Genomic DNA, 230,686 nt, shown 5'->3' with positions numbered 1-230,686 from the left:
AAAGGAATTAAGGGTTATTATTTCCTTATTTTGGGTTACAACAATATTGTTAATGCAAACGCCAAGATCTCTTCTATCGTCAACGAAGGGGCCAAAGCATTTTGCAGGCTTGTTGGTGTGAGAAGCCAAATAGGCATAAGTGGCGGATTGCGGTAAGGAGAAATAAACCCAGCCATTTTTCATATGTGTAGGATACAAGCTTTTTCCAGAATCTGTAACCAGATGCAGGTCGGTATCGGTGGTAAGAGCTATTTCTGGGCTATTATTTTCAAAACCAAGTGTTTGTGCTCGCTGTTCAATCATTCTAAAAATTGGCTCAACAATTGCCCGTTCTGTCATTAAAGGGGCTGCAGCATCTGTTTCCCAGTTTTTAACATCCTGCTTGTAGCTCGCTTCAAAGGTAATAATATTTTCAGCCGTATCAAAGCTGTTCTTATTACCTGTATTCATAAAGCTTTCTGTTAGGGTATTATTGGCAATCAATAGGGAGTGCTGCTCTGTTTCGATATGATAGATATGGAAAGAGCTATGAGACTGCTCAATTGTGATTGAGCGGTTATTAACCAACATACGGGCAGGGATAAGATAACCATTGAGGTAAAGGCAATGTTCAGAAGTAATTAAGAGGTCCTCGTTAGGGACATTGGTCTCTAAGGCATGTTTAGAGATTTTTACCGGATAGGTTTCTTCTCCTTTGGCAATCACGGTTTTGGTTCCAACCCAGGTAATTTTTTGAGTAACTTTCTGACCATCCTTAGAGATAATCACGTCATCACCCCGTTTGAGGCTTTCAACAGTTTTCTCACCCTCAGGGGTAAGGATTTTTGTTCCTTGCAGAAAGCAGGGATAGGAGGGTTTAGAGTGGATAAGGATACCGAGATGCCCATCAGGATAAACAATCCCAGGGAAGGTGCTATAGGTGTGGCTTTGAATACCAAAAACGTCGCCTGCAAAAATTATGCTTGGGCCACAAGGCTTAGGAACATCTGGTAGAGGGGGCTGATTATAGCCAAAAACAGTGTTCGTGCCATCGAAAGAGGCCAAAACAGGATCATATATTGATTTTGGGTTAATATTTTGAATATTAATTCTAAAGTCGGGGATGATGTTTGTGGGGCTCCCATTGGCATCAACATACCGGATTGTGATGGGGAATGTCGTAATTCCAACCCCATTAGGATCAATAATAATTGTGCCCCCATTAGGGCCGATATTGATTGTTCCTGTAAAATTGTTTTTGGAAAAACTCTCCACATTAAAAGCAAGAGACCCACCGTTGAGGGTGATATTCTTAACAGAAGAAAAATCATAGCCGTTTAGAATAACCTGCTGATCTTTTAGAATTTCAATGTTTGTGGGTAGGGGTGTATTTGTTGTATGCGCCATTTTTACTACCTTATAAAAGCAAACCTATTCGTTAATAATAAGAAATTATTGCATAATTGCAATTATTTTTTTTACGTTATTAATTAAAGGACAAGCATCGGGGATTTACCGTCCACTATGAGAGGAAGTAAAATTTTATTTCTATAAAGAATCGAAATTAGGGGAATGTTTTGCAGTAAGGTTAATCAGCCCAGTTTATTATATGGGCTCAACATGTCTGACTATTACTGGAGTATTTTAAAAGCTGTTTGCTGCTTGTTCTAAAGAAGAGTAAGCCTATTTTCCGATTTGTATCTTGCTCATAATAGGCAAGGTTTGGCCAAGGGCTGGGGAAAAATAACGGGCGGCATTTTCCATCGTCTTAAAAACAGGGAGAATATATAAACTATCTCTCGAATTTTGGGCTTCTAGCTCTAAAAAAGGGGCTACTGGGCCTGGATCTTTATGGGTGAGATGTTCAATGGCAGTTCTTAGTTTTTGGTCATGAACCCTCAGGGTAACATCTTCCAATATACATTTTAGGCGTAATTCTGGCAGGGTAGAGGTGTGAGTGTAACATAAGGCGATAGCCTTGGTTATGGCAGGAATGCCTCCCTGTTTCATATGAAAAGTGATGTCTTCTCTGGCTTGCTCAATCATTTTATGAGACATGGCAGGCGGTATAGAAATACTGCTCGTGGGTAGGGGGTTGGAATGGGGGGTTTTGGCATAAGCTGGGCCAGCCCCAAAACCAAAAACCAGTGATATCGCTATAAAGGTAGAAGGGAATATTGTATGAGGAAAGGAGTTTTTAGGAAGGATATAAAACATATGCTTTTAAAACAGCCTATCACTTCAGTGTAAGACATAATAAGATGGGAAAGAATATCTTGATAAGCGAATATATACTAAAGAAAAAAGCCCTATAGAGGTTTTGAAGAACTTTATAGGGCTTTTCATGATTATTGACTTGTAAAAAATAGGGGCTTACTTGTCCTAAAGCTAGGTTTGGGAACTAAAGGGATTAGAGCCAGCAAGGTTGATATTTTCAAAAGTGACACGATTGGTCGTGCTTCCATTACTAATTTGGAAAACAGTATTTTTACTTTCGAAATCATAGATCGCTTGAGTGACGGACTGACCAGAGCCTAAGAAAATATGGTTTTGAGAGGTTGCACTGGTGGCAGAAGTGTTCGTGAAGTTTTGAATGATAAGGTTGCCTAATCCTAAGGTCAGAGAAAAATTACCTTCTGTAAAACTATCAGTATAAGCTCCTACATCCACCGTGGCTGTGCCACTCCCCAAAGTTGCGGTCAATGCGCTATGTTGGCCGAGAATGGAGGCAGTTTCTGCTCCTTGTGTGTAAGAGATTGTTCCACGCCCTGTTTCTCCGCTGTTGAGAATGTTGAGGGTGCCCATTGTGGTGTTGCTGCCGTTATTAATAATAATGTTGCCACTTCCTGAGTTAACAAGAATGTTATTATCATTGCTGGTGGTGATGGTGGCTGTACCATTTCCGTTCCATAACTCATCGGACCCTGTCAGGTTCAGGGTGCTGACTGTGGTTGCAAGGCTAGCATTATTGAGGGCCAAGATAGCGTTGATTCCTGTAAAATTGACTTGCCCCGTTTGCTGGAAGATATGGACTATATCTGTGGTTGAAGTATTAGAGATGGTGTAGCTCGGTGAAAGAGAGGGATCTAAAAATACGTTTAATATGAGGTCTTGGACATTAAGTTGGTCGGCTTTGATGGTTTGCTCATCAAAAAAACTATTGGGAATATCAATAGAATTATTGCTGTAGGGTAAGATACTGATATTCCCCTCGAGTGCTCCACCATAGATGAGAGTTGTTGCCGGATAATTTTGGGAGATCGATGAATATTGTATGGGCCTTTCCCCTGCCCATATCGTATTAGTCGTCTCAGGGGAGGAAGCATCAAATCCATAGACCTTGATAGGGGTGGTGGTTACGGATTCAGTAAGCTCGTTTAAAATAAGTTGGGCTTGGGCTAACGCTAGAATTGGCGCTTGAATCTCCGTGGGGTTTTGATGATAGAAAATAGAGATCTGACCAGAAGAAGTGGATCCGAGGACAAAAAGACTTTGGATTTGAGATGTTGTATCGATATAAGACTGGCCAGAAATCCCTGAGATATTGATAGCACGAATATTGGCAGAACTAAGAGAGATGTTAACGTTAACCGGGTCTTGCTCACTCGTAATATTGATAGCCTTGTCAAAAACGGTATCGGGCGTATTCGTGGTAAAACTGATAGCACCGCTAACATTCGCGTTCATTAAAACAGAGATATCTTCATCGCTAGGATAGTCTGAGATATTATAAGTAATCTCTCCACCAGTATAGATAATCGAAGTCATTTATTGCTACCCTTATTATAAGCAGGTTAGAAGAAGCCTTTCATGACTATAATTAAAGAAATTGCTTTAATATCTCGTTAATAAAAAAAGGGATTCATTTTTTGTAAACACAACCCCTTAAGGTAAGAATCCCATAGCCCATAGCCTTTAGGTAGAGAAGGGGTTTGCCCCTATGCACGTAATTTTGGGGAGCTTTTTCAGAAAGCCCTAACACTATTTAAGCCATAGGGGTAGGAAAAATTAAAAGTTGAAATTTTTTGGGTGGTTTTCCAAGCTTCCGCTTAATGCGCTGAAGAGCACCGTCTGACCATCAAGATTATCCTCTGGGGTTATGTTGATCCATTTCAGGTTTTGGGTGTTGCTCTTTTCGGAGTAGGAAGAAAAAACACCCGATATTTTGCGAGTTTTACTGTCGATCAGGAAAGCTATTTTTTGTGTTGAACATTCATGGGGTTTACAAGCTGAGATCACATACATGTTTTTGCCGTTGAGGGTAACGTTTTGGCTGCCCATATCGGTAGAAGAAGAGAGAACCCAAGCGGGTAGGTGGTGACTGCTGACAAGCGATTTGAAGGTGGTGCTGTAAGTTGGGTTTTTAATTGTCTCGGAATAACTGCTTGGGGTTTGGGCATACGCCTTATGTAGTAAGGTGCCACAGGTTAGAGCAAAGGCTACAAGGAGAGTTTTTTTCATCGTGGTTTCCTAAAAATATAGTATGTGTGCTGTAGTATGATAATAGAGTGGAAATATAAAGTTTTTATGGAAAAAGAGAAGCATTTTTATTGGAACTACCCTTGGGTGTTTTGGGGGTGTTTTGGCCCGAGTGTTTTAATCTAAATATTTTGGCCTGAGTATTTTGCTTCGAGTGTTTTGGCTCAGGTGTTTTGGATAAGTGACCTACCACTTTATCCTTTTTTGGGAGTGATTCTGGGGAGTGGTACGGTTGAAGGGAATGACTTCCTGTAAGAGAGAGGTAATCAGTGTTGATATGGAAACAGGCATTGGAAAACGATGTCTCTTCTACAGTGCGGAAATGGCTTTTTAAGACAGGCTCTTTGAGTGCACATCTGCAACTTTTAGGGCCATTCACGGTCGATGTTTTATTTGAGGGATACTGGGACAATGCTATGGAAAAGCATGGTAACTCCATTTTTGCCCCTTATCCTTTTCAGCACACAACCCTATGGGTCAGAAGGGTGCGCTTGATGGTGAATGCAGAACCCGTTGTTTATGCTTCAACTTTTCTGGATAAGAAGGACATAACGGGCGAATGGAAAGCGGTTGCAGCACTCTCCTCCACCCCTTTGGCGAGTCTGGTGTTTCGGCAAGGGGTTCTGCGGGAGGCCTTTGCTGTTTCTACTATTCCTTCTTCTCATTTTCTTATTACGGGCTTTTCAAAAAAGGCGCTTCCTGCTGTTAATACACCTCAAAGCGATGGGCTGGCTGAAGATTATTGGGTTCGGCGTTCAGTTTTTTATAAAAACACTTCTCCCCTTGTTCTTTTTGAATGTTTTTTGCCCAGTTTTTGGTCTATTGATGAGAAGGATTAGCATGAATTGTTATGGGGGTTTTAATGGGAGTATTGTCCCTGGTCATACTCCTTATTTTCTCACAACGCGACAAACACGGGTGTAGAGGTTTGTATAATGGCATTGCCTTGGTATAGACTTTCCGTATCAGGAAATATCACTCTTCGTATTCTTTACGGGGTGATCTATAACTTTATCGCCTATGTCAGCGTAGGGTTTGGCACGGTTGTTGTAACGCTTTTTGTTCATGAAGGGCTGGGCTATAAAGTTGCCGTAGCAACAGCTGTTTACGCCATACAATATCTGGCCACAGCGATAGCGCAGCCTACAGCAGGCTGGGTTTGCGACCATATTGGGGCCAAAAGGTCTGTGGTAATGGGCATGGCTGCCAATTTTTTCTATGGTGTTTTGCTGATCTGTGTAGGGGTGTTTTCTTCTCATGCTGAATTGGCTCTAACCATTCTGATCGTTGCACGGGTTTTACAGGGCCTTTCAGAGGGGTGGTCAACCACCGGGACTATAATATGGAATATTGCAACAGTAGGAGCCCAGCATACGGCTAGGGCCATTTCCTGGAATGGCATTACAACTTATGGCGGTATTGCGCTGGGGGGGTATTTGGCAACCTTTCTTTATCCCGCATGGGGTATTTTAGGGGTAGGGGTGATTATTGTTGCCATAAGTGCTGTTGGGCTTTGGATCGCATTGCTGCGGCCCCATATCGCCCCACCTTCTCTACGGGAAGGGAGCAAACGTTTAAAAATTTCCCAGATCTTGGAAAGAATTTACCTTCACGGAACCTCTCTGGCTTTGGGCTCTATTGGGTTTGGTATTATCATGACATTTACAGCCCTTTATTTTGGAGCGATACAGTGGGGCCCCTATGCCGGACAGGCCATTGCCAGCTTTGGAATAGTTTTTGTTTTAGTCCGATTGTTTTTTGGCCAGATGATTGACCGTAAGGGGGGATTTTCCATTGCTTTTATTTCTTTTGCGGTAGAAACCGTTGGAGTTTTGGTTTATTGGGCAGCTCCTGTACCGTTGGTAGCCATTTTGGGGTGTGCCTTGATTGGGGGAGGGTTCTCATTGGTCTATCCTGCCCTTGGTGTTGAGTTAACTAAAATTGTAGGTGCGGAAAACAGAGGTTCAGCCATTGGTTTTTATTCGCTTTTCCTCGATTTTTCTATGATTACATTGGCTTTCTTGGGTATTGCTCAAGATTACATTGGTTATAGCGGCATATTTTTAACAGGGGTTATATTAACAGCCCTGGGGGGAATAGTGGCTTATGGGGCCATGCGTGTACAGTACCATCGCTATCCGGAAACGAAAAGGTAATCCCTTCGAATATAAGCAGGTTTTCTGTTGTTTTTAGGAGTGTATTTTTCAAAACACCACCGTTATGGCTGGTGTTTTGTGCTTTTGGCTCCCAAGTGAGTCAGGGCATCTTTTTACAAAAATTTAATTTTTTCTTTTCTTACAGGCTTTTTTGGATTATTAAACATGTAAATGTTTTACATCATTTTTGAGAAACTTTTGTTTGTAAAATATTTATTTTAGCACCATGACATGAGAAGAAAAAAATTAAGGTAATGCTATGTTAGACCAAAAAACGATAGATGTTGTAAAATCCACGATACCTGCCATTGTTCAAGCGGGCCCTGAAGTAACAAAACATTTTTATAAAAGGATGCTTTCATCCAACCCCGCCTTACAAAACGTTTTCAATATGGCTCATCAGAGAGACAATACTCAGCCAAAGGCGTTATTTGATGCCGTTTGTGCCTATGCCGCTAATATTGAAAACCCTGCACAAATTCAGGAAGCTGTAGAGCGTATAGCCCAAAAACATGTCAGCATTGGTATTACGCCTGAGCAATATTCTATTGTTGGAGAAAATTTGCTTGGCACAATAGATGAGCTTCTTGCTCCTGGCAAAGAAGTTTTAGAGGCATGGGCTAAGGCTTACGGTGTGCTGGCTGATATTTTTATTAACAGGGAGGCAGAAATATACACAGCAGAGACTTCCCAAGCCGGAGGGTGGAAAGGAACAAGAGAGTTCAGGGTGGTTAAAAAAACACAGGAAAGCTCTTTGATTATGAGTTTTGTTCTTGAGCCTGTTGATGGAAAACCCGTTTTAAAATTCAAGCCTGGGCAATATATTTCTATCTATGTTTCAGATCAGGGGTGGGGGCATCGGGCTATTCGGCAATATTCTCTTCCCTGTGTTGCAGATGGGAAATATTATCGTATTGCTGTAAAACAGGAAGATAAAGGGGAGGTCTCGCCCTTTTTGCATGCTAATATTCAGGAAGGGGACATAGTCCATCTTTCGGCACCTGCTGGGGATTTTTTTATGGATGTTGCAGCCTTAAAGGGGCCTGTAGCTCTTATTTCTGCCGGTGTTGGGCAAACTCCTGTTTTGTCGATGTTAAAAACATTGCATGCTCAGTCTTACAAGCATCCTATTCATTGGCTGCATTGCGTCCGTAGTCAGGAAGCCCATGCTTTTGATGCTGAAGTGAAGGAAATCTCTTCTCAGATGCCCCAGCTGACCACCGATATTTGGTACTCCCGGGCAGAAGGGCACCCGCAAGGTATTCACTCAGGGAGAATGGATTTGGATCAGGTAAAAGCGTATTTTGCCAATCCAGATATTGTCTGTTTTATGTGCGGGCCGAGAGAGTTTATGCGCACTGTTAAAAAACAGCTCCTCTCCTTAGGGGTTAATCCTGAACATATTCACTATGAGCTTTTTGGCTCCTTTGAGGATATTTAAACCGGCATAGAATGGGTACTTCTTTATGAGGGAGTTCTTTTGCTCATTTGTTGTGAACAACTTGTTTTAAGAATATTTCACTTTTTGCCATGCCTTGAAAAAGGCATGGTTTTTCCATGGGTGATGTGCGGAAAGTGCGGTGTTCGTTTCTCAATTTTTGGTCTCAATTTCTGGGTGATATCCATAACGGTAATGGAAGTTCTCGGGCAACTCTTTCCTTACCCTTATTTCTTAAAGACAAGACCCCTTACTTGACCTCATAAACACATTATTGCCTCTGAAGCAGACCATTTTTACGTATGAAAGAACCAGCTTTTTATTCTTTATAAAAACTCATGATTATTAAGTAAAAAAGCTGTTTTGCAAAAAATAAATAGCAGCGATATCAGGGAGCGGTGAAATTTAGCATGTAAAGCTTCATAGGGGACAATAATAAAGATATTTTAAAAATTTCGTAAGGTTGAATGATCCTTGAATAAAAATACCTAGATAATGGAAAGGTTCTCTCGGTTCCCGGTAATAATGGTAGGGTCTGGGGACTGGGAAAAACAAAAAGAAACCACCGTGCTACATGGCAAAGTGTTGAATGTTGGAAATAGCGCTATTCAGCAGCTTTGAGCTTTTATGATCAAAGAGCTGATGATTACTCAACAGCGCTGCTTATTGCCTAAGAAGGCTTTATAGAGTTATAGGATTATAGAGTGATAGAATTGCAGGGCCAGGCTTTTTGTAAAAGAGCCCGGCTTTTGTTGTACGGCATTCTTCCCTCTAGAGGTTGAATGACTTTGAGCGGGGGGAAGTGAATTTTATTATGGAAAGGTTTTTATACAGAAAGAAAAGGGATTAACAAGGCTGTTGTCTTTCTTTTCTTTATGCGTTAAGGGTACTGAAAATAAGCATTTGGTTTACAAAATGCCTATATTCTGAAGCTGGGCTTTTGCAAAGGTGATCTTTTACATCATGCCTGAGGAAAAACACAAACAAGGAATTGCGAGCCCGCTGATTGGCGTAAAATGTCAAAAAAAATCGTAATGCCGCCCTTCTATAGGCTCCTACTTGATAGAGCAGAATTTCCGGTATTCTACCATCTTAGAGAAGAAGATGGTATCTGTCGGCATGGAATTTTTTATCCGGAATAAATTTATGACACCTACGGAACACGAATCTGCTTACAGGAAAAACCAGGTGGCCTCGCCTGTTTTTGGGTTGCTCTTTTTCGTTATCCTTCTTGTAGGCGGTGCCTATACATTTTTTCACATTCATCAAGATATCGGTCACGAGCCAGCTATGGCCTCTGTGGTGCCCTATATCATGCTGATTTTGGCTTTGCTCATTGCTCTGGGTTTTGAGTTTGTCAATGGTTTTCATGATACGGCTAATGCCGTAGCCACTGTTATTTATAGTAGAAGTCTTAAACCTCACTGGGCTGTGATTTGGTCTGGATTATGGAATTTTGTTGGGGTTATGGCCTCTTCGGGTGGGGTAGCCTTTACGGTTGTTTCTCTTTTGCCAATAGAGCTGGTGCTTTCTGTGGGCAGTAATATTGGTTTTGCTATGGTTTTTGCCCTTCTTTTGTCCGCCATATTGTGGAATTTGGCAACCTGGTATTTCGGCATACCCAATTCCTCTTCTCATACCTTGATTGGGTCTATTATTGGTGTGGGGCTGATGAACCAGATCCTAGCAGGGAATGACCGGGTGAGTGGTGTTGATTGGTCGCAGGCGATAAAGGTTTTTGAAGGATTGGTTTTTAGCCCTATTGCAGGGTTTTTTCTGGCATCAGTCTTTATGGTGGCGCTCAGATATCTGGTTCGTCTTCCTGCCTTGTACAAATCTCCTGAAGGAGATAAGCCACCCCACTGGACTATTCGCTCCTTGCTGATTTTTACGTGTATGGGGGTTAGTTTTAGCCACGGCTCCAATGATGGGCAGAAAGGTATGGGCCTTATTATGCTTATTCTTATTGGAACGGTTCCAACGGCTTATGCTCTCAATGGGGTGGGGTCTTACTCAGAAAAAGAGCTTTTCGTTCGTCAGGTAGGCGTGGTAGAGCACATATTGAACAGGGTAGACCAAGGGCTTGTACCCTTCAGCCCTCAGCTTGCCCGTGACAATGTGACAGATGCTATCCAGAGCGGTAAAATTGATGCAAACACGCTCTCATCTGTGCATGTGCTTTTAAAAAATGCTCAGAGTATGATTTTGACTAGAGATGGAAATGTTAGCATTTTACAGGCCGGTGGCGGGAATTTTAGAAATGATCTCTACCTGATTAATCAGATTTTACCTTCGTTACAAAATTCATCAAGTTTTAGTGGGGAAGAAAAAAAACAGATAGAGGGTCTTCGGAAACTTTCCTTGAAGGCCACACAGTTCATACCACGCTGGGTTAAGGTGTCTGTTGCTTTGGCGCTGGCCTTAGGAACGATGGTGGGGTGGAAGAGGATTGTTATTACTGTGGGTGAACGTATTGGAAAGAGCCATTTAACCTATGGTCAGGGTGCTGTCGCTGAAACTGTTGCCATGGGCCTTATTCAAGCTGCAGACCGTTTTCATCTCCCTATTAGCACAACGCATGCTGTAACTTCTGCTGTAGCCGGGACAATGGTTGCGAATGGTTCTGGGCTACAGTGGAGCACAATCAAAATGCTTGCTATGGCCTGGGTTTTGACTTTACCAGCAGCGATTACTCTTTCTGGTTTTTTGTTCTGGTTATTGCGGGTAATATTTGTCTAGAAAGATTGAGGCGTTTTTGGCTTTTAAAAAGATTGGCCAACAATACGGTGAAACCACTTAAGGTTTGTAAGGGGAACCGTTTTGGAGCCAATGCTGTTGATGGATTGAATTTCAAGGTGCGTGTCTGTTTTGTTGAGGAGATACCCAAAGGCGGGTTTGGGATGTTTTTTAATTTGATAAAAAATATAGCTTTTTTTACTAATGACCGTCACTGTTGAGATCACAAGCGTCGATTGATAAGCAAAAACCGGTTCATAATCTTTCGTATCGATAATCAGGGCATAGGAAGAAGAAGGGTTTAGATATAAAAGAGGGTTTTTTTTCTCATGCTTCCAAGCTGTGCCCGAGGGAAATCCTTCAGAAGTAAAGCAGGAAGATTTTTCAAGGCTGGACATGGGAAGGATTGAAAAAAATATATCAATTTTTTCTTTTTTTGAGTGGCTTTGTTTTGTTTTTTTTGGAGAATGAGAAGAAGATAAATTAACCGTATCGAGCAAGTCTGAAAAATTGCTTAAGGTTGTATTGGTTGCATGCAATATAAGGGCAAGGCTTTCCGTACTGGGCCATCGTTTTCGTCCATCAGCTGATACACGTTTGGAAGGGTTAAATGTTGTAACATTTAACCCTGCCATTTTTGCCAAGGCAGAGGGGGAGAGGCCTTTCTCTGCTGCCAACAAGTCAATAGCTTTCCATATGTTCGTATGAGTTATCATATTACAACTCGTTTTTCACCTTGCTTTATTGGGAAAATATTCCGTTAAAACAGATAATTTCCATTGTTATATTTTGGATTTATAAATTATTGAATCAATTGGGCAGTATAATGGCTAATAAATTATATATATTTGTTAAATAATAACAATTTGTTAATTCCGATTGGTATAAATGGTTGAGTATTATTGTTTTAAGTATGGAATATAATTTTAGTTGCATTAAAAATTACGGAAACAATTTTCATGGGTAATCTTATATCTTATTTAACACATTTTTCTTTGCCAATCCTCATGAAAATGGATCCAGAACAGGCCCATAATTTGGCAATATTAGGATTTAGCTGGGGGGTTTCTGGCCGATCCACATGGGATAAAAAAAACCATTATAGTCTCTCTCAACAGGTGCAAGGGCTTGCTTTTTCTAATCCGTTAGGGTTGGCCGCAGGGTTTGATAAGAATGGCCAAGCGGTACCCGCTATGGGGAAGGTGGGGTTTGGTTTTGTTGAGATCGGCACAGTCACCCCCCGTGCTCAGCCGGGCAATGCTAAACCCCGTCTCTTTCGCCTTAAGGAGGATCGAGGGATTATAAACCGAATGGGGTTTAATAATGAGGGTATTGAGAAGGTTTTCTCTCGATTAGCCGCATTTATTCATGCACGAAATAAGAGAAAAACCCTTGAGGATTCTTTTTTCCCGGTAGGAGTTAATATTGGTATTAATAAGGAAGGTGCAGACCCTTTAAAGGATTATCCCTTCCTGGTAGGACGTGTTAAAGCGTATGCGGATTATATCGTTATAAATGTATCCTCTCCTAACACTCCTGGCCTAAGGGATCTTCAGCAGGCTGACCACCTTAAAGGGATCTTGGAGGCGATTAATCATGCCCATTCCGAGCATCCTCCACTTTTTGTCAAACTTGCTCCCGATATTGAAGATCAGGATTTGCCTTCTATTGTGCAGACTATTATTGAAGGGGGAGCTCAGGGAATTATTATCACCAACACAACTTTACAACGTCCAGAGGGGCTGCAAAGTCCTTTTGCCAAAGAAAGTGGGGGGCTTTCCGGAAGGCCGCTGAGAGAATTAAGCCTGGCAAAATTGAAAAAAGTTGCCGAAATAGCGAAAGGAAGCCTTACTCTTATCAGTGTTGGTGGAATAGAGACCGGGCAGGATGTATGGGAAAGGCTAAAGTTGGGAGCTGATTTGGTGCAGATTTATACAGCTTTTATTTATGAGGGACCCGAAGTTGTTAATCGTATTAAACAAGAATTGAAGAGTATTCTTTCTAAGAATGGCTTTTCAACTTTACAGGACGCCATAAAAGCATTTCGGAAACAGATAAACGATTAGGAAAGATACACTGTGATTGAAAAGAGGGGTGCCTTTAAGGGAGTAGGCACACTCTCTGATTTTTTGAAAGTAGGGAAGGCTGTTTAGAGTAACAAACAGCCTCTCTCTTGTGTGGTTGAAAATGAGGTGAGATAAAAACATGCGAGAGACTTTTCTGCGTATAGCGTTTTTGAATCTCGCATAGGGGCGGGTTAGGCATGCCCATAAAAAGTTGTGAGATGTTCTGGCTGAATATGCAGCGTGAGGAGGGCTTTACGCCATTTTTGGGCATAGTTTTTTCCAAAAACAATATCATCGTCAGCTTTTATAGGAAGCCAGGCGTTATGCTTTAATTCCTCTTCCAGTTGCCCAGATTCCCAGCTGGAATGCCCTAAAGCCAAAAGAGCCTTTTGGGGGGTTTTGGAAGAGAGAATATCCTTGAGGATGGTAATGCTTGTAGAGAGAGAAATTGAAGGGGTAATCGGCATGCTGTTCTTATTATCCCACTCAGTGGAGTGAAGGAGTAATCCGCGGCCCGTTTCAACCGGCCCACCCAGGGTAATGGGAATAGTACTCAAACTATGGCTATCCATAAGATGGAGCTGTTTAGTAATTTCCTCGGTAACGTTATGATCAAGCTTTTTGTTGATAATCAGGCCAATTGCCCCTCCATCAACCGAGTGAGCGCAGATATAAATGACACTTTGAGCAAAAATGCTATCGGTTAAATTGGGTGTTGCAACAAGAAGATAACCACTTAAGGATGAGGGGTGTATGATAGTTTCCGTCATTATGGAACTCTGTATGGAAGAAGAGTGAAGGAAATGGGTGATGGTATGAATAAAGCCATAACGTTCTGGCTTAGGTAAAGGCAACGGTAAAGGGAGAAAATGTCAAAATTATAAGAGAGAGACAAAAGAAATGACCTGCTAAGTTATAACCTATAATTAAAATTAGAAGGCAAATTTGTAATGCTACATGTTAAAAAAATGGTGCGATGAAGGAAAAAGCCTGAGATTACGGCAAGGAGTAACCTACTAGAGGATTTTGCGCTCATTGTTTTAAGGAACAGCGCATAAGCTCTAGCAATATAGTGCTGTGTTTGCAATCTGTAATATCTATGGATGTAAGAATGATGGAACATTTATCAGACAAAGAAAGTAGACTGTTATTGGTTCGAGGGCTGAGGGATGAGTTACGTAAGAACCTGCTGGGGCCCTATTTTATTACCAACCCTTCAGAATTCTCCTTTTCTGATCATGATCCTGATGAAAAGGAGATATTGGGATTAAATAAAGATGAGGGTCAGAAGCTACTGGCGATGAGTATTCAAAGGCTTTCTGGCCTTCAGGAACTTCTTTATGCCAATTCGAGCAAATCTTTACTCATTGTGTTACAGGCCATGGATGCTGGTGGTAAGGATGGTACCATTAAGCATGTTATGTCAGGGATTAACCCGCAAGGGGTTAGTGTCGTTTCTTTTAAACAGCCGAGCAAGAATGAGTTGGCTCGTAGTTTTTTATGGCGTGTTAATCTGCATTTGCCTGCCAAAGGGCGTATTGGTATTTTTAACCGTAGCCATTATGAAGATGTGTTAATTAGCCGTGTGCATCCAGAAATGCTGAAAAAAGAACGGGTTCTTATGACAGAGCCTGATGAAGCCTTTTGGAATGGACGTTATGAAGATATCTGTAATTTTGAGAAACATCTGGTTCGTTCAGATACAGTGGTGTTAAAGTTTTTTCTTCATATTTCAAAGAAAGAGCAAAAGAAACGTTTTTTACAGCGTTTGGAGGATGATACCAAATTATGGAAATTTTCCTTAGCAGATATGCAGGAGCGCCAATATTGGGACTCTTATCAAACGGCTTATGAGGAAATGATTATAAAAACATCCACCTCCTTTGCTCCTTGGGTGGTTGTTCCGGCTGATCGTAAATGGTTTGCCAGGCTTGTAGTGATAGAATCCATTATTCAGGCCCTACTGGCGATGAATCTTTCACCACCAACCCCTGCACCTGAAGTGATTGCCTCACTGAAAAAAATTCGTGAAGATTTATTACACGAAGACTAGGCCTGTAAGGAGCAACTTCCATAGGGAGCTTTATGTTGTTGAATCAATTAACCCCTTTATAGGGTGGAGAGTGGAGTAATCATATGAACCGGTTTATTTGTGCCCTTTTGGGGGCAACGATTTTTCTTCAGCCACTTCAGAACCATGGTGTGAATGTGGGTTTTGGAGCTGTCGCTTATGCGCAATCTGTTTCTGCTGTCTGTGATAATACGGATTTTCATAGAAAGCAGGTTAAGTTTGAACAGCATGAGATTACAGGCGCTGTGCCAGTCCATATCTGCGGCAAAGTTGTTGCTGTTTCCTATGAGCGCAGAACAAGAAGTGGTCGGCATGGATATTTTTATGTGGATACGGGGGCAGGCATTTCCATACGGATTGTTTCAGCCTTGGATAGAATCAACAGCCCAGATTGGCCGTGGGTCAAAAAAGGGGATTATGCAGAAGTTGTCGGCCGCTATTATTTTGACAGTGTTCGCCGACAGGGAATTGATTGGACCCATCACGGAACCAGCAGGAAATGGCCTATCGCAGGGTATGTGATTATTAATGGCCAATGTTATGAATAAATGAAAAGAATAAGAGATTGATGAAGGAAAAAAGCTATCGGGCGAAATTGTGCTTTTTTAGAGGATCAGGAAGTGACCGATAAACTCCTGGTGAAAACTAACAGCTAACGACCTTATCCAGTGCTTTTGTGGTTGGGAGGGGGGGCAAGTTATCTCCTTATTGGGTACTGTATAATAAACCCAGTGCCGCTGCAGAATCAGCCATTGGTCTGGCTATTCTTACAGTTTATTTTAGAAATCGTGGTTCTATTGAAGTTGAAGATGCCACTATTATGAAGGGTTAAAGAAAATGCAGCCCTTAATTTCTTTATTTTGTGTAGTTTTTCTTTTCCCCATTGTAGGTGCGCTTCTTGCGGGTTTTGCAGGTATGAAGCGTTTTTGCAGAAGGGAAACCCAGATGGCACGGCTATAAGGCAAGGCTACACAGCTCTTTATTTTTATCTAGAATATCTGGGGTGGTTGGCTGATTTGAAATTGTTGAGGGGAGTCATTGGCTTCGGCAGTACTATTAGAGCCGGTTTCCGCTATAATGGGTATCCGCCCAGAGGCCACTTTTACAGCAATCTCCACAACGTCTCGATGTTCTTGCAGTAAGATAAAGAACAAGGAAGGATAATTTTTATCCTTCCTTGTTCTATCTTCCTTGTTTTGGGGCTGTTTATGACTGATGAAGAGAGAGTTATAATTTAAGAAGTCGTTTCTGGTTTCTTTTCATCATTATTATTATCAGAGGTTGCGTTCTTCCCCTTATTTTTTGTGGAAGACGCTATAAAGGTGAAGTCCAGATCGTCTTTCTTTTTGTCGTAAGCGATTTTAACAGCACCACCATTGATCAGTTTTCCAAATAAGAGTTCTTCTGCCAAGGGCTTTTTAATATGCTCCTGTATAAGTCTTCCCAAGGGGCGAGCGCCATAGAGCCTGTCATATCCTTTTTCGACTAGCCATTCTTTGGCAGCAGAAGAAAGCTCAATTGTAACATTTCTATCAGCCAGTTGTGCTTCCAATTGCAGAACAAATTTTTCCACCACAAGGCCCACAATATCGGGCGTTAGGTTAGCAAAGGGAATAATGGCATCCAGACGGTTACGGAACTCAGGAGTGAAAAGACGTTTGATGGCATCCTCATCTTCTCCTTCCCGTGTTGAGCGGCCAAACCCTATAGCTTCCTTGCTGAGGTCAGCAGCACCGGCATTGGTGGTCATAATCAGGATAACATTGCGGAAGTCTACAATCTTTCCATTATGATCAGTCAGCTTCCCATGATCCATCACCTGAAGCAGAATGTTGAAGAGCTCAGGGTGCGCCTTTTCTACCTCATCAAGCAACAGTACGGCATGGGGATTTTGGTCTATGGCATCGGTCAGAAGGCCCCCTTGATCAAACCCTACATAGCCGGGCGGTGCTCCGATAAGACGGGAAATAGAATGACGCTCCATATATTCTGACATATCAAAGCGGATTAGTTCAATTCCCAGTGTTGCAGCCAGTTGGCGGGCGACTTCTGTTTTTCCTACCCCCGTGGGGCCAGAGAAAAGATAATTGCCAATAGGTTTTTCTGGATCCCTAAGGCCAGCGCGCGAAAGCTTAATAGCCGAGGAGAGGGCCTGAATAGCTCTATCTTGACCAAAGACCATGCTTTTGAGATCGCGTTCGAGGGAACGGAGCACTTCTTTATCATCAGCTGAAACGCTCTTGGGGGGGATACGGGCAATTTTAGCCACGATCGCCTCAATATCTTCTAGTGTGATAATTTTTTCACGCTTCTCTTCTGGAATGAGCATGCGAGAGGCTCCAACTTCGTCAAGCACATCAATGGCTTTATCCGGCAGCTTCCTATCGTGAATGTATTTTGCAGACATTTCCACGGCTCCACGAATGGCTTCATCAGTATATTCCACCTGATGGTGCTTTTCATAAGTGGATTTAAGGCCACGAAGAATCTTTACCGCATCTTCTATTGTTGGCTCTCCCACGTCGATTTTCTGGAAACGTCTAACCAAGGCCTTATCTTTTTCAAAATGCTGGCGAAACTCTTTATAAGTGGTTGACCCAATACAGCGGAGAGTTCCTGCCGCTAAGGCAGGTTTAAGCAGGTTAGATGCATCCATGGCTCCGCCAGAGGTCGAGCCGGCACCAATCACGGTGTGGATTTCGTCAATAAAAAGAATGCTGCCAGGATTGTTTTCCAAATCCGTAACGACAGCTTTGAGTCGTTCTTCAAAATCGCCCCTATAGCGGGTTCCGGCTAATAATGTGCCCATATCCAGAGCGTAAATGACAGAGTTTTTGAGAACATCTGGGACTTTTTTCTCAACAATCCTGCGGGCCAGCCCTTCAGCAATGGCTGTTTTCCCCACACCTGGGTCGCCCACATAAAGGGGGTTGTTTTTTGTACGCCGGCACAGGATTTGGATTGTTCTCTCTATTTCCGTATCGCGGCCAATAAGGGGGTCAATCTTTCCATTTTCGGCCTTTTTGTTAAGGTTAACACAATAGGTCTTTAAAGCTTCTGCGTTTTTCTCCGAAGAGGCAGAAGAGGAAGGCTCTTCCTCATCCTGAGAAGGGGGCGAGGTGGGCGGAACAGACCTACGGCTTCCCCCAGGGGCTTTGGCAATGCCATGGGAGATGAAATTGACAGCATCAAGCCTTGTCATGTCTTGTAGCTGGAGGAAATAGATGGCATGGCTTTCGCGTTCGGCAAACAGGGCGACCAAAACATTAGCCCCTGTCACTTCATCGCGTCCTGTGGTTTGGACGTGGATTGCTGCCCTTTGAATAACCCTTTGGAAGGCCGCCGTGGGTTTGGGCTCGGTCTCGTGGGTTGCGGCCAGCCCAGAGAGATCCTTATCAATAAAATCAGAGAGGTCAGATTTAAGCTTGCTGATATCAACGCCACAAGCCCTGAATACAGTGATGGTATCAGCATCATCTGCCAGTGCCAGGAGAAGGTGTTCGAGGGTTGCATATTCGTGCCGACGCTCACTGGCAATAGAAAGCGCACGGTGAAGTGTCTGTTCAAGGTTGCGTGACAACATGCTGGGACTTGCCTTTTCAAAGCGGGTTAGTGGAAAATGGTATAATGCCTAGGGTTTGAGTGCATTTGGGGTTTGAGCGAATTAATGTGAAAAATATTATACTTTTTAAACAGATATATGGGATGAAAGATTAAATAATTAACGATAAAAATTTTTATATGATAAAAAAAGCACGATTCTCTTCCTCTCATTAACCCTTTGGTTATATTTTGGATCGCGGTTAGTCTTTTTCAATTGTGCATTGTAAAGGGTGCTGGTTACGTTTTGCTAGATCCATCACTTGGGTTACCTTGGTTTCGGCGACTTCATAGGTAAAAACCCCACAAACCCCAACCCCTTGCTGATGGACTTTCAGCATAATGTTAGTGGCCTCATCTCGGGATTTCTGAAAAAAACGCTCCAGTACATGAACAACAAATTCCATAGGTGTGTAGTCATCATTAAGCATCAACACCTTGTACATCGAAGGTTTTTTAATAAGTGGGCGCGTGTGCACCACAATATCCACAAAAGTGCCAGAATTATTGTTATTATTATCCTCATTATCAGAGGGAGAATGCGATTTCCCGCCATAAGGGGCCCATAACGGTGCGGAGGCATTCCGGTTGGTCAAAGGCTGGGAGGAATGATGAGGGGCGGTAAAAGATGTGATCGGCATTCATTCAGCTCTAATGTTTAAGGAAGGGAAATCGGTGATAAAAGTAGCGTAATTATTATGATCAGTTACATAAATTATAGATAATTTAACTTTTTAGTTCTAAATTATAGACAGAATGGTACATAAGCATAGTATTATGTAAAAATAATGAAGACCGTATGCTGGAACAGAAAAAATGAATGAGTTACTAAAACATTCAGCTTTTTTCAGTAATTTATGTATTCTCTGTTCTTGGATCAATAGGCTAGAAAGTATAATAAGAGTGTATTGCGTCAATGAAATAAGGCTGTGTGTCCTTGAGCAAACCTTTAGCTGTCCTCGGTAAAGGTGAGGGTTTGGTTTCTAGGGAGTTAATTAAGGGTTAGGGGTTTTATTCTCCAGTCGTGGTGTTTTGCCATTGATAAATAGGGTAAACCCCGTTATCCCAAGCGGAAAGCAGCGGTAAAAGGCTTGATTGTGAGGTGTTACAGTGCAAATAAACAAGGAACTTAGGAGGAATTCTCCTTCTGTTCAGAAGGGTTCCCCTCTTTCCAAAGGAGAACAGCCCACTCCAATGGTTGAAGAGAAAGCATGCAGGAAGCGTAAGTGCGCCTTTTTATTTCGCTTTCCGTTGAGCCGAAAGCTTGTCCCCTCGTTTTTAATGTTTTCAGGCGTGTGGATGGCCTCTACCACTGCTTGGGCCCAGTATGCAGGCCATATTAGCTCTTTTGTTGCAGATGCTAACACCGGTCAGGTGCTCTCAGCTCAAGATGCGGATCTGGAAAGGTATCCTGCAAGCCTAACGAAGCTTATGACCCTTTATCTAGCATTTAGAGCCTTAGATGAAGACAAAATTTCGCTAGATCAGCTGGTTCCTATCTCTATTCATGCCGCTTCTATGGAGCCGTCCAAGCTTGGGTTGCGTCCAGGAAATTATATTACCGTGGAACAGGCCATTTTGGCTTTGGTGACCAAATCGGCCAATGATGCGGCTTGTGCTCTTGGGGAATTGCTTGGGGGGGGGAGCGAAGAGGCTTTCGGTCAAATTATGACCCAGCAAGCCCGAGCCTTAGGGATGGATCACACCACTTTTAAGAATGCCTCAGGTTTACCCGATCCAGAGCAAGTCACCACAGCGCGGGATCTTGCGACCCTAACCCGCCATATTATTCAGGATTTTCCAGATAATTATCATTATTTTGGGGTTCCATATTTCGTTTTTCATGGGCGGGTTATTAACAACCATGACCCAATGCTAAAAATTTATCCGGGAGCAGATGGCCTTAAAACTGGTTATACCGCTTCAGCCGGGCATAATCTGGTGACCTCAGCCCAACGGGGAGATGTTCGGTTGATTGGCGTTGTTTTAGGGGCTCATAACAACCCGCAAAGAAGCTCCATTATGGCCAATATCCTTGATGATGGATTCGCTCGAGAAGGGGCCCCTGTGGTGACGCATCCTTTGGTACTCGCCCGGGCTTCGTCATCTTACCCCGCCCATACTGTGCGGCATCGGCGTAAGACGGTACGTCATTTGGCTTCTCCTAATGCTTCAGAAGTAGCAGAAGCTTCTTTATCTACCCGTCACCGCAAGGCTCGTAAAGTGCGCATTCTGCATTCTTCATCTGTTAATGCGAAAGTTCGTTTAATTCCTCTGAATACAAGGACTGTGAAAAAATCGGCTCATCGTAATAAGGGGTAAGGCTTTGAGGGTGATATAAGCTTTAAAAGTGACGTGGGTATTTGAAAAGGGTATTTAAAAAAAGTGATCTTTTAAAGAGGGTTTTGTTTTTCGAGGCGGGGCTTTTTCAGGAATGATAGCCCTGCCTTTGTGTTGTATAACAGCTTAAGATGCAGAAAATTTAGTAAAATTTATTCTTGACCAGACCATGAGACTTCATCAATTTAAGGAATTACTGTAACGGCGTTTTAATGGTTAGGAGAAAGTGCGTATGCGCACCTCGTCTCAGGTGGTTATTCACGGTGAAGAAGATTTTGTAAAGATGCGGGCAGCGGGTCGGTTAGCAGCAGAAACGCTTGATATGATAACACCTTATGTAAAGCCGGGTGTTTCTACAGAAGAGCTCAACAAAATTATTCACGACTATACGCTCGACCATGGGGCAGTGCCAGCAACCCTTAATTATAAGGGGTATCCCAAATCCTGTTGTATTTCCATTAATCATGTTGTTTGTCATGGTATTCCCGGTGAGCGTGTGCTGATGGAAGGGGATATTGTAAATATTGACGTCACTTCCATTCTTGATGGCTGGTATGGGGATACAAGCCGAATGTATAGTGTGGGTGCCATTTCCCGCAAGGCCAAAAATCTGATTGATGTTACCTATGAATGCCTGATGCTGGGTTTAAAAGCTGTAAAGCCGGGCAATACTTTGGGTGATATTGGCTATGCCATTCAAACTTATGCAGAATCCCATAGGATGTCGGTGGTCAGAGAGTTTTGCGGCCATGGAATAGGAACCCTTTTCCATACCGTGCCCAATGTTCTTCATTTTGGCAAACCTGGGCAAGGAATGGTTTTGCAAGCAGGTATGTTTTTTACTGTGGAACCGATGGTCAATCTTGGAAAGCCTGATGTAAAAATTCTCGAAGACGGGTGGACGGCCGTAACGAGGGATCGCTCACTTTCTGCACAATTTGAGCATATGATTGGGGTCACAGAAGAGGGATGTGAAATTTTTACCCTTTCACCTGCGGGCTTTAGTAAACCTCCCTATTGAGGTAGATCCCTATTGAGACAGAGAAGAATAATTGACATGTCGGGTTGTGTTATGTCCCTCAGAGTTATTGGAGGAATGGGCGTTTATGGTTAAATCCAAAAGGATAGTACCGGTTGTTGTTGCAGTCTTGTGTCTTATGTCCCCATGGGAGGGATATGCAGCCCGTCAATCTTCTGGAAGTGACCCCCTGGCTTTTCAGAGTGCTGCAGTGGATACTTCTGCCATAAACCCTGTTCCAGGGAAGAATGGGATGGTCGTTTCAGCCCAAAAGCTGGCCTCTGAAGTGGGCGCAAGGATTTTGTCCGAAGGGGGTAATGCCGCCGATGCCGCAGTGGCGGTGGCCTATGCCATGGCGGTGGTCTATCCGGCAGCAGGCAATATTGGTGGCGGTGGGTTTATGACCCTTTATAAACCGAATGAAGAACCAAAATTTATTGATTTTCGCGAACGGGCCCCTTTAGCCTCTACACGCACGATGTATTTGAACGATAAGGGGGAGGTTGTTCCACACCTTTCCACATTGGGTTGGAAATCTGTGGCTGTGCCAGGAACAGTCGCTGGCCTTGAACTGGTCAGGAGAAGGTGGGGAAGGTTAAAGCGTAACCAAGTTATGGAACCAGCCATTCGCCTTGCCGAGGATGGCTTTGTTCTGCAAGAGGGCGATATTGAACTTCTTAATACCTCTATTCAGGATATGGCTAAAGACTCAGCTGCGAAAAAGATTTTTCTTAAAGAAGATGGCTCTTCCTATAAAGTGGGGGACAGGCTGGTGCAAAAAGATCTGGCCCAGAGCCTTAAATTGATTTCTGAACAGGGTGCACAGGCTTTCTACAAGGGGGAGATCGCACAAAATATTGTTAAGGCCAGTAAAGAGGGGGGGGGTATTTTGCAAATGGAAGATTTTGCCGCCTATAAGCCACGGGTATTTTCGCCTATTAGTTGTTATTATCGTGGCTACAGGGTTCTTACAGCTCCCCCGCCGAGTGGGGGCGGTGTGGCCTTATGTGAAATGTTAAACATTCTTGAAGGGTATAATATGGCTAAATTAGGCCTTTATACCAAAGAGGCCGTGCATGTAGAAGTTGAGGCCATGCGCCATGCCTATTCTGATAGGCGTGACTTGGGTGACCCTGATTTTGTAAGAAATCCGGTTCAGCATCTGGTTGATAGGATTTATGCCAAATTTATTCGGGATGATATCCCCAAAGACCACGCTGTTGCATCCGATTCTCTGCAGGCTGGTAATCCCCAACCCTTGCGGAAGAGGATCCCTGCTGGTGAAAAGGTTCAACATCAAGAACATGCCGAGACCACCCATTTTTCAGTGATTGACCGTAGTGGATTTGCTATATCTACCACTTATACGCTCAATGGCTGGTTTGGGGCACGGGTTGTTGCTGAGCATACCGGTATTGTGATGAATGATGAGATGGATGACTTCTCCATTCGGCCAGGGGTGCCCAACATGTATGGCATTGTTGGCAGCAAAGCCAATGAGATTGCCCCGAGGAAAACCCCATTATCCTCAATGTCTCCTACCATTGTCTTGCGTAAGGGGAAGGTAAAAATGGTAACAGGGAGCCCTGGTGGCTCCCGTATCCCTACGATTGTCTTAACGACCATTCTTGGGGTGATAGATTATAACCTCAATATCCAGCAGGCGGTGAATTTAGGGCGTATTCATCAGCAATGGCATCCCAGTGCCATTCAAGAGGAGCGCGGAACCTTAAAGCCAGAGGTTATTTCTGCCCTCCAGCAAGAGGGGTATTCGGTAGTAGGCATGGATTCATGGGGCATTGCTGAGGCCATTTTGGTGGGGGGTCCCAGTCTGAAAGAAAAGGGGAAAGCTGCATATTATGGGGGGGTAGATTATCGCCACCCTGGTGGGGGTGCAGTAGGGGAGTAGTCTTTAATCTTGCCTTTTTTACGAAGTGTTAGGCATTGTCAAAACAAAAGAACAAACTGTGTTTTGCAAAAAAAATGTAGGGCCAGTTGTTATTTTTCAGTTTTTTTTTATTTTCCCCCTTGTCTTGCCTATGGGGGTCTATGGTATGAGGGTATCGGAAAGTCAGCAGTGGGCAGGCCTCTCGTAAACTCGGTCAGGTCTGGAAGGAAGCAGCCATTATGAGAAGTGTCTGGGTTGCTGTCTGGCTTTCCACCTTTAATAGCTGGCAAGCTCATAAGCTCATGGTTTCTGGCGGATGGAACTAGGCATGTTGTGAGGAGCTGGTTATTTTTTAGGGGTTGGTTATTTTATAGAGAACCCTTTTCGTGAGGTTCCTTCTGCTCTGGGGTTTATTTCAATAAGGAAATGTTGAGTCTTTGAGCGAACAGGTAGAGTTTTCACCTTCCAAAAACCGGCATTACCAGGTTCTGGCCCGCAAATATCGCCCCAAGGTCTTTGATGACCTAATCGGGCAGGAAGTAACCGTTCATATTTTACGGAATGCCTTTGCCATGCAACGGGTGGCCCACGCTTTTATGCTAACCGGCGTAAGAGGAGTAGGGAAGACCACCTCAGCCCGTATTTTAGCGCGTGCGCTGAATTGTACAGGGGTAGATGGTCAAGGGGGCCCTACAGCTGACCCGTGTGGAGTATGCCACAACTGTAAAGCCATATTGGCAGACCGCCATCCAGATGTATTAGAAATTGACGCAGCCTCTCATACTGGGGTGGATGACATTCGTGAAATAATAGAATCCAGTCGTTTCCGTCCCTTACAAGGAAGGATGAAGGTTTTTATTATCGATGAAGTGCATATGCTTTCCCGCAATGCCTTTAATGCTTTACTGAAAACCCTGGAGGAACCTCCTGCTCAGGTTACGTTTATTTTTGCGACGACAGAACTGCGGAAAGTGCCTTTAACCATTTTATCCCGTTGCCAGCGTTTTGACTTGAAAAGGGTCTCGCAGGAAAGGTTGATTGCTCATTTTGCTTCCCTTGCCCAACAGGAAGGCATTGGCATAGAACCCGATGCCCTTGCCATGATTGCTCGCGCTGCCGATGGTTCCGTTCGAGATGGCCTCTCCTTGCTTGATCAGGCTATTGCACAGGGAAGAGTTGAAGAAAATTCTTCTGGTCATGAGGGAAAAATAGAGGGAAAAACGCTTGTTCAGGCCCAGTCTGTTTCTGAAATGCTGGGTTTGGTGGATCAGGTTTTGGTATTTGATATTCTGGAGGCGGCTTTTTCTGGAAGACCAGACCAGTTGTTAACATTGACTGAGCAGGCCTATCGTTTGGGAGCAGATTTTAGTGTTGTTCTTTCGGATTTACTGGAGGTTATTCATCTGATTTCTCGCCTTCAAGCGCTGCCGGTCTTAAAGGAAAGTGCCGAGCTCTCGGAGCTTGAGCGAACACGGGGGGGCGTGTTAGCAGAAAAGCTTAGTGTTCCGGTATTAGCCCGCAGTTGGCAGGTGGTGCTTAAGGGGCTTGCAGAGGTTGATCTTTCACCGGATAGAAAGGCTGCTGCAGAAATGGTTCTTCTGCGCTTATGTTATCTGGCAGATCTTCCTTCCCCGGCAGAGGTGATAGAAAAAATGTCTCTCAGGCCTCCGTCGGTCAGTGAGGATAAAACTCCCCCTCATCATTTTGCATCTTCAGTGCTATCCCCTGCGGATAAGGCAAGTGAAAAAAAAAATCTAGCGCCCTCTTTCACTCAAGACTTACAGGCGAAGGATATTCCCAAGGAAGAGACGCTCTCTTCAGAGTTGGAAACTCTTCCAACCAAGGATATTCAAAAGATTGTCTTGGAGCAGGAAGAGAAGGTTCCAGATGAAGGAAAAACAGAGGAGGAAAAAAAAGAGGGGCCGGAGCCTTCTCAAGAAATGTCGGAAGGTGAGGTGCCAAAACCTTCTTCTCCTCCGAGAAGCTGGCGGGATGTTGTAGCCCTAACAAAAAAAAAAGGCGTAGGGCGTCTACATGGGCATTTACGTCATGATGTAAGGCTGGTACGTTTAGCTCCCCCAGTGCTAGAGATCAGCCTAGATGCGTCTGCCCCAAGGGATATTCCCCAAAAATTGCGGGAGATATTGAATGAAGAAACCTCCTTAGTTTGGTCAGTTGTGGTCTCCACCCAGCAGGGAGAGCCCACTCTTGCAGAACAGGAAAGGGCTGTAGAGCAACAAATTCGCCTTGAGGTAGAAGAAAATCCCTTGGTTAAGGAAATTATGACAGTTTTTCCTGGGGCAATGATAAAAACTGTTACAGATCATTCCCTGGATAGTTACGGTTTACCTCAACAAGACGAAGCAGAAGTGATTATGGATGATTTGGCAGATCCTTATATAGAAAGAGATGAGGGAGAAGAAATAGACGAGGAGGAACTATTTTTTGAGGAAAATACTAAAACTCTTTAAGAAGAATTGTTTGTGGTTTTTTTATAACTTATATGTGGGTAGAAGATTAATAGAGAGAAAAGGGATCATCTTATGAAAAATCTTGCAGGTCTTATGAAGCAGGCCTCTCAAATGCAGGCGAAAATGGAAGAAATGCAGGCCACACTTGAAGGTTTGCAGGTAGAAGGCAGTGCTGGCGCAGGGATGGTCACTATAACCCTTAACGGGAAAGGGGTTATGAAAGCGATAAAGATAGATCCAAGCTTGATGGATGCTTCTGAAATGGAAATGCTCCAGGACCTGATTATGGCAGCACACGCGGATGCTCGCAAACATCTTGATGCCAAAACAGCTGAAGAAATGCAGAAGGTCACTGGGGGGCTCTCTCTTCCAGCTGGTATGAAGCTCCCCTTTTAAATAAGGGTGTCATTCAGGGTTTAGGCAAGCATTCTCTTTGCTGTGGCTCTGGATTTTAAGACCAGCAGTGAAAAGGCCATCATGCGAATTAGCCCAGAAATTGAGTCCCTCTTATCCCTCCTTTCTCGACTGCCAGGATTGGGTCCTCGTTCGGCGCGTAGGGTTGTCCTGGCGTTATTAAAGAACCCTCAAGGTAAAATGCTTTCCTTAGCGCAAGCCCTGGAGCAAGCTGCCAGCACAGTCAAAACATGCTCAGTCTGTGGGAATGTGGATTCAAGTGATCCCTGCCTGATTTGTTCTGACCCCACTCGGGATCAGTCGGTGGTGTGTGTAGTAGAAACAGTGGGGGATTTATGGGCTTTGGAAAACTCAGGTTTATATCGTGGAAGTTACCAAGTTTTGGGGGGAGTGCTATCACCCCTGGCAGGCCAGGGGCCAGAAGATTTAAATAGCCGTTCTCTTTTTCACCGTATAGAAGAAGGCCGTGTTAAGGAAGTTATTCTTGCCTTAAGTGTTACCGTGGACGGCGTAACGACCATGCATTGGCTTCAGGAAAAACTTAAACCGTTTGCTGTGGCAGTCAGTCAGTTAGGGCAAGGGGTGCCGATGGGAAGTACCCTTGAAGGGTTGGACGACGGGACCATAGCAGCGGCCTTTGCTGCTCGTAAGGTAGTTAATGGATAAAACGGCGTGGAAGCTTGGTGTAATACTCCAGAAAATAGTGCGGCGATGGTAGAAGTGAACGCTGAAACAGATTTTGTAGCCAGAAATAAAACCTTTCAGCAGTTTGTACAAGATATTGCACATGTGGCTTTAAAGGCTGGAGAAGATGTAGAAGCCATATTTTTGTATACGTTGGATAAGGGATGGTTTATTAATGATTCAAAAGAAACAATTTTAAAGCGTGTTTGTTTTGTCCATGAGTATTGCACACCGTATCCCCCTATATCCTATTGCTGCTAATATGAGAAAAGTTGCCCTTATTACAGGAGCAGCTTTACGTCTTGGACGTCAGACGGCTTTATATTTGGCGGCTAATGGTTTTTCTGTTGTGATCCACTATCGTAAGAGTGAGGAAGCAGCCCATACTCTGCAGAAAGATATTGAAAATTCCGGGGGTAAGGCAAGCCTTGTTCAGGCAGACCTCTCTAAGGAAGAGGATGTTCTCGAGCTGGCAGAGAAAAGCCGGTCATTTTACGGGAATTTGGGTGTTCTTGTTAATAATGCCAGCGCTTTTTTTCGTGATGAATGGCAAGATATGACCAGAGAATTATGGGATACCCATTTGGAATCCAATTTGCGGGCTCCATGTGTGTTAATGCAAGAATTTGCTCGCCATCATGATAAAAGCCAGCAGGGAGCTATTATCAATTTTCTTGATCAGAGGGTTTGGTCTATTACACCCCATTTTATGAGCTATACGGTTTCGAAATACGCCTTATGGGGCTTAACGCAAAGTATGGCGCTTGCTTTGGCACCACAGAATATCCGTGTGAATGCCATTGGGCCAGGGCCTACCCAAGCCAGCATCTACCAGACTGAAGAGCAGTTTTTAAAGCAGTGTCGTTCTGTTCCCTTGCGTCGGGGGACGGACTTGTCTGAAATCGGCCATGCTGTTATGAGCCTTATCAGCCTTCCTTCTGTCACAGGGCAAATGTTAGCTCTTGATGGAGGACAGCACCTTCAATGGCAGCCTGGAAATGGAGATGAGATATAATGGCACCGTTTTCCCCCAAGGAGGGATGGACATCCCTAAGGCATATTTTTGTTTCAAATATGCTTGTTCAGGCAGAAATAGGGATTTATGAACATGAAAAAGGCATTACCCAACCCGTAAGAATTAATGTCTCTGTGGGAATTAAGGATGTCTCAGAAGGGTTTATTGAAGAAGACAATCTTGAGAAAACTGTATCTTATGCCGATCTTGTGGTGATTATTCGCGACATTGTTCGCGAGGGGCATATTAATTTGGTTGAGACATTGGCCGAAAAAATCTCAAAGGCTATTTTACAAGATAAAAGAATAGTGGTAACGCGGGTAAAGGTTGAAAAACTCAATATTATGCCCGATGTCGAGGCCGTAGGCACAGAGATAGAGCGTTACCAGCCCGTTGAGGAAAGTTCTTAAAGTGTCTTCGTACATCTTAACAACAAGGGAAGACTATATTTTCATACAGTACTGAATAGCTTACGCGCCCACCATGAAAGCCTGCTTTTGTCGCAGGCTTTAAAGGGACAATTTCTTCTGACAGGAAAACGTTTTTAATAGATCTTCGCTTGTGTGTTTAGTGTTTGAGGGAGTCGGGCACTTTCCCCCCATTGTCAGCCAGAGCCTTCATAACGGCCTTGTGGAGCCAGATATTCATGCTCGCTGAATCGTTTTTATCACCGTTATAGTGGAGCTCATCGGCAAGTTGCTGGCGAGCAGAAAGCGAACTGTCCAGGTTGAGAAGTTTGAGAAGATCTACGATAGATTCTCGCCAGTTGAGGGTTTGGCCGGCTTTGGTTGCCATATCTGAAAGTACAGCTTCAACATCTACAGAACCAGACGTTGAAGCGGATGGAGCAGTCGAATCAGCTGTCTGGGTGCCCTCTTGGACTGGCGCTGCTTCAGCATGACCAAATATTTTTGACATAATCGAACTAAAAAGGCCCATAGTAAACTCCTGAATGTTATTTGGCACTATTTTATCATTAACAACCTTCATGGCTGTTCTGATAGTTTCTAACGCAGGATAGAGTATATAGATTGATAACAAAAGGGCAATAAAATGGAAAAGGCATGAGGTGTTAAGACAGCCAGAAGCATAAAAGCCAATATAAACCATAGAAGTAATGGTTTATATTGGCTTTTATATTGACCTGAAAATTCAAAACCTGTCCTCAAGCGATTGTCTTGGGGAGAGGGGATTAATTATCGTGGTCATCCTTATCGGAGATAACCTCTATTTCTGCTTCAATGGCATCTGTGTCATCATCCAGGTCGGAAGTATCTTCCAGAAGATCATCCTCGGTTTCGGTATCTTCATCGGGATCAAGATCAACATCTACGTCAACATCTGTATCCAGATCTGTGTCGTTTTCAGGATGTTTCTTAAGTTTTTGTTCACTCTGTTCAATAGAGGATGTTCCCGATACCCGCCGCAGGCGAGGGGCTTCTAAGGGTTGCTCAGCCCCACATTTTGGGCATATTGCCGGTTCAACGCCCAAGTCGTAGAACCGTGCATTGCATGAAACACAGGTGCGTTTAGTGCCGAGTTCCGGCTTTGCCATTTTGAACTTTATCCATCTCAGTAATAATAACAAAAAAACTTGTGATTGTACAAGACAATTCAACCGATAGCTCAATCAACGGGCAGCATCTGCTTGTGATAAGAGTCTTATAAGGTTTGTAAGTACACCCTGTTAGTAGACATGCTCTATTCCGAAATGCAAGGGATAACGGCAAGAGGATTTAAAAAATATGTAATTATTTTTTTTGTGTGTTTTCTAGATAAATCCCCTGAGGCCCAAAATGCCGTATGGATTAATTTTTTTAAGCCTTATCGGGTGTGATTTTTTGTTTTATTATTATTGATTAAGCAAAGGGGTTTATCCCGGTTTCTCTCTAACTGGTTCATCCAGGTCTTTCTCTAACTGAGTGAAAGTACTATTCCATTTATGTTGCATTCTTCCTATCAGGCTCAGCCCTTAACGGTTCATCGCTTAAAACAGCCCTTGAAGGGGGTTGTTTCTCTCCCAGGAGATAAATCTATCAGCCATCGTTCTTTAATGCTTGCATCCCTGGCAAAAGGGGTCACCCATGTGCATGGTTTGCTGGAGGGGGAGGATGTTATTAGAACGGCCGAGGCCATGAAGGCAATGGGGGCTATAATTGAACGGAAGTCTGAGGGGGAATGGGTCATTGAGGGTCGAGGCATGCAAGGGTTGCAAGAACCCGCCGATATTCTGGATATGGGGAATTCCGGTACAGCTGCTCGTTTATTGAGCGGGCTTTTAGCCAGCTCCCCTTTTACAAGCGTGATGACTGGGGATGCCAGTTTAAGAAAACGGCCCATGATGCGGGTTATTGCCCCGCTTTCTGGCTTGGGGGCTACTTTTCTGTATCGGGAGGGTGGGCGTCTCCCTGTTGCGATTCGCGGTGTAGGCAATCCTAGCCCCATTACCTATCGCTTGCCTGTGGCTTCAGCTCAGGTTAAGTCTGCCATCATCCTTGCTGGCTTGAATTGTGTGGGTGAAACAGTGGTAGAAGAACCTGTGGTGACACGGGACCATACTGAAAATATGCTTCGTCATTTTGGGGTGCCTGTGGAGGTGATCCCGCAAGAAGGGGGGGGGCGCATTATTCGCCTGAAGGGGAAGGCTCATCTTACGGCGAAGGATATTCTTGTACCGGGCGATCCTTCTTCTGCAGCTTTTGTTGTGGTGGCTGCTCTTTTGGTGCCGGGGTCAGAAGTGACCCTTAAGACTGTGGGTCTTAACCCCTTACGGACGGGTATTTTTCAAACCCTTCTAGAAATGGGAGCACAAATAGAGAGTGTTGGAGAAGCCACAGAAGGTGGGGAAAAAACAGGGACTCTTGTGGTTAAGGCCAGCAACCTCCATGGGGTAGAGGTTCCTGAGAGCCGGGTGCCTTCCATGGTAGATGAATTTCCTATTCTTTCCGTGGCCGCAGCCTGTGCAAGGGGAACATCGCGTTTCAGGGGGTTGGCAGAGCTTCGTGTAAAGGAAAGTGATCGGCTCTCTTCTACTTTCGAGATGCTAAAGGTTAATGGTGTGGAAGTGCATATTGAGGGTGATGATCTGATCATTGAAGGACGAGAGGGGCCTCTTCCTGGAGGGGGGAAAATTGAAACTCATATGGATCATCGTTTAGCAATGAGTGCCTCTATTTTAGGGCTTGTTTCTGAAAGCAGTGTTTTTATTGATGATACAGGTTTTATCAATACCAGTTTTCCAGGCTATTTCACGCTTATGAATGGGCTTGGAGCTGGGTTTGCCTTATGAAAAAAAACTCACGGCGTATGCTCATCGCTATTGATGGCCCAGCTGCTGCTGGAAAAGGCACCTTGGCCAGGACTATCGCTCACGCTTTAAAGCTTCCCTATCTTGATACGGGCCTTCTGTATCGGGCTGTTGCCCGTAAGGTTCTTGACAAAGGGGTAGATCCTCAGCTTCATTCTGCTGAGGAACAGGCGCGCCATTTAAAGGAAGACGATCTGAAACGTCATGATCTTCGCACATCAGAGGTTGATATTGCTGCCAGTTTGGTGGCTGCCCAGCCTTTGGTTCGCCAGGCCCTTATGGGTTTTCAACAGAAATTCGCCCAAGAACGGGGCGGGGTGCTGGATGGCCGGGATATTGGAACGATGATTTGCCCAAACGCGGACGTTAAACTTTATATCACAGCTTCTGCACAAACCCGGGCTCGTCGGCGTTGGTTACAAAATGGGGGCCAGTTGGGAGATCCTCAAGAGAAGGCAGGTATCCTACACCTTCTGCGTGAGATTGAAGAGAGAGATTCTTATGATAGGAATCGCACGAACTCTCCGCTCCGCAAGGCTGATGATGCCCAGACTATCGAGACAGACGACCTTACCCCCGAACAAGTATTTCAAAAAGCCATGGCGATTATTACATCTCATCTTCAACAAGATCCTTAACAGAGAGACTCCTTATTTCCTCCTTTTGTTATGGGGGGATAAGGGAACTTTTTGGGGGTTTTGAAAATTAAATAGGTTCGGCAAAGGTGAGAAGGTATTCACAAACCATTTATCTTTCGCATTATTGATTGCTGATCGAACAAAAAAGATTGACAAGCCTGTCACTTGGTGACACTTGATAAAAAAGAACTGCCCGAAATTTCAAGGCAGAAAGTGAAGAGTTTAACGGGCTGGAGTGCGTTAAGGCACACAGCAAGTCGTTTTACTGTAACTATGGCAGTAACGCGCAAGACAAGGTCATTATGAGAGTAACTACAACCCTAAAATATTCAAGAGGGATTGGTTGCTTTACGAAAGACAGTAACAGGATTAAATAGGTAATTCCATGGCTTCAGCCACAACCCAAACCCCTACCGACCATTTTGGCGGTGAAGATTTTGCAACGCTTCTTGACGAAACCCTAGGTACCGATGCCGGTTTTGAAGGTTCTGTTGTTACAGGTAAGGTTTTACGCCTTACAGACGAATATGCTATTGTTGATGTGGGTCTTAAAAGTGAGGGGCGTGTTTCCCTTAAAGAATTTGCCCCACCAGGCGTAAAGCCAGACGTTAAGCCTGGCGATGTTATTGAACTCTATGTAGAGCGTTACGAAGATAAAGACGGTTCTATCGTTCTTTCACGTGAAAAAGCCCGTCGTGAAGAGGCGTGGACAACCCTTGAAAAGGCATTCGAGGCTAATCAGCGCGTGAATGGGGCCATATATGGTCGTGTTAAGGGTGGGTTTACAGTTGATTTGGGTGGCGCCATGGCGTTTCTTCCTGGCTCACAGGTCGATGTTCGCCCAGTAAGAGATGTTGGCCCGTTAATGGGTGTGACACAACCTTTTCAGATTTTAAAGATGGATCGTGCGAGAGGTAATATTGTCGTCTCTCGTCGTGCCGTTTTAGAAGAAACACGGGCTGAGCAACGTAGCGAGCTTATCCAGGGTCTGCAAGAAGGTATGATTTTGGATGGTGTTGTTAAAAACATCACCGATTATGGTGCCTTCGTTGATCTGGGTGGGGTTGATGGACTATTGCATGTCACCGATATTGCCTGGCGGCGTATTACCCATCCGGCTGAAGCCTTGCATATTGGCCAGTCTGTTCGTGTTCAGGTTATCCGGTTTAATTCTGAAACTCAACGCATCTCTTTGGGTATGAAACAGCTTGAGGCTGATCCATGGGAGAATATCGCGACAAAATATCCACCCGAATCACGCTTTGTCGGCCGCGTAACCAACATTACGGATTATGGTGCCTTTGTAGAGCTAGAACCTGGCGTTGAGGGGCTGGTGCATGTCTCAGAAATGTCTTGGACAAAGAAAAATGTTCATCCTGGCAAAATCGCTTCTACCTCGCAAGAGGTTGAGGTTATGGTGTTGGATGTTGACAGTGCCAAGCGCCGTATTTCCCTTGGGCTAAAACAAGTTCAGCGTAACCCTTGGGAGCAATTCAGTGAAGAGCATAAGGTGGGCTCTATCGTTGAAGGCGAAATCCGCAATATTACCGAGTTTGGCTTGTTTATAGGTCTCTCTCAGGATATTGACGGTATGGTTCATATGTCTGATCTTTCATGGGATGAAAGTGGTGAAGAAGCCATTAAGCATTACGAAAAAGGTCAGGTTGTTAAGGCAAAAGTGCTCGATGTGGATGTGGAGAAAGAACGTATTTCTCTTGGCATCAAACAATTGCAGGAAGATCCAGCAGCCGAAGTTCTCTCCCGTGTTAATAAAGGGGATGTTGTAACCTGTATTGTGACGGCTGTGCAGAGTAACGGTATTGAAGTGAAAGTTGATGACACTTTAACCGGTTTCATTCGTAGGACAGAGCTTGCCAGAGATAAGGCAGATCAGCGTCCAGAGCGCTTCGCCGAGGGTGAAAAGGTGGATGCAAAAGTTATCTCTGTTGATCGTGCCTCTCGTAAGCTGGCCTTAACCATTAAAGGCCGTGAGGTTGAAGAAGATAAGCAGGCTATTTCTGATTATGGTTCTTCAGATAGTGGAGCATCTTTAGGGGATATCCTTGGAGCCGCTATTCGTAAACGTAATACAGAAGGCTGATTTTAGCTTCTACCAAAAAGCTGAAATTCATATTTTAAGAACTATTAAAAATAGCGCCTTGATAGGCGCTATTTTTATATGAACAAAGAGAATTGTGAGATCATTGGGAAAGTATTATATTTTGAATTGCATATTATTTTACTTTATCGCGTTGAGTTGTTATCAATAGGGTCTGTTTTTGTAGTTTATTAGGGTTATAAAATTAAAGATCACTGAATGGTGGCAATAAAAATCGGAAGAAATGGTAATGAAGTTTTCTAACCTTTTGTTTTATATAGATTATATTACAGGAATGGATGACGTAACGCCATCTTATCAGGATATACAACTGAACCGTGCAGAAGAACAAAAGAGTTTTTCGTTACGTGGGTGGGGGTTTGTTGAAAATACCACATCTGAAAGAAACTTGTATTTGGCATTTCTAGAGGAAAATAATCGTAGAAAGCCAGTTATTGTGCCTTTATACCCTATTCCAAGAAGTGACGTTAAGGAGATCTATCCCAACTCTCCAACAGGTATAGCGTTTGAAAAAATTATCAGCTCTCACGATTTTTCTGTAAAGGAGGCAGGCCGTTACCATTTGGTTTTAATGGCTTATAACCCTGCTGATTCGCTTGCTGGCTGTGCTTTTCTTAACTGGAGTGTTGAGGTTAATAATTATCGTATAATGGATATTACTCACAGAGATATTCCTTTGGAAACTCAGAAATATTTTTATGAGTTTTATGAGAGACAGGCTCATAAGGAATGGGTACCAGTGTGGGAAAAGTTTGATGAAGAATGGTATATGCGTACTTATCCTTTGGTTAAAGAACGGATGCAGATGTTTGATATGACCTGTGTCGAAGAGTTTTATCGGGAGATAGGAAGTGGGCTTGGGCATTCTCCTAATCCTTATTTTGATGAGGTCTGGTATGCTAAGAAATATCCCGATATTTATAAGAAGGTCTTAGAGAGCGATTATAAGTCTGGCTTTATTTATTATTGCCTTAAAGGTTATGAGGAAAATCACTCTCCAACACCCCTCTTTTATGAAGACTATTATTTGGCAGAAAATACCGACCTTACGAAAGATGTTTTAGAGAATGCCGCTCTTTCAAACGGGTATGAACATTTTATTCTATACGGAGATCGTGAAAATCGTCGGTGCCACTATCTTTATGATAGTCGCTCACTGGAAAAAAATTTACAAAAGCAGGAGATTCCTCTTTCCGAACGTGGGCCCTATACAACGTATCGAGCCTTACCCGTAGAAAAATTGCGTCATATCCGACCCTCTGTTTATTTCGATCCTGAATGGTATGAAAAACACTATCCCGAAGTGAAAGAGGCGATAGCTCATAAACATTATGATACCGCCTTACAGCATTATCTGGAAAATAGTGAACCCATGCACTATTCACCGTTAGAGTGGTTTGATGAGGGGTTCTATCTCCAGCATAATCCTGATATCGTAACCTTTATCCATTCTGGGGTTATTCGTAATGGTTATGAACATTTTTTGCGTTGGGGTGCCAAAGAGCTACGCCAGCCTTGTGAAAGCGTAAATTTACAAGATTATTATCATACCCATCCAGAAGCAAAAGAGGAGATCGATTCAGGGGTCTACAAAGATATTTTTGCGCGTTGGTTGGTTATGGAGAAGGGTGTAGCTTATTAAAGAGAGCTTTTTTGATAAGGCTATAAAAGAAAATTCTCATAAAAAGGTAAAATACGCGCAAAATTCTGTTAGTAGGAGTAGCCTTCAGAAAATTTAGTCAAAAGACTTCCTGTTCACAGAAGGGGAGTGTTTTTCTCTTTGTCTCCTCCTCCTATAGGGGTTTCCCTAAAAGAGCGGGGTATCTAATGGCAAGGAGCAAAAGAAGTACAATTTCTCTAGGGGGAGCTTTTCTACGGGAGAAGTTTTTCTCTGTGGGAGAATTTCTATAACGGAATCTGCAAAAGTTTTGAGGAATTTTTAAAATAAGAGCTGCTCTTATAAAAAAGAGCGGCTCTTATTTTATTGTCAGCACGCCATTTATTTGGGAGTGGGCCCTTTTACAATTTGAGCGATATCATCAGGACGAATCCATTTCTTGAAAGTATTTTGAATGTCTTGTTGAGTGGCTTTAAAGTAATATTGTGCGGCCCTGTTGTCATTGTCCAAAGGGAGGTTAAGATTGACCAAAGCAAGGTAGGAGCGGCCGATGGAATCAACTGAAGCACGATCAAGCGGAATTCTTCTTAGGAGAGAAGCTTTAGCGAGGGTCAGTTCTTCATTGCTGACGGGAGAAGACTGTAACTCTTTGATGTTTTTTACGACAAGTGTGCTGGCTTTACTGACTTTATCGGGGTCTGCACCATAAGTTACAGCATAGCCGCTGCGGGTACGAGACCAGCCAAACTGACTGCTGACCGTATACACATATCCTGTTTTTACCCGCAAATCTTTATAGAGACGAGAAGAAAACCCACCCCCAAGAATCTCATTGGCAAGATTAAGGTAGTAGTGATCAGTTGAGGTGGGTAAAACCCCAGTTGTCGTGGCTAAAATAACAGTATCCTGCACGTTGGCATTATCTGGAACCACTGCATGCGAGGTTTTATTATCAGGGCGAGTAGGAAGGTCTACAATGGGTTTAGGGCCAATATTTTTCCACTGTCCAAAATTGTCTGCTATCAGTTTTTTTGCGTGCTGGGGAGTAATGTTCCCCACGATGACAATAGTAGTAAGGTCGGGTCTAAAAGAATCATGATAGAATTTTTTGACATCCTCCAGAGATATTTTCATCATCTGGTCTGGTGTGGCTTCCCTTAAGGTGGGGTCGTTTGGGGGGTTAAGGGCTTTTAACACAGCCCTTCTGAACAAATATCCTGGGGATTTCAGTAGTCCTATCTGTGCCTGGGCTTGCTGTTGGCGCACCACCATAAAAGCTTTTTCTGGGAAGGCTGGCCGCAACTGGTTATCACTCAGAAGCTTGAGCCCTTTTTCAAATTGGGGTGTAAGGGTGCTAAGAGAAAAGCTGAATCCAGCGTTTTCATCAGCTGCAATATCGTCCAGGGCTTTTTGAAAGCTTAATCTGTCAAGGGTTGTTGTTCCGTAACTAAACAGTTCGCTCGTGATATCAGAAATGCCTTCTTGGCCTTTAGGCTCCTGAAGGGAGGATTCATGGCGAACATTTCCGAACAAGCTTATGGTAGGGCTAATATGAACAGTCTGTACAATCAGGCGCAAACCATTTTCAAGGGTAATATCCACTGGGAGCGGGGATTTAGGGGGAATAGAAAGGGTGTTTAAGGCTTTCTCTGCCCATTGTGGAAGTTTTACAGGCTTATCGGGCACTGAAGCAAAAGATTCTGCTCCACCAAACCCTTTTTGGGCAATGGGCTTGCCCGATTCTTGTGGTGTGAGGAAAGCCGTAATGCTCTCTTCAGGGGCCAAAATAGTTTTGGCCATGGCATTAACATCTTGCAAGGTAACCGATTTATAAGCCGCTTCCATATCTGCAGGAGAGTTGAGCCCTTGAAAGGCTAGGGCCTCAGACCAAGTACTGGCTAGTCCGCTGATGCTATTGCTTTGAAAAGCCATTTGTGCCAGCTCGCGTTGGCGTGAGGCTTCCAGTAACTCTTTGGGCACCCCATTTTTCTGGATATCCTGTAGAATGGATTTGAGCTCTTCATGAAGGCCTTTTGGGTCTTGCCCTTTTGGAAAGCCTACTACGGCCAGGCCAAAACCTACCCTTCCTTTGGGAATATAGTCAAACTCAGAGAACAAGGCCTTTCCTTGGGGGACAAGCTCATAGAGTTTCCCGCGTTTACTGTTGAGGATATCGGCTAAGAGGTTGGCAGTGGCAAAATCTTTACCGTGTTGGCCAGGCATTCTAAAAGCAATACTGATGATCCCTACGGGTAAATCAGTCGGGAGGTTCAACGTTTGGGCTTTTAGAGGCGTAAGGGCCACGGTATTGGGGGTGGGGAGTTTTTTGGAAGGAATAGAGTCAAAATGCTGTTTAACATTTTCGAGTGTTTTTTGCGGGTCGACATTGCCTGCTATAACGAGGATAGCATTGTTAGGAGCATACCATTTATCGTAAAAACTCTTAAGCCGGGCAACATCTGTTTTCTCAAAAGAGGGACGCGTGCCCAAAGGATCATGAGCGTAGGGGGTGCCTTGAAAAAGGATATTTTGGAGCTGGGAAATATATTTGTAAATTGGGCTTGAAAGATCACGAGAGACTTCTTGTTCAATAGCACCTTTTTCTTTTTCCCAATCTTTGGCATTAAGGCTTAGTTTTCCCATTCTCATGGCTTCTATACGAAGCATAACGTCGAGATCTTCAGCGGGAGCCGTATAGAAATATTGGGTTACAGTCTCGGTGGTAAAGGCGTTATAACTCCCGCCTATCTGGGCTCCAATAGCTGCAAGCTGGTCTTTATCCAAGCCTTCACTTCCCCGAAACATCATGTGTTCTAAGGCATGGGCTGTTCCGGGAAAATCTGGAGCGGTTTCTGTAGAGCCCACAAGGTAGTTGACCTCGGTTGTGACAACAGGCGCTAAATTGTTGGGAATAATAACAACGCGTAACCCGTTTTTAAGTGTGGCACGGGTAACGGAAGAGGCCGTTGAAGAAAGGCTTTCTGAAGGAGAGGGAGGAAGGGTATGGGGAGTTTTGGCATAAAGCGGGGACGATAAAAGAATGCTTAAAGCAAAACTGGAGGACAGAAGAGACTGTTTCATTATTGTGACATATCCAGAACTGGGGTGTTTTAAGAAATAGCCAGACAGCAAACTGTTAACCAGGCCACATAGAAATTGCTGCCTTGTTTAAGGTAACGGTTTTTACTGGGTTATGCCAGATGGGTTATATCAGAATAAATTCATAAACCCAGCTTATGGGAATATTGAAGGGAGGAGGAAAGCCGCCAAAAAATTTCAAGGGCCACCATCTGTAGAAAAGCACTGTGTGTAGAAAAGAAGACTACCGTGTATAGAAAATAGGGGGCATAAAAATAGGCCAACAGAATGCTGGCCTTGGGTATGTTGATGGGAGGGCAGTAAGACCTATTCCTGCTTTGGTGCCTCAGCAGAATTGAGGGTGATGTAGCGTTCAATACCGACAAGTTTGATCAAATCTTGCTGGCGCTCAACAAAATCTACATGATGCTCTTCATTTTCAAGGATTTTCAGCAGGATATCTCTTGAGACAAAATCCTTAACCGATTCGCAATAGGCAATCGCCTCACGAAGAAGGGTAATGGCATCTTTTTCCAGATCTAGGTCACATTGGAGAATTTCTTCAACGGTTTGCCCGATTCGAATCTGGTTGAGGCGTTGCACATTAGGCAGACCCTCTAAAAACAGGATGCGCTCTATCAGCCAATCAGCATGGTGCATTTCCTCGATGGATTCTTTGTATTCAAACTCTCCCAGTTTGGTTACGCCCCAGTGGCGTAATGTGCGGGCATGCAGAAAATACTGATTAATCGCTGTAAGCTCATTAGTAAGCTGTAGGTTAAGATATTCTACAACTTTGAGGTCGATGATCATGTGATAGCTCCAAAACAAAAGATTTAATATTACTATGACATGATAGATTTTTGGTTGAGATGCAATAGTTTTTTAAAATATTTTTTTTCGAATTGAGAATGAAAATCACTTTGTATATCAATGGGTTATCTATCAAAACTTGTTCTCATTCTTAACAAGCTCAGCAAAAAGGCTGATAAGGATTGAAGAATAATATTGATAATTATTATCATTTGAAGCATAGTGGCAAAATTGTTTCGTCCATTATGGGTTATGTTATGTATATTTGCTCATGTAACACCATTACTGATAAGGATATTGATACGGCCATCCAGGCTGGGGCCAAAAAACCAAAGGATATCTATGCATCCTGTGGGGGAAAGGTTCAGTGTGGGCAGTGTGTACGAACTATGGCCAACTATATAAGGGGCACCCTCTCTACAGGGGAAGGGTCGGGTTGTTGCCAAGAACAGAGGTGTGCTTGCTCTGAGGGCAACCACCAGACAGGGCAAGAAAAAATGTCAGCCTAGAAAATATCAATCTAGGAAATATCAGTCTAGAATAAGCCCTCATTTTGGGAGTTTTTATCTTTCATTTGTCAGATCGGCATTTGCCAGATCAGGATGAAAGAAAAGCTCAATGTTTCTGTGCTTGATATTCCCATGGTTAATGGCCTCTTGTTTGCGCTGTAATAACCAATAAACTGTTTCCAATAAACTGTTTCCAATAAACTGTTTCCAAAAGGTATGTTGGAAGTTGGAGGGTTTTCTCAGCCGTCTTTTCCAATTGCTGTATGCCTTTTTTTGTGATAAGATTGTAAAGTAATCACCTTATGAAGGGTGAAAGGCAGAAGAGGGTTTTTACAAGAGTTAAAGATTGCTTCTGCCAAGAAGATTCATACCTGGATATAATGACACTTTATTGCTTATGTCACTTTCAGATTTCATCTCGAAAATAGATTTCTGGGTGCTGGATCGTTTATTTCAGCCCATAGCGGATTGGCTGCCTGAACGCCCTTCGGCTATTGATGTGGGCATGAATTTCCAGTTAGGGGCGCTTGTTTTTTCAGCGGCCTCTCTCATTGCTATGGTTGCCCTTATGTTAGGGAACTTTGGCGGTGTGATCTTCAATATTATTGTGTGGTTTTACTGGGTTGCTTTTTATGTTGGCTTGGTAAGAATGCGTGGCCTTATCAGACAGGGATTTATGAATCCTTTTCGGGAAATGTTAAAAGGCATTCGTCCCTTTTCGTTTTTGTTTATTATCTTGTCTGTCTGGCAGTCTTTATCGGTTCCCTCTCTCCTGTTTTTGGTGGCTTGGTTTAACGCCCTTTCCAACCTGGTATTTTTTCTGGGAGTTTATCTCGTCTCTTGTGAGGTTAGGCCAAAAAAACAGAAGCAAAAAGTTCCCTTTGGAGTATTAGAAAAGGCCACTCGTTAAACTGCGTTTTACTATAAGTTTTTTTATTAATTACTATACGATTACTATACGCTTCTACGTTAATTATTAAGACTTTACAAAATATAATACGAACAACCTTCTTTTACCCAGTCGTGAATAAAGCTGAGATCAGCTATGCGTTTTGCTACTGTAATAAACGGAGCATCCTTGATATGGTAACGGAAGGATAAAGTGTAATATTTATCATTTACATCATGGGGTTACTTAATTATGGCAGTAACAGCTTTTTTCATTCCGTCTTTTAATCTTATGGGGGAAGGGAGCTTAAAAGAAGCTATCCTCCAAATAAAAAAAACGGGCCTTCATAATATCTTGCTGGTGACAGATCAGGGGATGGTTAAAACCGGTCTTCCTGAAAAGATTGCCAAGCAACTATCGGCAGAAGGTATTAAAAATCATTTATATGATGGGGTACAACCTAACCCTACTGTAAATAATGTTAATGCGGGCTTGAAGCAGGTAAAAGAACATGGGTGTGACGCCATAATTTCCATTGGTGGTGGCTCCTCTCATGATTGTGCAAAGGGTATTGCTCTTGTTGCTACCAATGGTGGCCAGATTAGTGATTATGAAGGGCTTGATAAGGCAGCCAAACCGCAATTACCACTGATTGCTGTGAATACCACAGCTGGTACAGCTAGTGAAATGACACGGTTCTGTATTATCACAGATGAAAAGCGTCATGTAAAAATGGCCATTGTGGATAAACATACAACCCCGATCATCTCTGTGAATGATCCAGAAACAATGGTAGGCATGCCCCCCTCATTAACGGCAGCCACGGGTATGGATGCCCTAACCCACTGTGTTGAAGCCTATGTCTCTACCGCAGCAACCCCTATTACAGATGCGTGTGCTGTAAAAGGTATTGAGATTATTGGCCAATATCTTCCTCGTGCCGTTAAAGATGGCAAAGATATGGAAGCGCGTGACCAGATGGCCTATGCCCAATTCCTCGCAGGGATGGCATTTAATAATGCGTCTTTAGGGTATGTGCATGCCATGGCCCATCAGCTTGGCGGGTTTTATAATCTGCCTCATGGTGTCTGTAATGCGGTGCTTCTCCCCCATGTTGAGAAATTCAACATGCTTCATTCCAAGCATGCCAAGGACCGTCTTGCCCATGTTGCTGAGCTACTGGGAGCAAAGGAAAAGTCGGCCGAAGGCGCTGTTCAGGCTATGAAAACGCTTGCCAAAGAGTTGGGTATTCCGAATGGCTTAAAGGAACTGCATGTGAAGGAAACAGATTTTAAAGTTTTGGCTGAAAATGCTATGAAAGATGCTTGTGCCATCACGAACCCAGTTCAGCCTACCCATGCCCAAATCGTGGAGATTTTTGCTGAAGCCATGTAGTTTTCGGGGTTATGGTTTTTTTATTAAGGATTACTTTACGGCGTAATCCAAATAAAGATGCAAAGCTGCCTTTGTATGAAGGCAGCTTTCATTTGTTAGGCTCAAATACTCTAACGAAGCAACGGCTCATGCAATGTTGGTTTGAGCTTCTTGAAGGGCTTTGGCAGGTACGGTTACGGTGGAGAACTCTGTGGTTTTTAGTGAGGCTTTAATTTTTGAAGCTCCATAACTTTTTTTGGGAGGCAAGAAAGACACTATTGGCCAGAGTTGATGAAGACATGAAAATGTTAATAGGTTGGGTGCTTACGCCCATAGAACGATAGAAAAAGCCCGATTGGACGTGTTATGCAGTTAAAGCATAACGTTTTTTAATCGAGTTTACAAAACTATCCTGTAAAATATGGGGGCCTCTTAGCAAAAGGCCTTTTCTTAAAGAATAACATTCTTAAAGAATTTTCTATAATCGGTCTCTTAACCATAAAATTTTGTAAAAATATGCCTCAAATATTACTATTGCCCGATTTGGTTAATTCTCCGCTGAGCCTGTTCTTTCCAGGGAGCATTGTCTGGGGCAGCTTTTAAAGCTTTTTTGAAAAGCTCAACCGCGTAAGGGGTCACGTGGCCGTTTTCCTGGGTTATGGTTTCTGCTGTAATAGCAGCAAGCAAAGGATCAAAATGAAGGGATAAGGCGTTTGTCAGGGTTGTGGCTGCCTCCTTAAGGTGGCCTGTCTTTAATTCAGCTTGCCCGAGCAGGACAAGAACAGGAAAGGCCTTTTCACTTCCAGCCGGTATAGCGTTCAACTTTTCCTTCAGCACTGCTATCAGCTGTTCTGCTTTATGGTTTTCACTCTCTTGTTTCTTTATTTGCTCACTTAAGGGGAATGCCGGCAAAGAGGGAGTACCATTGACAGCATACAGCATAAGGCTGGCTATGGGGATAAGCCCGGCTATAATAAAGCAGCCTAAAAGAGAGCCCTTTTGCGATTTCAAAGGTGGTTGGGTATGAGCCTGCTGGAGAAGCCTTCGTTGAATTTCAAGCTGGGCATTTTTATACTGTTCTGGAGTAATCTCATCATTTTGGAGCTGTATTTTAATTTCCTCAAGCTGTGCCGTATAAAAATTTATAGCTTTTGGTGCACTGTCATTGAGGATAAGGGGTGCAGTTTTTCGTAGAGAAATAGAGGCCAAAAACCACAAGGCGGGGCTGAGTGCAGCAAGGCCGAGAAGGGCACAGTAAAACCAGTTCATTCTTGAGAGCCATCCTGTTGGATAATTTTCGCTAAAATATCTTTCTCTTTCGGGGTTAAAGGTAAGGAGAGAGAATTTTTATGACTTTTTCGATAGAAATAAAAACAGAGGCCTCCGCCTACTATAACACTGAGAAAAGGCATCACCCATAATAAGGTTGTACCAAGATTAAAGGGAGGTGAAAGCTGGATAAAAGTGCCATAGCGTTTTACCATCCATTGCATAATTTGGGGATCACTTTCCCCCATGGTGATATGCTCACGAATAACATGCCTTAGATCTTTGGCCAGTTCAGCATTACTATCTTCAATACTTTCATTTTGACAGACGAGGCATCGTAGTTGTGAACCAAGTTTTTCAGCCCTTTTTTCCTGATCGACATTGGCAAGAAGTTCTGAAGGTGAATCAATGGCGTAAAGAGTATGAAGAGGAAATAAAAAAAGAAGAGTGATGAGGCCTACTGCTCCAATAGGCTTGAAAAAAAACCTCGCCAAAAAACCAGGAACGCGAAATGACAGGCCCAGGAGAAATGACAGATCTAGGAATAGTGAAAAGCTTTTCATGGTTTTGTGGTCAGCTGAGTCAAAAGGGGCAGCAAGGTGGTGTGGATGATCTTGTCTGTAAGGGGGAGGGCCATATGCCAGTTAATAATTCCTCCAGGCAGGATTAAAAAACTTTCAGGCACGCCTGACAGTCCCCAATTTAAGGAAGATATCCCCTCTAGGTCGCTTGCTATACGGGTATAAGGGTTACCATGATGGTTTAGGAAATTACGGGTATTGTCTGGCTGGTCTTTATAGGCCACTCCCCATATGGGAAGATGGGCTTTCAAGGCCATAAGAGCTGGGTTTTCTGTAATACAGGGAATACACCATGAGGCAAAAAAATTAACCAAGACTGGCTGTGTTATATGGTAGAGGTCCTGGTTTGAAAAACCCTTTCCTATCCCTCGTAAAGCAGCAAAGGAAAATTCTGGCACGGGTTTGTTAAGAACCGGGATACGGATATTATGCGGATCGAAAGAGCCGGCGTGCATGCGGTATAACATCACCGAAAAGCCAACCCCAACAGTAGCAGCGGCAGCAAAGGGGAGCCCAAGCAGAAGCCTTCTACGAGTTATTGTGGGGTTAGTGGCCATAATGATCTCCCAGTGGCTGAGTAGCGAGGGGTTTGGTATTTTTTTGGGGTAGGCCTATGCGCAGTTTTCGGTCTGAGAGTGAAAATACCCCCCCTAGTGCCATCATGGCAGCCCCAATCCATATCCACGGGGCAAGAAAATTATAATGCAAGCGCAAAACGTAAGAGGTTGTATTGTTTAAAGTGTGTATATCTCCCAAAACTGCGTAGAGGTCTGCCCATAAGTTGGTATGGATGGCAACATTGGTTGTCATTTGATGATTAAGGCTGAAAAGGCGTTTGGAAGGGTGTAAGACAGTGACAATACTATTGTCTGGGGAGGTTACCAGAATGGTGGCAATAATTTCCTCAAAATTTTCTCTTTTTTGTGTTTGAACATCTGATAGGATCCAGTGATATCCATGAAGGGAGACCGAAGTTCCCAAGGGAACATCCACAATTTTGCGTTCTGCCATGGCCATTCCAGCAATCCCTAATGCTACTATTCCTGCCCCTGCATGGGCAAAACACACAGCCCAAACAGAGCGTGGCTGCGTTTTAAGCCTATGCCCTATTTGGAGAAGAGAGGAAGAAGACACCCGCAGCTTTGAAATAAGCAGAAAAAAGCTGGCCATAATAGTCCAGAGTGCGCAGCCACAGAGAAAAGAGTAAAGGGGCGACCAGGTTTTTATAAAGATAAAAACCATGCCACAAAGGCTTATCACCAGGGCTATGGTTGTTTTTTTTAACGTTTTCTTGAGAGAGGCACTTTTCCATGTAAGGAAAGGCGCAATCCCCATGATCAGAAAGAGCGGGCCGGAAAAGGGAATAGCCGTAGAATCAAAAAAGGGTTTGCCTACAGAAATGCTCTGGTCGAATAATAAGGCCATAAAGGGGGGATACATCGTACCCGTTAGTACAATAGTAGTTATGCAGCATAATAGCACATTATTCGCTACCAGGCTGCCTTCCCGGGAAAGGGGTTTAAAAATACCGCCGGCAGTAAGGGTAGGGGCTCGCCAGGCAAATAATGCAAGTGCCCCCCCACAATAAAACCCCAGTAAGGCAAGAATAAATACACCCCGTGAAGGATCATTGGCAAAACTATGCACAGAGTTAAGAATACCAGAGCGTACCAGAAATGTTCCCGAAAGGGAGAGGGAGAAGGTGATGATCGCTAGCAGGATAGTCCATATTTTAAGGGCTTCACGTTTTTCTACGACAATAGCGGAGTGAACAAGGGCTGTTCCCGTTAGCCATGGCAGAAGAGAGGCATTTTCAACAGGATCCCAAAACCAATATCCCCCCCAGCCGAGTACGTAATAAGACCACCAGGACCCTAAAGCAATTCCGCCAGTCATAAAAACCCACGCGCCAACAGCCCAGGGCCTTACCCATCTTCCCCAGGCAGCATCTGTTTTTCCCTCAATGAGGGTAGCGATGGCGAAGGCAAAGGGAATGGAAAACCCCACATACCCGGCATAGAGAATAGGAGGGTGGATAGCCAGCCCTGGATCCTGCAGGAGTGGGTTCATCCCCTGGCCATTCATGGGAGCTGGCCAAAGGCGGGCAAAAGGGTTGGAAGTGGTAATGGAGAATAACAAAAACCCTGATGAGACAGCACCTAATATCGCGATAACGCGAGCGCGCAGCAGAAGCGGCAGGTTTTTACCAAACAGGGCGACACACCATCCACATAAAGCCAAAATAAAACACCATAGGAGGATCGATCCTTCATGGTTTCCCCAAACGCCGGTAACTTTATAAAAAAGGGGTTTATTATGGGCACTGTTTGTTGCAATGTTGAGAACAGAAAAATCATCTGTAATTGCTGCATAAATCAGGCATCCCAATGCGTAGGCCAGGGCAATGGCTTGGCCTATAGCCATGCTTGGGGTAAAATATAAAAGAAGGGCATTGTTTTTTTGTCCCCCCCATAATCCGCTTATAGCTTGAATGAGAGAGAAACAAAAGGCAAGCGCTAAGGCAAAATGGCCTAGTTCAGGGCTCATCATGGCGTAGATTTGAGTGTGGAGAGGGGGGGTGGTGATAGCATTTGTTGGGGGTTAAGAGGATGATCCTGTTTTTTGATCTCTGATAGGGTCATGCTGTTCCAGCTTTTTGCATCGGGTGGGGGGCCAAAGCGTGGGTCCCATTTTCCAGCTTTTTGTAAGGCATCGGCGACATCCTTGGGCATATAGGTTTCGTCATGCTTGGCTAAGACTTCGCTTGCAGTAAAGACTTTTCCTGTCAAAGTTCCAATGGCTACAGCACTTTGGCCTTCTCGGAAAAGGTCGGGAAGGACACCCGTAAAATGAACAGGTATGCTGTCTTGCCCATCAGTTATTTCAAATGTTGCTACGGGTGTCGTATTGTGGGTTTCCACATGGAGGCTCCCCGCTACAACCATGCCACCCAGTTTAATGATTCTATCTGAAGGAGGAGCGTTTTTAACTTGGGAAGGTGTCATGAAATAGATGATGCTGGAAGAAAAGGCTGTAAGGGTTAAGGCGGTAGCGGTGCCAATGCCGAAGGCACAAACTATCAAGATCCACAGCCGTTTCATTTTCCGGGTCATGAGGGATGCCTGTCAGTATGGGGGAGGTTTTTAAGTTTTTCAAGCTGTCTTTTATCTTTCCTGATTCTGAAATAAGCCTGCAAAGAGAGATAAACAATAGCGCATAAGGTGAGCCCGTAACTTGCGAAAAGATAAGGAAGATGGGTCATACTATCACCCTATATGATTTTGCTGGGTATGCTGCAAAGTATAGTTAAGGATTTGGGTTTTAATCCGGTGCTCTAAAATGGCAGCATGTACCCGGGCCATGATCAGGGCAACAAAACCCAAGCTAAAGCCCAAAAAACATATCAGCAGGGGCCACAACATGGTGTAAGACATGGTGGGGCTACCGGTCAGGGTTATGCTGTTGGGTTGGTGAAGAGTATTCCACCATTGGACACTGAATTTAATAATGGGGAGGTCAATAACACCAATAAGAGCCAAGATGGCAGCAGAACGGTAGCTTTTTTGGGGATTATCAAATGCGTTCATAAGCACGATATGGCCCAGGTAAAGAAAAAACAGAATTAACATGGAAGTTAGCCGGGCATCCCATACCCACCATGTTCCCCACATGGGTTTTCCCCATAAAGACCCACTGATTAGGCATAATCCTGCAGCAATGGCCCCTACAGGGCTCATTTCTTTTGCTGCAAGGTCTGCTAAGGGGTGGCGCCAAACCAAAGAAAGACAAGAACATACAGCTATGGCCACATAGCCCATTGAGGCGAGCCAGGCCATGGGGACATGGATATACATGATTCGCACACTATCGCCTTGTTGCCAGTCGGCTGGTGAGAAAAAAAGAGCCCAGCCCATACCATAGACTATAAGGATAAGCGCTCCCAATGTGATCCAGAGCTGGAGTTTTTGAGAGAGGTTGAGAAATTCCGTCGGGTGGGCGAAACGTAAAAACCCTTTTTTGCGTTTTATTGGTTCAGGTATAGAAGAAAGGGCTGACATGAAATATCCTCAGCAGTAAAGTTTCTGGGGTATGGTTTGCCCATAAGCCTTTGGGTAGGAAAGGTGCCGATCCTGCTTATTAAAACTTACTGTCTTTATATTTTTGTATTGTAAGTGGAGCAAGGATAAATAGTTCTGTTTAAGAAAAATAGAAAATAAAAATACCAGTTATGATTTTTTTTACGGAAATAACAGAGGTTTTACTGCTTTTGTTTTGTAAGACGTCTTTTTTATTATTCTGTAACAGATAAATTTCCTATACGTTATCAACATGGTAAATGTTATGGAAAGGGGGTTATATGCTTTTTATAATAACTTGTTACGATAGGCCAGGCGCGTTTGAAACCCGTATGGCAGTCCGTTCTCGCCATATTGCCTATCTTAAGACTTACCTTGAAAAAATTATGGATGCCGGCCCCTTGCTTGATCATGATGGCAGGGCTTGCGGAACGTTTATTTTACTTGACGTGCCAGACCGTGCTGCTGCAGAAGGTTTTGCAGCAGGGGACCCTTATGCCCAGATTAACCTTTTTGAAAGTGTGATTATTAGGCCATTTCGGTCAGTGATACGGGATCAGGTATTTGTGGAATGACTGGCAAGGTGATGAACACACAGCGTTTTTGGCTTATCAAGTCAGAGCCCGATGCCTTCTCCTGGGATGAACAGGTTCAGAATGGCATAGAGCCGTGGACAGGAATAAGGAATTATCAGGCCCGTAATAATCTTAAAGAGATGAAGGTGGGTGATCTGGCCTTTTTTTACCATTCTAATATCGGAAAAGAAATTGTAGGGGTCGTAAAAATTGTTCGTACGGCCTATCCTGATCCCACAGCGGAAGAAGATAGTCGTTGGGTGTGCGTAGATGTTCAAACGATAAAATCTATGCCACAGCCTGTGACGTTAGCCCAAATCAAGAATAACCCTAAGCTCGCTCAGATGGCTTTAATCCGCCAGTCCCGTCTTTCAGTCTGTCCAGTAACAAGCCAGGAATGGGCAGAAATTTTACGTATGGGGCGCTGGCAATGATAGGGGTTTGGCAATAAAGTGTGCAGCGTACGAAAGAGTGATAGTCGGGCAAAAAAACCATAACCCGATAAACGATAAAAAAGTAGATTAAACAATAAAGAACGAGTTTTTGTGTCTAGACAAAGTGTTCTAGACCGAAGAAGGCCTTATCCTTTAAGGACAGCCTCTGGCAAGGTAATGTCTGGATCTGTTACCAGAATATTAATTTTCCTTGTCGCCAGAAAATTGCTATCAAACCGCGCAGCCGGCAGTTTGCTGGCATTATTGGCCCGGTTGGGGACGTCGGTTATAATGGCTGTAGCTTCCTTATGGGCCATTTGGAACAGGTTAACACTGGCATTGTTCGGAATATAGAACGCCAAGGTATAATGCCGGGCAAGAGAGCGGTAGTTTTGTAAATCCTGAAATGTTTTAACAGGAACAGCGACCACCGCATTGGCGTTGGTATTGAAGACAGTTTTAGCTGTTTCCATATTATCAGCCGAAATAACTACCCTGTTCAAAAGGCGATTCGCTGAAAGGGTTTTGATGATACTGGCAATTTTCTCATGCGAGGAAACTTGTAACATCATCAGAGAGTCCCGATAACGACGGGCCCATGCAATAGCGGTATCAAGTTGGTTCTTTTCTGTTACGGGATCGAGGGAAGAATCCGGTGCAGAAATGTTAAACTTAACCATTGCTGGGGCTTTATTGCTATTGGCAATGCTCCCATTATCTGCATTCCCTTGTTGAAATGCAAAGGTCTCAAACCGGGTGCAGAGGATAAAATCATGATGAATCTTTGCCATAAGGCTATTGGCTGAGACTTCATGATAAACAAAAAAAGCTGTAAAAGCCCCCAGCAGGCTTACACTCCCAGCAATTTGCCAAAGGCAACGTCTGTGGATGTTTTTCCTGGGCTGGGTGGAAGAAACTGGGGTTTCTGAGGTAATTTTACTTTTATCCAAGGGAATTGGTAAAGATGCAGTCATCAATCAATCCTATTTAGGCTCAGTCTATAATAGCCATTGCTTTTGCAAAGTCAACGGAAAGCACACGGCTGATACCACGTTCCTGCATGGTAACACCATATAACCTGTCCATATTGGCCATGGTCAGTTGGTGATGGGTTACAATTAAGAAGCGTGTTCCTGTTTCTGATACCATATCTCGCAGCAGAGTGCAAAACCGTTCAATATTGGCATCGTCTAGAGGGGCGTCTACTTCGTCGAGAACGCAGAGTGGAGCAGGGGTGCAGTAAAAAACGGCAAAGATAAGAGAAAGGGCTGTAAGGGCTTGTTCACCACCTGAAAGAAGAGAAAGCGAGGCCATTTTCTTACCAGGCGGTTGTACAAAAATTTCAAGGCCTGCTAACAAGGGGTCTGGGTTACCGGTAAGGGAAAGATAAGCCTTACCACCATTAAACATGCGGGTAAAAAGGGCCTGAAAATTACGGTTAATAAGGGTAAATGTGTTTTTTAGCTTATCTCTCCCCTCCTGATTAAGCTCTGAAAGGGAGTGGCGGAGCTTGGCAATGGCAGCACTTAGGTCATCACAGTCATTTTGAAGGGTAGTGGCCTCTTCTTGGATGGATTGGCATTCCATATCGGCCCGTAAGTTAACGGGGCCAAGAGCTGTACGGTCTTCCGTAAGGCGGGAAAGCTTTTTTTTAAGGGTATTTTCCGACTCGTGGGAGAGTGTCTTCTTGTCTTCCTCCGAGAGGGCAGGGCTTTTTTGCTGGAGGTCTTCTGTTATTTCGTTGAGCTGCTGTTTAATTTGATCCTGCTTGCTTTCGAGGCGGATGATATTTTCTCGCAGCGTTTGCTTTTTGTGTTCCAGAAGATTTTTGCTGGCAATACTCTCCTGCAGAGTCAGGGTAAGATTTTGGAAGGTCGTTTGGTTATTTTGAACCTGGTCTTCAATGCTGGCTAACGCATTGGTAAGGGTAGCCAAGGTCTGCTGCTCGTCAGTGGGGCGCTGAAAGGCATTGTCCCGATCTTTTTCTAAATGCTCCTTTTGGTGGGTTAGGCGTTGTTTTTGGGTTTCAGCATTCAGAAGCCGTTCTTTCCATTGCTCTATTTCTGCTTGTAGAACGGGTAGGCGGGTGTGGCAGATCTGGAGTTGGGTGTGAGTTTCAGAAAGACACTTCTGGTGTGCATTGGAGGCCTTGGTGTGTTCGTTATAGGCTAGCTGGGCATTGTCTTTTTCTTTACGAAGCAAGGTTAGGTCAGGCAGTTGAGAAAGACGGTCTTCATAAAGTGCAATCTGCGTTTGGTTGTCTTCAATACTGCGCTGTAGGGGTTGGAAATGCTGCTCAATGGTAGAAAGCCGACTGCTATGGACATTGAGTTGCTGTTGAAGAGCCTCAAGTGCTGTGCTGTGCTGTGTATAGTCCTGGTTAGTTGCAGCGAGTGCTTTCAGAAGTTGGTCTTTTTTCTGATCATTCTCAAGAAGCTGATTTTTGTAGGAAAGAGCCTGTTGTTCTAAAAGGACGTCTGAGGGCAGGTTTTCAAGCTGATTATGAATCTCTTCCACTTCATGCTCCAGCTCAGCAAGCTCGTGTTTTTTATGGAGGAACGACTGGTTTTGGGATTCAATCTGAGTTTTTAGGCTTGTGATATCCTTTTGGAGGGAAGCGTATTCATTACGCATGTTTTGCAAGGAGAGCTCGTGAAGGTGAAGGGTTTTTTGCTGAGCCTGTAAGGTGGCCAGTGCACTATCCTGTACAGATTGGGCATAGTGAGTGGCCTCTTCAATGTTCTGGGGATCAGAATAAGAGGAATAGGCTTTTTTTGCCTCTTCCAAAGCAGTGAGGGCATCAGCTTTCTGCTGGCTTATATGGTGGTATTGTTGCTCGGTTGTAGAGATCTTGGTTTGGGCAATAACTTGCCTATTAAGGGCTGCTTCTTCTTGGGTTTTATGAGTAAGAAGCTGGTGTTCACAGTCTGCCATAGTGATTTTAAGGGCTTTAAGGGCACTGGTTTGGCAGGCAAGCTCATGTGTCGTCTCTTCTACCTTTTGGAGCAGGGGGTGAAGAGCTTGGGCGGTTTGTTTAAGTTTTTTTTCGAGTTCAGTTAACGTATGGCGTTGGGCTAGCCGAAGAGCTCCCGCTGAAGGCTGGCCGGGCTTGATGCATAGGCCATCCCATCGCCATAACCCACCTTCTTTTGAAACAAGAGTTTGGCCTGGCTGAAGTGAGGAGAGGCAAGTTAAAATATCGGTGGTAGGCGTAATAAGACCAATAAAGGCAAAAGCTCTCGCCAAGGTTGGAGGAAAAGTAAAAAGGGTGGAAAAGGCCTTAATCTCTGCCGATGGGAAAGGAGGGGCCGAAAAAAGAGGCAGTTCTGCCCAGAAAAGCGGGGCGTCGGTGGTATCATAGGCGGCTTCCAGGCCTTGCTGTAAGGCTATAGCAAGGGCTGCTTCCAGCCCATCGGGAACAGGAATATGCTCTGAAAGGAGTAGATAGCTCTTTTTGGCCTGTAAATCAGCGGCTGCAGGCTGCCAGATAGCTTGAATCCCTTTCTTTTGCGCTTCGAGTCGCTCTATTTCAGCCTGGTAGGTCAAGATCTCACTTTGGGTTTGGGAGAGTATTGTTTTGGTGTCCTCCAGCAGAGCCTCATGCTTGTCTTTTTCTTTTTTTAATTGGTCATACTGGTTTTCTATTTGTTGCCGTCTTTGCGTGAGTTGACCCAAGATTTGGGGGTTTTCAAGGCTATTTTGGAATTCTTTCAAAGTGGCGTTGAGTTGGCCCAGCTGCTTCTCAAGGTTTTGGACTGTTTTTTCATAATGGGATAATAAAGCAGCCCGGTTATGCTGTTCAGCATAAAAATCCTGTTGGTGTTTTTTTTGTTCTTCTGTCTTTTTGAGAGTCAGTTGATAGTCTTGCTGGTAAAGCTCCTGAGTTTGGCGAATATCTTCCAGCTTTTTTGTAGAACTTTCAATCTGATCTTGTAAAGAGTTGCGTGCAGAGAGGGATGACAGTTTTTGTTTTGAGAGGATTTGCTCCTCTTTTAAGGTTTCAAGGAGGGTACGAGTCTGTTCACAGAGCTCTCGTTTTTTTTCAAGGCGGCTTGTAAGGGATAACCGCTCTTGACGGGTGCGCTCCCATTCTTTTTGCGCTTGCTGAAAGCGTAGCTCATAAGGGGCCTGTTCGGTCTCTATTTTAAGAATTTCTGTATTGAGGGTTTTTTGCTGCTCTGCGAGGAGGGCTACTTTTTTTTCAGCATCCAAAAGGGCTTCTTGTGTTGGCATTTTGGAGAGGAGCGTGGTTCGTTCATCACTCAGCTCAGAGGCTTGCGCCAAAAGCTGGGCTAATTTCTCCTTCGTGGCTTGGAGATTTTCAGAGAGATGTTTTTGTGTTTGCTCGCCTTCTTGCAAAGCTGCACTACATTGTCCTAAGCGCTCTTGAAGAACATGACCTTGAGTTTGAAGGGCAAGGCCCTCTTCTTCTTGCTGTTTAACGTCATGAAGAAGGTGATGTTGTTGATCACGTAAGACGTCATATTCTTTTTGCAGATTGGAAGATGTCGTCTGGGCATCGTTATAGTGGTTCTCGGCTACGGCCAGGGATGTTGCCAATTGTTCGATCTGGCTATTAAGGTTTTCTTGGGCAAGTTGGGCTTGTTTTTCTTCATGGGCGAGCATTTCAATTTGAATGCGAAGTTTTTCCCTTTCTTCTCGCTGCGCTTCCATAGTGGTTTGGCAGTTTTTTAAGGCTGTTTCATCCGAATGAATTTTTTCAATCGAATGGGCAAGGGTTCTTTTAAGATCAGAATACAGTTCTACCGATTTTTCAAGCTGCTCTTTGGTGTGGGTATAGGATTTTTGAAGTTGGCTGAACTGTAGGTAAAAAAGTGCCGCCTCTGTCTTGCGAATATTTTCCGAAAGGGTGCGGTATATTTTGGCTTGAGCAGATTGTTCAGTTAACGATTCAATTTGCGTATAAAGTTGGTTCAGTTGGTCTGTCGTGCGTTCAAGGTTGGTTTCGGTAGCCTGTAATTTTTGTTCAGCCTCTTTTCGTCTGGCATGGAGGCCGGTGATACCAGCAGCTTCTTCCAGAATAATGCGGCGCTCTTCGGGTTTGGCACTAACGAGATGAGAAATACGCCCCTGGCTAACCATAGCAGAGGAACGTGCACCAATGGCCATATCTGCAAACAGGGTCTGCACATCGCGTGCACGGCGTGTTTGGGCATTGATGGTATAAAGGCTTCCCGTATTCCGCTCTATTCTACGAGTGATTTCCAGGTTTGACGCCTCTCGAAAAGGCGAAGGTGCAAGCCCTGTGGCCTGCTCAATCGTTAAGGAGACTTCGGCGAGGTTTCTGGAGCTGCGAACCGAAGTACCAGAGAAAATGACATCTTCCATCCCCTCACCACGTAGTGACCGGGCTGAACTTTCTCCCATAACCCAGCGCAGGGCTTCGGTAATATTTGATTTGCCACACCCGTTTGGTCCCACAATACCGGTTAACCCTGGCAGGATATCAACCGTTGCGGTATCAGCAAAGCTTTTAAAGCCGGTAAGGCGGAGTTTGGTTATTGCTGGCGGCATAAGAATTGTTAGGAGAAAACAGACACATCGCACCCTCATGAAAGAAGGGGTGTGCCTTAATGGGTATGCTCACATTCTAAGTTGAGAGGGGCCTATAAGGGAGCGAGGATTGGGTTCTATTAAGGCTGATAAATGAAAAAAGCTATTATTGACCTATTGGACAGATTTAAACTGTTTAAGGAATTCATCATATGTTAATTCTCCGCGTGTAAAAGATGTTTTTTTTGTTTTGGTGGAGAAAAATCGAAAAGATGGTGTACTATCAATTTTATAGTCTTTTTCGGCCTTGTTTTGCTCGTTTAATATCGCTTCTTGCAGGGCCGTATTATGAATAGTCTTATCAAACTCTTCCCCAGACATGCCAGCCAGTATGGCCATACGTTTTAATTCTTCCTCTGGGTTAACATCACGTTTGAAAACCCATTTATCCTGGGTAGAGAGCAAGAGGGATATAAAGGGGAGATAATGCTTTTCCGGCAAGCTCAGGGCAACCATAGAAGCAGTAAGGGCAACCTTGTCAAGGGGAAATTCCTTGAAAACATAGCGGATTTTTCCCGTGTCAATCAGCTGGGATTTAACTTTGGGAAAAGTGTCACTAGAAAATTTTGCACAGTGAATACATGTGAGGGAGTACCATTCCTCAACAACAACCTCGGCCTCTTTGGAGCCGAAAGCAATTTCAGGTAGAGTGGAAGCAGAGGCAAGGGTATTTGCTCCTGCTGGCCAGAGTGAAAATATGTTGCTGGCTGTAAGAAAACCCGTTGTAGCTAAAAACAAGCGGCGGTTTATGGACATTGTGCACTCCCCGTAAAAATAATGCTCATCATACTCTCGCATAAAATTTATGAAAAGGGGTTTGTCCTGGAAGGGAGAGGAAAAAATGGATTTTCGTGGGGATTATAAGGTATCTCTTATTAACCCAAGCAGCTTTTTAGCTAATCATTTTTGAAAATGGGGGGAGGAAACGTTTCTGTCTGGTTAAGAAAAAATTCCCTCTTATAAAAAACGGAACTTTCCTTTCTGCTGGTTCTATTCTGTCGGTTCTATTTCATAAAATCGGGTTTATTCCGCTCAAACTTTGCCTTTGCCATTATTCAATATCTCCGTTCTGGTGCCCACTGGGACAAAATAGCATGTAGAAATCTAATATACTCAATAACCAAATTACCAACGATAATGACTAAACGCTTTATTGGCTTCAGCCATACGATGCGTGTCTTCACGTTTTTTTACAGCTGCACCACGGTTATTTACCGCATCGAGCAGCTCATTTGAAAGACGCTCCTGCATGGTATTTTCACCACGCTTCCGAGAAGCATCTATCAGCCAACGAATGGCCAATGCCTGCCTGCGCTCTGCACGAACCTCAACAGGAACCTGATAGGTAGCACCACCCACACGGCGCGAACGAACCTCAACCACTGGCTTGACATTGTCTAAAGCCTCATGAAACATCTGAACAGGATCCCCAGAAGAGCTCCCACCACGAGATTTTAATGCATCAAGGGCACCGTATACAATCCCTTCATGGTACAACTCAGGAGATGACCTTAAAAATGTCTCACGACTTTGTTTTGGACGGAGAAGGGGTGGAAAGTGGAACCGATGGGATTACCCATCTCTTTTCGGGACCCCTTGTTTGATTTTATTCAGGCCTGTCTTTGGGTCCTAATAGGGCCTGTTCCATAGCCATCATAGTGGTTCTGGTCATAGTTGGTTTTGGTAGTCCATAGTCATTTAATGCTACAAGGTTTAAAGCGTCTTTTGCCCTTTTATGGAGCGGGGTCAGCAGAAGGAGGTTCCTGGTTTTCAGGCTGGATTGGGAGGGTAGGGGTTTTAAGCCTTACCCGGTAGATATGCCTGGCATCTGCATCCAGAACACGGAAGACAAAGCCGCTCTTATGGGTTAAAACCTCACCTTTGGCAGGAACATGCTCCGCAATTCTAAAAACCAAGCCTCCTACGGTATCAATATCAGAATGGCGTTCTTCATCGGTGAGGATGGGGCCAAATTTGTCTTCGAATTCTGAAAGCGGCATCCGAGCCGAAATATCGTACGTATTATTGGGTCGCTCTACCAGCATGGGGGTTTCAGGCTCATCGTGTTCATCATCAATTTTACCCACAATGGTCTCTACCAGGTCTTCAATTGTGACCAAGCCATCAACCCCTCCATATTCATCAATAACAAGGGCAAGGTGAATCCTCTTTTGTCGCATTTGCAGCAAGAGATCGAGAACGGGAATTTGCGGGGCGATCATTAAGGGTTGGCGTAATATGCTTTTAAGTTGGAATTCGGCCTTCTCTCCAATATAGGCGATTAGGTCTTTCACATGGAGCATTCCCACAATATTGTCTAGCTCTCCTTCGTAAACAGGAATACGTGAGTGGTTTTCCTGGCGCGTAAAAGCTAGAGCCTGATCAAGCGAAGTTTCCAGTGGAAGGGCAATAATATCGGCGCGGGGAACCATGACATCATCGGCAGTAATGTCGCGTAGCTTAAGGACATTAGCCAGAAGGGCCCTTTCCTGCTGGTCCATTTCAGAAAGGGGAGTAGAAGATTCAGCCTTTGCCTCGCCTGAGTCAGCTTGTTGAATAAGCTTGGTGATAGAATGACGTAACCCTCCATCGGTATTTCGATCGTTAAAATGAATGAAATAATTTCGTAATCGTGCAAGAAGCGATAAGGGAGGGTTGGAGGATTCAGAAGGAAGGGTCATGCGCGCGGGTTATCTTCGTAAAATTGGCGTGGTTTCCAGGGATTAGGAATTCCTAAGTAGGACAGCAGGAGGATCTCCTGCATTTCCATAATGCGGGCTTCTCCCGCGGAGAGGTGGTCGTACCCTTGAAGATGAAGAAGGGCATGCACAAGAATATGGGCAGTATGGTGTAAAAACGGTTTACGCTGTTGAGAAGATTCCTTCTTCAAGGTTTCAAAAGACAGCACAATATCTCCCCCAATGAAGGGGTGAGGCGATTCAAAAGTCAGGACATTAGTCGGCTTGTTTTTTTTACGAAAAGTATGGTTAAGCTTTTGAAGGGTATAGTCATCGGCAAAAACGATATTCCCTTTCCCACCGGTTCGTTGGGTCATGCGCTGAACAAGGCGTGAAGCACGGGAAAGAGGTTTTAGCCAGCTTTTATTCTGGATAAGAATGTTATAGCCATTGACCGTGTAGGCGGCCGGAAGATAAGGAAGGGTGGGCATTTATGAAGGGGATATTTTTTTAACGTTACGGGTGTGGCCTGTTTTTTTCTTATCATAGGCATCGACGATACGGGCTACGAGGGGATGACGAACAACATCGGCAGAGGTAAAGCGCATCGTGGCAATACCTTCGATATTGTGTAAGGTTTCAATAGCATCTTTAAGGCCAGAAACCGTGCCTGCGGGAAGATCAACCTGGCTTAAGTCTCCGGTAATAACCATATGGGTGCCACTTCCCATGCGTGTTAAAAACATTTTCATTTGAGCCGATGTTGTATTCTGAGCCTCATCAAGAATAACATAGGCATGGGCAAGCGTTCTGCCGCGCATAAAAGCTAAGGGAGCCACTTCAATTTCCCCACTCACCATCCGCTTGTTAATTTGTTCTGCTGGCATCATGATATGAAGAGCATCATATAAGGGACGAAGATAGGGGTCTATCTTTTCTTTCATATCCCCAGGCAAAAACCCCAACCGTTCGCCTGCTTCAACGGCAGGTCGTGAGAGGATGATCCTGTCTACGAGTCCAGCATGCAGCATGGCAACGGCTTGGGCAACTGCAAGGAATGTTTTTCCTGTACCAGCAGGGCCAACTCCAAAAACCATTTTCTGGTGAGCTAAGTGATGCATATACTGAGCTTGCCCAGGAGAACGGGGGAGAATATTACCTTTTTTGGTTTTTATTTCCGGAAGATTGTCTGATGAAAGCCGATCTGAGGACTCTTCACCCTCAGAGAGGGGTCTTGCTTTCTGTTTGGCTTGTTTAGCCTTCGGTGCAACCATACGAATGGTGGAGGCTATGATGTCTGCATCAATAGGCTGTCCGGCATTAAGGTTGGAATAGAGGCTTTCCAAAACCTGTTGGGCGAGGTGCGAGTTTTCAACATTTCCTCTAATGACAATCTGGCTTCCCCGACAGGAAAGACGCACCCCAAGAGATTGCTCAATAAGGGCTAGATGCTGATCGTGCTGGCCAACAAGTAGGGCAAGGGAAGGATTATTTTCAAAAACCAGTATGATCGGCGGTGGGGTGTCAGGAGAGAGTGGCACAGAAAGGGGCATGGGGGATGGCGTGTCTGTACGCATTAAGTGTTTTCAAGCTCCTTGATTTGTCCACCAAGGGAATTGGTGAGTTGTTGAGAGATATAAACAGGCCGCTCCTGACCAATGAGTGTTTCATCACCAATAACATGCACTGGCTGAAGATAAGGGCTACGCCCAGTAATTTGCCCGTCTTTTCGACCTTTTCCTGTAAAATAGACATTTACAACCTTGTTCACAAGGGTTTGGTTAAAGGAATCTTGCTGGCTGCGTAATAAATCCTGAAGCTGATAAAGCCTTTCATCCTTAACATCTTCTGGCAGTTGGCCGGGGGCGTTGGCTGCAGGGGTGCCCGGTCGAGGAGAGTATTTAAAGGAATAGGCTTGGGCAAAACCAACTTGTTTAACCAAAGACATGGTGTCTTCAAAGTCCTTATCCGTTTCACCAGGATATCCTACGATAAAGTCCGAGGATATGGCAACATCTGGTCTTGCGCGTTTCAGTTTTTCAATCCACTCCATATAAAAGCCGGCCTGGTGCCCACGGTTCATCGCTAAGAGGATTTTATTTGAACCCGATTGAACTGGAAGATGGATGAAGGGCATTAAAGCGGGGATTTCTTTATGGGCTTCAACGAGATCATCGCTCATATCCCGAGGGTGAGACGTTGTATAACGAATACGCTTAAGCCCCGGCAGAGCTGCTAGGCTTTTTATGAGATCTGCCAGTGTGCAGGGTTGCCCATCTTCTGTAAGGCCATGATAGGCATTGACGTTTTGCCCCAGTAAAGTAATTTCACCAGCACCCATTTTGATAAGAGCACGGGCTTCCGCCAGGACAGAAGATACAGGCCGGCTACTTTCAACCCCTCGTGTGTAGGGGACTACACAGAAAGAGCAGAATTTATCGCATCCTTCCTGAATGGTTAGAAAGGCTGTCAGTTGGTTTTCAGTAGTGGGGGCGGGCAGGAAATCAAATTTTTGTTCTACTGGAAAATCAGTCTCGATAACGGTTTTACCGGCACGTGCTATGCGGGCAACCATTTCAGGAAGGCGATGATAGGTTTGGGGGCCCAGAACAATATCAACATAGGGCGCTCGGGTTAGAATTTCTTTTCCCTCTGCTTGGGCCACACAACCAGCAACTGCCAGAATGGTTTGCTGACCCTCTTTTTCTCGTGCCTGTTTAATAAGCCTTAAGCGACCAAGCTCTGAAAAGACCTTTTCTGCGGCTTTATCACGAATATGGCAGGTGTTGAGAATAATCATGTCTGCTTCTTCAGGGAAAGCAGTAGCCCTGTAGCCAATCGGTTTTAAAACATCTTGCATGCGGGCACTATCATAAACATTCATCTGGCAACCCCAGGTAATCACGTGAAGCTTGCGCAAAGAAGAGGTAGAAGAAGGTACGGGCATATATTGAGTCTATACTTTATTGTTGATGAAGAAGGAGTTAAGAAGGCGATAAAGACTGAGCTAAGAGCATTTCCTAAAATAAAATAGCAGTTTGGTCTACATCCTTACAAGCGCTTAAGGACAGGTGCTCAAAGGAACTAGAAAGGCTTTGTATTCTATATCGTGTCTAATGGGGAAATTAAAGTTTTTTGTCATGAAACGTAAAAAACCGTTTTACCAGGTTAAGGGCGGGAGGATCTCTTTTTAAGAAGCAGCTATAGGCTTAATAAAATATATAGGCCTATAAAACAGGAGGTTCACGCATCTGGCGAAGGGCTGCTGCTCCTTCATCAACGGCTTTCCAGGCTGTAATCGCTAAGGCCTTCCGAGAGGAAAAAAGGTCTGGATCAATGGGGGGATGCAATAAAACAGTGGTGCGCATATTTCTCCATTGGCCCAGTTTCCAGAAATGGGGTGCTAGTTCCATATCTCCATACCAGGCAAAAATACTCCGCCGTCTTCTTCCTACAGGTAAGTTTTCTAGCTGATCATACACAATAGAAACAGGCTGAAGAAGAGGGGTTATGCGCTGAAGTTTTTCCTCTTTGGAAAAAGTTTTGGCAATACTAAAAAAGGAGGAAAGAAACGGCAATACCCTAGAGCCATCGGAAGAGGTTCCTTCAGGGAAAAGAATCAGGTTGTCACCTTCCTGTAAGCGGGTAATCATAGTGTCACGTTCACGGCCTGTTGTGCCCCTTTGACGGCTTACATAAATCGTTCGACCAAGCCGGGATATGGTGCTGATGATTGGCCATGTTCCCACTTCTTCCTTGGCGACAAAACAGGCATACACACTTGCGCCCAGTACAGGAACATCTAACCATGAAGAATGGTTGGAGATATAGATAACCGGTCGGCCCTTTGCTTTGTAATTTCTAATGGGAGCACCGATAACCCTGACTTTTAGGCCGAGCATTGTGCAGACTTTTTTCCAAAAAAGGCGGGGCATGCGAATTTTTGCTGAGCCGGGTAATTTGAGGAAAAGGCTTTGCAGGACAATGCAAAGGCATGACCATAGGCCGATAAGAAAAACCCTGATGACGACCCGTTGGATATGGAGCATTTTTTCCAGAAAAGTCAATTTTCTTTCGAATTGATCCAAGGAAGATTTGGTTTTTGAGGCGGAAAAGGAATCTTGAAAAAATGAAGTGAGATGGGCAGTGCGTTTCTGCATCGATTTTCGGGGCGCCTGTCTTGTTGCCAATGAAAAAACCATTATCGTTCTGGCGAGATAGCCCTTTTATTCTATTAAGATCAGGGGGAGAAAACAAGGGAGATTTTACGAAGAAAAAAGCGAGAGAGAGTTGAGCTGACTCCAGAAATATTAGACTGAGAGCAGCTTTTTTATTGTCTCTAGGATAAAATCTAACTGGTAAGGTTTAGTAATAAAAATATCTTTATGAGTGGAAGTCAGGTTTTTAAAAAGAGTGGAGTTTGGATGACTAAAGGTGCCACTTGTAAAAATAACAGGAATATTTTTATGCTTTTTTCGGACAAATTCAGCAAGCTGAACGCCATTCCATAGGCCAGGAAGAGAAAGGTCGGTGATGAGTAAGTCTACAGGATGGCTGTTAATAATTTTTCTAGCGTCATAACTGGTTTCAGCTTGTAAAATAGCGAATCCCTTATTTTCGAGAAATTCGGAAAGAGAGAGTCGAATAACAAACTCATCCTCAACCAGTAAAATTCTGGTTTTGGTCATGGAGCATATTCCCTTGTTTAAAAAGTCCACCTGCCATAGGGGAAGGGCTTTGGGAACAAACCGATTAGGGATATAAAGCGAGCGGATTCAGGATAAAGAAGCTCAGCACAAAAACCCCAAAACAGGTTACCCTTATTGAGAGAATATTAATATGAAGCAAAAAGTATAAAATTAGGTTAAATAGAAAAAATGCATGCTATGCAGATTTCATAACCGCTGTAAGTTCCACCAGAACGACATCAATTGGGCGGTTTTCCAAAATAGCAACTTCTGCTACAAATCTGTCTTGGGCAGCTTCAAACAGCTTGCGCTCGCTAAAGCTGCCATCCAAACTCCCCGCATTACGCCTTAAGTCACGCAATACTTCGGCAATTTGTAACAAATCACCAGAGTTGATCTTTTCTTGATAGGCCACAGCTCGCCTAGCCCACATTCCCTTATTGGATTGTGGTTTCCCTTTAATGGTGCTCATGGCTTTGTCTACAATTTCCCGCGAGGCAATTTTGCGAAGCCCAGATTTCTTGGCCTTAGAAAGAGGAATTCGCAAGGTCATCTGGTTTCCAGGGAAAGAGATTTGGATAATCTCAAGCTTGGTGCCGGCAATTTCATCCGTGCCAATTCTATCTACACGCCCAACGCCGTGGGCGGCATAAACAATTGCATCGCCTTCCTGGAAAAGGTCGAACTCAGAAAGTTTGAAACTTTTTGCTTCAGCAGCTGTTTTTTTTGCAGCATTGCGGGCAGTGATATCTGTGACGTGGGCTTTGGCTGTTGATTTAAACATATTCATGACTTGCGGATTATATCACATTTATTTAATTATGTCTTCCAATTTGTTTGTTGCCATACAATTTCTTAGGCCAGAACGGGCAGGATTGGCTGTTAAAAAGGGAAGGCCATAACCTTTTTTATATGAGCACTCCTCCTTCAGGTTGCAAGGGGGGTGGGGCTGGTAATCCCAAAGGTTGCAGCAGGTCTATCTCGATGGTGATTGCCATGGCCTTCATGGGGAGGGTATGGGCTGTGTTATTGCGAAAAGGTTCTTCCAGATCATGCCCGATTTTGTCTAGGGCTACGAAAAGGAACCCTACAAGGGATGAACCAAGCGGGGTAATCCAACCCAGGCTTTGCACCATGGAGAGGGGAAGAACAAGGCAAAAGCAAATGGTCAGAAAACGGGGGAGTCCTGAAAACTGAATTGCTAAAGGCGTTTTTCGGATTCTTTCTAGCCCCCCTTGCGCATTGGCCATGTCGGAAAGGATACGGTCAATTTGCCCATGAACAGCGCCATCGATATTTTGCCTGGCCACTTCGGCATTCACCTCTACTCCAATTTCGTATAAAATGGCGTTAGGCTGGTTAGAAATTCCCCGGATCCGCTTTTCTATCTTTTCTGGGAGGAGGCGCCTTACATCTGCTGAAACATCAATATCTCCTAAGCTTCCCCGCAAGGAATGGGCATAGGCAGCCATAGCACAGGCAAGATCGGGGCGGTTGTTTAACAAGGTTCCGGCCTGCCTACCAAAAGAGCGGCAATTGTTGGTAACCATGCCCCATAAGGAGCGCCCCTCCCACCATCGGCTATAGGCTGCATTGTTGCGAACGTTCATGAACAGCACAAGGGCTGAACCGATAAGGGAGATGGGAAGAGCAGGCTGTTCCATCCATTCCTGATGAAAGAGCTGGAAAAGAATAACAACGAGCAGATCCCATGCAAAAAGGGCAAGAAGGGATCTTAAACTTTCACGCAGGAGAATATAGACACCGATACGACGATTAACGATCATAAACTTTATTGATTTCGAAAATGAATTTAATATAAGTGGTTTTTAAAGGCCTAGCTTATGGGTTTTTAAAAGGTATTATAATATTGGGAAAAGGTGATAAAGCAACCATGGTTCTTTTATTTTCCCATAAGATTAACGGAAAAAGCTGTTTTTGAGAATGAAAATGGGGTATTGAAATTTTTTGTTACAGACCAGCAAAACCCACCAAAGATTATAATCCTATGGAATGGGGAACAAAGCAGTTTTTCTTTTTATAGAGAGGAAAGATCGATGGATATAAAAGCAGCGCTTGCCCTAGAAGCGGGTAAACCCTTGATTGTGGATACCGTCCAGCTCGAAGGCCCCAAGGCTGGAGAGGTCCTGGTAGAAATAAAGGCAACGGGTTTATGCCATACGGATAAATATACCCTTTCTGGTCATGACCCGGAAGGCATTTTTCCTTCTATTCTCGGCCATGAAGGTGCGGGTATCGTATGTGAGGTGGGGAGTGGGGTAACCAGTCTTAAACCAGGTGATCATGTTATTCCCTTATACACACCTGAATGTCGGCAATGTAAATCTTGCCTTTCGCAGAAAACCAATCTGTGTACTGCCATAAGGGGAACGCAAGGTAAGGGCCTTATGCCAGATGGTACAACGCGTTTTTCCTATCAAGGCAAGCCTGTCCATCATTACATGGGGTGTTCTACTTTTGCCAATTATACCGTTATGCCAGAAATTGCTTTGGCAAAAATCCGCAAGGATGCTCCCTTTGATAAGGTTTGTTATATCGGATGCGGTGTTACAACAGGGATTGGCGCTGTTTTATTCACAGCGAAGGTTGAGTATGGCTCAACGGTGGTTGTCTTTGGTTTGGGGGGCATTGGGCTGAATGTTGTGCAAGGTGCTAAAATGGTTGGTGCTGGCCGGATTATAGGGGTCGATATCAATCCAAAGCGCGAGGCCATGGCTCGTCAGTTTGGGCTTACGGAATTCATCAACCCCCAAACATTGGGTAAGGGGGAAGATGTTGTTCAGCATATTATTGAACTTACAGATGGAGGCGCAGATTATTCCTTCGAATGTGTAGGCAATCCCACCCTTATGCGGCAAGCGCTGGAATGTGCGCATCGCGGGTGGGGGATCTCAACCATTATTGGGGTAGCTGGGGCAGGCCAGGAAATAAGCACACGCCCCTTTCAGCTGGTTACGGGCCGGCGTTGGATTGGTTCGGCTTTTGGGGGAGCAAGGGGGAGAACAGATGTCCCGAAAATTGTTGACTGGTATATGGATGGGAAAATTAATATAGACGATCTTATTACCGCTCATCTCCCTCTTGAGCGTATTAATGAAGGATTTGAGATGATGGAACGAGGAGAAGGTATTAGAACAATAGTTGAGTATGGGAAGTGATATGGCAGCTCTTTTCCCTTCTATTCTCCATAAATGTTACGGTGGAACGGTAGGAGTTTATAAAAGAAGGTCTTCTTTTCTGAAGGGGGAGACAGCCTTTGCTGTTTTTCTTCCTGAACGGGCTATCAAAGGCAGTGCCTGCCCACAATTATATGTTCTGGCGGGTCTGACATGCACTGAGGAAACTTTTCTAACCAAGTCCACCATTCTTTCATATGCAGCCGAGCATGATCTGATCCTCGTAGCGCCAGACACATCGCCTCGTCATACGGGCTTGCCTGGCGAAGATGAGGCCTATGATTTTGGCAGTGGAGCTGGGTTTTATCTCGATGCTACAGCTTCACCATGGTCAAGCCATTATCAAATGGGGAGTTATATCAGCAAAGAGTTACCGGCCTGGATAGAGTCTTCCTTTCCCGTAAAGTCAAACTGCAAGGGCATTATGGGGCATTCTATGGGAGGACATGGCGCATTGGTTCATGGATTAAGAAACCCAGATCAGTGGAAGTCTATTTCTGCTTTTGCTCCAATCTGCCATCCGACCCAATGCCTTTGGGGTATTAAGGCGTTTAAGGGATATCTGGGAGAAGACACACTAAGCTGGGAAGAGTATGATGCCACTTGTCTACTTCTGAAAGGGCATATTCATCCCCAATCTATTCTGATTGATCAAGGTCGTGAGGATAATTTTTTACAACAGGGCCAGCTCCGTCCGCTAGATTTTCAAGCTGCGGCCCGTAAGGTTGGACAACAGCTCAATTTGCGCTTTCACGAAGGATATGACCATTCCTATTGGTTCATCCAGAGTTTTATGAAAGACCATATCACTCATCACCTGCGTTTTTTATGGTAGTGATTTCCGTTAAGGTGCCAAGTAAGGTGCTAAGGGGGATTGATGGATTTATCTTCCAATCTTGCGGAGTTGAATCCCCTTCATCAGGTTCTGCTCAAGATCTTTCAGGGCAACACCTTTTGTTTCAGGAACGAACATAAAGGTCAGGATAATGAATAGTCCATTCAGGCCAGCAAAGATCCAGAAAGTTCCACCATACCCAATCAGTTCCAGTAGGCTTAAAAAACTCGCACTTACAAGCATATTGGAGATCCAGTTACTGAGGGTGGAAAGCGAGACTCCGAAATCTCTGCCATTGGAAGGTTGAATTTCAGAGCAAATAACCCAGGCGAGTGGCCCAATCGACATGGCAAAGCCAATAATAAACAGTAAGAGCATAGCCACCGATAAAGTCTGTACAAAGGAGGAACCGTTTCCTGTGCTGATTGATAGGGCAAGAACGGCCATGCTGACCATCATGATACTAAAGCCAATATAGAGTATAGGTTTACGGCCCCATTTCTCAATAAGGGCCATGGCAATAAAGGTAGAAAGAATGTTAATAACACCGACAAGGATCGTATTTGTTAATTGAGAGTCCGCCCCAAAGCCTGCGAGTTTAAAAATGGTAGGCGCGTAGTTAATAATCGCATTAATACCGGCAAGCTGCTGCATGGCCTGGAGGGTTATTCCCAAAAATACGGCCCGGCGAAAATGAACATTGTTTTTGAAAAGAGAAAATCCATTTTGGGCCGTTGTCTGTGTCTTAATATCTGTTTTAATCCCTTCAATATCTTTATGAGCTGCGGCATCGGTGTAACGTAAATATTTTAAGGTTTTTAAAGCTTCTTCTTCTCTCCCCCGAGTAATAAGCCAGCGTGGGTCAGAAGGCAGAAAAAATACTGAAATTAACGATAATGTGGCCGGTATAAGAGCAATGGCAAACATCCAGCGCCAGTTATTGTCCAAGCCACTGAGAAAATAATTACTTAAATATGAGAGCAGAATTCCTATGGTGATCATAAGCTGGAAGAATGTTCCCATCAGACCACGTATTTCTTCCATGATCAGCTCAGAAATATAAACAGGCGCCGCAAAGGCTGCAATACCCAAGCCTACGCCCATAACAAAACGGCCAATCAGAAGGCTAAAAACAGACCAGGCTATGGCGCATCCGCCAGAGCCTAAAAAAAGGAGAATTGCTGTAATAACGAGTAATTTTTTTCGCCCCAACTGTTTTGCCCAGTAGCCTGCAAGAATGGAGCCAACAGCTGCTCCGGCCAGCATAATCCCCACAATCCATTCCAAAGCTAGGGTTGAGGCCTTGAATGTTTGGGCAATAAAGGATAAGGCTCCTGAAATAACGCCAAGATCGAGACCAACCATCAGGCCTGAAAAACATATTAATACCGTAATGATAAACGATCTAACGTGCACTTTTTTTTGAGAACTCGAAAGGTGCATCTTCATAAAAAACTTTCTTTTAAATCAATCTGTTAAACAAATTTGTGGAAAAATACTCTGGCTGAATCATCAGAAAGATAAAAATTTCAATAAGGATAAAACAAAATCAGGGTAAAATAAAAAGAAGAGTAAAATTACCGCTCTCGTATAAATTTGAGACTTCTTGCCATAGGAATTACTCTTGGGGTCCTAATGATTGGTTATGTAAAAGATATTTATATTTATCTAATGTATCTACGTTGTTAGCTTGATGGCAAGATGTGTTTTTAAGTGTTTCTCCGATAAAATATTTTGCAGTATTTTGGTTTCATTATTGTTTTTGTTGATAGGGTATGTATGTCTTCCGATCTTGAAAAATTTATATGGGGTATGCAAACTCCCGCCCTTCGTGATCAGCCTTTAGGAGACCCAACCTCATGGGCAGGTACTGTTCAGGGGGAGCTTCTGCAATTTGGAGAGCATCGGGATATGGCATTTCCTACCCGGGAGTTTCCTGCTTACCAATTTGCTGCTGCCATTTTAATGGTGAAGAACGAGGCCGATGTTATTTCAGAAAATCTCTGGTGGCTTTATTTTATTGGGGTTAGGCGTTTTATCGTTATCAATAATAAATCCACAGACAATACGGGTGAGCTGGTTAAGGACTTTCAAAAATATGCCGACCATGTTGAGGTTATCATTATTGATGATCCTATTATTGCCCATTATCAATCTGAAAAAACCACAAGTGCTTATGTTATGGCTAACCTCCTTTGGCCGGATTTAAGGTGGATTATTCCGGTTGATGCCGATGAATTTTTCATTCCGCAAAACTCTTTGGAAACCCTTGATTCCGTTCCTGAGACTATTGATGCTGTCGTGGTCACCAAGCTCATTCATTGTCATTACAGCTTTTATAAACCGTCGACCGCCCTGACCAACCTGTTACAGGAAATGGCTTATCGGTGCCCCCTTTTTGCTGTTCCGCCCAAAATTGTTGTTCGGGCCCATTTGGAAGCTCATATTGCCCAGGGGAATCATTTTATTAAAAAGAAAACGCAAGAAGTTGCCCATTATACAGGGGGATTAAGTTACGGATTATATATTAGGGAATTTCCTAACCGTAGCTTTGAATATTTTCTGGATAAAATTCGCAATGGAGCTAGGGCAATTATGGAAGCTAGAAAACATCATCCAGAACGCTCTATTGGGGGAGAGCATTGGTTAGAATATTATACAATCTATCAACAACAGGGGTTAGAAGCGATTTTGTCAGTCTATCGGCAAAATTATATCCGGGATCATACACCAGGTTGGAAACTTGAGCCCTTTTCTGGTGTGCCATTAAACCATCCTTACCGGTTTTTTTTAGATCGTGATAGAGCGGAATAAGAAAAAATTCCTAATAAAGGGTGTGGTGCACAATGATCTTTAAAGGCCTTTAAAATAAGCTTTTAAAGGAACAAGTGTCTTGGAGAATAGCAGTGTTTTGGGGAGTGCTGGGTGTCAGAAATAAACTTCCTGGATATGGGGCTGGCGGTATTTCTGGCACTATAATAACGGACTTGATAGCAACAGACTTGCCGGGAGTGGTGTACAGCTATCCCCCAGGGGATGACCATGGCAATATCTTCCAACATGTTTAAGTCAGGGCATGGCAAAGGTAATCAAGTGCCCTTCTTCAGAAAAAAGATTGCAAATAATACCCTCAATGCCTTTTTGTTTTCTGGTTAACCACGTTCAGGTCTGAAAGGGCAGAATAAAAAATCCCGATCCCTGTAAATAAAGAGTTCCTCTTTTAGCAGTAAGCTGAGATAGAGAACTTCCTTCTACAAGGGGTTATTCATCTTTGTGAAAGGGCTAATATTTATTGTAGTGTTCTCCTCCGGATGACCCAAGCAGCTCTTGGAGTAGAAATTGAAGTCCCTGTTATGGATGGCAGTCGAACCAAGGTTAAAATTCTCGCTGGTATGCAAAGCAGCACCCGGTTCTGCCTGAAAGGAAAAGGGTTTTCAGTTTGACGTTCGCCGTCCCATGGAAAAATATATATTCAGGTTATGGTAGAAATACCCTATTCTTATGGTATTTATAATAAGCCCATAAAGCTTTCCGTAGTTCCTCAACAAGAAAATCTGTCACCAGCATCACCCGGGCTGGGCGCAAGGTTCCTGGGGGCATCACGGCATTAAGCGTAAGATGAGGTAAGGACCAATCCAGCATCACGGCTTCCAGCGCACCGGTCTCGAGTTCTTTCCAGATAGTGAATTCTGGCTGAACGGCGATGCCTAACCCAGCACAGAGGGAAGCTGTTAAGGCATCGCCATTATTAGCCCGCAGCCGCCCTGAGGGAACAACGGAGACCGTCTCCCCCGACTGTTCATGAATAAAACGCCACACACCTGGTGTTGGTAAATAGACATATCCGAGGCAATCATGATGAACCAAGTCATTAGGATGTTCTGGCCTGCCATGTTTTTGGAAATATTCAGGCGAGCCTACTAAAAGGCGACGAACATTACAAATTCGGCGAACACGCAAGGAAGAATCCGCCAAATTGGCTATCCGCAACGCCAGGTTTGAGGTAAAAAGCTAATGGCGGAGAGAAAGCGCTTTTTCACGCTGCCTTTGTGAGTGGGTTTTTAATTGTCCACATGCTGCTAAGATATCCTGCCCCCGAGGGGTACGAATGGGTGAGGCAAAACCGGCATTCATAATGATAGCGGCAAATTTATCCAATTGCTGGCGTGTAGAAGGTTCATAATCACTTCCAGGCCAGGGATTAAAGGGAATAAGGTTAACCTTTGCGGGCAGTCCAGCAATTAAACGCACAAGCTTTCGGGCATCTGCCTCTGAGTCATTAATGCCTTTTAGCATGATATATTCAAACGTAATGCGTCGGGAATTATTGGCTGCGGGGTATCTTTTGCAGGCAGCGATGACCTCTTTAATGGGATATTTGCGGTTAAGGGGAACTAGCTCATCGCGTAAATCGTCCCGTACGGCATGAAGAGAGACGGCAAGGTTAATCCCAAGCTCGCTGCCACATTGGTCCATCATGGGAACAACACCAGAAGTGGAAAGGGTAATACGACGGCGTGAAAGGGCAATACCCTCGCCATCCATAACGATTCGCATAGCTTTTGCGACATTCTCATAATTATAGAGAGGCTCTCCCATCCCCATCAGTACAATGGTCGAAAGAAGCCGTGGGGTTTCTCCTTTAGGGCTGGGCCATTCTTTATAGCTATCACGGGCTGCCATAAACTGGCTAACAATTTCGGCAGTGCCAAGGTTACGAGCTAACAGCTGGGTGCCTGTGTGGCAAAATTTACAAGAAAGCGTACAACCAACCTGTGAGGAAATACAAACAGCACCGCGGTCTTCTCTGCGGTCGGGAATATAGACGGTTTCTGCTTCCTGCCCATCACGAAATCGAAACAGAAATTTGCGTGTCTCATCTTGAGAAGTGCTTTGAACAGCAATTTCTGGGCGAGAAATATGAAAATGCTCAGCAAGCTTTTGTTGAAGCGGCTTGGCAATAGAAGACATTTTCGAAAAATCTGTCACTCCTTGATGGTAAATCCAATGCCATAACTGTTTAGCGCGAAAAGGCTGTTCGCCGATAGCAGCAACAGCTTCTAGCATTTCTTCTCGGGAAAGGCCAACCAGCTCTTTTTTACCATCCGGATGGATAGAAGAGGGGGGAGAAAAGCGGGCGGTTTTGGCCATAATCTGCCTGCGCTCCCATTCTGTCGTATCGAGGGTATTGTCCAAGGCAGGAGAGGGGGGTGAAGCGGGCATGTATACACAATTCTCAGATTAGAAGAGGAGGAGGTAAAAGAGGTTAACTTCGATAAGAGCCGTTAATATCAATATATCCGTGGGTTAAGTCACAACTCCACATATGGGATTGCCCCTGGCCTATGCCAAGGTCAACCTCAATAAGGATATTGGGTGTTTTCATATGGGCGACCACTGGGGTTTCATCATAATTTTTCACAGCCACCCCATTGATTGCGACTGGGATGCCTCCAATCATGATGGAAAGAGTATCTCGATTAGCAGGTTCTCCGCTTTTTCCTACAGCCATTACAACGCGGCCCCAGTTGGCGTCTTCTCCAGCGATCGCTGTTTTTACCAAAGGGGAATTGGCAATGCTTTGGGCAATTCGTTTTGCAGAATTATCAGATTGAGCACCTTTAACACATACCTTGAAAATTTTTTGAGCCCCCTCCCCATCTGAAATAACCATTAAGGCAAGATCGAGAAGAACCTCATGAAGGGCTTTTTTAAAATGGTTCAACTCTTGTGACTGAGAAGAGAAAGGGGGCGTGTTTTTGGCAGTTCCCGTGGCAAAAAGAAGAACAGTATCAGAAGTAGAGGTATCGGAATCCACAGTGATACTGTTGAATGTGTCTTGGATATTTTCTGCAAGCAGTTCCTGAAGAATAGGTGCGGGGATGGCAGCATTGGTGGCGATAAAACAAAGCATGGTGGCCATATCTGGGGCAATCATTCCACTGCCCTTGGCAATTCCCTGTATGATAACGGTGCTGCCGTTAATTGTGGTTTTTCTTGTACTGGCCTTGGCGAAGGTATCAGTGGTCATAATCCCCCTGGCAGCCTCTTCCCATTTGGTTTCAGTCATGTGAGAAAAAAGGTGAGGAAGGGGGGTGGTAATTTTATGAGAGTCAAGTTTTTCCCCAATCACTCCAGTAGAGGCAAGCAGGATTTCCTCTGGGCGGCAGCCAACAAGCTTTGCTGCTGCCTCGGCAGTTTCTTGGGTGGTGATTTTGCCTGCTTGACCTGTAAAAACATTGGCGTTCCCAGCATTGACCACCAAGGCACGGGCAGTGCCACCTGTGACTTGTAAGGCATTCCGGCACCAATCAATGGGGGCACCAGGGCAAAGATTTTTTGTAAATACCCCGGCCACTTGTGTAGAGCTCTCAAACTGGAACATCACAAGGTCCAAACGATTTTTGTAGCGGATATTGGCTTCATAGGCGCCAAGCTTTACGCCTGGAACTGCATGAAGAGGGGGTAAAGGTTTTGCAAGGGGAGAAACGGGTAGGGATTGGGCCATAGAGATCACAAAACAAGAGTGAAAATAAACTTACCAATATGGTTGTTTAAAGAGGGGTCGTTTAAAGAAAGAGGCTAGCAAAAGGAAGGCAATAAATCCTGCCCCCTGCCATTACGCTATTTAAGCCATTTTATGAGAAATATTTACAAGGCAAAAAATCACAGGGCAAAAATCTCTGACTTTCGCGTAATGGCGGAGATAACGATGTATGCTATGAGTACATCATCGCTTGGGGCTTATAGTATAGCCAATTAGTGTTTACTATCAGGAACAGTGGCAGGAGCGGAGGAGGAGGCCTTTGCAGATGTGGGTATGGGCTTGCCATTGTCATCATAAAGAACAACGCTGCTGTCTTTATTAGCTTTATCCATAATATCTTGCACATATTGCTGAATGAGACTCTGACGAATCTGGTCTTTAACGGAATCCAGCGTGGGGATGGGGGAAGACCGATGCCCCAAAACTTCAATGACATGCCAGCCATAGGGGGTTTGCACAGGGGTTTTGCTGATGGAGTTGTCTTTCATGCTAAAAGCAGCATCTGAAAAGGCAGGGATCATGGTATCTTTTTTAAACCACCCTAAATCACCACCATTTTGTGTTGTGCCTTTGTCTTTAGAGTATTCTTTGGCCAGCTTAACAAAATCTCCTCCTTTTTTAAGCTTGGTGATAATTTCTTTTGCTGTGGATTCCGTATCAACCAAAATATGCCTGGCGTGAATTTCTTCTTCAGGTTTTTTATTGGCAAAGTGGGCCTTATAGTAGTCGTTAATGGCCTTGTCGGTGAGTTTGGGAGTAATAATTTTGGAAAGATAGGCATTTTCCAAAATATTGTCTCCTGCCCGCTTGATCTGGTCTTGAATGGTTGGGTCTTTATCAATACCTGCTTTTATGGCTTCTTGGAGAATAATCTGATGTTTAATCAGCTGGTCAGCAATCAGATGTTTGAGCTGTTCAGTCGAAGCAGGTGATGACGTCCTGTTTTTAAGCTGGGGTGTGAGTGTAGAAAGGATTTTATCAACCTGGGAGCGGTAGATTGGCTGGCCGTTGACTGTAGCAACAAGGGCCGTAGAATCTTGAGTATTTTTTGTAGGACTGTCCTTTGCAGGAGAGGGTGCATTTTCAGCCGCTAACGCAGCAAAAGACCCAGACGATACCAGTAAAGAGAAAGTAGCAGCCAGGTAAACTGCCTTAGGGGTGAAAATATGCATGATTTGTAGCCTTGATTGTGATAAGAAAATAAAACATCTATAAAAGCATATTCTCTTTTTCGGCAAGAGCCGTTTTGTTTATTCCTTAAAAATTATTGTTACAGGGCTGAGAAAATGAATAATCTGGCAACCTCCCTGCTCACCAATGTGTTCATACAGAACTAAACGTGTTCATACAGAACCATACATCACTGTCTTAAGAGTGCACTCATGCTTGAGAGTATATTCGTGGCTAGGAGGTTGAGTTTGCGTGAATGGGTAAGGGCACGGCGTGGCTGCTCTGAGGGAAGAAAAGCCGTTAGGTAAAAAGTTGGATAAGAATTAAGGAATGATACGGGTTTGACCCCTATCAGTTTCTCCCTTGGCACAGATCTCTTGGCATAGAAAAGATTTACCTTCTTCTGAGGATCAGTGTAAGAATGAAATTATTCATAATAATTTCCACCAGTAAAAGACCTTGGCCTTGAAGTTTAAATTTAGAGAAAAATATGGTATTTGTTAAAGCCATGCCATGCCGTAGTAAAGCGGCCATAAAGAGATGCCAATAAAAGACATACAGATGAGGGGCAGTTAAGCTCCATTTTTTGTAACCAATTTAGTTTTTTTCCGAAGGGTTTCCATGTTCGCCAGTATTGCACGTGCCTTGTTTGGCAATGCCAATGATCGTTCCTTGAAGGCTTTTCGCCGTCGCCTTCCTGAAATCAATGCGCTTGAGCCCCAGATGCAGGCCCTGCAAGATAGCCAGTTAACAGCCAAAACCCAGGAGTTTCGTGAGCGTCTCGCCCAAGGCGAAACATTGGATGCCCTTTTGCCGGAAGCATTTGCTGTGGTAAGAGAAGCCTCTAAAAGGGTTTTGGGGATGCGCCATTTTGATGTGCAGCTGATTGGGGGCATGGTCCTTCATTCGGGTCGTATTGCCGAAATGCGCACCGGTGAAGGAAAAACCCTTGTAGCTACGTTAGCCGTCTATCTTAATGCGTTGGAAGGTAAAGGGGTCCATGTCGTTACTGTGAACGATTACTTAGCCTCCCGTGATGCAGCCCAAATGGGAAAACTTTATGAATTTTTAGGGCTATCTACCGGGGTTATTGTTGCGGATTTGAATGATGAGGAAAGGCGCGCAGCCTATAATGCCGATATTACCTATGGCACGAATAATGAATTTGGGTTCGATTATCTGCGTGATAATATGAAATATTCCCTTCTCGAAATGGTTCAGCGCCCATTTAATTTTGCCATTGTTGATGAGGTGGATTCCATTCTGATAGATGAAGCCCGCACGCCGTTAATTATTTCAGGCCCTGCTGAGGACAGTTCTTCCCTTTATATTTCTGTCGATAGTGTGGTTGCTGAACTGGTTAAAGACCCTGCAACGTTTGAGAAGGACGAAAAATTTAGAACGGCTATCCTCACCGAGGAGGGGGTAGAGAAGGTCGAGCAAATGTTGAGGGGTGCTGCCATTTTGCATGAGGGAGGGCTGTACGATGTTCACAATGTTTCCATCGTTCATCACGTTCAGCAATCTTTACGGGCTCATACGCTCTTCTCACGGGATGTCGATTATATTGTGCGTGATAACAAGGTTATCCTCATAGATGAGTTTACTGGCCGTATGATGGATGGCAGGCGTTATTCTGAAGGGCTTCATCAGGCCCTAGAGGCTAAGGAAAGGGTAGAAATTCAGCAGGAAAATCAAACCCTAGCTTCCATTACCTTTCAGAATTACTTTCGATTATACCCCAAATTATCGGGGATGACTGGTACAGCCCTTACCGAGGCCGATGAATTTGCAGAAATTTATAAGCTTGATGTTGTCGCTATTCCAACCAACCTGCCTGTTATTCGTAAGGATAGTGACGATGAAATCTACTTGACAGCACAGGAAAAATACAATGCTGTGGCAACGCTTATTGGGCAAGTTTCTCAAACGGGACAACCTGTCTTGGTGGGCACAACCTCCATTGAGAAAAGCGAGCTGCTTTCAGATATTTTAAAAAAGCGTGGGATTAAGCATAATGTTCTCAATGCGCGTTTCCACGAGCAGGAAGCTGTTATTGTTGCTCAGGCGGGTGCTCCAGGTTCCATTACCATTGCCACCAATATGGCTGGCCGAGGGACAGATATTAAACTTGGCGGGAATGTAGAAATGCGCTTAGAGCAAGAGCTGAGCGGGGAGGAAGGCACTCCAGAATATAACCAGCATGCTGAGCGGATCCTCAATGAAGTCAAGAACTATCATGACGTGGTAAAACAAGCGGGGGGGCTGTTTGTTATTGGTACAGAGCGCCATGAAAGTCGCCGGGTGGATAACCAGCTTCGTGGGCGTTCGGGCAGGCAGGGAGACCCAGGAAATTCTAAATTTTTTCTCTCCTTGGAAGACGATCTTATGCGTATTTTTGGGTCTGACCGAATGGGGGGAATGCTTCAGAAGCTTGGGCTTAAAGAAGGGGAGGCCATTATACATCCCTGGATTAACAAGGCTTTGGAAAAAGCCCAGAAAAAAGTTGAAGCCCGTAACTTCGATATGCGCAAGAATACCTTGAAGTATGACGACGTCATGAACGATCAGCGTAAGGAGGTGTACTCCCAGCGCCGGGAGTTTATGGCTGCCGAGAATGTTTCGGATATTCTTGAGAATATTCGTCAGGAGGTGATCTTAAGGCTGGTGAGTGGCCATATTCCAGAAAAAACCTATGCAGAGCAATGGGATATAGAAGGGCTTGCCGCACGCGTTAAGGAGGTTTTAAATCTGGACTTACCATTTTCCGAGTGGGTTAAGGAAGATGGGGTTGATGCCCAGGTAATTAGTGAGCGCATTGAGGAGGCGGCAAGCCATGCTGTGGCAGAGAAAGCCAAAGAGTTTGGCGCTGATATTATGCAATATATAGAAAAACAACTGCTCCTTACAACTCTAGATGCCGTTTGGAAGGAGCATCTGTTATTTCTGGATCATCTCCGCCAAGGGATTGGTCTAAGGGCTTATGGTCAAAAAGACCCCCTGAATGAATATAAGCAAGAGGCTTTCCGCCTGTTTCAGATGATGCTGGATGAAATGCATGAGCGTGTCACAATGCTTGTCGCCCGTGTGCAGATCTCTGCAGCTCCTTCCGAAGAGGAAATGATCCCACAGCATATGGATACCACAGGCTTTACCTATGGGCATCCTGAGGCTTTGGCAGAAGGGGAAGATCTTTCAGTTCCTCCTGCTTTTCGTGATATGGGCCAAAATCCGGGCTTAGCCTCTATGTCTCCATCTGCATTGGGAAGCATGGCGTCTTCTGGGAGCGAAGTGTTGGAGGCTGAATTGAGTCCTGCTCGCCCTGAATGGCAAGATACGCCAAGAAATGCTTTGTGTCCTTGCGGATCCGGTAAAAAATACAAGCATTGCCATGGTAGGCTTACCTAGAAAAGCGGTTTAGATTAACACTGTAGCAGTTTGATTTTATTTGATTTTATAAAATAATGTGAATTAAGAGGAGCTCTATGGCTGGTCATTCCCAATTTAAAAACATCATGCACCGCAAGGGTGCTCAAGATGCGAAACGGGCGCGCCAATTTGCAAAAATTATCCGTGAAATTACGGTTTCAGCTCGTTCTGGCCTGCCCGATCCTGCCTCTAACCCGCGCTTAAGGGCTGCAATAGCATCGGCGCGCGAAGTGAATATGCCTAAGGATACGATTGAAAGGGCCGTAAAAAAAGCAACGGGTGCCGGTGGCAGCGATGACTATACCGAAGTGCGTTATGAAGGCTATGGGCCTTATGGGGTGGCTGTTATTGTGGAGGGCCTTACGGACAATAAAAACCGTACTGCCTCTGATGTCAGGGCTGCTTTTTCAAAATATGGTGGCTCCTTGGGGGAGACAAACTCAGTTTCATTTATGTTTACCCGTATGGGAGTGATTGCCTACTCCGCTGAGGCCACTTCTGAGGAAGACATGTTGGAAGCAGCGATTGAATCGGGTGCAGAGAATGTTGAAAGCTCTGAAGAGGGCCATGAAGTCACCTGTGAGGTTGAACAGTTTTTTACCGTGAGGGATGCACTGGAAACCCGCTTTGGGGAAGCCCGTTCTGCCCGTCTCGAATGGCGACCCGGTACAGTGGTAACCATTGATGATGTTGAAAAGGCCCGTAGCCTGCTTAAGCTGATAGATGTGCTGGATGATAACGATGATGTTCAGTCTGTCTATGCGAATTTTGACTTTCCTGATATGATTGCTGAACAGCTTTCTGAGTAGGTGTGATGCTTCGCTTTTTAGGGATTGATCCGGGGTTGCGTTATACAGGGTGGGGTATTCTGGAAAGCGACGGTAACCGCCTGCGTTATGTGGCTGATGGTGTTATAGCAACTGAATCATCCAAGACTGTGCCAGAACGCCTTACGGCGTTGCATAAAGGGTTAACCGAGTTATTTACAATTTATGCGCCTCATGAAACAGCCATTGAGGAAACATATGTGAACCGGAATGGGGACTCAACGCTCAAATTGGGCTATGCGCGGGGAGTTGCTCTGTTAATTCCGGCACTTTCTGGCGTTGTGGTGGCAGAGTATGGGGCTAAGGCCGTTAAAAAATCGGTGGTTGGTACAGGTTCTGCTAGTAAGGAACAGGTTGAGATGATGGTCAGAAGACTTTTGCCAGGGGCTCTTATCAAGCGGGCTGATGCCTCAGATGCCTTAGCGGTGGCTATTTGCCATGCCCATCATCGAGCCACCGCCAAAAAGGTTTTGGCAGCCATGCAAAGAGGCTAGTGCCATGATCGGGTTCTTAAAAGGTTTTGTCCTTCATCAAGATGTAGACCATTGTATTTTAGACGTTAATGGGGTGGGGTATATCGTCTATGTTTCTTCACGGTTCATGGTTAATCTGCCAAAGCCAGAAGAAAAGGTTAGCCTGTTTATTGAAACCGTGGTGCGGGAGGATGCTATGACCTTATATGGGTTTCAAACCCTTGAGGAAAAGCACTGGTTTCGTCTTTTAACAAGTGTGCAGGGTGTGGGAAACCGTATGGGGATGGCTGCTCTTTCTTTCTTTACCCCTCAGGAACTTTATGCTGTTATTGCTTCTGCTGATAAGGCTTCGCTTGTAAAAGTGCCAGGTATTGGCGCAAAATTGGCAACCCGCATTGTTACAGAATTAAAGGATAAGCCAGCACTAGCATTGCCCTCAGGTACTTTAGAGAGCCCTTCATTGCAAATCCGTGCAAAAGGGCAGAAACTTCCTGTAGGAAATTCTGTACAGGAAGATGCCCTTCTGGCTCTAGAAGGGTTGGGGTTCAGGCGTTCTGAAGCCCTTCCTGTTGTGGTTGGCGTTATTGCTACAGTAGAGGGAGAAGCGGTCCTTAGCGAGGTTATCAGGGCCTGTTTGAAGGCACTCTCTCGGGTTTAATCTGAGTGGTCTTAATGGAATGGGGAATGTTAAACAATTATGGATGAACCTTCCGAAAGGCTGGTAGAACAGGCCCGGCAAATTGGAGATATCACGGAAACCACCTTACGTCCTCAAACGCTTAAAGAGTTTGTTGGGCAGAAAATGGTGCGGGAGAACCTTGCTGTTTTTATTGAAGCTGCTCGAAATCGTAAAGAAGCGCTTGACCATGTTCTGCTGTATGGCCCGCCAGGGTTAGGGAAAACCACTTTGGCCCAGATTGTTGCTCGCGAGCTGGGGGTTGGCTTTCGTGCTACCTCTGGCCCCGTTATTCAACGGTCTGGGGATCTGGCTGCAATCCTGACTAATCTGCAACCTCATGATGTTCTTTTTATTGATGAAATTCACCGTCTTCAACCTTCTATAGAAGAAATTCTCTATCCCGCTATGGAAGACTTTCAGCTTGACCTCATTATTGGGGAAGGGCCAGCAGCTCGTTCGGTGAGAATAGATCTTCCGCCCTTTACTTTAGTTTCGGCAACAACGCGGGCAGGCCTTTTGGCTACCCCCTTGCGGGACAGGTTTGGTATTCCTCTCAGATTGGTTTTTTATGAGGTTGAAGAATTGCAAACCATTGTTATGCATACAGCCCGTAAATTACAGTTTAGTTTATCAGAGTCAGCAGCCGAGGAGATTGCACGTCGCTCTCGTGGTACACCCCGTATTGCAGGGCGGCTTTTGCGCAGGGTAAGGGACTTTGCCGGGGTTGATGATGAGGAAGGGGGAACTCAGGCAGAGGTTTCCCGCGCGCTTGTCGATAGGGCCTTGACTAAACTGGAGGTTGATCGTTTGGGTTTGGATGCAATGGATAGGCGCTATCTCCACCGTATTGCAGAGTTCCATAATGGAGGCCCAGTAGGGGTAGAGACCCTATCAGCAGCGCTTGCAGAATCTCGCGATACGATTGAAGATGTGGTAGAACCCTACTTGATTCAAGAGGGGTTGGTTATGCGCACAAGCCGTGGCCGGATGTTGGGTATGCGGGGCTGGCAACATTTGGGGCTTATTCCTCCCGAGCAGTTGGGTGCCCAACTGGATATGCTGGCGAAAAAGGAAGAAAAGGATGGCGAAACATAGTATACGGATACGAGTGTATTATGAAGATACAGATGCAGGGGGTGTGATGTATCATGCGCGGTACCTGGCCTTTGCTGAACGGGCTCGAACAGAAGCGCTTCGTTCTTGCCAAGCGTCTGTTCTAGATCTCGCGCAAGATTATAATATGTGCTTTGTCGTGGCCAATGCCAATATTTCCTATAAAAGGCCCTTAAAACTGGATGATGAGGTGACCGTTACCACAATTCTGCAAGAAATTCAGGGGGCTACCACGGTGCTGTTGCAGCTTTTTACAGTAGGGGCGCTTTTATACGCTAGCATGGAGGTGAAATTGGCCTGTCTTAGCACCCAGACTATGCGGCCAGTACGGATGCCAGAAAAATGGAAAGTGGCCCTTTTGGCGATTTCGCCCTAAAATTTGGCATTTTATGGGTCCATATAGATTAATTCAGAAATTCCTATTATAAATATCGCTGAATATACAGAATCGGCATAAAACCGTAAATTTTATGAAATTTGCTGCTTCGCAACAGGTGTTAATGTCTAGGAGGTCTATTTGAATACTACAGTTGATGCCGCAAACCTCGCCGCAGCAGGAGCTGGCAGTCTTTCCCTTTGGGGATTATTCATCCAGGCAACGTTGGTTGTTAAGCTGGTTATGGTTGCCTTGGTGTTGTGTAGCTGCTGGGTTTGGGCCTTGATATTTGACAAAACCACAACATTGCGCCGTGTAAACCGTCAGGCCTCCTTCTTTGAGGACCAGTTCTGGTCAGGCGGTAGCCTTGATGAATTGTATGAGGCTGAAGGCGCAAAGCCAACGCACCCCATTGCGGCAGTATTTGGGGCTGCTATGGGAGAGTGGCGGCGTTCTGCCCGTATTCCAGGAATAGACCTTTCTCGTGCATCGGTTCAAGAACGGGTTGATAGGGCTATGCAAATTACCATTACCCGGGAAATGGAACGGTTGGAAAGATGGATGATTTTTCTGGCAACCATAGGCCCTGTTGCCCCGTTTATTGGGCTGTTTGGTACGGTATGGGGGATTATGCATGCCTTTGGGTCTATTGCTGCTATGCATAATACAAGCCTTAGCGTTGTTGCCCCTGGGATATCTGAAGCCTTGTTTGCAACAGCGATAGGTCTTGTTACTGCTATTCCTGCTGTTGTCGCCTATAACGTGATTAGCAATCGCCTGACCTTGTTTGCCGACCGGCTTGATGCGTTTGGAATAGAGTTTTCTGCCATCCTTTCCCGTCAATCTGAGGAAAGGGAAGAAAGACAGGAAAGTAAAGAATAATGTCCTATGTATCCCGCAGGGGTCGCTCACGGATGAAGCGGCCGATGTCTGAGATTAACGTTACCCCTTTGGTAGACGTTATGCTGGTGCTTTTAATTATTTTTATGGTCACAGCACCAATGATGACAAGCGGTATTAATGTTGATTTACCAAAGACTTCAGCTTCTCAGTTAAAGTCAGACAATAAGCCTATTACCATTTCTATTAAAGAAGATGGGAGTATTTACCTGGGGGAGAATCGTACTACGTTGGATCAGCTGATTAATCAGCTTCATTCTGCCTCTGGAAATGATCCTGAGCGGCGTGTTTTTGTGAGGGGGGATGCCCGTTTGAATTATGGGCGTATTATGGAAATTATGGGATTGATTACCACAGGTGGGTTTTCCCATGTTGCACTGCTGGCCCAGCAGCCAACCGGTAAGATTCCACAGTAAGGGTTGCATTGCGATGGATGGAGGACCTCTTTCGTGATTGTACCCCTTCGTCGCTCCGAGCGAAATGTTCTGCGTAAGTCTACGCTTGTTTCTGTTCTGCTTCATGGTGTGGTCGTCATTATAGCGCTTTTTTTTATTCCCATGCAGGGAAAGATGCCAGAGCCTCCAGCGGAACAAACCATAGAAATGGCTTTTGAAGGCGGTACTGGGGAGATGGCCAAGGCTGACCACCCCGCGGAAAAAGCTGAAACCGGAAAAGCAGAAAACGAAGAAGCTGAGGAGGAATCAGGCTCATCATCTTCCACCTCGCAAAGCCAATCGAGTGCTTCAGCAGAGCCACCACCTCGCCCGGTTACGCCTGTGCCCCCCCAAATGGAAAGCAAGGCACCTTCTGTGCCAACACCTTCCAAATTGGCAGAACCTATAAAGCCTGTGACACCGCTGCCAACTCTTCAGCCGACCAAGCAAAACCCATTGGAAGAGCTCCCCACTCAACTTTCACCAGATGCAGCAGAGCCACAAAAAGTAACCCAACCCAAGACTGCTGAATCCTCGACCGCGGTGAATGCAGTACCAAAAGTGCAACCGTTGACTTCCTCTTCGCAGTCTGTCTCTCCTACAACTGAACTTTCTCAGCTGGAAAGTCTGCCAAAAACGCAAAATCCCGTTCCCATTAAAGCGTCTGAAGCAGGTGAGGGAAAGACCGGTGAGAAAAAGGCTGCGAATGGCAAAGCTCGTGATGGTAAGGAAGAGAAGAACGGTTCTGGAAAAAGTGGTTCGCCTGATACCCATGACCTAATGGCAGCTCTGGACAAAATGTCTGCTGGGTCTGGATCAGGTGGTGGAAAAGGGCGAGGAAGTTCTCATGGGGGGGCTGGTCATGGTCGTGGGGCACGTGGGGGTGGGTCTCCCACTGGTAATATTACGAGCGCTCTTTCTATGGGGCAGCAAAGAACAATAGGAAACTCTGTAAGACGGTGCTATACGGAAGATACGGAGGCCCGTAATTATAGCAGTTTTTCGGCGCAAATGCAGGTTACAGTGGATGAAAATGGCGTAGCAAGACTGGTTAAGTTTCTTCCAGCAACAGTTGCTAAAATGGCGAGCGATCCTCAGTATCGTGCGCAGGCAGAGCGGGCACGTGCAGCGGTTTTAAGCCCGACTTGTTCAAAATTGCCTGTTCCTGAAAAGTTTTTGGGTAAAGTAAGCACACTAAGCTTTGTGTTTAGGCCATAGAGGCAGGAGCTATTATGAAATGTTCAACAGGGTTTTGATATAAAAATGACAGAATTTGTATGTAAATTATTTTCATAAAAAACTACGGTGATAGTGGTAGAAAAGCCAATACTATAGGTTTTGCTGAAATGTTGTTATAATAGGGATTATTTAAAAAAATGGAGCAGAGTTTTATGAAGCCAACCATAACAGATCATGAGGCAGAAGTTTTATCTAAGCTTTTTCTGAAAAGAAGAACGGCGATTGGAGCAGGTTTGGGTGTTGCTGGGTCGATAGCCCTATCACCGTTATTCTCCGCGCACGCACAAGATGATGACTCTGCTCCGGGGGCCTCAGAAATTACCGTTGATAAAGCCCGTTCAGAGCCCATTCCTATTGTTGTACCGTCTTTTGGATCTGGCACGGGGGATCAGATTACAAAAGTCATTACGGATGATTTGAATAATACAGGGCTATTTCGTGTCATCGCTGGGGCTACTCCAGCGGGAGCTACTCCAGATTTCGAATCCTATAAAAATATGGGTGCCAGGGCCTTAGTGACCGGTTCTGCTGCTGGTGGAGGGTCCAGGGTAGAATTTCGGTTATGGGATGTGTTAACGGGGCAGCAAATTCAGGGCACAGCCTTTTCTACTGCCCAGGCCAATTGGCGTCGCATTGCCCATATGATTGGTGATATTATTTATGAACGCATGTTGGGGGAAAAGGGCTATTTTGATACCCGCATTGCCTATATTGCCCGTTCTGGCCCGTTAAAACATCAGGAAACACGTCTAGCCATTATGGATCAGGATGGGGCTAATAATCGTGTTCTCACCAATGGTCGGTGGTTAACCCTGACACCGCGTTTTAGCCCCCATAGAGACCAGTTGGCCTTTATGTCATATGCCAATAATATGCCTAGGGTTTACGTTTATAATTTGTCTACAGGTCGACAGAGAATTTTAGGGCATTTTGAAGGAATTTCTTTTGCACCGCGTTTTTCACCCAGCGGGAGCTCTGTTGTGATGTCTGTTACCCGTGGTGCGGGATCAGACTTATATTCGGTTGATCTAGGTTCTGGAAGGAAGCACCAGCTCACAAGTTCGGGTGCAATCGATACAAGCCCTTGTTATAGCCCAGATGGCTCACAGATTGTTTTTAACTCTGATAGGGGGGGTAAGCCCCAGCTTTACATTATGAGCGCTTCTGGGGGTGGGGCTAGGAGAATTTCTTTTGGCAGTGGAAGTTATGGTTCCCCCGTATGGTCTCCTCGTGGGGATTTGATTGCTTTTACACGAATTGCCCATGGCGGATTTTCCGTAGGAGTCATGGCCCCGGATGGAAGTGGCGAACGTATTCTAACCCAAGGCTATACAGTGGAGAGCCCTACATTTTGCCCCAATGGCAGGGTGTTGGCCTTTTGTCGCCAAGGGGGCGGTGGCTCCAGTGGAATAGGTTGTATCGATATCAGTGGCATGCATGAAAGGCCTATTAGAACAGCTGGGGCTGCTTCTGATCCGGCATGGTCTCCACGAGAGGAATGATCACTCTTAATTGTAAAACTATAAAAAAATTGAATGTAGTTTTTTTGCTATTGTTTGATGTTTTTTTGTAACAGGCAGTATTAAATTATGGTTAATTCTATTTTTTCCTAAAAAAGGTTGTTGCCGGAAAAAAAATCTTATTCATATAGTAAAAACAATGAAATGGAAAACGCACCTTATAATAATCTTTTTTGAGAAATGTTTTACAAAATATTGCTTTTGAAAGATTGTTGCGGGCTGTTAAACTTTTTGCTTCATTTCGCGTTTGACAAAATAGTTTTATAATATCGATGTTTCCAATCTATTTACAGGAAATAATACAATGAATTTGAAATTAGTTGCCGCACTAGGTCTTTCTGTCTTTCTGGTTGCCTGCTCTGACGATGATGCAGACCAAGGCGCCGCAACAGGTATGGGCACAACCTCTGGGCAGAATGCTGGTTCTATCACTCCCGGTACCCAGGCCGATTTGGTTGCCAATGTTGGTGACAGGATCTTCTTTGCTTTTGATAGCAATAACCTTTCCAGCGAAGCTCGTGCTACGCTTGACAGACAATCAGCTTGGCTACAAAAATATTCTGATGTGAACGTTATGATCGCTGGAAACTGCGATGATAGAGGAACAGAAGAATACAACATCGCTCTTGGTTCACGCCGTGCGAATGCTGCTCGTGACTATATTGTTGCCAGAGGGATTTCCCCTGCTCGTATTTCTACTATTTCTTATGGTAAAGACCGCCCAACGGCAACTGGCAGTGGAGAAGAAGTTTGGGCTCAAAACCGTAATGCTATTACCTCAGTTAAGTAAAAACACCTTATTATAGAGCTGTAGAGATAAAACTATAGATTTTGTTAAATTTTGTACAAGGCTGGTCTTTCTGTATCAGAAGGCCGGCCTTGTATGCGTTATAAGGTAAGGTAACAGTGCCCAATTTAGGGTGACCACTGTTGATTCAGGGACTGATCAGTTATTTTACAGCCATCTAGTAGAGTGTCGTTATTCTTTCCCTATCATTGGCTTGATGTCAGGTGATTTGATGCTAGGCTTTTTCCTTCTTCTGGCGCAATGCTCGACCTGAGTGAAAGTACAGCCCTTTGACGGTGATAATGCAGCAGAATGAAAATGTTTTTTATCCGGTACATCGTGTTGGCAAAGATTGTAGGCTTGTTAAATTTTAGCAGGTTGTACCAAAAATAATGTACAGGGTAGAGGTACCATTTGCTATGGAATTTTAATTATTTCTATTTTACCATAGAGCTGGAGTTTTAAATGACAAAGAACTTTACATGACAAAGAACAGAGAGCAATGATGAGCCCCTATTGTAGATTTATACGACCTGCTATGGCAGGGTTCAGGCAGGTTATCTGCCTGGTGGTTATAGCTGGGTGGATGGTGGCCTATTTTGGGACAAGTAAAGGCTATGCCCAGTCGGATACAGATGGCGGCCTTCAAGATCAAGTTTCTGAACTTCGCCAACAGATTACTCAGCTCCAAGGTCAGCTTGCGAGCACCGGCTCTTCCGATGATGACGACGACGATGACCATGCTCGCCGTGCCGGCACTGGGCAGATCCTCACCCAGCTTTTACAGCGTGTCTCAGATCTTGAGCAGCAACAAAGGGAGATGCGCGGGCAATTAGATCAGCTAACGAATGATCTGCAGCAGAAAACAGAGCTGTTGAAGAAACAGATTAGCGATATGAATTTCGCTTCTCAACATGGTGGAGGAGAGGCCTCAACGGTTGCACCAACATCAGGAGAGCTCACCACGGAGAAGCGAGGAGAGGCTACACCATCTTCTGCTGCACAGCATGCCCAACAGGACTCTTCTCCTGCACCTTCGGCCTCGCCTTTGCAAGCTGCTCAGGCTGCTTTATCAAAACGCGATTATTCTTTGGCCCAAGGCTATGCCGAGCAATCTCTCTCCAGTGCTCATACGGCTTCTACCCAGGCAGAGTCGTATTATCTTCTTGGTCGTGCCCATTCCGGCATGAAAGATTATGGGCAAGCTGCAGTGGCCTATTATCATGCTTATCAAAAATCTCCTCGTTCATCAAAAGGCCAGCATGCTCTTTTAGGGGTCAGCTTAGCTATGTTAGCTGACGGAAAGAAAAAAGAGGCTTGTCAAGCTGCCGAAAAATTAAAGAGTGAGTTTCCTTCACCAGAAGCAAACGTTAAAGCAGCCTTAGTTTCTGTAAAAAAACGAGCGGGTTGTTCATAATCTTATGGTGTTTATGAAATCTTATGGTGTTTATGAAATCTTATGGTGTTTATGAATAGTGTTATGAAGGTCTGGGGACAATGAGCAGCAGACAGTTGGACAAGAGTGCTGGCGCTAAGTAATAAAGAATTCTTTACGCTTATTGAGCCTTTGGGGCCTTGGGGAGAAGATAAGGAAACTGGTGCCCCTATTATGGTGGCAGTTTCAGGGGGGGCAGATAGCCTTGCCCTCGCATTTTTATGCCGGCAATGGCGAAAAAACGTTATGGGGCTTACAGTCGACCATGGCCTAAGATCCACTTCTGCCGAGGAAGCCTCTCTGACCAAAAAACGTTTGGCCGCATTTGGAATGCCCTGTGAGATTATCACTCTTTCTTCTTTATTCCCTGGTAGCTCCCTTGCTGAAAGAGCCCGCACGGCACGGTACGAGGTTTTGGTGCAAAGCTGCATACGTTATGGCGCAGTAGATCTTCTTGTTGCCCATCATGCCTCAGACCAAGCAGAAACCGTTGCATTAAGAGAACAGGCGAACAGTGATAGGGCTGGCCTTGCTGGCATGGCCCTTATTAGGGAAACCGCTCCTGTAAGGATTGTTAGACCTTTGCTTGATGTGCCTGCTGAGAGGCTTAAGCAACGCCTGATCGAAGAAAATCTATCATGGGTAGAAGATCCTTCTAATAAGGACTTGAAGTCCAGGCGGGTTCAAGTCAGGTACAATTTGGGAAAAAATAAGACCCTGGGAAAAGAATCTTACTTGCTTTTAAGGAAAGCTCGGACAGCAGGCCAAGAAAGGATGGAGAATGAAAAGGTGCGCGCCAGGATTCTTTCCACTCAAGGTGGTACCCTTTATTCTGAAGGATATGGGTTTATTCCAGAGGGTTTTGCAGACATTTATTCTCTAAGAGAATTATTGCGGGTTATCGGTGGAAAAAGATATGCCCCAAGTTTGAAATCCGTTTCTGCCTTGCTGCCTTTGAGAGAGGCCACTCTTTCTGGTGTAAGAATAGTGAAGAGTAGAAAAAAAAACCAGCATGGGTGGTTTTTGTTGAGGGAGCTTTCTGCCATACAAGATGTTCACCATCTTTTGGCAAGGGAAAGTCAATCAGCCTTGCCTTTTTTGCCTTTTTTACAGTGGGATAATCGTTTTGCTGTCTATCTCCCCAATGAAGTATTTGGTCAGGGATTAATCCTGAAAAAATTGGGAGAAGAAGCCGCTCGTTTCAAATTTTTCTATGGAAGGAAAAATAAGCGCCTTCCTTACCCCATGGCTGTGTTGAGGGCTTTGCCAGCACTGTTTACAGCTCAGGATGAGCTTGTTGGAATACCAAATTTAATTTATGACAATTGCAAAACTTTTCTCCATTTTCAGATTTATTTTCAGACTCATCAGCCTGTTCTGAAAGGGGAAAAATTTATTCATCCTTAAAAAGCGTCTTCTTTTGTGTTTTCATCAGATATTCCTGCCAATGACAAGTGTGCATCACCATTCGTCCAACGGGAATGCGCATTATCCATTAGATATCAGCTTTCAGCCAGATCTTCTGAGAAGCAAGATAAAGACTTTATTTTTTCTTGTTGCACTTCACCATACGGAAACATCGGAGAAAAGTGCAGGGAAATCCATTTTTTAAGACGGAGCAAAGAAAATTAAAGCACTTTGCCTTAAGTTTCTCACAATACCAGGGTAGGCTTGCGATTAAAGTCAATAAAAGCCGGGTTATAGGGTGGGAAAACAGAATAGGCTTTCCTATCTATTAGGAAATAGGCTTTAATATAAAATAACATCAGTTTTTGATAATTAAGAGTTTTATCTCAGCGAGTGGAACAAAGAGTATAATGAACAATTTTGGTCGCAACTTGGCCTTATGGGTCGTCATCATCGTTATGCTGGTGGTTCTTTTCAATGTATTCCAGCCAGGGGGTGGCCAGCATCAGTCGCAGCAGCTGGCCTATTCTGATTTTATCAGTAAGGTCGATGGGGATACAGTGCAGTCTGTCACTATTCAAGAACATACTGTGAGTGGCAAGCTTAAGGATGGTACTGCATTTGAAACTTACGTACCAGATGATTCCCAACTTATTTCTCGCCTTGGTCAGCACGGTGTGCATATTACAGCCAAGCCAGTGGATACAGAGGGGAATTCGTTTTTACGCTATCTCCTGAACTGGGCTCCCATTCTGTTAGTTGTTGGGGCATGGATTTTTATTATGCGCCAGATGCAGGCAGGCGGCGGCAAAGCCATGGGGTTTGGTAAATCCCGTGCGAAAATGCTGACTGAAAAACATGGCCGTGTCACATTTGATGATGTAGCCGGTATTGATGAGGCCAAAGGCGAATTACAGGAAATTGTTGAGTTTTTACGTGACCCTCAAAAATTTCAGCGCCTGGGGGGGAAAATTCCTAAAGGAGTTCTATTGGTTGGCCCTCCTGGAACGGGTAAAACCTTATTGGCACGTGCGATTGCTGGTGAGGCGAATGTTCCATTTTTCTCTATCTCTGGGTCAGATTTTGTTGAAATGTTTGTAGGGGTAGGGGCCTCCCGCGTAAGAGACATGTTTGAGCAGGGAAAAAAGGCCGCACCGTGCATTATCTTTATTGATGAGATCGACGCCGTTGGCCGCCATAGGGGTGCAGGCCTTGGTGGTGGTAATGACGAGCGCGAGCAAACATTAAACCAGATGCTTGTTGAAATGGACGGGTTTGAAAGTAATGAAGGGGTAATTCTCATTGCAGCAACCAACCGCCCCGATGTTCTTGATCCTGCCTTGTTAAGGCCTGGACGGTTTGATCGGCAGGTTGTTGTACCTAATCCTGATGTTATGGGACGTGAAAAAATTCTGCGGGTGCATATGCGCAAAGTGCCACTGGCATCTGATGTAGACCCAAAGGTTATTGCCCGGGGCACTCCTGGTTTCTCAGGGGCTGAGTTGGCCAATCTGGTTAATGAGGCTGCTTTAATTGCCGCTCGCCGTGGGAAGCGGACTGTCGCCATGCGTGAGCTTGAAGATGCCAAGGATAAGGTCATGATGGGGGCTGAGCGTCGTTCTCTTATCATGAGTGATGAAGAAAAACGTATGACGGCCTATCATGAAGGGGGTCATGCTCTCTGTGCCATCTTTACCCCGCATTGTGATCCTGTTCATAAAGCCACGATTATCCCTCGTGGTGGTGCCCTTGGGATGGTGATGAGCTTACCTGAAGGAGATCGGTACTCCAAAAGCAAGGCTAAATGCCTTGCGGAACTTACCCTCGCTATGGGCGGACGAGCTGCTGAAGAAATTATTTTTGGATCAGAAAATGTTTCTAATGGAGCTTCTGGTGATATTAAGATGGCTACAGACCTGGCACGTAAAATGATTACAGAATGGGGAATGAGTAGCAAACTAGGGATGATCGCCTATGGAGATGGTAATCACGAGGTTTTCCTTGGCCATTCCATGTCTCAAGGGAATAGTATTTCTGAGGATACAGCCCGAGAAATTGATAAGGAAATCAAAGAAATTATTGACGCAGCTTATCAACGAGCCCACGGTTTGTTGGTTGAACATATTGATGATCTGCATCGACTGGCAAAAGGGCTTTTGGAGTATGAGACCCTCTCGCTTGATGAAATAAGAACAGTACTGCGTGGTGAGCCTGTTGAACGCAATGTGGTGGATGAACCTGCACCTGAGAATAAAAGGGCTTCTGTTCCTTCAACTTCTCTGCCAAAACCGGCAAGCCTTGGTGAGGGATCCAGCCAGGCCCCGCAGATGGGTTAGTTAGCCTTACGAATAAAAACTATGTTATAGAAAAGGGGAGCTCAGTCTCCTCTTTTTTTATGGATAAAATGGCATGATTTTTTTAGAAATTGAGAAATAAAATGTATTATGCAGAGCCCCATTATGTAGAGCCCTTGGGGGTTATAAGCGGGGCAGAAGCCATTCAGTTGAGGCAAGCCGGTAAGGCGTTGCCATTGTTTGGAAAAGAAGCAGAGGCTTTTACCTTTGTAAGGGTGTGGGATGAAGCGCATTCTCAACAAGAAAACTCTTCCTCCTTGCTTTACCCTGTAGAGGGCATTCCCCCACAATTCATGTCCTCTGTAACCCCTTTAACGGTATGTCCCCCTATGGTGGGACTAGGCCCAGGTTTACAGATCATGGGGATACTCAATATGACACCAGATAGTTTCAGTGATGGGAGCTCTTATATAAAAAGAGAAGATGCCATTAAGGCTGCCATGGATATGGTAGAGCAGGGGGCAGCAATTATAGATGTTGGCGGGGAGAGTACCCGCCCAGGAGCAAGGGAGATTTCCGTTCAAGAAGAGTTGGAGCGTATTCTCCCTATAATACGTTATCTGGTTGCCCAAAAAATTCCAATTTCAGTGGATACGCGGCATGCTGAGGTTATGGATATTGTGTTGAAAGAAGGGGTCTTCCTGATTAATGATGTATCGGGCTTAACATTTGACCCCCAGGCTGCTTCGGTTGTGGCAAAACATAAGGCAAGGGTTATTTTAATGCATATGCGGGGTACTCCACAAACTATGATGAATTATACGAGTTATTCATGCTCTCCGGTGTATCATGTCGCTCAATCACTGGCTTTATTAGTTAAGAAAGCGCTTTTTTCAGGTATTCCAAAGGAGAATATCATGCTAGACCCTGGTATAGGGTTTGCCAAAACACCCCAGCAGGACTTTTCAATATTGAAGCATTTATCAATGTTGGGATCTTTGGGGATGCGCCTAGTTTTAGGGGTATCACGGAAAAAATTTATAGGCTCTGTTGTGCCAAAAACCATTGCAGCTGAGAGAGATTATGGTACACTCGCGGCGTGTTTTCCGGCTTTATCATTGCAGCACACCATTTTGCGTGTTCATAATGTTAGGGCTTTGCATCAGGCAGTTGCGGTCTGGCGCGGTATGAATGGTTGAAAAGCAGGCAGAAAATATTGGCTAAAGCTAGGGTAATCTTCGGTAAGGGGTAAAAGATTATGAGTACGGCAAGAAAATATTTTGGAACAGATGGTGTCCGTGGTACGGCGAATATTCACCCCATGACAATAGAGATAGCCCAAAAATTGGGGCAAGCAGCGGGTGTTTATTTTGCTGGTAACAATAAGGCCAGAAAACATCGCGTTTTAATAGGAAAAGATACACGCCTTTCAGGCTATATGATAGAAACAGCCTTAACAGCAGGATTTCTTTCAACAGGTATGGAAGTCACTTTGGTTGGGCCAATGCCCACTCCAGCGATTGCCATGCTAACCCGCTCTTTACGGGCTGACTTGGGGGTCATGATTTCTGCCTCCCATAACCCTTATGCAGATAATGGCATAAAGCTTTTTGGCCCCAATGGCTTTAAGCTTTCAGATGCCACCGAGGCAGAGATTGAAGCCCTGATGCAAGAAGACCTTACAGGCAAATTAGCCCAACCCGAATCAATAGGGCAGGCCGTTAGGATGGGGGATGCTGCTGGCCGCTATATTGAAAGTGTCAAATCTTCTTTTCCTCGTGGGTTAAGGCTAGATGGCTTGAAGATCGTTATTGATTGTGCCAATGGTGCAGCCTACAAGGTGGCTCCTACGGCCTTGTGGGAATTAGGGGCAGAAATTATTAAAATTGGCTGCGATCCCAATGGTACAAACATCAATAAGGAATGTGGCTCTACCTTCCCACAAACCTTATGTAAAGCAGTCGTTGAACATAAGGCGCATATTGGCATAGCACTAGATGGCGATGCTGACCGCATTTTGGTTTCCGATGAAAAAGGCCAGCTTATTGATGGTGATCAGCTCTTGGGGCTTATCGCTTGTTTTTGGAAGAAGCGTGGGCAATTGGCTGAAGATGTCGTAGTGGCAACCGTAATGTCTAATATGGGTTTGGAAAGATATTTAAAAACACTGGGTATAAAGCTTGTTCGTACCCCCGTGGGGGATAGGTATGTTTCTGAAACAATAAGGCAAATCGGAACTAACCTTGGGGGTGAGCAGTCTGGTCATATTGTTATGTCAGATTTTGCTACGACCGGAGATGGTCTGTTAGCTGCCTTGCAAATTCTGGCGGTGGTGGTTCGCAGTAAAGCGCCAGTGAGTGAAATATGTAATGTTTTTAGGCCTTTTCCGCAAAAACTGCACAATATCCGCTTTTCAGGTTCTAATCCGCTAGAAAATCCAAAAGTTCAGGCCAAAGCAGAGGAAATGAGCAAAAATTTGGGCAATAAAGGGCGGATCCTTTTAAGAAAAAGCGGGACAGAGCCGGTGATTCGGATCATGGTTGAAGCTGAGGATCGTGCCCTGGTGGAAGAGAGTGTTCAGACTATGATTGAGGTTATAGAGCAAGAAATACCCACCATTCACCAAGCGGTGAAAACATCAGCACTCTGAGAGGGGAGAATAATGAGGGGGCGTGTGCTTGTTATTGCGGGGAGTGATAGTGGCGGTGGAGCAGGCATTCAGGCAGACATCAAAACCATTACTATGCTCAATGGGTATGCTGCTACGGCCCTTACGGCCTTAACTGCGCAAAACACGCTTGGTGTTCAGGAGGTATTTCCTGTTCCACCAACATTTGTGAAACGTCAGCTTCTCTCAGTTTTAGATGATATTGGTGCTGATGCTATTAAGATTGGGATGCTCCACTCCGTTGAGATTGTCGAAGTGGTGGCTAAAACCCTTTCGCAAACCCTATATTCTTCTATTCCCCTGATTATTGATCCAGTCATGCAGGCCAAAGGAGGAGATGCCCTTTTACAAAAAGAGGCTTTGGAGAGGTTTTGTAACCTGTTGTTAACTCGTGCCTTTTTGCTGACCCCGAATATCCCAGAAGCAGAGATCCTTGTTGGGTTTTCTATCAAAACGCCAGATGATATGAAACAAGCCGCTCTTAGGCTGCATGAAAGGGGAGTCAAGCGCGTTTTGGTTAAGGGGGGGCACTTGGCAGGAGATCATTTAGTAGATCTCCTTCTGACAGAAGAGGGTATTGTTGAATTTACGGGAGAACGTATCCCTTCACGCCATACTCATGGAACTGGCTGCACATTGGCAAGTGCCATATCAATAGGATTGGCGCAAGGGTTATCGGTTACAGAGGCAGTAAAAAGAGCGCGTACCTACCTTATAAAAGCCCTTAAGACTGCACCTGGGTATGGAGCAGGAGCAGGTCCAATTAATCATAGCATAACAATAGAAGGATAGGGTTATCATTTCAGCTCTGTTTTTTTACAATTCTCTTATTATTGTTAATTTTTTATAATGAAATAAATGTGTTAAGAAGGTATAAATCAAAGAGAGCGTTCTTAATTGATCTATATCAATTGCTAAAATGGTAAAATGAACTGCCATTTAAACTTATTTGCGAAAGCAACAAATAACAATGGAAAACTATATTATTAAAGATGACAAAGATCAGGTTCTAGCGAAAGCAGACTCTGTCACTGATGCCGTTATGAAATGTGTGGCCATTAAATATACCAATATTATTACAGCGGTATTTTGCATTAATTATAACACAAAGACCGTGGTTCTTTCGGCTGTGGATAAAGACGGTAACCGAAAAAATCTATTTAGCGTTAACATGAAAAAACTGGCTGATAAGAAAAATATGACTGAAGATGAAATTATTGAACAGTCGCTTCGTATGTTTAATGATTTTAATAAAAAAGGCTGGAATGGAAGCATTGGTTATTTATTTAACTGCAAAATTGTCTAATCTGACGGTCCCATTTAATTTTGCATAAAACATCCCTGATTTTTTGATCAGGGATGTCAGCGTTATTTTCCCATAAAAGATTATGCCTTGGCATCTTCATATTCTAATGTAACAGCTACAGCATGAACTGTTGCAGCAATACGAATGGCTGTTTGAACTTGTTCTTGGGTAATACCTTCTTTTCTTACGGTTTTTTCGTGACTTTCCATGCACATTCCACATCCATTCACAGCAGAAACAGCTAGGCACCATAATTCAAAGTCTACTTTTTCGGCACCCGGGTTGCCGATAATATTCATTCTGAGTTTAGCGGGCATTTTGCCATATTCGCCCCCGACAAGGTGCACAAAACGATAATAGATATTATTCATTCCCATAATCGCAGCAGCCCCTTCACAGGCCTGTAAGGCTTCGTTTGAAAGCTTATCGGCAAATTCTGCCTTAAGGGCTTGAGTTAGCTTGTTATTTCTTGAGGCAATAGCACTGGCAATAAAGGTACCAGCTAATTGTTGGGGGCTTAAGGATGGATCAGTGGCAAGGGAGCTGAGATTAAGGCGTAAATCTTTCGCATAATCAGGGAGGACATCTTTCAGAGCTTCTAAGGACATGGTGTGTTTCCTTTAAGGGGTGTGGGATATTGAGTAAAAAAAGGCCTGCCACGAAGGGCAGGCTCGGCAAAATATAGAATAAGGGGGGGTGCGTTTCTTTATTTTACGAAACCTGAATGAAGTTATCACCTTTATTCCAGTTACATGGGCAAAGCTCATCGCTTTGTAGAGCATCCAGAATACGGATTATTTCTTGAGGATTACGGCCGACAGACATATCATTGACGCTGACATGACGGATAATGCCTTCTGGATCTACAATAAAGGTAGCCCGAAGAGCAACCCCACCTTCTGGAGAAAGAACACCGGTTGATTGGGAAAGCTCACGCTTAATATCAGAAAGCATGGGAATTTGAAGGTGTTTTAGGTCTTCGTGGTGAAGGCGCCAATTGGTATGAACAAACTCATTATCGATAGAAACACCGTAGACGACAGCATCACGGTCTGCAAAATCTTTGTTGAGCTTGCCAAAAGCGACAATTTCAGTTGGGCAGACAAAGGTAAAGTCTTTGGGCCAGAAGAAAACAACTTTCCATTTTCCAGGGTTGCTTTGATCTGTAATTTGGACAAACTCACCTTTAAGGCCGGCATCGCCAGCTGGAACAGCTGTGAGATCAAAGCTTGGGAACTTATCACCGATCGTTAACATGGGTGAAACCTTTCATGAAATTAAAAATAAAATTAAACAACCCTGAGAGATGACGCCTTATTGATATCGTGTTACGATAAATTTTTATAATAAAGCGTTCGTTTTATAGGGTATATCATATTTACGGCGTGATTTTACCAATGGATTATAATTTTTATCATGATAAAAATTATTTATGAAGGCTAGAGTAAAGATTTTTAAAGACAAAGATGTTCAACATTTTGCATAGACCTTCTGAGTAGGGAGAGGATCCATTAAGTGTATTACAGCTTTTACATTAAAATAGGGAATGATGCCGTAGAGAACAAGTGGTGAGAACGGTCTGTCTTTCTGACATAATTGTATTTTCTGGCATAATTGAAAGCCTTTTGCTCGTTTTAAACGTTTTTGTTGACTTTTCTTGAGATTTAGGCCATCTGGTATCAGCAATTATAAAGAGTCGCCTTATAGGCAGCTTTGGGGCTATTGTTTTTATTTTAAGGGAGCTTCGTCATGAAAATCAGGAATAGCCTTAAATCGGCTAAAGTCCGTGACAAAGACTGCCGTGTCGTTCGCCGCCATGGACGTGTCTATGTTATTAATAAGAAAAACCCCCGCATGAAAGCGCGTCAGGGCTAATAGCCTAGGGTTAAGCCCTGCTGGGAAGAAGGCTTGGGAGTATTGGCCTCTTTTTTAGATAGAGTATAGCAAAAGGCGGTGTTGAAAAGCATTCGCTTTTTTGTTATATGCAGCAGGTTTTTTGCTCTTCTTTTGAAGGATATTATACTTTATCGTTAGTAGTGGCGCTAAATAACTTCACCAAGAGCGAATTCTCGCCATGGTGAGCCTCCCATCAGGGAAAAGGTAGGCTGTTTGTGGATGTCCATATCTTTTCTTGTCCTGATTCTGTATAAGACCCTGGATATTGATAAACCTCTGAATATTGTTAGTTTTTTTGGATCTGTAGACATCAGGATGGGTATTTTTCGTCTGAGCAAAACAATAAAGAGATAGAATGTTTAAGCCTTTAAAGCTGTATTGGCTCTTAGTTGTGGCGTTTTATCCGCTTAATGCTTCCTCTTCCTTGAAGGCTCAAGAAAGAAGGGAAGGAGGGGGTGTTCCCATTTTGATTTCAGCAAATTCTGCAAAAAATGAAAAGGGCCATATTTCTGATGGTGAGCAGGGAACAAAAGATAAAAATGCCGAGGCTCTTTTACTAAAACAGTTATCTGAACTCGCCCGTTTATTGGCCAGAACCCACCATTCTCAAGATGCTATAAAAATTGAGCAGGAAATGGAGCTTTTAAGGCAGGGCGCCCTTCATCCTATGGCTAAGGCCTTGTTACGGTCTGCTGTAAGAAACATGGAGGCCCATAAGTTTTCTGCTGCTATGGATGACTTAAATAGCGCACTTCTTCTTCAGCCTGATACGGCTTTACTCTATCGACAACGCGCACAACTTTATTCAGCCGGTAGCCAAAGCGAGCTGGCCTTGGTTGATCTGGCCAGGTCTATTCACCTGGATGGAAATGATGTCGCAGCCTGGGACCTCCTCTCTACAGTAGAAGAGCAGAAGGGAGATATGATGGCCGCTTATAAAGCCTGGAAGCATGTTCTAGCCTTAAGCCCTGCTCATGAAGAGGCGAAATCTCGTTTGCAGAGCCTCCATACCAAGGCCTTTGGCCAAGCTCTTTAGGAGTGATTTTCACTTAACATGGTTACTATCGGCTGGTTAGCCTGAATTCGATTCGTCGATTTTTAGCGAATGCGTCGGGTGTAGACTCTTGATGAATAGGTTGAAACTCTGCAAAACCCGTTGCGGCCAAATGCGCAGGGTTAACGCCATTCTGTATAAGAAGTTTAACCACAGTAATGGCACGTGCCGTAGACAGCTCCCAGTTGGAGGGATAGGTGGAATGAATAGGTTGTCGATCAGCGTGGCCATCCACCCTTAAAATCCACGGGATAGTCGGGGGAATATGTTTTGCAGTTTCTGTTAAGGTGTGGGCGAGTGTTGCAATAACTTTTTGACCTTCTGGTGAAAGTTCAGCAGTGCCAGGAGGAAAAAGAATCTCACTTTGAAAAATAAACCGATCATCAATAACGCCAAGCCCACTTTGATTTTTAAGCTGCTCTTTTAAATGGGCGTAAAATTCGTTGCGAATCCCTAGAAGGGGAGAATTTTGTGCCGCCATGGTGGCATTAAGCTTTTTTGTAAGGGAGGCAATGGTGGTCGTACTTTGCTCAAGCTCTCGATGAGTAGCAGTTAACGTGGCTTGGGCCTGTGCCTGACTGGCCTGGAGAGTTGAAAGTTGGGCTTGCGTGGCTTCAAAAGTTGAATGTATGGCAGTGAGTTGCTGAGTTAGAGACTGGTTTTGCTCTTTTAAAGCCTCAATCTGGTGGGTATCGCTGAATAGGGCCTGGCTTTGCTGTTCTATCTGTTGGGAAAGGGCAAGGCTTTTCTTTTGGGCCTCAAGAACCTGCTGAAGTAAGGTTTGCCTATCGTTGGTGAGGGTACGAAGGTTGCGCTCCTTATTTGTGACTACTATTGAAAGTAAAACCTGTCCAATAACAAAAACAAGCAGCACAAAGGTTACAACCATTAATAAGGTTGAAAGAGCATCGACATATCCTGGCCAGGCATGGGTTTCAAGAGATGTTTTTTTTCTGCGTGCCATGAGAAACCTTATGGAGTTGAGCTCTTATGAAGAGAATCAAGGGCCAGGGTTAAAGCCTTGGTTTGTAAGCGTATTTCTGCTTGGATCTCCTGGCTTGTCTCTTTTTGGCTGCTCGTCATATAATGGAGAAGAGTGTCAAGCTGGGCACTGAGCGTGGCCAAGGTAAGGGGTGAAGAAGGGGGCGTATGGCCTGTCTCTTCAGTAGGAAACGGGGGAGTCTGTTGCAGGGTATTGAGGACATGTTGCTGGATAATGGCATTTTGTTGCGTAATTTGAACAACATTTTCCATAGTATGGGTAAGGGAGAGCACGTTTTTTTGTATCTCGAAAAGGAGCCTGGTGTTCTGTAGCCTGTCTTGCTCGATATGGTGAAGAAGGGTGGTAAGATTTCCGAGTTGCTCGCTGGACTGCTCCAATAAGGCTTGGATATAATGGGGTGAACCCTGCAAGGAGGAGGTATTATGAATATTTTCTTCTTGTTGGAAAAGGGCAACCTGATCTTCGAGCATGTTGAAAAAACGGTTTTGAGCATGGCCAACGGTTAGGTCTGTAAAACCAACCAGCAAAGCTCCAGCCAATCCAAACATGGAGCCAGAAAAGGCTGTACCCATACCATAAAGGGGCTTGGCCAAACCGGATTTAAGATGCGTAAACATGGTGGAAATATTTTCCACCTCAAGGGATAAATTGTTGATCACCTCTGAAATGGAAGAAACGGTCAGGATTAGCCCGTAGAACGTTCCCAAGAGTCCAAGGAAAATCAGTAGCCCTGTAAGGTAGCGGCTGGTTTCACGTCTTTCATCAAGCCGGATGGAGATGCTCTCCATTGCATTTTGAAGCATTTCAACGGAGGTCGGCGTATTGGAGAGCAGCCTTTCCAGAAGGAAATAAAGAGGTGTTAGAAAGGCGGAGGTAGGTCTGTTGATTTTTCTGTCCTTTAGGGAAGTAAAAACCCATTTTGTTGCCGGTAAAAGCTGTAGAACGAGAATAAGATTACGGACACATCCAAATATTAGTAAACAGAGGATTAAGCCATTCAGGATTGGGTTGTTGAAAAAGGCCGTGACAAGGGTGCCATGCAACAACCAACCTACAAGAGCAGTACAAATCAGCAGCACAAGAATGCGTAAAGCATAAAAAACAGAAAAAGGCATTTTAGTCCAAACAAAAAATTCCAGATTCCCTTCTTGTAAAAGATGCCACAGCTAACTGCAAGGTTTAGAAAATGCCATGCAGTTAGAAAATAGAAAGGGAAATAACGAAGTTTGGCTAAGGAGTTGTTTTGTGTTGTGGCGTTGATTGTGGTATGGGCAAGGTTGCATTCCGGGTCAGGGAAGTTGGAGCGTTTTCCTTCTGTTCATTGGCCATGGGGGTGGTTCTGGTAATTTCAACACGGTCTGCAGCTTGGGTTTGGCTCTCAATAGCGGGCAGTCCCACAGCTCGGACATAAATATGTGTGGTTGCAATGCCGGCATTGGCCAGAACTGCACGAACGGCAAGCCCTCTAGCAAAGGCTGTACGCCTCGGTGTAGAAAGGTCTGTGGGTACACCGCTACTAAAGGCTGTAACCACTATCCTGGCCCCTTCATGCTGTAGCGAATCCTTAGCATAATTTTGTATGGCATGGATCATAAAGGGGGCTAAGGTTGTCGCTTTGGGCTGGAATACAATCGTAAAACCGCCTTTTGTGCCTGGGGTTGTGTTTGGCGTATGGGTAATAGACCCCTTTGCTTCCTTATCGGGTTTGGGCATGGCCGGTAAGGGTTCAGGATGGAGGGGAACATTAATAACGGGTGCCGTAAAAACAGGGAGGGGAGGGGCTGCTGTTGGAACGGCGGGAATAACAGTGGCCGCAGGGTGTCCATCAGGGGGGGAAGTATTTTTTGTATTTCGTGCGCTAGCGGGGGGAACAGTCGTATTAATGGCAGGAACAACAGTCTTGGAAGATGAGGAAGATTTCCTGCGTATTTTGGATGAAGAGGCTTTTCTTGAAGAATTTTTACCAGAAGAGGAGGGGGTATGAGTAGAACCTACAGGCTTTGCTGGTGCAGGGCCTAGAGAGTCTAGTGCCCCTTGGTTAACACTGACTTGGGCGTGGGCTGTACTGTAAAAAAAAGGGCCGATGATCCCAAGCGCAAGCCAACCACAGACATACCCAGCTCCAGAGAGAAGAGAGAAGCATTGTTTTTTATCTTTTTGTCTTCCTAGTGGAGATAGATGCAAGCTGGGCAAAAACAATACGGGCATAAATATAAAGTCTCTCCACAGGAAAATAGGGGAATAGCCGTCTAAAATTACACTCTGAATACCGCTTTTCTACAAGGCTAGACTAGTATGATGAGGTGGATTTTTTGATGGTTGAAAGCAAAAGGGCATGTAAATGTGGATTGGCGGCAACAATATGAAGGGCAGACTCCATACTCATTTTATCCTCTCCTGCTATGGTTGTGGTATAGCCTCCTGCTTCACGCACCAGCAAAATACCGGCTGCGCAGTCCCATGGTTTGAGGTTATATTCCCAAAAGCCATCAAAACGGCCGGCTGCAGTCCAGGCGAGGTCAAGGGCAGCAGAACCAAAACGGCGTATCCCTGCCACATTGGGCATAAGAGTTGTGAGAATATCCATAAAGGGTTTACGGTATTCAGCAGGAGTGGTTGCAAAGGGGATGCCAGTTGCAAAAAGAGCCTCTATCATATTGCGGCGGTTAGAAACCCGTAAACGCCGCTCATTGAGAAAAGCACCTATCCCTTTTTCTGCCCAGAACATTTCATTAGCCACTGGGTTGTAAACAAGACCTGAAACCAGCTCTGTCTGGGTGCTGGAAATTCTTTTTTCCAGTGCAATGGATATAGCCCATTGTGGAACACCATGTAGGAAGTTGGAAGTTCCATCTAGTGGGTCAACAATCCAGCGCCAGTCCCAGTTTTCAGCACCGCTTTTCCCACTTTCCTCCATCAGAAAAGCATAGCCAGGACGAACACGGGAGAGCTCCTCCTTAATTGTTGCCTCAGCTTTAAGGTCTGCTTGGGAGACGAAGTCTCCCGGCCCTTTAATGCTGACTTGCAAAAGCTCCACCTCGTTAAAATCCCTTAGCAGGCGGCGGCCCGCTTTTAGAGCTGTGTTTTGCATCACGGTCATAGTTGGAGAAAGGCGCACAGCCATTTTGGGGTTTTCCTCATTATGAGAATGGTGAAGCTCTGGCCCTATCTAGCCCTCATTGGAAAGGGCAGACAGGAAGAAGCAGAAACAGACAAATGACAGAATTATGCCAGCGTTTGGCTTTTCTTATAGTAAAAGCCAAACAGGGAAGAATATCTTTAGTCCTTGGCGCGCTCAACATAGGAAGCGTCTTCGGTGCGAACAACAACACGTTCACCAGCTTCAATAAAGGGTGGAACCATAACCTTAACCCCATTGGAGAGTTTGGCAGGTTTGTAAGAGGAACTTGCCGTCTGCCCTTTGACCACAGGGTCTGCCTCTACAATCTCCAGGGTAACCTGTGGAGGAATATGAACGGCTACAGGGTCGCCATCGACAAGGTCAACCTCAACGGCCATATTGTCTTGCAGGAAAGGAAGAAGATCACCCAGAAGCTCGGTCGGAAGCATAACCTGTTCAAAACTTTCAGGGTCCATCAGCACGAGGTTATCTCCATCAGTGTAGGAATAGGTATAGTCTTTTTGCTCAGTCATCAGGCGTTCAACAGTGTCAGCAGTCCGCCAGCGTTCATTGGTTTTATTACCGCTTTTTAGGTCACGCATTTCCACTTGGATAAAAGCGCCCCCTTTCCCTGGGGTAATAATCTGCTGTTTAAGAACTGTCCAACGCCGACCGTTATGTTCAATAACCTGGCCAGCACGGATCAGATTTGCCTGTTGTTTCATTAGTCGCCTATTTCTATGGTTGTAAGTGAATAAGATATGTCTATAAACGCTGTTTTATACCTGTAAAGGGGCATTTGGGCAAGAAAAACTCGAGTTATAAAAAGCGCTAATGAAAGAGATTATAGTGGTTATGGGGAGGGATTTTTTACCATCCTTTAAAGAAAGCGTAATAGCTTACTGGTCTCGGAGACACCCTGAGTCGAGAATGTCATGAGGTTTAAGCCCCATACTGATGTGGGGAGGTCCATTGCTGAGAAATCCCTGCTCTTATTTCCTCGACAGTATAGCCACGAATATAACCTTCACGACGAAGGGCCTCAAGAACATTTGCACGCAATTTTGAAGAAGGCGCAACACACACAGTATGCCGAGCACGTTGTGCATTTCGGATACGAGTCATCATATCCCCCAATGGATCGGAAAGTGCCATGATATAATACCCTTACCAGCTTGACTTTACCAAGCCTGGAATTTGGCCAGATGATGCCAAATCCCTAAGCGCTACACGACACAAACCAAATTTTCGGTCTGTATATGGTAGAAACATTATAGCATTATACGGTAGCAAAGGGTTCTATACCTTATTAAAGGCGGTGGCACGTCTAAGGTATTATTAAGCTCATCGTCGGTGAGTAAGCCATGATTGAGCCCCACCTTTTCACGACGAAAACAAAAACGGCAATATAAGGAGCAGAATCTTCTCTGGAGAGATCCTAGAGATATCGAAGATGAGAATGTTGGTCTATGGAAGTTTGAAGGGAGTTTTTCTCTTACAAAAAGGTGCAGGATTAAAAGTTTTAGGGGTGTTTATCTCTTAATATTGATTACTTTATGGGTTCACCCCCCCCTTCTTTAAGGGGACCATTCCCTATAGGGGAATTGTGTGGGGCTTGCCTTGGGGGTCAGTTATTTCCAGAAAGGGTGATGCGTTGGTTTCATGACACGGTTGATGTGTAATATAATTGGGGCCTAAAGGAACCTTACCATACCCTCCTGGAATATCTAGCACATAGGTGGGCCATGCCAAACCGGTTACTTTTCCCCTTAATTGCTTTAACAAGGCTAAACCTTCAGAGATGGGGACATGAAAATGTTGGGTTCCAGGGGCGTGGTCAAGTTGGTGTAAATAATAAGGCTTGATCCGATTGGCGACCATTGTTTTAAAAAGTGTTTCTAAGGCAGCAGCACTATTATTAATTCCGTTCAGCAGCACTGTTTGTCCAAAAAGGGGAAGACCACACTGGGCAAGCTTTTTAATGGCTTGACAGGCTTCAGCGCCCATTTCTGCAGCGTGGTTTATGTGGATTCCCACCCAGAGAGCCTTTGGGTAGTTTTTGAGATATTCTAGTAAAGAGGGGGTAATGGTTTCCGGCATCGCAATAGGAACACGGGTATGTATTCTTATTGTGGTAATATGAGGTAGCGCTTCCAATCGCTCAAGGATCATTTTTAATCGGCGAAAGGAGAGCATAAGAGGGTCACCGCCGGTAAGAATAATTTCTGAAATATCGGAGTGGCTGGCAATCCATTCCAAGGCATTATCAAGCTCATCATCGGTGAGCAAGCCATGGTTGGGCCCCACCTTTTCACGACGAAAACAAAAACGGCAATATAAGGGGCAGATATGAATAGGTTTAAGAAGGGCTCTGTCCTTATAGCGGTGAACAATACCTGGTAGGGGCGAAAATCTTTCATCTCCTATTGGGTCGGTAGCTTCTTGTGGTGTCCGTAAGAGCTCCTGAGCTGAAGGGACAACCTGCTGGGCAATAACGTCTCCGGCTGAGGTGATCTGTTTTTGGATTGTAGGGGGAATACCAATGGCATAATGTTGATAAACCTGTTCAATTTTAGGCAAATCCGCCTGGTCGATAAGGCCCGCTGAGAGAAGCTGCTGTGGGGTATGGATATTTTTGTGAGAGGGCATAAATTCTATCGCTGCCAGGAGTGTCAAGATTAAGATAATCGGGGGTGTAAAGGTAAAATAATAAAGTGCTAACACAAAGTGCTGATTTTGAAGTGTTATTATAAAAAAATATCCAGACTCTGCAAAGGAATTATGAAAAGCAAAGCCCCATTGCCTACATCATCTGTTGTTTAACGTATTGAATAAGAGGTTCCCTTATTGGTAGGCTCTCTGGAGATTTATTGGATAATTATAGTGCTCCTGGCCTTTTGCTTCTGGATTAAGAAGGAATTAAACGGGGTTTTCTGCAACTTTTCAGAGAGGTAACGACTTTAAGTGAAAGAACAAACTGGGCCCAAAAGGGATAGTCTGGCACTTTCTCCCATTGGGAAGCGGTTACAGGCAGACCGATTATTTTTAATGAAGCGGATGGAATTGGTAAGGCGAACCCGTCGTTTTTTTGAAGAGAGAGCGTATTGGGAGGTAGATACAAAGTGCCTTGTACCCGTCCCTGGGGAGGAAGTCCATCTTCATCCTCTGCACTGTCATACCCTTGATGCCTACGGACAGACGAGTTCGCTATTTTTACATACGAGCCCAGAATTTGCGATGAAAAAAATTATGGCTGCTTTTCATCATCCTATTTTTCAGCTTGCCCATGTTTGGCGTAATAAGGAAGGAAGCCAAACCCATAGCGTTGAATTTAGTATGTTGGAATGGTACCGCCCTTATGCTTCTCTGGAGAATTTGATGGATGAGACAGAAGAATACGTTAAGGCCATGCTTCCGCCCCAAATTTCATACTCTTCTTATAATGTGGATCTGCAAAAACCTTTTCGGCGCATAACCATGCAGGAAGCCTTTGTTACTTTTGCTGGAATAGATTTGCTTTCTTGTGGGGAGGATGCCCAGGCTCTTGCCCAGGCAGCGCACACCGTTTTACGAGATCATGAAACTTGGGAAGATCTTTTTTTTCGCCTTATGTTAGAGCGTGTTGAACCGGCCCTTGCGCAGCTGGGGCCGTGCTTTCTGACGCATTGGCCAGCTGCCCAGGCTGCTCTTGCACGAAGAAGCAGCCAGGATAGCCGAGTGGCTTTACGGTTTGAACTTTATATAGCAGGAATAGAACTTGCGAACGCCTTTGAGGAACTAACCGATGCTGTTGAGCAAAGGGAAAGATTTTTACAGGATAGAAAAACCAGACAATTGCTCTACGGGAATGAAGAGGACTATAAATCCTGGCCATTAGATACAGAATTATTGGAATCCTTACCCACTATGCCGCCATGTTCTGGCATAGCCCTTGGCTTTGATAGGTTGGTGATGTTGGCTTGCAAGGCCTCTTCTATCACTAAGGTTCAGTGGTAGGCAATCATGTCAAAAAATATGAAATGAGGGATGGCAATATGAGGGTGAATCTTTCTTTTGATTTTGGTAGGTCTTTGGGTTCTATGGTTGTGTTGAGCCTTTTTAGTCTTCTTTTGGCCTCTTGTTCTAGCCGCTTAGAAGAGAAAAAAATGCTGGATGCTACCATTGGCCTCTCCGAGCTTCAGCTTGTGCAGCTGCGTGGGGTTCCAACCCATAGATACGAGGTAGATCAGCATATTTTTCTTTCCTATGTACAAAATAATGTTGATTATACAAGCTATCCTACTTTTGGCCCTTGGGGACCTGGCCCCTGGGGATATTATGGAGGTGGTCCGTGGGGTGGTGGGTATAGCAGTTCTTTTTCCTCAACCTCTTGTCAGACCACCTTTGAGCTGGTGCAGGATAAGGTTGTTACCTGGATGCAGCGAGGGGATGGGTGTTAGAATTTGAAAATATTTTTTAGTCTTAAAAATACTGAAGAAGATTAAAAAAGCATGACAATTTTGCAGCATATAAAAAAACATTGCTCTAGTATGTTTTTCTCCTATTCAAATTGGTACCCAAACACGATACAAAAGCCCGTGGGCAGTCATTCTATTTATTGCTATAATACCCTTAAAATAGCCTTTCGTCATTAAAGCTAGAGAGATTTTATGCAGCGCCAAAACCAAAAACGTACCCATAGAAAAAAAATCCTTGGATTGGTTAGCGGGATTGGTGTCATGGCGTTGCTATCTGCTTGCGATCCTGATCCACGCCATGAACGTGAGTGTATTGTTGCTGGCACACCTGAAGAATTCTGTAAGGACACGGCTCGGGCCGATCCCTTTATGACCCCTTTAGGCGTAGCAGCCGTAACGCCACCAGGGGGGGAAGGTTCAGGCGCTTTTCGTTCAGCTGTTATGCCTATTTTTTCTGACCGTACGATTAGCGAAAGTGTAAGGTCATCTCTCTCATTGGCGAATTATCGCCAGATTATGGATTATGCGGGTTTGATGTATCTTCTCGATAGACCAGGCCCATTAACAGTTTTTGCCTTAACAAACAATGCGCTAGAAAAACTGGAGCTCTCTCATAATGGTTCTGTTTTGGACCAGAAACCGGAAAGTAAAGAAAGCCTTAAACGAATTTTGGCTTATACTATTGTTCCCGGTGATTATTCACCAGCTGTTATTCAGAAGATGAGCCGGGAGAGTAAAAACGGACTGGTTCAATTAACCACGTTACAAGGGTATGTTCTGTTTATTACACCATTAAAAAATGGTAAAATGAAACTTATCAATATGAATGGGGAACAAGTAGATATTATTCAACCTGGGATAACCCAGGCTAATGGTGCTATTTATATGGTTGATCAGTTGATTATGCCAGCAGGAAAACCTTTTGCTCCTCCTTTGCTAAAGTGGCTATAAGGGTCGGTCAGTAGGGGAGTTCTTAGTGTTATTTTTTATGATATTATCGATGGTTTCTAAGGCTTTTAAAGCCCCTTCGGGGTGGGTCCAGATTTTGTCTTGAACCGCAAGAAAATCCACACCAGTTTTTACAAAATCAAGGGCATTTTCCGTAGAGATATCCCCTTCTGCCACTGCAGGAATTTCCATAACATCACTCCACCAAGACAGCAGCTCAATAAAGGCTGAAGAAGGAGGATGAACTTTATTGCCTTCGGAAAAGGGCGTAGAAGGTTCCCTAAAACTTACATAGTCAGCACCCGCTTCACCAGCTTCCATTGCAAGATGTCGGCTATTTTGGCAGGAAACTCCAATTTGGAAAGTATCGTGTTTTTTACGGATAGTTTTTATTTTTTCTACATCAAAATGAGAGAGATGAAGTCCATCGCACCCTGTTTTTAACGCCAGTTCAACATGATCACGTAGGAGGAAAGCGCATCCATGATTCTGAACAATAGGCAGAAGCGTTTCTATGGCCGAGAGCGGACTATTCCTCTGCATTTCGGTAGTGAGACAGAGCTGTACTGCTGCAATTGGAAGAGCGTGTAAGATTTTTTCCAAAAGCTTTGGGAACGTGGTTAAATCCAGATTGACAGGTGTAATAAGATATAATTGTGTTGAAGTTTGCATAAAAAGCACGAATATGACACTAGGTCGTTCCAAGGTCGATAAAGCTTGTAAGCTACGTATTTTTTACCGCTAAATCAATAGATATAGAATCTATGGATATCAGAGGGAACATAATCGGTTTTTTATTTATAATGTAAAAACAGAGGTAACTTTTCCGGAGTTGATGGTATTGCATTTCCAGGTGAATAAGCTCTGATAGCTGTAAACAAGAGATAGAATGGAAAAAGAGGAAGGTTAGCCTTCCTCTTTTTACGGTACTCTAAGACAGGAATTACTTTTTGAAAATATCTATAATTTCAGAAAGGAGTTTTAAAGCTTCAGCTTTTGGGCGTTGGAATGTGTTACGGCCTATGATGGAGCCGAAACCGCCACCATCATGAATCCCTTTAATGGTTTGAAGGAGGGTTTTATCGTCAGAATGTTCACCACCGGAGAAAATAACAATTCTACGGCCATCAAAGCTGCTTTGTACAACGTGCTTAACGCGTTTATCCATTGTAGAGATATCAATTTTCTGCTCTTCATAAACCTTTTTAGCAGCAGGAAGAGAGAGGTGCTCTGTTGGGGGTTTAACTTTAATGATGTGAGCCCCAACCAGTGCTGCCATTTGCGCAGCATAGGCGCAGATATCAATGGCTGTTTCACCCGCTTTATCAAGCATAGGACCACGTGGGTAGCTCCATACAATAACAACCAGGCCTGCTTTTTTGGCTTCAGAAGCAAGGTCTCTTAACTGTTCAACTTCTTTAAAGAAATACTCACTGCCAGGGTAAATTGTAAACCCAATTGCTGAACAGCCTAAACGCAAGGCATCGGCTACTGTTGAATTGACAGCCTGATCTTTAAGGGTAGAAAGGCTGTTAGAGGAATTTACTTTGAGAATGGTTGGGATTTGTCCGGCAAAAGTGGAGGCCCCGGCTTCAATCATACCCAAGGGGGCAGCAAAAGCATTTAACCCGGCATCAATAGCAAGCTGAAAGTGGTATTGGGGATCATATGCAGGAGGGTTCGCAGCAAAAGAACGGGCTGCACCATGTTCAAAGCCCTGATCAACCGGAAGGATAACCATCTTGCCAGTGCCGGCAAGTTTACCCGTATTCATTAACTTGACAAGATTAGCCTTGGTACCGGGATTATCACTTTCATAATGTGAAAGGATTTTTTTTACTTGGGGTGTAAGAGTCATATTCAATTCCCTATAAGTCGTTACTAAGCGTATTGCCGCTAAAAGAATTATGATATTTTTCTAAGAAATCATGAGGATTAGAGCTATTTAAGTAATCATGCAATATAAATTTTGAATCATTGTTTCTCATATCAAGAGCGGGCAGGCGCTCTGCTATAATCGTGTGTCCTATACTATTTGCCCGTTCTTTAATGGTATCAAATTGAGGACACTTGCCTTTTAATATTATAGATTTTATTCCAAGCCGTAAAGCTTGGAGTGCCCACCCCGCATGAGGACCGCAGTCAATAATATGTGTATTGGTTTGCCAGTGTAAAGGGGCATAGTTGTAAAGGAGCTCACTCCACCAGCATACTCCCATAAAGCCCCCAGCATTTGGGGCAGAGATAAAATTAAAAAGCGGTTTCCCCTTAGAAAAGAGGCGTTCGTTATGGGAGTGGGCCCTAACTGCAGCCAGAGTTGTTTCAATATCGTAGCGGTTATGGACTTGAATAATATAGGAAGGTAACATTTTTTTGATAGTAGGGAGCGGAAAGGGCGAGAGGTAATGATGAATATTACGGGTGATTTCTCCTCTTGAAAAGGGTTTTTTGGTATAGAATTTTGATGATAATGTTTGTTATTATAAGATTATTTATACATAACCCTTTATATAAAGCAGAAACACACGTAGTGTAGTGGGAGCTTTCAAGCATAATTGTGCTCAACAAGCATAATTATGCTCAATTAGAACTAAATCAGACGGAATATTAAGAAAGAGGGGATGATGGGGGAGCTTTTACGCCAGGAAAACAAGGAAGCAGCAAAGGAAGCTGTTATTGAAAAAACGGCAAAGGCTCAGCACGAGCAAGCCATAGGTGAACAATTAATAAACCGTTTGGAAAATGCCTTGGGGAGAATTGCTTATTCTCTTGAGAAGAAAAAGAAACTGAGTGAGTATAATGGTTCAGAGGGGCAAGGCAGCTCTGCAAAGCATGAAAATGTAGAGAGTGTGTCTGCCAGTTTGGATATGCTTATTGCCCAGATACGCGAAGTTTTAGACTATGTCGAATCTGACTCTTCTTTAAACACACCAGATTCACAAGGATAGAAGAATGGGTCAGGTGACCGTAAAAATTAATGGATACGCTTATACTGTTATTTGTGAAGATGGCCAAGAGCAGCATCTACAGGCCATGGCCCGACAAGTGGAAGAAAGAATAGAACGGGTCCGTAATGGGGTAGGCCATAATGGAGAAGGCAGAATGCTGGCTCTGGCTTCATTGCTCATGGCTGATGAACTCTATGACCTATCAGCTGATAAAGTGCCAATAGCAACCGCTGAAAAAATCATGGAAGCCGAACGTATTCTTAAAAAGAACACTCTGAATACTGAAAAGCTTTTATTACTTGTTGAGCAGGCCGAAGCTATTGCAGATTTGCTTGAGATTGATTAGATATAAGGGGCGAGGCTATTTGGCTCGTCAGGTATACAACCCCAGGGCCGATAAGCACTTCCTCGGGAACTGGCTCTGATGTAATCGTGGTTACATTACCTGGTGCCCACCTGCACATGCAGGTCCGGAGGGCTGAGAGACCAACGGCTATAATGGCTTCGCGCCTTTGGTTTTGGATGTGAGATGATAGTTTCTCCGCACAGTCTTGAAAAAAAAATCCTTCGCAAAACCTTGCTCGACCAAAGAAGAACCTTTTTACATAGCCAGCAAGACTCGTATTCTCCTTATAAAGGAAAATTTGGAATAGAAGCGAAGCCCACGCTTTCCCCTGTTTCTGTCCTTATTAAAAATTTGCGCTTTTATGTCTTGGATAAGGCCTCCACCTTTTCTCGTCCTCTTATCGTTGGGGGAGTTTGGCCATTGAAGGGTGAGCCAGACTTACGTTCCTTATTTTATGATTTTTACAGAATCGGCGTGAGAGTGGCTCTTCCACGAGTTGTTCGTAAAGAAAGTCCGTTAAAGTTTATAGAATGGTCGCCGTTTTCTATTTTACAAGATGGGCTTTATAAAACGTGCAGTCCCATAGGGGTTTTTCTTGAACCGGATGTTCTTTTTGTGCCCTTACTGGGCTTTAACAAGAAGGGATATAGAATTGGCTATGGAGGGGGTTTTTATGATAGAACCTTAGCCCTAAGACCGCATTGTTTGTCAGTCGGGTATGGTTTTTCATGGCAGGAAGTGGAAAATCTATTTTATGAAGATCATGATGTTCCGGTGAAAGTTATTATAACGGAGCAAGGCCTTTTGCAAACTGGTCTCTCTCATGGAAAAAACGAAAAACGTAGTAAAGGGTAAAGGGTGCGCATAATATTTCTTGGTGATGTGGTGGGTCGCGCAGGACGTGAAGCGGTTTTTTCTTCCCTGCCATTTTTAAAAGATAAGCTCTCTCCAGATATTATTATGGTGAATGCAGAAAATGCTAGCCATGGCTTTGGATTATCGCCCTCAATTGCCACAGCCCTTTTTGATGCTGGGGTAACAGTCATTACGCTCGGTAACCATAGCTGGGATAGAAGAGACCTTATAAGCCACATTGAAAAAGAGCCCAGGATAGTACGCCCGCTGAATTATCCCCCTGGCACCCCTGGAGCGGGGTTTTTTCTTTACCAATTTGTTGATGGTCGAAAATTTCTGGCGATTAATGTTATGGGGCGTCTGTTCATGGATGCCATGGATGATCCTTTTCGCCTAACAGCAGAACTACTCCAGAAATATCGCCTTGGGGTTACGGTGCAGGCCATATTGGTGGATATACATGCTGAGGCAACAAGTGAGAAATGGTCGTTTGGTGTCACGTTTGATGGAAAGGTCTCTGCTGTTATTGGAACCCATACCCACACACCGACGTCTGATCATCGTATTCTCCCTGGGGGAACGGCATTTCAAAGTGATGCTGGAATGTGTGGGGATTATGATAGCGTTATCGGCATGGAGAAGATTTCTGCAGCCAGCCGTTTTGTAAAAAAAATGCCTGGTGAGCGTTTTCGCCCCGCGGAAGGGGTAGGAAGCCTCTGTGGAGTTTTTATTATGACGAATGACCAAACAGGTTTGGCAGAAAAAATTGCCCCTATTCGTATGGGGGGGCTATTATCTCAAACCATGCCAGATTTTTAGCTTCTTCGCTATAGGAGGGATTTTGAGTGATAGTGGTGATAGTAGGGGGATAATCCTTTAACGGAAGGCGGGTTCAAAAAACCCTCTTAGCTTTCGGGAGTGGAGCGTATCAACGCCGCGTTTTCTTAAGAGGCGCATGGTTTCTATTCCTACGGTCAGATGTTGGTTAATTCTTTCACGATAGAAAGCATTGGCCATCCCACGTAATTTAAGCTCCCCATGTAAGGGTTTATCAGAAACACATAGGAGGGTTCCGTAAGGAACCCGAAACCGAAAGCCATTTGCCGCAATAGTGGCCGATTCCATGTCAACCGCAATAGAGCGTGACATATTAATTTGCTGAAAAAGAGTGTTTAGTCGGAGCTCCCAATTTCGGTTATCGGTGGTAAGAACGGTGCCGGTTCGCATCCGTGTTTTGAGCTCGCTGGCTTCAAGGCCTGTCACTTGGGCTGTTACTTCCTGTAAGGCAACCTGTACTTCTGCTATGGCAGGGATGGGAACCCAGGTTGGAATTTCATCATCAAGAATATTATCAGCACGGAGATAGCCATGGGCTAATACGTAATCGCCTAGTTTTTGGGTACGCCTTAAACCAGCACAATGCCCAAGCATAAGCCAGCAATGAGGGCGTAGAACTGCTAAATGGTCTGTAATGGTTTTGGCATTGGCTGGGCCAACTCCAATATTGACCATGGTAATACCGTTTCCATCTTCCCGGCAAAGGTGATAGGCCGGCATTTGGGGAAGAGAGTCTGGAAGAGAAAAATTCTTTTTCTTTTTGGTATAAATTTTATCTTCTGGTGCAACAAAGTTGGAATATTCCGTGCCAAGATCCACCTGTTCCATACCGTAAGTGCAAAATGAGTCAATATAACGTTGGTAATTAGTCAGCAGAATAAAGCGTTGAAAATGCTCGGCTTGGGTTCCGGTATAATGAGCAAGTCTGGCAAGGGAGTAATCCACACGTTCTGCCGTAAATAAGGAAAGGGGCATGACCTGGCCTGGAAGGGGCAGGGTTTCACAATTTGCTATGGAATCATTTGTGGTATGGAGATTGGGAAGAAAAAAATTATCCTGAATAAAAATAAGTTCATCAGCTGTCATATCTGTAACAGCATTTTCAATAACATAGGGCAGCGGAATAGAACTATGGGAGTAGCCAACATAGACAGGAAGCTGATAATGGCTCATCAGGCTTGTGATCTGCTCCGATAAATAATTTTTAAACAGGGTTGGGCGGGTAATGGTGGTGCCATAAAACCCAGTATCCAGAACCACGTCATAAGGTGGGCGGCCAGAAGCCGATGAGTGCCCATGGGGAACAATAAAGGCCAGGTAAGGGTAAACACATTCCTTGCTTGCCCCTGGTTGTTTGTTGAGAAAAGCCTTTTTGAGCTTCTCAGTATTGGTTTCATAAATTTGGATAAGCTTTTCTACAGCCTTATCGGCATCCGTAAAGGATTCAAAATGACATCCCACAGTATCAAAATCGGGTTGAGAAGAGGTGTTTTTTGTCGAGTAAGAGGGAGTCATAAATTTCGCCTAAAATATTCCTAATTCGAAATAATAGAAAAATGCATATCAACACCAAAAGTATAAGGTTGATTATCCTTTTGCGGTGGGGGATGTGGAACTCTTCTTCCTCTGAAAATACCTTGCGCTCCCAGGTCAAGATCGTCAGAACCTGAACGACCTACAAGATCAATAGAAATAATATTTCCGTCTGAATCAATCTTAACGATAAGTTTTACAACTCCTTGCGCTCCTTTCTCTAGAGCTTTTGAGGGGTAGTACATATGGCGTTGAAGCCATGACCCTAGCATGGCTCCATAAAATTGATTAGACCCAGAAATACTACTTGAAAAGCTATTACGAAACTTACCATTGGCAATCATAGGGCCGGGAGAAGTATCGATGGGGGCATGGTTGCCTTTTCTGCGGCCGTATCGCTTTTTTACCATCGGGCGGTCAGGGGTGTTAAGCTCCCTTTCTCCAAAAGAGAGATCAGGTTTAAGTGTAGTGAAGAGGGAGGCTGAACCATTACTCCCATTATCTCCCTCCTCATTCCTGTACAAGCCTGGGGAGCGCTTAATATGGACCCTTTGTGGTCGTTTGGGGGCTTTAATGACCTTTTGTTGGGCAGGACTAGAATGCCGTAAAGGTGTTTTCTTAATGGGTTGAGGTTTTTCCAACGCCTCTTTTGAGGAGGGCTGTTCCTCAAGAAGAGATCTTTTTTTGTGGTCGATAGGTTTTTTGTCCTGAGACGTGTCAGGGTGAAGGATATCTTTTAGCCCTTTTTGTTCTTCCTGATAGGTTGGGGTATCCTCTCTATTTTGATAAGATTCCATAATATCAGGAATAGTGATTTGTGGGCCCGTTTCACCATGTTTTTGATTACTTCCTGAAGCAACTCCTTTTTTTGAGGGGCTATTTTTGTCATTCGTATTGCCTTCTTCTCCTTTCATCCCCGAAGCGACATCGGGTTTGGAGACGAACTCCATGGTAACGGGAGCAGATTCATCAACCTCCTCTGGTGTTTGAAAAAAGTCAGGGTCATGGGGGGAGAAGAAGGGAAAGAAAAAATAAACCAGAAGCACAAGCTGGATAAGGATAAAGACAATGAAAAGGATGAGTCTTTTAAAGTTTCTATGAGGAGGAGAAACGGAAAGTGAAGTCGGTTGAGGAGGGATAAGAAGTGATGAAAATGAAGAAGGGGCGACCCATGTTGGGTGCAAGGACTCTTTAAGAGTAACAGAGAGCCTTAGCCCTGGGATTGCCCTAAAAAGGCTGTTTTGGAATTGGGCAAAGCTTTCCCGCTTGCGTATCTGTGGGGAAGGAGCCAGAGGGAAAAGTGCCTTAAGGGGGCGTTTAGCCATGTATTACTATTCCTGGCTTTACGGGTTGGCGTATAGAAAAGAAGTATGGTCTAAAAATAGAAGCGCAGGAGGAAAGATAGTCATGAAGGGAAGTTCTGTCACTCTAGAAGGGAGAGAAAGTTAAAATTGTCAAGAGGAAGGGAATGGTTTGTTGGAAATAGCATATAAAAAAGACACTATAGATTCAATAAATCCTTCGCGGTTGTCAACCTGTAACCAATGGCCAGCCTCCTTGAGGATTGTGAGCTGATAGGTGGGGAAAAGTTTTTTTATCAAGGGAAAGTGGTCTTCTGTTATATAAGGCGAACATTCTCCTTTAATAAAAAGACAAGGGCCAGGATAAGATAAGTCGGGCGGAAGATCTGGCCAGCCTTGTATGGTATCAATTCCGTGCCAGATTTCTGCAACCCCAATAGACCATTTTGGCGGGTTTTTTAGTGAAAAATCAATGTTTTGCATAAGGAGTTGCTGAATACGAGGAACATCAGAAATATGGTGTAACCATTGCTCTGCGGCTTGCCTTTCGTTGAGCCCTTGGTATGAAAATCGCTCGGGAAAAGGGGTCTGATACATTTTCTCTGCCAGGGGCTTCATGCCATGCCCTGTAACAGCAGGGGGAATATCTGCAACAACAAGGCCTTTTACCAGTTCTGGATAGAGCAATGCCAGCAACATGCCTATTTTCCCCCCGAGAGAATGGCCGACAACAATGCAAGGCGGAATGTGGTGCGCTTGAAGTGTCTCTTTTACGTCTTCGGCCATAACTATAAGGTTAGTTTCTCCGTGGGGACTTTGCCCATGGTTACGTAAATCCATGGCAAGGGAGTCATAAGTAGGGAAGAGTGCTTTTTGAAAGCGTTGCATGTTGCGGGCTTTCCCAAACAAGCCATGAAGAAAAAGAACAGGCGGTTCATGCCATGGCGTATGGTGAATAGGATAGGTAGCAAGCTTCATGTCGGTATTCCGTAACGCGTGTTTGCTTGGGAACGGTTAGGTCTCAATAACAATTTTTCCGATAAGGTTTCCGCTTTCCATCATTTTATGGGCCTGGACAACATCCTGAAAGGGGTAGACTTTTGAAACAATAGGCTTAATCACACCTTTTTCCAGTAAAGGCCAAATCTTGGTATAGAGTTGTTGTGCAATTTCTGCCTTAAAGGCATTAGAACGCGGCCTGAGAGTTGTACCTCTAATCGTCAATCTGTTCCTGAGCACGAGTCCAAGGTTTGCATTAGTCGCTTTTGCGCCCCCTATTAGGGCGATAAGAATAAGAGTGCCCTCCTTAGTGAGAGTTTTTAGGTTATTTTCAAAATAGGATGCCCCTACCATATCTAAGATCATGTTAACCCCTGTCTGGTTGGTTTTTTGCATGATTATGGTATGAAAATCCTGGCTTTTGTAATGAATGGGGATAGCGCCTAACTCTTCGCATAAGGCACATTTTTCTTGGCTTCCGGCGGTTGCAAAGACGGTAACTCCAAAAGCACGCGCCATTTGGATAGCTGTTGTCCCTATTCCGCTGCTGCCACCATGAACGAGGAGGCTGTTATGAGGGCGTAGTTGGCTCATCATGAAGAGATTAGACCATACTGTGAAAAACGTTTCGGGAAGGGCAGCAGCCTGCTTAAAATCCATATGAGAAGGAAGCGGTAGACATTGCCCGGCCGGTACGCAACAATATTCAGCATACCCCCCACCATTGGTTAAAGCACAAACTTGATCCTCCAATTGAAAGGTGGAAACTCCTTCACCCAGGGAGACAACGTTTCCAGCGACTTCTAGCCCTGGTAGGGGAGAGGCATTATCAGGCAAAGGGTAAAGCCCTTTACGCTGAAGGATATCAGGACGATTAATGCCAAAAGCCTTAACTTTTATCAGAACTTCCCCCTTCTGTGGTAAGGGAACAGGCAAAGGCGATAGAGTTAATACCTCAGCTTCACCAAAAGTGGGGAGCGTGTAACCTTGCATTGTTGTGGGAAGCGATGCCAAAGTTTTGGAAGGGGGTGTGCGCATGATTTGTAAGATACTGGCTGTTTGTAAAGAGGGGTATAAAACAGGAGAGAAAAAATTCTTTATAAGAGCTCAACAAATTTTCCTTTCTTCTGTTGTATATTTAACAGCTTTTAGTATTTAAGGATAGAGCCCCTCAATGCTAGGCCGTCTTTGAGCGAGGATGCAGAGTGAACCTATGACCCCTAAGAATGGTAAAGGCATGGTATTGTGGCTTTATAACCTGTTTTTTTATAAAACAGCGGTTGGCCGGTTTTTAAGGCATTTTTTTCGCATCCGGAAAGTCTACTCCGAAGAGCGCGTTTCACCCTTTTTGCCGGGCGGGTGGATGCTCTGCGCCCCACAAACCATACGCGCTATGGTCAGGCGTGATGAGATATGGATAACAGCTCTTGCTGCAGTGATTGGAGCTTTGGCAGGCCTTGTAGTGGTCTGCATGAATGTCTTAGTGCGTTATGTCCATCGAGTTTTGTTTGATCTTCATGATGGTAATTTTCTCTCAGGGCAAAGCTATATCAATCCGTGGAGGAGCTTTTTAATCCCAACATTAGGGGGGCTTCTCCTGGGAGTGTTGGGGGTGGCCTTTACTAAAATATGGCCTGGAAGGCGGATAGATCCTGTAGAGGCGAACGCCCTTCATGGGGGGCGTATGTCTATTCGCGATAGCCTCATTGTCGTGGTGCAGACTTTGGTTTCGAATGGGGCAGGGGGATCTATTGGTCTGGAATCGGGCTTTACACAGCTGAGTGCTGCTTTTGGTTCTCGAATTGGGCATTACTTTCGTGTAAGGCGGTGGGATCTGCGCCTTATGGTGGGGTGTGGAGCTGCAGGCGGTATAGGGGCAGCTTTTGGGGCTCCGCTTGCTGGTGCATTTTATGCTTTTGAGCTGATTATGGGAACGTATTCTCTCTCTAGTCTTCCGCCCGTGGCTACAGCTTCTATTTGTGCAATTTTGGTTACAAGTGCCTTGCACCATACGGCTAATCCCGTATTTATTATGACACCCCAGACATTTCCGCTTTACTCCTATTTCTCTTTGATAGGGTTGGGGTTGGTGACTGCCCTGGTTGGGATATTGGTCATGTGGAGTGTTACGGTTTCTGAAAATATTTTTAGAAAGATTCCGGTGCCAGGGTTTATCCGCCCCATGATTGGGGGGGCAATCGTGGGCAGCTTGGGCACTATCACGCCTGCTGTATTATCATCGGGGCATGCAGCCCTTCGGATCGGGTTGGATGGAGGGTTTTTATTTACGACTGCCCTCCTTGTTTTGGTGCTGAAAATCCTTGCAGTCAGCATTTCCATTGGATCTGGTTTTCGTGGGGGACTTTTTTTTGCCTCCTTATTTTTGGGGGTACTCACGGGGATAGTCTATGGGCATATTCTGGCTTTTTTTGGTATGCAGCCATTATCTGGTCTGGTTTATGCTTTAGTAGGGATGAGCTCCATGGCAGTAGCTGTCATTGGTGGCCCTATGACTATGGTGTTTCTTGCCTTGGAAATGACAGGGAATTTACCCTTAACCATTGCTGTGCTGATTGCTGCTGTGATGTCTTCCTTAACGGTAAGGCGCTTATTTGGATATTCCTTTGCAACTTGGCGGTTTCATTTACGAGGTGAGAATATTCGCTCTGCTGTCGATGTCAGTTGGTTACGCCAGCTTACTGTGGGGCATATGATGAGAAAGGGTTTTCATAGTCTTTCTCCAGAAGTTACCATTGCTGAGGCCAGAAGGGCCTTTCCTTTGGGATCAGATCAGTTTTTTGTTTTGGAAGAAGCAGGGATGTACACCGGTATTGTGTATGTACCAGAACTCTATTTGGAAAAGAGCCAGGATTTAGAAAAGCCTGTTAGCCTTCTGGCACGTAATACTGCCCGCGTTCTTCTACCACAAATGAATGTCAAGGAAGCCATAGCCGCTTTTGAGGCTGCAGAAAGTGATGTTCTTGTGGTGGTTGAAAACCAAGATACTATGCAGGTGATTGGCTCACTTACAGAACAATATACCTTAAAAAGATATAGTGAGGAACTAGATAAAACCCGTAGAGAATTAGCGGGGGATGTTGGTCCCTAAAATAGAGAAGAGAGAAGAAAGAATAGAGCAGTAGAGAAAAGAGGGTGAATAGACAAAAACCCCTTTTTAAAAAGGGGTTTTTGCAAGGGTATTTGTTTTTATACAGAATAATACATCTCAAATTCAACAGGATGAGGGGTATGTTCAAAACGATAAACCTCTTGCCACTTCAGTTCCATATAACTTGAAATTTGGTCTTCACTAAAAACACCGCCGGCAAGCAGGAAGTCATGATCTGCCTCAAGAGATTGAAGGGCCTCTCTTAAAGAGCCACAAACAGTGGGAATATTCTTAAGTTCTTCAGGAGGAAGGTCATAAAGGTCTTTATCCATGGCATCTCCAGGATGGATCTTGTTTTTAATGCCATCAATTCCAGCCATAAGCATAGCTGCAAAAGCTAAATAAGGATTAGCTGTGGGGTCAGGGAAGCGTACTTCTACCCGCTTTGCTTTAGGGCTTGTCGCATAAGGAATCCGGCAGGAGGCTGAACGGTTACGTGCAGAATAAGCCAGCAGTACCGGAGCTTCAAAGCCAGGAATAAGCCGTTTGTAGGAGTTGGTAGAGGGGTTGGTAAAGGCATTAAGTGCCTTGGCATGCTTGATGATACCCCCAATATAGTAAAGAGCCTGGTCGGAGAGGTCAGCATAGCCGTTACCAGCGAAAAGGGGCTTGCCTTCCTTCCAGATGGATTGATGAACATGCATGCCTGAACCATTGTCTCCACTAATGGGCTTGGGCATAAAGGTAGCAGTTTTTCCATAGGAATGGGCAACATTATGCACGCAATATTTATAAATCTGCATGAAATCCGCAGCCTTCAGCATGGTATCAAATTTCGTACCAAGTTCATGCTGGGATTGGGCCACTTCGTGATGGTGTTTTTCTATAGGGAGTCCCATCTCGCCCATGGTGGAAAGCATTTCTGCTCGCAGGTCATTCTCGCTATCAACGGGTGGAACTGGAAAATATCCCCCTTTAACGACTGGCCTATGGCCCATGTTCCCTTCAGGATAGTCTTTCATGGAGGCATCTGGCCCTTCAACACTATCAAGGCGGTAGTGGCCGTAATTAGGGCCTACACCAAAGCGCACACTGTCAAAAATAAAGAATTCTGCTTCAGGGCCAAAAAAGCAAGAATCTCCAATACCGGTTGATTTCAGATATTGCTCAGCCAGTTTGCAGGTGGAGCGAGGGTCTCTATTATAGAACTGGCCGGTAGAGGGGTCTACAATATCGCATATCAAGATCAGCTGTGGGCGTGCTGAGAAGGGATCCATAACGGCAGTGGTGGGATCAGGCAGCAGAACCATGTCGCTTTCGTTAATGGCTTTCCAACCACCAATGGAGGAGCCGTCAAACATGAAACCATCACGGAAGGTATCATCCTCAATGGTTGAAACATGCTGGGTGGTGTGGTGCCATTTCCCTTTTGGGTCAGTAAACCGTAGATCGACATATTCAACGGAATGTTCCTGGATGAGGTCAAACACGTGTGTTACGGCATCATCAGGGAGGTTGGAATTTTTTGAAGGCGCTGCTTTTTTAGCCATGATCTTAAAAACCTATATTTAAACGTTCAAGATTTGAAAGGAAAACTATGATTGATGACATCCCTTAATAAGCCATTATATCTTCTAAAGATATGGCTTTTATGGGGAGTGCATTATAGAGTAGTAACTGCCAGAAACCCATAAAAACACGTTTTTCCAGGCAGAGAACAGGGTGATGAAGGGGAATTTCTATATGGCGTTTTCTCCATGCTCTCCGGTGCGCACACGGATAATATCCTCAATCGGTAAAATAAATATTTTGCCATCTCCAATGCGCCCGGTTCGTGCAGATTCTGAAATGGCTTCTACCGCTTTTTCTACCTGTTCATCGGTACATACAATTTCAATTTTTACTTTGGGCAGAAAATCAACAATATATTCTGCACCACGATAAAGCTCGGTATGGCCTTTTTGGCGACCAAACCCTTTAACTTCGGTTACAGTAATCCCTTGCAGGCCAATTTCATGCAGGGCATCTTTGACTTCATCAAGTTTAAAAGGCTTAATAATCGCTTCGATTTTTTTCATATGTACGTCCCCGACATCATCCTGTAAGTTTTGCGGATGCAAGTTTTGAACAAAATGATTTTCCTATTTGATAAACATAAAAACAGTCATGGCAAGCCTTTTATAGACGATAAAAATTAAAAAATAAAATAAGAGTAAAGGAAGAATATGATTAAAAAATAATCAATATTGGAGGATTGTTGGGTGGTTATTCATAAAAACAGTGTGTTTGGTATGAATTTTGCCTAAATTTTTATCTTTATTGAGAGAAATGAGAGATATTGTGCATAAAAAATAGACGAATAGATAAAAATTTTTTCTATAAAAATATTAAAATATGCAAAAAGAATGATTGACGAGTAGGAACATCTTCATTTAAACACAACGCTGTTGTGGCGGACGTAGCTCAGCTGGTAGAGCGCCAGGTTGTGGTCTTGGATGTCGCGGGTTCGAGCCCCGTCGTTCGCCCCAGCTTTTTCTCAAGACCTCGGTGTTTCCTCAAGAGATGAAAATAGATGAGTGAACAAGCCGGTTGGACCCAGTATGGGTATTTCTTCCGCGGGTTTTAACCCTTTATAGGGGTTCTTTTTACATTAATGTCGTAAATAGCCATGCTGTAAATAGCGCAATAATTCCGTAAAGGTTTTAAGGCTTTTAAAGGGTAGGTTATATACGGTTTTGTGATATGCCAGCTTATATCATCACTCTCATTGAGAGAGACTCTCTCCAGAACATTTCTATTATTCTTGGGCTGATAGGGGTTCGTAGAGGGAATACAAACCGTATTCTCAGAGAGTCTTTTTTTATAGCCGGTATCGTTGGCCATTATTCTCGGAACATTATCTTATGGCAACGGGTCTGTGCTAGGCCGGCCTTTATTTACTAAAAATTCGCTGATCATCTAACCAACCTAGCACACAGATTCTTGCTACAAAAAGCTCACCGACTTCAAGAAGCCATCACCAACGCTATCGGGACGAAAAGGTAAGGAGAGATGTTTTGGCCCACTTATGAATATACTAAGGGTTTATGAGTATATTGAGGGTCATTTTGAGATGGGAGTTCGTGAACTGCTTTCTTCTTATCAGTTTCCTGGTGGTGACATTTCAATTATTAAAGGGTCTGCCCTGGCTGCTCTGGAAGATGGTAACCCAGTCTCCCATTCCATCAGTTTCTTACATCAATATATTATCCCCTTTCTCTGGGATAGAGTTTGGCAAGCCCTTCCTGAAGGCTGATAGGCGTAAATTGGAGTTTTTCTTGCATTGGGGTGATATCAAAGGCCTTATCCTCCATCAATCGCTGCACTTCGGCTGGAGAAATGGTGGGTAAAACAGGGATAAAACGGCTTAATTTTGCCAATTGTACAAGAACCCACGGCGGGATAGAGATAATAGGGCGTTGGGGGAGGGTTGCTGCACGGCATATAGCATGAACAAAATCTGCATAAGAAATGGCTTTTGGTCCGGCAATGACCAAGCTTTCTGGTTTGCTCCACTCAATAGATAATGCATGGATCATTGCTTTTGTGACATCGGATTGATAGATAGGCTGAATAAGCGACTGACCCTTTTTTGGCAATGGAATGATAGGCAAAATCTTGAGCAATTGAGCGAGGCGCTGAACGTTATTTTCTCCCTCGGCACCATAAATCATAGTGGGATGGAGCAGAACACCCTTTTGGTTTGACTGGAGAAAGGCTTTTTCACCGGCTATAACTCCCTTCCCATGGGCATCTGGCCAGTGGGTGTATTTGCGCGTGCTGCCTAAAAAAATATAGGTCGCATCCTTTGGCCCTGCTGCCAGAATTTGAGGAATATGGCGAGCATGGGCCGTGCTTACAATAGAGCGAGCTCCTTCCAGGGCTTGAGCCAAAAGAGAGGGAGGGCCGTCAAGATCAGCAATGAGGGCCTTTTGGGCGGTTGGAAAATCCTGGGTTTTCCAATGGTTCTGATTGCGAATAACGGGCTGGATAGGGCTGTTAAGCTGGGTTAAAGCCTTGCATAACGCCAGACCCGAGCGCCCTGTAGCACCAATAATATGCACTAAATCTCTTGCAACCATATGAGAAGGCCCTTGTTTATGCTCTGAATAGGAATAATACGCAACATTACCCATGTTTGCAGAAATTGTTAAGGGACAGCTCACCCCCAAAGAGAGTTATGCTTTCAGAGGGTTCGGAAAAAAATTTTACGGTATTATAATAATACATAAAAAATTTATTGAAAATTCAATTGGTTATGTGTTTTCTGGAAAATAAAAAAAGAGAAGAAAATCCATTTTCCCCTTGACCTTGGCGCAAGAAATGGTCATAACCACAAACAAATATTCTCGTGACATAACAGAAGGGAATGGCAGCCTCATTGCGTTGTTCATATCCTTCAGAAGAATAGGGTAGATAAACCAATGAAGAGCACGCTTTCGCTCAAACCTGCAGAAGTCAAGAAAAACTGGCTGCTGATTGATGCTGAAGGATTAGTACTGGGGCGCCTGGCAGCACTTATTGCCACCAGATTACGCGGTAAACACAAGCCTCAGTTTACTCCGCATGTGGATTGTGGCGACAATATTATTGTCATCAATGCAGAAAAAATTCATCTGACAGGAAATAAAGTAGGCCAGAAGCTTTTTCATTACCATACGGGTTATCCTGGTGGTATTAAGGAAAGAACCATTACGCAGCGCCTGCAAGGGAAAAACCCAGGCGAGGTTGTTGTCAAGGCTGTGGAACGCATGATTACCCGTGGCCCGTTACAACGCCAGCAAATGCGCCATTTGTACGTTTATGCAGGTTCTGAACACCCTCACACAGGGGTTAACCCGCAGAAGGTCGATGTGGCTGCCTTAAACCGTAAAAACTCCATTTCCAACACAGCTAAGAGCGGGGCCTGATAGATATGTCTGAAACTCAGGAACGTACCGGCACATTGGCAGATATTAAAACTGCTGTAAATGCGTCTGGTGAAGGTTTGGCCGTAACCCAAACTATTGTTTATGAACCTAAAAAAGATGCCCAGGGCCGTTCTTATGCGACTGGGCGTAGAAAAGATGCGATTGCTCGTGTCTGGATTAAGCCTGGAAAGGGCGAAATCGTTGTCAATGGCCGGGTCATTGATACTTATTTTGCACGTCCTGTTCTGCGGATGTTAATTACACAGCCTTTTTTGGTAACAGATCGTTATAACCAGTTTGATGTTTACTGCACGGTTACTGGTGGTGGGCTTTCTGGTCAGGCGGGTGCTGTCCGTCATGGGATCAGCCGTGCCTTAACGCATTTTGAACCCTCTCTAAGGGGAGTGTTAAAGGCTGCTGGCTTTCTCACCCGAGATTCCCGTGTTGTTGAACGTAAAAAATATGGTAAAGCCAAGGCTCGCCGTTCTTTCCAGTTCAGCAAGCGCTAGTTCAAACCAGCAAGCTTTTGTTAAAAAGTTTTGGAAGAGCCAGGCAACTTCGCCTGGCTTTTGGTTATTGGACCTTTTTAAGAGCATAACGATTTTTTACAAAAATGATAAATTTTGCTCCTCTATCTGAGGAATTTACATATAGATGCTTATATAATTTTAAGGAATGAGGGATAGGGAATTGGGATGATGCAGAAAAAGGAAGGGGTTATAACGCGTTTACTCTCCTCCCATTACGTAGTTTTGGCGATCCTCCCTGTGGCGATGATCAGCATTCAGTCCTGTGCTTCTCTAGCAAAAACATTATTTCCAGTGATGGGGCCAGTCGCTGCAGCGTTTTGGCGTGTGGCGATTGCAGCCTTACTTATGGGGATATTAACACGAGCTTGGAGGTCTATCCCCACAAAAAAGGCCATGCCGGTGATTGCTATTTATGGCGGCAGCCTTATTTCAATGAATGCTTTATTCTATTGTTCTTTAGTATACCTCCCTTTGGGGGTGGCTGTGGGGTTAGAGTTTATGGGCCCACTGGCATTGGCTTTATTCGGCTCTCGCCGTTTTAAAGATGGCCTATGGGTTATTTGTGCCGTTGCAGGTTTGCTATTGCTGATTGTGGAAAAAAACAGCAGCGCTCCCCAGCAAAACTTTGGGCCCTGGGGAATTATATTCGGGCTTGGGGCGGCTTTTTGTTGGGCATTATATATTATTTATGGTCAGAAAGCAGGTTTATCCCATGGAACGGGGGTAACAACGTGGGGAATGATGATAGGATCTTTACTATGTTTTCCCTTCGCAGTGGGGAGTTCTGGGACGGCATTCTGGTCGTTCCAGCTTTTTCCGGTTATTTTGGTGGTGGCTATTTTTTCAAGCGCTATACCTTATACCATGGAGATGTTTGTTCTGCGTCGTTTGCCTGTAAAGACCTTTGGAACCCTTATGAGCCTTGAGCCAGCCGTTGCCGCATTGTCAGGCTGGGTTTTTATGGGTGAGTATTTACAGACGACCCAGATTATTGGGATTACCCTGGTTATGATAGCGTCCGTTGGAGTGGTTAATTCTACGAAAAAGCAGGAACCTGCTCAAGATCCAGCATCAAGCTAATATTTTGAACAGCTGCTCCAGCTGCCCCTTTTCCCAAATTATCCAGTTTTGCAGTAAGGACAGCCTGGTTTTCATTGCCATGCACGTGAATTTCCATAGCGTCTGCCAGGTGAGAGACATCCACGTTTAATCGAGACGTTGAAGGACAAACCCGCACATAATGATGGGGGTTATGGGGGTGGTTATAAATGTTGGAAAAGAGTGTCGATAAGTTTTCGAGAGAAGGATGAGCAGAAAGTGTATCAAGATGAAGGGGGATTGAAACAATCATGCCCTTTAAGAAATGCCCTACCGAAGGAACAAAAACAGGTTTTCGAGTAAGGCCGCTATAGTGCATTATTTCAGGAATATGTTTATGGTTAAGCTGAAGGGCATAAAGTTCGAAATCCGGGCCATGATTATGTTGATGATCAGCAATCATGGTTTTACCACCGCCTGAGTAACCGCTAATGGCATTGATGTGCAGGGGAAAGTCAGCAGGGATGAGACCGTTTTTAACAAGTGGGGCCAATAAGGCAATGACCCCTGTGGCATAACAGCCAGGATTTGCTACAAGTGGGGCCTGGGCAATATATTTTGCTTGGTTTTCAGATAGTTCAGCAAAACCATAGACCCAATCTGGATGGGTACGAAAAGCCGAGCTGGCGTCCAGAATGCGAGGTACAGAGCTCCCCTCGGCTTTAAGCCCTTGCCATAGGGTAATAGCCTCGCGAGAGGCTTCATCAGGCAGGCAGAGAACAACAAGGTCCGCCTGAGTGTAATGCTCTTTCCTTGCATGCTCATCTTTACGGAATTCCGAAGCAATAGAGAGAACATCGACAGGAAGAGCCTTTAATCTATTTTTAATTTCAAGCCCAGTAGTGCCGGCTTCGCCGTCAATAAAGATTTTTGGCCGGGTCAGTTTTGACATTATAATAACCTGAGCAAGGGGTGAAGGCGTTATGGGAAACGTAAAGACTATATAAATATTTTTACCAGATATAGAATGTCCTTATAAGAAAACCAAGAAAAAAACATAAGAAAAAGCCAGGCAAAAATCCTGGCTTTATGCTTTTAATAGAATAGAAAAAAACGCGCTCTGGTCTTAACGATGGTCGTTGGGAGCAGGAAGGGCGCCAACATTAATGCTAAAGAGCTTGACAGGATAAGCAACCTTATTCTGCCCATTGTTAAGGAAGGGTGTGTTGCCAAGCTGAGAAGCTGGTAGCCAGAGATTTCCTTTTCCATCAATCCACATATTCGCCACCCACGATAGTTGAGGGTCTTGAATGACGATAGAGGGGATTCCTTCTGGGGTATATTTAATAATACTACTGTTGGTAATGTCTGAAATATAGAGATTACCGGCAGAATCGATGGCTGTTCCACCCGTAAAAGGGGTATCGGCAAATTTTTCAATATGCTGAACGCGCTCATCGTCAGAGACATCGTCAGTCAGCCAATGGGTGGCAATCTTGTTCATACTGCCGCACGCCGTTTGGAAATAAACCGTTTTTCCATCAGGAGAGATTTCAAGGTGCCTGACACCCAAAGTGTTAAGTTGTGGGTTAATTTCACTGAGGTTTCGGCTTCCTACCATTTTGGGATGGCATATTGTGGCATTGGCCCTATCTAGAACACGTGACGTATCATCTGTTTTGAGATTATGCACAATCAAACCCGGGTGGCCAGAATCTGTAATAATAACCGTATCCCCATTTAGGCGGAAATTGGTTAGTGCTGAATCCGATTCGGTATAGTCGGTAAAATCTATTACATCGTAATGCATTTCTTGGAGGTTATCGATATTAAACTTAAACAGCCGAGGGCCCCCTTCGACTCTTTGAATAGGGATATCGCCCTGTTGGCTATAAATGCCTGTTCTTATACCACTATCAAGCACCCACAAGGCCCCATCGGGCCCTACACGAGCATCGGTAACATGAAGAAAACCTTGCAGAGGGTTATCATTAGGGGGGTTATTCCAGGCCGCTGAAGGAAAAGGTACAATGGAAGGGGAGACAGTATTGCCCGAAATCTGAGCCAGCTGGGTTCCAGGGCCCTCAACTTGGGGAAAAGTTACAAAAATGCGCCCATCAGGCGTGGTTGTTACTCCATTCCATATCCGGTTGCTAGAGGTTGCAACCTCAATAAGTCTCTTATCTTTCTTAAGGTCAATAACAGGCTTATAGGCATGTTCTGCCCTATGATGAGGAAAGCTTCCTTTATACCGTTTGTGGTAAGAGTGCCCTAGTTGAGAGATTAAGGGGGCAACCGCTTCAGCTTGAGAATACGTAAAGCAAGTCATTGCTGCAAGGATGGCAATTGTTTTGCCAGTAAATGAAAAATAATGATTATTCATAATGATTCCAGTGAATATTTAATTTATTAACTTATGGTAACATTATATTATGGTGAAAGAATTTGCCAAATCAAACTGCTTAAACAACAAGCAGCAATGCTTTACAGGCCTCCAATAAGAGCACTTTGTGATAGTAGGATTTTCTCCTTAAAAGTTTTTCAAGCATGAGAGTTGCATAAGAGTGTGTATTTTAGAAGATTTTTAATATTGCCTAATGGCCTGATCCTCTGCTAGATGTTGCGCAGGCGAGAGTGACGGAACGGTAGACGTAGTCGACTCAAAATCGACCGCCGCAAGGCGTAGGGGTTCAAATCCCCTCTCTCGCACCAGGGGTCTGCATGATGATGTATGGAAGCTGGCGTTGGTTTTTTAGAACTTCCTCCTATTTCAGCATATACAGGGGCATATATGTTAGAGCGTTCTTTGGTGAGCAAGCCTTCTATAAGGCCTGCCAATCCATGTTTTTCTTCTGGTCCTTGTGCAAAACGGCCTGGCTGGTCTTTATCGGTGTTACAGCACGCTCTTCTTGGGCGTTCTCATCGTTCTCCTGAAGGAAAAGAGCGCCTTAATAGGGTTATCCAGCAGTCTCGCGAGGTGTTGGGAATTCCCGACGGGTGGGAAATAGGTATCGTCCCTGCATCAGATACGGGGGCAGTTGAGATGATATTATGGTCTCTTGCCGGTACTCGCCCGATCGATATTCTGGCTTTTGAGAGCTTTTCCTCGATTTGGGCTACCGATATTATCAAGCATCTGGAAATAAAGGAGGCTCGTGTTTTCTCGGCAGATTATGGCCAACTGCCAGAAATGCGGGATGTTAACTGGGCTCACGATGTTGTTTTCGTCTGGAATGGCACCACTTCAGGGGTATGCCTTCCCAGCGCGGATGTTATTCCTATCAGGCATGACGGGCTTGCCATCTGCGATGCAACCTCAGCAGCCTTCGCGATGGACTTGCCTTGGGACCGGCTGGATGTTGTAACATGGTCATGGCAAAAAGCACTTGGTGGCGAGGCAGCCCACGGGATGCTTGCACTTTCCCCCAAAGCGGTAAAACGTCTGGAAGCCGCTCATGGGTTGCGCCCACTTCCACGGATTTTCCGTTTGATGACATCAGATGGCAAGCTGGATCAGTCCATATTTCAAGGTAACACCATTAATACACCATCCATGCTCTGTGTAGAGGACGCATTGGATGGTTTGGCTTGGGCGAAAGAAGTTGGTGGGCTACCCGCCTTAATAAAACGCAGCCAGAATAATTTAAAGGTGATTGAGAAATGGGTTTCACAATCGGCATGGATTGATTTTCTGGCAGAAAACCCTGCTTGTCGATCCACAACCTCTGTTTGTTTCAAGATTACCGCTTCCTGGTTTGTTGCTTTAGAACAAAAACAACAACAGGTGGCTGCGAAAGCGATGGCAAGCTTATTGGCTAAAGAAGGGGTTGCTTTTGATATTGCCAGTTATAGGGATGCCCCACCAGGCTTACGTTTATGGACGGGGGCAACGGTTGAAACCAGCGATGTCGAAGCGGTATTACCCTGGCTTGATTGGGCTGAGGCTGTGATTCGGCAGGATTATGAGTAAGGGGTGGCTTTCCCAAGTAAGGAAGGGTTCTACGACCAGTAGAATAGTTAATAAATGACGGATAATGACTACCCCTTCAACCCTGCCTTGCTGCCGGCAGGCTTTGTCGATTTACTTCCCCCTGATGCTCAGGCAGAGGCTAGAAACTTGGCTCGTTTAATGCAGCTCTTTCATGTTTGTGGTTACGAGCGTGTAAAGCCGGCTTTATTCGAATTTGAGGAAAGCTTGCTGAGTGGTTCAGGTGAGGTGGTAGCAGAGCAGGCTTTTCGGGTGATGGATCCCGATAGCCACAGAACTATGGTTGTGCGGCCAGATATTACCCCTCAGATCTCTCGTCTTGCTTCTACCAGATTGATAAATGCTTCCCGTCCGCTGAGGCTTTCTTATGCAGGGCCATGTGTGCTGTTAAAGGGGGGACATTCTGTTACCAGACGGGAAATTGTTCAGGCTGGTATAGAGCTTATCGGGCCAGATAGCCCGGGAGCAGATGCCGAGATCGTTGCTATTGGTCTTGAGGCCTTGACTGAACTCGGCATTGAACATCTTTCATTCGATCTGACTTTGCCCCTTTTAACGCCCCTTATTGTTGAAAAAGCAGGCTATGACGAGAAAGATAAAAAACGCCTGCTTAAAGCTTTGGATAGAAAAGATGCTGCTGCTGTAGAGCAGGTGGGTGGGCATGCTGCCTCAATATTAACCACCTTGCTGCATGCTGCAGGGGAAGTAGATGACGCTTTTCGTTTGGTTTCAGCTGTTGAGCTTCCTATCGAAGGAAAGCAGATGCTTGCGCGATTGAAGGAAACCGTTCAGGCTATTCGTAGGCTAGTTCCACATATCCATCTTACTTTGGATCCGGTAGAGTTTCGCGGTTGGAAATACCATACCGGCTTTAGCTTTAGTATTTATTCCTTAGGGTATAAGGATGAACTCGGTAGAGGGGGACGATATGTTTCCAATAACGAGGAATCTGCCTGTGGGCTAACCTTACGGCCAGATATCTTAAATGAGATTATTCCCTCACCTCCTCGAGAAAAAAAGCTTTTTCTTCCCTTTCATACCCCTGTTGAACAGGCACGGGAATTTCGTCGCCAGGGGATTATAACCGTTATGGCCCTTAAAGAGGGTGCAGAAGAAGACCAGGCTTTTCAAGCAAACTGCTCACATATTTTACAAGATGGTGCCATTCATCCGCTAAAAACAAAATAACCGAGTGTTCTGGTTTGTGTTACAGCTGCTTTATACGAAAAAAGAAAGTGAAAATAATTGGCTATCCATATGTTTTGGAATGGTTTGTGCTTTTAAGGGAGAAGATATTTCATGCCTAACGTAACGGTTATAGGGGCCCAATGGGGTGATGAAGGTAAAGGAAAGATTGTTGATTGGCTCTCAAGTCGGGCAGATATTGTTGTGCGCTTTCAAGGCGGGCATAACGCCGGCCATACTTTAGTTGTTGATGGTAAGGTCTACAAACTTTCTTTGCTCCCTTCTGGGGTCGTAAGGGGTAAGCTGGGGGTAATTGGTAACGGTGTCGTGGTGGACCCTCATGCGCTTCTTGCAGAAATAGAACTTATGCGCGAGCAAGGGCTTTCTGTTTCTCCCCGAAATTTACGTATAGCTGAGAATGTGCCTTTGATTTTGCCGCTCCATAGTGCTCTTGACAAGGCTCGTGAACAGGCCCGAGGCTCGCATAAGATTGGGACTACAGGCCGTGGGATTGGTCCCGCTTATGAGGATAAGGTCGCCAGACGAGCGATTAGGCTGTGCGATTTAGCTGAACCCGAAACACTAGACTGGAAGCTTGATGAGCTATTGCTTCATCATAATACATTATTGGCGGGTTTAGGGGCGGAAACTTTTGATAAAAAAACGCTTACAGATTCTTTGTTAAGCCTGGCTCCAAAACTTTTACCCTTTATGGAACCTGTATGGGATCTTCTCGATGAAGCTAGAAAAAGCCGGCAGCGCATTCTTTTTGAAGGAGCGCAGGCCGTTATGCTAGATGTAGACCATGGAACGTACCCTTACGTTACAAGTTCTAATACGGTGGCAGCGACAGCGGCTTCCGGTGCTGGGGTTAGACCTTCTTCTGTTGGGTTTGTGCTGGGAATTGCAAAATCCTATACCACTCGTGTAGGAGAGGGGCCTTTCCCCTCTGAATTGCATGATGAAGTTGGGCAAAAGCTAGGAGAAAGAGGAAAGGAGTTTGGTACTGTTACAGGGCGGCCCAGGCGATGTGGCTGGTTTGATGCTGTGCTGGTGAGGCGTGCTGTAAAAGTGGGGGGTATTGCAGGCCTGGCTTTAACAAAGCTGGATGTTCTAGATGCCTTTGATGAAATAAAAATCTGTAGTGGTTATAAGCTGGATGGGAAGTCTATAACTTCATTCCCATCTTCTCCAGCAGCTCAGCGACGTGTGGAACCTGTTTACGAAGTGATGAAAGGGTGGAAAAGCACAACCTATGGTGCCAAATCCTGGGCAGATTTACCGGCTGAAGCCATAAAATATATTAGACGGATTGAAGAGCTGGTTGAGGTGCCGGTAACATTACTTTCCACCAGCCCTGAACGAGATGATACCGTTTTAATGTCTGATCCGTTCGAAGAATAATATTAATGTGTTTTGAATAATATTAACGTACTTTATAGCAAGATTACAAAAAGTTTTAAAACAACCTATTCCCCTAAAAGCTTGAAATGGCAGTGAAAACCATTTTAAGATTTTTTAGGGGAATATTTTTAGGTCTGGTTATATTTACAGAATGGCGTTTTAGATAGCGATCATTTTATTGTGGTTCAATTTGGTCTTGTTGATCCTGCTGATCGCGATGGATGATTTGTAATTGTCCAGTTTTGGCCGTTTCCGGTGTTACCACAACAACGATATCGGCATGGGCGACAGTCGCAGGACGGTGGGCGACAATGACGCGGGTCATCTGCAAATCACGGAGGGATTCAGCAATAACAGCCTCAGTTGCTTCATCGAGATGGCTGGTGGCTTCGTCTAGAAAGAGTATTTCTGGCCGACGATAAAGGGCACGCGCCAAAATAACTCTTTGCTTTTGCCCACCAGAAAGAGAATTGCCCATATCCCCGAGAAGGGTTTCAAACTTCATGGGCATTTCCATAATATCATCATAAATAGCAGCCCTTTTGGCGCATTCAATCAACAGGGCTTCATCTTGGTTATCTGCAAAACCAGAGATGTTGTCAGCTATAGATCCTGTGAAGAGGCCATCATCTTGAAGAACACCGGCAATTTTGTCTCTATAATTAGGAAGAGATAATGTTTCGATGTTAATACCGTTATAGAGAATGGTGCCTTCATTGGGCTGAATCAGACTCATCATGGTTTTAAGAAGCGTCGTTTTTCCACCACCAGAAGGGCCAATAATGGCAACACTTTTTCCTGCCGGAATGGTCAGGCTAACATTGTGATAAATCCAGGGCTCCGCATCGGAATAACGCACTGAAGCATTTCTGATATCTAATGTTCCCGCCCTGGGGGTTGTATCATCAGAGGAGAGAAGAATGGGGGCTGGTGTAATGGCATCAGTTTCAGGTTTAGTCATAGCAATATCAGAGAGGCGGTCTGTTTGCACGCTTAACATACGTAAGTTAAAAGCTGCTGAAATCAGGCTACCAATACGCCCTGTAAATTGATCTTTATAGGAGAGGAAAGCAACTAACATACCAACAGACATTTTGCCTTCCATAACCATATGGGCTCCCAACACCATCATGATGATCCGGTCTGCACTAAAGATCAGCTCTTTTGCCCGCCCAAAAACGAGGTCATATTTTTGCACAGTTAAATGGACATTAATGCTGTCAATCATCAGGTTAAGCCATTTTGATTGGCGTCTTTCCCGTAAGTTCAGCAGCTTAACACTTGCCATACTTCTAAGCGTTTCTATAAAATGTGACTGTTGCCTGGCATCATAGACAAGGCCCTCTTGCGAGGCGCGGCGGTAGGCATCATAGGTGAGTAGCCTTAGGATAAGATCCAGGATAACAGCAACAAAGGTAACAGCCGCCAGCCACTTTCCGTAGATGATAAGCATGATAGCCATGCCAATGGCCATAATTCCATCCATTATGGCTTGCACCATATCGGTCGTAAGTGTTTTCTGGATCGATCCCAAGGACGAAAAGCGCGAGAGAACATCCCCCACATGGCGTTTCATGAAATAGTCCAAGGGCAGGCGGGTCAAGTGGCTAAAGAGGCTTGTGCTCCACTGTATGCCAACCACAGTACCAAAAAGCATTACCATCCATGTTCGGGCTGATGCAATAATCATTTGAAGAAGGATTAAGATACCGACACCTACAGCAATTGTTGTTAGAAGGTCGTAGTCATTGGTGACAATAACTTCGTCAATAACAACCTGCGAAACAATTGGCATAACAATAGCGATAATTTCCAAACCTAAAGACAGCAAGAACAGCCTGATGAGGGTCGCTTTCAAACTGCGAACGTGTTTAAAAAGATCTCGAATACGTAAATTGGCCCGCTCATCTCCACGTTCGAAATTTTCATTCGGGATCAGTTCAAGCGCTACGCCTGTAAACTCCCGAGAGACTTCTTCCAAACTGAGAACTCTCTTGCCATGAGCAGGATCGTTAATAATAACTTTTTTGGAGGTAACCTTTGTTAATACAACAAAATGATTTAAACTCCAGTGCAAAATACAAGGTAGGCGGAGTTTAGGTAAATCTTCCATATCGAGTCGTAAGGCTCTGGTTGAGAGACCTACTCGATTGGCAGCATCAATAATATTTTTAAGTGTAACCCCTTTAAGGGAGATGGATTCTCGTCTTCTTAAAGAGGCAAGGTCGATAAGATGACCATGATAATTAAGAACCATCGCCAAGCAGGCAAGCCCACACTCAGCAGCCTCAATCTGCAGAATAACCGGAACTTGCTTACGGAAATTTAAAGAAAAATTTAAAGGGATCATTGCTTTGGGCGTCCCAGCACATTCTGCATGCTGTTTTTAATACTGAATAAAGGATCAAACATCCACTGATAAAGACGGCGGTAATCTATCGCGATATCGGCTTCGACAGCCATACCGGCTTCAAGCATCTTTTTTTGCCCATACACATTTACGTACGGAAATTCAGGCTTGACGCGGATCCGATAGACACTGTTATCGGTTGGAGCCTTGTTCTTTTCGTCTGCAGGGATAGCCCCCCCTGCACCTTGTTGCTGTTGTTGTCCATCAGCAGAGCTGGAAACAGGTGCACGGGTAATTTCTGTTACTGTTCCATGATACAAACCAAATTTTTGGTAAGGATAGGCCGCATAGCGTAGAAGGACAGGGTTTCCCTCTTTGATAAACCCAATAGAGGCACTGCTGACATAGAGTTCAGCATCGAGTTTATGCCCTGTAGGTAGAAGGGTTAATAACGGGGTACCCACAGAAACTTGCTGACCAACATACCCTCGGATAGCTGTTAGGGTACCATCTTCAGGCGCAACAATAACATTGTTTTGTTGGCCCTCTTTTTCGGTAATGCGTTGCTCGGCTTCCGATATCTGTCTTTTAATATCGTTGGTATCATGGGCAAGGGTATCGTTAAATTGCTGGAGTTTTGCTGTAAGCTCTGCTATTTTCCCCTCAATATTGGTTTGACTTTGCAGAAATTGGGCATGGCTGTTCAGTAGCTGAGCATAAGTATAGAGCTCATTTTGATATTGTGCATCTGTAGTCAAATATTGGCTTTTTGCCTTTTCAGTGCGTTCTAAAACCTGCTGAACCAAAGGAAGAACTCGATTATCTTGCTCAAGCTGGGCTGCAATTTGTTGATGCTGTTTGCTGAGGTTGGCAATCTGATTAATAAGGCTTTGGCGCTCTATAGGAGCAGTTTTATAGCGAATGGCAAGCTGATCATTTAAAAAATCACGTTGGCGTTTGAGGTCTTGTATGGCACGCAATTGGGTTGGGCCAGAAGCTGAGTGGCTTTCTAAGCTGATGACAAAAAGAACATCACCTTTCTTAACGTGGCTTCCTTCAATGGCTGTTCTTTTTGTGACAACACCGTTGTTGATAGCACCAACAGTTATGAGGCCTTCTGGCGGCATCATCGTGCCTGTTGCGTGAACACGCCTAGTATAACCCCCAACAAAGAAGTAAATAATGGCAATAACAACCATAATGGTTGTAACAATGGTTATAATCCGTATCGGAATGGGTTGAACAGCTTGAACGCTTCCCAGCCATCCATCCTTTCTTACGTCTAGAACCTCTTTCCTGTAGAGAGAATTACTCATATGAACCTGATTATAATCGGTTTTTCATTATGGTTAAGTTATTAAGCTACTATAGTAACAGTATTTATTATGTGAGGTTTGTTGCGTTTATAAAAAATTTAGAAATGCCCTCTTTAAAGCCTACAAGGCATACCATGATTTAAAAATGTTCACCAAATAAAAAATACGATTTTCCCTTCTGAAAGGGGAAACCGCATTTCTAATGTGTTATATTGGCACGCCCGAAAGGAAACGGGAACTGAAAAACACTTTTTACTCGCAACTTCTCTCTGAGAACGCCTTTATAGGCGCTCTCTTATTTTTGGAGAGTTTCCCGGTGTTTTTTAACATCATTTTTCATAGCATTTTGAAGTTTTTCAAAAGCTCGAACCTCAATCTGCCTTACCCGTTCACGAGAAATATTATATTTTTGAGAAAGTGCCTCAAGAGTGGAGGGCTCTTCCTTCAGGCGTCTTTCTATCAAAATATGCCGTTCGCGGTCATTTAAGGTAGAAAGCGCTGTGGCTAAAAGAGCTTTTCTTCCTGAGAATTCCTCCTGATCAGCAAAGGATTCTTCTTGATTTTCATGGTCATCAATCAGCCAATCTTGCCACTCTCCTTCTGAGTCACTGCGTAGAGGAGCATTAAGACTGTGATCGGGAGAACCAAGCCTGCGATTCATTTGCACCACATCTTGAGCGGTAACATTGAGAGTGGTTGCAATTTTATTGACTTGCTCGGGCAGAAGGTCTCCATCATCAATAGCCTGCATCTGGCCCTTAAGCCGGCGAAGGTTGAAAAAGAGCTTCTTTTGGGCTGCGGTCGTCCCCATTTTAACAAGTGACCAGCTGTGAAGAATATATTCCTGAATAGAAGCACGGATCCACCACATGGCATAGGTCGCAAGCCGAAACCCACGATCAGGATCGAAGCGGCGGATAGCCTGCATCATGCCGACATTCCCTTCGCTGATAAGCTCACTTAATGGCAAGCCGTACCCTTTATACCCCATGGCAATTTTTGCAACCAAGCGTAAATGAGACGTTACGAGCTTATGCGCTGCGGCATTGTCTTTCTTATCCCTCCATTGTTGAGAGAGCCTGAGCTCCTCTTCTTGAGAGAGGATAGGGTATTTTTTAATTTCTTGAAGATATTTTGTAAGATTACCTTCAGGAGTGAGATTAATGACGGCAGAGGCCATGATTGGGCTCCTTTCGTCTGAACTGCCACGCCAAACCTTTAATGCAAACAGTAGAGAAAGAGTAAAGTTTCTTGGCAGTCAGATTATATAAAACAAAATTACTGGGGTACGCTCTGTAAAAATTTTACAAAAGTATGAGTAATTAAAATGGAAAGAATATTAATAATTCCTTATGAAAAATACAGTACTAAATGAGTCCTGTCAACAAAAAGTGAGGCTATGGGACGCAATAAAGCTTAGAATACCCTTCAAAATGAAATAAGCATTTATGAATATAGCCGGTGATGAGGAACATTATGAGGCATCGTAGCGTGCTTTTTCTCCGTATTCTAGGCACAACTCATCAATCAGTGTTTTCATCGTTTGAGGAACAGGGGTGCTGAATTCCATATATTGGTCTGTAGCGGGATGGGAAAACCCCAGTAACGTGGCGTGTAACGCTTGATAGGGATAGTCCAAGGCTAGGGTTTTAAGATGTTTGGAAAGAGTTTTTGCTGCAGGGTGGATTCGGCGTAAATAGAGTGGATCTCCCAGTAAAGGATGTTGACTATGGGCCATATGCACGCGAATTTGGTGGGTTCTCCCTGTAGCAAGCTTACATTCTAGAAATGTTATAGCCTCACCAAAATAGAGGAGAGATTGATAAGAGGTCAAGGCATATTTGCCATTTCGGTTTACAACAGCCATTTTCTTTCGGTCTTTTGGGTCACGGCCAATAGGGCCTTCAATGCTCCCTTGAGAAGGAAGCCGTCCCCAGCACAAGGCCAGATAACGCCGATTAATGCTGCGTTCAGCAAACTGATGGGAGAGGGAGGTCAATGCCTGTTCTGTTTTGGCAACTACCATAACGCCAGAAGTATCTTTATCCAGGCGATGGATAATGCCAGGCCTGATCTCGCCCCCAATACCAGGAAGGGTATGCCCACAATGGCTTAAAAGGGCATTGACCATTGTTCCTGTCTCATTCCCTGGGGCTGGATGTACAACCATGCCGGCGGATTTGTTAAGGACCAGCAAGTGATCATCTTCGTACAGAATGGCTAGGTCAATTTCTTCTGCTTGAGGGCGTGTACTGACGGGAGCCGGTAAGATGAGTTCAAAAACATCCCCCTCATGGACTTGGCGTGCGGGTTCTGTGAAAGGTGCGTGATTGCGGGTGATGTGGCCCTGTTCAATGAGGGTTTTTATTCTTGATCGGGAAAGAGAGAGTGGCAGTTGATCGGCGAGTAGACGATCTGCCCTGGGTTTTGTTTCAGCAATATCTTCTGCTGAGACAACATAAGTGTAAGTGGAAGAAGAATTTTTCATAAATAAGACAAATAACTTAGCAAAGGGGCACTCTCAAAGAACGGAAATAATATGACCACTGGAATTAATAATATTATCACTGAAATTTTTGATGGGCTATGAAAATTCTATAAGCGTTCTTAGGCCTGATTTGAGTCTTGACGTCTCGAAAGTAAAGCCTTTGTGGATTGTTTTTCTGAAAGCAAACATATTAAGTGTGAGGTTAGATAAAATATTCTATAGCAAGTCTTTACGTTCTTCTTTAAAGAAGGTTCTTTATTAGGGCTCTTGGGTAGGTATGAATGCAAGAAAATACGCAGTCTCTTTTTGTGGGAATGACTTCAGGCCAGAAAATCTTAGCATCCGTGGTTGTTATTCTCGGTCTTCTTATTATCGTTATGACGACCATTATAGGAGTTGCTTTTTATAAAAAGAACTTTTCGGCTGCCTCTAAACTCTCTTCGGCGGGAGTTGAGCAGGGGGCACCACCAAGTAGGGGAATAATTCATATTGCCTCTGGTCATCAGGTTATTTCTGCTGCCCGTTTTACGGACACCAAGCTCATTTTACTCACTCAGCCCAATGAATCATCCCATAAGAATGGTTATAGCCATATTATTATATGGGATATTGATAAGGCTAAATCCATACAAGATATAACTATTCTTCCAGGAGAGAATGCGTTTGAGAAAGGGGGTGATCTTCAAAGCGGAAGCAGTAGAAGGGATGAAGGCAGAAAAGAATAAGGGGCTAAAAATCCTTTCTTTTCCCAAAGTTATTGTGATCTCACAGACATTGTGAGGCGAAAAGCGAATATATAAAAGTCAGATTTGTAGTGAATTTTTTCATGATGAACTCGGCCCTCGCTACGATTTTATTCGTGGTGCAATCCACCGCTTTCTTTTTGAAAACTCGTTGCTTCCTTTTTAAAAACCAAAAATTTGCCATAAGGTCTTTCCAAGAAACTAATGTCTTACAGGTTTCCCTAAGGCGTCTGTCCATCTTGCGCCGTTCCACCAGACAGGAATGCCTCTCTCATGGTCTGGATTTAACGTTGAATAACAATCTGAACAGTATTTTTGCGCTCCCTTAGCCTGATTTTTCCCAAGGCTTGCAAACCCGGAACTGTTGAGGACAACAGAATTAAGGCCCGTAAGATTAACGCGACCCGTGGATTGGGATCCGAAGAAAAGATCTGCCTCATTGACTTCGTTAATGGTTATCGCATTGGGATTAGAGGAAGATTGAAAGACAAGGGTTCCTCCTTTTATAATTCTCAGGCTTTCGTTGGTATTAAGATAGGTAGAATTTAAAAGAAGACTGCCATCAAATTTTTGCTGAAGACCACAGTGTCCAGAGCCACCACAGAGTGATAAACCACCATTATTATCTCTTTTATTCCAAACAATCTCTCCCTCATTCGTTCCCGTTTTTATATCTCCTTGGTTTCCATCAATCAGCAAGCCAAGATGCATGGAAGTATCAGGCCAGTTAGCCGAGGGACCATCTTTGGAGAGGTAATTCACAAAGCGGAATTGATGAGCTCCATCGCTCCACTGGTCATGCTCAAAACCAATACGTTTTTGCTGTTGCCCATGGGCAGTAAGGCCTACCCCTTCATTGCCATGCACATAGAAAGAATTAGCCTTAATCACGTTATTATAGGGTGCCTCATAGACAATGAGATGGTTTGGAATATCGCCCGCTAGCATCATGTCATAGCTATCTCCCGTCAGAACATCAGGGTTTTGATTTCTGAAAATAGGTGAGATGGTTACACCATGAACCGATACATGGTGAGGGCGGAGTTCATCATGAATAAAAATATCAATCTCTTCTGCTTCCATGCTATGGATCAGTGATTTTGCCTCTTTACCCGTTTTTTTGCCATTATAGGACATGAACAGGTTACGACCAAAACTTTTGCCTGGCTGGCCAATGAAGACCATCGGTTTTTTATAATCTGAGCTCCATGTATCATAAACATTTCCAGGGAGATGGTTAATTGTAGAGGGAGCACCCGGAACAGCCCACCCCGTGATGTAAATGACATTGGATTCTTTTTCATCAACATGGTCTACATAAGTGGCGTAGTTGCGGGTTTTGGGAAGCTCATTGAGAAGCGCATTCTTTTCTGGAATAGAAAGATCAATGGAATTGGTCTGTAAATACATACTGGGGTGGATCATCTCCAGCTGTTGGAGTGTTAAGGGATGTTTAAGGATGATTTTTTTGTTTTCGTAACGAGAAACCTCAGCGATAATTCTGGCATCCGTATTATCCACAAATTCGTAAAAGCCAATCTGGTCAAACCCTCCGGCTAGGGCTACAGCATGTCCTCCACCATGGTAATCCACTCCAGAGATAGCAGGCCTTCCGCCTCCTCCTTGAATATCATCCTGGGAATTGATCACACATAATACACATCCTGCTCCAATGGGCCCGTATGGTCTTCCAGAAACATATAAAGAGAGAGAGGTTTTGTGACCGGAAGAGTCTAGATAACCTCCCATAAAAGCTGTTTCTGCGCCGGCGATATAGTCTGGCATGCCGTTTCTGAGTTCGATAATACGATTATTGTTTTTATCCTTTACAACAAGGTTATTTACGGTCGCTTTTTTCGACTGATCCAGCCCCACAACACCATTGGGTTGATTGATCTGGTTTCTAAAGACTACGCTTTCTGAGGCAGTAGCGAATGAAGAAGGGGTGTTGTCAGTTATGCCCTGATGATCCTGTTTGCCTGCAGTAGGGGATGGAAACTCACGAGCTTGGGTGTTTTCGTAGAAAAGGAAGGGAGCAAGAAAAGCTGTGCATAATAGAAAAGAGGAAAAAAATCTCATTTTATAGTCTTTAAACCTTATTGTTTATGAGAGTGAACTTAGTGATACAAAATAATAAATTAAAATTGAACACAGTTTTCTTAACAATCTTTTGATGTCGTTTTCTTAAGAATAAGAATAAAAACTTTCGTCTTTATGTTATTATGTTAGCAACCACAGGAGATTACTTCTTATAACTTATAACAGAAACGGAAGAGGTTTAATGAAAAAGAATATTCTCATGGCTTTAGCTTTTTCCCTTTTTGCCGGCACGTTCGGGCTACAGGGTGTTCACGCAGAGTCCGTAACGGAAGTAGTAAGGGATAACCAGGCTGAAACCTTAAAACAAGCTAATAGTGATAAAAAATTCATGGAATGGTTGCTTACTGCAATGAAGGAATCAAAAGAATCGCCCAACTATCCTGGCAGACAACACGATTTCGCTCATTCCAAAACCGTGATTAACGATTTTATTGTCGCATCTTACAAATTATATAATCATGATATCTCTAAGGAACAATACAGAAAGTTCATGTCCACAGAGAATATCAGCTTAAACGATAGGTTCCAGATCGATTATATTATCAATAAAATTCAGTAATCGTGTTCTTAAAACTCTATTTTTACGCTTTATACTCTCTACCGGAAAAGGGTCCAGGTTCTTTTAAATATTCCTGAACCCTTTCTTATTGTAAAGATTGCTTTAAGCAATATAAGACCTCTTTGCTAGTGAGAAGATCACTCTAGAGTTTTTCTCAAAAAATTTTCTCCTTACTAATAGCCCTTTTGACCAGCCTTCAAAAGAAGATCCTATAAAAATTCAAAGAGAAAATTTGTGGCCTATAGCTCTTATCCTTTTGATTTTTAAGAGATCCTATTGGCTTAATGTAAATATTTTTCTATGAAGGCGTTGGTTTTAAAGATATTTTTTTGAAAAAATTCAATTTTATATAGAGTTAGGATACAATAGTTTCTCATAAGAGTGGCGATTTATAATCGTATTGAATCCAATCAAGACATTTTTTAAAAAGCTCGGACTCATAGGGTAGAGTTGCCAAACTGTTGGCTGGTGAGAGGAGAGGAATTTTCTTCACTACCGTAGAAACGGCATTCAAATAAACCCAAAATTCAGTAAGTTATCAAAGTAAGAGGTTTATATGGCGTCCCGTACGGGATTCGAACCCGTGTTGCCGCCGTGAGAGGGCGATGTCCTAGGCCTCTAGACGAACGGGACATAAATATTAAAAAAGGCCAAAACTTTCCTACGGGAGAATAGGAGAGAATGCAATAGTCTTAAAGGAAAAAAGAGAAAAATTCACAAATAAGGTTTTAAAATTTTTCCAAAAAAGTTTTTCCCTTAAAGCATCATAATAAAAGAACACTCATACCCATAACTATTAGAATAGAGAACTATGCCTAAGTTAGGGTATGAGTGTTCTGAAAAGTTTATTAAAGCACTCTATAAAACATGTAGGAATGCTTTAACCAAATGATTATTTTAGGCTTGTGAGTAGTTTACCCATTCGTTTTCATAATGGTATGATCCTACCGTAGCTGTACCACCTAGGCTTTGTCCAAGCTGAACGAGGCCTTTTGTGGCCTGATAAATAACGTAATCATTAAACTGGTGTGCTAAGCGCAGGAGAGGGCCACCAAGCCCATCAAGGAGAGAGCCAACAGAGCCAAATATGCTTTGCTGAGCGCTATTAATGACGTTAGATGTCCCGATTAATAAATTTCCGATACCAGGTGCAATAGGGGCAATGAAAAGATTAAGAGTATTGGCCCAATAGCTGCCATCAAATAATTGACCACCAGCGACTGTATTAAGTTCAACAACGTTTAGTTCTCTTATCATAATATTAAACCTTATGAGTTTACAATTTTTAACAATTAAGCCACTAAACCAGAATCTGAGAGATGCTGATTAGCATTAGTAGAAACAATAGCATTGTTTGCAAGGAGAGCAGAGGAGCTGGCTGTACCAGCAGTTGCTGTAATTTGCGGATCAATGCTAGAGGTAAGAACAGCATGGCTGTCATTGGTAGGAATGTAGTGTGTGAGATCAGAAAGATAGTGGGATTGTGACGGAATACTGATGAGAGAGTCATTAGCCACCGTCTGAGCAGAGATGCGCTCTTGTCTGAGCTGATCGAGTTGATCATTTCCGGAAATATTGCGTTCTGTATTAAAATACGCATCCAGTGTTTTTAGCCAGAGGCTTTTGCCATCAAAAGGATTATTGCCGAGATAGATATAGCCGAAGATTCTATTAGGATCACCAGCAACATTTCCTCCCAAAAGGGTATCAAAGGCTCGTCCAACAATATCGGCCTTAACGTTCAAAGGGGCAGAGGCCTGAATGGCTGTTGGAACAGCCTGCTGAACGGCAGACCAAAGATTGTCAAAGGTCGGTGTTTTTGCCAGGGACTGAATAGCAGCAGCAGCAGTCTTCAGGAGAGCATCGGTAGTGGTGGCCAAAAATTTATTATATTGGAATGGGTCTTGAAGTACCAATTCCCCAACGGTTTTTGTTCCTTCATAAGGGGTTGTCCAATAGTAGAACGCACCACCCCAGCCGCCAATGGTGACATTACCATATTGCAGGGCTGTTTTAATATCAAACTGAAGGGTATAATCCGTCTCGTAAATTTTTCCTGTTTTAACGACGTCTGAAATAACAGCACGAGCAAGACGGTCTGAGATATCCTGGAAGTTCACGTTTACTTTTCCATCCCAGGCAAGACCATAAAGCGTAGCATTGCGAATGAAAAGGCTTCCAAGAGCTTGCTGGTTATCGGCATTGATATCAGCAACTTGTGAATACCAAAATGTACTTTCCGGAGCGAGAGTACCCAACCCTGCACTTTTTTGGTAAAGAATCTCTGCATAAAGATCTGTATAGCCTAAAGCAAAATTGCTTGTGAGATTATCGGTATCGTTTATAAGTTTTTGCCGTGTTGAATCAGAGATTGTAAGAAAATTTAACGCCATTATAGTTTCGCCTTCCTAATAACCTTATTGATGGTTTGTTAATCATTACAATTTTTTAGAACGACAATACAGATAATAGCTTTAATTTAAAATAGAAAAAACGCTGGATTTGATTAATTTTTATTTATCCTCATAACACTGGCATGCCCAGTTTCGCCATTTAGGTGTTTTGCCAATACCGGGATTCATGGTGTTGGTGGGGTCTAGCCTATGGTAAAACTTTTCTAGGGCAGGTTTTGCTCTATAGAGGTGGCCCACATTATGTTCTGCTGGGTATTCTGCCTTCCGTTTATCGAGGATGGCAAGCATCTGCTCTTTAATGGTATGGGGGTCATAGCCTTTTTTAACAATATAATCTTGATGGAAAACGTGGCACATAAAATGACCGTAGTAGATTTTATGGGTAAGTTTATTTTCTATGTCAGCAGGAAGTGTTTCCAGCCATTCCTGATCATTACGTCGTAAAGCGATATCCAGAGGAAGGATATTTTCTACTTCCGACTCATGAAGGGCATGGTAGCGAACCGCTGAGCCAGCCGCAACAAAGCGGTTCAGGAAGGCCTTTTCTCCTTCACGCGCTGTACAGGTAAAAAAACTGCCTTCCTCTTTTTCAAAAAAAGATTGCAGAAAAGTGCTTGCTTCTTCAATAGCAGAGTCTGCCATTTTAAGGAGCAGGTGATGTTCATAGCGATGATGATAATCTTTCAGGCGAGGGGGAAGGTGTGATGGAAAAAGCTGAGAGGCCATTTGCATCACCTTATCGATAAGATTATGGGGAATAAAACGTTTTTTATTTAAATAGGCATCTATCCGCCCTTTAAGGGTAAAAAGCTTGGGCATGTTTTCTGTTCCAAGCCAGTCAATCATCAGGAAAGTATCTTTTCCGTATTTTTCTGCCATTTCAAAAGCGTTCCGGTGCATATATTCCCCTGCGATGGGAATATCGGAAAAATGGCTTAGAATATGTCTTCTGATTTTCGTTAAAACACTTGTACTATTGGTTCCAATATAGAAAACCTGGGTACGCTTGGGTTTGGGGAAAGTATCGAGCCGAACGGCAAAAACGCAGAGCTTCCCTGCTGATCCTGCGGCCTCAAATAAATGGGTGGGGTCTGCATTAAAGCGTGAGGGGGTATCGGCCTCTACGTCCCGAACATGTGTGGCATAATCACGGCTAGAACAAGCGGCATCTCCGCTTTTTATTGCATGAGAATCGTAATGTTGGTGTTCCAGGTTATTCAAGATTTCTTCTGGTTCGCTTCCCAGTTCAATTCCTAGATGATTGATAAGAGTGGCTTTCCCCTCTGAAGAGACACAGCCAAATAAGGCCATTTCAGTATAGGCCGGGCCGCGATGAACAAGAGCTCCCCCAGAATTATTGCATATCCCCCCGATGACAGAGGCCCCAATACACGACGACCCGATAACGGAATGAGGGTCACGGTTGTAGGGTTTTATTGTTTTTTCCAGTTCCCATAACGTGCTGCCAGGTAGGGCGATGACCTGCTCCCCAGAATTAATGACCTGAATTTTGTTTACCCTTAATATATTGATAATAACAACAGGGCGGTCATACGCATTGCCAGAAGGGGTTGATCCTTCTGTTAAACCAGTATTAGCAGCCTGCATGATGACAATCATATCGTTTTCAACACAGGCTTTGAAAACTTGCCACATTTCAACAAGAGTGCCTGGAAAAACAACCGCAAGTGCTGCTCCTAGACCTGAGCGGAATCCTTTTCTGTAGCGCTCTGTCTGAGAGGGGAGGGTAAGAACGTTGTGTTTCCCCACTTTCTGGATGAGTATTTTTATAAACTGATCATGTTGGGATAAGGACGCAGAAGGGGAGTGTGGCATTGCCTGTCTCTAAATATTAGGCCTCAATCTCATGAGAAAAGGGCGCTAGAGAGGCCTTGTTACTGAAAAAGTTTATTATGAAGCTCCTATAGAAAAAAGCCATTCATTTTTTCTGAGGGGAGATAGGAAGAAAATGAATGGCTTATTCAGAAAGGGGCCTTAGCCCTAATAAAAAAAGAGTTTAATGAGCGTAATAAGATTTCTCGTCAGACGATGGGGTTGCAATAATTCTGTTGGCAGGCAAGACATTGTTATGAGCAATCATACATTGAACGTAGGCATTGTCATATTGGGTTTGTATATTCCCTTGTTTGCTTTCGGAATATCCTTTTGTAATTCCTCCCCCACCAAGTGCTCCCCCAGCGGCTCCAATAGCAGCTCCAGTTCCCCCGCCAATGGCTGCCCCAAGGCCTGTGCCGAGGCCCGTGCCAATAAGGCCACCAAGAAGGGCCCGATGGTTCTCGCTTTCAGCCTGACCTTCAACGGCGTTTTCAGCCTCCAGCTTACAAAGGGCATGCTCTTGCTTAAAGGTATCGTAGTTTTTTTTAGGTCCAGGAAGAACAAGTGCCGTTGGCCCATCAGGTGTTTCCGCACAAGCTGCTAGCAGAATGCCAAATAGGAATAAGATTATAGAACTCCGTTGTACTTTTTGGGAAGAGAAAGATAGGATTTTCTTTTTCATTTTATACTTCACACTACAAAACACCGAAATAAGTCTTAAAATATCTTGGTTTTTGTGTAGCAAACTATAGGGGCAACAAAAAGGCTATCTTGGACTTATTATCAAAAATTTGAAGATAAAAAGTAAAATGAGCGTGCTGAGATAAAAATTTTTATGGTAAAATGCCTTAAACAAATAAAAGAGGCATGCTCCCCAAGCATACCCCTTTCTCGATCTTAAATAACTTAATAAAAAATTAGTCGCTTCACATAATAATCATTTGCTATGTATGGGAGTAACCTAATCAATCTTTTGTGTTGTTACCTTGATATAAATCAAAAAAATTATGTTTTTATAGAATTTGTTAATAAATGCTGCTCCCATTGACGAAGAAGAGGAAAACAGCAAGCAGAGATAAAGCTTCCTAAACAAGCCAGTAGGGTAAGAATACCAAAAAGGCTACCGTATCTGTGTAAGCTTTCGAGCGGTGAGAAGAAAGCGCTGGAGTGCGATTGTGGGCCCCAATTGGCAATAAGGCTGCCAATATAAAGAGAAATTCCCGAAATAATGTAATAGCAGCCCATCATGGTTCCCGTAGCATGGGGCGGGCTATATTGGGCAACGGCTGCCAAGCCCAATCCTGCGATCATGAGTTCTCCGATGGAAAAGAAAAGATAGCCGCCGACCATGACCCATGGAGAGAGGAGGGTATGGCCGTTGGAAAAATGACAAAAAATCCACCAGATAAAAAAGCTAAGAGAAAGGGCTATGAATCCTACAAAGAATTTATGGGCCAGGAGAGGGCGGTGGGTTTTTTGATTGTTTTTTCTATAAGCCCATATCAGGATTGGACTGAAAATAATAACCCAGAACGGGTTAAGCATTTTAAACTGTCCTGCTGACCAGCTAAAAAGCTTTAAATCCCCTAAATAAAATGTTGGGCTGACATGCCGTAAGGCCAGCAAAGTTAAGGAAGTATCCATTTGTTGGAAGAGGATAAAAAATAATATGGATTGGCCCATCATAACAAAAAGGATTAATAATCCGTATTGCTCTGATAATGCGCTTTTACGGTAAAGGAGGGTAAGAAATGCCAAAACGCCTGAAGTGGCAACCCACATGCTTGCCTCTGCCCAGAAAGGCCGTTCAAGCGTTAAAACGGTAAAGATAAAAAGGGTAATGCTTGTCAGTGCCAAAAATAACCTATTGTTTTTTCTTTTTCTTTTTTCTAAGGAAAGTGGAATAAAAAGCTGCTGACCCAGTTTGGCCAGTAAGAAAAATTCAAGCAGAGCGGCAAAAAAACAGACAAAAAAAGCCGTCTGCCAGCTCAAATGCGTTTGAATCCATGGAATGGAAAATTTAGCCAGAACTGAGCCAATATTAATGGAAAGATAATAATAGGTAAAAATAGATTCCATATTATTATCATTTCCGTTCTTCTCACCGGTAAAAAGTGCACGAATAATACTGGCAGCATTAGTACTGAAAAAACCGTTCCCAAGGCTGATAATCGCTAAAGCGTAATAGAGGATCTGGATATGAAAGGGGATAATGGCCAGTAGAAGGTAGCCCAGTGCCAAAAGGCCTGCCCCTCCAATTATAGTCGCCCGATGGCTAAAAAGCCTATCTCCAGCCCATCCACCTACAATATGGGTGATACAATAAATAGCAGCAAATGCGCCGATCAGTATATTGCCCTCTGAGTCGGAGAAATTTTGTTTTTCAACCAGGTAAAGTAAAAGGATACTTTGCACTCCAGCATAGGCAAACATATTTCCTATTTGGCAAAGAGCAATGATACAGAAGGTGCTACGAGAGGAAAGAGAAGAGGAAGGGCTGTGTTTTTTCATAAAAACTAAGAGCTCTGGTATTAAGGCTGACAGTTACTAAGGCTTATAGGTACTAATAAGACTTATAGGGAAAATCATTCATGGTTATAAAAGCGGCTATTTTGAAGGAAAGAGGGTACAAGATGAGCCAAGGGTTTATGGAATGGTTTGATCATAAAGGGTCTATTTCTTAGGGTAATGAGGGCATATTATCATGGTGGTGTCTATTAAAAATAAAAAGAAAAATATCCTTAATCTTCTCATTGATGGGCTCGGTCAAAGGCAAATTTATTTCTTGCAATAATCAAAATTCAGAAGTAAGGCTTGGGCTAAATCATATAGCAGTTAACGTAAAGGTACATCTATAACGTAAAGGTACATCTATAAAAGCCCTTGTTTGTAAGGTGTAATTAGGTTTATGAACGCCATCGTTGTAACGGCGCTGAAGCGACCCTATACATTTGTTGTTTTAGCAATTTTAATAACCTTTTTTGGTATTATGTCGGTGTTTAAAACCCCGACAGACGTTTTTCCAACTATACGCATACCAGTTGTTTCCGCGGTTTGGAGCTATTCCGGGCTGATGCCGTACGATGTTTCAGGCCGTATAACGGGGTATTACGAGCGTGCTCTTACGGCGACGGTGGAAGGAATAGAGCATATGGAGAGTAACTCCTACTATGGTAGGAGTATTATTAACATCTATTTCCAGCCTGGTACAGAAATTGGTGAGGCTGAAGCCCAAGTTACGGCTTTATCGCAAACGATCGTCCAGCAGCTTCCGCCAGGGATCTCTCCTCCTTTGATCATGAAGCTGGAAGCGTCTTCTGTTCCAGTTGTTATGCTCCAGATCACCTCAGATAAGCTCACACCTTCTGAACTCTACAATATTTCATTTAATCAGATCAGAACCCAGTTGGTGACTGTAGAAGGAGCCATTGTACCCCACCCTTATGGTGGGAAACCTACTGCACTTTTGGTCTATCTTAACCAAGATTCACTTCAGGCCAAACATCTTTCAGCGATGGATGTCTATGCAGCACTAGACAAGCAGAATGTTGTGATTCCATCAGGGGATGAAAAGATCGGCTCGTTTGATTTTATGGTGCAAACCAATGCAACGCCCTTTACGGTGGAGGCTTTTAACAATATTCCCATCAAGCGCGTTGGCAATGCCATGGTTTACATCCGCGATGTCGCTCATGTGCAATTGGGGGGACCTCCCCAAACTAACTCCGTTCTTGTTGGCGGTAAACAAGCGGTGATGGTTGTCGTCATGAAGGGGGGAGAAGCATCAACCCTTTCAGTGGTGAGTGGGGTTAAGGAAATGATTCCCCACATATTGCGTACTCTCCCTAAAGAGTCTGGTATTGAAATTAAAGTGCTGAACGATGCTTCTGAGTTCGTTAGGGATTCAGTCTCGGATGTGTTGCGCGAGATGGTTACCGCCTCGGCTTTAACGGGGCTTGTTGTGCTGTTATTTTTGGGGTCTTGGCGCTCTACGGTCATTATTGCCACTTCTATCCCCTTGGCCATGTTTTCAGCGCTGATTGGTTTGGGCTGGGCCGGGCAGACGATTAACGTTATGACTCTGGGAGGGTTAGCGCTTGCCGTGGGGATTTTGGTTGATGATGCTACGGTGATGATCGAAAATATCGACTCTCATCTTGAAATGGGAAAAGATCTGGAAACAGCTATTATCGATGCCGCCAACCAGATTGTTATTCCGACTTTTGTTTCGACTTTATGTATCAGCATTGTATGGCTGCCACTTTTTCAGCTTTCGGGTGTCTCAGGGTGGTTGTTCATGCCCATGGCCGAAGCCATTATCTTTGCGATGATTGCCTCTTTTATCCTTTCTCGTACGTTAGTGCCTACCATGGCCAATTGGTTATTAAAGGCCCAGGTTGCCCACCATCATGCAAAGGAAATGGGCAAAGCTCCTCCTCCTGGTTTTTTTGGCCGGTTTCAAATAGGGTTTGAAAAGCGGTTTATCACCTTTCGTGAAGGCTATAAAAATCTTCTGAATGGGCTTTTAAACATAAAAGGGAAGTTCATTCTTATTTTTCTGCTCGCATCTGCTTGTTCGCTCTTTTTATTGTTGTTTACAGGGCGGGACTTCTTCCCTGAGGTTAAATCAAGCTCTTTGCAGATGCATATGCGGACCCCGCTAGGAACCCGTATTGAGGAAGCAGGCAATATAGCTGGAATGGTTGACAAGGAGATATCCGCTCTTTTGCCAGGGCAAATCGACAATATTATTGTGAATTGTGGGTTGCCCGTAGGTCCACATAATCAGGCTTTTATTCCAACCCCAACCATTGGAGCCCAGGATTGTGATATGACAATATCACTCAAAAACCATACCTCACCTGTGGCAGAATATCGGCAGATTTTACGCGATGGGTTGAACAGGAAATTTCCTGGTACACAATTTTCTTTTCAGCCTGCTGACCTTACGGCGAAAATTTTAGATTTTGGTCTACCGGCTCCCATTGATGTTCAGGTTATTGGGCTGGATTTGGAAGCAAATTTCCGTTTTGCCCAAAAGCTTAGCAGCCGGTTACGAACGGTAACGGGTATTGCAGATGTCAATATCCAGCAGACGATGAATACTCCAACACTGAGGGTTAACACCAAGCGTTCATTTTCCCTTGGAACTGACGTAACAGAAGATGAAATAGCCAATAACGCCCTTATTACCCTTTCAGGAAGTGGCCAGGTTCATCAATCTTACTGGCTGGACCCTAAAACAGGCTTTTCTTATATGCTGAATATTTACACGCCTCAGAGGCGGATGTCTTCAGTGAATGATTTGCAGACTATTCCTATTGATGGGGGTGATAATAACCCCAAAAACAAACAGCTTCAGATGTTAGGCAGCTTGAGCGATATTGTTCAGCTTGGCACTCCTGGAGAGGTTAGTCACTACAATATTATTCCTGTTATTGATATTTATGCGTCCAATGAAGGCCGTGACTTGGGGGGAGTTGTAGGCGATGTCAGCAAAATTGTTAAAGAGTTAACGCCACAGCTTCCTTATGGCTCTACTCTGGTTATCCGGGGGCAGTCCGTTACCATGAACCACGCCTATATTCAGCTTATAGGGGGGTTGGGCGTTTCTATCTTGCTTGTGTATCTGCTCATTGTGGTGAACTTTCAATCGTGGCTGGATCCTTTCGTTATTATTATGGCTTTGCCTGGTGCTTTAGGAGGAATAGCCTGGAGCTTGTTCCTAACGCATACGACCCTCTCTGTTCCGGCTCTCACAGGGGCGATCATGTGTATGGGAACGGCAACGTCTAATGCCATCCTTGTTGTGGCATTTGCGCGGGAGCGTCTTGAATCCCATGGTGAGGCCCTTCGGGCAGCTCTTGAAGCGGGCTATGAGCGTATCCGCCCTGTTTTGATGACGGCTTCGGCTATGATTGTTGGAATGTTGCCTATGTCGATGAGTAATTCCCAGAATGCACCGCTTGGGCGGGCTGTTATTGGTGGACTTATGGTTGCCACTGTAGCAACACTCCTTTTTGTTCCCTGTGTGTTTGCTCTGGTTCATTCTAAAAAATCGAGGACGGATAAACCCAATGACAGCCTCTCGTAAATCTTCAAAAGTAATTGGCTTCGGTGTTGTTTTGCTGGCTCTTATCATTGCCGGACTTGGTATTTTATACCGTAAACATGAGATGAACAGTCTACGGCGTGAAACACTGAAAAGTGCAATTGTTAAGGTTGCTGTTATTTCTCCGCAGCCTGCGCCTCCACGGCGGGTTCTGGATTTACCCGGCAATATTGTCCCTTGGTATCAGGCGACAATCTTTGCACGTGTCCCAGGATATGTGAAAGCCTGGTATAAGGATTACGGAGCAAGGGTAAAAAAAGGAGATGTCCTGGCTGTGTTGAATACCCCAGATCTGGACGCTCAATATGCTGCTGCTAAGGCTGATGCCCGTGTAAAACAGGCCCAGTATGATTTGGCAACCTTGCGGGCTAAGCGCTGGAAGGCATTAGAAGGAACAGAAGCCGTCGCTAAAATGCAGGTTGATGTTTATATTGCTGAAGCCCGTGCTGCACAGGCTACGCTGGAGGCAGCCCAACGAGAGGTTCAAAAATTTGAGGCTTTAGAGGCTTTTAAAACCATCGTTGCGCCTTTCGATGGGGCAGTCATTTCACGTGAAATTAACTTGGGGGATTTCGTGGGGCAGACGGGTGGAAATATGGAAGCTCAAGGGGGGTCCAGCGAGCTTTTTACCGTAGCCGATATAGAAAAAGTTCGTATTTTTGTTTCTGTTCCACAGGATTTTGCCTATATTCTTACTCCTGATTTGGTGGGAGATTTGTACCTTCCTCAATATAAGGATAGAGTATTTAAAGCCAAATATCTTACCACGGCGGGGGCCTTTGATCCCGCAACGCGGACAGCTGTGACCGAACTGGAAATTGATAATAAAGACCATTTCTTATGGCCAGGTTCTTATGCGCATGTGCACTTTGATGTTCCAAATGTAAAAGGTGTTTTAGTCATCCCGGAAACAACCTTAATCTTTAGATCTGCGGGAACACAGGTTGCCCTTTTGACAAAAGGAAACAAGGTGCATCTGCAAAATGTTCGGCTCGGTGATAATACGGGAGTGAATGTAGAAATTCTCTCGGGAATTCAGGAAAAAGATATGATTATTAACAATCCCCCTGCAGATATTCAGGAAGGGGAAGAGGTCAATGTGGTGCCTCTCACTCCTGGGTATAACGCTCCGGTTGTTTCTCATACTTCAGAGCAAAAGCACCATCATTAAAACAGGAATATGGTTTCTTACGTCTTTGTCCCTCATGTAAAATAATGAAAGATACAGAATGCTACGGAGACTTTCTCGTATGGGTTTGCGCTGCCAAGCCCTAAAAAGGAAAAATCAGGGCGTTAGACCTTTTATTTCTCGTTTGGTGTATTGCTTGGGGGCTTCTACCATTTTGGCCGGTTGTGATCTGGCACCGGATTATCATCCCCAGCAGTTTGTGGTTCCTAGTTCGTGGCATGGGGAAGGGCCCTTTCAGATTGCAACGCCCAGGGAGGGTATTTTACGCTCGGACTGGTGGACTTTATATAACGACCCCATTTTAAATGCCCTTGAGGCCCGTTTGGAGAAACTTAATCCAGACCTCCAAGCTGCGGCTGAAATTTTTACGCAATCACGGGCTTTGGCTGTCGAAGCAGAGTCTTCGCTTTTTCCTCAAGTCGGTATTGCCGCAGGGGGATCGAATAATAAGCGCTCGGCCAATAATCTTTTTAGAGCCAGAGATGATCAGGTCACTATGAGCTCGCAGTTTTACTCGGGTGTTGCAACATGGGAACCGGATTTTTGGTCTTTAATACGAAACAGAACACGAGAACAGGAAATTTTTGCTCAGCAGGCGGCTGCTGAATATGCACTAGCTAAACTGAGCTTACGGGCTGAATTGGCCAATAATTATATTTTGTTACGAGGAATGGATGCCCAAAACGCTGTTTATGATGAATCAATAGTCTATTATGAAAAGGCTGTTCACCTCACGAAGATACGCCAGCAAGGTGCGATCTCTTCTGGAATTGATGTAGCTCGTGCCCAAAATCAGCTTTCTATGACTAAGGCCGCTCAGGAAGAATTACGAGCCAAAAGGGCCGTTATTTTGCATGCCATTGCGATTTTGGTTAATGTTTCACCCTCTAGTTTTCAAATCCAACCTGCTGATCGGTTAACTCTTGAGCTTCCCACTATCCCGGTGGGGCTCCCGGCAGATTTGTTGCAAAGGCGCCCTGATATTTCAAGTGCAGAGCGTGCCATGGCCGCAGCCAACCGAGAAATAGGGATTGCTCGTGCTGCTTTCTACCCCAATGTGACCTTTAGTATTACTGGTGGATTCATGGATAATGGCATTGATCTTGCTAGTTTGGCCAACAGTATGTGGTCCTATGGGGGTATGGCAGTTTTACCGCTGTTTGAGGGTGGTTTAAGGCGTGCTGAGCTCCAAAGGAGCTGGGCCAAATATCGGGAAACAGTCGATAATTATCGTTCAACAGTCTTGGCTGCCTTTAAGGAAGTGGAGGATTCGTTAAGCAATATCAACCATCTGGGGCAAAGTTATGAGGACCAAAAACAAGCTGTAGCGGCCAGTACAAAGGTACAAGCTATGACGATGACCCTTTATCAAGGGGCTTTAACCAATTATCTCGATGTTATTGTAGCTCAGATTGCCAGAATTACAGCACAAATTAGTGCTATTCAGGTAAAAACCCAACAGATTCAGGCCAGTGTTCAGTTGATTAGGGCCTTGGGTGGAGGATGGAAGGAAGCCCGGCTTCCAAAAAGAAAAGATATACGGAGTTTAGGCGTACTGCAATATGAAGGAATAGACAATCCTAAACCTGTTGGAAATGTTCCTTATAATAAAAGCCCTCTCGATACAAATCTAACAGGCAGTTCTTTGCAAAGAGAATAGGTTTTTTCGAATAATCATAAAAAAATCATTATTTTTTCCAATAATTGTACTAAATATGAAAAAAAATTCTATTATTATTAATAATAAGTTAATAACTTTATTTAAATAAAGTTAATTTTCCTTTTTTATATCTAATATTTTTAAATTTTATTTGAAAAAAAGAAAAAATGGTGTATATATAAACTTGTTAATAAAAAAATAACAAAATTCTACGCTTGACAAAATAGAGTAGAAGCATGGAGCAAAGAAATAATAAAGTTTAAAACTCACAATAAAATGGCGTAGTAATCCATCCTTAAAAAATAGAATGGATGAAACGAAGTTAAAATTCTGTCAGTCAATAGATACATAACATACCAATCACTCCTCAGTAAAAAACACCTTTTTACTGATTAATAGGCTACTGATGTTTACAGAAAATGCAAGAACATATCGATCTTCTCGACTTTATATTTTCATATAAAAACAGTTAAAACGCAAGGATAGCAAGAGTAATGTCAGGCACTACTTCAAATACAGGAACCACTTCCATTACCAGTACAGGTACTACTTCAACGACAAACCCGTTTATTGATCCCTCAGCGGATATGACCAAAGCAGGCACGTTGAATTATGGGGCGGTTAATTCTCAAACAGGAAAAGACTTTACTGATGCAGGGGATGTGCTAGCAAATGCCCTTAATATAGCTATTTCGGCAGATGCTTCAGGGAACGTCAACCAAGCGGCACTAGACGCTAATATTAACAGCAACCTTATTAACAGTTATGCTCTAAGTTTGTTAACTGGTCGTGGCGTTGGTGGTATAACCTTTGCAGGTGGTTTTAATTACCAACCATTGCCTTCGAGTTTCTACATCCGAATAAATCCTGGGGTAGTTGGTTCTGTTCCGATTATGATTTCCGGACAAGGTGGAAAGGTCGATTTCAATGCCGGGAACGGGTTAGCGAACCCAACAACTGGTACTGGTAGCATTTATATTGAAGGCCAAGTTTTTCAATATGGCAACAACAATGGTGCTACAACTGTTAATTTTAATAGCGGCACAACTGTTATTAAACATGCCTTTACTTTGCAAGGAAACGTTAGCTTTAAAAATGGTTCAACATTGGATTTTGTGGGAAATCCAACAGATACCACGTTTAAATATTCTATTAGCTTACTTAATAGCCCCACTGCACCGGATGCAGTATATACGAATGGGTCTGGTGTTAGTATTCCTGAGCTCTTATTAACAAAAGGCTCAACGGTTAATATGGAAACGGGTAGTTCTATTAAAACAGAGCCCGTGAACACTACGGTAAATACGGCCAATGGTGTGGTCACTGTTCCACAATATGCTGTTATTAACGTGCAATCAGGAAATTACGATACCAAGAGTACAATTAATCTTGGGGGAGCTAATATCCAGGGAAATGTGATTGTTGGATTACAAAACGTTGTAAACTTTACAGGTGGTGTTGCCACTATTAATAATGCCTCTAATATACTTTTTACAGGCACAGCCCCTATTACTCTTACTGATGGAACGGGCTTTACAACGGTTGGCAATGGCGCTGTCGTTGTTTCTGGTATTTATGCTAACCGCCAAGGGACTGGTATCCCTTTTTTAGATCCCTTTAAATACAAATATACTCCAGAAACAGTAACGACAAGTGGCAACACAACGTTAGGAACCATGTATGTTGGGTTTAACCCTTATTATTCTTCTGGGTTAGGCAATGTAGACGTTGGGGGTGGTATTACTGGTGGTATTTTAAATATTGCCGGAAATGTTACTTCAACAGGTACCATCGTTGTGGCTGGTAGTGCTGATAGTGGCACTTTTGCTGATCCTGCTACTGGAAGTAACACCTCTCGGTCAGGATATATCAATCTGGCGGCCAACTCTGTCGTTACCCAAAAAACGGGTCAAGGCTTTGCTGTTTATAATCAATATGGTAATTTTTCCGCTGCTAATTCCTCTCAGTTTGGTGATCTTCAGGTCATTGATGGTACAGCGATATTAGTGGGCGCGAACATCTATCATAATATTGCTGTTAGTGGAAGCGGTAAATTTACCCAAAATGGCACAGGCAATAGCCTGAACTCTGCTATTTTTTCTGGAAATAGCCAAAGTACATTAAACAATGTTACTCTTTCAGGTTCATTAAATCAGCAGGGGTCAGCTACTACTACAGTGACTACCACTGGCGGAGGAACCAACGTTATAGGGTCTGTCAATGAAACTGGTGGAACGCTGAATGTTACGTCCAGTAAGGTGTTGGCTGATGTGAATGTTTTTGGTGGCCTTCTGAATTTTAACCAAAGCTCTGTTGTGGGTAACACAGCTGTAACGGGGGGTACGGTTAACGCGCTTGATAATGGCGATAACTTTAATACACTTTCCATTAGCCAGGCCTCTGCAGATGTACCAACGGTTGTTAATCTGGGCCAAATCTACAATGGCACTCAAACAGCTGCAGGCCCGGTTATTAGTGGCCAGGCAACTGTGACAAGTGGAACACTGAATGTTGGGTATCTTACCAATTTTGGTACACTTGTCGAAAATGGCGCAGATGCAAAGGTTGTTGTGAATGGTGACTTTCAATCCACTAATGCTGTGCAGGTTCAAAATGGTCTTTTAACATTTGGGCAAGCCAATCTGGTTGTTAATCCTCATTTTGATGTTACCGGGGGAACCGTCGATATTTTGAGTGGCACAAGCTTGGCTGGTGGCCTTTCCGCAACCAATGCAGCTGGTATCGGCACGACGATTACACTGGAAAAAGGAGACCAGATTAACGGTTTAATTACCGCTGCTGATGGTACGCTGGTTAACGCTGTTAATGGGGCAAATTTTGATAATTTGTCAGCTACAGGGGCCAATACAGTTGTTACCCTTAACGGAAACAATAGTGTAGGCACTAACCTTTCTGCAGCTTCTGGCGCTACAGTCGATGTAAAATCTGTGTTTGACGATAGCAATGCAACAACTTTCGTAACGGCTTATAACAGTAACCCATCATCGTTGAATACCATGGGGGGTGTTTTAGGTCAGGGGCACATTGCCATTAATGATGGCGGTATCCTCAATCTTGAAAGCAATGCTATCCTTGATACAGCAACCGTTGTAGATGGAAGAGTGGTTCTTAATAAGAATGACTTCATCACCAATGGTTTGAACATTTCCTCATCAGCGGGTACAGCAAGCCTTCAGTTAAACGGAACCATTTATCTTGGTAATTCTACCCTCTCTGGGGCTTTAGGTGGAACAAGCACTTTAACTGTAAGTGAAAACAGCATGCTCAATGGTACATTAACCATTGATAAAACTGTGGGAACTGTTGGAAAAGCCTTTACCCAAAATGGGAACCTCACCATTCAGGATAATAGTAACATTGCGATTGGCGCAAATGCGACCCTCACAGGGAATGTCCTTGTCCAATCAGGAAGTGTTGTTAACTTGGCGGATACAGCTACTCTTAAAAACAGTCAGCTGAAAATTGAGAATGCTGCTAACCTTAACCTGAATGGGACATCAAACCATATTGCTACAACTGTCGCGGTTGATAATAATTCTGGTTTAACTTTAAATAACCTGACCTATCTGGATGCGGGCAGCCAGATTAATGCAACGGCTGGTTCAACAGTATCTTTAAACAGTCAGTTATATATGGATAGGAACTCCGTCATAAACGTTAACAAATCCACTTTGACGATTGGTCAGGATGGTATTCGTAACGTAGGGGGAAGTGCCGATACAACAACTTCCATTAAAGTCCAAAATGAAGGCCATGTTGTTATCAACTCTAACTCTCCTATTCAGCCATCGATTAATGTGGCTGCTACTGGAGTGGTAGATTTAAACTATCAGCCTGACGATGGCTCAAACTTTACTGCTACTGTTAACCTGATTGATGATGGAACAGGTCTTGATAGTAAGGGTGGCGGTGTTGGTTTGCTTCGCTTGGATGGCATTCCGTTAAAAGATGTTACCGTCAATACTTACATTAAAGGGTTTGGTAAAAATAATGGTTATACCGGGGCTATCGACCTGTCAGGTATTGAAAAAAGCACGATTACACAGGCTGTTTTCACAGGGAATAAAATTACCATTAAATATCATCCTGCTGGTAGCACAGATGAGTATACCATTAACTTTACAAACGTTGCTGGTGTCAATAGTCAGTCTGGTGAGCTCAGCTTCCTTGATGATGGTCAGGGTGGAACAATCATTCAGGTTTGTTTTGTTGAAGGTGTTCGCCTTGCTACAGAAGATGGTTTACGTCCTGTTGAAGATATTCGTTCAGGTCAGCGGATCTGGGCTACGTCTGGGGATGGCAAACGAGAGCTGAAAGAAGTTGTATGGACGGGATCTGCTCGTGTTGAAGATGCCAGAGCTGGTGATAATTGGCCAGTTCGCATTAAGGCAGGTGCAATTTCTGAGGGTGTTCCTTCTGCCGATGTTGTGGTAACACCAGAACATAGCCTGTATGTAGAAGGCCACCTTATTCCAGCCCGTATGCTGGTTAATGGCAAAACCATTTACGAAGATCGTACTATGGAGAGCTACTCTTACTACCATATAGAAACGGCTCAGCACTCCTTAGTAGAAGCTGAAGGTTTACTCTCGGAAAGCTATCTTGATACGGGCAACCGTTCAACCTTCCGCCGTGAAGGCAATGTGGTTCCCTTCAAAAAGGCTCATCTGGAATGGGGTGTTGATAGTGTTCTTCCTCTTACCGTTGACCAAGCAACTGTAGAGCCAATCTGGCAGAAGTTGAACGACCGTGCTTTGGCAGAAGGTGTTGCTGTTGAAATGGAAAAGGTCGAAATGGTTAAAGATCCAGATCTGAAGCTGGTAACAGATAAAGGTATAACCATTGAGGCAATCCGCAGAAAAGGTCAGTCTCTCTTCTTCATGCTGCCTTCTAATACGAGCGAAGTGCGGATTCTTTCCCGGTCTTCAGCGCCAAGGGATGTTATTGGTGCCTTTGTTGACGATCGTCGTAAACTGGGTGTTCAGGTTGACCATGCGAAATTGTGGTATGATAATCACGATGTAGAGTTGGCAGGTTACCTTAAACTTGGCACACACTATGGTTGGTATGATGCTGATTCCAGTGACCAGGGCCGTTGGACCAATGGTAACGCTGTTCTTCCACTTGATGAAGGATTACAGGTCAACAAAACCGGCGGCTTGCTTTTGGAGCTGTGCATTACGAGTGCTGGCCCGTATTTGAAAAGAGACGATGAAACAAGAGATTTTGGATATACCCCTTTTGTTTCAGACGCAAAAAGAAGGCTAAAAACCGCTTAAAGTCTTTTTCTTAAAGAATAAAGCTTGGGAAACAGGAAAGAGAAATTCTCTTTCCTGTTTTTTTTGTAGAAAACATGATTTTAAAAGAAAGAGTTAAAGAAGTTTTATAAGATCTCCGTATTAGCGGTTTGTTTTTTAGTGTCTGGGAATCTCCCTGATAGATAGGAAAAAAATATCTAGGTTTTTAATGTGTATGAATGCCATGGCATCAGTCCGGTTAAATCCAGTAGGCTCAGCCGTTACAAGAAAAACGCATCAAGAGGAGGGAAGATTCTCCAATTTGCCTAGTTCCTTCAGCATCGTTCTCTCAAGCGCCTTGGTATACTCTACCAGTCCACCTGTGTCGGTTTCGGGTACGGTCTATACGCCAGAGCTATTTCCCGGAATGCTCAAAAAGCTAGACCAATCCAATAAGGCCTAACAACATCTCACATTCGTCACTTCTGGCAGGTTCAGGACTATTCACCTGATTCCCATCAACTACGGCTTTCGCCCTCGCCTTAGGGGCCGACTAACCCTGCGCGGATTAACCTTGCGCAGGAACCCTTGGACTTCCGGCGACAGTGTTTCTCACACTGTTTGTCGCTACTCATGTCAGCATTCTCACTTCCGATATCTCCAGAGAGGGTCACCCCGTCTCCTTCACAGACTTACGGAACGCTCCGCTACCGCACACACCTAAATGATGTGCACCCACAGCTTCGGCACGTGGCTTGAGCCCCGTTACATTTTCGGCGCAGGATTTCTATTAGACCAGTGAGCTATTACGCTTTCTTTAAAGGATGAGAGTATAGGCTCTAAGTCCTCTTTACTTATTTTGGGGTTCTATACTCGTAAAATGAAAGAAGCTTTTCTCATAGATAAGATTTTTTAAAGAAACCTTCTACATATCCCTCATGAACCAATACATAGAATAAATATACTGGCCTGAATAAAATGGACTTGAATAAGATGAAAGCACTTTTATAGAAAAAATTTGTTAAGAGGAGGAGTGGGTACCCCTTGTGCGTTCCTGGCTTTAGGAAGGGAGTTATTCAACAGATGGAAGATAAACATTTAGAACTGTATCGGGGGGGGCATCCATTTTTACTTCCCCATTTTCTAACCAAATGACACGCGAACACCACCGACGAATTATATCAGGCTGATGGGTTGAAATAACAACAATATCAGCTTTTTCAACCATGGTGTTAATTCGTAAGCGAGCTTTTTCCATAAAAGAGGCATCCCCTGCCATGAACCATTCATCCATCAGAAGAATGGTGGGATTTATCGCTGTGGCCAGTCCAAAAGCTAGCCGCAAGGTCATGCCAGAACTGTAAGCCTTTATAGGCATATCGATAAACGGCCCTAGCTCTGAGAATTCTTCAACATTTTGTTCTATTTCCTTTGTCTTGGTTTGCTCATAACCATTATAAAGGCAGCGTAGCTGAATGTTTTCACGCCCTGTTAATTCGTGATTCATTCCCAGATTTGTATCGAGAAGGGTGCTTACAGAACCATCAATTTCAATACATCCTCTGACAGGCTCAAAAATTCCTCCCATGGCCCGTAAAAGAGTTGTCTTGCCAGCACCATTACTGCCAACAAGCCCGATACGCTCGCCAGAGGTGATAGAGAAGGTTATATTGTGAAGAGCCCTTACTGTATAATGATCATGCTCATCGCGGACAATTTTGCCTGAAAGTTTAAACAGGGTATTAGCGGTTTGTTTTTTTAGAGTTTGGGAATCCCCATGATAGATAGGGAAAAAAATATCTAGGTTTTTAATATGTATGAATGCCATGGCGTCAGTCCGGTTAAATCCAGTAGGCCAGCCGTGCCCGGGCCTTTGTAAATACAAGAAAACCTGCCAGCCATATGAGCACACTATATCCTACAGCAAATACCCAAATGGAAAGGCGCGGAATTTCTCCCATAAGGGGTGCGCGCATAATTTCTATCAGCGGGAAAAACGGGTTAAGAAGCATATATTGTCGCCCAAGATAGATGAGATCAGGTTTCCATATAATCGGGGTAATGAAGAAAAGGATTTGAAGGATACTGGCAATAATGGGAGAGACATCCCTATAACGTGCCCCCAGAGTGCTTAAAAGCAAACATAGAAAAAAGGCATCTACACTCCATAGGACCAGGGCTGGCAATGTCATGAGCGGGTTAGGAAGAATACGGTAAATGGCAAATACAGCAACGACAACGATAATGTTATGAAGAACAAGATAAACATTACGGATGAGTGTTCTAAAAACATGGATGGAGAAAGGAATTCTTAAGGAATGGATAATATTTTGTGCTGTGGTGAAAGCTGTCGTTCCATCACTAATGGTAGAATGAACATACCCCCACAAAACGATGGAAATGGTTAAAAATGGAAGATAGTCTTTAAGGCTCATATGAAAAAGATAGGCATAAATACCAGCCATGGAGGCAATCATAACAGTAGTGGAAAGGGTAATCCATAGGGGGCCTAGAAGGGATCCTCGATAGCGGAGCTTGATATCCAGCCAACTGAGTTTGCAAAACAGTCTCCAAAACTTTAGTCCATCTGTAATATCGCGCAAGGCACTCCCAAAGCGTTTTGCGCCCTTTTCCGGTTTTAAAACAAGAATTGTTTCATGCTGTCGGGGTTGAGAATCTGGCGTCACATTTGGGCCTTTTGATTATTTGAAGAGCGAAATTTCTTTTGGGTTTTGTACCCTTCGTTGGAAAAGACGATTTTCCTTCCTTTTATAGGAGTGTATGAACTGGAAGGAAAGATTGTTTTTTTGAATAGAGGAAAATACTGTTAATAAATAGATATGAATTGATTTTTAAACGAACAATAAGACAAAGGAGAGATCATGATACGTAGACGGCAATTCCTATTGGCTAATACTTTTGCAGCAAGTACGGTATTTCTCTCTGAAAAATCGGGGTATGCCCGCTCAGATTCTTCTTCTGCCCAACCGCTCGGGGGAGAAGGTACGCTAAGCCGTAAAGCCGATTATACCTTAACCATAGAAGAGGGGAGAATTGAGCCAAAGCCAGGGCATATCCTTCAAACCTATCTCTATAACGGACACGCTCCTGGCCCCTTGCTTAAGATGAAGGAAGGGCAGGAGATTGTAGTCGATATTCATAACAAGACACCCCATCCAGAGATTTTACATTGGCATGGTTTTATTCTTCCCGGTGAGTTGGATGGTTCAATGGAAGAAGGGACTCCCTTTATTTTGCCTCAAACAACCATTCGTCAGGCTTTTACCCCGACGGTAGCAGGTTTAAGGGCGTATCATACGCATGTTCGTGCAGGTAAAAACCTTACTCTTGGGCTTTATACGGGGCTCATAGGGCCTGTTTACATAGAACCCAAACAAAACCCTGGGCGTTATGATAGGGAGGTGTTTCTGACTTTAAAGGAATATGGCCCCGCTTTTTCCGCAGAAAAAATGGATGATGAAGACTATCTTCTCCCCAAACAACAAAATACGGCCTTAAAAGCAGAGCTTGAGAAAAAGCAAGCGGCCAATAAAGCCCTTAATCTGCCCGATGATCTAGACCTGGTTTATGAGTATTATACGATTAATGGCCATTGTTTGGGGTTTGGAGAGCCTATTAAGGTTAAACAGGGGGAGAAGGTGTTGCTTCATATCCTTAATGGTAGTGCAACCGAAGCCCGAAGTCTGGCCTTGCCCGATCATTCTTTTAAGGTTGTAGCCCTTGATGGTAACCCCGTTCCAGTACAGGCCAGTGTACCTGTTCTTTGGCTTGGAGCCCTAGAGCGTGTGAGTGCGATTGTGGAAATGAACAATCCAGGAGTTTGGGTTATGGGTGATGTGCAAGCTAAAGCCCGCAATAAGGGAATGGGGATTATTGTAGAATATGCTGGCCAACAAGGTAAAGCCCAATGGAAAAAACCAACTGATATGACATGGGACTACCGTCTCTTTTCTAAGAAGACCCCTTCGTCTTCTAAACCTGATGGTATTTTTGATTTTCACATTTCAGAACACCATAACCCAGATCGGCACATTAATGTTAACTTATGGACAATCAACGGGAAAACATTTAATAGCACGAACAAGACTGGCTATTACCCTGTTGAGTATGGCAAACGGTATAGGCTACGTTTTTATAACCCCACAGATGAAGCCCACCCCTTACACCTTCACAGGCATAATTTTGAGGTCGTTAATATTGCGGGGTCTTCTATTTCAGGGTTAATGAAAGATGTGATCATGGTGGGGAGTTGCCAAACCCTGGAAGTTGATTTTATCGCAGACCAAAAGGGGGCTTCTTTATTTCATTGTCACATGCAGCATCATATGGATTACGGGTTTATGGCCGTGTTTGAATGCCAGTAGGGAAGGACGATCAATGCTCTTACTTCTCTTACATTGCTCTGTATGATAATGATGAGTGAATGGTGAGGATGAGTTTTATAATCTAGCGATTATTCAAAATTATTATGATGGACTAAAAGATCGTACCCTTTTTTGCTGAAAACCAAGTGGGTGAGTGTCAGTATTGTACAAAACAATTGTCATTTTTTTTCTGGCTTTTTTTTCCCTTGCTCCCGCTTTTGGCAATACGGAAGATGAAGTGGCACTGGCCCATAAATATTTATGGGCAGAAGTGAACATTCTCAAACTGGCGCCAGAAAGTGTTAGCACAACGTGTATTACCGCTATTCGATCTATCAAACGCCAAGAAGAGCGCATGCAGAATGAAAGCCCCCTTGTAAAGTTTGATATTTTAAAGACCATGTATTTAAGCAGTATTGAATTATGTTATCCTGATATCGAATATATTTGCCATAATGACCAGCGCAAAACGACCCAAGAGGCCTGTCAGGATTTTTTTATCAGTAGAAATGGTTCTCATACTGTTCGATAATATTTTTTCTAAAAAGTAATCGGGGTAATTTTTTATGGGACTAAGAAAACTTTTTGGGTGAAGAAATGTTTAATGCCATTATAAGCTCTATTATAAAAATCATTTCCTGTGTGCCTTATTGTTGCGCCTTTATTGCTATGCAAGGGATGGTTTTCCTGATGGTTTTTAGTGTGGGGCTGGTTTCCAGCAAGGGATAGAAAGGGAAAATTAATGTATAAAAACAGATTTTATTCACAATATTTTAAACCACAAGCCTCCACCAAGGTTTTAAAAAATACCTCCCCTATTGCTAGTCGCTCATCTCTTTTATCGGCTCTGGTTCTGGCTGGAACAGTGTTGATATCCCTTTGCGGATGCGAGGGAGATGCACGCTCGTTGGAATCTACGCCGCCTAATCGTTCCCAAGGTGTAGGGCGCCAGTGTGAAGCAGGGATTTATAGCTGCACATTACCTACTGCAGCAACTTTGGGGAGCTCATGTAGTTGCCCTGGGTTAGGGGCGCCATCCTATGGGGTTGTTCATCGCTAACCCGTTAATCCCTCGTACACCCCCTCGTACACCAATGACAAGCCTGTCATAAAAATCAAAATGGCAGCCAAAATGTAGGCCAAAATATAGGACAATCTAGTTTGAGCTTTTAAAGGAAAAAGCAACTCTGTATAGTCTGTAGGGGTAATCGCTTTTTTCAGGTAAATTGTTTTGGATAATGATGATCTTTTTGGCTCTCAGCCCTCTGATGCCAAAGCAGAATCAAATGACACGCCCAAGGTTAATCCCAGAGCTTCGCAAAGCGAAGACTCTGGGCGTTATAGGCCATTAGCGGATCTGTTAAGGCCAAATCATATGGCCGACATTATAGGCCAAGAGCACCTTACCGGTGAGGGAGGTGCTCTTTCTGGTATGTTTAAAAGTCAGCAATTTTCAAGCCTTATTTTGTGGGGTCCACCAGGCGTAGGTAAAACCACCATCGCTCGTCTATTGGCCCATAAAGCCAATAGGCCTTTTGAACAGATATCGGCAGTTTTCTCAGGAGTTGCCGATTTAAAAAAGGTTTTTGAAAAAGCAAGGCTGTATCGCCAACAAAATGGTGTCTCTACCATTCTCTTTGTGGATGAAATTCACCGCTTTAATCGGGCCCAGCAAGATGGTTTTCTTTCTGTGGTGGAAGATGGGACTGTTATTTTAGTGGGGGCTACAACAGAAAACCCCTCTTTCTCTCTAAATGGCGCCCTTCTTTCACGCTGTCAGGTATTTGTTCTCCATCGGCTTGATGAAAAAAGCCTTCTTCAGCTTTTGAGTCGTGCTGAGGAAAAAATCCATCGCCAGTTACCGTTGACAGAACAGGCTCGGCGAAACCTTGTTTATATGGCCGGTGGTGATGGGCGTTATCTTTTAAATATGGCTGAGTATCTTTTCAGCCTCTCAGATTACGGGCCAGATCACCAAAACTCAGAAAACTTCCAGCAGATTCACCCAGAGGACTTGGGAAAAATCCTTTCTCATCGTGCCATCGCTTATGATCGAGACAGGGAGGAGCACTATAACCTTATCTCTGCCTTGCATAAGTCTGTTCGTGGCTCTGACCCGGATGCAGCCTTATATTGGTTTGCCCGGATGCTAGAAGGGGGGGAAGACCCCCGTTTTCTTTCTCGTAGGTTAACGCGGATGGCCGTTGAAGATATTGGCCTGGCAGATCCTCATGCCCTTAACCAGGCTATGGCGGCTTCTGCTGCCTACGAACAGCTGGGGTCTCCAGAGGGGGAGCTTGCCTTGGCACAGCTGGTTGTTTATTTGGCGACTGCCCCCAAATCAAATGCTCTTTATACAGCCTATAAAATGGTGAGGAAAAATGCATCTGCCACGGGAAGCCTAATGCCGCCGGCACATATTCTTAATGCACCAACAACGTTGATGAAAGACATAGGCTATGGCGAAGGATATCGGTACGATCATGATGAACCCGATGCCTTTTCAGGGCAAAATTATTTTCCAGATGAAATGACCAGGAAAATATATTATCACCCCACACCACGGGGGTACGAAGCCACCCTCGCAAAAAGATTGCAACACTGGTCAGCTCTTCGCAAGAGCCGAAACAACCCCCAAAGGTAATTTTATGCCTGTTTCTTTTATTGAAGTGAGTGCCGATGAACATGACAGCCGCCTTGATCGGTGGCTACGTCGCCGTTATCCTTTCCTGGGGCAAGGGGTTATTCAAAAGCTGTGCCGAACGGGGCAGATCCGTATTGAAGGGAAACGGGCAGAAGCTTCCAGCCGTGTGGAACAGGGCCAAACGGTACGCATTCCTCCCTTACCACAAGGCCCGGCTGAGGAGGATAAAAAGCGGTCCACTTCACAGTATTCGCCAGACGATATTGCCCATAACCGTGCAGAACTACAGGAAATGACGCTTTATGAAGATGATGATCTTCTGGTGATCAATAAGCCATCCGGTCTGGCAGTGCAGGGGGGATCGGGAATAAAGCGGCATGTGGATGGTCTCTTGGAAAGCCTCGCCCTCTCAAGTCTGGAGCGTTTCAGGCTCGTTCATCGTATAGATCGGGAAACCTCTGGCCTGCTGCTTGTGGCCAAAACAGCAGGCGTTGCTGCTAAACTTGCAGCTCTGTTTAAGGACCGTAGCATAAAGAAAACATATTGGGCTGTTGTTTATGGGGTTCCAACCCCACGGGAAGGAATTATAGATACCCCTCTTATTCCAACCATTAAGGGGGGAGAAAAGGTCATGGTTTCTGCAGCACGCAAGCAGGAAGGGGCTTTGCGGGCGATTACAGAATATGAAGTTAAAGGCTATGCAGGAAGAAAAATGGCCTGGCTTGAGCTTTCCCCTCATACAGGGCGAACTCACCAGTTGCGTGCACATTGTGCTGCCATGGGCACACCTATCATAGGAGATGCACGTTATGGGGTGCAAACAGAAATAAGCGTTATGGAAAAAAATCAACATCGGTTACATTTGCATGCCCGTAAGCTAGAATTTTTACACCCCAGGGGGGGAGTATTGCAGGTGGTTGCACCGTTGCCTGACCATATGGATGACACATTCAGGGCATTGGGGTTTATGGTGCCAAAGCAGCCTGTGGTTTCTCGTAATTAAGGAATGGTCATGGCTTCCAGAAATGACGGAAAAAAACTTTATAAACCGTTTGGGAAATGGGTTATTAATCTTAGCCTTGTTGGGGCAATTTTAGCCTGCCTGGTGGCGTTGGCTGCTATTTTGGCCGGTTCTTTTCAACTGGGTGCTCAAAATATAAAAACCAAATTGGTACAGGCCATAGAGCAGAAAACAGGCCAAAAGTTTCATATAGGTTTTTTTTCTTATGAACTCTTCCCTCATCCTAAGATTTTCTTAAAGGAGGTCTGGCTGGGGAAAAATATAGAAGAGTCTCAAAAGCTGTTTTCAGCCGATAAAATAGATATTGATGTCTCTGTCACTCCCTTATTGGTTAAACATGTGCGATTGGCTGCTATAAATATTCATCAGCCTGTTTTTTTTATTAAAAAACAGCAGGATGGACAGCTGAATTGGGCAAAAAAAGAGGAAGGATCCTCCTCTCACACACCACCGTCGCAAGATCTTGTTCATGGGGGAAACCCTCAAAAAGATCATCAGGACATTTCAGGTTTCCTGCGCAAGCCTGTCATCAATTGGGAAGGGTGGTCAGTCGATGTTTCGAAAATAAACATGCAAGAGGCCCATATTGAATGGAAAAACCTTAAAAACTGGCAATCCGGAAACCTAGATCTGCCGGAAATAAAAATAAGCTCCATTCTCTCTTCCGATATTGAGCTTCTTGCAAAAGGGGTAAGAGAATCTGCCGAGTTTGAAATTAACGGCCATGTTCATCCCCCTCAAGAAGAGCAAAAAGAGTCTGATCCTACGGGGCAACCATGGCGCTTTAACCTTAATGGTAAAGAAAGCCTCAACGGCAAGGAGACAGGGAAGGCCGCCCTTGTTGGCTCTTTGCCAAATCTTTCAAGTTTGAAAGGTATATCATTCACTTTGGATGCCAGTATGGATAACTTGGCAGATCTGAACTCTCTGTTTCGCCATGCCCATCTTCCTTCTTTTCAAGGAGTGGTTTTGCATGCTGGCTTTGATGAACGAAACCTCGCTGACCCCAGTAGTGATTTTCCTCTTTTCCCTGCTTTAAGGCTTAAAGACTTTTCTTTACTGGGTAAGGCTTTTTCTTTCAATCTTCCCGTAGCCCAAGGGACTTTTCAAAATATCTCCTTGAAGAGTGAAGGGCCCGGTTTGCCAGTTATTTTTAAAATGCAGCTTGCCGGCTTACCTGTAGCCTATGCTCCCCATCTTGAAGGAAATGCTGGCCCACTCAATCATGTTATGCAAGCCGTAAAATCCAAATTTATGACCACGCTGCCTTTGACCCTGAAAATTCAGACATCTCCCACGGATGTCCTCAATATTACTGGTCAGGCAGGTGGATTGGAAAGTGTTATGGCTGTAACAGGGAAGGTAGCCGGGCTTAAATATTATAATCCTGTTTTACCCAAGATGTTTTCCCTAGAAGATTCTGTAGAAATCGGTGGCTCTGTAACCTTTAAAGGAGGGGAGCAATTCTCAATTCAGAATCTAAACATCAAATCAGGTCGTAATCAGGTTTATAGCACAATTTATATGAATTACGGACAGGGAAAAGCTGAAGGCCCCGAGGTTAATGGAAGTGTGCATGTTGCTTTGCTCGATGCTGATTCCTTTATCAGTGGTCTTAAGGCTTTAACCTCCGTCAGCAAGGATACATTGCCACCTCCTGCTCTGATAGAACCTGCCCTGGCAGAAAAAGAATCTAAAAAGCCTCTACCCACATCTGCTCAAAAATCAGATGCAGTCGCTCCTGAGAATGAAGAAGAGAAAAAAGAGCCCCCCACAAAAACGGCCAAAACAACAGTTGTAGAAGAAGGCCAAAGTGAGGACTCCCTCAGCAATCCTATTCTTAGATTTGGCCACTGGATTGGCTCAGGGACTGGCAATATCCAGATATTGGCTGATAAGCTTCTTATGGATGAGTATGCTTACCATCAGTTACAGCTAGCAGCAAAATGGAAAAACCGACTTTTTACCTTTTTGCCCATCAGTAATAGGGTTGGTCATGACCCTCACAGCCTTTGGGTAAAAGGAGTTTTTAGTGTTAATACTGCGGTAGTTCCTGAAAATTATAGTCTTCAATCCCAAGGAACAGCCATACCCGTGCAATGGCTTTTAAAACAATGGGGGTATGAAAATCTTGCGTCGGGAGTCATGAGCCTGCAGGGGGATATTCGTAGTAATAGTACCGGTGAAGATAACAGAAGTGTTCCCGAAGGAGCCTTTCATATAAGCTTGGAAAAGGGATTTATTAATAAGGCTTTTGTTGAATATCTGGTGTCATATATCAAAAATGAGAACAAGCACCCTCTGCCAGCTCCAAAAGATCTTAATGCCCAGAATATGCAGCCCATTCACTGTTTTAACGTTAAAGGACAATTGGGGGATGATGCCCTACAAATTAACTCTTTAGCACTTGATACAGAGCAGTTTGGAACATTAGGAAATGGTATCATTCACTATATGACGGAAATGATCGATTTGCACTTGCAGCCGCAATTTCATCTTGGTCAAGCCATGGCCAGCTCTTATGTGCATGTTCAGGGAAAATGGGATCACCCTGAATTTTCCTTGGAGCAAAACCAAGAGAGTGGGCGGTTTTCTTTCACACTTGGTTTTGATGGAAAGCAGAATGATGTTTGTGCACAAGCTGGTAATAACCCCAGTGATAGCCATGGTCATTCTTTCTCCATCCCCTCCAATATTTTGAAACAACCAATGAAAAACGCCAAAGATTTTTTAAAGGGGTTGGGTATTGTCCACTAGTATGAATGTTTTTAATGGCCCAGAATCCCACAGGGCTAAAGCTGGTTACCAGGTTCGCTTTTGGGAAAAAGTGCTTCTGCGTGAAGAAGATCAGGGCTATGGAATTGTTCTTGATAAAAAACCTTTAAAGCTTCCCTCGGGTGAGCCGCTTGTTATTCATAATCTAGCCCTCGCAAAAACCATTCAAAAAGAATGGGCAGGTCTGGGGGGCGGTCAAAAAGGGCAGGCGTTTTGTTTTTCTGATATTCCTTTAACCCGTATTGTCGGTACTATGGAAGGGCTTATTCGCCACGATATTAAAAGTGTCATTGCCAAGCTTATCGAATATGCTCAATCTGATCTCTTATGTTTTCATTCTGAAAAACCCAAACAGATTGCAAAAAGACAACAAGAAGAATGGCTTCCCATCGTCACATGGTTTTCCAAAAAATATCAACTGTCCATCAAGGTGACCACGACCTTACATGTGCCCGATTTTTCCCAAGAGACGATTGACAGGTTAACTGTACTTTTGGACTCTCTTACGCTCATAGAGGTTACGGTGTTATCCTTGCTTGTTCCCTTGGCGGGGAGCCTCATTTTAGGGATGGCTTATTTGGATGAGACAGTAACAATCGATGAGGTTTTTTCTCTTTCTACCTTGCCAGAACGAGTGCAAATGGAAATTTGGGGCACTGACGCAGAGCAGTTAGAACGGTTCGATCGTATCTATGAAGAGATGAAGGAAATTGAGCAGTTCTGGCTTATCTCTACTCAAAAAAATGGTTAGGTGAGGCGACATTTTTTAGATTTATGTCTTTGCAGGATATGGTTGCCTGGTGCTAAGATTAACTGAATTTAATGATTTAGAAAATTTTAAGAAGGTGTAAGATGACACAAAACCATCCCCCTCGGACATCACAATATCATATTGATCCTATTTTCCTTCAACGGTGGTCACCCAGGGCCTTTGAACCCGTTGATATTCCAGAACGAGACCTTCTGACTATTTTAGAGGCTGGTAGGTGGGCTGCCTCGGCTTATAACTCACAACCATGGCGTTTTTTATATGCTAGAAGAACTTCTCCTTATTGGGAGCGTTTTTTTAATCTGCTCAATGATAATAATAAGGCCTGGGCAAAGGATGCTTCTGCTTTCATTCTTCTGGTTTCAGCCAAAACCATGGTTTCGCCGTTAACAGGGGCTGTTATGCCTAACCATACCCATTCTTATTCAGCGGGTACAGCCATGGCCCATCTCATGTTACAGGCCACGAAAAGTGGGTGGGCTACGCATGCGATGAGCGGTTTTGATCATAAAAAAGCCCGTCAAGATCTAAACATTCCAGAAGATTACAGTGTGGATGCCCTTATGGTGGTAGGAAAACAAGCAGATAAAGCCAAACTTCCGCAGGCCCTGCAGGACAGAGAGTTTCCCTCTGCGCGTAACCCTCTAAACGCCATAGCCTATGAAGGAAGCTTTAGAAAATAGGCCTGTTAGAAAAGGGGTGGTAATAAAATAGGAAGAATATCCACCAAGCGAAGATTACACACATAGTGGGCAAAAGCATCATCATCCAGATGAGCATCAACCAAAAGAGCTGAGCTCCAGCCTAAAATTTTAAGCTTCATAGAGCACTCTCCTTTGTAAGGATTCCCTCTTTTAGGAAAGGGAATCCTGGTTGGTGCTGTCCGTTTCTGTATCCGGCACTAAAATGCTTACGCAGGCTTGACAGGCAATCCCTTCCTCACGCCCAGTAAAGCCAAGTTTTTCGCTGGTTGTGGCTTTAACAGAAATGCAAGAGAGGGAAATCTGAAGTAAGTCAGCAATAACCTGCCGCATGTGCTCAGCATGAGGGCCAATTTTTGGCCGTTCACAGATAAGCGTAATATCCGCATTGATCAAACGGCCCTGCTTTTTTTGAATGAGCTCGCGGGCATGGATAAGAAACTGACGACTATCAGCATTTTTCCAGTCGTCTTTAGAGGGGGGGAAATGTCGGCCGATATCCCCCTCAGCCAAAGCGCCATAGATGGCATCGCAAAGGGCATGCAAGCCCACATCTGCATCAGAATGACCAGCTAGGCCTTTTTCAAACGGTATTTTTATACCGCATATAATTAAGGGGCGGTCGGGTGCAAAAGCATGGACATCATACCCCATTCCAATACGTGGAACATAGGGAAGGTTAAACAGGCGCTCTAGTCTCATAAGGTCCTCTCTGTGGGTAAGTTTTATATTATCTTCATCTCCTTTCACCAAAGCAACAGAATAGCCTGCCTCTTCCATAAGAAGGGCATCATCGGTTGCAGAATTTTCACCTTTTTGACGATGTAAGGAGAGAAGGATTGCAAAGTCAAACCCTTGGGGGGTTTGGGCTCTATACAGGTTTTCTCGTGGAATGGTTTTTTGGATAATTGGGGGGTCGGACTGGCCAAGCTTGAGAGTATCGGCAACCACTAAGGAGGGTATAACACCCTTATAATAGTTTAAGGCAGAAAGAACATTTTCAATCAGTTGAGCAGAAACATAAGGCCGTGCCCCATCATGGATAAGTACAAAATCAGGCTTAAGAGAAGCCGGCAAGGCCGCCAAAGCCTCAAGACCAGCTCTTACGCTCTCCTGGCGGGTTTGCCCGCCTGCCACAGGGGCAAGGGTTTGTAAAGGAGAAAGGGCAGGAAGGAGCCGTTCAGGATCTCCCACGGGTTGAACAACGCCCACATAAGGCAGCAAGGCTTTTGTTGCATGGTAAATAACGGGTTTTCCTGCAAGAAGGGTATATTGTTTGAGCTTTTTCTCCGCCTGATTGGTATTAAAACGCTGCCCTGAACCAGCAGCCAATACAATTGCAGCAATTTTCATTATTTAACCTATTAGTCTCATTGATTTCAGTCTCATTGATTAAGTTCCGTCCTCATGTTCCCTACAAAGAAAGTAGCTCATAGGGAGAGTGTTTGGAAGGAATAGGAAGCATTTGTTCCAGCCATGAGCAGGTTATGCACAATATAATAATTGTTGGGAAGGTATTAATTTGTTATTCTGCGAAGCATTTTTTGCTCCTATCTCTCTTTTCTTACCCTTGTGATACAACAGATTAAACCATTATGGACAAGTTTTCCCGAACTGATCATTCTTCCCCAGGGGAAGAAAATGCCTTCCAGGACGATCTTAAAAAAGACTCGAGTGCAGAAAATGCCGTACAAATAGCGGATAATAAGCCGCTTAATCCCATTATATTGGATAAAAATGTTGTTATTGAAAAGCCTGTCATCCTTGCTCCTATGTCTGGGGTAACAGATTTTCCGTTTCGTAAGCTTTCACGAAAATTAGGGGCCGGGCTTGTTGTTTCAGAAATGATCGCTTCTTGGGCCATGATTCGAGAAAATGAAAATACTTTACGAATGGCCGAAGTGGCAGCAGGGGGGCTAAATGCTGTTCAACTGGCAGGTTGTGATGCAGAGGCCATGGCCGAAGCGGCCCGTATTGCTGTTGGCAAGGGTGCTGATCTCATTGATATTAATTTTGGCTGCCCCGTTAAAAAGGTGGCTGTTGGCCAGCAAGCGGGTTCAGCCATGATGAAAAATGAAGTTCAGGCAGGCAAGGTTTTGTCTTCTGTTGTCGGGGCGGTTTCTGTGCCTGTTACGCTAAAAATGCGCATGGGATGGGACCATTCGTCTTTAAACGCCCCATCAATTGCCCGTATTGCTGAAGAAAGTGGGATAAAAATGTTAACCGTGCATGGGCGTACCCGCCAACAGTTTTATAACGGTACAGCCGACTGGCAGTTTGTACGGAAGGTTAAAGAGGCCGTATGTTTGCCTGTTATTGTGAATGGCGATATTATTTCTGTACAAACGGCCCAGAACGCTTTAAGGCTTTCTGGCGCCGATGGAGTCATGGTGGGTCGGGGGAGCTATGGAAAACCCTGGCTATTGGCTGAAATAGCCTCGGTTTTATGCCAGGGCCTCTCCTATATTTCACCAGATCTTACTCAGGAGAAAGCTATCCTCCTGGAGCATTACGATCTTATGCTATCTCATTTTGGGGAGAATGCTGGTATGCGGCTGGCTCGTAAGCATGTCTCTTGGTATTCGGCAGGTCTTCCTGGATCTGCCCAATTTCGTGCAAAAATTAATCATTTTAACACTGTCTCTGAAGCAAGGGCTCTTATTCACTCTTTTTATGACAACCTGATGGCGGAGGGAATGAAAACACGAGAGGACATCTCCGCTTTTTCCCGTCTGCCTACCGTCTGACAAGGCTTAGACTATGGCTGAAGAAGAATGCTCGGGTTTTGAAGTAACGGAATCCCTTTCAGCGGCTGTCCTGGTTGTTGAACCTTCCTCATTTCATATTCACTATGCCAACCCTTCTGCCGAATCTTTCTTCTGTCTATCCCGTAAAAAATTGATAACTATGAGGCTTGATCATTTACTGTGGAAGGATCATCAGGTTTTTTTTCTGCTCAGACAGGTGTTGGCTGATCGAAACAGTATAACTGCCTATGAGGTAGATTTTAAAAATACCCGCTTTTCGCATGAAAATAATATTGTAGAAGTTATTTGGTTAGAAAAACCGGTAGGTTTTATCGCTTTGGTTATCCATCAGTTTCTGACAGAAAAAAAGATGGATTTTCATGGGAGCATAGAAAATGATCTAAAGACCCTGTCAAGCATTACCTCTTCTTTAATGCATGAAATACGAAATCCTCTCTCTGGCATTAAGGGAGCAGCGCAGCTACTGGAAAATACCATTGCTATTGAAGAAGACCGTGCCTTAGCAACGCTCATTCGTACCGAAGTAGACAGGATTAAAACCCTGGTTGACCAAATGGAGCAATTTGAAGGATATGGGCTAGAGAGAAGGGAAGTTAACATCCACCAGATTTTAGATCATGTTAAGCGATTGCTCAAAACGAGCATTCATCATGATATTATTTTCCAGGAGCTTTACGATCCTTCACTTCCACCGGTTTGGGGCAATCAGGATCAGCTCATTCAGGTCTTTTTAAATTTAATGAAAAATGCTGCAGAGTCTATTATGACAGCAAAGGGAAAGGGGGTTATTACGCTCAAAACAGCCTATCGTTCAGGCTATAAACGTTCGGGTATAACCGCTGTCGAAAAAACCGTTGCCTATTTACCTATTCTCATTTCTATCCACGACACCGGTCACGGAATTTCAGAAGCAAGCAGACCGTATCTTTTTGACTCCTTTTTTACAACAAAAAAAGGCGGAAAAGGCTTGGGTCTAGCACTCAGTGGAAAAATAATTGCAGAACATGGCGGCATAATTGAAGTAGGAACCCCTAACGTAGGGGCAGAATTTATGGTAAGGTTGCCCTACAGAAAAACAGTTTAAGTTTCTTTGGCATTTTTGGTTATAATAGGCTGATTTTTCAGCATTTTCTCAAAAGAGAGGCGGTGGTTTGATGCCAACCATTCTGGTTGCAGATGATGATGTTTCAATAGGTACCGTGCTAGGAAGGGCTTTAAAGGGGGCAGGGTATGCTTCACGCATTACGCCAAAAGGGGAAATGCTTAAGGAATGGGTCAAGGAAGGAGCTGGTGACCTGGTCGTGGTGGATGTGCTCATGCCAGATAGCAATGGGTTAGAGATTGTTGCTTTTATCCAGCAAACCCGGCCGGACCTGCCCGTTATCGTCATTAGTGCACAATCTACCTTTATAACTGCGATGAAGGCCACCCAAGCTGGTGCTTTTGATTATTTTCCTAAACCATTTGATCTGGCTGAGCTTCTCCAAAGTATTGGCCGTGCCCTGGCTACGCAGCAGGATATAGAAAAAAAGGCCAAAACCTATCTTCCAGGGGAGGAAACTCTGGGTTTGCCCCTTGTTGGCTCCTCTGTCGCGATGCAGGAAATCTATCGTGCCATTGCCCGTTTGAGTAACTCTGATATGTCAGTGCTCATTATGGGGGAGAGTGGAACTGGAAAAGCCGTAATCGCTCGTATTTTACATGATTATAGTAAACATGCGGGAAAAGCTTTTGTCTCTTTTAACCTTTCTGCATTGCCTAGGGAGAATATTGAGAAAGAACTTTTCGGCTATATTTCTTATGAAGAAGGCACTCCGATAGAACATCAAGGGATGTTTGCCAAAGCAGAAGGCGGAACTCTTTTTCTTGATGAAATTGGCGATATCCCCCTTCACGTGCAAGGTCGGTTACTCAGGGTTTTGCACGATGGTGCTTATAGGCCCGTTGGCGGGCAGAAGACTTATAAGGTCAATCTTCGGCTTATATCCTCGACCCAGTATGATATACGGAAATTTATTGAACAAGGGGTTTTTCGAGAGGATCTTTTTTATACCATTAATGTTGTTCCTTTACGGTTGCCGCCATTAAAGGAAAGGCTAGGTGATATTCCTGAATTGGCCCAACATTTTCTTCTAAAGGGAAATAAGCTTGGCCATTACGGGTATAAATATTTTACAAAATCAGCCCTCGAGGAATTGCAGAGACATTCTTGGCCAGGAAATGTAAGAGAGTTAGAAAATTTTATCGGCCGTATGGGAGCTCTTTATCCTCAAAGTGAGCTCAGTAAAGACAATGTGGCCCAGGAGCTCTGGCATAGTGAACTTTGGCATGGTGAGGGCGTGATGAATGAAAAGCAAACGCCGCCTCATAAGAACCAGTCCTCTACCCCTGAAGATTCCATGGGGAAAGAAACCCTTGAGTCTTTTGTTACTAAACGGGTTAAGCACTATCTGGATCAGTTAGGAGAAGATTCTATAAAATCAAATATTTATGCCCTATTCATTGCGGAGGTAGAAAAACCACTCATCACTATGGCCTTAAATTATACCAAAGGGAACCAGATTAAGGCTGCAGCCATACTCGGGTTAAACAGAAATACCCTAAGAAAAAAAATACGGGATTTAAAAATAGCTGTTTTACGTAATCTCTCCTAATAATTTTATTCTTTTCAACAAATTAACAAAATTCTAATAATTTTAAGGTTAAGTGTTCATATCCGAACCATGGTGGGGGTAGTTTGTTACGAGATATTTTTAAAATGGTAGGCCTGTTTTTTCGTCAGATTCCCGAAATGCTTACCCGTAAATCAGTGACAATTACCTTGGTTGGTCTTGCCTTGGTGTTGGGGATCGTTTCTTTTATTACCCTTTCAGGAGGCGTAGGGGTTACCGGGCATACCCATTTTCAGTTTCTGGTTTTCCTATCCAATTTTTTGGTATTGATTTTACTGGCTTCAGCACTCGTCATTCGGGTGCGACATATGATGATGGAGCGGCGCAAGGGCTTGGCAGGAGCGCGCCTACATGTTCGTGTTGTCATTTTGTTTGGAGTGGTTTCTGTTATTCCTACCTTATTGGTGGGTGTTTTTGCCGCTGCTTTTTTTCATTATGGGATTCAAATCTGGTTTAACGATAAGGTTAGCAGTGCCTTGAGCGAAGCCTTGGAGGCTTCAAGAGGGTATTTGCAAGAGCATAATGCTAATATTAGAACGGAAGCTTTTTCTCTGGCCAATTTTCTGGAGGGGATGGAGGCTAATATTCAGCAAACGGGTGAACCAGACCCTATGCAGAATCCGGACATTTTAGACCAGATCCTCGATACCCAAGCAACCCTTAGAGGTCTCAGTGAGGCCATTGTTTATAATCCGTTAACCAATAAGGTTTTTGCCTCTGGTGGTCTTATGACCAGATCTGGCTATTTCAATGATCTACCGCCCGCTTCAGCTACCCTTATCGCCCGTACTAATGAAGTGGCTATTCTTGATGCTCCCGATGAGCAAACTGTCCGTGCGGTTATCTCGCTTAACACTGCCCCTCCCATGATGTTGTTGATCAGCAGACCCGTAGATCCTCAGGTGCTCGATCATATGCATAAAACAGAAAAGGTTGTAGCAGATTATAGACAACAGAGTAATAATCGTGCAAAAATTCAATTCACTTTTGTGCTGATATTTGCCCTCGTAGCTTTGCTGGTTTTGGCTGCTGCAATATTAGGCGGGTTGGTGTTGGCCAACCAGATTGTTCGTCCATTGGGGGGATTAATGCTTGCGGCAGAACGGGTTCGCGCCGGGGATTTAAGCGTTAAGGTGCCAGAAGGTGCCAGAGATGATGAGGTCACAGACCTTTCTCGTGCCTTTAATCGTATGACATCTCAGCTTTCCGAACAACATACAGAGCTTCTACATGCCTATAGCCAGATTGATGAAAGGCGGCGTTTTACTGAGGCCGTGCTCTCTGGGGTTTCTGCAGGCGTTATAGGGCTAGATGCCAGCCAGAGGATCGAGTTACCCAATCGGGCTGCAAGCCAGTTACTGGCAATTAATTTAAGTGATATGGTTGGTCGATATCTTGTTGAGGTTGTTCGTGAGTTTGGACCTATTCTTCAGTGCGTTTCCCATAACCCAAATGATGTAAAAACTCAGGAAATCCAGATTGGGGATGCGGCTAATAAGCGGACATTACGGGTTCAAGTTGCCCCTGAGGTGCGGGGGTCTGCAACAGAAGGGTTTGTGGTGACCTTTGACGATATAACCGTTCTACAGGCAGCAGAGCGTAAGGCAGCCTGGGCAGATGTGGCACGGCGCATTGCCCACGAGATCAAAAACCCCTTAACACCCATTCAGCTTTCAGCCGAAAGGCTGCGTCGGCGTTTTTTAAAAGAAATTACCTCAGATAAGGAAACCTTCGGCCAGTGCGTTGATACGATTATTCGCCATGTGGGTGATATTGGCCGCATGGTCGATGAGTTTTCCGCCTTTGCCCGTATGCCTCAGCCCGTTATGCGGGCAGAAGACCTTTCAAGAATTATTCGTGAAGCCTTAATTTTACAGAAAAATGCGCATAATGAAATAGAATATATTGTGAGTTTGCCTGACCAAGGACCTGTGATACTTTGTGATAGAAGACTGATAGGACAAGCCTTAACCAATCTTTTACAAAATGCCTTTGATGCTATTTCTATGGTGCAAAGGGATGAAGCAGACTATAAAGGAGGAACAAGCTATATCGGTAAAATATGGATTAGTTTAAATAGAGATGATAATAAGGTATCTATCTCCATAGCAGATGATGGTGTGGGTTTACCAAAAGAAGATAGAGCCCGTTTAACGGAACCTTATATAACCCATAAGGCAAAAGGGACAGGTTTGGGACTAGCAATTGTCAAAAAAATAATGGAAGATCATTCAGGCTTTTTACAGCTTGATGATCGTGTTGATGGTCAGGGAAGTGTGGCCACATTGATATTACCCGTAAAGGATCAACATGGTACATGAGATTCTAATAGTAGATGATGAGCCTGATATCCGGCTATTAATAGAAGGCATTTTGCGTGACGAAGGTTATGAGACGCGCATGGCAGGTGATGCCGAATCTGCTATAAAGGCGTTTCATGCACGACGACCTTCTTTGGTTATACTCGACGTATGGCTTCAGGGGTCGAAGATGGATGGCCTGGATATTTTAAAACTCTATCACGGCGAGGAGCCTGATGTTCCCGTTGTAATGATTTCTGGGCACGGAAATATAGAAATGGCTGTTAAGGCCCTTCAATATGGTGCTTATGATTTTATAGAAAAGCCTTTCCAGTCGGATCGTTTGCTGCTTGTGGTTAAACGGGCCCTAGAGGTTGCAAGGCTGGCGCAGGAAAATGCGGAACTGCGCTTTAAGGTTGGTCCCGATACAACATTATGTGGCGAGAGCCAGGTTATCCATAGCGTTAGGAACCAAATAGAAAGGGTTGCTCCAACTGGCTCACGTGTGCTGATTTCTGGCGCAGCAGGTACTGGTAAGGAAATTGCAGCCCGAATGATCCATGCCAAATCCAAACGTTCAGATGGCCCCTTTGTGGCGTTAAACTGTGCTACACTAGCACCAGGGCGGTTTGAAGAGGAGCTTTTTGGCATAGAAGGTGGTGGGGAGCAGTATCCTTCCCGTAAAACAGGCCTTTTGGAGCGCGCTCATGGGGGAACCTTGCTGCTGGATGAAGTCGCCGATATGCCTCTAGAAACCCAGGGAAAGATTGTACGGGCCCTCCAAGATCAGACTTTTGAGCGTATTGGCGGCTCTAACCGGGTAAAGGTTGATGTCAGGGTTTTGGCCACCACTAACCGCAATCTTCAGGAGGAAATTAGCTTAGGGCATTTCAGGGAAGATCTCTATTACCGATTGGCAGTGGTGCCTTTAAGGATTCCAAGCCTTAAGGAAAGACGCGAAGATATTCCAGACTTGGCGAATTTTTTCCTAAAAAGAGCAGCAAAAATTGCAGGACTGCCATTGCGGGAACTGTCTGCAGATGCTAAGGCAGCATTACAGACTTACGATTGGCCAGGAAATGCCCGCGAATTAAGAAATCTTATGGAAAGATTGCTTATTATGATTCCCGGCGTTTCTACAGACCCAATCAGGGCTGAAATGCTTCCATCAGCGATTAGTCAGGAGGCGCCTGCTTTGCTGCGTTTTGATTCAAATGCTGATATTATGACTTTACCTTTACGAGAGGCAAGAGATATGTTTGAAACACAGTATTTACAGGCACAGCTTTTAAGGTTTGGAGGAAATATTAGCAGAACGGCAGTTTTTGTTGGTATGGAAAGAAGCGCACTTCATAGAAAGCTAAAACAATTGGGTGTAACCTCTGAAGACAGGCAGAATAATATGAGCAACACCTCTGTTCCTGTCTCTTCCTGACTCTGTGGGTAAAATGAAGAGTGTTGCTGTATGAGCATTATCTGTAGTAACAGTTAAGAGTAATAAATTTTTAAGGGTAGTATAATAAGGCTTGCTATGGCGAAAGAACCTTCACAGAATGTACAGGATGTTTTTCTTAATCATGTTAGAAAAACAAAAAATCCAGTAACAGTATTTTTGGTCAATGGTGTTAAACTCCAGGGAATTATTACGTGGTTTGATAATTTCTCCATCTTACTGAAAAGAGATAACCACACTCAACTTATCTATAAACATGCCGTGAGTACTGTTATGCCAGTTGGGGCTGTTTCCTTGTTTGATCCCCAGGCAAGCCAGCAAGCTTCTACGGCAGAAAATACTCCCTCTTTTCCTCCATTCTCCCAGCCTGATTAGGCCTCGTGGGTACGCTAGAGAAATTTGCAGAAACGACAAAAGCCGCTGTTATTTTGCCATGGAAAAAATCTGGCAAAGAGGATAATTATGCCCGCAATGCTGAATCTCGGCTAGAGGAAGCCATAGGGCTAACGCGTTCTATCGGTGTCGATATCGCTTACTCGCAAATTGTGGTTTTGCGCAGTAGGCGGCCGGCTACTCTTATTGGCATTGGGCAGATTGAAGCACTCCGAGAAGAAATATCAAGCCTCGATATTGCTCTTGTGGTTATTGATGCGGCTATAACGCCTGTTCAGCAGCGTAATCTTGAAAAAGCCCTTGAAGCCAAGGTTATTGATCGTACAGCCCTTATTCTGGATATTTTTGGGGAAAGGGCCGTCACTAAAGAGGGTAGCTTGCAAGTCGAGCTCGCCCATCTGGAATATCAAAGAAGCCGACTGGTTAGGTCTTGGACCCATTTGGAGCGTCAACGTGGTGGTTTTGGTTTTATGGGGGGGCCAGGGGAAACGCAGATTGAATCTGACAGACGAATGATTGGTCAGCGTATTACCAGACTGAAGGAGGAGCTTGAGCAAGTCCGCAGAACAAGAGGGTTACACCGCCAGGCACGAAAAAAAGTACCTTTTCCTATTGTAACTCTTGTGGGGTATACTAATGCTGGAAAATCGACCTTATTCAATAAATTAACAGGTTCTTCAGTAAAAGCCCAGGATCAACTTTTTGCAACGTTGGATCCAACCATGCGGGCTGTTACATTACCATCGGGAAGCAAGATTATTCTTTCTGACACGGTGGGCTTCATCAGTGACCTTCCTACAGAGTTAGTGGCTGCCTTTCGGGCAACTCTGGAAGAAATCGCCTATGCCGATGTGATCTTGCACGTTCGTGATTTGTCAAACCCCGACTCTCAAGCTCAGAAGCAAGATGTTGTTAAAGTTTTGGAGGGCATGGAGCGAGAAGGGTTACTGGCTTTTGGGTGGCAAAAACTGGTGGTAGAAGTTCTTAATAAAATTGATCACATAGAAGGGATTGATATACCGGTCGATAATGCAAACAGGGTGGCTGTATCAGCCCTGACCGGACAAGGATTAGAATCCTTATTAACGGTGATTGACCAAAAACTTATGGAAGGGGCTGACGAAAAGCTCTATCGGTTCAGTATAGCAGAGGGAGAAGCTCTTGCTTGGCTTTATCAACATGGAGAGGTCATAGAACGGCTCAATACTGAGAGTGAAATCACCATACGAGTCCGTTTATCTCAAGTGGAGCAAACTCGTTTTGAACAAAAATTCTCCATCCTTCCACAAACCACAGACTAAAACAGCCTAAAAAGCAAAGCCTGCCAGAAAGAGTAAAGGCCTTAAAAATTAAAGATCTTAAAGATTAAAGGTCTTTTTCAAATAATCTGTATTTCTTGCTCGGCTCAGGCACAAGTCGCTCGATGAGTCTTCTCATGGGGGTGTTGTTTTCCAAGATCCAGCCGAGTTCAATTGTTTTGTAGGGGAGTACTTTCCCCCGATTCATAAGTTCAGAAATGACCAGAGCTGGCATGACTGCCCCTAAAGCTGTTCCATAAATTTCAGAACTTACTCCCAATAAAATAACCCGTGCAGAATGAAAACGATGCCGCAAGATCCTTATACCAAGCTTTGCCCATTGAAGAAGGGTAGGGGCACCGTTAATGTCATAGGTAATATCGTAAAGATTGGGAACGACAAGGGCAACTGCTAAAGGTTTTCCCTTTTGCTCAACAAGCACAAAATGTTCAGGCTTAAGAAGTGGTTTAAGCTCTTTAATAAGGCTTTTAATTTCCATTTTTGTTAAGGGCACAAAGCCCCAATTGTTTTTCCAAGAATTATTATAGAGAGAACGGAGAATCTCTCCATCGCGTTGAATATTCTTTTTATCAAGCATACGGGTGGTGATTTGCCCAAGAGAGCCTTCCCCCATTGTTAGGCCTGCTGGTACAATATGAGAGCGGGAAGATTGGGGACCATACTCCATTTGATAGGAGAACAAATCCATAGCTTTTTTATAACCTGCCTGTTCTGTAAACGCTCCCACCCAGGTTGGATGCCATGGCATGGCAATCATGGGGGGGGCAGTTTGCCCCATAATCATACAGCCAGATTCTGAGTTAAAATTAAGGGTAAAAGGCCCTCTTATTTTTTTCATTCCTTTTTGGCGCAGCCACGCCTCAGCAGCACGAAGTAAAGCTTCCACAACAGCTGGGTCTTCAATTGTATCTAACGCTCCGAAGCATCCAATCGGTTCATTCCATTGTTTTAAAGCGACAGAGTCAATTTGGGCAGAAATTCTTCCAACAGGTTTTCCTTCTTTAAAAGCAATAAAATAGCGGCATTCTCCAAACTTGAAAAAAGGAGATTTTTTAGGGTGGAGAATATTTTTTTGTTGTATATCAAGGGAAGGTACATACCCTTTATAGCCTTTGTAGAGATGCCTGGGGAGAGTGATAAAGATCGACATCAGACGATTGTCCGTAACTGGGGTAACGGTTAGACTGGCAGAATTATCCATGTGAAAACCCGCTTGAGAGACGTCGATATTAGTGGTTTGAGAGGCAATCAATGATTACAGGACTAACCGTGATAATTTGTATAAATTATCGTCCTTACTCCGTAGGCCACATAAGGTATTTTGTAGAGGTTTGCAATAGAATTGCTATAAAATAACATCTGACCCTTAGTGCTGTACTATAAAAACATATCTATGTAAAAGTAATTTATATAATTTTGTAAGAGGAGCTTATAGCGGGTGAAAATTGTTCATAAATCTCTATTCATTACGGGAGCTTCTAGTGGAATAGGTAGGGCTTTGGCACTCTTTTACGCTAAAGAAGGGGTAAGGTTGGTTCTCTGGGGAAGACATGCTGAAAGATTAGAAAAAACAGCAGAACTTTGCCGTAAAAAAGGGGCGATTGTTTACACACGCAGCCAAGATATAGCCCATATACAAGAGGCGATAGACAGTTATCGTCAGGACGATTCACGCTACAATATCCATCTAGCTATTTTAAGTGCCGGGGTCAGTGATATCAAAGGGGATAGCCAAGCCGTAGAAGACCCTCTTGCTGTTTTCCATATTGGGCTTGTCAATTATGCGGCCACCTCTGCTTTAGCGACGGTTATTGGTGAATGTATGGTAAGGCACAAAGGGGGAAAGATTGTTTTGGTAAGCTCGGTGGCAGCCTTTCATGCTATTCCTTTTGCTGCGGCTTACTCTGGCTCTAAGGCAGGGTTGAATAAATTTGCCACAGCCTTGCGGATTCTGTTACGCAAGCATGGTGTTTCCGTTTGTCTGGTTTGCCCAGGTTTTGTTGATACGCCTATGAGCAGGCGCGTTAAAAGCTTTAAACCAGGTTTAATGGAGGTGGATCAGGCTGCCTCTCTTATAGCCGATGCTATTAAAATGGGCAAAAAAGAGTTCATTTTTCCAAGGTTTTTTGTTTTTTTAAAATATGTGGAATATTTTATGCCTGCAAAACTGCGTGATTTTATTTTAGGAAAAATCCCTTCAGGGTAAGGAAGAGCAAGCAAAGAATACCCTTAAGAGGAGAAATTCCCATTTGCCTCAATCACGAAAAAGAGAGTATATTTATGGAAGATTCTTGGAGGTCCGGGCGGGAATCGAACCCACATAAACGGATTTGCAGTCCGCTGCATCAGCCATTCTGCCACCGGACCAGTGGAAAGGCATTTAGGGGTATATCCCTTTTTGTAAGGGTTTGGTCAAGACCTGAGAGGTCATTTTTTTATAATTTTTTTTACAAGTTTAGAAATAGTTGCTTAAAGAGCGTTATAACAGAGTATGAATTTATAGTAAGTCTCCATATATATGTTCCGCAGTTTTATGATATATGGCATGTTTCGCAAGTGCGGATTGAGAAAATATATTCTATGGGGATAGGCAAGAAAGAAGTTTTGCAATGTTGAATTTTACAGAAGCGCGTCAGAAAATGGTTGACGCACAAATCCGTCCACAACAAATTAACGATCCGCGTATTGTCTCTATTATGCGCCATCTCCCACGAGAGCAATGCACCCCAGACTCTCTCAAGGATTTTTCCTATATTGATGGAAACCTTTCTCTAGGGGAAGGTCGCGTATTGACAGAGCCTCGCATTACTGGCCGAATGCTCCAGCTAAGTGATGTCAGAGAAGGGGAGAACGTGCTTGTTATTGCTGCCGGTACGGGGTATGTTGCTGCCATGTTTGCAAATCTTGGTGCCAAGGTTACCGCTGTGGAACAAAATAAGGAGTTATCGGCTTTAGGGGAGAAATTTTGTAAAAATTTCGCTCCAGAAGTTCACTGGTACACAGCCTCCTTTAAAGAGGGTTTCCCAGGAAGAGGGCCCTATGATCTGATCTATATTGATGGAGCCGTACAGGAAATTCCCCCCATCTATAAGCAGCAGCTTGCGCCGGGTGGTAGGATAGTTGGGGTCATATGGCCAGAAGGAAAAGTCGCCAGTGCGTTTCTGGCAGAGCATTCAGAGACAGATCTAAAAGTCTTGCCACAGTTTGATGTATCTTTGCCACTATTGCCAGAACTTGTGGTTGAACCTTCTTTCAAACTTTGAAATAATAGGATATTTCAAGGTAAAGGGTATGTATAGGTCAAAAGTTGTATTGTTTTAGGATGAGTAATGAAAGCATCTTATAGTCTTAGTTTTGGTCTTGCCGCTTTATTGTGTAGCGGTACAGCCCTTGCACAGAAATATGATGGCAGCGGATCCCCCACTTTCATCCCTCATACTTTGCAAGAAGCTATGGCCTCCGCCTATCTTACAAACCCTACTTTGCAGCAAGAACGAGCAACCTTACGTTCAACAGATGAGGGGGTTCCTGCTGCCTTAGCTGGCTGGAGGCCCAGAATTTCAGCAAGCTCCAGTATCAGTTATTATAGTGGTGCCAGTAACTTTTTTTCCTCCGATAATTTACCGCTCAATAACCGGCGGTATTCAACCCCAGGGTACACGGCTGGTGTAAACCTTCAGCAAAATGTCTATACGGGGGGGAAGACAACGGCCTCTACCCATCAGGCTGTTAACAAGGTTATGGCAGAAAGGGCCAAGCTTTTAGCCACAGAACAGCAGATTCTCTATAATGTTGTTCAAGCTTATGTTGAAGTTATTCAGGATGAGCAGCTTCTTCAGTTACGAATCAATAACGAAAAGGTTCTGCAAGAGCAGCTTAGAGCGACAAATGAGCGCTTTAAGGTTGGCGAAATTACCAGAACCGACGTAGCCCAGGCTGAAGCAGCGTTAGCGAGTGCAAGGGCACAGAGACAACAGGCAGAAGGTACTTTGCAAACGGCACAAGCCACTTATATGCAAATAGTGGGAACACCTCCTCCTCCTAATCTGGTGCCCCCTCAGCCTTTGGTTTTGCCTGTGAAAACACAACAAGAGGCGATTGCTGAATCGGTAGCTAATAACCCCAATATTATTAATGCTTTGTTTGAAGAATCTGCTGCTAAAGATGCTGTCTCGGTAGCGTTTGCTGCCGTAATGCCGCAACTTTCGGCAACTCTGGGCTTTCAGAGAAACGTGAACCAGCAATATAACCGCCAGGTTACTTATAATAAGTCAGCTATTTTACAGTTAACTGTTCCTGTCTATCAAGGCGGGAGCGAATATGCTGCTATCCGTCAGGCCAAGCAACAGGTGGCAGCTGCCCATAAGAATGTAGATATTCAAAGGCGATCTGCTTTGCAACTTGCAGCCTCGAACTGGCAGCAGCTTATGGCGAGTAAAGCCTCTATTAACAGCAGTCGGGCTGCGATTGCAGCGAACGTGGTGGCGTTGGATGGTGTGGAGCGTCAAGCTATTGTAGGAACGAGTACCACGCTTGAAGTACTGCAGCAACAACAGACCCTTCTCTCCTCTCAGATTGCCTTGGTGCAGAATTTGAGCAGCCTGGTTTTATCCAGTTATAATGTGGCTGCTGCTATTGGTCGCCTTACAGCAGCAGACTTAAAGCTCAACGTTCCTCATTATGACTATACAGCCTATTACAGAGCCGTTGAAGACAAGCTTTGGGGTGTGAATGATGAAGCTGTGGATCAACCTGGTAGATAGCCTCTAAACGTTTTTATTAGCTCTACTCCTTTGGAGTTCAGCATGCCTTAAACTGCCCTCGAACAGAGGTGAAATCTACCATACCACTATAAGACCACATACTGTTGGCCAAACTAGCAAGATCAATTCGATTATCCATGAACCCATCATAATACTATAAGTGTGTGGATAGAGCAGAGAAAAAACGGAAGCCTCCTTTCTGTTCTCTGGCATTGTATTTTTAAGCTAGAGTGCGGTATTGTCTTTAGCGTTTTACCAAGATTCTCTTTTGAAAAATACAGGCCATACCCTTTATGCTAGAAAAAACTTTTTCTCCTCAGGAAGTTGAACAGTCTCTTTATCACTTATGGGAAGAATCAGGCGTTTTTTCCGCCGATCCAGGCAGTAGTAAGCCCGCTTTTGCTATTATGATTCCTCCCCCTAATGTTACCGGGAACTTGCATATGGGGCATGCTTTAACCATGACCTTGCAAGATATTCTGGTGCGTTGGCGCCGCATGCAAGGGTATGATGTGTTATGGCAGCCGGGAACAGATCATGCAGGTATAGCAACCCAGCTTGTCGTAGAAAGAGAGCTCCGCTCGGAAAAACTTTCTCGCGAAGGGCTGGGGAGAGAGAAGTTTACCGAACGGGTTTGGCAGTGGAAAAATAATTCCGGTGGGCAAATTACTCAACAGCTTAGGCGTCTTGGGGCGTCGCTAGACTGGAAGAGAGAGCGCTTTACAATGGATGAGGGGCTTTCTGTTGCTGTTAGAAAGGTGTTTGTGACCCTTTATCGGGATGGCCTTATTTACCGAGACAACAGGTTGGTGAACTGGGATCCAGTTTTTCGTTCTGCTCTGTCAGATCTAGAAGTGGTTAATAAGGAAATAAAAGGGCATTTATGGTATATTCGCTATCCTGTTGCTGAAGAAGAAGGGCAGTTTATTACCATTGCAACGACCCGTCCTGAAACCATGTTGGGAGATGTTGCCATTGCCGTTCATCCAGAGGATGACCGCTATACCACCCTTATTGGTCAGTCCGCTATTGTTCCTTTAACTGGTCGGCGGGTGCCTATTGTAGCGGATGAATATTCAGATCCGGAAAAGGGAACAGGGGCTGTCAAGATCACTCCAGCCCATGATTTTAATGATTTTGAGGTAGGAAAAAGGCATAATCTTCCCCTTTATACTGTGCTTGATGAAGAGGCACATATTATTCTCACCGAAATCGAAGAGCAGTTAACCAACGTTTCTGGCTTGGCCGATAAGGAATTTGTTTATAGCCTAAAAGGGCTTTCACGAGAGAAGGCACGCGCTGCCATTGTTGAAGAGCTTGAGCGATTATCGTTGCTGGATAAGGTTGAATCCCATATTCACCAAGTTCCCCATGCTGATAGGGGCGGGGCCATTGTTGAACCTCGGCTAACTTTACAATGGTATTGTGATGCACCACACTTGGCAAAAGCTGCGATTAAAGCTGTTAAGAAGAAAGAGGCAGCCTTTATTCCCGAGCAGTGGGAAAATACTTTTTTTGCCTGGATGAACAATATTCAACCTTGGTGCATTAGCCGCCAATTATGGTGGGGTCATCAAATTCCGGCCTGGTATGGGCCCGATGGCCACGTTTTTGTAGCCTTTGATGAAGAAGAAGCCAAAAAACAAGCATTTGCCCATTATAAAAATGAGAAAATCCTTACTCGAGATGAAGATGTTCTTGATACATGGTTTTCATCCGCCCTGTGGCCGTTTTCTACTCTTGGCTGGCCAGAAGAGACGGAAGAGTTAAAAAAATATTATCCCGGCAGTGTCTTGGTGACAGGGTTTGATATTATATTTTTCTGGGTTGCCCGTATGATTATGATGGGGGAATACTTTATTAAAGATGTTCCCTTTAAAAAAATTTATATTCATGGATTGGTGCGCGATGAACATGGGCAGAAAATGTCTAAAAGTAAAGGAAACGGGATAGATCCCCTCCTTTTAATTGATAAATATGGAGCTGATGTTGTTCGCTTTACTGTTAGTATCTCCACGGGAATTGGAAGGGATGTAAGGCTGGGAGAAAAGCGGGTTGAAGAATTTAGGGGGTTTGTAACCAAGTTGTGGAATGCTGCTCGTTTTTGTGAGATGAACGGCATTACAGCCCATCAGGAATTCTCAGCTCATCAGGGAATACACCCCTTAGCTTTGTGGATTATGGAAGAGGCCCAGGTGACCTTGACTGAGGTTACAACGGCTTTGGAAGCCTTCAGGTTTGATGATTATGCTCAGGCCTGTTATCGATTTGTTTGGAACCGTTTTTGTGATTGGTTTCTAGAGTTGGCAAAACCGTGGTTTTTAGAAGGAGATACGCCGGCTGCCCGAGAGTTAAAAGAATGTTGCGGTGCTATATTGGGGTTTATATTAAAGATACTGCACCCTGTTATGCCTTTTGTTACTGAAGAGTTATGGCATCATTTTGGGTATGGCCCCCGTGGCAGCCTGATTAGGGCAGAATGGCCACGTCCTTCCAGCATGGCAGAAAGCCAGAAAAAAGATATAGACTGGTTAATAAGCCTGATCTCTGAAATCCGAACTATTCGTGCAGAAATGAATATTCCTCCTGCCCAAAAAATGCCTGTCTACGTTATGGAGATGAACTCAGCCCATAGAGCTATTGCAAAAGACTGGGGAGAGGCTTTGAGTAGAATGGCAAGGGTTTCAGAATTTCATGAATTGGAAGGGAATATCCCCGATGAAAGTGCGCAAACTGTTCTTCAGGAAGCCACTCTTATTTTTCCTCTTAGTGGTGTTGTTGATATTGTTGCCGAAAAAAAGCGTTTAGGCAAAGAGATTAGCCGTTTGGGGAATGAACTGGCAAAAGTAGAGGCAAAATTGGCTAATAAAGATTTTATTTCTCGTGCCAAACCAGAAGTTGTAGAAGAAAATCGTCAGCGGCTATTCACTTTCCAAAATGAAATTAAACGATTTGAGGCAGCTTTGGCTCGTTTAGCCTAGAAGAAGATAGATAGACCTGGATTTAAAGCTATAAAAATTGATGTTTAGAGATTTCATCTCAATAACTCTCTTTATTATAAAATTATAAAAAAGGAATTTACAAAATGGTTAAGCATTGGGATAAAAGCCATCTTCCTTCTCGCCATGTTACCGAAGGCTATGATCGGGCACCGCATCGATCCTACTTTCATGCGATGGGCCTCACAGAAGATGAAATCCACCAGCCTTTGGTAGGGGTTGCTACTTGTTGGAACGAAGCAGCTCCTTGTAACATTGCTTTATCCCGTCAGGCCCAATCTGTTAAAACAGGGGTTAAGGAAAAGGCGGGCACTCCTAGGGAGTTTACCACTATTACAGTCACTGATGGCATGGCTATGGGCCATCAGGGAATGAAATCTTCTCTGGTTTCCCGCGATGCCATTGCCGATACTGTGGAGCTCACAGTAAGGGGCCATTGTTACGATGCGCTTGTGGGTCTTGCAGGGTGTGATAAATCCCTTCCAGGGATGATGATGGCCATGCTGCGTTTAAATGTTCCCAGTGTATTTATGTATGGGGGGTCTATTCTTCCAGGAACCTATAAGGGTAAGGATGTTACAGTTGTAGATGTTTTTGAGGCTGTTGGCCAATATGCGGCTGGAAAAATCCCCAAGGAAGAATTACACGAACTTGAATGTGTGGCCTGTCCATCAGCGGGAGCATGTGGGGGGCAGTTTACAGCCAATACAATGGCTACCGTGAGTGAGGCTATTGGTTTGGCCTTACCGGGTTCTGCCGGTGCTCCAGCACCTTATGAGGAGCGGGATAAATGGGCTATAGAAAGTGGGCGGGCTGTTATGAACCTGCTTAAACATAAAATTCGCCCTAGGGATATAGTCACCAAGAAAGCCCTTGAGAATGCCGCAGTTGTTGTTGGTGCTACGGGAGGTTCAACCAATGCAGGGTTACATTTACCGGCCTTAGCCAATGAAATTGGAATTGATTTCACTCTTGATGATGTTGCTCGTATCATGCGCGATACCCCTTACATTGCCGATTTAAAACCAGGCGGAAAGTATGTAGCTCTCGATGTGTATCGAGTTGGTGGCATTCCTGTTATATTAAAGTCCTTATTAGATGCAGGGTTGCTCCATGGGGAATGCATGACAGTAACTGGCAAGACCATGGCTGAGAATTTGGCTTATGTAAAAATACCGGAAGATCAGGATGTTGTCTTTCCTGTTTCACGGGCTATTACCAAAAGGGGCGGTGTTGTTGGACTGAAGGGTAATCTTGCACCCGATGGGGCCATTGTTAAAATTGCAGGGATGAAAACTTTGCGCTTTGAAGGAGCAGCTCTCTGTTTTGATTGTGAGGAAGAGGCGTTCGAAGCTGTTAAACAGCATCGTTATAAAGAAGGCGATATTATTGTTATCCGCTACGAAGGGCCAAAAGGTGGCCCTGGTATGAGGGAAATGCTTTCAACAACAGCAGCTATTTATGGGCAGGGGATGGGCGAGAAGGTAGCCCTCATTACGGATGGTCGTTTTTCAGGGGGAACACGCGGGTTTTGCGTAGGCCATGTGGGCCCAGAGGCAGCCGTTGGTGGGCCTATTGCTCTGTTAAAAGATGGCGACCGTATTATTATTGATGCTGAAGCAGGAACCATAGAGGTGGCCTTATCTGAGCAGGAGCTAGAAGAGCGGCGCAAAAACTGGAAACCCAGAAAAACAGATTATAACAGTGGTGCAATCTGGAAATTCGCCCAACTTGTTGGTCCAGCCTCCAAGGGAGCGGTAACCCATCCTGGCTCCAAAGAGGAAACTCATATTTATGCTGATTTATAATATCAGTATTTACCTCTTCCCTTTAACCAAGATAAAATAAAATGCCTTTTGCACAGGAGAGAGCGTTGTGACTGAAAAAAGATCCATTATTCTCGGGGGTGGCTGTTTTTGGTGTATAGAGGCAATTTATAAAGATCTTAAAGGGGTTATAGCCGTTAAAAGTGGTTATGCTGGGGGAGATGTGCCTAACCCAACCTATGAACAGGTCTGTACTGGCGCTACAGGCCATGCAGAAGTTGTTAAGGTTACCTATCTTTCAGAAGAGATACCGTTAGAAATGTTACTCAACATTTTTTTTACGGTTCACGACCCAACGACTCTGAATCAGCAAGGCCCCGATAAGGGCACGCAATACCGCTCAATTGTGATTACAAGCAATGCGGAAGAAACGCAGACGGTGAAGGATGTGCTCCAGCAGGTTGCTCAGGCAGGCTTATGGAAAAACCCCATTGTTACACAAATTCAAGAGAGAAAAACGTTCTATCCAGCAGAGGTCAGCCATGATGATTATTTTGCTTTAAATCCACAATCAGCTTATTGTCAGGCTGTTGTAGCCCCAAAAGTCTATAAATTTAGACAAAGCTATTTAGATTTATTAAAATAAAGTCTTTGTTTATAATAAACAATTTATTTTAATAAATTTATAAATTATTTTGATTCAATTTTGTAAACCTGATCATCTTCATCCAGAAAGAATTGATCAGCCTCTTCATCAAAGTCAAAAAGCTCTGAATATCGTCCCCAATTGGTTACGGTGTTAAGGGTTTGTTGGGCATAATCGGGTGACATGGTATCTTCCAGTTCATCTCTAAAGCGTTCTGCACTGGCTCGGTGATTCCATCGTTCATCCAAGATGACCCGAATGGCTTTGACAAGAGGGATACGTTGAATAATGTTATTTCTAAATATTGTACGCCTTTGTTCTTGTTCACTATTGACAAATTCTGTTCCAATGGAAGTCAGATAGATATCGCCTTCCTCAAGGGTTGCAAATCCTAACATCTGTAGGGATTCCCCCAAAGGCAAAAGGTCATCAAGCTCAAGCTGCAAGCTTTCGGCGAGTTTTGGTAAATCTGCACGACCATTATAGGGCTCTGCTGCCAATGTTTCCATCATTCCGATAACCAGATGTAAGGGCAAGTCGGGTAAGGGCCTGGAAAAGCGCGACTTAATCAGTTCCGGTTGATCTTCAGTAAGGATGGGGGGCACATATTCCGGCTCCTTACGGGTCATAAGGGTATAGATTCTATCAACCAGCTGCCGAAAGGCGGGGTTTTCACGACTTCTTGGATGAGGTAAGGGTACCGTAAGTTCATGGGCCACTTTGCCAGGGTTGGAAGAAAATATAATGATGCGATCACACATCAAAACCGCTTCTTCAATATTATGCGTTACAATCAGAATGGATTTAACCGGTAATTTTCTTTCCGACCATAACTCTATAAGGTCTGTCCTGAGATTTTCTGCGGTCAGTACATCCAGAGCAGAAAATGGCTCATCCATTAATAACAGATCAGGATGAACCACAAGAGCTCGTGCCAGCCCAACACGCTGGCGCATTCCACCAGAGAGCTCTTTGGGGTAGGCTTTTTCATAACCTGCAAGGCCTATCAGATCTATGGCTTCTTCTGCCAAGACCTTTCGCTCTGCTCTGGAAACGCCTTTTGCTTCTAGGCCAATTTCTACATTTTCCTGTACGGTTAACCATGGAAAGAGCGCAAAGGATTGAAAAACCATGGCAATTCCGGAAGTAGGGCCGGTAAGAGGTTTTTTTTTCCAAAAAATTTTGCCCTCAGTGGGGCGTAAAAGGCCAGAAATAATCCGCAAAAGGGTGGATTTTCCAGAGCCGGAGCGGCCCAATAACCCAACAATTTCATTGGTGTATAAGTGAAGATTTACCTTATCGAGCACAATCAGGTTGGTGTTATTTTCCTTATGATAAGCTTGTTTGCAGTCTTGTATACAAATAAGTTCTTGTTTGGTATTCTGCGACATAGAGACAACCTGAAGTCCATGGATGATTTAGGAAATGGAAAGCCTGCGGCTAGCGTAGTTATAGAGGGGGCGCCAAACAGCTCGGTTAAAAATAAGAACATAGCTGGACATTACCACCATGCCTAAGCCTACTTTTGTGGTATCACCCGCTGTGGTGGCATGGGCGATGTAGGCCCCCAATCCAGAAGCAGAGAGCGTTATAGAACCCCAACTGGCGACTTCAGCAGCAATGGCAGCATTCCATGCGCCCCCTGAAGCGGTAAGGGCACCCGTGATATAGGAAGGGAAAATAGCAGGTAATATGACCTGTCGCCACCATAACCAGCCCTGGATATGGAAACTTTTGGTAACCTCTTTTAAGTCTGTTGGAAAAGAGGCCGCTCCTCCTACAACGTTAAAGAGGATATACCATTGTGTTCCCAAAATCATAAGGGGGGTTAGCCATATGTTGCTATTCAGATGAAAGTGAACAATGAATAGAACAAAAATAGGGAAAAAGAGATTAGCGGGGAAGGCCGAGAATATTTGGGCAATCACTTGAGCCTTTTGGGCCCAGGCTGGGTTTAGCCCAATATAAACTCCAGCTGGCACCCATATAAGACTGGCCAGTGCAATCATTGCGATAACCCTAAGCAGAGTGTAAAACCCTAATTTTATAGCAAGAAAGACCTCAAAAATACTGATATTATAATAACAAAACCTAACCACTTCTTCTAATGCCAAAAGGGAGAAAACAAGGAGAAGACCATACCATAAAATATCGTATTTTGTGTTTTTCCTCTTATCGTCCAAAAGGCTTGGAGAGGCTTTCTTTCCTAAGGGCAGGCTTCCTAGGAAGGATAAACCGTCACCGATTTTTCCAAATAGCCAGTGTAGAAAAGGGGTTCTGCGAAGGATAAGAGAAACCCAGGGATCTTTTTGGGGATTCTCTTGGACTGTTTCCATTCTAAAGCGCGATGACCAGGTGACTAAGGGCCTAAAAAGAAGCTGATCATAAGAAATAATAACAATAAACATGGCAATAATGGCATAAATCACCGCCATGATATTTCGCTGATCTATAGCAGCCCCTACATAAGAGCCGATACCTGGCAAGGCAAAGCTTGTTTGCCCTACACTGATTGTTTCAGAATAAACAATCATGAACCACCCCCCTGACATAGACATCATCGTGTTCCAAACCAGGGAAGGGGTTGCAAAGGGGGCTTCAAGTTTCCAGAATTTTTGCCAAGGGGTCAGTTGAAAGGTTTTTGCCACTTCCTCCAAGTCGGAAGGGACTGTTTTAAGGGATTGGTACATGCTAAAGGCCATATTCCAGGCCTGACTGGTAAAAATAGTAAAGATAGCGGCCAGTTCTGCTCCCAATACCTGCCCAGGAAACAGACCCATAAAAAAGACAACCGTAAAGGTCAAAAACCCCAAAATGGGGACAGACTGCAAAATATCCAGCACAGGTACCAAAATCATTCCTACACGCGGGTTTTTTGCCGCCCATACAGCGTAGGTAAATGTAAATAATAACGAAAAAAACAAGGCGGCAAACATACGCAATACCGTGCGTAAGGCGTAAGAGGGTAGCCAGGATGGATCAAGATGAATGGTTGTGGCATCGGCTGCAGAGAGGGGGGCTAACGTATGCCGTGCCGCTGATCCAACAAGGATAGCAAACGCAATAATACAGAGTATGGAAACCAGATCCAGCCAACTCAGTTTGGTCCGGCTCATAAAAACTGCGGCGGGAAGACGTTGCAAATTTTTCATAAAGCCGGCTCTGCTTGGCTAGAGTTTCAGAATTCCTTCATGAGTAGTATTTTTTTTATTCTGGCAAAAGTGTAAAAACCATTTTTTAAAGAAAAAAGATATTTTTTGTTTTTATTATTTCTTCTCATCGGGTCATGCAAACAGGAATATCCCCGAAAAATCTTGTTTAATGGCCTGTGCTGCCAAAGCCTTTTTCTGAGCGGACGGTTTCTTCCAATCCCTCTACCTTTTCCCATGAAAGCCTTACAACGGGGGCAAGAACGCCTTGGGCAATGCGCATTCCCCGTGTTATAATAAAAGGATCATCACTGCAATTCATAAGAATAACCTTAATTTCACCACGGTAGTCCTCATCGATCGTTCCAGGCGAATTAGGTAATGTTATACCATTTTTTAGGGCTAAGCCTGAACGGGGCCTAATTTGGAGCTCATAGCCTTCTGGTAAGGCTATTTGAAGGCCTGTTGGAATAAGGGCCCGCCCAAAAGGCAGGATCACCAGCTCATCCTCAATGGCGGCTGGGAAGTCAAAGCCTGCGGCGCCGGAGGTTTCATATTGAGGGAGTGGCAAGTCTCTAGCATGCGCCATTTGAAAGACTTTTACCTTAATATCCGTGCTCATAGAGGGTCCTTATGATGAAATAAATGCCTTATTGGGGGCTCTGCATGAAGAAGATAGGCAGTCATCCTGTTCTGCTCCATGATGGAAAAACCTATTAAAGGCTACTTGTTATTCCTTTGCCAGTGATAGCTTATGCCGGTGACAGTTCGGGACAAAGCATAAAGATTTAAACCTATTATCTCCTGAAATTGGGCCTATAACCGTGAAAAAATCAGCATGGCTGCTTTATTGACTCTGTATTCAAAATGACTTTGTATTCCTAAAGTCTCTTATGCTCATTTTTATAAAAGGTTGTTATAATATTCAAGGATTGATTGCGCTAAGTAAGAGGCTAGAAGTTGCTTTTTCATACGAGGCCATTTTTTTTGTGACCATCCCTCTTTAGAGTGTGTGGTAAAAACTTGGAGTTGGTTTTCCTCTCCCCCCATAATGCCTGTAGACGCGGAAACATCGTTGGCAATGATCCAATCACATTTCTTCTTTTTGAGTTTCTGCAAGGCATTGTCTTCGATATTCTCAGTTTCCGCTGCAAATCCTATAACCAGTTTTGGGCGATACTGAGAATGTTGAGCAATCTCTGCCAGAATATCGGGGTTTTGAATAAGCGTGAGCTGTAAGGGGCCTTGGTGCTGAGATTTTTTCATCTTCTGATCAGGCACAAATTGTACACGCCAATCCGAGACAGCCGCTGCCATAATGGCAATGTCAACTGGTAAAACCTCCATGCAGGCTTCGTGCATTTCTAATGCCGTCTCAACATCAATAACCTCCACCTGAGGTGGCGGATGAAGAGCCGTTGGACCACTCACCAGAATAACCTGTTGTCCCAAATCATGAAAAGCCTTGGCTAAGGTATAGCCTTGCTGGCCTGAAGAATGGTTACTGATAAAACGAATGGGATCTATGGGCTCATGTGTGGGGCCCGCTGTAATCAGAATTCTAAGAGGGGCGGGAAGGGAACGAAGCAGTGTTTCGTTCAATATATCCCCCTCTTCTTGCTGAAGGGTTGAACGAATAGCGTTGTGAATCCTCTCCAGGGAAGCAAGGCGGCCAACGCCATATTCATGGCACGCCATTTCTCCTTCTTCAGGCTCGATAATATGATAGCCGTCTTGCTGAAGGGTTAAGAGGTTACGTTGAGTGGAAGGGTTGTGCCACATGGCAACATTCATCGCAGGGGCAAGAATGACGGGGGTTCTTTTTAAGTGAACCAATAATAAGGTTGAGGCCAGATCATCGGCCAGCCCATGAGCAGCTCTTGCCATGATATGGGCTGTTGCAGGGCAGACAACAATAATGTCAGCCCATCGGGAAAGGGCGATATGGCCCATTTCCTGTTCATCAGTTAAAGAGAAAAGGTCGGTATAGACTTTTTCACCCGTAAGGGACTGAAGGGTTAGTGGTGTAACAAAATGGGCCGCCTCTGCGGTCAGAACACAACGGACCTGCAAACCTTCTCGTACTAAAGCTCTTGTAAGCTCAATGGTTTTATAGGCAGCAATGCCACCCGTAATAATCATAAGAACTTTTTTGGATGAAGGTGTCAGGGAAGCTTCAGACATATATATCCTTCGTAGGGGTATTGTTTAAGCAGGGGTGTCGTTTAAAAAGATAAGGTCAATCTTGGTGAGCGAAAATTTCATGATGATAGAAGGTCAAGCCAACCTATTGATCCAGAATAGCTAGAGTTTCCAGCCGGAATGAATGGCTGCTATTCCACCAGAAAGGTTTTGGTAACTCACTTTTTCAAAGCCCGCTTCCTCGAACATATCAGCTAGGGTTTGCTGATTAGGAAACATACGGATACTCTCTGCCAAATATTGATAACTCTCCCTATCTTTGGCAATAAGAGCGCCCATTTCAGGAAGAACTTTAAAAGACCATATATCATAAAGAGGAGAGAGGGGGGGGATGGCCACTTTTGAAAATTCAAGGCATAAAAACCGCCCACCTGGTTTTAAGACTCTATAAGCTTCCTTTAAGACCGCCAGCTTGTTGGTGCAGTTTCTGAGCCCAAAAGCCATACTGACCCGCTCCACACTTCCGTTTGGAAGGGCAATATTTTCAGCATCAATAACTGCAAACTCAAGGCGGGAAACCAAGGCCCGCTCCAATGCGCGCTCGCGCCCTACAGAGAGCATGGAAAAATTGATATCACTGAGAATGGCATTACCGCCACCTTTTCCAAGCCAACCAAACGAAATATCCCCTGTTCCTCCTGCAAGATCCAAAAGCGTGGCAGAGGGTGAAGGGCGAAGGTCAGTGATGAATATTTTCTTCCAGACTCTATGGATTCCCAAAGACATAAGGTCATTCATAATATCATATTTTGGGGCTACACTATCAAAAACCGCCCGTACTAACTGCTCTTTTTCTTTAACAGGAACATTCTTATAGCCAAAATCTGTTGTATTTTCAGGAGCTTGTCCAGAAATTGCGCTGTCGTGAGGAAGGGAGTTCATGATATAGGGTAGCCTTGTAATAATAATATTAAAGAGTGGTGAGAAACTATTATGCCAGAATTGCCGGAAGTTGAAACCATTATGCGGGGAATGGCCCAAAGCCTGAGTGGGCATTGTATCCAATCTGTTACAGTTCGGCGGGCCGACTTGCGTAAGCCTTTTCCGGCCAATTTAAAAGAATGCCTAGAAGGGAGCAGTATACTGGGTTTCACGCGCAGGGCAAAATATATCTGCATGAACTTATCTCACTCGTGGACATTGCTGCTCCATTTAGGGATGTCGGGCCGAGTTCTCTTAAAATCTCGGCCGTTGGATATCATAACCCCCCATGAACATTTAAGTTTTGAGACAAAGGAGGGGATACATTTCTCTCTTATTGATCCGAGGCGTTTTGGAATAGTGGATTTGGCAAAAACTGGGTTGGAGGGTGACCATCCATTGTTAAGACATCTCGGAAAGGAGCCTTTTGATCCAACCTTTACGGTTGAGTATTTTCACCAGAAACTAAGCCGTCATAAGGCTGCGATCAAGTCTGTTTTATTAGACCAGAGGGTGGTAGCAGGCCTTGGAAATATCTATGTGAATGAAGCCTTGTTTGTAGCAAAGATTTCCCCTTTTAAGGCAGCAAGCTCCTTAAAGAGTTACGAGGTTAAAAAACTTAAGGCCGCCCTGCAGGCTGTTCTTGCACAGGCCATTGAGGCTGGGGGGTCAAGTCTGAGGGATTATGTGAAAGCTGATGGCTCAATGGGGTATTTCCAAAAAGAATGGAAAGTTTATGGCTGTAAAGATGCCCTTTGTAAACACTGCGGAACCGTCATTGAAAGCCGTTTTCTTGCAGGACGCTCGACCTTTTATTGTAGGAATTGCCAAAAGGTATAGCCCTTTAAGTAAAGGTATAGTCCTTTAAATATAGCTCTTTAAAAGCTGCTCAAGACGACCTTATGGTCGGATTGCAAAATTTTCATAAAACTCAAAATCCTTTTGTGCTGTTTTGACCAGCTAGACGAAAATCTTCCCCTTATTCTTAAATTAAGCCTGAAAAGAGAAAATCCTTTCTCCAAATACTATAAAAATATAGTAAAATCTCTATTCACTTCTTGACGAGACTTGTAGAAGTAAAGTAAGAGAATGATCAAATTCAACTGCGCATCTGGGTTTATTCCAATCGCGCTCAAGTTTAAGACTTTTTTTAGCTTCTAGGAACGGCAGAATAGAAAAACATGGCGAATATCGCATCAGCGCGTAAGCGCATCCGTCAGACGGAACGGAGAACAGCCCGTAATACCGCTCGTAAATCTCGTATGCGGACCTTTATCAAAAAGGTAGAGCATGCTATTGCCTCTGGTAATAAAGAAGAAGCTCTAACAGCTTTAAAGATTGCTCAACCAGAAATGCAACGTGCAGCTTCAAAAGGGGTTGTGCACAAAAATACCATTGCTCGTAAGCTGTCTCGTCTCTCAGGGCGGATTAAAAATTTAGTTACCGTCTAATAGAGTTTTGAAGCAGGTGATGAAAGAATAGGTACTTAATTAGTGCCTGTTCTTGTGTTGTCTTGCTCTCTTATATCCTGAAACATTAGAATTCTAGGCACACCTTAGGTTAATTAAGAACAAGTTCAGTATTAGAGGTGTGGAGCGTTTTTTAAATGCCTTGGCATTTTTTTGCAAAACTCTCATGATTCTGGCACTCTCCATGATGGCAATATAAAAACTTGTATTGTTTGACGTAAAAATAATTGGAGAAAAATCTCATTGCCTTTTTATAAAGGTAATCCTATCTTTGAAGAAATCTTAAATAGTGTAATGTATAAGCCATTAAGGAGTTATTGGCTTTCTTGTTGCTGTCTTTCTGAATTTTGGTAAAGCCGCGGCTCAAGAACATAGTAATAACTTTACTGGTTTGAGATTTTTAACAACCTATCGTATTGTGTAATTGGTTGAGGCATGGTGTAAAGCAGGGGCAGCAAACGACTTATGACTGCAAAAACGAATCCAACTCTAAATCAACCGTTATATCAGCGGGGAATCATGTAATGGACGACGAAACAGGCTCTATGATTCCTATCCTTGAAATGCATTGGGAAAGAATTTGTAGTCGGCTGCAAAAAGAACTGGGCGAAGTTGAATACCGTACGTGGTTAAAGCCGATACGGCTTGGCTTTTCTGAGGATGAAGAGATTACCCTGTTTCTTCCTACCCGTTTTTTACGAGACTGGGTTAAAGCCCAGTATGGCGACAAGCTTACCGCTTTATGGCAGGTTGAATGCCCCCATATTTCCCGTATAGAACTTCAGGTGGCTTCGGTATCCTCGCAAGTTTTAAACGCTAATAACCTCGGTCAGACTCTCCAAGAGAGTGATTCTGCAAGCGTGCATCGCCAAGAGGCTCGTGACCAGGACTCAGGCTTTTCAAATCAGGGTTTCACTACTGCCCAAGGTCAAGCTGCGGTTATTGAAGAGGAAGAAAAGGAAGAGCGCCAAGGGTCGGAGTTCCGTTCTGATCTGGCAGCGCCTTTAGATCTACGTTTTACTTTTGACAAATTCGTTGTTGGAAAACCCAATGAATTTGCCTATGCCTGTGCCAGGCGGGTTGCCGAAAAACCGGTAAGCCCAGGGTTTAACCCCTTGTTTCTCTATGGGGGGGTTGGTTTAGGGAAAACCCACCTTATGCATGCCATTGGAGCAGAGCTTTTAAAGGGTGGAAAAGTTTCAGTCGCTTATATGTCTGCTGAAAAATTCATGTACCGCTTTATTGCTGCTATTCGCTCACAATCTACCATGGAGTTTAAGGAACATCTTCGTTCTGTTGATGTTCTCATGATTGATGATTTGCAGTTCCTGATAGGCAAAGATAATACTCAGGAAGAATTTTTCCACACTTTCAATGCTCTAGTTGATGCTGGACGGCAGATTGTCATCTCTGCTGACAAATCCCCTTCTGACCTCTCAGGGTTAGAAGATCGTTTGCGGACACGATTGGGGTGTGGCATGGTTGCCGATATTCATGCCACAACCTTTGAACTGCGCATCTCGATTCTAGAGGCCAAGGCCCAAGCTTCAGGTGTAGAGGTCCCTGCGAAGGTCATGGAATTTTTGGCCCATAAGATTACGTCAAATATTCGGGAACTGGAAGGAGCTCTTAACCGTCTGGTTGCCCATGCTAATTTGTTTAACCGTCCCATTACCCTAGATGCAACCCACGAAGTGCTCCACGATATGCTTAAAGCGCATGATCGTAGGGTGACGATAGAAGAAATACAAAAGAAGGTTGCCGAACACTGGAATATTCGCTTAACAGATATGTCATCTGCCAGGCGCGCGAGGGCAGTAGCACGGCCTAGGCAAGTGGCCATGTATTTGTCCAAGCAACTTACCAGCCGGTCGTTACCAGAAATTGGAAGAAAGTTTGGTAACCGAGATCATACCACCGTCATGCATGCCGTAAGCCGTGTTGCAGAACTGATGGAGCGTGATACTTCTTTTGCAGAAGATGTCGAATTGCTACGCCGTATGCTAGAGAGTTAAATGATCAGCCTGAAGGGAGTGTTATATAAGCGAGCAGAATTCTTCATTTATGCTTTTTATAATCCTTTTATAGTCTAAAATAATTGACGAGTTTTCCCAGTTAGGACGTTGTGGTGATATGAAATTAAAGGTTGACCGTACAACTCTTCTTAAAGCGCTTGCCCATATTCAAAGTGTTGCAGAGAAACGAAATACAATCCCCATTTTAGCCAATGTTTTGCTTAAGGCTGAAGGAAATACGCTCGTGTTGACCGCCACAGACACGGAAATAATGGTTGTTGAAACCATTGATGCCCTCGTGCAAGAAGAAGGGGCCACAACCGTTTCAGCTGCCATCTTATATGATATCGTAAGAAAGCTTAGAGATGGGGTGGACATTGAGCTGGAACAACCTGGAGACGATAACCCGCTACACTTGCGTTCCGGGCGGTTTGCCACCAGCATTAATACACTTGATGCGAGCAATTTTTCAGTTATGGCCGATAAGGAACTTTCCTATCGTTTCAAAGTTTCCTCCAAGGTGTTGCAGGGGTTAATTGAACATACACGGTTTGCCATATCAACCGAAGAGACACGCTATTATCTGAATGGGATTTATTTGCATGTCTCCGAAGGCCATATGGGGAAAATGCTCAGGGCTGTTGCAACAGATGGCCATAGGCTTGCGCGTATAGAAACAGAAGTACCGGAAGGAGCAGAGGAAATTCCGGGAATTATCATTCCCCGTAAAACAGTTTACGAACTCTATAAACTTTTAGATGAGGCACCAGAAACCATTCAGGTTGCCTTGTCTGATAATCTTATTGAGTTTGTTATTGGGCATGTTACCTTAAAGTCTAAGCTCATTGATGGTACATTTCCAGAATATGAGCGTGTTATTCCCCAAAATAACGACCGTATTCTTCGTGTGGGAAAAGAAGATTTTTCCTCATCGGTTGCAAGGGTTGCTGCCATTAGCCAAGAGCGGTCATGCCCAGTGAAGCTTTCTTTAAAAAAAGGTTTGCTGACTCTTATTGCCACCAGCCAAGAGCAAGGTACTGCCGAAGAGCAGCTTGATGAAGAATATATTTCCTACGAGGCAGAAGAAATGGAAATTGGCTTTCAAGCCCGTTATTTAAACGATATTACTGATCAGGTTGAAAAAGATGTAGAATTTTCTTTTTCCGATAGCTCTTCACCAGCCCTTATCAAGGATATTCATAACCCTTCCGTTCTTTATGTTTTAATGCCAATGCGGGTATAAAGCATAATAGTGTAAGGCCGTAAGGGGCAGTATGGCCATTTTATGCAAAAAGTGCTTCAGCTCACTATTAGTGATTTTAGAAACTATACCAGTCTAAAATGGGCATCCTCTGAACATATTATTATTCTAACGGGTGCCAACGGAAGTGGAAAAACCAATTTTCTAGAGGCGATTTCACTTCTGGCTCCAGGAAAAGGTCTTAGACAAGCAGCACCAGAGATGCTCTTGCGTAAAGGGGCCAGTCGGTGGGGGGTTTATGCCAAAATCCAGGTTGATTCCGACAGTTTTACGGTTTCTACCGGAAACCATATTGCCAATCTGGGCAGGGGGCGGCTTTTTCAGCTGAATGGAGAACCTGTAAAAAACAGGCAGCTTCTGGCCCAACATGTTACGGCAGTATGGATTACTCCAAAAATGGACCAGCTTTTTAGTGAGGGGGCTTCTGGGAGAAGGCAGTTTTTTGATCGATTAATATTATCCTACAACCCCTTTCATGGGCAGGAAATTATTGCGCACAACCATTCTGTCAAACAAAGAAATACTTTTTTTTTACAAAATCGGAAAGATGAAGATTGGCTCACCGCCCTGGAATACTCCATAGCGCGCCATGCTGTAGCTATTGCAGCTTCTCGGCGGCAATTTTGCCACATGTTGAACAGAAGCCAATTTTCTACAGAAAGTGGATTCCCCGAAATTCATCTGGATTTGCTATGCCCCATAGCTGAGAAATTAGATTATTTTCCGGCTGTGGAAGTAGAAAATTGGCTTAAAGAGGCCTTAAAAAATAAAAGAGGGGAAGATTTGCAGATGGGGAGCACTTCTTATGGCGCCCATAAGGCTGATTTTAGCCTTTCAGATAGAATAACAGGCCGATTAGCATCGATTTCCAGCACAGGGCAACAAAAAACCCTTCTTCTGGGTCTGGTTATGCTCCATGCACAATTAATCCATAAAATAGAAGGTAAAGCACCCATTTTATTGCTTGATGAACCCCTTGTTCACCTCGATAGTCAGTTTAGGGAAAAAATCCTCTCAGTTATAGGGTCTTATCCCTCTTCTGTCTTTTTAACAGGAAATGATAAAGAGCCTTTCTTCCCTTTAAAGGGGCACGCGAGTTTTTTTAATATAGAGGATGGTTTTTTACGAGAAAGTGAAAGAAAGCTGACTAATGGCTAGGTGAAAAAAGCTTTTTACGTTATATTGCAGCAAGGTTATTTTTTGGAGTACTCAATATCTATGTCAGAAAATCTGGCCTCACCTACAGACCCATCCGACAATTCTGAATATGATGCCACGTCAATCTCTGTATTGAAAGGTCTAGATGCTGTACGCAAGCGGCCGGGCATGTATATTGGGGATACAGATGATGGGTCTGGCCTGCATCATATGGTATTTGAAATTATAGACAATGCTGTAGATGAAATGCAGGCCGGTTTTGCAGACCGGTGTGTGGTTAGCCTGAATGCCGATGGGAGTGTCACAGTTCGTGATAATGGGCGGGGTATCCCCATTGATATGCATGAAGAAGAAGGAATAAGTGCAGCTGAGGTTGTGTTGACCCGCTTGCATGCTGGCGGAAAATTTAACCAGAACTCCTATAAGGTTTCAGGTGGGTTGCATGGGGTAGGGGCCGCGGTGGTAAATGCCCTTTCTGAGAAAATGGCCGTGACCGTGTGGCGGAACGGAATGGAATATTTTGTCCATTTTAAACATGGAGAAACACAAGAGCCCCTGATCTGTAAGGGAGAGAGTAGCGAGCCTACCGGCACAGAAGTAACCTTTAAACCCAGCAAAGAAACCTTTACCAATACTGATTTTGATATTTCCATTCTGGAAAAAAGGATAAGAGAACTTGCCTTTCTCAATTCAGGGATGGAAATCATCCTCAATGATTATCGAAGTGATGAGCCTAAAACTGAACGATTTTTTTATGAGGGAGGGCTTGCTGCTTTTGTCAGTTGGCTCGATAAAAGTAAGACTCCTCTTTTTCAGCCCCCTATTATGGAAAAAATTGAGAAAAGCGATAGTGATATCAAGGTTGAATTTGCGATCTCCTGGAATGATAGCTACCACGAGACCATGTTATGTTTTACCAATAACATTCCTCAGCGCGATGGGGGAACGCATCTGGCAGGGTTTAGGCAAGCCCTTACACGAGTATTGGGAAAATATACCGAGAGCATCGGCAAAAAAGACGCCCAAAACCTTGTGGGCGAAGACATGCGGGAAGGAATAACAGCGGTTCTTTCGGTAAAAGTGCCAGACCCAAAATTCTCCTCTCAAACAAAAGATAAGCTTGTTTCTTCAGAAGTACAGCCTATCGTGCATTCTGCTGTCACCGATGCCCTTTCATACTGGTTAGAAACCCACCCTAAAGAGGCCAAGCTGATCGTCTCTAAGGTTCTGGATGCAGCAGCAGCCCGTGAAGCCGCCCGTAAGGCTCGCGAGCTTACCCGCCGTAAAGGGGTTTTGGATATTTCCTCACTCCCTGGGAAACTGGCAGACTGCCAGGAAAGAGACCCCAAGAAAGCCGAACTTTTTATTGTTGAGGGAGATTCGGCTGGTGGCACTGCCAAACAGGGTAGGGATAGGCGCTTCCAAGCCATCCTTCCCCTTAAAGGGAAAATTTTAAATGTGGAGCGTGCCCGTTTTGACCGTATGCTGAGTTCTGCAGAGATTGGAACACTCATTACGGCTCTCGGTACAGGGATAGGTCGTGGTGAGGTTGACCAGGGTGGATTCTCCTTAGAGAAGCTGCGTTATCATCGTATTGTTATTATGACAGATGCTGACGTGGATGGTTCACATATTCGTACCCTTCTTTTAACCTTTTTCTTTCGCCAAATGCCAGAGCTGGTTGAAAAAGGGTTTCTCTACATTGCTCAGCCTCCGCTTTACAGAGCCAAAAGGGGAAATGAGGAGCATTATTTGAAAAATGATGCTGCTTTGGAAAATTATCTTCTAGAAAGAACCTTGCAAAAGGCCAAGTTTGTATACGCTGATGGGCGCTTTTTGGAAGGAGATGACTTTATGCAAAGGGCAAAGGGACTGCATCATCTTACTTCTCTTCTGAACCGCTTAGCACCCAAAATTCCTATGTGGATTATGGAGCAGGTTTTTCTCTCAGGCTTATGTTCTGATCTATCGGAAAAGACTCTTGAAGAGTTACAAAAACGTTTGGATGCTAATTCCCTAACAGCAGAAAAAGGATGGCAGGTTCGCATTGGTGAGAAAGAAGTAGAACTTGTCAGAACCGTTCGGGGGGTAAGGGAATCCTATTATCTTTCCAAAGATCGCCTCAGAGGAAGCGAAGTTGAGAAATTGACGGGTGAATATGAAGAATATATTCACCATTTTGCTCAACCTGCACAATTGGTGATGGAAGCAGAAGAGCATTCTATTGCAGGGCCGGCGAGTTTATTGGAAAAGCTTTTAGCTATAGGGCGTAAAGGGGTGAGTATCAACCGCTTTAAAGGCCTTGGAGAGATGAATGATGACCAGTTATGGCAAACAACCCTAGACCCGGTTACGCGTACTTTATTGCAAGTCACAGTTAGTGATGTTGAAAATGCCTCAGATGTGTTTTCTACCTTAATGGGGGATGTCGTTGAACCAAGAAGAGATTTTATTGTTAATAATGCCCTAAAGGTTTCTAACCTAGATATTTAATCTTGAATTGGCATATAGAGGAAGCCTTTGGCCTAGAGTTTCTTGGGCCTAGGGTGACTTTGGGTTTTCTCTTTTATCCCTGTAAGCTGCTCGGTTTTATGGAGGGGGTTTTTACCATTAAGGCGATCTGTCCAATCCTCTATATGTTTTAGGGCCAATCTCTTTTGGATGAGAGCTTTCCAGTTGGCAGAAAGGGAAGGGAGTTCAGCAAGTTCTGTGAGAAGTTCAGCATTGGTGGTGCGGCAACGTAAAACAACCGTGTTGATTTTTTCAATACTCCAGAAAGGAGTCTTACGTTCAAGACATTTAAAATTATCTTCTGGTTTAACAAAACCTGCTTGTATAACTCGGTAATACCAACCTGTCATACCCGTGGTTTGGAGTTTGAGTGCTAGAGCAGGAATATCGAATTTTACATTCAGCTTCCAGCAGGGCTGTCTTGGCTGGCTTACTTCAATTATGGCCTCACCGATTTCAAACACATCGCCAACTGCTACTGTTTGTTCTGTTATACCTATGGTAGAAAAATTCTCACCAAAGGCACTTGGCCTAGCTAATCTGTGACAAGGGCCAAAAAGCTGGCGCCATAAGGCGTAATGCTCAAATGGATAATGATGAACAGCCTTTTCAGGCCCCCCATGGTGAACCTTATCGCCCTGATGATCGTTCGTAAAACCCTCTCTTCCCAACCACTGGGGGTCTTTTTGTGGTGTTTTATCTATTCCTGACACCACATGGTGTTTATCGGTTGAGAGAGGTGCAAGATTTCCAACCAGGAGGGAGAGAAGTTTGGTCATAATAATGAATAATCTTCAAGATAAGGCGACATCGTAAGAAGCCGTAATAAAAAATGTTCTGTCATTATATAAATGGTATAGAGTGATAGAGAAATCAAAATTATGGTGATGAAGCGCCTGTTGATATGGATAATTTTTCTTTTTTTGGGGTTCGCTCCCTCATTTCACAAGATGATTTTTTAAAAATTGTGAATAATCAGGCTTATAAACAGGAAATTGAAGATATTTCTTTAAAAGAAGCCCTCGGTTATTACCTGGCTGAAGATATTCTTATGGAGTCTTTCTGGCCTAAGGAGCGTTATGCCTTGTTTAACGGCATATTAACACAATCTGAGCTAACAGAAGGTGCCTCTGACTATTTTCCTGTAGTTTTGGATAGAAGACACCAGGTAAGAGATATCATCGCTGGAGAAAAAATTACTGAAGAAGGAGATATTATTATCCCCTATGCAGATCTGATGGAAGAAAACCCTTCCAGTTATAGAGTTACCCATCCATTTCAGCCGGGTTATGGTATTATTCCCCCTGGGGAAGTTTTTTATCCACAGCACGTTCTTCTCAGAAAATATACAAAAATACAACAAAGACATATAGATGCACTCCATTCCTTCTCAATATCTTTCATTTCCGTTTATAAACAGCCTTTACTTCGCCTGATTATAATTCATAAAAATAAACTTCATGCGTCATGGATAAAAAAAACATATCGTAATTTTTTAAAAAAATATATAAATCAGATAGAATGTGTACAGATTACTGAAGATAATCTAGAAAAATGTATTTCAGAAGCCGTAATGGCGGGACAAAATATTATTATTGTCGGCGGGAGTGGCTGGGGAAAGGATGATTGTTCTGCACCTTCTGTGTATGCTCAAGGCGGAGAAAACCTTCTCTATGGTGTAGCCATAGAAGGATGTGAAACTTACGGTTTGTTTAAATGGCAGAATCCGCGCCAGAATGGTGAGTTATTCTGCCATATTGTCCCTTCTACTCCTTTGTCGAGTTTGCAGGTCTTTGTGGCCTGTATTGATCCTCTTCTTTCCCTGCAAACCAAACATGCGCCTCTAGCATGGTTAGCATGTAAAAAGACATTAGCTTCACGGCTTGTTTCTCCTGTAGGAGTGGCCAGTTATGTGCCTGCACGATTGGAAGCTGAGAGGGTTTATCCTCTCTATGGGCAAGAAATAGGCTTTCTTCAGGCAGATGGTTTTATCCCGATTCCCGATTTTTGCGAGGGCTACGCCGCAGGAACTGATGTTGATTTTATTCCATTATATTCTTAAGGGCTGGGCAGAGTAGTCATGACAGGACATTCTAAAAAACTTTCTGCTGAACAAATTAAAACGTTAAGGCAAGAACAGTTCTTAAATGTTGTTTCGCTTGAGGAGGCAAAAAGCCGTATCCAGGAAGCCTTTGTGGCCTTATCCCCCAAGGTTTCTTATAAACCTTTACATCAGGTACGGGAAAGGGTGCTGGCAGAGGATATTTACTCTTCGATAGATGTCCCAGGTTTTGACCGTTCCCGAGTTGACGGTTTTGCCCTACGTGTGGAGGATATTTTTTCTGCCCACCCACAAAACCCCCTCTGTTTATCCTTGCTGCCAGAAATTATCACTCCCGGCAAAACGCCGGAATATGAGGTTACAAAAGGAACAGCCACCGCCATTGCTACAGGAGGAATGATACCCCGAGGGGCCAATGCTGTTGTCATGGTAGAACAAACTGACCTTCGGGAAGACCCTGCGGGGGATCCCCAATTACTAGTCTATCAGTCTGCCAATGTTGGGCAATTTATTTCCTCTTCTGGGTCAGATATGAGCAATGGAGAACTCATCCTTCGTCAAGGCCAGCTACTGACCTCAAGAGAAATTGGCATGTTGGCAGCAATTGGGTTGAGCAAGGTGCCTGTATGGGAGAAGCCCGTTGTGGCTGTTTTTTCAACAGGAGATGAACTTGTAGCCCCAGGAAACCCTTTGCCTCCAGGTCAGATTTACGATAGTAATGCCGCCATTTTGGGTTCCGCTGCTGAGGAAGCCGGTGCAGAAGTTCTCTATCTAGGTATTGCTGTAGATACAAGAGAGGCCATAAAGGAAAAGTTGAATCAGGCTCTGGATAAGGCTGATATTGTGCTTCTTTCAGGTGGAACCTCCAAGGGGGCAGGGGATATTGCCTATCATTGTGTAGCCCTTTTAAAAGATCCCGGCATTATTTTTCATGGGGTTGCCTTAAAACCCGGTAAACCTTTATGTGTTGCTGTCAGTGGTCATAAGCTTGTGGCTATACTGCCTGGTTTTCCAACCTCGGCTATTTTTACTTTTCACGAATTTATTGCCCCTCTTCTACGGCGCATGAGCTTTCGGCCAGAGGATAGTAAAAATGAGATTTCTGCTAAGCTCGCTATAACTCAAAATTCTGATCGGGGCAGAACAGAATATGTCATGGTCTCTCTTATTCGGAATTCTTTAGAAGACTATATCGCTTACCCGATTGCAAAAGGATCTGGCTCGGTGACTAGCTTTAGCCAAGCTGATGGTTTTTTTTCCATTCCAGCCTTAACCGAGCAGCTTACAGCAGGAACTGAAGTTCAGGTGCAGATTATCGGGCAACATCTTCATATGCCTGACCTTGTTATTATCGGTAGCCATTGTACGGGGTTGGATTATCTTGTTAGTCAAGAAAGTTTAAGCGGCATGCTTGTTAAAACTTTTTCTATTGGCAGTATGGGTGGAGTACAAGCTGCCCAGAAGGAAGAATGTGATATTGCGGGTATCCATTTGATAGATCCCAAAACAGGCCAATATAATACGCACTGTGTCACACCCGATTTAACTCTAATAAAGGGATATGGGCGTTTACAGGGTATTGTCTTTAGAAAGGATGCCACCTTTTTAAAGGATGCCAAAACCCCCAGTGAGTTTTTAGAAGTCATCAAAACCCATTCATTGTTGATGATCAACCGCAATGCAGGCAGCGGTACCCGAGTGGTGATTGATGCGTTCTTAAATAATTTTAAACCTGAGGGTTACTTGCATACGACCCGTTCACACAATGCTGTTGCGGCGGCTGTGCAGCAAAAACGAGCTGATTGGGGTGTAACAATAGAAACCGTAGCGAAATCCTATGGGTTGGGGTTTATCGCCTTACGGCCAGAGGAGTATGACTTTCTTATTCCCAAAAGCCGTCTTCATCGCCCAGCTGTTCAAAAATTTCTTCAATTGCTGCATACGCCAACAATACGAAGCCACCTGAAGGCCATGGGGTTTAGCATAATAGAATAACCCCCTTATTATTAGAGTCTCTATATGATTAGAGCCTTATTAGAGCCCCTGTCGGGTCATAAGTTCTTCTGCTTTTTGGAGGTCTTGAGGGGTGTTAATATTCATGAAAGGGTCAATATCTTCCACTGAAAAATCAGCATATGCTAAGGAATATTTTTCTGTAAAGCGAAGTATTTTATGAATTTTCTCCCTCGTTAATGCCTCATGAAGGGCATGGTGTAAGGTAAGGGGCCAAAGACCAACAACGGGGTGGCACTGCCCGTTTGATCTGGCCAGAGCAAGGATGGTGTGGTGTTTTTGCTGGGCTTCTTTCAGTTTTTCTACCAGATTTGAAGGAATAAAAGGCGAATCAGCTGGTATTGTTACAATATATTGGCACGAGGGTACATGCTGTAATGCCCACTCCATTCCTGCTAATATTCCTGCCAAAGGGCCCTGAAAACCAGGTAAGGTATCAACTTGAATGGGAAGATGAAAAGAATGAAGCGCTTCTGGCGGGCCATTGGCATTAATAACACTATGGCTTACCTGTGGAGTAATGGCTTTAATAATATAGGTTAGCAAGGGTTGGCCGTTCAATAGCTTTAAACCTTTATTGCCTCCCCCCATACGAGAGGAAAGCCCACCAGCAAGAATAACAGCAGTGATAGGATCTTGAGAGGTCATGTATAAACTTTTAAAATTTTGAAGGTGAAAACTTTATTCTTTCTTGCCCAGATAAAGCTATAAAGCGGCTTCCTTTTGCCCTACCAATGAGAGTTAGCCCAGCTTTTCGGGCCAGCTCTACCCCCCAGGCTGTAAAGCCAGAACGGCTAATAAGAATAGGAATTTGCATCTGAACGGTTTTTATCACCATTTCAGAGGTGAGACGGCCAGTGGTATAGAGGATTTTATCTTCTGTTGTTAGGTTTTGATGGTAAATATAGCCGGCCAGTTTATCAATTGCATTGTGGCGCCCTACATCTTCCATGTAAATGAGTGGGCTCACCTCATGGCATAAAACACATCCGTGAATTGCTCCTGCCTCAAGATAAAGGCTTGGTTGATGAGTGATTTTTAGAAAAAGGTCTTTCAGCCAGGATGTTAAAAGAATGGCCTCTTTATTGAGATGAATTGATTCAAAACGCTCCATCATATCGCCAAAGACTGTACCCTGGGCACAGCCTGATGTTATGGTTTTCTTCTTGAGTTTTTCTTCAAAATTGGTTTTTTGATCTGTCCTAACCACAACAACGCCAAGGTCTTCATCAACGTCTATAGCGGTAATCTTATCCTTGAGAGTCAGCATATTTTGATTGAGGAGATAGCCTGTGGCTAGATATTCTGGATAGTCCCCAATCGTCATCATGGTAACAATTTCCTGACCATTGAGAAACAAGGTTAAAGGACGTTCTACAGGAACCTTAATAATAACGGGCTGGCCTGACTCATCTAAGCCTGAAAGCGTTTGGAGAAGTTTTTCATCGTTAGGGTTGGGTATAAGCGCGAATTCATCCATAAATAGCCTCCAGAGGAATAAAGCTAATGGGATCTCCGGGGGAGAGAGAGGTTAATCTTTCTGGAAGTTCTGCTAAAGCATGGCTATTGGTCAGAGACGTAAGAATACCTGCTCCTTCACGAGGGAATTTATGAGCTTTGAGGATCCCCTCAGAACGAGTAAGCGTAATCCGCAAATATTCTCTCCGGCCAATTTTTTTCTGATAAGAAAAATCAGCAATCGCATTATACACTGGGAGGTTAAAAGGCCTTTCTCCCCCCAGTTGGGCTACTAAAAAGCGCGCAATAACAGCAAATGTTACAAAGGATGCAACAGGGTTACCAGGCAAACCCACATATGGAATTTGGCCAATATACCCCATAGCTAATGGTTTGCCGGGCTTAATGGCTAACCGCCAGAAATCTATTTTTCCAATTTCTGTAATAACCGCTTTCATGTGGTCTTCCTCTCCAACAGAAACCCCTCCACTACTGATGATAAGGTCTGCCCTCTGGCTTGCCTCTTGGAGTTTATACCGAATGGTTTGGGGGTGATCTGGGAGAACGCCCCCATCGGTCACATCGACCCCCAAGCGATGTAAAAGAGATTTGAGCATGGGCGTATTACTATCAAAAATACGGCCTGCTTCCTTTTTATACGACATTTGAGAAGAGCGTGTAATTTCGTCTCCTGAAGAAAAAATTGTTACTCTTAAAGGCATATAACATGTAAGCGCTGTTAATCCCAAAGAGGCCGCAACCCCTATATGAGAAGGACGAAGGCGTATACCTTGATGAAGAATGACTTGCCCCTTTGTTATATCTTCACCGGCCTGTCTGGTATTAGAGCCTTTTTTTAAACCTGCAGGGACTGTAACCTTATCACCATTTATTTCACAATCTTCGAGCATATAGATGGTATCAACATTCGATGGAAGAACCGCCCCTGTAAAAATTTTTATGGCATGAAACGGCAAAAGGGGATCCGGAAAAACATGGCCTGCTTTTGCTGTTCCCTGAAGAGCAAATTGATAAGGCGGAGACATTTTGGCCAAGTCAGCATAAGAAATACCAAAGCCATCTACAGCAGAGTTATCGTGCGGCGGAAGAGAAAAGGGGGCGATAATATCTTCCGCAAGGACAAGGTTTTCAGTATCCTCTAAAGAGAGAGTTTTTTTAAGAACTGCTATGCTAAAATTACGTTGAATAATTTCTCTGGCTTGTTCTACACGGAGTAAGGAAGAAGAAGCATTGCAGCAGTCGTCTGAGAGCTGAACCATAGGAAACCTGTGTATTGAAAGATTTAAAAAGGGCAAATATATCATTTACCCGAATTGGATTATAAAAAATTATTGAATGACTATAACTGACTAAAAGACTATAATTTACTAAAAAAAGAGAGGACATATGAAGTGTATTATTCTTGCAGCTTTAATTGTTTTTGCTGGAGCTAGCCTTGCCAGGATCATATTACAGTCTGACTTTACCATACCAGCAAAAGTAGCTTTTAGCACCTCTGCGAGTAATCCCTAATCTGACAAAGGGATTTTTAGTGTTATGAAAGGTTTTGAGGATGGGCACTTTCTTCTTTTTTAGCCCAGATTTCATGGTGGGTAAGAGCCCAGTTTAAATCTACTGTGCCATTCGTCATGGCAGGGAAGGAGCCCTTGACCCCCCATACTCCCAAATAGGCATGGCCAAGAATAACAACAATCATAAAAATGGCCACACAGGAATGAAAAACAAGAGTGATTTGCATACCTAATATGCCAAATAGGGCAAAGGGAATAAGCAGGCACAAACCACTTAAGACAAGGGCACTTCCAAAGAAAGCGGCAATCCAATAGATCATCTTTTGACCAGCATTGAATTTATCTGCAGGGACGTGTTTTTTGTTAAACATACCCCCCATTTGTTTCATCCATTGAAGATCAATTTTACGAGGGATATTATACCTGAAAAAAGCAATAAGGATAATTGCTAGACCCAAAATAAAAGGAAAGCCCACAAAATTATGAATGGTTTTTCCCCATGCAGAAAAAGCTGAAAAAGAGTTATCTCCCATCAACGGCATTAAGAGCCACCGCCCTAATACCATGTTAAGGCCCGTAACCGCTAAAAGTACAAAACTGATAGCGGTAATCCAATGCCCCAGACGTTCAATAAACTTAAATCGTAATAGACGGCGGTTCCTGGCATCTGGTGTATAATCCATGGGCCCAGCCAGCCAATAAAGCCCAGCAATAGCAATAAGCGTGCCAAGAATAGCTAAAATATCCACCCAGAATTGAATATATTTATGAAAAAACCGAAAGATTTTTCCTGGAGGCTGAACGAGAACAGCCGCCTTTTGGTCAGGAATATGCACAAAACCCCGTGTCGTGGGCGGAAGAACCGTGGTATCAAGTTTCTGCTCTAGAACATGAGCAGGAGTATTGGGTAAATTTTGGGGTATTGTCTGGGCTACTCCCACAGCAGAAGGAAAAACCAGGCAAAACAGTAAAAACGCCAAAAGGGCCTTGAAAGATCTTTGTTTGACAGGGGGATTACTCATAAGGGTTCTAGCCTATAAAAAATGAATATTGACCAGTAATTCTATGGTGTGGGAGTATTTTTATAGGCCGTAGACCAGCCAAAGGCTTCTGAGCCATACCCCCTGCGTAAGACACGTTCACGGTAAATTTCGCCTATTGTTTTCCCATCACCCGCCATGAGGGACCGTGTTGAACACATTTCAGCACAAAGCGGGAGTTTTCCTTCGGAGAGCCTATCCCTGCCGTATTTTTTAAAATCTTCCTCGGTCGTAGAACCATCGGGGCCACCAGCACAAAAGGTGCATTTATCCATTTTTCCGCGACTGCCAAAATTTGTCGTCTGGGGGTATTGTGGGGCTCCAAAAGGGCAGGCGTAAAAACAATACCCACAGCCAATACATAAATCCTTGTTGTGAAGCACAATGCCATCTTCTGTTTGCATAAAACAGTCCACAGGGCAAACAGCAGCACATGGCGGATCCTCGCAATGCATGCAAGCCATGGAAACGGAAAGCTCTCCGGGTTCGCCATCATGAATGGTAACAACACGCCTGCGATTAATACCCCAAGGAATTTCATGTTCGTTTTTGCAAGCCGTAACACAGGCGTTGCAATCAATACAACGCTCAGCATCACAAATAAATTTCATACGAGGAGAAGAGGGGGTTGTATCGACCATAATTATGCTGCCTCTACTCGACAGAGGGTAACTTTTGTTTCCTGCATATGCGTTACAGGATCAAAACCATAAGTGGTGAGCTGATCAGCTGCTTCACCTAACACATAGGGATCTGCCCCATGAGGGTAGCGCTCTCTTTGGGAAACCCCTTGGGTTATTCCTCCAAAGTGGAAGGGCATGAACACAACTCCTTTAGCGGTTCTATTACTGACATGGGCACGAACATGCACCTTGATATCGCCTGCAGCACCATGAATCCAGATCATAGTGCCTTCTTTGATACCAAGTTCTTTGGCATCTTCCCGGCTAATTTCTGCGTACGCCTCCTGAACAATTTCCGCAAGCCAAGCATTGGAACGTGTTTCATCACCGCCGCCTTCATATTCAACAATTCTCCCTGTAGTCAGAATCATAGGGTAATTTTTAGCATGATCAACTTCTTGGATGCTTCGGCTTAGATAGGGCAGGCGGAAGTCCCTTCGGTCTGAAATGGCTGGGTATTGGTCTATCAGGTCTCTGCGGGGAGTAAAGATTGGCTCACGATGAACAGGAATAGGGTCTGGCAGGTTCCAGGCGAGGATCCTTGCCTTTCCATTTCCAAAAGGCGCACATCCATGTTTAAGGGCTACACGCTGGATGCCCCCGCTCATGTCAGTCTGCCAACTGACAGTGTCTATTTTTTGGCCGCCAATGGCTGTAATAATTGCCAATTCCTGGGGTGTTAAATCTTTATCCCATCCCAATTTTTTCAGAACGGCATAGGTAAATTCTGGATACCCCCCTTTAATTTCTGAACCCACAGGAGAATTTTCAGCAAGAAGAGTCTGACCATGCCGCTCTACCCCCCAACGGGCCCGGAAACCACACCCCCCCTCCATAACAGGTATATCAGGGTTATAGAGGTAAGGCGTGCCGGGATGTTGAACTTCAGCATTTCCCCAACAGGGCCAGGGCAAACCGTAATAATCTCCCTTATTTGGGCCCTTTGTTGCACGTAATGTGACCGGGTCAAAATCCGCCTGGTGCTTCATGTGGGATTTCAAACGCTCGGGAGACTGGCCTGTATAACCAATTGACCAGCAACTCATATTAATTTCCCGCAGGATATCTTCAGGCAGGGGCATATTGTTGGTAACCTGAATATTTTTGCACAACTCTTCAGCAAAGCCGAATTTTTTGGCAAAAAGATACATGATTTCCAGATCATCCTTGGCCTCAAAAATAGGGGGAACCACTTGCTCACGCCATTGAAGAGACCGGTTAGAAGCAGTAACACTGCCATAGCCTTCAAAGGCAGTTGCTGCCGGTAATAGGTAAGTGCCTTCTTTACGGTTTCCCTCAATGGCAAAGCTTCCCGGGTTGGGATCTACCACCAGCATAAGGTCAATTTTATCCATGGCTTTGCGCATGATAGGCATACGATTAATGGAATTGGCTGCGTGGCCCCAAGCGACCATGGCTTTTACGGGATTGGGTTGGTCAATTTGGCTTTTATCAACCAGAACAGCATCAAACCAACGAGTAGAAGGAATACCCTTTGTCTCCATCATTTGTTTAGAAGCAAAACGAGAGACCATCCATTCGTAATCCACGCCCCAAACACGGCAGAAATGTCGCCATGCACCTTCGCTGAGGCCCATATAGGCTGGCAGTGTGGTAACATCCAACCCCATATCCGTGGCCCCTTGCACATTGTCGTGCCCACGAAAAACATTAGCTCCCCCGCCAGAAACCCCAATATTACCCAAAACAAGCTGCAAAATACTATAGGCCCGTACATTTGCCGTTCCTACAGTTTTCTGGGTTGCTCCCATGCACCAAATAAGGGTTGAAGGCCGATTTTGCGACATAATGCGCGCAACATTTTCTAATTGATGGCCAGGCACACCCGTTACTCTTTCGACTTCTTCAGGGGACCATTTTGCCACTTCCTTCCGGAGTTCTTCTATGCCAAAGGTACGTTCTTGCAAATATTTACGATCTTCCCATCCATTTTTAAAAATATGCCATATAATACCCCAGATCACAGGAATATCTGTGCCTGGACGAATACGGATAAAGTCGGTGGAATGGGCAGCCGTTCTGGTAAAACGGGGGTCAATGACAATCAGGCGAGCGTGATTTCTTTCTTTTGCTTCCAGAATATGCTGAAGGGAAACAGGATGCGCCTCTGCTGGGTTTCCCCCCATAATCATTATGGCCTTAGAGAAATAAATATCATTAAAGCTATTCGTCATGGCCCCAAAGCCAAATGTATTACTCACACCCGCCACGGTGGTTGAATGACAAATACGAGCCTGATGGTCTATCGTATTGGTTCCCCACATGGCAGCAAACTTACGAAAAAGAAATGCGCTTTCATTCGTAAATTTTGCTGAACCCAACCAATAAACAGAATCTGGCCCTTGAGTATTGCGTATTTCTAAAAGCTTATTTCCAACTTCCTCAATGGCAGTTTCCCAGCTTATTCTTTTCCATTGCCCATTTTCCAGCTTCATGGGATATTTTAAGCGGCGTTCCCCATGGGTGAGCTCTCTGACAGAAGCGCCTTTTGCACAATGGGAACCCATATTGATGGGGCTCTCAAATGCGGGTTCCTGGCCGACCCATATGCCATTTTTAACTTGGGCAATCACACTACACCCTACGGAACAATGGGTGCAGACTGTTTTTTTCTCAACCACGCCTTCTTCTAAAAAAGAGGTAGCAGGTTTGATAGGGCCAGACTTGATAGGGCTAGAATAGGCTTGTGTAGAGAAAAAACCACTGCCAATCCCTGCTGTTAGCAGCCCTGAGGATTGTAGAAATTCCCGCCTCCGCACATGGTTTTCAGGATGTTTTGCTTGATGTTTTTCTGGGAAAGATTCTAAGTGCGGAAGTCCCTCTTTTTCGTACTTCGAAAAAGAACCCTTATAGGATGAGGTCTGCCTTATTCTCGAAGATTTACGCCTTGAAAGCACTTTATTGCATCCTATCGACGGTTAAGCTGGTAGAAACGCTCAATGTGAGCAGATTTATGATAACGCGCTGCAGTTTGCTTTTGTGTTGTATGGAAAGCATGGGCTGGTGTATCAAGCGCAGGCAAAAGAACCCCTGCAGAGGTTATGCTCGCGACAAGGCCAGAAGCCGATAAAAAATCCCTTCGATTAAACACCTTTGCAGAAGAGGACTGTGGTGTAGGAGAGAGCTGTGGAGAAGGGTATTTTTTGGTTTTAAATTCACTCATGCGGTTACCAAATCAAAAGATTTTATTTCCAAAACTATAAATATTTTTGTTAACTCTGCAATATTTTTATAAAATTGTGCAGAAGGGGCAGTTTCCAGATCATCTAAAAATTGATTGACCCATGGCTGGATATGTGCTTCAAAGAAAATCTTTTGCTGATCAAGAGAAGCAGAGACAAGATGGGCCATGATGGCACAAAGCACAGCAAAATGGTCCTCAGGCTCCTGGCAGGTTTCAGCGCGCTTAAGCCCAAGTTTGGCCATATCAGTGCGAATGTCAGCAACCGGCTTTTCATACAAAAACCCTGTCAGATAATATGAGCCATAAGGCATTACCTCCCCTCGGGTCAGACCTGTAAAAAGTGCATCGAATTCCTGTTTAACAAGCGGAGCAGAAACTAGGCGGGCCTGATCAGATATTTTTTTCAGGGCAGTGCCAAAGAGACTGTCATCTGTAATATTCAAAGAGGCCAGAAAATCCAATTGGGTTTGCGTCGGGGGTTTAAAAAATAGACTTGCCAGAAACTGGTAGAATTCACCACGATGCTGATCAATTTCATCGAGCGTCTCAGATGGAAGAGGGCTATTTTGAATAGGTTGAATGAGGATGCTTTTTGGCATGGTGAAAAACTCTCTAGTGTTCGAATTTCAAAAAAACTGTCAAAGTTAAGAAATAACAATTTGTCTTTTTTATTCTGCTTTTCGTTAAGCGTTTCTTTTTTGGAGTATTCAGGAGTATAAAATGAAGAACTCGATAGCCCAATGAGAGGGAGGAACTGGTAAAGAGTATTTTGATAATCCTTTACCTATAACAGGGGTTAAACAGATTTCCTCGTAATAATATTGAAATCTTTTGCAACAAAGATGAACTTGGCGGGAATAGCTTACGGAACTGACTGATTGTTAAGATTTTTATCAGATGGAATGTCTGGCTTTTCTTCTCGTTCTCCTTCTAATTCTGAAAAAGGTAAGGGAGAAATCGATGAAGTGTTTTCAGAAGATGGAATGGCTATCCCTTCACCAGGAGTGTCCAAACCTTCTTCAGAGGAAGGAGCAGGCGCGGGAGGAGATAAGATATCAGCTAGAAGGCTCTTGATATCATCGGTGGGTTGGAGCTTGGCATAATCAGGGGTATTAAAGTTCCAATCATATTCAGCCAGGGTTTCAAAATTCGCTATGCTGTCTTCTGTTCTCCACGCAAGGGACAAAGCTTCTTTTTGGATATTGTCGGGAATTCCTTCCTGCAAGAAAACAGAAAAATCCCTATCTGCCTTAAGTGCATTGATTTTATCGCTGTAAAAGGGATCCTCCCTCTTCTGGCTGCTGTCAATAGTGAACAGACCCTCTGGTGAGGAGGGAATGGGAACAATCTGAGGATGATCTCTCTCCTCAAGTGCTGAAGGCTGTAAGGGAGGAGGGGATAAACTTTGAGAAGGAAGAGAAGTGTTAGACGTGGGTTCAGAAGGGGTTTGATTTTTTTGCTGTTTTAGTCTTGCCCAACGTTTAAGAAAAGAGTCCATTTTATTTCCTTATCCTTCTCTTCTCGCAGAAGAAGCCTCCAGATTCCAAACTCCTGGAAGGAGGGCTTCATCTGTTATGGCGGTTTTGAGTGCGTTGACGTTTATAGACGGGCTGTTCAACGTGGTAACGGCTGACAAAACGATGAACCCATGCAGAAATTAAAGGAGACATCGCAACAGCCTCCACACGGTCTCCTTCTATACCGGCATGGGCCTGAGCTTCACCCGTGCAAACCGTAGCACCTATAAGTGCTGGAAATTCTCCCTCCTGATCTTCTCTTAAAAACACGTAAACAGAGGGATTGGAGCTTTCAAGGTTGTCTTTGAGTGTGTCTGTTTCATAAGGGTAAAGCCTTAAAGGGGTATGACCCGCATAATATATTTCAGCATCCTGCTCATTTTCAATAACAGACCATGGGGGAAGTTCAGGGGCCCCCTCGATGACTGAAACCACTTCCCAGCTATATGTAGCCCAGACATTATGATGAATGGATCTCTTTCGCACAACAACACCAATGAGAAGCTGTGCTATAGGCGTGGAGGGGTTAACAGGATCCGTTATGGAAAAATGTTTTTTCCCCTCATCTGGAGAAAGGTGATCCTGCGGAGGTGATGTTATCAACGGGTTCATCAGGGGTCATGACCAATGATATTGGTTTATGAAAGGAGAGAAATCATTTTGCTTTTTAAGCCTGTTTATACAATATAGAACAAAAATATCAGAATAAAACGGTTGAATTTTGTTATTTCTTCTTTATTCAAAAAGCCATCAGCCGCTCAGTAAAGGGTAAACAGGCGTGGAAACTGCTCTTAAAGATGTTCTTATCTGCCATTGCCACAATACAATATCTACTGATTTACACCCTCTTTCTCTCCCAGGAAAGAGCATAACCCACTGCCAAGAGCTTTGCAAAAACCAATTATCTGTCATTCAAGAAAAGCTTAAGAGACAGCCGGTCAATCCATTGCTCATTGGGTGCACACAATTCAATACGTTGTTTTTGTCTTATGCGGAAAAGATCAGCACCGACATAGAAGCACAAAATAGCGCTTCTCCCATAATTTTTGCCAATATCCGGGAATATGCAGGCTGGTCTGTCGAAAGTGAACAGGCTCTCCCCAAAATCACTGCCCTGTTAGAGGCAGAAAGTTTTTGGCATAGTTATACAACTAGGCCTTCTTACCTCCAGGAGGTAATTCCTTTCTCATCATCTGGAAGAACCCTCTTTATCGGCAAAGACTTCCACCAGCTCATCGCTCTGGCTAAACAAGCTCAATCTTTGTTGAGCCCAGAAATTCTCTTGTGGGAAGAAAAGTGGGGAGAAGGGGAGGAATATGAAATTTTCTCTACCGTTGATTTTCCTCTCCATAAGGGAAAGATTTTTCATCTTGCTGGTGTATTGGGTAAATTTTCTCTAGATATTCGTTCCTATTCCCAAGCCCAACCTTTTTCTCGCCATGTTTTACAATTTACGCCCCCGCAGGAAAAAGCCATTCTCCATTATGACATGGTTTTTGACCTACGCGGAGAACCACCTCTTTTTCAAAATCCCAGAAAGCATGATGGGTATTTTTATCTCTCCCCTGATGAACCAGCCGCCATCCAGAAAGGCCTGTTTGAGGCCGCAAGCCTGGTAGGTGAGTTTGAAAAACCACGTTATATCTCTTTTACTCCTTCCTTATGTGCCCATAGCCGTTCCCATAAGCAAGGATGCACACGCTGCCTTGAGCGCTGCCAGATGTCTGCTATCGCTCCAGAGGGAGATGCTGTTACGCTTGATGCAGAACTCTGTGCTGGGTGTGGAAGTTGCAGTGCAGTATGCCCCTCTGGAGCTATACAATGGGCTGAACCCGTTGAAGGAATTATTCAAAAATTACGGGTTCTCATTCAAACCTATTTAAAAAATGGTGGAAAAACCCCTCCCGTGATTTTATTTATAAGCCAGAGTCATGGTTCAGCTATTATTGAAGCTATGGCCCGTGCTGGCAAAGGGTTGCCTGCCCATGTTATCCCCGTTCTTTTTTCTCACGTTCCTTCGGCTGAAGTTCTTCTCGCTCCCCTCGTATATGGCGCAAGGCAGGTTTTATTTTTAACAGGGAAAGCCACCCTTATGGATCAAGAAGAACTAAAAAGAGTAACAGATTTGGCCAGGGTCTTTCTCCTTACCATGGGATATCCAGAAGAAAGGGTCGAACTGTGTTTTTATGATGATCCGTTTGATTTAGAAGAAAAACTCTATACCCTTCCACAAGATATTCCAGCACCTCAACAGGATTTTTTTCCTATAGGCACTCCGCGAGAGATTTTAAGGGCAAGCCTTGAAGGCTTACTTGAACACGCTCCCCACTCACCACACTGGATCCCTTTACCTCCAGAGGCACCATTTGGAAAAATTACGGTTGAGGAAGAGTGTACCCTGTGCCTTTCTTGCGTTTCTGCTTGCCCGGCATCTGCCCTTCAAGATTCCCCTGAACATCCTGCACTCCTTTTTAACGAGGAGGCCTGTATTCAGTGTGGGTTATGCCAAGCTGTCTGCCCAGAACGGGTCATCTCTCTGCAAGCAGGCTATACCCCTCACCAGTATAGAAAAAACCTTGCCGTCCTCAAAGAAGAGGAGCCCGCAGAGTGTATAAGCTGTGGCAAGCCTTTTGGGACGCGTTCTTCCATAGAAAAAGTTATAGCCAAGCTTTCTGGCCAGCATAGTGCCTTTCAGAATACGGATATGATAAACCGGATCCGTATGTGTGCAGAATGCAGGATTAAAGACCATTTTGGCCACAATCATTCATTAAACCCTGAGAAAAAGGGAAGCCTTTAAGGTTTGAACCTTACAGCCTTGACTAGAAAAGAGGGTTGTTTAACAATACCGCCTTATCAAAAAGAAAAACTGTTACAGTGATATGATGGAACTTCTCTATTTGGCACAGAAATGTGCCCCCTATGTAGCCTACCAAACCACTTTACAGGTTATTCGGGTTGAATCGGGAGGCAATGTGTATGCTGTACATGTCAACAACCTTAAAGGCCCCCAGCCACCTCCACCATCTTCTGCGCAAGAAGCCATAAATCTGGCAACACGTTATATTCATAGCGGCTATACAGTTGATTTAGGCCTTATGCAGATTAACTCTCGAAATCTTTCTGCTGTGGGAATAACCTTACCAGAAGCCTTTGATGCCTGCACCAATATTAAAGCAGGGGCTACTATTCTTACAGCAGATTACTTGCGGGCTAGCCGTGCGATGGGAAAAGGGCTCAACGCTCTTTTGGCTGCCCTTTCAGCCTATAATACAGGGGATTTTGATAGCGGATTTGCCAATGGATATGTTGCCCGCTACTATGCACAGGCTCGCCAGCCGATTATTGGTATCCACCGTTTGCCTTCGGGGGCCCATCGGGTTGTTATTCATGGGCATAAAGGCATTCGAATGGCGGCTGCCACGGCTTCAGAATAATTTTATAAGATCCCTTAAGATGGGTTAAGGACTATTTATAAGATAAAGTAGGCGAGAATTCCAAAAAATTCTAATAATTGCGGATAGATAATTGCTAATAGTTGATGGTTCATGATTGGGAAATGATAGGGTTATGATAACACGTAGAAATCTGGCGATGATGGGGATCGGGGCAGGTGTTGGCCTCTCTGTTTCAGAAGTTTCAGGAAAATATGGCTTCTCGCAAGCTTATGCCAAAACCTTGACCCACTCCAATAAGGGCCATACCGCCACTAAAGCGCATAAATCCCATCATTCTTCAAATGGGCATCACTATAATGGGGATTACGCCCAATTTTTGAACTCGGTTCGTTCTGAAGCCCTCTCTAAAGGGTATAATGCTGCTATTATCGATCAGGCTCTGAACTTTACCGCCCCGAATGATAAGGTTTTACAATTGGACCGCCATCAACCGGAATTTACCATGACATGGGCCCAATATCGTAGCCGTGTCTTACCAGAGTCCAAGCTTAAAAAAGCCCGCCAGGCCTATTCGGCAAATCAGGACCTTGTGAGCCAGGTTACAGATCACTACCCCGCTGATCCAGGAGTCATTTTAGGCATTTGGGGGGTAGAATCGGCTTTTGGTACAAAAATGGGCACTTTCCATGTGATAGACGCCTTAGCAACCCTTTCTTATGCGGGAAGAAGAACCGCATTCTTTCATTCAGAACTAATGAAAGCCTTAAAAATCCTCTCCAACGGGGATACAGTGCCCCAGGGGATGTTTGGCAGCTATGCCGGGGCAATGGGTCAGCCACAATTCATGCCCAGTGCCTATTTGCGTTATGCCGTAGATTTTGACGGTGATGGAAAGCGTAACATCTGGACGAGTCGGGCAGATAGCCTGGCCTCAGTAGCCAATTATCTTGTCCAATGTGGCTGGAATAGTGGAGAACCATGGGGAGAGCCTATAACAGTCCCTTCAGGGTTTTCTTCAGCCAATACGGGTAGAAAACTGACCCGATCAGTCGAAGAATGGGCCAATATCGGTGTTAGACCCGTCTCTGGTGAGGCTTTTCGAATGGCCAACGGTACAGGCGCTGTTCTCATGCCAGATGGGGTAGGGGGAGAGGCCTTTATGGTTTACCATAATTTTAATGTGATCCGCCGTTATAACCCCTCAGACTTTTATGCATTGGGGGTTGGGCTTATGGGCGATTCTGCCACGGTGTCATAAAAAATACCACCACAGCCTCAAAACAGTCTGGATAAATTCAGGTAAAATCAATAGGATATCTAAAAATTAAAAACTCTGGCGGCTTATAGCGCTGAAGAGAAAATATTTTTTAATTTTAATATTTTAGGGAAACAGGCGGAATCGTGCAAACGCGTAGAACTCTCCTTACAGGACTGACCACCCTTACAGCTTCAGCTTTTCTTGCAGAATCCTCAGCTCTTGCAAAAAAAAAGGCAATCTCCAAAGCCAAGGGTAAAAAGCCTTCGGCCTCCAGCCTTGTGAGTGATACAGGCGTTCCGGCCTCTACGCCTCTTGGCCCACTTGATATCCAAGCACGGTGGGCCTGCATTCTAGATTATACTACTGGAGCCGTATTGTTGGAAAAGGCTGCTGATGAGCGCATGCCACCCTCATCCCTGACCAAAATGATGACCATCTATATTGTGTTTGGCATGTTAAAATCTGGCAGGCTTTCCCTAGACCAAAAACTTCCTGTTAGCGAAACGGCCTGGCGTATGCAGGGGTCGAAAATGTTTGTGCCCCTGGGGCAGTCTATCGCGGTGCAGGATTTGATCCAGGGCGTTGTTATCCAATCTGGGAATGATGCTTGTATTGTTCTGGCTGAAGGTATTGCTGGGTCTGAACAGCAATTTGCTAATCTCATGAATGCCTCTGCCGCAAAACTGAACATGACCAACTCTCATTTCCTCAATTGCACCGGCTGGCCAGAAGAGGGGCATTATATGTCGGCTCGAGATGTGGCGACAATAGCCTGGCATCTGGTGCATGATTATCCAGAATATTATCATTTCTTTTCTGAAAAAGAATTTCGCTTTAATGGTATTACCCAAGGGAACAGGAACGTTCTGGTTGATAAGGGGTTGGCTGATGGCCTAAAAACTGGCCATACAGCTGCGGGAGGGTATGGATTATGTGCCAGTAGTAAACGAGACGAGAGAAGGATCATTGCCTCATTAAATGGGATGCCTTCTTCCAATGTCAGGGCCCACGAAAGTGAACGTTTAATGGAATGGGCGTTTAGCAATTTTACAAATGTAACCTTCTATCGAAAAGATCAAGTGGTTGAGACGATCCCTGTGTGGATGGGAACAGAATCTGTTCTCCCTCTAGTGTCTCCAAAAGATGTGATTGCCACACTGCCCCATGGGTGGGAAAAGAATATGAAAGTCTCTTTGGACTACGAATCCCCTATCATGGCACCGATTAACGCTGGGCAAGCTGTCTCAGCCCGTCTCGTTATTTCGGGAAACGGTATTAGTCCCCAACAAATCCCCCTTGTTGCGGGGAAGAAAGTAGAACAAAAAGGCCTCATAGGCAGAGCTTTCACCAATATCCAGTATAATTTAGGGCTGGGTAGCAAAGGTGGCGCATAGTCTTTTTATTACATTTGAGGGGGGAGAGGCCGCAGGAAAATCTACCCAGGTCAACTTGCTTGAAAAATCCCTGAGTAATATGGGGCACAAGGTTATTAAAACCCGCGAACCAGGCGGCGCACCAGGGGCAGAAGCCTTGCGCAATTTTCTTTTATTTGGCCCACAGGATTTATCACTCAGGGCAGAAATTATGGCCCATTTTTCTGCCCGATGCGATCATATTGACAAAACGATACAACCCGCTCTGAAAGAAGGGAAGATTGTATTATGTGATCGATATTATGATTCAACCAGTGCTTACCAAGGATATGGCAGAGCACAAGGCGATCCGGAAATTCTTGCCTTTATAGAGGCTTTAAAAGTGCAGGTAAGATTGATGCCCAACCTAACCTTTTACCTGCATGTTCCCCGTACGGTTGCTGTAGCACGTATTAAGAGACGTGCGCATTTAACGGATCGCTACGAATCTTATGATGAATCCTATCACCAAAGGGTAGAAGAAGCTTTTCAATCTATGGCATTACAGGAACCCAAGCGTTTTCGTACAATTGATGCTACAGGAAGTATAGAGAATATTCACTCTGAAATTCTTTCAGAAGTTTCTAATCTTCTCCATTCTGGGAACTCTGTCTAGTATAGTTTTATGCATTATCCACGGACAATCAAACGATTGTGGGGACACGACAAGGCTGTAAGCCAGTTTACACATGCGTTTGAATTGGGAAAACTCTTTCATGGTTGGCTGCTTGATGGCCCATGGGGCATAGGCAAAACCAGCTTTGCCTATGCTATGGCCCATAAATTGCTAGATTCTGGCACAAAAGGACAAGGTAAGCTCATCGAGCTGGGTTCTCATCCTGACCTGTTAGAAATTGGCCGCACCCAAGATGAAAAAAAAGATAGGCTGCGCAGAGAAATTGTTGTGGAGGATATCAGAAAAATTAATCGATTCCTGCATCAAACCCCAGCCCTTGGGGGATGGCGAATTGTGATTATTGATGAGGCCGAAACCCTTAACCGTAACGCAGCTAATAGCTTGCTCAAAATATTGGAAGAGCCTCCAGAAAAGTCGATTATTTTTTTAGTGTGCCATGGCCGTGGGCGGCTTTTATCGACATTAAGAAGTCGGTGCATTGAATTATCTTTTCAGTCCTTAAATGATGAAGACATGCTTGAAATCCTCGCCCAGCAAGCGCCTGATACTTCCCTTATGCAAAGGAAAGCTGTCCTAGCAATAGCAGGAGGATCCCCTGGTATGGCCCTTATACTGCTGGAGGAAAATGGCCTATTTTTATACCATCAGGCCCAAAATTTAGCATCAAGCCATATGACCAGGCCAGAGGCGAGCAAGCTTACGGATATTCTTTTGAAAGATGAAGAGAAATTTTTCCTTTATTTTTCCTTTTTGGCACGTGTTCTTCATCAGAAAACTCAGGAAATGGCCAGCAAGACTCCCTTGGCTTCCCTCTCACCCCTTGGAAGAAGAAAAATTCAAGAAAACCTTTCTCTGTGGCAAAAGATAATGGAAACAGCTAATACAGTAGAACGTTTCAATCTGGATAAACGCCAGGCACTTTTAAACCTATTTGATTTGATGAGAATAATATGAGCGCACGCTATATGGTCACCACTCCAATTTATTATGTGAATGGCAGCCCCCACATAGGGCATGCTTATACATCTATAGCGGCGGACGTTATTGCTCGGTTTAAAAGGCTGGACGGGTTGAAGGTTTTTTTTCTTACCGGTACAGATGAACACGGTCAGAAAGTTGAACAAGCAGCCTCCTCCCACCATATTGCCCCGCAGGCATTGGCGGACAAGATTTCGCAAGCTTTTCGCGATACAGCTGATAAACTCAATATTTCCTACGATCATTTCATTCGTACAACCGATACCAACCATAAGCAGGGGGCTCAGGCTCTTTGGAAAAAGGTCGCAGAAAGCGGCAATATTTACCTCGGGGCTTATGAAGGCTGGTATGCCTTGAGGGATGAATGTTTTTATACAGAAGATGAACTGACAACCCAGCCTGATGGAAAGAAAATTGCGCCCACAGGGGCGGAAGTAGAATGGGTTAAAGAGCCCTCCTATTTTTTCCGCCTCTCTCAATGGCAAGATAAGCTTTTATCTCTTTACGAGAATAATCCGCATTTTATTGGCCCAGAAAGCCGTAAGAACGAAATTATTAATTTTGTGAAATCCGGATTAAAAGACCTCTCTATTAGCAGAACAAGTTTTCAATGGGGTATTCCCGTACCGGGAGATGAAAACCATGTGATGTATGTTTGGTTTGATGCTTTAGCCAATTATATTTCGGCATTGGGCT

192 protein-coding genes, 4 tRNA genes, 2 other RNA genes, 5 pseudogenes and 1 other annotated feature (2 of these 204 only partly in view) are annotated in these 230,686 nt (G+C 44.2%); of the genes and pseudogenes, 112 read left to right on the top strand and 91 right to left on the bottom strand.

Annotated elements, in window-relative coordinates; all coding sequences use genetic code 11:
* From JGUZn3_RS09635 to JGUZn3_RS09620, 4 genes are all read right to left on the bottom strand, one after another.
* Nucleotides 1-1,386, bottom strand: partial view of a Hint domain-containing protein gene (locus tag JGUZn3_RS09635; RefSeq protein ID WP_203413310.1) — the 5' portion only. It extends 222 nt beyond the left edge of the window; 1,386 of the gene's 1,608 nt are visible here — the first part of the coding sequence; the start codon lies at nucleotides 1,384-1,386; its stop codon lies beyond the left edge, outside the window.
* Nucleotides 1,387-1,662: 276 nt separating this feature from the next.
* Nucleotides 1,663-2,196, bottom strand: a complete 534-nt coding sequence (locus JGUZn3_RS09630; protein ID WP_203413309.1) for a hypothetical protein — start codon at nucleotides 2,194-2,196, stop codon at nucleotides 1,663-1,665.
* Nucleotides 2,197-2,367: 171 nt separating this feature from the next.
* Nucleotides 2,368-3,747, bottom strand: a complete 1,380-nt coding sequence (locus JGUZn3_RS09625) for a hypothetical protein (RefSeq protein ID WP_203413308.1) — start codon at nucleotides 3,745-3,747, stop codon at nucleotides 2,368-2,370.
* A gap of 240 nt (nucleotides 3,748-3,987) precedes the next feature.
* Nucleotides 3,988-4,440: an Ivy family c-type lysozyme inhibitor gene (locus tag JGUZn3_RS09620; RefSeq protein ID WP_203413307.1), complete on the bottom strand. Its 453-nt coding sequence runs from the start codon at nucleotides 4,438-4,440 to the stop codon at nucleotides 3,988-3,990.
* 290 nt (nucleotides 4,441-4,730) lie between these two features.
* On the opposite strand from JGUZn3_RS09620, the gene JGUZn3_RS09615 reads away from it, so the two are divergent.
* The 4 genes from JGUZn3_RS09615 (at nucleotide 4,731) to JGUZn3_RS09600 (ending at nucleotide 10,791) form a co-directional block, all read left to right on the top strand.
* Nucleotides 4,731-5,297 (top strand): chorismate--pyruvate lyase family protein, encoded by a 567-nt coding sequence (locus JGUZn3_RS09615; protein WP_203413306.1) that lies wholly within the window; start codon nucleotides 4,731-4,733, stop codon nucleotides 5,295-5,297.
* A 96-nt stretch (nucleotides 5,298-5,393) separates the two neighbouring features.
* On the top strand, nucleotides 5,394-6,614 hold the full coding sequence (locus JGUZn3_RS09610) for an MFS transporter (protein WP_203413305.1): 1,221 nt from the start codon (nucleotides 5,394-5,396) through the stop codon (nucleotides 6,612-6,614).
* Between the two features lie 259 nt (nucleotides 6,615-6,873).
* Nucleotides 6,874-8,055 carry an NO-inducible flavohemoprotein gene (gene hmpA / locus JGUZn3_RS09605; RefSeq protein WP_203413304.1) on the top strand — a complete coding sequence of 394 codons (1,182 nt, stop codon included), beginning with the start codon at nucleotides 6,874-6,876 and terminating at the stop codon, nucleotides 8,053-8,055.
* A gap of 1,143 nt (nucleotides 8,056-9,198) precedes the next feature.
* Nucleotides 9,199-10,791, top strand: coding sequence for an inorganic phosphate transporter (locus tag JGUZn3_RS09600; protein ID WP_203413303.1), 1,593 nt, complete (start codon nucleotides 9,199-9,201; stop codon nucleotides 10,789-10,791).
* A gap of 23 nt (nucleotides 10,792-10,814) precedes the next feature.
* On the opposite strand, the gene JGUZn3_RS09595 is transcribed toward JGUZn3_RS09600, so the two are convergent.
* On the bottom strand, nucleotides 10,815-11,504 hold the full coding sequence (locus JGUZn3_RS09595) for a helix-turn-helix transcriptional regulator (protein ID WP_203413302.1): 690 nt from the start codon (nucleotides 11,502-11,504) through the stop codon (nucleotides 10,815-10,817).
* A gap of 255 nt (nucleotides 11,505-11,759) precedes the next feature.
* On the opposite strand from JGUZn3_RS09595, the gene JGUZn3_RS09590 reads away from it, so the two are divergent.
* Nucleotides 11,760-12,854, top strand: a complete 1,095-nt coding sequence (locus tag JGUZn3_RS09590) for a quinone-dependent dihydroorotate dehydrogenase (RefSeq protein ID WP_408871778.1) — start codon at nucleotides 11,760-11,762, stop codon at nucleotides 12,852-12,854.
* Nucleotides 12,855-13,045: 191 nt separating this feature from the next.
* Here the strand turns inward: JGUZn3_RS09590 and JGUZn3_RS09585 are convergent, their stop codons facing one another.
* Nucleotides 13,046-13,624, bottom strand: a complete 579-nt coding sequence (locus tag JGUZn3_RS09585) for a YqgE/AlgH family protein (RefSeq protein WP_203413300.1) — start codon at nucleotides 13,622-13,624, stop codon at nucleotides 13,046-13,048.
* A gap of 341 nt (nucleotides 13,625-13,965) precedes the next feature.
* Here JGUZn3_RS09585 and JGUZn3_RS09580 point away from each other — a divergent pair, with 341 nt between their 5' ends.
* The 3 genes and pseudogenes from JGUZn3_RS09580 to JGUZn3_RS09570 all read left to right on the top strand — a co-directional run.
* Nucleotides 13,966-14,907: a polyphosphate kinase 2 family protein gene (locus JGUZn3_RS09580; protein WP_238996803.1), complete on the top strand. Its 942-nt coding sequence runs from the start codon at nucleotides 13,966-13,968 to the stop codon at nucleotides 14,905-14,907.
* A gap of 83 nt (nucleotides 14,908-14,990) precedes the next feature.
* A complete protein-coding gene (locus JGUZn3_RS09575) occupies nucleotides 14,991-15,473 on the top strand; it encodes a DUF3465 domain-containing protein (RefSeq protein ID WP_203413299.1) in 483 nt (160 codons plus the stop codon).
* A gap of 182 nt (nucleotides 15,474-15,655) precedes the next feature.
* A pseudogene (locus JGUZn3_RS09570) lies at nucleotides 15,656-15,757 on the top strand (NADH-quinone oxidoreductase subunit K); the annotation flags it as partial.
* 157 nt (nucleotides 15,758-15,914) lie between these two features.
* Here JGUZn3_RS09570 and JGUZn3_RS12690 read toward each other — a convergent pair.
* The 3 genes from JGUZn3_RS12690 to clpS form a co-directional block, all read right to left on the bottom strand.
* Nucleotides 15,915-16,079, bottom strand: coding sequence for a dihydrodipicolinate synthase family protein (locus JGUZn3_RS12690; protein WP_338030738.1), 165 nt, complete (start codon nucleotides 16,077-16,079; stop codon nucleotides 15,915-15,917).
* 80 nt (nucleotides 16,080-16,159) lie between these two features.
* Complete coding sequence (gene clpA, locus JGUZn3_RS09560) at nucleotides 16,160-18,508, bottom strand: ATP-dependent Clp protease ATP-binding subunit ClpA (RefSeq protein ID WP_203413298.1); 2,349 nt, start codon at nucleotides 18,506-18,508, stop codon at nucleotides 16,160-16,162.
* Between the two features lie 220 nt (nucleotides 18,509-18,728).
* Nucleotides 18,729-19,166 (bottom strand): ATP-dependent Clp protease adapter ClpS, encoded by a 438-nt coding sequence (gene clpS / locus JGUZn3_RS09555; RefSeq protein ID WP_238996802.1) that lies wholly within the window; start codon nucleotides 19,164-19,166, stop codon nucleotides 18,729-18,731.
* 640 nt (nucleotides 19,167-19,806) lie between these two features.
* Here clpS and JGUZn3_RS09550 point away from each other — a divergent pair.
* The 10 genes from JGUZn3_RS09550 (at nucleotide 19,807) to folB (ending at nucleotide 28,765) form a co-directional block, all read left to right on the top strand.
* Entirely contained in the window at nucleotides 19,807-20,847 is a 1,041-nt protein-coding gene (locus JGUZn3_RS09550) for a D-alanyl-D-alanine carboxypeptidase family protein (protein WP_238996964.1), read from the top strand.
* A gap of 250 nt (nucleotides 20,848-21,097) precedes the next feature.
* Complete coding sequence (map, locus tag JGUZn3_RS09545; protein WP_203413296.1) at nucleotides 21,098-21,886, top strand: type I methionyl aminopeptidase; 789 nt, start codon at nucleotides 21,098-21,100, stop codon at nucleotides 21,884-21,886.
* 85 nt (nucleotides 21,887-21,971) lie between these two features.
* On the top strand, nucleotides 21,972-23,792 hold the full coding sequence (gene ggt / locus JGUZn3_RS09540; protein WP_203413295.1) for a gamma-glutamyltransferase: 1,821 nt from the start codon (nucleotides 21,972-21,974) through the stop codon (nucleotides 23,790-23,792).
* Nucleotides 23,793-23,948: 156 nt separating this feature from the next.
* An RNA gene (ffs, locus tag JGUZn3_RS09535) (signal recognition particle sRNA small type) lies at nucleotides 23,949-24,046 on the top strand.
* 162 nt (nucleotides 24,047-24,208) lie between these two features.
* Nucleotides 24,209-26,242, top strand: a complete 2,034-nt coding sequence (locus JGUZn3_RS09530) for a DNA polymerase III subunit gamma/tau (RefSeq protein WP_203413294.1) — start codon at nucleotides 24,209-24,211, stop codon at nucleotides 26,240-26,242.
* 72 nt (nucleotides 26,243-26,314) lie between these two features.
* Nucleotides 26,315-26,638, top strand: a complete 324-nt coding sequence (locus JGUZn3_RS09525) for a YbaB/EbfC family nucleoid-associated protein (protein ID WP_203413293.1) — start codon at nucleotides 26,315-26,317, stop codon at nucleotides 26,636-26,638.
* A gap of 81 nt (nucleotides 26,639-26,719) precedes the next feature.
* Nucleotides 26,720-27,322 carry a recombination mediator RecR gene (gene recR / locus JGUZn3_RS09520; RefSeq protein ID WP_203414899.1) on the top strand — a complete coding sequence of 201 codons (603 nt, stop codon included), beginning with the start codon at nucleotides 26,720-26,722 and terminating at the stop codon, nucleotides 27,320-27,322.
* A gap of 6 nt (nucleotides 27,323-27,328) precedes the next feature.
* Complete coding sequence (locus JGUZn3_RS12745; protein WP_408871747.1) at nucleotides 27,329-27,601, top strand: hypothetical protein; 273 nt, start codon at nucleotides 27,329-27,331, stop codon at nucleotides 27,599-27,601.
* The gene (locus tag JGUZn3_RS09510; RefSeq protein ID WP_203414897.1) at nucleotides 27,576-28,355 is read left to right on the top strand and encodes an SDR family oxidoreductase; all 780 of its coding nucleotides are present in this window, start codon (nucleotides 27,576-27,578) and stop codon (nucleotides 28,353-28,355) included. The genes JGUZn3_RS12745 and JGUZn3_RS09510 overlap by 26 nt, the downstream gene beginning before the upstream one ends.
* Nucleotides 28,355-28,765, top strand: coding sequence for a dihydroneopterin aldolase (folB, locus tag JGUZn3_RS09505; protein WP_203413292.1), 411 nt, complete (start codon nucleotides 28,355-28,357; stop codon nucleotides 28,763-28,765). Before JGUZn3_RS09510 ends, folB begins: the two co-directional genes overlap by 1 nt.
* A 157-nt stretch (nucleotides 28,766-28,922) precedes the next feature.
* Here the strand turns inward: folB and JGUZn3_RS09500 are convergent, their stop codons facing one another.
* Together JGUZn3_RS09500 and JGUZn3_RS09495 are read right to left on the bottom strand one after the other, a co-directional pair.
* Nucleotides 28,923-29,294: a DUF3597 domain-containing protein gene (locus tag JGUZn3_RS09500; RefSeq protein WP_203413291.1), complete on the bottom strand. Its 372-nt coding sequence runs from the start codon at nucleotides 29,292-29,294 to the stop codon at nucleotides 28,923-28,925.
* Nucleotides 29,295-29,547: 253 nt separating this feature from the next.
* Nucleotides 29,548-29,910 carry a TIGR02300 family protein gene (locus JGUZn3_RS09495; protein ID WP_203413290.1) on the bottom strand — a complete coding sequence of 121 codons (363 nt, stop codon included), beginning with the start codon at nucleotides 29,908-29,910 and terminating at the stop codon, nucleotides 29,548-29,550.
* 387 nt (nucleotides 29,911-30,297) lie between these two features.
* Here JGUZn3_RS09495 and aroA point away from each other — a divergent pair, with 387 nt between their 5' ends.
* From aroA to JGUZn3_RS09475, 4 genes are all read left to right on the top strand, one after another.
* The gene (gene aroA, locus JGUZn3_RS09490) at nucleotides 30,298-31,644 is read left to right on the top strand and encodes a 3-phosphoshikimate 1-carboxyvinyltransferase (RefSeq protein ID WP_203413289.1); all 1,347 of its coding nucleotides are present in this window, start codon (nucleotides 30,298-30,300) and stop codon (nucleotides 31,642-31,644) included.
* Entirely contained in the window at nucleotides 31,641-32,300 is a 660-nt protein-coding gene (cmk, locus tag JGUZn3_RS09485) for a (d)CMP kinase (protein WP_203413288.1), read from the top strand. The genes aroA and cmk overlap by 4 nt, the downstream gene beginning before the upstream one ends.
* Before the next feature lie 385 nt (nucleotides 32,301-32,685).
* Nucleotides 32,686-34,401, top strand: coding sequence for a 30S ribosomal protein S1 (gene rpsA, locus JGUZn3_RS09480; RefSeq protein ID WP_203413287.1), 1,716 nt, complete (start codon nucleotides 32,686-32,688; stop codon nucleotides 34,399-34,401).
* A gap of 247 nt (nucleotides 34,402-34,648) precedes the next feature.
* Nucleotides 34,649-36,061: a hypothetical protein gene (locus JGUZn3_RS09475; protein ID WP_203413286.1), complete on the top strand. Its 1,413-nt coding sequence runs from the start codon at nucleotides 34,649-34,651 to the stop codon at nucleotides 36,059-36,061.
* Between the two features lie 357 nt (nucleotides 36,062-36,418).
* Here the strand turns inward: JGUZn3_RS09475 and JGUZn3_RS09470 are convergent, their stop codons facing one another.
* Entirely contained in the window at nucleotides 36,419-39,118 is a 2,700-nt protein-coding gene (locus JGUZn3_RS09470; RefSeq protein ID WP_203413285.1) for a M16 family metallopeptidase, read from the bottom strand.
* A gap of 324 nt (nucleotides 39,119-39,442) precedes the next feature.
* Complete coding sequence (bfr, locus tag JGUZn3_RS09465; RefSeq protein WP_203413284.1) at nucleotides 39,443-39,928, bottom strand: bacterioferritin; 486 nt, start codon at nucleotides 39,926-39,928, stop codon at nucleotides 39,443-39,445.
* A gap of 245 nt (nucleotides 39,929-40,173) precedes the next feature.
* Between bfr and JGUZn3_RS09460 the strand changes: the two genes are divergently transcribed.
* The 3 genes from JGUZn3_RS09460 (at nucleotide 40,174) to JGUZn3_RS09450 (ending at nucleotide 42,721) form a co-directional block, all read left to right on the top strand.
* Nucleotides 40,174-40,437 (top strand): (2Fe-2S)-binding protein, encoded by a 264-nt coding sequence (locus JGUZn3_RS09460; protein WP_338030806.1) that lies wholly within the window; start codon nucleotides 40,174-40,176, stop codon nucleotides 40,435-40,437.
* A 397-nt stretch (nucleotides 40,438-40,834) separates the two neighbouring features.
* Nucleotides 40,835-41,347 (top strand): hypothetical protein, encoded by a 513-nt coding sequence (locus JGUZn3_RS09455; protein WP_203413283.1) that lies wholly within the window; start codon nucleotides 40,835-40,837, stop codon nucleotides 41,345-41,347.
* Nucleotides 41,348-41,578: 231 nt separating this feature from the next.
* Nucleotides 41,579-42,721 carry an iron-containing alcohol dehydrogenase gene (locus JGUZn3_RS09450; RefSeq protein ID WP_203413282.1) on the top strand — a complete coding sequence of 381 codons (1,143 nt, stop codon included), beginning with the start codon at nucleotides 41,579-41,581 and terminating at the stop codon, nucleotides 42,719-42,721.
* A gap of 510 nt (nucleotides 42,722-43,231) precedes the next feature.
* Here the strand turns inward: JGUZn3_RS09450 and ccmI are convergent.
* From ccmI to JGUZn3_RS09420, 6 genes are all read right to left on the bottom strand, one after another.
* A complete protein-coding gene (gene ccmI, locus JGUZn3_RS09445) occupies nucleotides 43,232-43,969 on the bottom strand; it encodes a c-type cytochrome biogenesis protein CcmI (RefSeq protein ID WP_203413281.1) in 738 nt (245 codons plus the stop codon).
* Nucleotides 43,966-44,463: a cytochrome c-type biogenesis protein gene (locus tag JGUZn3_RS09440; RefSeq protein ID WP_238996801.1), complete on the bottom strand. Its 498-nt coding sequence runs from the start codon at nucleotides 44,461-44,463 to the stop codon at nucleotides 43,966-43,968. Before JGUZn3_RS09440 ends, ccmI begins: the two co-directional genes overlap by 4 nt.
* 65 nt (nucleotides 44,464-44,528) lie before the next feature.
* On the bottom strand, nucleotides 44,529-45,107 hold the full coding sequence (locus tag JGUZn3_RS09435; RefSeq protein ID WP_203413279.1) for a redoxin domain-containing protein: 579 nt from the start codon (nucleotides 45,105-45,107) through the stop codon (nucleotides 44,529-44,531).
* Complete coding sequence (locus tag JGUZn3_RS09430) at nucleotides 45,097-47,100, bottom strand: heme lyase CcmF/NrfE family subunit (protein WP_203413278.1); 2,004 nt, start codon at nucleotides 47,098-47,100, stop codon at nucleotides 45,097-45,099. Before JGUZn3_RS09430 ends, JGUZn3_RS09435 begins: the two co-directional genes overlap by 11 nt.
* Entirely contained in the window at nucleotides 47,097-47,663 is a 567-nt protein-coding gene (ccmE, locus tag JGUZn3_RS09425) for a cytochrome c maturation protein CcmE (protein ID WP_203413277.1), read from the bottom strand. Before ccmE ends, JGUZn3_RS09430 begins: the two co-directional genes overlap by 4 nt.
* A gap of 153 nt (nucleotides 47,664-47,816) precedes the next feature.
* Nucleotides 47,817-48,608 (bottom strand): heme ABC transporter permease, encoded by a 792-nt coding sequence (locus JGUZn3_RS09420; protein ID WP_203413276.1) that lies wholly within the window; start codon nucleotides 48,606-48,608, stop codon nucleotides 47,817-47,819.
* Between the two features lie 299 nt (nucleotides 48,609-48,907).
* Here JGUZn3_RS09420 and JGUZn3_RS09415 point away from each other — a divergent pair, with 299 nt between their 5' ends.
* Nucleotides 48,908-49,201, top strand: a complete 294-nt coding sequence (locus tag JGUZn3_RS09415) for a YciI family protein (RefSeq protein ID WP_203413275.1) — start codon at nucleotides 48,908-48,910, stop codon at nucleotides 49,199-49,201.
* The gene (locus JGUZn3_RS09410; RefSeq protein WP_238996800.1) at nucleotides 49,198-49,635 is read left to right on the top strand and encodes an EVE domain-containing protein; all 438 of its coding nucleotides are present in this window, start codon (nucleotides 49,198-49,200) and stop codon (nucleotides 49,633-49,635) included. Before JGUZn3_RS09415 ends, JGUZn3_RS09410 begins: the two co-directional genes overlap by 4 nt.
* Before the next feature lie 146 nt (nucleotides 49,636-49,781).
* Here the strand turns inward: JGUZn3_RS09410 and JGUZn3_RS09405 are convergent, their stop codons facing one another.
* The 4 genes and pseudogenes from JGUZn3_RS09405 to rpsG form a co-directional block, all read right to left on the bottom strand.
* The gene (locus JGUZn3_RS09405) at nucleotides 49,782-50,609 is read right to left on the bottom strand and encodes a hypothetical protein (protein ID WP_203413274.1); all 828 of its coding nucleotides are present in this window, start codon (nucleotides 50,607-50,609) and stop codon (nucleotides 49,782-49,784) included.
* A 19-nt stretch (nucleotides 50,610-50,628) separates the two neighbouring features.
* Nucleotides 50,629-55,209 (bottom strand): AAA family ATPase, encoded by a 4,581-nt coding sequence (locus tag JGUZn3_RS09400; protein ID WP_203413273.1) that lies wholly within the window; start codon nucleotides 55,207-55,209, stop codon nucleotides 50,629-50,631.
* Between the two features lie 114 nt (nucleotides 55,210-55,323).
* The gene (locus JGUZn3_RS09395) at nucleotides 55,324-55,965 is read right to left on the bottom strand and encodes a thioredoxin domain-containing protein (RefSeq protein ID WP_203413272.1); all 642 of its coding nucleotides are present in this window, start codon (nucleotides 55,963-55,965) and stop codon (nucleotides 55,324-55,326) included.
* 369 nt (nucleotides 55,966-56,334) lie between these two features.
* Nucleotides 56,335-56,697, bottom strand: a pseudogene (rpsG, locus tag JGUZn3_RS09390) (30S ribosomal protein S7); the annotation flags it as partial.
* Here rpsG and JGUZn3_RS09385 point away from each other — a divergent pair.
* Nucleotides 56,667-56,813 carry a hypothetical protein gene (locus tag JGUZn3_RS09385; protein ID WP_203414939.1) on the top strand — a complete coding sequence of 49 codons (147 nt, stop codon included), beginning with the start codon at nucleotides 56,667-56,669 and terminating at the stop codon, nucleotides 56,811-56,813. The pseudogene rpsG and the gene JGUZn3_RS09385 sit on opposite strands and share 31 nt — an antisense overlap.
* A gap of 129 nt (nucleotides 56,814-56,942) precedes the next feature.
* On the opposite strand, the gene JGUZn3_RS09380 is transcribed toward JGUZn3_RS09385, so the two are convergent.
* The 8 genes from JGUZn3_RS09380 to JGUZn3_RS09345 form a co-directional block, all read right to left on the bottom strand.
* A complete protein-coding gene (locus tag JGUZn3_RS09380) occupies nucleotides 56,943-57,890 on the bottom strand; it encodes a hemolysin family protein (protein WP_203413271.1) in 948 nt (315 codons plus the stop codon).
* Entirely contained in the window at nucleotides 57,887-58,378 is a 492-nt protein-coding gene (gene ybeY / locus JGUZn3_RS09375) for an rRNA maturation RNase YbeY (RefSeq protein ID WP_203413270.1), read from the bottom strand. The genes JGUZn3_RS09380 and ybeY overlap by 4 nt, the downstream gene beginning before the upstream one ends.
* Entirely contained in the window at nucleotides 58,379-59,440 is a 1,062-nt protein-coding gene (locus JGUZn3_RS09370) for a PhoH family protein (RefSeq protein WP_203414894.1), read from the bottom strand.
* A 23-nt stretch (nucleotides 59,441-59,463) separates the two neighbouring features.
* Entirely contained in the window at nucleotides 59,464-60,834 is a 1,371-nt protein-coding gene (gene miaB / locus JGUZn3_RS09365; protein WP_203413269.1) for a tRNA (N6-isopentenyl adenosine(37)-C2)-methylthiotransferase MiaB, read from the bottom strand.
* A gap of 280 nt (nucleotides 60,835-61,114) precedes the next feature.
* Nucleotides 61,115-62,047 carry a lysophospholipid acyltransferase family protein gene (locus JGUZn3_RS09360; protein ID WP_238996799.1) on the bottom strand — a complete coding sequence of 311 codons (933 nt, stop codon included), beginning with the start codon at nucleotides 62,045-62,047 and terminating at the stop codon, nucleotides 61,115-61,117.
* A 150-nt stretch (nucleotides 62,048-62,197) separates the two neighbouring features.
* A complete protein-coding gene (locus tag JGUZn3_RS09355; protein WP_203413268.1) occupies nucleotides 62,198-62,575 on the bottom strand; it encodes a response regulator in 378 nt (125 codons plus the stop codon).
* Nucleotides 62,576-62,771: 196 nt separating this feature from the next.
* On the bottom strand, nucleotides 62,772-63,365 hold the full coding sequence (locus JGUZn3_RS09350) for a CarD family transcriptional regulator (RefSeq protein WP_203413267.1): 594 nt from the start codon (nucleotides 63,363-63,365) through the stop codon (nucleotides 62,772-62,774).
* A 118-nt stretch (nucleotides 63,366-63,483) separates the two neighbouring features.
* Nucleotides 63,484-64,362: a bestrophin family protein gene (locus tag JGUZn3_RS09345; protein WP_203413266.1), complete on the bottom strand. Its 879-nt coding sequence runs from the start codon at nucleotides 64,360-64,362 to the stop codon at nucleotides 63,484-63,486.
* 270 nt (nucleotides 64,363-64,632) lie between these two features.
* Between JGUZn3_RS09345 and JGUZn3_RS09340 the strand changes: the two genes are divergently transcribed.
* Both JGUZn3_RS09340 and fghA read left to right on the top strand, forming a co-directional pair.
* Entirely contained in the window at nucleotides 64,633-65,754 is a 1,122-nt protein-coding gene (locus tag JGUZn3_RS09340) for an S-(hydroxymethyl)glutathione dehydrogenase/class III alcohol dehydrogenase (protein WP_203413265.1), read from the top strand.
* A 1-nt stretch (nucleotide 65,755) separates the two neighbouring features.
* Nucleotides 65,756-66,607 (top strand): S-formylglutathione hydrolase, encoded by an 852-nt coding sequence (gene fghA, locus JGUZn3_RS09335; protein WP_203413264.1) that lies wholly within the window; start codon nucleotides 65,756-65,758, stop codon nucleotides 66,605-66,607.
* A gap of 48 nt (nucleotides 66,608-66,655) precedes the next feature.
* On the opposite strand, the gene JGUZn3_RS09330 is transcribed toward fghA, so the two are convergent.
* The gene (locus JGUZn3_RS09330; RefSeq protein WP_275402876.1) at nucleotides 66,656-68,050 is read right to left on the bottom strand and encodes a sugar porter family MFS transporter; all 1,395 of its coding nucleotides are present in this window, start codon (nucleotides 68,048-68,050) and stop codon (nucleotides 66,656-66,658) included.
* Between the two features lie 336 nt (nucleotides 68,051-68,386).
* Here JGUZn3_RS09330 and JGUZn3_RS09325 point away from each other — a divergent pair, with 336 nt between their 5' ends.
* Nucleotides 68,387-69,421 carry a glycosyltransferase family 2 protein gene (locus JGUZn3_RS09325; protein ID WP_203413262.1) on the top strand — a complete coding sequence of 345 codons (1,035 nt, stop codon included), beginning with the start codon at nucleotides 68,387-68,389 and terminating at the stop codon, nucleotides 69,419-69,421.
* Nucleotides 69,422-69,888: 467 nt separating this feature from the next.
* A pseudogene (locus JGUZn3_RS09320) lies at nucleotides 69,889-70,047 on the top strand (DnaJ C-terminal domain-containing protein); the annotation flags it as partial.
* A gap of 37 nt (nucleotides 70,048-70,084) precedes the next feature.
* Here JGUZn3_RS09320 and JGUZn3_RS09315 read toward each other — a convergent pair.
* From JGUZn3_RS09315 to JGUZn3_RS09300, 4 genes are all read right to left on the bottom strand, one after another.
* Nucleotides 70,085-70,597, bottom strand: a complete 513-nt coding sequence (locus JGUZn3_RS09315) for a substrate binding domain-containing protein (protein WP_275402840.1) — start codon at nucleotides 70,595-70,597, stop codon at nucleotides 70,085-70,087.
* A 21-nt stretch (nucleotides 70,598-70,618) separates the two neighbouring features.
* On the bottom strand, nucleotides 70,619-71,830 hold the full coding sequence (rlmN, locus tag JGUZn3_RS09310; RefSeq protein WP_203413259.1) for a 23S rRNA (adenine(2503)-C(2))-methyltransferase RlmN: 1,212 nt from the start codon (nucleotides 71,828-71,830) through the stop codon (nucleotides 70,619-70,621).
* 43 nt (nucleotides 71,831-71,873) lie between these two features.
* Nucleotides 71,874-73,115 carry a bifunctional glutamate N-acetyltransferase/amino-acid acetyltransferase ArgJ gene (gene argJ / locus JGUZn3_RS09305; RefSeq protein WP_203413258.1) on the bottom strand — a complete coding sequence of 414 codons (1,242 nt, stop codon included), beginning with the start codon at nucleotides 73,113-73,115 and terminating at the stop codon, nucleotides 71,874-71,876.
* Nucleotides 73,116-73,366: 251 nt separating this feature from the next.
* On the bottom strand, nucleotides 73,367-74,326 hold the full coding sequence (locus JGUZn3_RS09300; RefSeq protein WP_203413257.1) for a peptidylprolyl isomerase: 960 nt from the start codon (nucleotides 74,324-74,326) through the stop codon (nucleotides 73,367-73,369).
* A gap of 619 nt (nucleotides 74,327-74,945) precedes the next feature.
* Here JGUZn3_RS09300 and secA point away from each other — a divergent pair.
* From secA to JGUZn3_RS09210, 18 genes are all read left to right on the top strand, one after another.
* Nucleotides 74,946-77,732: a preprotein translocase subunit SecA gene (gene secA, locus JGUZn3_RS09295; protein ID WP_203413256.1), complete on the top strand. Its 2,787-nt coding sequence runs from the start codon at nucleotides 74,946-74,948 to the stop codon at nucleotides 77,730-77,732.
* 77 nt (nucleotides 77,733-77,809) lie between these two features.
* Nucleotides 77,810-78,562 carry a YebC/PmpR family DNA-binding transcriptional regulator gene (locus JGUZn3_RS09290; RefSeq protein WP_203413255.1) on the top strand — a complete coding sequence of 251 codons (753 nt, stop codon included), beginning with the start codon at nucleotides 77,810-77,812 and terminating at the stop codon, nucleotides 78,560-78,562.
* A 5-nt stretch (nucleotides 78,563-78,567) separates the two neighbouring features.
* Nucleotides 78,568-79,074: a crossover junction endodeoxyribonuclease RuvC gene (gene ruvC / locus JGUZn3_RS09285; protein ID WP_203413254.1), complete on the top strand. Its 507-nt coding sequence runs from the start codon at nucleotides 78,568-78,570 to the stop codon at nucleotides 79,072-79,074.
* A gap of 4 nt (nucleotides 79,075-79,078) precedes the next feature.
* Nucleotides 79,079-79,711, top strand: a complete 633-nt coding sequence (gene ruvA, locus JGUZn3_RS09280; RefSeq protein WP_203413253.1) for a Holliday junction branch migration protein RuvA — start codon at nucleotides 79,079-79,081, stop codon at nucleotides 79,709-79,711.
* Nucleotides 79,712-79,750: 39 nt separating this feature from the next.
* Nucleotides 79,751-80,827 carry a Holliday junction branch migration DNA helicase RuvB gene (ruvB, locus tag JGUZn3_RS09275; protein ID WP_203413252.1) on the top strand — a complete coding sequence of 359 codons (1,077 nt, stop codon included), beginning with the start codon at nucleotides 79,751-79,753 and terminating at the stop codon, nucleotides 80,825-80,827.
* Nucleotides 80,814-81,221 (top strand): YbgC/FadM family acyl-CoA thioesterase, encoded by a 408-nt coding sequence (locus JGUZn3_RS09270; RefSeq protein WP_203413251.1) that lies wholly within the window; start codon nucleotides 80,814-80,816, stop codon nucleotides 81,219-81,221. The genes ruvB and JGUZn3_RS09270 overlap by 14 nt, the downstream gene beginning before the upstream one ends.
* 141 nt (nucleotides 81,222-81,362) lie before the next feature.
* Nucleotides 81,363-82,103 carry a protein TolQ gene (tolQ, locus tag JGUZn3_RS09265; RefSeq protein WP_203413250.1) on the top strand — a complete coding sequence of 247 codons (741 nt, stop codon included), beginning with the start codon at nucleotides 81,363-81,365 and terminating at the stop codon, nucleotides 82,101-82,103.
* Nucleotides 82,103-82,537 (top strand): protein TolR, encoded by a 435-nt coding sequence (tolR, locus tag JGUZn3_RS09260; protein ID WP_203413249.1) that lies wholly within the window; start codon nucleotides 82,103-82,105, stop codon nucleotides 82,535-82,537. Before tolQ ends, tolR begins: the two co-directional genes overlap by 1 nt.
* A 33-nt stretch (nucleotides 82,538-82,570) precedes the next feature.
* On the top strand, nucleotides 82,571-83,773 hold the full coding sequence (locus tag JGUZn3_RS09255; RefSeq protein ID WP_203413248.1) for a hypothetical protein: 1,203 nt from the start codon (nucleotides 82,571-82,573) through the stop codon (nucleotides 83,771-83,773).
* A gap of 173 nt (nucleotides 83,774-83,946) precedes the next feature.
* Entirely contained in the window at nucleotides 83,947-85,296 is a 1,350-nt protein-coding gene (tolB, locus tag JGUZn3_RS09250) for a Tol-Pal system beta propeller repeat protein TolB (RefSeq protein WP_408871746.1), read from the top strand.
* 322 nt (nucleotides 85,297-85,618) lie between these two features.
* Nucleotides 85,619-86,104: a peptidoglycan-associated lipoprotein Pal gene (pal, locus tag JGUZn3_RS09245; protein WP_203413246.1), complete on the top strand. Its 486-nt coding sequence runs from the start codon at nucleotides 85,619-85,621 to the stop codon at nucleotides 86,102-86,104.
* 499 nt (nucleotides 86,105-86,603) lie between these two features.
* Nucleotides 86,604-87,518 carry a tol-pal system YbgF family protein gene (locus JGUZn3_RS09240; protein WP_203413245.1) on the top strand — a complete coding sequence of 305 codons (915 nt, stop codon included), beginning with the start codon at nucleotides 86,604-86,606 and terminating at the stop codon, nucleotides 87,516-87,518.
* A 105-nt stretch (nucleotides 87,519-87,623) separates the two neighbouring features.
* Nucleotides 87,624-88,943, top strand: coding sequence for a tRNA lysidine(34) synthetase TilS (gene tilS / locus JGUZn3_RS09235; RefSeq protein ID WP_203413244.1), 1,320 nt, complete (start codon nucleotides 87,624-87,626; stop codon nucleotides 88,941-88,943).
* Nucleotides 88,944-89,353: 410 nt separating this feature from the next.
* Nucleotides 89,354-91,279 (top strand): ATP-dependent zinc metalloprotease FtsH, encoded by a 1,926-nt coding sequence (ftsH, locus tag JGUZn3_RS09230; RefSeq protein ID WP_203413243.1) that lies wholly within the window; start codon nucleotides 89,354-89,356, stop codon nucleotides 91,277-91,279.
* A gap of 101 nt (nucleotides 91,280-91,380) precedes the next feature.
* Nucleotides 91,381-92,436, top strand: coding sequence for a dihydropteroate synthase (gene folP, locus JGUZn3_RS09225; protein WP_203413242.1), 1,056 nt, complete (start codon nucleotides 91,381-91,383; stop codon nucleotides 92,434-92,436).
* Nucleotides 92,437-92,495: 59 nt separating this feature from the next.
* Nucleotides 92,496-93,887: a phosphoglucosamine mutase gene (glmM, locus tag JGUZn3_RS09220; protein ID WP_203413241.1), complete on the top strand. Its 1,392-nt coding sequence runs from the start codon at nucleotides 92,496-92,498 to the stop codon at nucleotides 93,885-93,887.
* A 12-nt stretch (nucleotides 93,888-93,899) separates the two neighbouring features.
* Complete coding sequence (gene thiD, locus JGUZn3_RS09215) at nucleotides 93,900-94,697, top strand: bifunctional hydroxymethylpyrimidine kinase/phosphomethylpyrimidine kinase (protein ID WP_203413240.1); 798 nt, start codon at nucleotides 93,900-93,902, stop codon at nucleotides 94,695-94,697.
* A gap of 178 nt (nucleotides 94,698-94,875) precedes the next feature.
* On the top strand, nucleotides 94,876-95,211 hold the full coding sequence (locus tag JGUZn3_RS09210; protein WP_203413239.1) for a hypothetical protein: 336 nt from the start codon (nucleotides 94,876-94,878) through the stop codon (nucleotides 95,209-95,211).
* An 80-nt stretch (nucleotides 95,212-95,291) separates the two neighbouring features.
* On the opposite strand, the gene JGUZn3_RS09205 is transcribed toward JGUZn3_RS09210, so the two are convergent.
* Both JGUZn3_RS09205 and JGUZn3_RS09200 read right to left on the bottom strand, forming a co-directional pair.
* The gene (locus JGUZn3_RS09205) at nucleotides 95,292-95,819 is read right to left on the bottom strand and encodes a carboxymuconolactone decarboxylase family protein (RefSeq protein WP_203413238.1); all 528 of its coding nucleotides are present in this window, start codon (nucleotides 95,817-95,819) and stop codon (nucleotides 95,292-95,294) included.
* 103 nt (nucleotides 95,820-95,922) lie between these two features.
* On the bottom strand, nucleotides 95,923-96,468 hold the full coding sequence (locus JGUZn3_RS09200; protein WP_203413237.1) for a peroxiredoxin: 546 nt from the start codon (nucleotides 96,466-96,468) through the stop codon (nucleotides 95,923-95,925).
* A 492-nt stretch (nucleotides 96,469-96,960) separates the two neighbouring features.
* Here JGUZn3_RS09200 and ykgO point away from each other — a divergent pair, with 492 nt between their 5' ends.
* Complete coding sequence (gene ykgO, locus JGUZn3_RS09195; protein WP_077807834.1) at nucleotides 96,961-97,086, top strand: type B 50S ribosomal protein L36; 126 nt, start codon at nucleotides 96,961-96,963, stop codon at nucleotides 97,084-97,086.
* A 376-nt stretch (nucleotides 97,087-97,462) separates the two neighbouring features.
* Nucleotides 97,463-98,143, top strand: coding sequence for a tetratricopeptide repeat protein (locus JGUZn3_RS09190; RefSeq protein ID WP_203413236.1), 681 nt, complete (start codon nucleotides 97,463-97,465; stop codon nucleotides 98,141-98,143).
* Between the two features lie 25 nt (nucleotides 98,144-98,168).
* Here JGUZn3_RS09190 and JGUZn3_RS09185 read toward each other — a convergent pair whose 3' ends face one another.
* The 8 genes and pseudogenes from JGUZn3_RS09185 to JGUZn3_RS09150 form a co-directional block, all read right to left on the bottom strand.
* Nucleotides 98,169-99,125, bottom strand: a complete 957-nt coding sequence (locus JGUZn3_RS09185; RefSeq protein WP_203413235.1) for an OmpA family protein — start codon at nucleotides 99,123-99,125, stop codon at nucleotides 98,169-98,171.
* 8 nt (nucleotides 99,126-99,133) lie between these two features.
* The gene (locus tag JGUZn3_RS09180) at nucleotides 99,134-100,279 is read right to left on the bottom strand and encodes a flagellar motor protein MotA (RefSeq protein WP_203413234.1); all 1,146 of its coding nucleotides are present in this window, start codon (nucleotides 100,277-100,279) and stop codon (nucleotides 99,134-99,136) included.
* Nucleotides 100,280-100,394: 115 nt separating this feature from the next.
* Nucleotides 100,395-101,372, bottom strand: coding sequence for an OmpA family protein (locus JGUZn3_RS09175; protein ID WP_203413233.1), 978 nt, complete (start codon nucleotides 101,370-101,372; stop codon nucleotides 100,395-100,397).
* Nucleotides 101,373-101,454: 82 nt separating this feature from the next.
* On the bottom strand, nucleotides 101,455-102,288 hold the full coding sequence (locus tag JGUZn3_RS09170; RefSeq protein WP_203413232.1) for an inositol monophosphatase family protein: 834 nt from the start codon (nucleotides 102,286-102,288) through the stop codon (nucleotides 101,455-101,457).
* A gap of 155 nt (nucleotides 102,289-102,443) precedes the next feature.
* On the bottom strand, nucleotides 102,444-103,010 hold the full coding sequence (gene efp, locus JGUZn3_RS09165) for an elongation factor P (protein ID WP_203413231.1): 567 nt from the start codon (nucleotides 103,008-103,010) through the stop codon (nucleotides 102,444-102,446).
* A 250-nt stretch (nucleotides 103,011-103,260) separates the two neighbouring features.
* Nucleotides 103,261-103,440: pseudogene (locus JGUZn3_RS09160) on the bottom strand (uS8 family ribosomal protein); the annotation flags it as partial.
* A gap of 12 nt (nucleotides 103,441-103,452) precedes the next feature.
* Nucleotides 103,453-103,536 (bottom strand): annotated as a pseudogene (locus JGUZn3_RS09155) (30S ribosomal protein S14); the annotation flags it as partial.
* Nucleotides 103,537-103,878: 342 nt separating this feature from the next.
* Nucleotides 103,879-104,934, bottom strand: coding sequence for a lysine-2,3-aminomutase-like protein (locus JGUZn3_RS09150; protein ID WP_203413230.1), 1,056 nt, complete (start codon nucleotides 104,932-104,934; stop codon nucleotides 103,879-103,881).
* Between the two features lie 399 nt (nucleotides 104,935-105,333).
* On the opposite strand from JGUZn3_RS09150, the gene epmA reads away from it, so the two are divergent.
* The 3 genes from epmA to JGUZn3_RS09135 all read left to right on the top strand — a co-directional run bounded on the left by epmA (nucleotide 105,334) and on the right by JGUZn3_RS09135 (nucleotide 107,693).
* Nucleotides 105,334-106,281: an EF-P lysine aminoacylase EpmA gene (gene epmA / locus JGUZn3_RS09145; protein ID WP_203414892.1), complete on the top strand. Its 948-nt coding sequence runs from the start codon at nucleotides 105,334-105,336 to the stop codon at nucleotides 106,279-106,281.
* A gap of 38 nt (nucleotides 106,282-106,319) precedes the next feature.
* Nucleotides 106,320-106,724, top strand: coding sequence for a hypothetical protein (locus JGUZn3_RS09140; RefSeq protein WP_203413229.1), 405 nt, complete (start codon nucleotides 106,320-106,322; stop codon nucleotides 106,722-106,724).
* 210 nt (nucleotides 106,725-106,934) lie between these two features.
* Nucleotides 106,935-107,693 (top strand): fasciclin domain-containing protein, encoded by a 759-nt coding sequence (locus tag JGUZn3_RS09135; RefSeq protein ID WP_203413228.1) that lies wholly within the window; start codon nucleotides 106,935-106,937, stop codon nucleotides 107,691-107,693.
* Here JGUZn3_RS09135 and JGUZn3_RS09130 read toward each other — a convergent pair.
* From JGUZn3_RS09130 to JGUZn3_RS09120, 3 genes are all read right to left on the bottom strand, one after another.
* A complete protein-coding gene (locus tag JGUZn3_RS09130; protein ID WP_203413227.1) occupies nucleotides 107,688-108,362 on the bottom strand; it encodes a thiamine phosphate synthase in 675 nt (224 codons plus the stop codon). The genes JGUZn3_RS09135 and JGUZn3_RS09130 overlap by 6 nt on opposite strands.
* Before the next feature lie 271 nt (nucleotides 108,363-108,633).
* On the bottom strand, nucleotides 108,634-109,548 hold the full coding sequence (locus JGUZn3_RS09125) for a class I fructose-bisphosphate aldolase (protein ID WP_203413226.1): 915 nt from the start codon (nucleotides 109,546-109,548) through the stop codon (nucleotides 108,634-108,636).
* Nucleotides 109,549-109,558: 10 nt separating this feature from the next.
* The gene (locus tag JGUZn3_RS09120) at nucleotides 109,559-110,059 is read right to left on the bottom strand and encodes a hypothetical protein (protein WP_203413225.1); all 501 of its coding nucleotides are present in this window, start codon (nucleotides 110,057-110,059) and stop codon (nucleotides 109,559-109,561) included.
* Between the two features lie 252 nt (nucleotides 110,060-110,311).
* Between JGUZn3_RS09120 and JGUZn3_RS09115 the strand changes: the two genes are divergently transcribed.
* The 5 genes from JGUZn3_RS09115 to JGUZn3_RS09095 all read left to right on the top strand — a co-directional run bounded on the left by JGUZn3_RS09115 (nucleotide 110,312) and on the right by JGUZn3_RS09095 (nucleotide 112,658).
* Nucleotides 110,312-110,638 carry a hypothetical protein gene (locus JGUZn3_RS09115; protein ID WP_203413224.1) on the top strand — a complete coding sequence of 109 codons (327 nt, stop codon included), beginning with the start codon at nucleotides 110,312-110,314 and terminating at the stop codon, nucleotides 110,636-110,638.
* A gap of 4 nt (nucleotides 110,639-110,642) precedes the next feature.
* Entirely contained in the window at nucleotides 110,643-110,984 is a 342-nt protein-coding gene (locus JGUZn3_RS09110; RefSeq protein ID WP_203413223.1) for a cell division protein ZapA, read from the top strand.
* A gap of 9 nt (nucleotides 110,985-110,993) precedes the next feature.
* Nucleotides 110,994-111,147: non-coding RNA, 6S RNA (gene ssrS, locus JGUZn3_RS09105), on the top strand.
* A gap of 20 nt (nucleotides 111,148-111,167) precedes the next feature.
* Entirely contained in the window at nucleotides 111,168-111,839 is a 672-nt protein-coding gene (locus tag JGUZn3_RS09100; protein WP_203413222.1) for a 5-formyltetrahydrofolate cyclo-ligase, read from the top strand.
* 3 nt (nucleotides 111,840-111,842) lie between these two features.
* Nucleotides 111,843-112,658 (top strand): TIGR00282 family metallophosphoesterase, encoded by an 816-nt coding sequence (locus JGUZn3_RS09095; RefSeq protein WP_203413221.1) that lies wholly within the window; start codon nucleotides 111,843-111,845, stop codon nucleotides 112,656-112,658.
* Between the two features lie 57 nt (nucleotides 112,659-112,715).
* Here JGUZn3_RS09095 and JGUZn3_RS09090 read toward each other — a convergent pair whose 3' ends face one another.
* The 4 genes from JGUZn3_RS09090 to JGUZn3_RS09075 all read right to left on the bottom strand — a co-directional run bounded on the left by JGUZn3_RS09090 (nucleotide 112,716) and on the right by JGUZn3_RS09075 (nucleotide 117,547).
* Nucleotides 112,716-114,191, bottom strand: coding sequence for an AMP nucleosidase (locus tag JGUZn3_RS09090; RefSeq protein WP_203413220.1), 1,476 nt, complete (start codon nucleotides 114,189-114,191; stop codon nucleotides 112,716-112,718).
* 20 nt (nucleotides 114,192-114,211) lie between these two features.
* The gene (locus tag JGUZn3_RS09085; protein WP_203413219.1) at nucleotides 114,212-115,534 is read right to left on the bottom strand and encodes an energy transducer TonB; all 1,323 of its coding nucleotides are present in this window, start codon (nucleotides 115,532-115,534) and stop codon (nucleotides 114,212-114,214) included.
* A gap of 129 nt (nucleotides 115,535-115,663) precedes the next feature.
* Nucleotides 115,664-116,488 (bottom strand): alpha/beta fold hydrolase, encoded by an 825-nt coding sequence (locus JGUZn3_RS09080; protein WP_203413218.1) that lies wholly within the window; start codon nucleotides 116,486-116,488, stop codon nucleotides 115,664-115,666.
* A gap of 36 nt (nucleotides 116,489-116,524) precedes the next feature.
* Nucleotides 116,525-117,547 (bottom strand): NAD(P)H-quinone oxidoreductase, encoded by a 1,023-nt coding sequence (locus JGUZn3_RS09075; RefSeq protein WP_238996797.1) that lies wholly within the window; start codon nucleotides 117,545-117,547, stop codon nucleotides 116,525-116,527.
* Nucleotides 117,548-117,722: 175 nt separating this feature from the next.
* On the opposite strand from JGUZn3_RS09075, the gene JGUZn3_RS09070 reads away from it, so the two are divergent.
* Nucleotides 117,723-119,618, top strand: coding sequence for a chloride channel protein (locus tag JGUZn3_RS09070; RefSeq protein WP_238996796.1), 1,896 nt, complete (start codon nucleotides 117,723-117,725; stop codon nucleotides 119,616-119,618).
* 98 nt (nucleotides 119,619-119,716) lie between these two features.
* Here JGUZn3_RS09070 and glnA read toward each other — a convergent pair whose 3' ends face one another.
* Nucleotides 119,717-121,168 (bottom strand): type I glutamate--ammonia ligase, encoded by a 1,452-nt coding sequence (gene glnA, locus JGUZn3_RS09065; protein WP_203413217.1) that lies wholly within the window; start codon nucleotides 121,166-121,168, stop codon nucleotides 119,717-119,719.
* A 189-nt stretch (nucleotides 121,169-121,357) separates the two neighbouring features.
* The gene (locus JGUZn3_RS09060; protein WP_203413216.1) at nucleotides 121,358-121,696 is read right to left on the bottom strand and encodes a P-II family nitrogen regulator; all 339 of its coding nucleotides are present in this window, start codon (nucleotides 121,694-121,696) and stop codon (nucleotides 121,358-121,360) included.
* A 374-nt stretch (nucleotides 121,697-122,070) separates the two neighbouring features.
* Between JGUZn3_RS09060 and JGUZn3_RS09055 the strand changes: the two genes are divergently transcribed.
* Nucleotides 122,071-122,146 (top strand) — tRNA-His (locus JGUZn3_RS09055).
* A 717-nt stretch (nucleotides 122,147-122,863) separates the two neighbouring features.
* Here JGUZn3_RS09055 and JGUZn3_RS09050 read toward each other — a convergent pair.
* Nucleotides 122,864-123,739 (bottom strand): SDR family oxidoreductase, encoded by an 876-nt coding sequence (locus JGUZn3_RS09050; protein ID WP_203413215.1) that lies wholly within the window; start codon nucleotides 123,737-123,739, stop codon nucleotides 122,864-122,866.
* Nucleotides 123,740-124,081: 342 nt separating this feature from the next.
* Here JGUZn3_RS09050 and rplM point away from each other — a divergent pair, with 342 nt between their 5' ends.
* From rplM to JGUZn3_RS09035, 3 genes are all read left to right on the top strand, one after another.
* Entirely contained in the window at nucleotides 124,082-124,567 is a 486-nt protein-coding gene (gene rplM, locus JGUZn3_RS09045; protein WP_203413214.1) for a 50S ribosomal protein L13, read from the top strand.
* A 5-nt stretch (nucleotides 124,568-124,572) separates the two neighbouring features.
* A complete protein-coding gene (gene rpsI, locus JGUZn3_RS09040; RefSeq protein ID WP_203413213.1) occupies nucleotides 124,573-125,076 on the top strand; it encodes a 30S ribosomal protein S9 in 504 nt (167 codons plus the stop codon).
* Nucleotides 125,077-125,262: 186 nt separating this feature from the next.
* Nucleotides 125,263-126,177, top strand: a complete 915-nt coding sequence (locus JGUZn3_RS09035) for an EamA family transporter (protein ID WP_203413212.1) — start codon at nucleotides 125,263-125,265, stop codon at nucleotides 126,175-126,177.
* Here JGUZn3_RS09035 and argC read toward each other — a convergent pair.
* Together argC and JGUZn3_RS09025 are read right to left on the bottom strand one after the other, a co-directional pair.
* A complete protein-coding gene (gene argC / locus JGUZn3_RS09030; protein ID WP_203413211.1) occupies nucleotides 126,134-127,087 on the bottom strand; it encodes an N-acetyl-gamma-glutamyl-phosphate reductase in 954 nt (317 codons plus the stop codon). The genes JGUZn3_RS09035 and argC overlap by 44 nt on opposite strands.
* Before the next feature lie 174 nt (nucleotides 127,088-127,261).
* Nucleotides 127,262-128,518, bottom strand: a complete 1,257-nt coding sequence (locus JGUZn3_RS09025) for an L-dopachrome tautomerase-related protein (protein ID WP_203413210.1) — start codon at nucleotides 128,516-128,518, stop codon at nucleotides 127,262-127,264.
* A gap of 245 nt (nucleotides 128,519-128,763) precedes the next feature.
* Between JGUZn3_RS09025 and JGUZn3_RS09020 the strand changes: the two genes are divergently transcribed.
* The 4 genes from JGUZn3_RS09020 to JGUZn3_RS09005 all read left to right on the top strand — a co-directional run bounded on the left by JGUZn3_RS09020 (nucleotide 128,764) and on the right by JGUZn3_RS09005 (nucleotide 132,712).
* Nucleotides 128,764-128,847: transfer RNA gene (locus tag JGUZn3_RS09020), tRNA-Leu, on the top strand.
* Nucleotides 128,848-128,926: 79 nt separating this feature from the next.
* Nucleotides 128,927-130,105, top strand: a complete 1,179-nt coding sequence (locus JGUZn3_RS09015; protein WP_203413209.1) for a phosphoserine transaminase — start codon at nucleotides 128,927-128,929, stop codon at nucleotides 130,103-130,105.
* A 54-nt stretch (nucleotides 130,106-130,159) separates the two neighbouring features.
* Nucleotides 130,160-131,311, top strand: coding sequence for an ATP phosphoribosyltransferase regulatory subunit (locus tag JGUZn3_RS09010; RefSeq protein ID WP_203413208.1), 1,152 nt, complete (start codon nucleotides 130,160-130,162; stop codon nucleotides 131,309-131,311).
* 111 nt (nucleotides 131,312-131,422) lie between these two features.
* On the top strand, nucleotides 131,423-132,712 hold the full coding sequence (locus tag JGUZn3_RS09005) for an adenylosuccinate synthase (protein ID WP_203413207.1): 1,290 nt from the start codon (nucleotides 131,423-131,425) through the stop codon (nucleotides 132,710-132,712).
* Nucleotides 132,713-132,887: 175 nt separating this feature from the next.
* Here the strand turns inward: JGUZn3_RS09005 and JGUZn3_RS09000 are convergent, their stop codons facing one another.
* From JGUZn3_RS09000 to JGUZn3_RS08985, 4 genes are all read right to left on the bottom strand, one after another.
* Nucleotides 132,888-135,062 carry a peptidase domain-containing ABC transporter gene (locus JGUZn3_RS09000; protein ID WP_203413206.1) on the bottom strand — a complete coding sequence of 725 codons (2,175 nt, stop codon included), beginning with the start codon at nucleotides 135,060-135,062 and terminating at the stop codon, nucleotides 132,888-132,890.
* Entirely contained in the window at nucleotides 135,059-136,378 is a 1,320-nt protein-coding gene (locus JGUZn3_RS08995) for an HlyD family secretion protein (protein ID WP_203413205.1), read from the bottom strand. Before JGUZn3_RS08995 ends, JGUZn3_RS09000 begins: the two co-directional genes overlap by 4 nt.
* A gap of 295 nt (nucleotides 136,379-136,673) precedes the next feature.
* A complete protein-coding gene (rpoH, locus tag JGUZn3_RS08990) occupies nucleotides 136,674-137,558 on the bottom strand; it encodes an RNA polymerase sigma factor RpoH (protein WP_203413204.1) in 885 nt (294 codons plus the stop codon).
* 294 nt (nucleotides 137,559-137,852) lie between these two features.
* Nucleotides 137,853-138,866 (bottom strand): RluA family pseudouridine synthase, encoded by a 1,014-nt coding sequence (locus JGUZn3_RS08985; protein WP_203413203.1) that lies wholly within the window; start codon nucleotides 138,864-138,866, stop codon nucleotides 137,853-137,855.
* Nucleotides 138,867-139,147: 281 nt separating this feature from the next.
* Between JGUZn3_RS08985 and JGUZn3_RS08980 the strand changes: the two genes are divergently transcribed.
* The gene (locus JGUZn3_RS08980; protein ID WP_203413202.1) at nucleotides 139,148-139,591 is read left to right on the top strand and encodes a hypothetical protein; all 444 of its coding nucleotides are present in this window, start codon (nucleotides 139,148-139,150) and stop codon (nucleotides 139,589-139,591) included.
* Between the two features lie 219 nt (nucleotides 139,592-139,810).
* Here the strand turns inward: JGUZn3_RS08980 and JGUZn3_RS08975 are convergent, their stop codons facing one another.
* A complete protein-coding gene (locus tag JGUZn3_RS08975) occupies nucleotides 139,811-141,688 on the bottom strand; it encodes a hypothetical protein (RefSeq protein ID WP_203413201.1) in 1,878 nt (625 codons plus the stop codon).
* Between the two features lie 202 nt (nucleotides 141,689-141,890).
* On the opposite strand from JGUZn3_RS08975, the gene JGUZn3_RS08970 reads away from it, so the two are divergent.
* Nucleotides 141,891-142,268 carry a hypothetical protein gene (locus JGUZn3_RS08970; RefSeq protein ID WP_203413200.1) on the top strand — a complete coding sequence of 126 codons (378 nt, stop codon included), beginning with the start codon at nucleotides 141,891-141,893 and terminating at the stop codon, nucleotides 142,266-142,268.
* Between the two features lie 557 nt (nucleotides 142,269-142,825).
* Here JGUZn3_RS08970 and JGUZn3_RS08965 read toward each other — a convergent pair.
* The 6 genes from JGUZn3_RS08965 to JGUZn3_RS08940 form a co-directional block, all read right to left on the bottom strand.
* Nucleotides 142,826-142,901: transfer RNA gene (locus JGUZn3_RS08965), tRNA-Glu, on the bottom strand.
* Nucleotides 142,902-143,165: 264 nt separating this feature from the next.
* On the bottom strand, nucleotides 143,166-143,525 hold the full coding sequence (locus JGUZn3_RS08960) for a hypothetical protein (protein ID WP_203413199.1): 360 nt from the start codon (nucleotides 143,523-143,525) through the stop codon (nucleotides 143,166-143,168).
* Nucleotides 143,526-143,560: 35 nt separating this feature from the next.
* Entirely contained in the window at nucleotides 143,561-144,661 is a 1,101-nt protein-coding gene (locus JGUZn3_RS08955) for a hypothetical protein (RefSeq protein ID WP_203413198.1), read from the bottom strand.
* A gap of 120 nt (nucleotides 144,662-144,781) precedes the next feature.
* On the bottom strand, nucleotides 144,782-146,518 hold the full coding sequence (dld, locus tag JGUZn3_RS08950; RefSeq protein ID WP_203413197.1) for a D-lactate dehydrogenase: 1,737 nt from the start codon (nucleotides 146,516-146,518) through the stop codon (nucleotides 144,782-144,784).
* A gap of 181 nt (nucleotides 146,519-146,699) precedes the next feature.
* Complete coding sequence (locus tag JGUZn3_RS08945) at nucleotides 146,700-147,200, bottom strand: glycine zipper family protein (protein WP_203413196.1); 501 nt, start codon at nucleotides 147,198-147,200, stop codon at nucleotides 146,700-146,702.
* 323 nt (nucleotides 147,201-147,523) lie between these two features.
* The gene (locus tag JGUZn3_RS08940; protein ID WP_203413195.1) at nucleotides 147,524-149,029 is read right to left on the bottom strand and encodes a peptide MFS transporter; all 1,506 of its coding nucleotides are present in this window, start codon (nucleotides 149,027-149,029) and stop codon (nucleotides 147,524-147,526) included.
* Nucleotides 149,030-149,426: 397 nt separating this feature from the next.
* Between JGUZn3_RS08940 and JGUZn3_RS08935 the strand changes: the two genes are divergently transcribed.
* The 4 genes from JGUZn3_RS08935 to JGUZn3_RS08920 all read left to right on the top strand — a co-directional run bounded on the left by JGUZn3_RS08935 (nucleotide 149,427) and on the right by JGUZn3_RS08920 (nucleotide 160,779).
* Nucleotides 149,427-152,612 carry an efflux RND transporter permease subunit gene (locus tag JGUZn3_RS08935; RefSeq protein WP_203413194.1) on the top strand — a complete coding sequence of 1,062 codons (3,186 nt, stop codon included), beginning with the start codon at nucleotides 149,427-149,429 and terminating at the stop codon, nucleotides 152,610-152,612.
* The gene (locus JGUZn3_RS08930; RefSeq protein ID WP_203413193.1) at nucleotides 152,596-153,801 is read left to right on the top strand and encodes an efflux RND transporter periplasmic adaptor subunit; all 1,206 of its coding nucleotides are present in this window, start codon (nucleotides 152,596-152,598) and stop codon (nucleotides 153,799-153,801) included. Before JGUZn3_RS08935 ends, JGUZn3_RS08930 begins: the two co-directional genes overlap by 17 nt.
* 58 nt (nucleotides 153,802-153,859) lie before the next feature.
* Nucleotides 153,860-155,479: an efflux transporter outer membrane subunit gene (locus JGUZn3_RS08925; protein ID WP_203413192.1), complete on the top strand. Its 1,620-nt coding sequence runs from the start codon at nucleotides 153,860-153,862 to the stop codon at nucleotides 155,477-155,479.
* 494 nt (nucleotides 155,480-155,973) lie between these two features.
* Entirely contained in the window at nucleotides 155,974-160,779 is a 4,806-nt protein-coding gene (locus tag JGUZn3_RS08920; protein WP_203413191.1) for a Hint domain-containing protein, read from the top strand.
* Nucleotides 160,780-161,004: 225 nt separating this feature from the next.
* Nucleotides 161,005-161,371, bottom strand: a sequence feature (23S ribosomal RNA rRNA prediction is too short).
* Between the two features lie 438 nt (nucleotides 161,372-161,809).
* On the opposite strand, the gene JGUZn3_RS08915 is transcribed toward JGUZn3_RS08920, so the two are convergent.
* Both JGUZn3_RS08915 and JGUZn3_RS08910 read right to left on the bottom strand, forming a co-directional pair.
* Nucleotides 161,810-162,565 (bottom strand): ABC transporter ATP-binding protein, encoded by a 756-nt coding sequence (locus JGUZn3_RS08915; RefSeq protein ID WP_203413190.1) that lies wholly within the window; start codon nucleotides 162,563-162,565, stop codon nucleotides 161,810-161,812.
* A gap of 13 nt (nucleotides 162,566-162,578) precedes the next feature.
* On the bottom strand, nucleotides 162,579-163,424 hold the full coding sequence (locus JGUZn3_RS08910; protein WP_203413189.1) for an ABC transporter permease: 846 nt from the start codon (nucleotides 163,422-163,424) through the stop codon (nucleotides 162,579-162,581).
* Nucleotides 163,425-163,619: 195 nt separating this feature from the next.
* On the opposite strand from JGUZn3_RS08910, the gene JGUZn3_RS08905 reads away from it, so the two are divergent.
* The 8 genes from JGUZn3_RS08905 (at nucleotide 163,620) to JGUZn3_RS08870 (ending at nucleotide 173,014) form a co-directional block, all read left to right on the top strand.
* A complete protein-coding gene (locus JGUZn3_RS08905; protein WP_203413188.1) occupies nucleotides 163,620-165,122 on the top strand; it encodes a multicopper oxidase family protein in 1,503 nt (500 codons plus the stop codon).
* 154 nt (nucleotides 165,123-165,276) lie between these two features.
* The gene (locus tag JGUZn3_RS08900) at nucleotides 165,277-165,654 is read left to right on the top strand and encodes a hypothetical protein (RefSeq protein ID WP_203413187.1); all 378 of its coding nucleotides are present in this window, start codon (nucleotides 165,277-165,279) and stop codon (nucleotides 165,652-165,654) included.
* Nucleotides 165,655-165,864: 210 nt separating this feature from the next.
* Nucleotides 165,865-166,182, top strand: a complete 318-nt coding sequence (locus JGUZn3_RS08895) for a hypothetical protein (RefSeq protein ID WP_238996795.1) — start codon at nucleotides 165,865-165,867, stop codon at nucleotides 166,180-166,182.
* A 165-nt stretch (nucleotides 166,183-166,347) separates the two neighbouring features.
* Complete coding sequence (locus tag JGUZn3_RS08890) at nucleotides 166,348-167,766, top strand: replication-associated recombination protein A (RefSeq protein WP_408871777.1); 1,419 nt, start codon at nucleotides 166,348-166,350, stop codon at nucleotides 167,764-167,766.
* A 4-nt stretch (nucleotides 167,767-167,770) separates the two neighbouring features.
* The gene (locus JGUZn3_RS08885) at nucleotides 167,771-168,769 is read left to right on the top strand and encodes an RluA family pseudouridine synthase (RefSeq protein WP_203413186.1); all 999 of its coding nucleotides are present in this window, start codon (nucleotides 167,771-167,773) and stop codon (nucleotides 168,767-168,769) included.
* 9 nt (nucleotides 168,770-168,778) lie between these two features.
* Nucleotides 168,779-171,544 carry an AsmA family protein gene (locus JGUZn3_RS08880; RefSeq protein ID WP_203413185.1) on the top strand — a complete coding sequence of 922 codons (2,766 nt, stop codon included), beginning with the start codon at nucleotides 168,779-168,781 and terminating at the stop codon, nucleotides 171,542-171,544.
* The gene (locus tag JGUZn3_RS08875; RefSeq protein ID WP_203413184.1) at nucleotides 171,534-172,313 is read left to right on the top strand and encodes an ATP12 family protein; all 780 of its coding nucleotides are present in this window, start codon (nucleotides 171,534-171,536) and stop codon (nucleotides 172,311-172,313) included. Before JGUZn3_RS08880 ends, JGUZn3_RS08875 begins: the two co-directional genes overlap by 11 nt.
* 101 nt (nucleotides 172,314-172,414) lie before the next feature.
* A complete protein-coding gene (locus JGUZn3_RS08870) occupies nucleotides 172,415-173,014 on the top strand; it encodes a nitroreductase family protein (RefSeq protein WP_203413183.1) in 600 nt (199 codons plus the stop codon).
* A 5-nt stretch (nucleotides 173,015-173,019) separates the two neighbouring features.
* Here the strand turns inward: JGUZn3_RS08870 and JGUZn3_RS12685 are convergent, their stop codons facing one another.
* Nucleotides 173,020-173,154, bottom strand: coding sequence for a hypothetical protein (locus tag JGUZn3_RS12685; RefSeq protein ID WP_275402839.1), 135 nt, complete (start codon nucleotides 173,152-173,154; stop codon nucleotides 173,020-173,022).
* 31 nt (nucleotides 173,155-173,185) lie between these two features.
* A complete protein-coding gene (ispF, locus tag JGUZn3_RS08865) occupies nucleotides 173,186-174,385 on the bottom strand; it encodes a 2-C-methyl-D-erythritol 2,4-cyclodiphosphate synthase (protein ID WP_203413182.1) in 1,200 nt (399 codons plus the stop codon).
* Between the two features lie 242 nt (nucleotides 174,386-174,627).
* On the opposite strand from ispF, the gene dusB reads away from it, so the two are divergent.
* The 7 genes from dusB to hflX all read left to right on the top strand — a co-directional run bounded on the left by dusB (nucleotide 174,628) and on the right by hflX (nucleotide 183,919).
* On the top strand, nucleotides 174,628-175,779 hold the full coding sequence (gene dusB / locus JGUZn3_RS08860) for a tRNA dihydrouridine synthase DusB (RefSeq protein ID WP_203413181.1): 1,152 nt from the start codon (nucleotides 174,628-174,630) through the stop codon (nucleotides 175,777-175,779).
* A 13-nt stretch (nucleotides 175,780-175,792) separates the two neighbouring features.
* Nucleotides 175,793-176,884: a two-component system sensor histidine kinase NtrB gene (locus tag JGUZn3_RS08855; protein ID WP_203413180.1), complete on the top strand. Its 1,092-nt coding sequence runs from the start codon at nucleotides 175,793-175,795 to the stop codon at nucleotides 176,882-176,884.
* A 70-nt stretch (nucleotides 176,885-176,954) separates the two neighbouring features.
* The gene (locus JGUZn3_RS08850) at nucleotides 176,955-178,454 is read left to right on the top strand and encodes a sigma 54-interacting transcriptional regulator (RefSeq protein ID WP_203413179.1); all 1,500 of its coding nucleotides are present in this window, start codon (nucleotides 176,955-176,957) and stop codon (nucleotides 178,452-178,454) included.
* 104 nt (nucleotides 178,455-178,558) lie between these two features.
* A complete protein-coding gene (locus JGUZn3_RS08845) occupies nucleotides 178,559-180,793 on the top strand; it encodes a sensor histidine kinase NtrY-like (RefSeq protein ID WP_203414887.1) in 2,235 nt (744 codons plus the stop codon).
* Nucleotides 180,783-182,207 (top strand): nitrogen assimilation response regulator NtrX, encoded by a 1,425-nt coding sequence (gene ntrX / locus JGUZn3_RS08840; RefSeq protein ID WP_203413178.1) that lies wholly within the window; start codon nucleotides 180,783-180,785, stop codon nucleotides 182,205-182,207. Before JGUZn3_RS08845 ends, ntrX begins: the two co-directional genes overlap by 11 nt.
* A gap of 96 nt (nucleotides 182,208-182,303) precedes the next feature.
* Entirely contained in the window at nucleotides 182,304-182,600 is a 297-nt protein-coding gene (gene hfq / locus JGUZn3_RS08835; protein ID WP_203413177.1) for an RNA chaperone Hfq, read from the top strand.
* Between the two features lie 5 nt (nucleotides 182,601-182,605).
* Entirely contained in the window at nucleotides 182,606-183,919 is a 1,314-nt protein-coding gene (gene hflX / locus JGUZn3_RS08830) for a GTPase HflX (protein ID WP_203413176.1), read from the top strand.
* Between the two features lie 64 nt (nucleotides 183,920-183,983).
* On the opposite strand, the gene JGUZn3_RS08825 is transcribed toward hflX, so the two are convergent.
* Nucleotides 183,984-185,138 (bottom strand): hypothetical protein, encoded by a 1,155-nt coding sequence (locus JGUZn3_RS08825; RefSeq protein ID WP_203413175.1) that lies wholly within the window; start codon nucleotides 185,136-185,138, stop codon nucleotides 183,984-183,986.
* Nucleotides 185,139-185,375: 237 nt separating this feature from the next.
* Here JGUZn3_RS08825 and JGUZn3_RS08820 point away from each other — a divergent pair, with 237 nt between their 5' ends.
* Nucleotides 185,376-186,143, top strand: coding sequence for an SDR family NAD(P)-dependent oxidoreductase (locus tag JGUZn3_RS08820; RefSeq protein WP_238996793.1), 768 nt, complete (start codon nucleotides 185,376-185,378; stop codon nucleotides 186,141-186,143).
* An 86-nt stretch (nucleotides 186,144-186,229) separates the two neighbouring features.
* Here JGUZn3_RS08820 and JGUZn3_RS08815 read toward each other — a convergent pair.
* Nucleotides 186,230-186,304: transfer RNA gene (locus tag JGUZn3_RS08815), tRNA-Cys, on the bottom strand.
* Nucleotides 186,305-186,546: 242 nt separating this feature from the next.
* Here JGUZn3_RS08815 and JGUZn3_RS08810 point away from each other — a divergent pair.
* The 5 genes from JGUZn3_RS08810 to msrA all read left to right on the top strand — a co-directional run bounded on the left by JGUZn3_RS08810 (nucleotide 186,547) and on the right by msrA (nucleotide 194,111).
* Entirely contained in the window at nucleotides 186,547-187,200 is a 654-nt protein-coding gene (locus JGUZn3_RS08810; protein ID WP_203413174.1) for a protein-L-isoaspartate O-methyltransferase family protein, read from the top strand.
* A gap of 66 nt (nucleotides 187,201-187,266) precedes the next feature.
* Complete coding sequence (locus tag JGUZn3_RS08805; RefSeq protein ID WP_203413173.1) at nucleotides 187,267-188,700, top strand: TolC family outer membrane protein; 1,434 nt, start codon at nucleotides 187,267-187,269, stop codon at nucleotides 188,698-188,700.
* A gap of 293 nt (nucleotides 188,701-188,993) precedes the next feature.
* Nucleotides 188,994-191,681 (top strand): valine--tRNA ligase, encoded by a 2,688-nt coding sequence (locus tag JGUZn3_RS08800; RefSeq protein ID WP_203413172.1) that lies wholly within the window; start codon nucleotides 188,994-188,996, stop codon nucleotides 191,679-191,681.
* Nucleotides 191,682-191,785: 104 nt separating this feature from the next.
* On the top strand, nucleotides 191,786-193,507 hold the full coding sequence (gene ilvD / locus JGUZn3_RS08795) for a dihydroxy-acid dehydratase (protein WP_203413171.1): 1,722 nt from the start codon (nucleotides 191,786-191,788) through the stop codon (nucleotides 193,505-193,507).
* 67 nt (nucleotides 193,508-193,574) lie between these two features.
* Entirely contained in the window at nucleotides 193,575-194,111 is a 537-nt protein-coding gene (gene msrA / locus JGUZn3_RS08790) for a peptide-methionine (S)-S-oxide reductase MsrA (protein ID WP_203413170.1), read from the top strand.
* A gap of 44 nt (nucleotides 194,112-194,155) precedes the next feature.
* Here msrA and JGUZn3_RS08785 read toward each other — a convergent pair whose 3' ends face one another.
* From JGUZn3_RS08785 to JGUZn3_RS08765, 5 genes are all read right to left on the bottom strand, one after another.
* Nucleotides 194,156-195,502 (bottom strand): ABC transporter ATP-binding protein, encoded by a 1,347-nt coding sequence (locus JGUZn3_RS08785; RefSeq protein WP_203413169.1) that lies wholly within the window; start codon nucleotides 195,500-195,502, stop codon nucleotides 194,156-194,158.
* A gap of 27 nt (nucleotides 195,503-195,529) precedes the next feature.
* Nucleotides 195,530-197,263, bottom strand: coding sequence for an ABC transporter permease (locus JGUZn3_RS08780; RefSeq protein ID WP_408871745.1), 1,734 nt, complete (start codon nucleotides 197,261-197,263; stop codon nucleotides 195,530-195,532).
* Between the two features lie 166 nt (nucleotides 197,264-197,429).
* Nucleotides 197,430-197,882, bottom strand: coding sequence for a dUTP diphosphatase (dut, locus tag JGUZn3_RS08775; protein WP_203413168.1), 453 nt, complete (start codon nucleotides 197,880-197,882; stop codon nucleotides 197,430-197,432).
* A gap of 281 nt (nucleotides 197,883-198,163) precedes the next feature.
* A complete protein-coding gene (gene coaBC / locus JGUZn3_RS08770) occupies nucleotides 198,164-199,444 on the bottom strand; it encodes a bifunctional phosphopantothenoylcysteine decarboxylase/phosphopantothenate--cysteine ligase CoaBC (RefSeq protein WP_203413167.1) in 1,281 nt (426 codons plus the stop codon).
* Nucleotides 199,445-199,564: 120 nt separating this feature from the next.
* Nucleotides 199,565-200,344: a class I SAM-dependent methyltransferase gene (locus tag JGUZn3_RS08765; protein ID WP_203413166.1), complete on the bottom strand. Its 780-nt coding sequence runs from the start codon at nucleotides 200,342-200,344 to the stop codon at nucleotides 199,565-199,567.
* A 51-nt stretch (nucleotides 200,345-200,395) separates the two neighbouring features.
* Between JGUZn3_RS08765 and mutM the strand changes: the two genes are divergently transcribed.
* From mutM to gyrB, 6 genes are all read left to right on the top strand, one after another.
* Nucleotides 200,396-201,223 carry a bifunctional DNA-formamidopyrimidine glycosylase/DNA-(apurinic or apyrimidinic site) lyase gene (gene mutM / locus JGUZn3_RS08760; RefSeq protein WP_203413165.1) on the top strand — a complete coding sequence of 276 codons (828 nt, stop codon included), beginning with the start codon at nucleotides 200,396-200,398 and terminating at the stop codon, nucleotides 201,221-201,223.
* A 341-nt stretch (nucleotides 201,224-201,564) separates the two neighbouring features.
* Nucleotides 201,565-201,834: a 30S ribosomal protein S20 gene (gene rpsT / locus JGUZn3_RS08755; RefSeq protein ID WP_203413164.1), complete on the top strand. Its 270-nt coding sequence runs from the start codon at nucleotides 201,565-201,567 to the stop codon at nucleotides 201,832-201,834.
* A 542-nt stretch (nucleotides 201,835-202,376) separates the two neighbouring features.
* The gene (gene dnaA, locus JGUZn3_RS08750; RefSeq protein WP_203413163.1) at nucleotides 202,377-203,867 is read left to right on the top strand and encodes a chromosomal replication initiator protein DnaA; all 1,491 of its coding nucleotides are present in this window, start codon (nucleotides 202,377-202,379) and stop codon (nucleotides 203,865-203,867) included.
* Nucleotides 203,868-203,985: 118 nt separating this feature from the next.
* Entirely contained in the window at nucleotides 203,986-205,110 is a 1,125-nt protein-coding gene (dnaN, locus tag JGUZn3_RS08745) for a DNA polymerase III subunit beta (protein WP_203413162.1), read from the top strand.
* Between the two features lie 42 nt (nucleotides 205,111-205,152).
* On the top strand, nucleotides 205,153-206,286 hold the full coding sequence (gene recF, locus JGUZn3_RS08740; RefSeq protein ID WP_203413161.1) for a DNA replication/repair protein RecF: 1,134 nt from the start codon (nucleotides 205,153-205,155) through the stop codon (nucleotides 206,284-206,286).
* Nucleotides 206,287-206,346: 60 nt separating this feature from the next.
* Nucleotides 206,347-208,779, top strand: coding sequence for a DNA topoisomerase (ATP-hydrolyzing) subunit B (gene gyrB / locus JGUZn3_RS08735; RefSeq protein WP_203413160.1), 2,433 nt, complete (start codon nucleotides 206,347-206,349; stop codon nucleotides 208,777-208,779).
* A 32-nt stretch (nucleotides 208,780-208,811) separates the two neighbouring features.
* Here gyrB and JGUZn3_RS08730 read toward each other — a convergent pair whose 3' ends face one another.
* The gene (locus JGUZn3_RS08730; protein ID WP_203413159.1) at nucleotides 208,812-209,576 is read right to left on the bottom strand and encodes an MOSC domain-containing protein; all 765 of its coding nucleotides are present in this window, start codon (nucleotides 209,574-209,576) and stop codon (nucleotides 208,812-208,814) included.
* Between the two features lie 125 nt (nucleotides 209,577-209,701).
* Between JGUZn3_RS08730 and JGUZn3_RS08725 the strand changes: the two genes are divergently transcribed.
* Together JGUZn3_RS08725 and JGUZn3_RS08720 are read left to right on the top strand one after the other, a co-directional pair.
* Entirely contained in the window at nucleotides 209,702-210,859 is a 1,158-nt protein-coding gene (locus tag JGUZn3_RS08725; RefSeq protein WP_203413158.1) for a molybdopterin-binding domain-containing protein, read from the top strand.
* Between the two features lie 18 nt (nucleotides 210,860-210,877).
* Complete coding sequence (locus JGUZn3_RS08720) at nucleotides 210,878-212,854, top strand: molybdopterin biosynthesis protein (protein ID WP_203413157.1); 1,977 nt, start codon at nucleotides 210,878-210,880, stop codon at nucleotides 212,852-212,854.
* Nucleotides 212,855-212,893: 39 nt separating this feature from the next.
* Here the strand turns inward: JGUZn3_RS08720 and mobA are convergent, their stop codons facing one another.
* Genes mobA through JGUZn3_RS08705 form a run of 3 tightly spaced genes read right to left on the bottom strand, consistent with a single transcriptional unit; the run spans nucleotide 212,894 to nucleotide 215,610 of the window.
* The gene (gene mobA, locus JGUZn3_RS08715; protein ID WP_203413156.1) at nucleotides 212,894-213,520 is read right to left on the bottom strand and encodes a molybdenum cofactor guanylyltransferase MobA; all 627 of its coding nucleotides are present in this window, start codon (nucleotides 213,518-213,520) and stop codon (nucleotides 212,894-212,896) included.
* Between the two features lie 10 nt (nucleotides 213,521-213,530).
* On the bottom strand, nucleotides 213,531-214,352 hold the full coding sequence (gene fdhD / locus JGUZn3_RS08710) for a formate dehydrogenase accessory sulfurtransferase FdhD (RefSeq protein ID WP_203413155.1): 822 nt from the start codon (nucleotides 214,350-214,352) through the stop codon (nucleotides 213,531-213,533).
* A complete protein-coding gene (locus JGUZn3_RS08705) occupies nucleotides 214,345-215,610 on the bottom strand; it encodes a molybdopterin molybdotransferase MoeA (RefSeq protein WP_203413154.1) in 1,266 nt (421 codons plus the stop codon). The genes fdhD and JGUZn3_RS08705 overlap by 8 nt, the downstream gene beginning before the upstream one ends.
* 127 nt (nucleotides 215,611-215,737) lie before the next feature.
* On the opposite strand from JGUZn3_RS08705, the gene JGUZn3_RS12680 reads away from it, so the two are divergent.
* Nucleotides 215,738-215,863 (top strand): hypothetical protein, encoded by a 126-nt coding sequence (locus tag JGUZn3_RS12680; RefSeq protein WP_275402838.1) that lies wholly within the window; start codon nucleotides 215,738-215,740, stop codon nucleotides 215,861-215,863.
* Nucleotides 215,864-215,885: 22 nt separating this feature from the next.
* On the opposite strand, the gene JGUZn3_RS08700 is transcribed toward JGUZn3_RS12680, so the two are convergent.
* From JGUZn3_RS08700 to JGUZn3_RS08670, 7 genes are all read right to left on the bottom strand, one after another.
* Complete coding sequence (locus tag JGUZn3_RS08700) at nucleotides 215,886-216,884, bottom strand: formate dehydrogenase subunit gamma (protein WP_203413153.1); 999 nt, start codon at nucleotides 216,882-216,884, stop codon at nucleotides 215,886-215,888.
* A 41-nt stretch (nucleotides 216,885-216,925) separates the two neighbouring features.
* A complete protein-coding gene (gene fdh3B / locus JGUZn3_RS08695) occupies nucleotides 216,926-217,543 on the bottom strand; it encodes a formate dehydrogenase FDH3 subunit beta (RefSeq protein ID WP_238996792.1) in 618 nt (205 codons plus the stop codon).
* A gap of 2 nt (nucleotides 217,544-217,545) precedes the next feature.
* Nucleotides 217,546-220,365 carry a formate dehydrogenase subunit alpha gene (locus JGUZn3_RS08690; protein ID WP_203413152.1) on the bottom strand — a complete coding sequence of 940 codons (2,820 nt, stop codon included), beginning with the start codon at nucleotides 220,363-220,365 and terminating at the stop codon, nucleotides 217,546-217,548.
* A 149-nt stretch (nucleotides 220,366-220,514) separates the two neighbouring features.
* The gene (locus tag JGUZn3_RS08685) at nucleotides 220,515-220,769 is read right to left on the bottom strand and encodes a hypothetical protein (RefSeq protein ID WP_203413151.1); all 255 of its coding nucleotides are present in this window, start codon (nucleotides 220,767-220,769) and stop codon (nucleotides 220,515-220,517) included.
* Nucleotides 220,766-221,389: a TorD/DmsD family molecular chaperone gene (locus JGUZn3_RS08680; RefSeq protein WP_203413150.1), complete on the bottom strand. Its 624-nt coding sequence runs from the start codon at nucleotides 221,387-221,389 to the stop codon at nucleotides 220,766-220,768. The genes JGUZn3_RS08685 and JGUZn3_RS08680 overlap by 4 nt, the downstream gene beginning before the upstream one ends.
* A gap of 263 nt (nucleotides 221,390-221,652) precedes the next feature.
* Complete coding sequence (locus tag JGUZn3_RS08675) at nucleotides 221,653-222,288, bottom strand: DUF3306 domain-containing protein (protein ID WP_203413149.1); 636 nt, start codon at nucleotides 222,286-222,288, stop codon at nucleotides 221,653-221,655.
* Nucleotides 222,289-222,355: 67 nt separating this feature from the next.
* Nucleotides 222,356-222,910 (bottom strand): DUF3305 domain-containing protein, encoded by a 555-nt coding sequence (locus JGUZn3_RS08670; protein ID WP_203413148.1) that lies wholly within the window; start codon nucleotides 222,908-222,910, stop codon nucleotides 222,356-222,358.
* Nucleotides 222,911-223,085: 175 nt separating this feature from the next.
* On the opposite strand from JGUZn3_RS08670, the gene JGUZn3_RS08665 reads away from it, so the two are divergent.
* The 7 genes from JGUZn3_RS08665 to metG form a co-directional block, all read left to right on the top strand.
* Nucleotides 223,086-225,107 (top strand): 4Fe-4S binding protein, encoded by a 2,022-nt coding sequence (locus JGUZn3_RS08665; protein WP_203413147.1) that lies wholly within the window; start codon nucleotides 223,086-223,088, stop codon nucleotides 225,105-225,107.
* A 100-nt stretch (nucleotides 225,108-225,207) separates the two neighbouring features.
* Nucleotides 225,208-225,744: a lytic transglycosylase domain-containing protein gene (locus JGUZn3_RS08660; RefSeq protein ID WP_203413146.1), complete on the top strand. Its 537-nt coding sequence runs from the start codon at nucleotides 225,208-225,210 to the stop codon at nucleotides 225,742-225,744.
* Between the two features lie 133 nt (nucleotides 225,745-225,877).
* Nucleotides 225,878-226,963 carry a lytic murein transglycosylase gene (locus JGUZn3_RS08655; RefSeq protein ID WP_238996791.1) on the top strand — a complete coding sequence of 362 codons (1,086 nt, stop codon included), beginning with the start codon at nucleotides 225,878-225,880 and terminating at the stop codon, nucleotides 226,961-226,963.
* 140 nt (nucleotides 226,964-227,103) lie between these two features.
* Nucleotides 227,104-228,357 (top strand): D-alanyl-D-alanine carboxypeptidase family protein, encoded by a 1,254-nt coding sequence (locus JGUZn3_RS08650; RefSeq protein WP_203414882.1) that lies wholly within the window; start codon nucleotides 227,104-227,106, stop codon nucleotides 228,355-228,357.
* Nucleotides 228,347-228,991, top strand: a complete 645-nt coding sequence (gene tmk / locus JGUZn3_RS08645) for a dTMP kinase (RefSeq protein WP_203413145.1) — start codon at nucleotides 228,347-228,349, stop codon at nucleotides 228,989-228,991. Before JGUZn3_RS08650 ends, tmk begins: the two co-directional genes overlap by 11 nt.
* 9 nt (nucleotides 228,992-229,000) lie before the next feature.
* Nucleotides 229,001-229,966 carry an AAA family ATPase gene (locus JGUZn3_RS08640; protein WP_203413144.1) on the top strand — a complete coding sequence of 322 codons (966 nt, stop codon included), beginning with the start codon at nucleotides 229,001-229,003 and terminating at the stop codon, nucleotides 229,964-229,966.
* Nucleotides 229,963-230,686: the beginning of a methionine--tRNA ligase gene (metG, locus tag JGUZn3_RS08635; RefSeq protein WP_203413143.1), read on the top strand. It continues 809 nt past the right edge of the window; only the first 724 of its 1,533 coding nucleotides appear in the window; its start codon is at nucleotides 229,963-229,965; the stop codon falls past the right edge of the window. Before JGUZn3_RS08640 ends, metG begins: the two co-directional genes overlap by 4 nt.

This window comes from Entomobacter blattae (assembly GCF_014672835.1).
GTDB classification, from domain to species: Bacteria; Pseudomonadota; Alphaproteobacteria; order Acetobacterales; family Acetobacteraceae; genus Entomobacter; species Entomobacter blattae.
The sequence above is the reverse complement of the archived record's forward strand: the minus strand, read 5'-3'. Positions and strand labels throughout refer to the sequence as shown.

Bases quoted from the DNA above. Each gene is read 5' to 3' on its own strand.
- JGUZn3_RS09630 (WP_203413309.1), bottom strand. From the start codon at position 2,196: ATGTTTTATATCCTTCCTAAAAACTCCTTTCCTCATACAATATTCCCT.
- JGUZn3_RS09625 (WP_203413308.1), bottom strand. From the start codon at position 3,747: ATGACTTCGATTATCTATACTGGTGGAGAGATTACTTATAATATCTCA.
- JGUZn3_RS09620 (WP_203413307.1), bottom strand. From the start codon at position 4,440: ATGAAAAAAACTCTCCTTGTAGCCTTTGCTCTAACCTGTGGCACCTTA.
- JGUZn3_RS09610 (WP_203413305.1), top strand. From the start codon at position 5,394: ATGGCATTGCCTTGGTATAGACTTTCCGTATCAGGAAATATCACTCTT.
- hmpA (WP_203413304.1), top strand. From the start codon at position 6,874: ATGTTAGACCAAAAAACGATAGATGTTGTAAAATCCACGATACCTGCC.
- JGUZn3_RS09600 (WP_203413303.1), top strand. From the start codon at position 9,199: ATGACACCTACGGAACACGAATCTGCTTACAGGAAAAACCAGGTGGCC.
- JGUZn3_RS09595 (WP_203413302.1), bottom strand. From the start codon at position 11,504: ATGATAACTCATACGAACATATGGAAAGCTATTGACTTGTTGGCAGCA.
- JGUZn3_RS09585 (WP_203413300.1), bottom strand. From the start codon at position 13,624: ATGACGGAAACTATCATACACCCCTCATCCTTAAGTGGTTATCTTCTT.
- JGUZn3_RS09580 (WP_238996803.1), top strand. From the start codon at position 13,966: ATGATGGAACATTTATCAGACAAAGAAAGTAGACTGTTATTGGTTCGA.
- JGUZn3_RS09575 (WP_203413299.1), top strand. From the start codon at position 14,991: ATGAACCGGTTTATTTGTGCCCTTTTGGGGGCAACGATTTTTCTTCAG.
- clpA (WP_203413298.1), bottom strand. From the start codon at position 18,508: ATGTTGTCACGCAACCTTGAACAGACACTTCACCGTGCGCTTTCTATT.
- clpS (WP_238996802.1), bottom strand. From the start codon at position 19,166: ATGCCGATCACATCTTTTACCGCCCCTCATCATTCCTCCCAGCCTTTG.
- JGUZn3_RS09550 (WP_238996964.1), top strand. From the start codon at position 19,807: ATGTTTTCAGGCGTGTGGATGGCCTCTACCACTGCTTGGGCCCAGTAT.
- map (WP_203413296.1), top strand. From the start codon at position 21,098: ATGCGCACCTCGTCTCAGGTGGTTATTCACGGTGAAGAAGATTTTGTA.
- ggt (WP_203413295.1), top strand. From the start codon at position 21,972: ATGGTTAAATCCAAAAGGATAGTACCGGTTGTTGTTGCAGTCTTGTGT.
- JGUZn3_RS09525 (WP_203413293.1), top strand. From the start codon at position 26,315: ATGAAAAATCTTGCAGGTCTTATGAAGCAGGCCTCTCAAATGCAGGCG.
- recR (WP_203414899.1), top strand. From the start codon at position 26,720: ATGCGAATTAGCCCAGAAATTGAGTCCCTCTTATCCCTCCTTTCTCGA.
- folB (WP_203413292.1), top strand. From the start codon at position 28,355: ATGGCACCGTTTTCCCCCAAGGAGGGATGGACATCCCTAAGGCATATT.
- JGUZn3_RS09500 (WP_203413291.1), bottom strand. From the start codon at position 29,294: ATGGGCCTTTTTAGTTCGATTATGTCAAAAATATTTGGTCATGCTGAA.
- JGUZn3_RS09495 (WP_203413290.1), bottom strand. From the start codon at position 29,910: ATGGCAAAGCCGGAACTCGGCACTAAACGCACCTGTGTTTCATGCAAT.
- aroA (WP_203413289.1), top strand. From the start codon at position 30,298: ATGTTGCATTCTTCCTATCAGGCTCAGCCCTTAACGGTTCATCGCTTA.
- cmk (WP_203413288.1), top strand. From the start codon at position 31,641: ATGAAAAAAAACTCACGGCGTATGCTCATCGCTATTGATGGCCCAGCT.
- rpsA (WP_203413287.1), top strand. From the start codon at position 32,686: ATGGCTTCAGCCACAACCCAAACCCCTACCGACCATTTTGGCGGTGAA.
- JGUZn3_RS09475 (WP_203413286.1), top strand. From the start codon at position 34,649: ATGAAGTTTTCTAACCTTTTGTTTTATATAGATTATATTACAGGAATG.
- JGUZn3_RS09470 (WP_203413285.1), bottom strand. From the start codon at position 39,118: ATGAAACAGTCTCTTCTGTCCTCCAGTTTTGCTTTAAGCATTCTTTTA.
- bfr (WP_203413284.1), bottom strand. From the start codon at position 39,928: ATGATCATCGACCTCAAAGTTGTAGAATATCTTAACCTACAGCTTACT.
- JGUZn3_RS09460 (WP_338030806.1), top strand. From the start codon at position 40,174: ATGGGTTATGTTATGTATATTTGCTCATGTAACACCATTACTGATAAG.
- JGUZn3_RS09455 (WP_203413283.1), top strand. From the start codon at position 40,835: ATGTCACTTTCAGATTTCATCTCGAAAATAGATTTCTGGGTGCTGGAT.
- JGUZn3_RS09450 (WP_203413282.1), top strand. From the start codon at position 41,579: ATGGCAGTAACAGCTTTTTTCATTCCGTCTTTTAATCTTATGGGGGAA.
- ccmI (WP_203413281.1), bottom strand. From the start codon at position 43,969: ATGAACTGGTTTTACTGTGCCCTTCTCGGCCTTGCTGCACTCAGCCCC.
- JGUZn3_RS09435 (WP_203413279.1), bottom strand. From the start codon at position 45,107: ATGGCCACTAACCCCACAATAACTCGTAGAAGGCTTCTGCTTGGGCTC.
- JGUZn3_RS09430 (WP_203413278.1), bottom strand. From the start codon at position 47,100: ATGATGAGCCCTGAACTAGGCCATTTTGCCTTAGCGCTTGCCTTTTGT.
- ccmE (WP_203413277.1), bottom strand. From the start codon at position 47,663: ATGACCCGGAAAATGAAACGGCTGTGGATCTTGATAGTTTGTGCCTTC.
- JGUZn3_RS09420 (WP_203413276.1), bottom strand. From the start codon at position 48,608: ATGTCAGCCCTTTCTTCTATACCTGAACCAATAAAACGCAAAAAAGGG.
- JGUZn3_RS09415 (WP_203413275.1), top strand. From the start codon at position 48,908: ATGCTTTTTATAATAACTTGTTACGATAGGCCAGGCGCGTTTGAAACC.
- JGUZn3_RS09410 (WP_238996800.1), top strand. From the start codon at position 49,198: ATGACTGGCAAGGTGATGAACACACAGCGTTTTTGGCTTATCAAGTCA.
- JGUZn3_RS09405 (WP_203413274.1), bottom strand. From the start codon at position 50,609: ATGACTGCATCTTTACCAATTCCCTTGGATAAAAGTAAAATTACCTCA.
- JGUZn3_RS09400 (WP_203413273.1), bottom strand. From the start codon at position 55,209: ATGAGGGTGCGATGTGTCTGTTTTCTCCTAACAATTCTTATGCCGCCA.
- JGUZn3_RS09395 (WP_203413272.1), bottom strand. From the start codon at position 55,965: ATGTCCATAAACCGCCGCTTGTTTTTAGCTACAACGGGTTTTCTTACA.
- JGUZn3_RS09385 (WP_203414939.1), top strand. From the start codon at position 56,667: ATGCATCAAGGGCACCGTATACAATCCCTTCATGGTACAACTCAGGAG.
- JGUZn3_RS09380 (WP_203413271.1), bottom strand. From the start codon at position 57,890: ATGACCCTTCCTTCTGAATCCTCCAACCCTCCCTTATCGCTTCTTGCA.
- ybeY (WP_203413270.1), bottom strand. From the start codon at position 58,378: ATGCCCACCCTTCCTTATCTTCCGGCCGCCTACACGGTCAATGGCTAT.
- JGUZn3_RS09370 (WP_203414894.1), bottom strand. From the start codon at position 59,440: ATGCCCCTTTCTGTGCCACTCTCTCCTGACACCCCACCGCCGATCATA.
- miaB (WP_203413269.1), bottom strand. From the start codon at position 60,834: ATGCCCGTACCTTCTTCTACCTCTTCTTTGCGCAAGCTTCACGTGATT.
- JGUZn3_RS09360 (WP_238996799.1), bottom strand. From the start codon at position 62,047: ATGCAGAAACGCACTGCCCATCTCACTTCATTTTTTCAAGATTCCTTT.
- JGUZn3_RS09355 (WP_203413268.1), bottom strand. From the start codon at position 62,575: ATGACCAAAACCAGAATTTTACTGGTTGAGGATGAGTTTGTTATTCGA.
- JGUZn3_RS09350 (WP_203413267.1), bottom strand. From the start codon at position 63,365: ATGAATATGTTTAAATCAACAGCCAAAGCCCACGTCACAGATATCACT.
- JGUZn3_RS09345 (WP_203413266.1), bottom strand. From the start codon at position 64,362: ATGATCGTTAATCGTCGTATCGGTGTCTATATTCTCCTGCGTGAAAGT.
- JGUZn3_RS09340 (WP_203413265.1), top strand. From the start codon at position 64,633: ATGGATATAAAAGCAGCGCTTGCCCTAGAAGCGGGTAAACCCTTGATT.
- fghA (WP_203413264.1), top strand. From the start codon at position 65,756: ATGGCAGCTCTTTTCCCTTCTATTCTCCATAAATGTTACGGTGGAACG.
- JGUZn3_RS09330 (WP_275402876.1), bottom strand. From the start codon at position 68,050: ATGCACCTTTCGAGTTCTCAAAAAAAAGTGCACGTTAGATCGTTTATC.
- JGUZn3_RS09325 (WP_203413262.1), top strand. From the start codon at position 68,387: ATGTCTTCCGATCTTGAAAAATTTATATGGGGTATGCAAACTCCCGCC.
- rlmN (WP_203413259.1), bottom strand. From the start codon at position 71,830: ATGCCCGCTTCACCCCCCTCTCCTGCCTTGGACAATACCCTCGATACG.
- argJ (WP_203413258.1), bottom strand. From the start codon at position 73,115: ATGGCCCAATCCCTACCCGTTTCTCCCCTTGCAAAACCTTTACCCCCT.
- JGUZn3_RS09300 (WP_203413257.1), bottom strand. From the start codon at position 74,326: ATGCATATTTTCACCCCTAAGGCAGTTTACCTGGCTGCTACTTTCTCT.
- secA (WP_203413256.1), top strand. From the start codon at position 74,946: ATGTTCGCCAGTATTGCACGTGCCTTGTTTGGCAATGCCAATGATCGT.
- JGUZn3_RS09290 (WP_203413255.1), top strand. From the start codon at position 77,810: ATGGCTGGTCATTCCCAATTTAAAAACATCATGCACCGCAAGGGTGCT.
- ruvC (WP_203413254.1), top strand. From the start codon at position 78,568: ATGCTTCGCTTTTTAGGGATTGATCCGGGGTTGCGTTATACAGGGTGG.
- ruvA (WP_203413253.1), top strand. From the start codon at position 79,079: ATGATCGGGTTCTTAAAAGGTTTTGTCCTTCATCAAGATGTAGACCAT.
- ruvB (WP_203413252.1), top strand. From the start codon at position 79,751: ATGGATGAACCTTCCGAAAGGCTGGTAGAACAGGCCCGGCAAATTGGA.
- JGUZn3_RS09270 (WP_203413251.1), top strand. From the start codon at position 80,814: ATGGCGAAACATAGTATACGGATACGAGTGTATTATGAAGATACAGAT.
- tolR (WP_203413249.1), top strand. From the start codon at position 82,103: ATGTCCTATGTATCCCGCAGGGGTCGCTCACGGATGAAGCGGCCGATG.
- tolB (WP_408871746.1), top strand. From the start codon at position 83,947: ATGAAGCCAACCATAACAGATCATGAGGCAGAAGTTTTATCTAAGCTT.
- pal (WP_203413246.1), top strand. From the start codon at position 85,619: ATGAATTTGAAATTAGTTGCCGCACTAGGTCTTTCTGTCTTTCTGGTT.
- JGUZn3_RS09240 (WP_203413245.1), top strand. From the start codon at position 86,604: ATGATGAGCCCCTATTGTAGATTTATACGACCTGCTATGGCAGGGTTC.
- ftsH (WP_203413243.1), top strand. From the start codon at position 89,354: ATGAACAATTTTGGTCGCAACTTGGCCTTATGGGTCGTCATCATCGTT.
- folP (WP_203413242.1), top strand. From the start codon at position 91,381: ATGTATTATGCAGAGCCCCATTATGTAGAGCCCTTGGGGGTTATAAGC.
- glmM (WP_203413241.1), top strand. From the start codon at position 92,496: ATGAGTACGGCAAGAAAATATTTTGGAACAGATGGTGTCCGTGGTACG.
- thiD (WP_203413240.1), top strand. From the start codon at position 93,900: ATGAGGGGGCGTGTGCTTGTTATTGCGGGGAGTGATAGTGGCGGTGGA.
- JGUZn3_RS09210 (WP_203413239.1), top strand. From the start codon at position 94,876: ATGGAAAACTATATTATTAAAGATGACAAAGATCAGGTTCTAGCGAAA.
- JGUZn3_RS09205 (WP_203413238.1), bottom strand. From the start codon at position 95,819: ATGTCCTTAGAAGCTCTGAAAGATGTCCTCCCTGATTATGCGAAAGAT.
- JGUZn3_RS09200 (WP_203413237.1), bottom strand. From the start codon at position 96,468: ATGTTAACGATCGGTGATAAGTTCCCAAGCTTTGATCTCACAGCTGTT.
- ykgO (WP_077807834.1), top strand. From the start codon at position 96,961: ATGAAAATCAGGAATAGCCTTAAATCGGCTAAAGTCCGTGACAAAGAC.
- JGUZn3_RS09190 (WP_203413236.1), top strand. From the start codon at position 97,463: ATGTTTAAGCCTTTAAAGCTGTATTGGCTCTTAGTTGTGGCGTTTTAT.
- JGUZn3_RS09185 (WP_203413235.1), bottom strand. From the start codon at position 99,125: ATGGCACGCAGAAAAAAAACATCTCTTGAAACCCATGCCTGGCCAGGA.
- JGUZn3_RS09180 (WP_203413234.1), bottom strand. From the start codon at position 100,279: ATGCCTTTTTCTGTTTTTTATGCTTTACGCATTCTTGTGCTGCTGATT.
- JGUZn3_RS09175 (WP_203413233.1), bottom strand. From the start codon at position 101,372: ATGCCCGTATTGTTTTTGCCCAGCTTGCATCTATCTCCACTAGGAAGA.
- JGUZn3_RS09170 (WP_203413232.1), bottom strand. From the start codon at position 102,288: ATGGCTGTGCGCCTTTCTCCAACTATGACCGTGATGCAAAACACAGCT.
- efp (WP_203413231.1), bottom strand. From the start codon at position 103,010: ATGAAACAACAGGCAAATCTGATCCGTGCTGGCCAGGTTATTGAACAT.
- JGUZn3_RS09150 (WP_203413230.1), bottom strand. From the start codon at position 104,934: ATGCCCTCTCACAAAAATATCCATACCCCACAGCAGCTTCTCTCAGCG.
- epmA (WP_203414892.1), top strand. From the start codon at position 105,334: ATGAAGCGGATGGAATTGGTAAGGCGAACCCGTCGTTTTTTTGAAGAG.
- JGUZn3_RS09140 (WP_203413229.1), top strand. From the start codon at position 106,320: ATGAGGGTGAATCTTTCTTTTGATTTTGGTAGGTCTTTGGGTTCTATG.
- JGUZn3_RS09135 (WP_203413228.1), top strand. From the start codon at position 106,935: ATGCAGCGCCAAAACCAAAAACGTACCCATAGAAAAAAAATCCTTGGA.
- JGUZn3_RS09130 (WP_203413227.1), bottom strand. From the start codon at position 108,362: ATGCAAACTTCAACACAATTATATCTTATTACACCTGTCAATCTGGAT.
- JGUZn3_RS09125 (WP_203413226.1), bottom strand. From the start codon at position 109,548: ATGACTCTTACACCCCAAGTAAAAAAAATCCTTTCACATTATGAAAGT.
- JGUZn3_RS09120 (WP_203413225.1), bottom strand. From the start codon at position 110,059: ATGTTACCTTCCTATATTATTCAAGTCCATAACCGCTACGATATTGAA.
- JGUZn3_RS09115 (WP_203413224.1), top strand. From the start codon at position 110,312: ATGATGGGGGAGCTTTTACGCCAGGAAAACAAGGAAGCAGCAAAGGAA.
- JGUZn3_RS09110 (WP_203413223.1), top strand. From the start codon at position 110,643: ATGGGTCAGGTGACCGTAAAAATTAATGGATACGCTTATACTGTTATT.
- JGUZn3_RS09100 (WP_203413222.1), top strand. From the start codon at position 111,168: ATGATAGTTTCTCCGCACAGTCTTGAAAAAAAAATCCTTCGCAAAACC.
- JGUZn3_RS09090 (WP_203413220.1), bottom strand. From the start codon at position 114,191: ATGACTCCCTCTTACTCGACAAAAAACACCTCTTCTCAACCCGATTTT.
- JGUZn3_RS09085 (WP_203413219.1), bottom strand. From the start codon at position 115,534: ATGGCTAAACGCCCCCTTAAGGCACTTTTCCCTCTGGCTCCTTCCCCA.
- JGUZn3_RS09080 (WP_203413218.1), bottom strand. From the start codon at position 116,488: ATGAAGCTTGCTACCTATCCTATTCACCATACGCCATGGCATGAACCG.
- JGUZn3_RS09075 (WP_238996797.1), bottom strand. From the start codon at position 117,547: ATGCGCACACCCCCTTCCAAAACTTTGGCATCGCTTCCCACAACAATG.
- JGUZn3_RS09070 (WP_238996796.1), top strand. From the start codon at position 117,723: ATGACCCCTAAGAATGGTAAAGGCATGGTATTGTGGCTTTATAACCTG.
- glnA (WP_203413217.1), bottom strand. From the start codon at position 121,168: ATGGCTAAAAAAGCAGCGCCTTCAAAAAATTCCAACCTCCCTGATGAT.
- JGUZn3_RS09060 (WP_203413216.1), bottom strand. From the start codon at position 121,696: ATGAAAAAAATCGAAGCGATTATTAAGCCTTTTAAACTTGATGAAGTC.
- JGUZn3_RS09050 (WP_203413215.1), bottom strand. From the start codon at position 123,739: ATGGTTGCAAGAGATTTAGTGCATATTATTGGTGCTACAGGGCGCTCG.
- rplM (WP_203413214.1), top strand. From the start codon at position 124,082: ATGAAGAGCACGCTTTCGCTCAAACCTGCAGAAGTCAAGAAAAACTGG.
- rpsI (WP_203413213.1), top strand. From the start codon at position 124,573: ATGTCTGAAACTCAGGAACGTACCGGCACATTGGCAGATATTAAAACT.
- JGUZn3_RS09035 (WP_203413212.1), top strand. From the start codon at position 125,263: ATGATGCAGAAAAAGGAAGGGGTTATAACGCGTTTACTCTCCTCCCAT.
- argC (WP_203413211.1), bottom strand. From the start codon at position 127,087: ATGTCAAAACTGACCCGGCCAAAAATCTTTATTGACGGCGAAGCCGGC.
- JGUZn3_RS09025 (WP_203413210.1), bottom strand. From the start codon at position 128,518: ATGAATAATCATTATTTTTCATTTACTGGCAAAACAATTGCCATCCTT.
- JGUZn3_RS09015 (WP_203413209.1), top strand. From the start codon at position 128,927: ATGTTAGAGCGTTCTTTGGTGAGCAAGCCTTCTATAAGGCCTGCCAAT.
- JGUZn3_RS09010 (WP_203413208.1), top strand. From the start codon at position 130,160: ATGACGGATAATGACTACCCCTTCAACCCTGCCTTGCTGCCGGCAGGC.
- JGUZn3_RS09005 (WP_203413207.1), top strand. From the start codon at position 131,423: ATGCCTAACGTAACGGTTATAGGGGCCCAATGGGGTGATGAAGGTAAA.
- JGUZn3_RS09000 (WP_203413206.1), bottom strand. From the start codon at position 135,062: ATGATCCCTTTAAATTTTTCTTTAAATTTCCGTAAGCAAGTTCCGGTT.
- JGUZn3_RS08995 (WP_203413205.1), bottom strand. From the start codon at position 136,378: ATGAGTAATTCTCTCTACAGGAAAGAGGTTCTAGACGTAAGAAAGGAT.
- rpoH (WP_203413204.1), bottom strand. From the start codon at position 137,558: ATGGCCTCTGCCGTCATTAATCTCACTCCTGAAGGTAATCTTACAAAA.
- JGUZn3_RS08985 (WP_203413203.1), bottom strand. From the start codon at position 138,866: ATGAAAAATTCTTCTTCCACTTACACTTATGTTGTCTCAGCAGAAGAT.
- JGUZn3_RS08980 (WP_203413202.1), top strand. From the start codon at position 139,148: ATGCAAGAAAATACGCAGTCTCTTTTTGTGGGAATGACTTCAGGCCAG.
- JGUZn3_RS08975 (WP_203413201.1), bottom strand. From the start codon at position 141,688: ATGAGATTTTTTTCCTCTTTTCTATTATGCACAGCTTTTCTTGCTCCC.
- JGUZn3_RS08970 (WP_203413200.1), top strand. From the start codon at position 141,891: ATGAAAAAGAATATTCTCATGGCTTTAGCTTTTTCCCTTTTTGCCGGC.
- JGUZn3_RS08960 (WP_203413199.1), bottom strand. From the start codon at position 143,525: ATGATAAGAGAACTAAACGTTGTTGAACTTAATACAGTCGCTGGTGGT.
- JGUZn3_RS08955 (WP_203413198.1), bottom strand. From the start codon at position 144,661: ATGGCGTTAAATTTTCTTACAATCTCTGATTCAACACGGCAAAAACTT.
- dld (WP_203413197.1), bottom strand. From the start codon at position 146,518: ATGCCACACTCCCCTTCTGCGTCCTTATCCCAACATGATCAGTTTATA.
- JGUZn3_RS08945 (WP_203413196.1), bottom strand. From the start codon at position 147,200: ATGAAAAAGAAAATCCTATCTTTCTCTTCCCAAAAAGTACAACGGAGT.
- JGUZn3_RS08940 (WP_203413195.1), bottom strand. From the start codon at position 149,029: ATGAAAAAACACAGCCCTTCCTCTTCTCTTTCCTCTCGTAGCACCTTC.
- JGUZn3_RS08935 (WP_203413194.1), top strand. From the start codon at position 149,427: ATGAACGCCATCGTTGTAACGGCGCTGAAGCGACCCTATACATTTGTT.
- JGUZn3_RS08930 (WP_203413193.1), top strand. From the start codon at position 152,596: ATGACAGCCTCTCGTAAATCTTCAAAAGTAATTGGCTTCGGTGTTGTT.
- JGUZn3_RS08925 (WP_203413192.1), top strand. From the start codon at position 153,860: ATGCTACGGAGACTTTCTCGTATGGGTTTGCGCTGCCAAGCCCTAAAA.
- JGUZn3_RS08920 (WP_203413191.1), top strand. From the start codon at position 155,974: ATGTCAGGCACTACTTCAAATACAGGAACCACTTCCATTACCAGTACA.
- JGUZn3_RS08915 (WP_203413190.1), bottom strand. From the start codon at position 162,565: ATGGCATTCATACATATTAAAAACCTAGATATTTTTTTCCCTATCTAT.
- JGUZn3_RS08905 (WP_203413188.1), top strand. From the start codon at position 163,620: ATGATACGTAGACGGCAATTCCTATTGGCTAATACTTTTGCAGCAAGT.
- JGUZn3_RS08895 (WP_238996795.1), top strand. From the start codon at position 165,865: ATGTATAAAAACAGATTTTATTCACAATATTTTAAACCACAAGCCTCC.
- JGUZn3_RS08885 (WP_203413186.1), top strand. From the start codon at position 167,771: ATGCCTGTTTCTTTTATTGAAGTGAGTGCCGATGAACATGACAGCCGC.
- JGUZn3_RS08880 (WP_203413185.1), top strand. From the start codon at position 168,779: ATGGCTTCCAGAAATGACGGAAAAAAACTTTATAAACCGTTTGGGAAA.
- JGUZn3_RS08870 (WP_203413183.1), top strand. From the start codon at position 172,415: ATGACACAAAACCATCCCCCTCGGACATCACAATATCATATTGATCCT.
- JGUZn3_RS12685 (WP_275402839.1), bottom strand. From the start codon at position 173,154: ATGAAGCTTAAAATTTTAGGCTGGAGCTCAGCTCTTTTGGTTGATGCT.
- ispF (WP_203413182.1), bottom strand. From the start codon at position 174,385: ATGAAAATTGCTGCAATTGTATTGGCTGCTGGTTCAGGGCAGCGTTTT.
- dusB (WP_203413181.1), top strand. From the start codon at position 174,628: ATGGACAAGTTTTCCCGAACTGATCATTCTTCCCCAGGGGAAGAAAAT.
- JGUZn3_RS08855 (WP_203413180.1), top strand. From the start codon at position 175,793: ATGGCTGAAGAAGAATGCTCGGGTTTTGAAGTAACGGAATCCCTTTCA.
- JGUZn3_RS08850 (WP_203413179.1), top strand. From the start codon at position 176,955: ATGCCAACCATTCTGGTTGCAGATGATGATGTTTCAATAGGTACCGTG.
- JGUZn3_RS08845 (WP_203414887.1), top strand. From the start codon at position 178,559: ATGGTAGGCCTGTTTTTTCGTCAGATTCCCGAAATGCTTACCCGTAAA.
- ntrX (WP_203413178.1), top strand. From the start codon at position 180,783: ATGGTACATGAGATTCTAATAGTAGATGATGAGCCTGATATCCGGCTA.
- hfq (WP_203413177.1), top strand. From the start codon at position 182,304: ATGGCGAAAGAACCTTCACAGAATGTACAGGATGTTTTTCTTAATCAT.
- JGUZn3_RS08825 (WP_203413175.1), bottom strand. From the start codon at position 185,138: ATGGATAATTCTGCCAGTCTAACCGTTACCCCAGTTACGGACAATCGT.
- JGUZn3_RS08810 (WP_203413174.1), top strand. From the start codon at position 186,547: ATGTTGAATTTTACAGAAGCGCGTCAGAAAATGGTTGACGCACAAATC.
- JGUZn3_RS08805 (WP_203413173.1), top strand. From the start codon at position 187,267: ATGAAAGCATCTTATAGTCTTAGTTTTGGTCTTGCCGCTTTATTGTGT.
- JGUZn3_RS08800 (WP_203413172.1), top strand. From the start codon at position 188,994: ATGCTAGAAAAAACTTTTTCTCCTCAGGAAGTTGAACAGTCTCTTTAT.
- ilvD (WP_203413171.1), top strand. From the start codon at position 191,786: ATGGTTAAGCATTGGGATAAAAGCCATCTTCCTTCTCGCCATGTTACC.
- JGUZn3_RS08785 (WP_203413169.1), bottom strand. From the start codon at position 195,502: ATGTCGCAGAATACCAAACAAGAACTTATTTGTATACAAGACTGCAAA.
- JGUZn3_RS08780 (WP_408871745.1), bottom strand. From the start codon at position 197,263: ATGAAAAATTTGCAACGTCTTCCCGCCGCAGTTTTTATGAGCCGGACC.
- dut (WP_203413168.1), bottom strand. From the start codon at position 197,882: ATGAGCACGGATATTAAGGTAAAAGTCTTTCAAATGGCGCATGCTAGA.
- coaBC (WP_203413167.1), bottom strand. From the start codon at position 199,444: ATGTCTGAAGCTTCCCTGACACCTTCATCCAAAAAAGTTCTTATGATT.
- JGUZn3_RS08765 (WP_203413166.1), bottom strand. From the start codon at position 200,344: ATGAACTCCCTTCCTCACGACAGCGCAATTTCTGGACAAGCTCCTGAA.
- mutM (WP_203413165.1), top strand. From the start codon at position 200,396: ATGCCAGAATTGCCGGAAGTTGAAACCATTATGCGGGGAATGGCCCAA.
- rpsT (WP_203413164.1), top strand. From the start codon at position 201,565: ATGGCGAATATCGCATCAGCGCGTAAGCGCATCCGTCAGACGGAACGG.
- dnaA (WP_203413163.1), top strand. From the start codon at position 202,377: ATGGACGACGAAACAGGCTCTATGATTCCTATCCTTGAAATGCATTGG.
- dnaN (WP_203413162.1), top strand. From the start codon at position 203,986: ATGAAATTAAAGGTTGACCGTACAACTCTTCTTAAAGCGCTTGCCCAT.
- recF (WP_203413161.1), top strand. From the start codon at position 205,153: ATGCAAAAAGTGCTTCAGCTCACTATTAGTGATTTTAGAAACTATACC.
- gyrB (WP_203413160.1), top strand. From the start codon at position 206,347: ATGTCAGAAAATCTGGCCTCACCTACAGACCCATCCGACAATTCTGAA.
- JGUZn3_RS08730 (WP_203413159.1), bottom strand. From the start codon at position 209,576: ATGACCAAACTTCTCTCCCTCCTGGTTGGAAATCTTGCACCTCTCTCA.
- JGUZn3_RS08725 (WP_203413158.1), top strand. From the start codon at position 209,702: ATGGATAATTTTTCTTTTTTTGGGGTTCGCTCCCTCATTTCACAAGAT.
- JGUZn3_RS08720 (WP_203413157.1), top strand. From the start codon at position 210,878: ATGACAGGACATTCTAAAAAACTTTCTGCTGAACAAATTAAAACGTTA.
- mobA (WP_203413156.1), bottom strand. From the start codon at position 213,520: ATGACCTCTCAAGATCCTATCACTGCTGTTATTCTTGCTGGTGGGCTT.
- fdhD (WP_203413155.1), bottom strand. From the start codon at position 214,352: ATGGATGAATTCGCGCTTATACCCAACCCTAACGATGAAAAACTTCTC.
- JGUZn3_RS08705 (WP_203413154.1), bottom strand. From the start codon at position 215,610: ATGGTTCAGCTCTCAGACGACTGCTGCAATGCTTCTTCTTCCTTACTC.
- JGUZn3_RS12680 (WP_275402838.1), top strand. From the start codon at position 215,738: ATGAAGTGTATTATTCTTGCAGCTTTAATTGTTTTTGCTGGAGCTAGC.
- JGUZn3_RS08700 (WP_203413153.1), bottom strand. From the start codon at position 216,884: ATGAGTAATCCCCCTGTCAAACAAAGATCTTTCAAGGCCCTTTTGGCG.
- fdh3B (WP_238996792.1), bottom strand. From the start codon at position 217,543: ATGGTCGATACAACCCCCTCTTCTCCTCGTATGAAATTTATTTGTGAT.
- JGUZn3_RS08685 (WP_203413151.1), bottom strand. From the start codon at position 220,769: ATGAGTGAATTTAAAACCAAAAAATACCCTTCTCCACAGCTCTCTCCT.
- JGUZn3_RS08680 (WP_203413150.1), bottom strand. From the start codon at position 221,389: ATGCCAAAAAGCATCCTCATTCAACCTATTCAAAATAGCCCTCTTCCA.
- JGUZn3_RS08675 (WP_203413149.1), bottom strand. From the start codon at position 222,288: ATGGACTCTTTTCTTAAACGTTGGGCAAGACTAAAACAGCAAAAAAAT.
- JGUZn3_RS08655 (WP_238996791.1), top strand. From the start codon at position 225,878: ATGATAACACGTAGAAATCTGGCGATGATGGGGATCGGGGCAGGTGTT.
- JGUZn3_RS08640 (WP_203413144.1), top strand. From the start codon at position 229,001: ATGCATTATCCACGGACAATCAAACGATTGTGGGGACACGACAAGGCT.